This window comes from Microbulbifer maximicatervae (SeqCode), from assembly GCF_056232625.1.
The window spans coordinates 1,732,645-1,963,330 of sequence record NZ_CP174324.1; the positions used below are offsets into that span (position 1 = coordinate 1,732,645).

The window sequence follows — 230,686 nt, forward strand, 5'->3', positions numbered from 1 at the left end:
AGGTCAGCCCCATTCATATTTGGCTTTTGTAAAAGATCAGGCAGGGTAATAGCCTGCTGAACAACCATCCGGTTTGCCAGTTTAGGGAGGTCGAGTCGCGCCTGAACAACACTCAGGAAAACTTCAACCCAAAGTTTGACCCGCAGATCGATTCGCCAACCATCCCGGCCTTGGGTTCCCATTAAATATACAAAGTACTTATAGTGATCGGCACCGGACTCAAAGAAACCTTCACTATTTCTGCGAAAATATCGATTCTGAGCTTTAAGCTCTTTTGCCGTTTCAACTAAAAGGCGTTGCAGGATTAACTCAAGGGCCATATATCCACGGCGCAGGTAACTTTTGCGTAGCCAGTACTCCTGATCCAGATAATTACCTGACATATAATCCCAGGCACTCTCCAGGAAATAAGCAGCGGTATTGTAGGCAAGCAAAGGAGAACACAGTTCAGCAGAGTCAATAACCGGGTATACATTTGCTACATGAGCATAGAGGCCCTGGTAAAATTCTGTGACCACTTGATTCGCGATCGGCAATTCTTTTGCAAGCCGCTGCTGAGCTTCATCACGATTATTGTCTGAGATATCGGCAACAATGTACTTACAAATATGGTCATTAAACAGGGCTATCATATCGCCCCCACCACTAAACAGAGGATCAAGGAACATCGAGGAAAATCCGGAGGTAGCCCAGCGGTCCTCGAAGATAAACTCATCCGCTCTATAGGCAAGCTGTCCCCAAGCCTCGAAATCAATAAGCTCGGCGCCTTCCAGAAGCTCCGAAATAGCTCTATAAGCCAACAAAAAATCTAGGAAATCTTGCTTCTTTGTGGGCGGCTTGTCGAATTTACTATTCTCGCCAACGATACCTACACTGGTATAGCCACCACTTAAGGGTATAAACCAAACCCAGTAACCATCTCCAGAAAAATGATTCGTTGAAAGAAAGCGTCCAAAGGCCTTCTTTCTCCAATTCATATCTCCCATGGAGTCGATATCCTGTATGTTCTTAAACCTACCCCAGGCAGAGAAGTGTTTAGGGACATTCTCAACACGGGTAAGCTTCTTATGCTTCTTAGCAACCCGATTTCGACCACTGCAATCTACTAACCAGCGGGCGTTAACCACTCCGCTAGCGCCATCTTCCATAAGCTCTATAGAATGGAGTTCATCACCTGGTTGTATGTTGAGATTTTTTGCTTTTACGCCCTGAATAACCTCTATGCCATTCGCCCTATTCATATCGACAAGGTCGGATTCCAATCTGGCCCGGTCAATTTGAAAAGCTGGATGAGGCGGAATACTGGTGGTTCCGTGCTCACTCATCTCTGTTAATGACAGTGTATGCTCAGGATTATCGTAGAAAAAACGCAGACCATTTTTAGGCAAGTGATTCCTATAGAGATAATTCACCAAACCCAACTGCTTCATAAAGTAATGGCCGGTCATCTCCACTGTCGCTTCACCAACTTTGGCCTTAAACTCAGTATTTGCCTCAACAACCAATATGGTTAAAGCATCCTTATTGAGTTTAAGCTGACGGGCCAGGGTTAAGCCAGCCCATCCACCACCGATAATCACTACATCGTAATTGGATTCCAGCTGATCAAGCTTGTTCATGAGACAGCCTCCACATTTGACAATAATGAATTCCAGGAGGAAGCGTCCATTTCACAAAAAGAGTCCTGATCCTGAAGGATATCCAGCACCAGCTTGGTGCGGGGTAACTCATTGCGAATAAAGAATTTAGCACTGACTATTTTCGAGCGATAGAACTCCTCATCAGTATCGTTCAGGTCCTGACTCAACTTATCTGATGACGCGCATGCAGCCTCCAATAAAAGCCAGGCCAAGGTTATATCACCAAGCATATGTAGAATACGTGTGCTATAGGCAGGGATTTTGAACATTTCTTTTGTCTTCACCCATACCTGCACAGCTTTCAGTGCCGCCTCGAAATGTCCAAACGAGGTCTTTAAGCGCTCAAATTCAATCTCAAACTGAGGGTAGTCCGTGGCCCGATTGAGGAAATTGTCAATTTCTGCCTGGTAGAATTGGAATAGCTTACTGGAATTACCCAATCCTAACTTATCCCGGATCAAGTCCTGGCTCTGGATATAATTCGTTCCCTCCCAGATTGCCAGCACTTTAATATCCCGGGCATATTGCTCTATACCCAGATCCTTGAGATAACCCTGACCACCACAGGTTTGAATCGCCAATTCACAGATACGCCAAGCCTGGTCGCTGATATAGGCTTTAACAACTGGAGTTAGCAGGTTCATTAAACCCTGATAGTGAGCAATGCGATCCTTTTTGTCTTCCTGCCCCTGGTAGATTTTGACTAAGCTCTCTGACAATGTCAGTTTAGCAATCAGTGCTCTACAGCCCTCTACCTTGGATTTCATTTCCAACAACATACGCTGGACATCGGTATGCTCAACGATATTGACCCGGCTTGCGGTAGAGCTAAAGCTCTCGTGAAATCTCTTGCCCTGTAAGCGCTTTGTCGAATAGGAAAGTGCATTGTAGTAGGCTGAGGAAGCCATACCCAAGGCATAAACACCTGTGCTGATTCGTGCCTGATTCATCAAGGTAAGAAACTGCAACAAGCCTACATTCTCACGATTCCCCAGTAGGTAAGCTCTACAGGGGCCATTGTCTCCAAACCGAAGGTGAGTGTTTGCACACCCTTTAAAGCCCATTTTCTCGGCTAGAGAAATGCATTCGATATTATTAAACTCGCCGAGACTCCCATCCTCTTCAACCCAGTACTTAGGCACAATAAAGCAGGACAATCCGTAGGTGCCCGAGCCGCTTTTTTCGCCACGACCCATAACGAAATAAACGGTGTTTTCTGTCAGGTCGTGCATACCGGCACTGATCAGGTATTTTTCGCCCGTTAACAAATAAGTGCCATCTTCCTGTTTCGCAGCGCGAGTCTCTACAAGTGATACATCACTTCCCGCCTGGGGTTCAGTGAGACAGAGACAAGATGTCCACTCTGAGGTGGCTAATTTGTCCCTGAACAGGTCTTTTTGCAGATCGGTTCCATATTTTTCCACCAAGGTGGAGGACGGCAAGCAAAAACCACCATAAGTCATAAAACTTGGATTTGCCCCCATAAACATTTCCAGGAGCATTTGCATTACAAAGGGCGGAATAGTTGTATTTTGTTCGCCCTCAAATGAGGAGATATTCCCCCAGTCATCCTTAAACCTCTGCCACATCTCAGGGAATGCGCTCGGGAGCTTCACTCTCCCATTCTCTAACTGGCATCCCTCTCGATCTGAATCCTGGTATCCCGGCCCGAGAACCTCATAAGAGAATTTTTTAGCCCGAACTAAAATTTCATGGAGAATCTCTGGTGAGCACCCTTTAAACATCTGGTTGCTGAACAGAGTTTTAGCTTCATGGAACTGTTCTTCAATAAGGAATTGAAATTCTCTTATATCAGTTTTATAAATATTATTATCCATGTCTTGCTCCTTGATATTCCAACAGCGTACGCCAACTACCTGCACCTAATACCCAGTCAAATATCTGGTTGTGTCTTCCACGGTAAATCCTCTTGGGATACCTTAATGCCTCACGAATATGCGAAAGGTAATCCTGGCCTAGAGTGTCACCCAGATGCTGGGCGGAACTAAAATCTATATAGGCGTCTTCCAACACCAATTTCTCAACATTTACCAGTCTTGAAAGAAAGCCCTGAAAATTGGGCGAAGGAATGTCTATTTTCAAGCAACCTACCCTGCCGCCACCCCCTAGAGTTAACAGCCATAGATCAGTCACCTTTTCCTCAATGTAATAACTGATCAATTCAGAGAGAGGTTTAATACTCAAATAGTGCCAGCCGTCCTCTTCAATACTGGGTAACCATGAGGCCTTGTCGCTGTGCGAAAACCCTTTCAGGAGCCCCTTGGCCCATTTCGAGCGGATATCAAAGGATACTACTCGAGTATCATCACTAGAGCTGGTTGAGATTACCTGCTTAATACTCTTTACTAAATCTGGTGCGCCAGATAAAGATGGCGCTTGAGAGAGAATATCGCAGCTGGATATTTGACAGAGATGTGTTTCACAATACTCTCGACAGATCCAGGTAGCCGCCACACCTACAAGAACATCTAAGCCATCTTGATCAGGTCCAACTCCAATTCCCAATGAATCCAGGCACTCTTGTTGCCGCTCTTTGCCCAGTTCGAGATTTAAGATCAAAGCTTCGGCTTCACTACACTTTGAAAAACTCAATACTGCAGCATGGAAGCTGGTGCAGGCGCTACCCACAAATCGGATATTATGCCCACCATCTTCAAGGTCTGCTATAAACTCTACAACCCGACTATCCTGTAGAACATTAGCCTCTCCCGCAGAAACCACATAGATAAGCTCTGGTAACAAATCATATTGATCCAGGTGTCCTCTCAAGGCATCAAGTAATCGATCAACCTGCCCGCCACTGTCTACCCATAGGTTTTTAATAAACATCTTTATGCTGTCCCGTCCATGGTATTTATTGTTATATCACCGAAACCGCACTCGATAAGTAATTTAGAAAGCCCCTCCATTAAGAGATCATGGCAATCAACATCCACTGCCAACCTGATTTTCAGCTGGTTTGTTCCCGCTTCAAATGGGTGGCGAACCAAGCTATCTTCAATAGCTATATATCGTTTTCCTTCTCTAACCAATATTGCTTCTTCACCAGCCAGGTCATGAAGCATTAAAACGGTGTCTTGTAATAGAGCACTTGGCATACGCCCACCAGCGGGCATCTGCATTTTTATCAAGATTAAGTCTATATCCAGTTCAGAATCTTCAAAGTATCGAAGAATATCCAGCAGTAATTGATAGTGCTCCGAATGATTCAGTAGCACCGGGCTGGAATTAACTGGTAGACTGGATAATGCAAGATAGTCCTGCTCAGTACTCAACGGCAGCATTTGTGCTAAGCAGGATTTCAATGTGTCCGGATAGGGGTTACGTTCGAGACACGTTGATAGCTCAACAGTCTTCATCACGCGGCCTCCATTAGATAGAAGTGACTTTGTTCATCAACGGTAACTTCTACAGTGCAATAATAACCATTCAATGCAATCGAACAGGCTAGAAAATTTTCTTGCTTGTCGAAGCCCTTTTCAGCGCCTTGGCAAATAATATTCAGCCAGGGATCACTACCAAAACAATGCCCCCATCGATCATGCAAGTCTGGTAACTTTTGATTGGTCGACAACAATTTGGAGAAAATCTGGCGAATATTCTCTGGAAAGAACGGCAAAGATAAAGTCAGCTCATCTCGTCCAGCAGCCATTTTTCGGATGACAGTGGCAAATTCCGGAGTTGTATTATAAGTAATCGTGCAGGATGCATTAAGGTTTATACTGTCAAGATTCCGCACTTCAAACAACAGTGTACAGAGACCAAAACCACTATCACCCCAATTTTCATTTTCTCGCCAAAACGTTAGATCTAAAACATTGGCGTCAAGAATACTTACCACTAAGTAGCGCGATTCCGGATTTTGTTTCAGGTAATGTCGAAGGCTATAACCCCAAGATGCACATTCATAGGTATTAACAAAACTGGTAATTGGCGCTCTTGCATTATCACCGTAATTGAAGTCCTGCTCACTAATCGCCGATGAACTCAAAGGAAGTTCAATCATGGTAGAGCATAAAAAATGACGATCTATTTGCGAATCTTTTACCTCTGAAGCAGCATCTAATACACTATCTGTCTGTCTTCGGATAATCCTGGCAATATCACCAAAGGCAGTTGATACATCACTACTGGATGAGACAGTGATACCTTCTATAGGGATAAAAGCTGCAGATCGTAAATACAGGCTCATACCCGCAACCCCTTAAATTTGCTATATATCTCAAAGAAGCACCGATATGAACTGCCTTCCATTTTTGTGAAAGCCAACAGATCGCGCTGTCGATTCACGGATTTGATCTTTCCTGACAAGACCAGGTTCAGCAAAAGCTCATTGCTGGTAAATTTCGTTGCCAGTACACGGTTTACACTGTGCATAGAGAAAGTGGTTGCAGCTACCTGCTCATTACACAAATAAATTAGATACTCTATATGAGCCTGATCTTCGCTGGTTAAATGAGCTTCTTTACAGTCATGTAGCCAAAGTACAAAGTGCATTAATGATTTAACAAAGCGCGGGCGAACCAGTGTTAAAAATCGATTGACGCTACCCAACCCACCTTTGCTCAACAACATATCTTTGGTAATTGTTACTTTACCCTTACAATTTCCCAGCTGTAAGGTGCCATTTAAAAACGGCTCTCCTACAGTACTCTGCCGTAGTTGGTTACAGAGTTCTGGCGGCAACATCACTGTCAGGGGAAAAGGCCTTCCCGGTTGCTTGGTAACTACCATGGCAAAGCCAAGCTTATGTGCCTCAATGCCGTGGATCTTGTCGACATTCAGTAGCATGTCGCTATCAGTTTCAACCAGCTCTGTCTTCCAACCCATAAGGCTCGGGCCGCCGGGGTCTGTCATAAGGAAGTGGCCGAAAATCCCCTGCTCCACCCATTTATTGACCTGGGCAAGCTGATCATCTGTAGCAGTCAGGCTCAACATAATCGAGCCAAATAGCCCGATCATATTGTGAAAGTGATTATCCAGTCCTTCATCCCGGACAGCGTCAATAATTTGATCAATAACAAAGGTCTGCTCAAACTGCTCTAATGGCTGCTGAACCGAAGCGTCCCTAAGTGGTGCAAGCTCTGTCAAAGGATCTTCGATAATCATTGATGCATCGAATAGCCGAGCACAAGAATTTTCTAACAGCGATTTCAATGTGCTGGGCACTGGTGAAATACTGGATAATTGATTGAGAACAAAACCACCTACAACCGATTGCATTTCCATGATCTACTCCACCAGATAAGAGTTCGGAGCCGGCAACTTGAGGAAAGGTGCTACGGTATAACTTGCGTTATAGGCACCACATCCATCAAATATGACTAAGTCCCCTTCTTGAAGGTCAATATTGTTGACTTCCCCAATCACATCTTCCTTATTGCAAGAAGTGCCTACTAAAAGGACTTTCTGCCCCTCATCATTTCCTTTTAGAGGAGTCCCATTACGCAAAACATGAGGTTGCTGGAATCGTTTAAAGGTACTTTCCGTTTTCGCCAACAGAAAATTTTGGGTCATTCCCCCATCACATACGGCGTACTTGTCACCGTTAATGGACTTTTTATAGCGAACTTCCGTGACGAAATAACCGGCTGAGCCCATAATTGCTCGACCACTCTCGTGAACTACCTTGATATGATCTGGAAATTCAGCAATCAAATTTCTATATTGCTCAAAATCAAACTCCTGCTCTCGCCAATTGGGGTCAAACCCACCACCTAGATTGGCTAATGACAGAGGGTATCCCAGTATTCCCTCAAACTCATAAACAACTTGCAAGGCCACTTTGGCAGTGTCGAAAGCACCTTTATTAAAGGAGTATGAGCCCCTAAACAAATGAAAACCTAAAACTGGAATCCCATGTTTCTTACAAAAATCCAAAGCCTCAAGACAGCCATTCCAGTCGAAACCAAAATGATCTTTTCTTAATCCCTTTTGACTTCTATCAAAGTGGCTCAAGATTGAGGGATTAAGCCTTAAAACGACGGGGTTTACTGGCCGCCTTGCCTTCAACTCCTCAACCAAAGTTAATTGATTGAGGTTGTCGATAATTAAATGGCACTTACTCGCAATGGCAGCGCGTATAAAGGCCTTATCTGCCGATGGGTTATTGACAAATCGGGGACTATTCCCTTTGGGAAGTAGATTTAGTTCGCCTATAGATGCAATCTCAATACCGTCTTCAAAGATGTGCCCACAACGAAGTATTAAATCAAGACAACTATTGGCTTTCAGAGAGTATATCAATCCCGTGCCCAGCGCTTCCTTCAGCTGCTTGTAGTTATCGTGAGCAGTTTTAACGGAATAGATATAACAAGGTGTAGATAGCTGTTTCTTGTTTTGGCCCAACTGTTGAACCAGCGCATCTGACAGTGCACCCATAACTCCCCCAAGGGTTAAACGTATCGTTTATATTTTTATTAAGTTAGCGTTTTATGTTTTAGGCGGGATCCCGCCTAAATATACTCAGATCATTAGGCATGGACTTGTAAATCCTGTTCTAAGCACTTCCTATCGACCTTGCTATTAGCGGTTAATTGAATTCCATCAACAAACCTGATATCTCTCGGCATGTAGTCAGTATCTATGTTCGCTCTCAGCCAAGTGCGAAACTGCTTCTGATTGTCAGCGGTATTCTCATGAAGCTCCACAACACAAGTAGCCACTTCATTCTCGAGCTTATCTTTAGTGCCGATGACTGCATTGATATGCACCAATGGGCACATATCAATATGATTTTCCAAGTCTTTTGGAAACAGACAAAATCCACCTTGTTTTATTAAGTCTTTTGAGCGTCCTTTAAAATAGAAGAAGCCATCCTGATCACGGGTAAAAAGGTCTCCCGTCGCCAACCAGTTGTCGTCCCGATATCTGCCCGAAAAGATTTCTGCACCACCTTGAGCGGCGGGGTTATAGTAGCCTTGCATCACTGCCGTCCCACGAACATAAAGCTCACCTACCTCATCAGCTTTTGCTTCTCTAAATTTACTGACCTCTGAGTGAGGTATAAATACACGTGCATCCAGGCCAGGGATCGGCTTGCCAACTGAACCCATCTTTTCTTCCCAAAGCTCTGGCTCCAAGTACAAGGCTCGCTTGCACTCAGTCAAACCATACATAGAGAAAACATTTAGATTTGGGCAGTACTCCTTCCAGGCGCGAATCATGTACTCAGATAAATGGCCCCCAGTATTGGTGATACTGCGCAGATTGCTGAGATCAGGTTTAACCAAACCCACCAGTTTCACCAGGGCAGCCCCCATTGCTGGCACGATCGGAAGAACAGATATATCCCGCTCTGAAATCGTTTTAAGGGCTTGTATGGGATTAAATGGTTTGTCGTAGAGGATGGTTGTACAGTTGCTATATAGCGCAAATAGTACCTGATAAAGACCGTAGTCAAATGATAAAGGGGATAAGCACAAAATTCTGTCCTGTGCTGTCAGGCCCAAATATTGGGATATTGAGGCCAAGGAGGTCAGAACATTTTGATGGGTAAGCATAATGCCTTTTGGCTTACCAGTACTTCCTGAGGTATAGATCACCAGAGCCAGATCTACGCCTGTGACCACTGGAGTAGAAGATACTTCAAACTCTGAGCATTCCTGCTGATAATCGGGCAAGGCCTCAATTTTTCCAGCACGCCATATCGCCTTGGCATTACAGTCTGAAGTGATCATTTTAATTGAAGAATGGCTCAGATCCCCCTTTGCAGGTACAACCACCAACCCCATCTTCCACGCCGCCAACATAATGGCGACCGCCTCTATTTCAGACTGAGTACACACTAAAATGCGGTCGCCAGCACTGAAACAAACTTCTTCATTTGTAAGTGAGAGCCACGCATCCTCACAGTGAGCCGCGGTCAAAACCTCGCCATCCAGATTTTCCAGACGACCTTGCCAACATTTTTCCACAACTTTCTCGAACAGGCTGGCAAGAGAAAACATTTTTAGTCCATTTATTATTCTAAGATTTTTGATCTAGTCCGAATAAGCCTAAAAAAAACTATTCAAACCGGCTACATGGGACGATCATTTTATAAATCGGATGACCCAATAATGACAAGCATTTTCTGTAAAGCTTATGACAACCTCTTTATCAATCCATGAAAAGTTTCATCCTGTTAGAAATTATTCGATCTGACTAAACATTACAAACATTCCAAAAGACAAATAAATCAAGAAGTTAATAAACCCTTTTTCCGATCTCGCACCACTACCAAGTAAAAAAATAGGCAACGAAAAACCAATTTACTCAGGATTTAATTCCATTAAACGATCAAAAAAAAGAAAATAATTTTTTTGGTAGTGAAACCCTATAAAGCCCAAAAAATTTGAACCGACTGGTCACAAAATAGGATGGGCAAATATTAAAAATTACTCAAACTTATTTTCTGAAGGACGGTTTTTGAGAACCATGAAACCTTGAAAGATTTCTTTTACAAATGATCGGCTACTGGCACTGAAAGCCAGATAAATATTTGAATGCAAGTTAATGCAATAATTTCGACTACAGGAGAGTCAGATCAGTAGCGGCGTGAAATTACTGACTTCAAGTAAACCTTTAAATCCAGGTCTGTCAGATAAAACATGGGCGTCAGCCTAAATACGACAGACCAATAATTACAATAAAATTGACCTTTTAAATCAGCGGCCTCACCAGATCAAAATTAAGCCAAACTTATCGCTAAAGATACCCAAGTTACGCCTGGGGATAGCCATCTTTATAATCCGGCAGTTAACACAAAAAATTGGCACGAAATAACCCCAATAGAGGAAGCAATACCACACACTTACGTATCACGCACGCCTTGCATATAGAGGTAGCTATTTTGATTCGATTACTTCAGTACGCATTTGGGTCTGTCGGAATTTTTCTTCTGTTAACCAGCTCTCTGCCGCTTTGCGCCGATTTACATCCAGAGACTCTGAAATCAATCAGTACTCCAGATAAGGTGGACAGTAGTATTGGCACTCTCGAATTCCGCGATGGCGCTCCCTACCCCCAGACCGCAGAAAAGCTCTACGACTATTTGGATCATATGCGTGCGGTGGATAGTTTCCTCAAAGGAATTCAGGGAGCATCAGTACATGCTCTGATGAAAGGGGGAAGAGAGCTTGGCGCTAAGTCTGCCAATGAAGTCTTAATTTTCGATCGATTAATGAACTCTGAGTCTCTTTTTCTCACAGGCAATACTTCGACTATCTATACGCTGGCTTTTTTAGATCTAAAACGAGACGGACCAACTGTGTTTCACTCGCCGCCCGACGTTATGGGCGCGTTTAATGATGCCTGGTTCCGCTTTGTTGAAGATATCGGCTCCTCTGGCCCGGATAAGGGGCGCGGGGGAAAGTTTCTGTTACTGCCACCAGACTATAAAGGCAATATTCCCTTCGGCTACATTCCCATCTACCCTCGCTCCTTCCAACTGTGGGTGTTTATGCGCTCACCAAGTAACCAGCCTTTGCCGGAGGCCGTGCAAAACATCAAAGACAACTTGAGAATCTACCCCTTGGCTCAAAAAGGTAACCCGCCAAGGATGGTCTTTATCAGTGCGTCTGGAAAGGCCTTCAACACCATCCACCCCAATGACTATCAATTCTATAAGCACCTCAATGAAGTCGTTCAATACGAGTGGGTTGGGATGCTTAACCCAGAAACGCGCGGCCTCTTTGCCTCAATAGGCATTGAAAAAGGAAAAGCCTTCAGTCCAGATAAAAGAATGACCAAAATTCTTACGGACGCAGTTGCAATTGGTAATGGTATAGCTCGCTCAATTGTTTGGTATCCACGGACAGACAAATCCCTCTCCGATATCAAAATCTACCCAGGCACGGATAGCGCCTGGGTAATGGCGTTTCCCGGCAAGAACATCTTCTTCAATGGCCCCGATGGCAAAACCATCAATAGTGACGCTCGAGTCAGCTACTTCTACCCCTATACCGGTGTCAGCCCAGCAATGACTGCTATTGAACCTGGCAAAGGTTCTGATTACGCCATTGCCTTTGTTGATGAAAACAAAGAGCCCTTTGATGGCTCTAGAAAATACAAATTGCACCTGCCCCCCGATGTACCGGTCAATGCCTTTTGGGCAGTAAATATCTACGACAGCCAAACGCGCTCAATGTTAAAAACCAGCCAACCCTTTCCCGCAGTAAGCAGCCAGTCGAAAGGGATAAGACAAAATTCCGATGGTTCTTATGACGTTTATTTTGGACCCAAGGCGCCAAAAGGGTTTGAGAAAAACTGGCTGGAGACCTTACCCAACAAAGGTTTCTTCGTAATCCTGAGACTGTATGGCCCCTTGGGGCCATGGCTGGAGAAAACCTGGCGCCCTGGAGAGGTGGAGCCTACTGAATATTGAAAGAACCGACTCCTCCAGGCTTTTACGGAGATTCTGGCCGCCCCACAATTGCGCTGCCAGCAAGGCGTAAGCGGTGATTCCGGGGAGTCTCCGCAAACCAACGTCGACAAGCTCGCTGAAATGTACTTTGCTCGGAGTACCCCAACAAACCCGTAATCTGCCCCAAGGCCAGATTCGGATCGGATAAGTATCGAGTCGCCAGATCCCGCCGCACGTTATCCAATAGCTCTTCGAACCTAAGCCCTTCCGCAGCCAGGCGGCGCTGTAAAGTTCTAGGGTGGAGCTTCAGCGCCCCTGCCACAGTGCCGAGCTGAGATCTGCCGCTGGGCAATATTTCACTGAGTAATTGTCGAATTTCTACAGTTAGAGGAACGGGCAGCGTCGCACTCTGCTGCTCCAAATGGTGAATGGCCAATCGCTCAACCACTGGATCGGCAGACTTCAGTGGTATATCCAGAAATGCAGCTGGGAAGTCCATCGCGCAATAGCCCGAGCTAAACAGAACCTCACACCCAAAGTAATTGCAGTAGTCACCCTCTGCCATTTGAGGACCATGAGGCAGCAGTACGTTTTGCGGGCAACACTCAGTCTCTACCAACATCCGTATCATCGTCAGCGTATTTCCCAGCACCTGCTCACGGATCTGGCGATAGCTACTGAGAGCTGGGTCCTGCCAATCAAAAACAATACGTAGTACATCTCCCTCACTTAATGGCTCCAGTTGCATACTGAGGGATGAACTATGAAGAGAAAGAAAGCGCCTAACGGATAGCAAGGCTTGCCGTGGAGTGGCCGCATTGCATGCGACTACACCTATCCCACCCAAGCGGTCCACCCCTTGTCGCGATGCGAGGCACAGCCCCAAATCGGGGCGATCTAACCGACGTGCTGCAGTTTCCAGCAGGCGCGCGACCTCAACAAATGATACCAAGCGGGAATCCGCCGGGCTGATATCACAAGGCATACCGAACTCGGCCAAGAAGGCTTCCCCCCTGCTCCCAAGCTGCTCCACGAATTCACTGAAACCGGAAAGAATACTGACTCGTACAAGGCTACCCATAACTTGCTCCCCATCTTTGTGGCGCGGAAAGACAATTATTTGTCGCAATCTAACAATAAATCATGGGCACATCTACCCAGTCTATAAGGCATAGAAATTTGCAGGGATAGGGATTGTGAAATCGACTCATTTCGATGTATTAATTATCGGCGCGGGACTCTCAGGGGTAGGAATGGCTTGTCATTTGAGTCGCGAATGCCCCAGGCGCAGCTTCGCCATTATCGAGCGGCGGGCACAAGTCGGCGGTACCTGGGACCTCTTTAAATACCCGGGCATTCGATCTGATTCCGATATGTACAGCTTCGGCTATGACTTCCAGCCCTGGTCCGGCGAGAAAATACTCGCGGATGGCCCATCTATCCAAAAATATATTGAAACCACCGCAGAGCAATACGACGTTAAAAAGAGAATTCACTTTGGAATAAATTTAACTACGGCAAACTGGTCCAGTACAGACCGAGCTTGGACTCTGGAAGGTCACAACACCGAATCTGGCAGCCCAGTGAGATATACCTGTAGTTTTCTGATTGCCTGTACTGGGTATTACGACCATAAAGAGGGCTACTTGCCGCAATATCCAGGTATAGAAAACTATCAAGGAAAACTGATTCATCCTCAACAGTGGCCAGAAAATCTGGACTACCGCAGCAAGCGTATTATCGTGATCGGCAGCGGCGCTACCGCTGTTACCCTGGTCCCCTCGCTCGCAACCACCGCCCAACATGTCACCATGTTACAACGCTCCCCAAGCTATATCATTTCAGTTCCATCTATCGATAAAATCTCTCGTGTACTATCAAAATTTCTGCCAGCACCCTGGGTTCACAAGCTAGGACGCTGGCGTAATATCAAATTGCAGCGCTGGATTTTTAAAGCTGCTAAGCGCTGGCCTAACTTTATTAGAAAGTTACTATTAAAAGATGTAAGAAAAAGCCTTCCAGCTAATTACGATCTCAGTCACTTCGACCCCAGTTACAACCCCTGGGATCAACGTCTCTGCGTTGTACCCGATGGCGATCTGTTCTCCTCAATCTGCTCAGGAAAAGCCTCTGTTGCCACCGGTGAAATAGAAACCTTCTCAGATAAAGGTATCCTGCTTAAGTCAGGACAACAATTAGACGCAGACATTGTTATCAGTGCGACCGGATTAAAGTTACAAGTGCTAGGAGGTATCAAGCTCTGTATTGATGGTGCATCGGTAGCAGTCAATCAAAAGCTGACTTACAAAGCAGTATTAATGGAAGGGGTTCCTAACATCTCATGGGTATTCGGCTATACCAACGCTCCCTGGACTCTTAAAGCCGACATTACTGCTCGCTATATTTGCCGCCTATTAAAATACATGGACGCACATAACTTTCAGGTGTGTACAGCGATAGATAGCGAAGGCTGTTCTGAGCAAGGTTCGGTGATGAGCAGCCTGGACTCTGGCTATGTAAAACGGGCAAATGGAGAACTTCCCAGGCAAGGTAAGCGCTATCCATGGCGCCTGTTAAATAACTATGAAGAGGACTGTAAGATACTCCTTGATTCAGCGATTGAGGATGAATTTTTAACTTTTTTGCCCCACCAATCTGACACCCAGAAAACTCTAAAGGCAAAAGATAAAAACAACACACCCTCTATCGAAGTAAGCAGTATTTAAATTTCAGGCAGCATTAAGAATGCGAGCCTCAGCTCGCTTCTATTTTACTTTTCATCAGGTATACGGATATCGAGGCCGCACAAAATCCCTAGCTCCAAGCCCAGACTAAACCCCATAGTGAACAACCGCTATCAACATTATTTGACCTAACAGTCGCGCCTCACAAAAAAGTAACAAACACTTCTAATTGATCCGCCACCGATGCCTTCTCGGAATTCGTTACGGGCCTCACGTAACCATATAATCATGGGGTAGCAAATCCGAATATTGGGTCACCAGACGGGATGGCTTACTGTGAGAGCTGTGAGTATTTTTTTGATTTTGTCCTCGCTATCAATAGCTTCAATGGCGTCTTCTGTAAGTATACAACTAGAAAACTGGGACAGAATTTGTCAAATTCAAGTTACCGGCGGAAAAAACCCGTCGTTCACAAATTTCCAAACTTTTAATAATATTAAAAGAGGCTGGTCAATTTCCAAGCCCTATCAAATATGCTATCGCCGGAATGAAGAACCTTCCCAATGTAATTCAAAAATGACGATGTGGCGGTGCAAACGGTATGTTCAATCTGAAGACCAGAAAGCAAATACTTTTCCTATATTCTAGGTTTTATCGTCTCCACCTTTAACGAAAACTACCAAATTATGATGCTTGATCTAATATGCTGAACTTAAGCACCCAAGGATTGATATCAGAGGGAGCAACAAAGTCAACTTGTAATACAGTACGATCATCAGAAAACTGATACACCCATTTATTGTCAATAGACGGCCCCTTCCTCCACTCGGGATTTTCTTTCATTTGCTCACTTATCCAGGCTTTTACAGCTTCCACATCACCAGAAATCTGAAACGCGGTGTACCATTCTTCCAGGCTACCATAGCTATACTCCTTAGAAACAAACTTAATTGACTCAGGCAAGTCACCAAGGTTTGGCATGATTTTATCCGCCATCATCCCCCGGATATAGCCGCCCTCTGGCATCCACAGATACTCAATCTTCGCTGCGACACTTTTGGCTTTTTCAATCGTATCAACCTTGCTTACCAGATATAAAGCGCCGTCTATACCAGATGAAAGGCCAGCTGTTGTAATAAACTTGCCGTTATCAACAAACTTTTTATTCTTTACCAATTCAACATCTGAGAAGTTCTTCTCGAAAGAATCAAATGCTCCGCGAATGGTGGTTGCTTTCTTACCATCCAGGAGTCCGGTACTCGCCAAAATAAAAGCACCGTTACATACCGATAGAACATACTGAGCCTGTTTGGACTGCTCTTTAATCCACTGTAATACTTCCGGGCTCTCCATTGCTTCATTAATACTGCCCCCAGGGATAATTAATGCATCAAATTGATTGTCCTGATCGAAGCTGGTATCTGGAGCCACTTTAAGCCCCATGGCTGAAGTAATGGTTCCACCATCTTCCGAAACCGTTGTCAAACGATAATTAGCTTGCCCAAAAACTTCATAGGGACCGGCATAATCAATAGTTTGTGCACCATCGTACAATAATATTCCAATATGAAAGGCATCTTTTGATGTGGAGTGGGCCCAGACCATATTGCTAAAAAGCAGCGAGCATAGGCCAGCCCAGATTAAAGAACGCATGGCTATTTCCTTTTTATTTTGGTGAGATACATACTTAAATGCTTATCGGACATCTCATGCAAAGCTCAAACATATAGACGAGGTATTTCTAGGGGGTACAGCTAGAAGTTTAAGTTAGCGGAGTTGGTCACAAATGACATAAAGTCGACAAATTCAGACATCTACGATTAGGTAAGATAAGTTTTTATTTAAAAAATAATATTTAGATGGATATTGCCAATGCTTACACACTTTCTACTGCATTATATATCTCAACAGCGAAGAACATTTTCCAAAGTGAGTATTTTTCCTATGAGATATCCAAATAAATCTTCAAACCAAAATTAAATTAATTAAAATAGCCGTATCGGCCACTACAAGCATTCAGGATTTTATTTCTTCTAAGAGCAAGAGAAAAACACAGAGGAACAACTAACACTAAAATGAATTAGTTCAGACCAAATCTGACACATTCACTTGAAAAAGAAGGGTTTACCGGTTTTGATGAAGGTGCCTAAACCTACAAGTAAAACCAAGAGTATACTCCATACTCCATACTCCATACTCCATACTCCATACTCCATACTCCATACTCCATACTCCATACTAATGATCGCATCATCAAACACATGATCCGATTACTAAATCTGACAGAAGAACTCGGCAATATATCCAAAACTTGCAAGATGCCGAGAGTATAGAGAGACATTTTCTAATGAGAGAAGCCATCGGGGTAAGAAGTGTTGCGATCGAACCGCTCGATAGCAACTTTTGAAGATGGAAAAATATCTGGAGGGAAACACTCATAAACCAAATTTGACTCGAAAGAGCACCTCCTGAAAAATCTGCAACTATAAGATCAAACCTGAATTACTACAATTGTATAAGTATAATTTGGGGCAAGCCTAAGCTTACCCCAAATCAGCACGATTAATTTACACTGTCAGAATGATAAACAATTGCCTGCCAAACATTTTGTTGGCCACCTATATAATTATCCAGAGTAGGATTCTTAATATAGCTCCAGGCAACTTTACCATTACCCAAGTACATAGGCTCATCCAAACCACCCCAACCGTAGTCAGTCAGTTTTACCGGCCCCTCAAGTACATTTAAGTCTGCATCAATCTCCATTACATAATAGGCTTTTGGCACCAGCATACGCATGGCATCACCACTCTTATTGTAACTGCGATTGTACGGAAGGTTATCGGAAATACACTGGAACTGCGCGTAACCAAATAAGTAACGGCCATTTTTCAGATCAACCAACTGGGGATCACTAATTTGGCAGTCAGAATCCGTTGCCAGCCATTCAATACCATTACCTTCAATACTGCCTTCCCCATCAACTTTTGCAATACCTACACGTGTCAGGGAAGTAGTATCCAGGGCATCTCCAGAATAGAGACCCTGCCTCGAAATTACGGGATACTCACCACTATCGATATATGAGAAGAAGCAATTGCGAATGCCGTTATCAGCACATTGCTTATCGAAGGGTTCATCGCCACTAATATCGATGCCCAGCTCATCCTGTAAGAACATATCCATGTTCGAATCTTCAATGTACTTTGGAGAGACAATAACTGAGAGATTTGTATCGGCATCAACCGGGACAACCGTATGGCCACCACCGTTGGATATCATCGCACTTGTCGAGGGCACTAAATGATTATAGGTGCCTTCATAAACAGAAGAACCACTGTCCTCCATTTTAATGGCGATCGCATTCAGGCCCGGTGACGGATAATATTTATTTCCATCACTGGTACACAGAGCACCGTACATCTCATTCCCCGGATTATAAAAAGCTCGAATATTCAGAACGTGGCCATGGCCACACGCCCAGTACCAACCCCGGTGATCATCGCCAGAGAAGGACATTGACCAGTCATCCCGGTTAATTACCGTCAGCCCTGCCGAATAATGCGAACCGCTAACGAGAACACGAGCAGTTACGGAAAACGCATAGCTTGTGCGCCCCTGGCTATCATCCTCTACGTACAATAGCTCTTGAGCTCCTAAATGAGTACCGCCATGCATTTTATTGACAACATAGGCATCTGGAGTTTCAGTTATAGGCTTGTTATCCCACTCCATTAGCCAGATCTGGTCATTATACTTCTTCTCATTATCGGTGCCTTCAACACTGTCAAGATTGTCTTCAATCTTCATCCAGGTTGTACCGTACTCTTCTACCAGATCTTTCTCGATATCATATCGCTCACTTGCTTTATATTCGGTATTACATAAAACAGCTACCCTGGAGCAATCCGAACTGGCCGTAATACCATGTGACTCATAGCATTGATTCAGAATAGTGGCGTTACCTGTCTGCTCGAAGCTCATGGTATCAGGGTTATATTGAAGCTCGTAAACGGACCCATAGGTTGTATCAGAGGCACTATTCCCCTCTGACAAAGTTGTGGATACATACATTTTTGGCTGGTCAGTATCCGTTGCACAGGAAGCCGTATAGCTACGGATAGGAATATCAATATTTTCCTCATCCTGCTCACTGTCCGTACGGCCAATATAGTGAGCCAGCTGATAAACCTCCTGAGCATTTACCATTGCATTAGGCAGAGTGATATCTGTAGCGGTAATTGTCGCAAACCCGAGTTCAACTGTTGACACATCTCCATCGGTCACAGTCGATGGGTCATTATCAGGCAGCGAGGAGTCATCCCCACTACCACCTGAACCACTTCCTCCACCTTGATTACCCGCAGTACTACCATCCCCACCGTCGCTCACAGGTGGTGAATCGGTGTCAGAATCCGACGAACCTCCCCCTCCACTACAAGCTGCAAGTGCCGCAGTTAGTGCAAGTACCAATAATTTCTGCCCGAATAACTTTTCCATAATCGCCTTAAGTGCCGTGTTTTTTATTTTGGTGTTAGGTACTGTCCAAAATATAAGTTCCAGACAGTCATAAAATGCAAAAGTGGGCGGAATTTTAGCGGAAGCGAAATTTAATTCTGTGCGTAACTTAAAAAAATATGAACACAATAAGGAAGCTTAAAAATGAGAGAAACAGCACTGTATATTTTTTCTATTAGATATAGACGGACTTAGGAAGTAATAGCTAAAAACACATCAAGTTTCATTAGAAACTACTTATTTGGCAACCACTCGCAGAGCTATAAATCAAAGAAGTTGAAACATGCACTAGAACCATCTAAGCGGACTCAAAAATACAGTTGAAAATACCGCCAACACAGGGGGGCACTTTACCTTTGCATTTAAGCTAAATAGCCCTGAGGCTAAAGCTTAGAAGTCTGATGTCGACATCTTGTCCATCGGCTCAGGCGTTACCAAGTTCCACCAAAAATCAAACCGATCCATTAAGGAAAGTAATGTCTTCAACTCTCCCGCATCGCCCTCAATTTTGATTTTCCCATCCTCCATCTTCTCCTGGATAGATGCACTCCCCAAGATGATGTCATTGAGATCTGAGCGGTTTATTTGCACGCTACTGCCGGGATTCTTAACAGGAGGCCCGTAGTTCAGTACCGCATTCTCAAGCACAAGCGCATACCTTTCGTTTACGTCCGGCATGCTGATATTGATGGAGAGATTCTTGCCAGTTGCCTTGGGGCCGTTGAGCCGAATTCCCAGGTAATCAAAAATTAAACCAGCCGGCATACTGCGAATAGTGTCTGGGCTCGCAGTCAGAGGAACCGGGTATCGCTGGATGCCATCCCGCAATTCCCTGGCACCGCTTAAAAAAAAGTTGCGCCAGGTACCATTTTCCTGCTGATAGCCCAATTGCTCTAATGCATCTGCCAATAGGTCTCTTGCTGCACGATTATTAGGCTCTGCGGAAACCAATCTATCTAGCACCTCCGCAACCCAGCGGTACTCTCCAGCCTCATAGTCTTTCTTTGCTTGCTTGATAATATTGGCGGCCCCGCCCATATACTCGACGTACTTTATTCCCGCTGCCGTCGGTGGCATTGGATACAAGCGAGCGGGATTGCCATCAAAAAACCCTAAATAATAATTCCATACCGCACGGGTATCGTGATTTACACTGCCGTAATAGCCGCGATTGGCCCAATATTGTGAGAGCTCTGGAGGCAACTCCATCAGCTCAGCCGTTTGAACCATGTTGTACCCGTGATTGGCTAATCGCAGGGTTTGATCGTTGAGGTACTTGTATAGGTCTCGCTGCTTTTTCAGGTGATTCACCACATTCTCTGGTCCCCAGGTTGGCCAGTGATGGGGTGCAAACAGGACTTCGGCTTTTCCACCCCAGCGCTGCACGGTTTCATTGAGGTAGCGAGACCAGTCACGAGCATTTCGGACCTTTGCTCCCCGCAGAGTGTAGAGATTATGCAGCGTGTGGGTTGAGTTCTCAGCAGCGGTTACGGCTTTCAGTTGAGGAATATAGAAGTGCATTTCTGCCGGCGCTTCAGAGCCCGGAGCCAACAAAAATTCAAAGATAAGCCCATCCAGCTCCAAAGTTTGCCCGGTCTCAACAATGGAGTCTGTCGGTTCTATCAGTGTGATGGTGCCAGTGGAGGTTTCAAGACCGAGGCCAGCCCCTAAGGTACCTTTGGGATCTTTAGGGATCAGGTTCCCGTACATAAAACTGGCACGACGCGCCATATGATTTCCTGCAAAGACATTTTCACTAACAGCTTCAATCAGGAAATCTTGCGGGGCTATTACCTTAACCTTGCCTGATTTTACATCTTCTTCATCGATAACACCGCGAACCCCCCCATAGTGGTCAACGTGACTGTGGGTGTAGATCACAGCAACGACAGGCTTGTTTCCGCGATGCTGCCGATAGAGGTTTAACGCTGCTTCAGCCGTCTCGGCAGAAATCAGCGGGTCCATAACAATGACCCCGGTATCGCCCTCAATAAAAGTTATATTGGAGAGGTCCGCACTGCGAACCTGGTAGATTCGCGGTATCACCTCATAGAGACCGCCCTCCGAAATTAATTGCAGTTGCCGCCACAGACTGGGGTTGGCACTGTCAGGAGCCTCTTTATCGCGAGCAAATTGAAATTGCTCCAAGTTCCATACCGTATCGCCTTTGCTGTTTTTAATAACACCATTATTTGGTAGAGGAGCAATAAACCCCCGCTTTACATCCTCAAAGTCCTTCCGATTTGCAAAGGGGAGCTCTTTCAGTACAGCCTGGTTTGATTTCATTGTGACGACACTGGCGGGATTGGGTTCTTGCGCCATGACACTTACGGTCGTTAGCGAACAGGCAAGGAATACTAGAAATAGCGAAAACAGCGGCAGCTTGTTAACGTTCATCAGTTGTTTCCTTTCCATGATTCGCAAAGTGATGCGGCAGAGCCCCTTGTAGAGGATAGGTAGGAAACTATTAAGCGGGCGGGTATTTATGCCGGTATCAGGAGAATATCTGACAAATTTAGGGGGAAAGGAACAAAAAAGCCGGCGAAGAGCGCCGGCTTTTTTGTCATTAAATATTATCTGACATCCAGCAAATGCCTGGCAATAATCAGGCGCTGGATCTCACTGGTACCTTCGTAGATTGTAGTGATTCTCACATCCCGACTCATACGTTCGAGTGGATATTCACGGGTATAGCCCACACCACCGTGCATTTGCAGAGCTAAATAACATGCCTCGTTAGCCTTCTCACTGGCGAACAGTTTGCCCATTGAAGCGGCAGGACCAAACGGCATTCCGGCATCTTTCTGCCAAGCGGCTTGCAGCAATAGGAGTCGCGCACCTTCCATCTCAGTATATTTATCGGCAAGCTGCCATTGCAGTCCCTGGAATTCCGCCAGTTTTTTACCAAACTGCTCCCGCTCATGCAGATAAGCCCGAGCACAATCCAGAGCTTCAAAGCCGATACCCAGCGCCAGGGAGCCAATACCGATTCGACCTCCCGCGAGTTCACCTGCAGCAATGCGAAAGCCGCGATTCTCTTCACCCAAAAGATGGGAGGCAGGAATACGGCAATTGTCGAAAGAAACCTCATTGGTAACAGAGGCTTTCTGTCCCATTTTTTCTTCGGCCTTGCCAATCACCAGGCCAGGTGTGCCGGCTTCAACCAGGAAACAGGAAATACCTTTACCTTTAGGCGCGGAAGAATCTGTCACCGCCCAAACAACAAAAATACCGGCAAATTCGGCACTACTAATAAAGAGCTTACTGCCATTGAGAACGTATTCATCACCCTGCTTTTCCGCGCGGGTGCGCATAGAGGCCGCATCCGAACCGGAACCGGGCTCGGTGAGACAGAAAGAACCCGCAGGGTATTCTCCACTACAGATTTTGGGGAGGTATTTTTGGCGCTGCTCTTCCGAACCTACCGCCTGAATAACCTCTGCCACCATATTGGTTACGGACGTGGTCGTTGCAACAGAGGCACAGCCCCGCGCCAGCTCGGCGATCGCCAGGGAGAATGCGACAGTGCCAGCACCAGTACCGCCGTAATTGGGATCAATATTGATTCCCATAAAGCCCAGCTCTGCCAATTGCTTGAGCTTTTCCAACAAGAGCTCTCGATTACCGGTCTTGTCGAGTTCGGCAGCAATGGGTTTCAGTTCACTGTCAGCAAATTGCTTTGCCGCATCCTGAATCATCTGCTGTTCTTCGCTCAGTGAAAAATCCATACAGTACCTACTTATAGTTATTACGGACAAATCACACGGCACCCACCTTGGTACCGCATCGCTATGCCGAGCATAATAAAAACCGCGCCGACAATGGTTGCCAATTCCACCTGCTCATCCATGAAATCAGCAATCAATCCCTATGATTGAGGCCTGAGGAGAGAATTCAGATTCCCACCCAGGTTCATAAAAAAGCCAACCAGCAAAATCGCTACAGTTCTCTCACTCCGCACAGGATATTTGACTGCGCTCAATTAGCGCCGCGAACCTTTCACACTGGGTTCTGGGTCCGGTACCGCTACAGCGGTATCAGTCTTCACTTCCTCCATCACCACATAGGTGTGGGTTTCCCGTACTCCCGGTACGGATGCCAGCTTTTCACCGAGGAAGCGGCGATAACCCAGCATATCCTTAATACGAATTTTCACCAGGTAGTCAAAACCACCGGCAACCATATGGCACTCCTGGACCTCCTCCAGTCCAGCCACATGCTCATTAAAGGCTTCCAATGCCTCAGTCGCTGTATTGTTCAGGGTCACCTGGATATAGACCACCAGGCCCGCATGAACTTTGAGCGGGTCGAGTAGCGCTACATAGTCGCGAATAAATCCTTCCCTTTCGAGCCGCTTGACTCGCTCCAGGCAAGGGGTGGGACTAAGGTTAACCCGGCGCGCCAATTCCACATTCGGCAAGCGGCCGTGACGTTGCAGAATTCGCAGTATTTGGCGATCAATACGATCAAGATCTTCCAACTGTCGAGACATTACAAAATACCCTACTGGTAATCACGCAATTAGGCGTGATATTTAACCACAACTCGCAACATTATGGCGATTAATTCTAACGATTTTCGCACATAATCCGGTTTTTTATTCTGACCCTAGATATAGAGCTTGGGAGACGATATGTCGACAAACTTCGCCGGAGACCTCCAGAATGCCCGGGACCGGGCACGCGAGTATTTGCACGCCGACGAAAACCTCTGCGTGAGCGAGCTGCTGGCTGCGCCACGCCCCAGCGACGAGATGCGCAAGAAAATTCTGAACACCTCGCGCGCACTGGTTCATCATTCGCGACAGCAGCGCAGCAAGCGCGGAACGCTGGACGCTTTCCTTCAGCAATTCGGCCTTTCCAATAAGGAAGGGGTTGCATTGATGTGTCTGGCAGAGTCCCTGCTCCGGGTACCAGACGCCGATACTGCCGACAAACTAATCGCCGAGAAAGTGCATTCCGGCAACTGGTCCAGCCATCGTGGCCAGTCCGACTCCCTGTTTGTGAACGCCTCAACCTGGGGTCTGATGCTCACCGGCAGCGTGGTGGAGCTGGACCCAGATATCACCGAGCGTCCCTCCCACTGGATGAAACGCCTGGTTAGCCGTATCGGCGAGCCCATGGTGCGCACCTCCATGATGCAGGCCATGAAAATTATGGGTGGCCAGTACGTACTCGGCCGCACCATCAAGGAAGCCCTGAAACGCGGCCCCAAAGAAAACCTCCCAGGCACCCGCTTTTCCTTCGACATGCTGGGCGAAGGCGCCCGCACCATGGCCGACGCCCACCGCTACTTCGATGCCTATATGATGGCTATCGAAGAGATCGGCAAAGACAACACCCAGCGGGATGTGGTTGAGGCCAACGGTATTTCCATCAAGCTTTCCGCCCTGCACCCCCGCTACAGTGTGCTGCAGCGGGATCGCGTAATGGACGAATTGCTGCCCCAGGTGAAGCGTCTTTGTGTCGCCGCAGCCCAATACGATATGGGCCTTAATATCGATGCAGAAGAGGCAGACCGCCTGGATATCTCACTGGATATCTTCGAGGCGCTCGCCCGCGACCCCGAAATAAAAGACTGGCAAGGACTGGGCTTTGTGCTCCAGGCCTACCAAAAGCGCGCCCCCCATGTCGCCGACTGGCTGATTGCCCTGGGCCGCGATACCGGCCGCAAGCTAATGGTACGCTTGGTTAAAGGCGCTTACTGGGATAGTGAAATCAAACACTCCCAGCAGATGGGTCTGCCGGACTACCCGGTGTACACGCGCAAATGCCACACCGATCTGTCATACCAAGTCTGCGCGAAAAAACTGTTGGAAGCTGGCGATGCAATCTATCCGCAATTTGCCACCCACAACGCCTACACCGTCGGGCTGATTCTTGAGCTAGCCAATGGCCGCACCGACTTTGAATTCCAGCGCCTGCACGGCATGGGCCACTTGCTGTACGCACAAATTGAAGCGGTACACGGCAAGCGTGTACCCGTACGCGTCTACGCACCCGTAGGGGCACATCGTGACTTACTGCCCTACCTGGTTCGCCGCCTGCTGGAAAACGGAGCTAATAGCTCCTTTGTTAACCGCTTTATGGACGAGGCAACGCCGGTTGAAGCCCTGGTCCAGGACACCCTGGAACAAAGCGAAGCCTGCAATCCCTACCGTCACCCGCAAATTCCTGTCCCGGAGAATATTTATATGGGCGCAGAAGCCCTGCCACGGAAAAACTCACACGGCATCGAACTGACTGATCCACTCTCCGTTGATCCCCTGCTGAAAGAGCTTGAGCAGCAACGCGAAAAGCATTTCCTCGGTGGCCCTATCGTCAACGGCACCATGGGCGAAGCGGAAGAACCGGTTTTCAACCCGGCAACCGGCGAAAAAATTGGACACACCGCGAATACTGATAAACACCTGATTGAGCAGGCCTATGCCTCCGCCACTGAGGCGCAGATCGACTGGGATCGCCAGGGTGGAAAACACCGCGCGGATATTCTCGATAGAATTGCCGATCTCTACGAAGATAAAGCCAATGAACTGGCTGCAATTATTTGCATTGAAGCGGGCCGCACCCTAAATGATGGCATTAGTGAAGTGCGCGAAGCTATCGACTTCTGCCGCTACTACGCCAACGGCGCACGCCAGCATTTCAGTGAGCCTACCGAACTGCCCGGCCCTACCGGTGAACAAAATCAGCTGTATTTGAGTGGCCGTGGCACCTTCGTGTGCATCAGCCCTTGGAACTTCCCCCTGGCAATCTTTACCGGCCAGGTAGTTGCCGCACTTGCCGCCGGTAATGCCGTACTGGCCAAACCCGCAGAGCAAACCCCCATCATCGCTGCACACGCCGTGCGCTTGATGCTCGATGCCGGCGTGCCGCCAAAAGTACTGCACTTGATCACAGGTACCGGCGCCGCAGTGGGCAAACTGCTGATCGAAGATCCCCGCCTGGGCGGTGTAGCCTTCACCGGCTCCACCGAAACCGCGCGCCTGATCAACCAACAGCTGGCAGCGAAAGAAGGTCCGATTGTACCGCTGATCGCCGAAACCGGCGGCCAGAATGTCATGGTCGTAGACTCCACTGCCCTGCCCGAGCAGGTGGTAGACGATGTAATTCAGTCTGCCTTCCTCAGTGCCGGTCAGCGCTGTTCCGCTCTGCGTATCCTGTGTGTACAGGATGTCATCGCCGATAACCTGCTGAATATGCTGAAAGGCGCGTGTGAAGAACTGACCCTCGGCGATCCCGGTAAACTGGATACCGATATCGGTCCGGTTATCGACGAAAAAGCCCTCGGCATGCTGGAATCCCACCGCGAGCGCATGGCGAAAGAAGCCAAGCCGCTATTTGCATTTGAGGAAGCGAAGAAGCCCAGCAAAGGCACCTTCTTCGGCCCGCAGGTAGTAGAGATTGAAGATTTCTCCGTGCTCAAGCGCGAGACTTTCGGACCTTTCCTACATGTAGTTCGCTTCAAGGCAGACGAGCTGGAAGACGTAATCCGCCGCATTAATGCCACCGGCTACGGCCTTACCTTCGGACTGCACTCCCGCATCGAAGGCCGCGCCCACGCGGTATTTAAGCGTATCAACGTCGGCAACTGCTATGTAAACCGCGATATGGTTGGTGCAGTAGTAGGTGTTAACCCCTTCGGCGGCCACGGCCTATCCGGCACCGGCCCCAAAGCCGGTGGCCCGCACTACCTATTCCGTTTCGCCAGCGAGAAAACCAAAACTATTAACACTGTTGCCACTGGCGGTAACACTGCACTGTTTACATTGGGGCAATAAGCTCCCATAAAACAATGAGAGAGCGGGCTTTTAGCCCGCTTTTTTGTGGAGAATCATTTCGCTAACCACCCACAAAGTACCAACTCCAAACTTCTCTTCCCCGTAAATTTTTCAGCCCCTGTATATTAATCGGGCGAATCAAAGCAATTACTTCAATTTCAACCGCAGCCTTTTGCAGTAACTAGCCATGTATTTTCTTTAACAGCCCCACATAAGGTATAGTTGGCCAACCCTATAAAAATAGAATGGATTCAATGAAAAACATAATAGCTGGAATAACAATAGGCTTAGTCGCCGGATACTTAGGCCCATTAATTACAGAATATTCTGCAGCCATCGCTATACCCGAAGCTTTCAAAGCATTCCTTTCAGACGAAGGGGCTGTCCTTTGGGAAATTTTTGTTGTCCATTTACTAGGATATGGACTAATTGTTTTCACACTCATTTTTTTAGCATCTAGGCTGATAAAACTGCATCCATGGGCAACTGCAGCAATTGCCATTATCGCCTGCGAAGCCACTCTGTATTTCTTCCACACCAGTGAATACACACTTTACCTACCTCATATCGTAGCTCTAGCATTTTGCGCATTCTTAAGCGCAACGCTCTCTAGAAAGAGTGTAAATATATCACCTGCCGCTTAATTACCTCTCGAGTTAAGATTAATAGAAGTTAAAGAATTTTTGATCGGCGACCTGTTCAAACTCCAGCTAGATGGTGTCTTATTTTTAAAATAGAATTAGATAAATAAGACACCCTATTTTGAATGACCAGCTTGGCACTAGTACCAACAAAAAAAGCTAAAATAAATTTACCTTTACGACCATTTACTACCATAGAAACCTTCCTAAACCTGTTAAATATAAAATCCCTAATGGCATATAAAAACAGACCAGATTAAACTATCAGCTACGACAATCCAGCGTCTTCGATTCAGGAACCACAAACTCTTCACACATCACAATGCCGACAATCGTGACTGTATTGGTAGAAAATACAAAGCCCAATGACAAAACTGGTTAACCAGTGGGTAACATGAAACTGTTTCCCTTGCAGAAAGACTTTTACGCCGCCAAAGGGACAGTTCTTGTCTTGACGCGCCACCGCAGGTGGGAGAAGCTAAGGCCACTCTGGGCAATAAAAACCCTGTCCCAGTATAAAAATGAAGTTTCATGTACACCGATTTTGGGGAGTCTCAATGCGCTCGCTGATACTGATGTGGTTGCTGTCCTTCTTTTTGATTGCCTGTGGTAGTGAACCGAAAACTCACACAGAAAATTTAAATACCGAGATCAAACCCGCCTCCAAGGCAACTATTTCCCACAATAGATCCCTGGCAAAACAACTCCCCTTCGGCGATGAAACTGATTTTCTGCTGGCTAAACGAGGCTTTATTGAATCTATTCCCGGCGCCCAAGTAAAAAATACCGAAGGTCGGGAAGTCTATGACCTATCCCAGATGCAATTTTTACAAGGTACCCCTCCTGATACCGTCAACCCCAGCCTTTGGCGTCAGGCCCAGCTCAACGTCCTGAATAACGGCCTGTTCAAAGTGGTAGATGGTATCTATCAGGTGCGCTCGCTGGATCTGGCCAATATGACTCTGGTGCAAGGAGAAAGCGGCTGGATTGTTATCGACCCTCTCACTTCTGCGGAGACTGCAGCCGCAGCTCTTGCGCTGGCCAACAAGGCACTAGGAGAGCAACCGGTAAGTGCCGTTATTTTTACCCATAGCCACGCAGACCATTTCGCCGGTATAACTGGAGTTCTGACTAAAGAACAGCTCGCGAGCGGTTCTATCGACATTATTGCACCAGAGGGTTTTGCTGAGGAGGCGATTAGCGAGAATGTGCGCACTGGAAACGTGATGCAACGTCGTGCGTTATACCAATTTGGAAATTTGCTGCCCTCCAGCCCGGAGGGTTTTGTCTCTTCCGGCTTAGGCAACCGAGTATCAGATGGTGAGCACGGAATAGCTACGCCAACAATAGAGATTACTGAAACCGGTGCAGAGATGACAGTTGACGGAGTGGACATCGTCTTCATTAACACGCCCGGGGCCGAAGCACCCGCAGAGATTGTGTTTTTCTTCCCTCAATTTAACGCACTCTGTATGAGTGAGATCGCCAACCATACACTGCATAATATTTACACTCTGCGTGGTGCGAAAACCCGCGATGCCAAGGCCTGGAGTCGCTATATTGAGTACGCCATGGAGAAATTTGGCGATAAGACCGAGGTGGTTTTCAGCAGCCACCACTGGCCCACCTGGGGCAAAGATGAAGCAATGGATTACCTGGCTAAGCAGAGGGATCTTTATAAGTACATCCACGACCAAACTCTGCGTCTAGCTAACCACGGTTACGATATGGTCGAAGTTGCAGAGCGCCTTGAGCTGCCCGAAAACCTCTCTCAGGCTTGGGCCAATCGAGGGTACTACGGCACTGTCAATGTTGGAGCCAAGGCAGTTTACAATCGCTATCTGGGTTATTTCGATGGCAACCCAGCAAACCTCCACCCTATTCCTCAGGAAGAAGCTGCAGAGCACTACATCGACTACATGGGGGGGGGAGAAGCCATTATGGCTCGGGCCCGACAGGATTTTGCCCAGGGCAACTATCGCTGGGTAGCCATGGTACTAAAGCATTTGGTTTTCGCTGAACCTGAGAACGAGCAAGCCCGTTATCTATTAGCTGACAGCCTAGAGCAACTCGGCTATCAGGCAGAATCTGGTATCTGGCGCAACTTTTATCTCTCCGGCGCCAAGGAGCTACGCCATGGTATCGAATACCGTGAAGAAATACTGCCCGATGAAGAAATAGTAGCGCGAGTCCCTCTTCAGCTACTTTTCGACGCGATGGCGGTGCGCCTTAACGGTGAGAAAGCGGCAGATGCAGATATCCGCTTAAATATCGATATGACTGACACTGGAGAAAAGTACTTAGTCGTAGTACAAAATGGGGTACTGCACGGCTACCCCGGCCGACACAGTAGCGAGCCCTCTGCCAGCCTCGCTCTGAACAGTACCGACTTACGTATGATGTTTAGCGGGTTAGTAGGCGCCCCTACTCTAATCAAAGACGGTCGACTCAAGGTAAGCGGAAATCCTTTGGCCCTAATAAAATTTGGGCGCCTATTTGATAAATTTGATCGTAATTTTAGCCTTGTAACTCCTTAAAAAATGAAGCGATCAGCCCGTAAAGCTCTAACTAATGACAACTATTAATATATCTCTTAACTGCAGGTATCTGTTTTGCTTGACCAAACTCAAAAAAATACAAGCGATCCATGGAAAATTCTTGGTGGATAAATAATAATCCAGGAACTCAAGCAATCTGACTCATACTAGCCGAAACAATACAGGGCCTTTTAGGCTCTGTATTTTTATAAAACAGAATACTTCCCACCCCAGAAAGCAATACCACCGATTGATAAAATACACCCCATCCAAAAAGCATGTAAACTTACCCATCAAACTAACCACAGACTCGCCGACTTCTAAGTTCCACCAGGATTCAACAACTACTCAACCAAGCTACTCTAGTGAAGGCCAGTAAAATTCATGATACGCAGAATACAAAGGCTTACAAAACCATCATTAAAGCACAGCACCAAAAGTTTACAGGAAAATTCTCAGGCGGATAAATTTGCAATTTTTTTAAAAACAGTCTCTAAAGCGATTAAGACAAGCTTGGGACAATAAGATTATCTTCTGCAGCACCTTACTCAGACCTCAAAGGTAAATCCACCATAAACAATTAACAAAACCTACAACTGCAGAACCACAACTTAAGCTAACCATATATTAAATCCAAATTAAAAAGTCTCAACTTGCTCACAACAGAAATAAACAACACATATATATTAAACCCTTCACTGTTTATTGTTGCGACACAACAAATAAAAAACACATGATAGTTACTCTATCCACCAATAACGGAAATTACAAAACCTTACAACAGCTTGATTGGCCCACATTAAATAATTACTGTCCACACCGCATTATTAAATCATATTGGACAATGGAAATGGACAATGGAAGACATAATGGAACTTACGTCAGCAACAACGATTGCTGCAACAGATACGACAACCAGGGATTTTAAGTCTTATCGATCATTTCGCGCTAAAATCCTTGCAGCAACACGGATTGAAGATAGTCTCGCGGTAGATTCAAAATACTACGATGAGTTACTAACTTCCTCCGGAACATTAGAGGTCTGGTCGTTGTATATGCTTCAATCACTTGAATGCATGATTGAAGCGTCTCAGATTGCACTTGAATCTCTTGATCAACTCAAGGAGAGTCTTTCAGAAATTCTAAGGCTTGATGCGGATTCTCTTTTAATAAAGATACGCGCCAATACAGAGGTCGATGAATCATTGGCGACAGCTCTTAAAGAGGGGTTAAAAAAGTATGGCACAACAGAGAAATGGCTCTTAACTCTTCGACAAGCACTTGTAAGTAGAATAGAAATTAGTGAAGAAGGAAAGCGCCTAGTTGAGGCTATTCAGGAAGGTCGACCACCGGAAAGACCACAGCTGTTTCCCGTCTTAACCTACCTTCACGACGACTCTCTTGCTTTGATTTTTTGTTTGCTTGGTGGCCTCACAATGAAGGCAATCTGCGTTGTTACTCTACTAATTGCCCTCGCACCGCACAGCCCTAGCGAACCACCGCCGCCCCCTCCACCACCACCGCCACCCCCTGAGGACTAACATAATTAACAACTCCAATAATACATCGAGTTCATTGTGGTATGCAGTTAAGAATTAGAGTACAACTTAATTGCATGAGTTATCGCTAGTGGCAAGGGCGGCAGAGATAAAGCACTGAGCGCCCTTGTCAGTTTCCATCTATATTTCTATGATTCTATTTACAAGACAAACTATAAATAAATCCAGCTAACTGTACTGAGAGCTTTTGCAAGAACTGTTAACTAACATTCAGTAAGTCATCTGATTAAATATTTACCAACTGAAAGCCAAACCTTATTTGCCTATCCATGCTTAGAATTTGGGCAGTATCGATAACTTAAGTTATTTGTCGCCTCGTAAATATCACCACAGGATACGCTCTCATTAATTTGGCAATAGTAATCATGTCGACTTGAAGATCTTCTGTTGGAGCTACAACTCCAACTTTGAGCTCTGATACGTATCCAATCACACGTTTCTCACTTACTATTTTATGCGCACTCTTCTATCCTATTCAAAAGGCAAGCATCTACTCGATAAGGAGAGGTTTCAAACTCCTTTAGCAGAGGCGCAGCCTTGTTTCGCCCTTTGGTTTGACTTGTTAGATGACATGCTTCGTATTTTCTTAGCAATAGGCTTCTCAAAAAAATGAAAAGAAATGTATGCAGCCAGCACACTTAAAGAGAAAGATAGTGTCAACTTTTGCTCAACAGATAAATTTAATTTATTTACTTGCACAATAATTGGCATATGCAGCAAGTACAAAGAATATGAAATCTTCCCGAAAAAATCGCCAAACCTATTAGCTAGTAGAATGTTATTATTCGGAACTAAAAACACTACACAAAAGAAAACACAACTCATTACCAGTAACACTTCGTAACTTAGCCACATTTTCTGTTTTGCATCAGAGGTAATCATTGTTAAATCAGGATACATCAGAGGAATTAAACAAAGCGCTAATATAAACCAGTGCCTTCTAAGATACCGCGGAACTTTGAGAGATTTATAGTTCATCCCGAATATAACACCGACAAAGAAAAACGGCAAACTCCTAAGCACATTAAACTCATTATATGGAATACCATAAACTTCACCATATATTCTCGGGAAATTGGAGAAAAATAGTAAAATCATTAAAGTGAAAATAGATAGATAAATATAACCAGACCGGTTCCTAGCACATGCCCAGAAAATTATAAAAATGAAATAAAACTGTATTTCTGGTGGAATTGACCATAGAATGCTCTCTCCATACAAAAACAGCAAATGACCTAATAGCGCATTAAGATCAGGTATACTGTAAAGAGTATTGTCACCTGAAATCGATAGTAAATAAGATCCAACTACCACAACCAAGTATAAAGGTAAAACTCTTCCCATTCTCGCTAAAAAATAATATGTGACGTTGGCTTTTGTGAAGTCTTTCTCCAAATAGAGATATGACATCAAAAAGCCACTGAGCAAGAAAAATAGCATTACACCGTATGCTCCAGAACCGCCACCCAATACGCCATCAAGCCAATTCGTAATGTCGCTAAAATGGGTAACAAAAACAATTAGAGCTGCTAATCCCCGCAATGTATTAAGCTTCCTAATTTCCAAAATCTACTCCTAACTAGAAAGACATTGGTCATGCCCACAAAAAGTAGACATTCTAACTATGTATATTTACGCTCATGCCCTGATGGACTTACATTGCCCAATGCAGAATTGCCCATCAATCTTATTGTATAAATTTAAATATATTCAAGCACTTCAGATTTTACTTACTCTTCGCTTTCAAATGCGCCAGCATATTATATCCTTTACCAACACATAATCTACCTAGGTAAACTACTGGTAAAAAATTGAACTAAAACCCAAGCTAGCAATGATATCTAAAATTAATGCTCTTGGGTAAAAGTCAACAAAATTATCCATAAATAATATTGGTGACTGATAAATGGTAATTAAGGTCCAAGGGTATGAAAGTATTAGTATCAGAAAGCCAGGGATATTGTAGCCATTATCCCAGTGCAAATTAGCAGCTCTGAATATACATCAGGAAATGCAATAAGAAATGCTCAATATGAATGGGATTAAGAACGCTTTTTCAATTTTGCTACCTATGCATATAACGTTGCAATAAAGGGCAGTCAAAGAGGAACGTAGGCTATCCAACCTAGTCTCCGGCCGGGAGATCTTGCCTGGCCTGGTTACAGATGACGACATTTGAACGACCTACATACTCTGCCAACCGCCTTTGGCTAACCGCTGTCAGATAGATTTACAGGGAAAATACCATACTTTGCTTCTCAGTTAACTACCTGACAGTCCCTGGCAAATAGCGCTGATAACTTGTGGAGCTTATTAGCTCAAAATGTAGGCGCTCGAACGAAACGGCTATGCTAGCTTCCAGAAAAACTCTCTGAGATGTGTGTTCAGTGGTGCTTGCAACTACAAGTCATCTAAAAAAAAACCACCTCAAACTGAGGCATCGCTTGAAACGCCCTGCTGACTTAGACTCTTATAAACTACACGCTTTGACTTTAAACCAAACAGATAACGAAAAATACCTATAGGCTTTACGACATAATAACATAGCAAAATACATACAAGGGACGCACCAAGTAATAGGCTCATTGACTTTACCGCAATACTTGCATCCCATTGCACTATATAGAAGGCAAGCGCAACGATAACTGTTTGGTGCAATATATAGAATGGATAAATCAATTCATTTGCGGTATGTAGCCATTTGGGTGTTTGCTTGAAGAACGCACTTGCATACCCCACTAATACCAACAGCCCAGACCAAGAAACAAGTGTACAAACTAACCACCAAAGCTGCCAACGTACCGCTAGTGGTACATATTCGCTAATATCAGGTTTGAAGTAGTAACCATAAAATAGAACAGTGCTGAATATGAACCATTTTAAATTGATTGACCGGTTGTTAGTCACAGACTGCCATATTTTAGGACTACTCATGAAACACATACCAGCCATGAAGAACAGCAAGAAAAACAACGATACAGATAAGTTATCAATACTGTTATCTTGAGCAGGCATTATAAGTTTAAGGCCGCACCTCAACAATAGAACTACAAGGACAAGTGAAAACAATCCATGCTTAAATAACGCTAGCCGCTCAAGTCTGATAATAAAGGCTTTACCCACTTGGCTGTCGAGCCCTGACTTAAAAGGCACGGCTAGTAGCATAAACACAATAAGGAACTCGATAAACCAAAGATGATTAGATTCAAATGTCAGAGATAGATGCTGATACGCATCAATTATACTTTTGTAGTCATTTATGTTTTCGAAGTAATTTTGAGGTGGCACAATGAGTACCATGCCAACAATTAGTGGGACAAAGAGCCGATGGAACTTATTGACGATAAATGTTCTCGTATTAATCTTTTTTAGCAAAAGCAGGCTACCCACTCCAGCGATAAAAAAGAGAGTATGCAATCTTAGCTGCTCAAAATACACCATGATATCATCAAGTAACTTACTTGATTTTCCATTCATCACATGCCAACCATCCCCATTAAACGGCATGAACACATGATGTAAGAATACGGCCAAGATTAGAAAAACTCTTAACCAGTCTAATTCTGAATATCTTCTTTCTTTCATTTAACCCGAACCTTCCATTGGCTTTGGACTTTCCCGCAAAAAGTAGACGCACTAACTATGTGCATTTGCTCCCATACTCTACTGGACCCTTATAGCCTAATGCAGAGTGCCTACAAACCCCATAGTAGGAAACCTCAATGTATTCAAAAACCTCAGATTTTGGTTACTCTTCGTTTTCGAGTGTTCCGACATAGACCAACTCGACTTTTAGCCTACTAAAGAATGATTCCATTGCCGCATTATCCCAACAGTTAGCTTGGCGACTCATACTAGGCTTGCACTTGCTTTCGGACAAGAGATCCTGGTATTTCTGCGATCGATATTGCCCCCCTATCAGAGTGAACTATTAGTCCAGGCTTTATTTGTCGTCGCTCTAGAGCCATTCTCAATGCTCGACGTATTAAATCATCCGTCACCTGAGAGTCGAATGCCCAACCTCAAATACGTCTAGAGTACAAATCCATCACTGCTGTGAGGCTCAGCCACTGTTCCATAACCCACATATACGTAATGTCACTGGTCCAGCGGCAATTTGGTCGATCCACATCGAAGCAACGCTTAAGTAGGTTGACGGCGACATTGATGCCCCCATCTACGGGCTGACTATATCGAATGCCTTGCCATTTCTCGCTTCAATATGCTCCTGTTGCATAAGCTTAACGACGTAGCTCCGTGAGCACGACTCGCCTAATCTCAATTATACAGGGTGCCTACTAAACGTAGGTAAGTCTTATCTCTCATGCCTAGCAACGCTTCGCTAGCCTCCCGTCAGCGCGGATCTCTGTTTTTATTCCTCGGCAGATATGGTGCTTTCGATCCATTCTATGTAATGAGAAATCCGAACGCTATTTCCACGATCACCGTAAAATGGGCCATGATATGTACGAAGATCTTTTTCACTAGACATCCACGAAGCAAGGCCAGCAAGATACCATTTCTCATTTCCCTTAATCAGGACGGGGCTTCCACTATCGCCACTACCCGACACACCCTCGAGTGGAATAGCAGATTTTGGCGAATCGAATTTGTAGGAAATCCAACGTGCATCTACATTAGAAATGACATTATAAGCTCGGCGTAAAGTGGTTCGATGGGGACTTTGAGGCTCCACTCCATCATAGCCATTGCCCGTCGCCCCTTTACCAATTATTTGGGCAGTCTTGCCTTTCTCATCACTACCAAGAAAAAGAGAGATAGGTTCAACATCGGCAATTGGTTCTTTAAGCTTAATAAGCGCAATATCATCGGACAATGCCAAAAACTCCCTCAAATTTGATCCATCACCCGAGGCTAATGCATCTTCAACAAGAGTTGAAGGAGGCTCTTTGTATCCTGGATGTACAATTACTGTCTCCACCGTACGTGATAGACCGTTAATCATTATCTTCTCAATACAATGCTGCATACAAGCTACATGTGCAGCTGTAACAACCCATTGAGGGTAAATTAATACACCGTGCCCTTCACTTGGAAAGTCAGCAAGCGCTGGAAAGGTGGATGCTGGAATTTGATATTTATTATCTTCAATATCATGACGAATGACTATGGCATTGGCCGCAAAAGATGCAGTAAGTATGAGCGAGAAAAAGTATGGCTTTATATTTTTCATATCCTTCATTCCAACATTTACTTCGAAACGACTGTCGATAGGCTAATGCCCTAAATACGAGTAGTGCAAAGCTAACGGTTTACTCGTGTATTTTTGCAAGCAAAGTGACAGATTTACACTTCCCCATGAAATTTATCTTGTATGGTTGTTCTTCCCTGATTCTTATGTTGAAAGTCCTTTTCAATAACGGATAAATTGAGTCAAACCTTCAGCGGCCACCGAAAGCCTTGTTTATCACAGTTCGCTGCCTAGCCAGTTCATAAAAGAGCGATAACAAGTATGAATGTGATAAGCACCCACTAAGCATAACTCGAATAGTCATGTGGGCATCGAACCCGAATAGCAAGTCGGAGATAGCTTATCTTATAGAACCTCAAGAGATCAATGTCGACATTAATACAAGCAGTAGAGAACTCGATATTTATGTGAGGCCTACTGGCCAGTACTTTAGTGCTATCAATGATAAAAGTGGCATTAAGCACCTACAATCTATTAAGCCTTGAAGAGTATTAACAGAGTCTACTGGGAGACTTGGGATATAATTCGAATGTGTCTCTGACATTGCGAGATTGCCTATTGTCTCTTGCACCCCTTCGCAACCTAGTCCGTCGGACGACTCGCCAAGACTGACAAACTAGACGCTATTGACACCGCACATTTTGATGAGGATATGAAGCCTAGATTACCTGTTATAAAGCCAGGAAAATTGAATCGAAAAGAAATTGCTGAACTTGTAGATATCGCCCTGATGAAATGTGATAGCGGCAGCTTCCAGCGCAAACGATAAAATCGGAGTGGAAGACATCGTGTACGCTCGTTGCTACTTCTTTCCACTATGTCTGCTTACAATTTCATCTCAATTTTATGCCGATGTATAAGCGACTAGTCGACGCTGACAAGCCTAAAAAGATCGCCCAAATTACTTGCATGAGAAAGCAGCTTACAATCCTAAATACCTTGGTAAAAATAACACCGACTGGGATTAGGGTATGGCTTAAAGGTTTGACGAGCAATCGTAATCACTTGTTATGAATTGCTACTTGCTGCTGACCTGGATAATAAGCCACTCTATATCTCCGCCACTATTATTTATTAGACCATACTGCCCACCCGGATGACTGAGGATCATGTCTCCTTCTCAGACGGTTAGCGAAATTTTCCAACAGGTCTTTGGGCTCAAACTATTCGATGACGTTATTTGCCCAATTCTTTGGAACTTCCAACAACAAAATTAAAATTTTATTCACCCTATATTCCTTAACAAGGTCCCAACGGAAAACTTTAAACTGCTGCGATTGGCTATCATACCAGCGATGCACACCACCAATGCACTGACGAGTAAAGTAGCGATGATCCATAACCAATCAGGCTTGTAATTGATGCCAAATTGAGACTGATAGATCAACTGGGCCGTAAGGTAAGTACCTAAAATGGCCCCCACGCTAGCAATTAAAGAAGTCAACAACCACTCAAACAGGCTTAGCCTACAGCACGTAAGGCGTGATTGACCAAAGCTGATCAGTAAAGCGTTCTTTTTACGCTCATCAGCTTCATAGCCTTTAACCGATGCACTGATCACCAGCACTGCCAGCAAAATAATCATCAAACTAAATCCAGATACCAGCATAATGACCATCGATAAAGTATCATCAAAGCGTTGCGTCAATTCGCGCACCGAGATTAACCGCAATGATGGATGACGCTGCCAAAGCTCTGCCAATTGTCCCCAAGCAGTGCCCGCAAGCTCTAGACTCCCCATATAAAGAGGCGGCATTTGAAGCTGGTGCATGGTGCTTTGTGGCACATTAAACCAAAAGGTAATGGAACCTTTGCCTGGTACATATTTATGACTGGCTTTAATTTCAAAGTTCAAAGATTGCCCCGCAACTTCAAACCGCAATTGGTCGCCGAGCTTCAACCCCATATCGGTCATAACTTCTTGCTCCACCGATACTTGTTGCCAGTCAGCATCCCCTTCTTTCCAGCGTCGGCCAATCACGGTTTGGTTGTTGTTTGCTTGCTTAATACTGAAATGCAAGCGTATAGGCTTTTGTAAGCTAGCCAAACTTTCGCTGGGGCCGGTGGCGAATTCCACCAAGGTCTGGCCATTGACATGGCTTAATTGCCCGTACCAAAATGGCTTTAATTGGCGAATGTCACTGCCAGTTTGCGCACTCCATTGGCGAATGTCTTGCACCTGTTGTTCATTGGCTTGGGTGATCATCAGGTTACCATCGTGCTCGCGGGTATAGCTTTCCATGGTTTGGCCAATGTCTTTCATCAAACTTAAGGTGAATAGCAACAAAGTGGCACACATTCCAACACCCAGAATTTGAATGGATTTGCTGAGCAAGCGCTGTTTCATCATATAAAAACCAAAAGCCATCATGCCCGTTGCACGGCTCGTCACCGTATAGCCCAACCTCAATACCAACCAAGTCAATACCATCATCAATATCAAGGTGGCCGCCATAGCGGATAGAGTCATGGCCGTGAGCAGACCGTTGTCGGAGTAAACGAAGGCCACCACAGCCACACCGAATAACGCAAATCCATAGCGAGGCAATAAGTGATTCAGACTCGCCATTTGGCGAATCAATTGCGCCGGGGTTACTTTGACCATCACTAGCCAATTGGGGATTTGGAAAATCGCCAATAGAGCCAACAACAGCGCGTAACTGCTGAATAAATCCGCCCATATCCAGGTGACTGTTAGGTCCGTAAACTGTATCTGCATTTGCTCCAAAATTAGGTATCCCGCCCCCCATGCCAAGATGGTTGCCGGAAGTAGACCTGCTATGACTGTTAGTAGCCATTGACCAAATGATAAAGCGAACACCTGGAGTTTATTGCTTCCCATGGCCAGACATACCGCCGCAAAGCGCTGTTGGGATATCAACTGACGTCGACCAGCTTGGTCGATAGCAATGGCTGCCATCAAAAACAACAGTACCGATGCCAAACCCACAAAATTCTCAACACGTTGCCAAAATAAAGACAGCGGATGGCCACTGTGTTTGTCGTAAAGCTGTGCGGTCACTAGCTCAGTAGTGGCCCACTGCTTGAGGGTGTTCAGCTCGCTTTCATCCCCCGTAAGCAAATAGCGAAAGCGGGCATTGTCAGCTTGTATCATTGAAAGATCATCCAGGTGTACCAATGCACGCATCGCCACGGAATGGCCTTCGAGCAGACGGTCGGGTTCATGTCGTACCAAACCTGTGAGCTTCAATTGTCCAAGTCCGATGTCTAAGGATTGACCAAGGGTGAGCTGCAGCGAAGAAAACAATCGGCTATCGACCCAGATTTCACCAGATTTAGGCCCATGGCTCAGGGATAGCCCCTGTCCATCCGTCTCAAATGCCACTTGCACTGTGCCTTGTACTGGATAAAGATCATCCACTGCTTTTAATTGAACCGTTTGCCAATAGTGATCATTAGTCAAAGTTACATTCACCAGCTGGCTAACGCTCAACTGCTGCGCATACTGGTGCAACTTGCTTAGTTGTGCATCGGTTAGCGCTTGATTCTGAGAAATCACCAAATCGCTACCGAGCATTTGTTGTAAATTATTGGCTAAATAAGTTTGAATGGAACTGCTGGTTAAGCTGAGCGTTAAAATGAAAAACATCAAAGTTGCTTGAGTCCAGCGAATTAAGCGTACATCCGCTTGGTGATATTGCTGGCGGAACAATTGCCACACAAATAAAATCAACATAGTGGGCCCGCCATAGCCGCAGCTTTGTTGCGCGGCTTGACCGCTAATTTGCCTTGGCTCAATTGCAGTAAAGTATCGGCCTGCTCTGCTAATTCCATCGAGTGCGTGACCAGCACCAGCCCCACCCCGCTTTGCCGACAACAATCAAACATCAATTGCGCGATATGTTGCGCAGTTTTCTCATCTAGGTTGCCCGTAGGTTCATCGGCAAAAATAAATTCTGGCTTCATGACAAAAGCACGGGCAATGGCCACCCGTTGTTGCTCACCGCCACTGAGTTGCTGTGGTTTATGGTACATTCGATCAGATAACCCCACCTTGTCGAGCCATAATTCAGCTATGGATAATGCATGTTTGTCACCTTTTAGTTTTAAAGGCAGGGCGACGTTGTTTAAAGCATCAAGTTCGGGCAACAAGTGAAACTGCTGAAAAATAAAACCTGAACTTTGACGCAGGTTCTTTAATAGTTGCTGCTCTCCATTATTCTGAAATTGCACCTCGCCAGAAACCGGACGTTCAAGACCTGCCATTAACAGCAATAAACTTGATTTACCTACTCCAGAGGGTCCAACAACTGCGTAAGAATGGCCGCTGAACAGCTCAACATTCAAATTCCTAAACAGGCTAATCCGCTGTTTCCCGGCGGTAAAATGATGATCAATTTGCTTTAAGTTAATGCTGCTCGACATGGATAGCTTCCTGAAATAACTGGTTGAGCAGAACTTTAAAGAAGTAAAGGTGAAATGAATGTGAAATCAGTGAAAACAAGTTGCTAAGTTGTCAAAGCACAAGTAAGGAAGCTTTATGTTGCTCGATAACCCCCAGCGTAACGACAAGAGCATGTAGTCCGTAGGAAGCCTCCCCCATAAATTAGACGCTACCTTATATTCAACTTATGCGGCCATTTTGTCATGTTCATCTGGGCTTTTGAATCCAACTGAACTGTGCCTTCTCTTCCAGTTATAGCACCTATCAAGGTACCAAGATAAGTTAGCCCTAAGATCCTTAAACAGCTCGATAATTATGTGAGGTCTACTGGGCAATTCATTAGTGTTGCCAATGATAAAAATGGCATCAAGGAGGCCATTAAACAACTACAACCTCTTAAACCCCAAAGAGTATTAATAGAGTCTACAGGAAGACTCGAATTAGAGTTTGTTTGCGCCAACGACAAAGCAGGGTAATCTGTTGTTGTTTGCAACCCTTCACAGATAAGAAGCTTTGCTAAATTCGCAGGGCGCCTCGCCAAAACTGACAAGCTAGATGCAATGGATATTGCACATTTTGGTGAGGCCATGAAGCCAAGACTATCGACGCTAAAGCCAGAAAAACCCAGGGAGATCAGTGACTTATTGACGGTAAGAAGTCAGTATTTAGAAATGAGTACAATGCAAAAGAAACGGCTTCAGAGAATGCCGAAATCAGTACACAAACCTATACAGACCATTCTAAACACCATCAAGAAAGAGCTACAAGGTATCGACAAGCCACTGGATAAACTGATTAACAGTGTGTCTCAGTGGCGGCAAAGGCGCGACCTATTGTTGAGTGCTAAAGGGGGCGGAAATGTATTGGCTTATACGTTGAAGAGTGAACTTCCCGAGCTAGGAAAATTGAACCGTAAAGAAATCGCTGCACTTGTCGGTATCGCCCCAATGAACCGTGACAGTGGCCGCTTCCAGAGAAAGAGATATATTCGGGGCGGAAGGCATCGTGTAAGCACGGTTCTGTTTGTTTCCAACATGTCGGCCATACAGCATCATCCCAAAATAAAGCCGATGTAAAAGCGATTAGTCAACGCTGGAAAATCTAAAAGGTTGCTCTAATTGCTTGCATGAGAAAGCAGATTTCGATCCAGAATACGATAGTGAAAAATAACACCTACAGGGATGAAAGTATGGCTTAATAACTTGATGAGCAACCATAGTCACTTGTTATGACCCCACCCTCTGTGTGGTTAATACGTTAGATTCTTTGAGTAGTCCACGGTTTATGAACCCATAAACAGAGAGTGCCACCCCAAAAAGAATAACAAGAACCAACCAATTGTTTGCACCTAATGGAGTGCTTATATATTGTTCGATTTTACTGTCTAGGAAGAAAATTATTAAGAAGAACGCGTAAAATGAATATGTGCCTTTGGCTTTTTGGTCAAATGCCGTCTGGCCACTCAAATTATCTTTGATATTGGCACCACACTCTGGGCATAAAAAGCCCTCTTTTACTCCATTTTTGAAGTCATCCTTGATTTGGCTGCCTTCAAATCTAGAGCTACACACACAACATTGATATTTCATATATTCCTTGATGTAGATGTCGACACTTGATGTTCACCTTATAATGCCACCAGCACAGGCGGAGCACGCAGTGCGGAGATCCAGTCCCGAAGGGGCGATTCTGCCTGGCCTAGTTATGGTTTTTATTACACAGTTAACGGCCAACCTTCTTTGGCCACCTCATCTAAGAGCCACTGTATTAAGGAAAACGGGATTTCTTCCTTGTAGCAGCTAAATACAACTTTGCCTATTTCATCGTAGTGAATGACTTCAGCTAAAACTTCAAATGGTTCTTTTGTACGATCCGACAGTTCCAGATACACACAGTCACGCTGAACGTCACTACCGAACAAAATTTCGTAACTCCTTCCTTTGTATTCTTGCAGCACACTATTTTCTCAAGGATCATAACTCAAAACTTTGGGGCGGAGGAGTGCCAGCGAAGACGTCCCAGCCGCGCATTTCAGCAGTGACAACAGTGTATTGTTATATGCCAGTACTAAATTACACATAATGAAATTACCACTACAATCCAAAAGCACATACCAATGATACTAACTCCAAATGCTCCAAGATATGTTTTACCCGACCTCTCAATAAGTGTAAAGCCTGATTGGATTACCTGCCTCTTTCCTGTATCGCCATCTCGGACAAGTACTTCTGGACGCCACCGACCAAGAGACACTATCGGTATTAATAGTGATCCGGTGAAGTATGCTAAACCCCAAAAGATTACTTCAATGAAAAGAATCATGAACATTAGACTTAAAATATCTTCCATGAGATTCCTATAGGATCAGCACAAAATGTCTGCCGCACAGACGAGTAACTTGTTACGAGTCCAGCACACGAACTGCACGATTGTGTCGGCACTTGATATCACTAAATACCGATTTCACTACAGAACCCTTGGTAAGTAGATTGTATTCTAGTGACCAAAGCCTCTCTCTCTGAAAAAAAATGCAAGTCACGTGAACCACTATCATTTTCTACTAGAAAAATGAGCTCTTGTTGCTCTCCTTTAAAGCTTATGACAAGAGATACCATATCCTTTCTATTGTGAGGGACGGCATCGTAAATATCTATTAGTTGCTGAACGTGACTATCTCCAAAATCGTCATCAAATATTGAGACAACTCTAGTAAGTAGTGGTCGGATAATAGAACTATCCGTATTCATTGATACTTCAAACATCGAGACTTCCTAAAGGATATAACACCCTTAGCAAGGGCGACCTATGCTGTGTACATATTGTGCTACAAAGGGAGCGCAGCGACTAGCACAATATGTACACAGCGTCGGGCGTCTCACAGAGGCCCCAAGGACCGGAGTATACTGCCTACGATTGTTATAAGCCGCTGACGTAGCCGTATGGCACAGCCCTCCAATACCAACCTTGGTCTTACCCACAAAAAAAGTAGACACTCTAACTATGCGTAGTTTCGCTCATACTCTGCTGGACTTACATAGCCCAATGCAGAGTGCCTGCGAACTCTATTTTAGAAAATCTCAATGTATTCAAACACCTCAGATTTTGCTTGCTCTTCGCTTTCGAATGTTCCGGCATAGACCAGCTCGACTTTTAGCCTGCTAAAGAATGATTCCATTGCCGCATTATCCCAACAGTTAGCCTGGCGACTCATACTCGGCTTGCACTTGCTTTCAGACAAGAGATCCTGGTATTTCTGCGATCGATATTGCACACCCCTGTCAGAGTGAACTATTAGTCCAGGCTTTATTGGTCGTCGCTCTAAAGCCATTTTCAATGCTCGACGTGTCAATTCATCGGTCATCTGCGAGTCAAATGCCTAAACTACAATACGTCGAGAGTACAGATCCATAACTACCGCGAGGTATAGCCACCTCTCCAGAACCCAGACATACGTAATGTCACTGGTCCAGCGGCAATTTGGTCGATCCACATCAAAGCAACGCTTAAGTCGGCTGGGCGCGCGGAGCGTGCCCAGTCCGGTGAAAGCCCGTAGGGCTGGAACGAAATTCACGCGCTTGTTATGTTTAGATTTTTAACTTTATTGCACCATCAATTAATGCAAGGTCTGCGCTACTTTTAATATGCATACCTTGGCCAAGTTGAATATAGCCTACAGCTGATCTTGGTAGGCCTTTTTTGTTACCAGTTAGAGTGCCACTTTGGATAGTTGAAACCTTAACATACTCATTAGCGAACGATAAACCAGCTCGAGGTGCAGGGTCGTGGATAATTAAAGAGCCTGAGGTATAACCCACAAGAGTGACCCAATGACCACCCACTCTTTTATATGTATCAATACCATCTAGTTTGTACCACCCAACATTGATCAGCACAGTCGAATTACTGTTAACACCTTCTTTAAGCCATTGAACTGATGGTACTTTAACGCCATTTGAATATTGGGCTGGATGCTTTCTCCAGCCTTGATATTCAAGTAATTTAACTCTCCCAAATAATTCAGCAGAAATTTTATCAATACCTCGTAGCATGCCACTTGTACCAGTTCCATTATTTAAACTGGTATTCATGTAATTTTTTGATACAAGTCTCTTAATCAATGTTATTTGATCCAGTCTCTGGTCGTTAAGCCAGAAAAGAGAGTTTGATGCTGCTACTGGGCCACATAGCTGTTTACCATAGCCATACTGTTTTTGAGTGATATCCGTTTGAGTGAAGTCAGGGATTTCATTGATATAAGCTGAATTTGCTATTGCTTGAGTTGATATAACCAAGATGAGGGTAATTATATATTTCATGTTAACTGCCTTAAAATATAACGCCTACTGGGATGAAAGTATGGCTTAATAACTTGACGAACAACCATAGTCACTTGTTAAATGTTTTACCACTACCATTGCTCTATAGCTTTCATTGTCTCTAGCTTCTGGTCTTTAGGGACTTCAATGCACTGAGAATCAATAGTGGCACTTAACAGGTGCTTAATACCTCTTGCCTCAAGATACTTTGATACAAGCTCTACATTCTTGCCGTTCTCCTTACCACTGACAAACAGCACGCAGGATTTATCCGATTCTGAAGCAATAACATCGAATCCGTTGTCAAGCTCCCAGAATTCCCTACCTGAAAGTACTTGGCCTGTAGTTGTTCTAATTAGCTTTGGCATAACTTACATTAACACACAAAACAGTGGCGCGCGTTAGCGCGTCGTGCTCTAAGGGTGTTGCTGCCTTTGTTTGTTATTTGTTTGGCTGAATGCGAAATGATAACCAACGCATACAACGAAAATAAAACTGCCAATATTTAAGGCTTGTACGTATAAAAACCAGATGATTGGGCTTTGCTCAATAGTTGGTTCGGAGTACCCAAGGGCAATTGAATGTACGCCAAGTATTAATATGTGCACAACCCTTGAGGCGGCAACTAATATTCCTGCGAAAAGTGAAAGCCCAGATAAAATGGAGCGCTCTCTATAGAACCACACTAATGATGCAGCAAATAAAAAGAAGGGCATAAACCAAGCGGTAAAGTCGTTAATGCCACCAAATATCTGCCAAAAAGTTGTCGGACTATATACATGATCTTCCATATCTATTTACACATAACGCCTCAATAAAGGGCCAGAACGTAGCACTGAAAGCGCGGAGTAGAAGTACAGCCCCGCAGGGGCGCCTTTGATTGATTTGTTATGACTTTTTCAGGCCCAGTAGTATAGGCACCGAATACTCTTTTGTTTTTTGATAAAAATCCTCTCGGCCTGAAATGCTGACCAATATAGGTGTTGCAAACATTCCTGTCATTACCTGACCGTACTCGAAGAAATATACCTCTCCTGCCTGTACAGTGATTTTTGCTCGTAGATCTTTATTTGGCTCCCATGTGCCCTTATCAAATAGGACTGTGTGCTCACCTGGATCAAGCTCCACCTCAAAAAAACCTCCATTCTTAAGACAGCCAACTTCTTTGTCGTTTATAACTAGGTCTGGACAAGTTCCTGAACCATAGAAAGCTGCTTGCCGAAAAAAGTAAGCAATAGCTTTGCTGCCATTTGGCTCAGCAACTTTCTCAAATACAGGTCCTGTCGCAGTGCATCCAGATAAAAGAACCACAAAGAAAGCTACGATAAATGATCTCAAGATATCTCCTTAGTCATAACGCCCACATAAAAGGCCGACTGAAGCACAGCGTAAGGAAGTCAAGCGGAACGCAGTGAAGCGATTTTCGATGTGTCGGTTATGCATTATATTTAATGAGCCACGGTTCCTGTTGCCTTAGTTCCATCCCAGTCGAATGTTGTGAAATTTTTAATATTTTTATCGAAGAACAAGTGCATTCTATCGGTATGCCCTTCCAAGACGATTTCATTAGCACCAACTACTACCCAACGAACGTCTTTCCAGCTTTTTAGCTTAGAAATCGATCCATCCTCTTCAAGGACAAACTTATAGTTACGCCCTCTCCAGGTATAATTCCACTCACTATTGCTAAGCCTACTTGCAAGCGTAACAGCCTTCGCTACAGATTGCGGATCATACCTTTCCAATGGATCGGCGTTACTGAAAAATGAAAAGAAAAGGGCCATCAAAAATAGACAAACTCTCATATATCTCTCTTACTATGTTAATGCATAACGCCCGCAACACTGGGAAAATTGAAGTGTAGCGGAAATTTGATCTGCGTGCTTGCGCTTGTTAGCTTTTACCATTGCTGCTCATTAATATTAAAACACTCTTTTGCCCACCGTTTTAGATAGACAAAGTCTTTAAAGCATTGCTCATAGTACTTGTTACCATTTTCATCATAATAAAACGCGTGCATCTTAACACCAGGGATTTTAACCGCTTCCAGCCTATGGGGCGCACTTAGAGGTAAAGTTGGAAAGTCGATATTTACCTTTTCAACTTGTCGACGAAAATCAAATTTTCTTTGCTCCCAACTAAGTTCTACATCGCCAAGAACTTCGTGGTTAATCTTCCTATATTCATCCAAATATTTATAGAAAACCGGAATCTCATACTCAGTCATTTCTGCTTCTTTAGAAATGACCATATCCCAAGATTCGGCATACGGATTAACATTTTTTAAATCAGTTAAGTATTGAGAGAACTCGCGAATGTTCTGTTCGTAATTCTCTTTCGCTAAACTGTAGCCAGTTAATATTTCACATAAAGACCTAATATCATTGGCAAACATCTGATATCGCAGCCTGATCAAATCCAAAAGCTCAAAATCAGACTTCGCAACTCTAAAATCTACGGCGGATTCTTGATTCATACTATAGATACCACATTAAGCTAATGCCCGCAGCATGCGCGGCTTTGAAATGAAGGCGAAGCCGAAATGGAAAAGCCGCCGCTGTACCTGCGATTGTTATGTGGCGGCCTCTCCATCAGCTTGTGACCTTGCTGAGATATAGAGTTGTAATCACTAACTATTGTCTGAACTTCTCGATTTACCATACACCAGACCCAAGTAAGCTACCGGCCAAACGAGGGGGCCTATAATGTGCCCTTTCAAGATAAGCGTGTAGTTGGTTTTTTCCTTGATTCAATCACCAAATAGGGCAAAGAACAAGGCAATTGCCGTAAAACTTAAAAAGTACATCAGGAGAGCTTTTACTACTGGATGTACGGATTTAATCTGCATTGAAAGATCCTAGGCACATAACGCCGCCAATAAAGGCGAAGTACGTAGTGCTGATTCCAGCCCACGCAGTGGGCGTTGTGCTTGGCCTTGTTATATCCATTTACGATTTTGACTTATGTTGGTTGATGATGTTGTTTATGTCTCCATTGATTACGGTGCTTAGTAGGTTTCCATACGGTTTACTTACCGGATTAACCGCATAGGCAATGGATAAACTAAGAAGCTCAATACCTATCAGAACTAATGCCATATTTGAGTCCAATATACCTAAAAAATAAGTACACAGTATTGCCAATGCTATGAATATAGATATTTCATATCCTCGCTGCATTTTTACTAGCGCACGATGCTTCTTAATATCTTCAGGGGATAATTCCATGATACACCTCTAGCTAACGCCATGAGTACGGGAACAAAGTATCCCACACCTTGTATTGTTACGTGATTTAGTAGGCACCGAAATACCTACCACTGTGACATTTCCCAGAAGGCTTTTGTGTTGTGATTTCTTCTCTGGTTTCTGTAACCACACCCTTGTATTCACAATTCCCATAAGTAAATGTGTAGTGAGCACCAGGCTCAGGGATAAAGGCAAATGTATGTCGACAGAACTGCCCCTCCATAACCATTTCACCAGTAAATACAGTACGATCAAAGAACTCAAAAGACAGGAGTTTGTTTGCAGGCACATTCACAGTGAATTCAAGTGTTGATGGTTCGGTCCAGTTTCCATCCCAAAGATCACCGATATATTCTCCGTACTCGCTTGGATTACACTCTAGCCCCTCAAACATTGAAACAGTAGGACCATCTTTAAGACCCTCTTCTAGTTTAAAATTAATCTTTGCGATCTCACCAGATTGAGGTCCTTGATAGGTTGTAGCACAACCGGCTAAAACAAAAGGTAAATAAACCAATACAAATTTATTCATTGTTACTCCATTTATTAACGTAACGCCCGCAGCATTGGGCGTCCTGCTAAGGCCCCGCCAGGGACCGTAGCAAACTGCCTGCGTTTGTTAAAGGGACTTACCACACCATTGTGTTACCGCCACCTTGGGATCAACCTCAGGCTCATTAACCTTTTCACCAGAGCTAGCCACGCACTCATTGCTACCACACGTATATCCAACAGCACGATCTATTTCTCCGTACTCTTGAATTAAGCCAATAGCTGCATTGTTACGAAGATAGAAGCGATTCTTATACGTTCCAGTTGGTACGGCGAGCGGAACTGGTACTACGCCAACAAATGCTCCAGCACCAGCCCACGACGTTCCGTCTTTATAAATAAGTACTTTGCAATACTCAAATTTATTTACAGAATCAGGATTTCCCCAACGTTCGATAATTTCAATCTCAGAGTAAGGTGAACCTCTCTTTTCGAATGAGAATTGATTTCTCTCATTCCCTAGACTGAACTCTGTTCTAGCCCATTCTTTTTTCCCATAAGTGCCAACAGCCAAACCAACACAACCCGATATTATGCTAAGGGAGGCTATTATGAGAACTGCTCTAATCATTGACGTACCTTTAACGCTTTGCTAAGGGACAGCCGAAACGCAGTGTAGGCAGCCCCACGAAGGCCGCGCTTTTTTGCGACCGTATTGTATTTGAGCAACTTGTTATGAGTTGCACACCTCAATACCTTCTTGTCTTAGATATTTAATAAGGTGATGGTTATACATCTCCGCATATACTGGTGCTATAGCCTGATACTTTCTCTCAGCATAGCTATCTATTACATCATCTATTTTCAAATATCTGACATTACTTCCGTACTCACAGCTTTTATCCATTAATGACACTTCGCTGAGAATCATGCCTGAAAGACCAATTAGTCGTAAATCCCCATTGCTGGCAGAAAGGATTGCATCTTCTTTTGGATCAGCGACTAAAATCCAGCCGAATTCGGCTTCAGAGTTTTCAGAGACTGAGCAAGACGAAGCCAATAAAGAAATTACTATTACGTGAATAATGCTCATTTTCTTTAGACTGATAATGCCTTCATTTACGGCTGGTTTGAAGCACAGCAGAAAACCAGTCCGACAACATACGCTTGTTAGGTGATTGTCTTCGCATTTTCCTACAAGTACTTGTCAAAATATTCACTTACAGCCTCATGGCAATATTTATCCTCACCTCGCCAATACTCAACAAATACCCAATCATTTCTACCTTTTATGGGGCGATCGTAACTACCAGGCTTTAACACACCAATACTGGCTAGAATTTCTATTAATACCTGGCGTTCAGATTTACTAGATTTCAAGACCGGAGCCAACCTTTTCTCAAGAGAGCTCGGATAATCTGTGGAATCTGAACTTTCGATGGTTTCTAATATTTCCTTAAAGCATTGGATATCATCAGAAGTAGGTTCAGGGATTTCCGTAATTTTAAATTGGCTTAAGTCAAAGTATGTATACAGAATATCACCTTGACGGACACCACCCCATTTGATCCGCTCAAAATTTAATACATTTAAATCCGCGCCTTCATAGTTCTTTCGACCCACTACCCCGTATTGACTGTCCTTACAGACTCCACAAGCAAAGGAGCGTGAAGTGGGTTTACCATCAGTATACGAAGTGCCGGAGATTACTGGCATATATTTATGCTTTGGTATGTTTTTGGCGATTGAATATGAGGATAAAGAAGACCTCCAGTCCAAACGGTGCGAACTCAGGCTACTTACAAAACCTTTAGCAATTTTCTCTCGAGATATTTCACCAACCAAGTTAGTAATGGCATCTATGCACTCATCGTGAGAAATAGAAAGCGGATCAAACATCAAGCCTTTTGATTTCGCGTACTCAAAGTCCTCATCAGATAAAACTCTATCCTTTGAGTCAATCCAACCATTCTTCCAATAGGTGGAAAATAATATTTTCTTCGCTTTCTTATCCATACTGAATTCTATATTCGCACTCATCGCTGGATTAATGGACGCCGTGATTTATGCGGCATCCCAGTGAGTGATAGCGAACGATATTTACCCCCTTGTTAAGAGCTTTACTTACCACAGTGCAGACACTTATGTGGCCTTAGAGTATTGAATACATTACCACCAAAGTACTGATGCTTGCAGTGAAGACATTTAACCACTCTGCTTGCGTAAAATGTAAGGTAATACATAGTTAAAATAACAAAGCACAATGCTGCTAGTTTGGTGTGAGGCAAGTACGGATTACCTTCCTGCCTAACATTTAAATATATGGTAGAGCCCAAAGTGAATGTTATGAAATAGAACCACACTCCAAGCCAGTAACGCTTAAAGAACTTTTCCTTCTCTTCTTTTGTGTACTCTCGTTACTTAAGCATCGATTACTCTTAGCGCCCAGCGCAACGGCGAAGCACGCAGTGCGTAGTCCGACAACCGAAGGCTGCGAATTGCCGCTGCTTGTTATGCATTACTGCCACTCCGGTTGTTGCGGGAAGTCCCCAAAGCCATAGTAGTGATAAAAACTAAAAGCTTTTCCGCCGATATTTACTTCGCCTAAAAGATACCAATGCTCAAAGTGGAACAAGTTCCTATATTTGCGCTCTTCAATTGAACGTACAACTACCTTGGAGCCTTTAGGTAGCCTGTACAGTGTTTGTCCATTGACACATTCGGGACCTATTTTCTGCCACACAATTTCATTCCTGAAGGATGACTCCCCCTTGATTTTTCTTGGCTCATTTTTACAAAGTAGTGCATCGGCCGTCAGAGTTTTCTCACCTAGCAAATGCTTGTAGTCAGCATCAACAGACCGATCTATGACGCTAGAGCAGCCAGAAAGTAGCAATACAGTTACAGCTAGGTACAAATATTTCATTTTATGTTGGTCTTGCCCACAAAAAGTAGACACTCTAACTATGCGCATTTTCGCTCATACTCTGCTGGACTTACATAGCCCAATGCAGAGTGCCTACGAACCCTATTGTAGAAAATCTCAATGTATTCAAACACCGCAGATTTTGCTTGCTCTTCGCTTTCGAATGCTCTGGCATAGACCATCTCGACTTTTAGCCTGCTAAAGAATGATTCCATTGCCGCATTATCCCAACAGTTAGCCTGGCGACTCATACTCGGCTTGCACTTACTTTCAGACAAGAGATCCTGGTATTTCTGCGATCGATATTGCACACCCCTGTCAGAGTGAACTATTAGTCCAGGCTTTATTTGTCGTCGCTCTAGGGCCATTTTCAACGCTCGATGTGTCAACTCATCGGTCATCTGGGAGTCAAATGCCCAACCTACAATACGTCGAGAGTACAGATCCATAACTACCGCGAGGTACAACCACCGCTCCAGAACCCAGATATACGTAATGTCACTGGTCCAGCGGCAATTTGATCGATCCACATCGAAGCAACGCTTAAGTAGGTTGGCGGCGACATTGATATTCCTCTCTACTGGCTGACTATATCGAAAGCCTTTACCGTTTCTCGCTTTAATATGCTCCTGTTGCATAAGCTTAGCGACGTAGTTCCGCGAGCATGACTCGCCTAATTCTGGAAGCTCGCAAGCGATTCTAGGCGCTCCATAACGACCTTTAAACTCAGAAAACGTCTCTCGGATTTTCTCGATTGTTCGTATCTTTCTAATCGTGCGAGCAGATGGCAATCGCCCCCGCCATCGATAATAGCCCGATCTTGAGACATCTAAGCACCGACACATCAAGCTAACCGGGAATGACCCTACATGCTCTTGTATCAATGCGTACTTTACTCTTGGTGGTTCGCAAAGTACGCAGCTGCCTTTTTTAGAAACTCAACCTCCTGACGAGCTTCATGCAGCTCCTTCTTGAGCTTGCGAACTTCAGCGCTTTCCTGTTTGGAATAGTCGACACCGTCTAAACTATTGAACTGCTTATCAGACAGTCGATTAAATTGACGACGCCAGTTGTAGATCTGCTGTGCGCTGACGCCTAGCTCTCGCGCCACAGAAGCCGTTGTTACTCCAGGCTTTTCCGCTCTCTTAACTGCTTCTCTACGGAACTCCTCCGTATACGCCTGAGTTCTTTTCTTACCCATGATACACCTCCGTGTTAGGCCTAAACCTAACTATACAGAGTGTCTACTAAACGTGGGTAAGTCTTTTGCATAACGCCGCCGGCAGAGGCAGAAAAACCAGAGCGAAGCGGCGGTTTTTTGGTCCCTCTGGCTGGCTTTGTTATGCATCATTTTCTATTAACCACTTACAAAATGGATCCTTTGAATCTTCATCTCCAAATTCCGCAGGCTCCTTGACTATTTCACTGGCTTTACTTGGAATAGCAGTTTGAAACTCATGAATTAGCCAATCTTGATATTTTAAATTTGGCTGAACCGTAAAGTTGCTATTTTTGAAGCTTTCGCTGGGTGTAAGATCGAACTCATCATTCCAGCAGATCTCATCGTATCCTATGGCGATAAGCCTTAAAAAGTCCAAAGGATCATCACATAAGACACAAGCGAGCATGGACCCAGAGCCAGATCCTATATGTACAATTTTTTGTTGCCCTTCATCATCAATCCAAAACGCAGCCATTGACCCATCACCACCGGTTCTGGCGAAGATCCGAAGTCGACCCTTTGTTTTTTCATTTATGAAGTAGAATAAATCACAGTCTTTCTCTGCATAGAATTCAATCAGTGTTCCACCAGGCCTTTCATTGCTACCCCATTCAGATCTAAGCTTGCTGATCGGATATAGGTAGCCAACTCTCCCTTCTTCCGTATCTTCGTAGAAGCCGTTTTTTTCAATCCAGCTGAAGAGCCTCTCAAAAGCATCTGGAATCTTCATCGGCTCCAGCAAAATACCGTCTATTTGATTGGATAGAGATATCAACTACAAAGCTCCTTTTGTGCATAACGACCACAGCACTGGCGGCCGGAGCGTAGCGTAGGCCGTCCCGCGAAGGACCGTAGCAACGTGCCTGTGATTGTTAGCTGCCTTTGCGTAATCGCTCATTATATATTTCCTGTATTTCAGCATGGCCAACTACTCTTGAACCTTCTCGAACCTCTAGATTGGCACCAGTCTCTAGGCATTTTGGGTATGCCTCTGGCGTGATGAATTTAACAAACGCTTGAGTGCGCCTATTAGGTTCCGCAATCCCTGCATCAATAAACCAATGAATTGTAGTCGTGAGGTAGTCTGCTTTAACCTTGTAGTGAGGTCTGTATCCATTCTTTACGATGATATCTTTACCGGAAAAGCATACCTGCACAAGGGCATCAGGCTCCCAGTCTGGATTTTCATTTCTATCGAATTTATCAGATATCACTTTTGTCTCTTACAACAGTTAACGCCTACTAGCAAGGGCCGAGGAGCTTTAGCGACGAGGTCCAGCGCGCAGCGTGAACTTGCCTAGTTTTGTTATTCATTTTTGACCTCTCCCTTTCCATTAGCAATAAAGTTTGTTTTGCTGTTCTTTAAGCCTGATTCTTTTGATGGCGCTTCCAATAATTCCCAGTCTGAATCTTTGATGTAACCCGCCGTATCGGAGGCCTCTTTTGCGAACTCGTGCTGCGCTTCTCGAAGACAGATACCGTTGGCGCCACCTTCGTAATCCGGATCTTCGTTTTGCAATGCATCATCTTCCCAGCCACAGACCTCACAAATATCGTATGTGCCTCTAGCAGGTTCATCCAAAGACTTGTAGCCGCAACAAGGGCAAGTATGTTTCACTGATCTCTCCATGATGCATAACGCCTGCAGCAACGGCCGTAATGTAGCAGCGGAGCTGCGGAATGAAGGTCCAGCCCCGAAGGGGCGCTGTTGCCTGCATTTGTTAAAGTGCTATTGCTTGAATTCACTGCCTTACCTATTTTTTAATGAAACTATATAAGAGCAAACCAGCGAAGACGCAGGGGTAAACAAAGATAAAGTAATAAATCCCTGTGAAGAAGCCAAGAAGAGGCGCTGCCCATATATCCCGACCAGTAATTGTGTCAGATAGTACTGCGTAAATTGTGGCTATGACCATTGCTAGAATGAGCAAGGCCCCACAAATAATAAACGCTCTACTCGCTGCTCTCCTGATCATAGTTGCACTTTAACGTTGCCAGCAAGGGCAGCCGAAGCGAAGCATAGGCTGTCCAGCCCAGCCCTCGGCTGGGCGATCTTGCCTGGCTTGGTTATAAACCGAATTACGCACTTGCTTGGCTACTATTACTAATGTCTCGTTTGAACATCAAGACCACCACATACACAAGCCCGAACACGGGAACAATTGAGAATGCAACGCCGAGAAGCGCTGTAAGTATTGGAGTTTCCGTCTTCCTGCGCCCAAGGTAGTAACTGATAATGCCGATAAAAATTGCAAAGATAGTAATAAACTGACCGATCAATGAAATATTAATGTTCACTCAGGTAATTCCCTTTAGGTTTATAACGCCCCAAGCTGCGGCGCGAAGCGTCCGACAGCCTTGGCTTGTTATGTGCTTTAATTTTAACCTTTCGTTCCATGTCTCAATCTCTGATCGAGACTAAATTTATAGCAATCGGAAAGTTTAGCTTTTCGGCATCATATTCAATTTCAACCCAATCCTTCTTGCGCCATTCATTTACGACCTTTTTGTAGATAGAAATCGTTGAAGAATAATCGATTTCTTTTGCCCCGCCTGGGTTGGTAGGCATATAACTTGTTAATCCTCCCCCGATTACATCAGCCTGAAGAGGTAACAAACAATGCTCAAGAATATGCTCTTCAATGACTTCTCTAGGAAAAATATCTTGAAGCTTGTAGTCATCTGTAGAGAACTTACTTAGGCCAAAAACAACTTCATCACAAAAATCATATGTTGGCTGATAGTACTTTATGTAGAAGTCAGCCCTTTCTTTGAGATAATTAATTAACTCATCGATACCTGAAGTCATATTCTGTCTCTAGGTTGACATGTTAGAACCGATGTGGGACACATAACGCCTTTAGCAGGCGCGCCGCAGTTTGGCGTCGCCTTGACTAAACTTGTTATGTTTTACCCTCTTTCTCTTCGAGTAACTGTATAGCTACTCGAAGTGCTTTTAATTCATTGCTACCAGACCAACACAGTGCAGTGTAGCCAACCAACGAACCACCCAAAGCAGCAAATATTAAGTTTGCAGATATCTCCGGGAACAATCCCGCTTGTAAAAATATTGGACCAAGAATACCTGAAAAGACAAAAGCAATAGCGATGAACAAGCTTACAACTCTAGATACTCTATGCTTCCTCTCCAACTCTTCGAATTCTGTAATCAAATTCTCTTTATTCACGACATTCTACACCTTAAACATAACGCTTAAAGCAGTGGCTCATTTATGCGTCCACTGCCTTTACTTGTTAGCTGTGGGGCAGCCCACATTGGTATATTTTTCCCCGTCAACAAGTTGATAGCAATAATTTCTATCAAGCAATACTCCTTGAGTTGGGGTAGTTAATGTAAGCCGGTAAGATGCAAAGCTTGGAAGCTGGGTGTTCGATGGCATATGTATTTTAAACTTTAAACGAGCGGGCTCACCTTTCCCTATCCCATATTTTAACTTGAGTTCTTTCTGCTTTCCTCTTCCGTCCTTCTCCCTTTCAAGCCAGAACTCATTTGATGTAGCGTAGAAAGAATATGAACCTCTTTTCTCTCCTTGATTCTCTAGCAAGTATGCCGTTTCTACGGTTTCAGAAATTTCCCGTACAGGAAAGTACTCGGTTTTAACTATGTATGGGGAATATTTCTCTTTTTCTATATCAAGAGATGATTTAGCTACGGAGTATGTCATGTAAGTAACACCAATAAGAACCACTAGTAAAATGTCATTTACAGTTACTTTAAGACTAAATGATGCTTCATTATTTTCGGACATAATTTATTTCCATATATTTACAGCTAACGCCCACAGCAGGGGCGGCTTACCTTATGTGTGCTTTGCGCGAAAATGGGAGCGAAGCGACCGCGCAAAACGTGCATAAGGTAAGACGTCCCGCAGAGGCCCGAAGGGCCGGAGCCTCGCTGCCTGTGATTGTTAGCTTTGATCTACGCTCTTGAGCTTAACTCGCGCATCTAGCTTCCTAGCAATACCAGTGAGCACAGAGTCAAAGGGATTTTCATACTGAATAAAACGAACCCCATGCTCAGTAAAATGAAAGCAAACTTTCCCGTCGTAAGGAAATCGCTCTAAGTTCATAGAGCTTGGAACCCAGTAACCAGATCCCGGAATCTCAATTTCTAGTAACTCTTTTGTAAATGGGCTTTGCTGAATCAGTTTATCGGTGACTATAAAGTTCGGCTCTCCACTCGCAACTTCACGCCATTCATCAGCCGATATCCTTCCCCTATCCCTTTCTATGATGCAATGCTTCATTGGCTACTCGTAAAGCTAACGTTGCCCACAAGGGCGTGCGTTTTTCAGCACGTCCCGTTGCTGGGCCTTGTTATGTGATTAATAGCTTGGCAGACACTGTAGCGACAACACCGACCATAACCCACAAAAAACGGGTTAGTGCTGAGCCAGCTTTGTACCACCAAGTATTCTGCTTTTTGTCACGTTCCCAATCGGAAAGGGTAACCGCCCCTTTGGGAGTGATAACTGTTTTATTCGTTTCAGCGCCTGCCAAGTAGCGTTCTTTAGAGTCTGATAGCAATCCCTCCTTAATCAACTCCTGGACAAGCCTAAGTTCTAAGCCCGCTAATCGATTGGTCGGTAACAAATTACCAGAATCAGCCTTGCGTAGATACGTCAGGTATGTATCGCGATTTATATCCATTTCTCATTCTCGGATGACTCGACTCACATAACGCCCCGCACAGGGGCAGACAAAAAAGCGTAGCGTTTTGGCTGTCCCAGCGACCAAGGGGAGCGATTGCTGCGGCTTGTTATGAGTGCTACTCATTGATGTACTCTTTGATAATAAATACCTTCAAATACTCACATTCTTTCGGATGAATTGGGTTATGGTTTTTACAGTAATCTTCCTCATAACCAACTATGCGAACCGCATCCATTAACTTTGGACAGACATCCGTCGCATCCCCTTTTGCGAAGTAATACCAGCCTTGTTTTCGCGGTTTTGGACTAAAAACAACGCCTAACTCACCTCTTGCCAATGGACCACAGTCATCGACGACCAGCTCAATGTCAATTGCATTCACAGATGCGCTGCAAAGAAGAATTAGTAATACGAGATATCTAGCCATTTGTACTCATAACGCAAAGCTTTGGGGCGGAGGAGCGACAGCGACGACGTCCCAGCCGCGCTTTTCAGCGGCGACAACAGCGTATTGTTATGTGTTCTTCGCATATTTGCTAAATATTAAAGATGCAATAATAAATGTAGTTGGTATTGATACAGCAAGCCAAGGCCAAACAATTTTGTAATAGCTTATTCCAGAGAACATAAGATACCCATTTGGAAGAAGTACAAGAAACATACTCATGGGCATTGGGGCTAGAAAAACCGCAGCTACAAAACCAAAAGATAATGTTTTTAAGCCTTGTGGCCAATCCTTACTTTTTAGCTTCTTCGCTATGAACCACATTAAACCAAATAACGGCAACGAGAAAATAGCCCATAGTGGTAGGCGTAAGACCAAATCGTAAATAAAACTAAGAATATTCATTCTTTAATCCTGATTTGGTTTTACACATAACGTTGCCAACAGCGGCCGAGCGTTTTTTGCGAGGTCCAGCCAGTGCGCTTTTCGCGCTGGCGTCGCTGCTTGGCCTTGTTATGTTTTCTCACTTAGCGAAGTGAATTTTGTATCATGATATTTAGAACACCTCGTTTTACATGGTGGTCGTAGTTTGTTATCAGCAAATCGGCTGCCTTTAGATAATTATCATAATCAATCGTAGAATAGTCTCCAGGTACAAACTTATCGTATGTCTCCTTAGCTAAACGGGTCAGCTGTATCGCAGCGGTTACCGCATCGCGATACTCTGAGTCCGAATAGCCTGGAGCCATTTCCTTTATCTTTTCGAAGGCTTCTTCAGATCCATAGCGCGAGCTCAAGAATCCCGTTGCTAAAGAACTGAATGCGCTAACGAATTTATAATGTTCTGGAAGAATCATATGGATACATAACGCCTGCAGCAACGGCCGTAATGTAGCAGCGGAGCTGCGGAATGAAGGTCCAGCCCCGAAGGGGCGCTGTTGCCTGCATTTGTTAAAGTGCTATTGCTTGAATTCACTGCCTTACCTATTTTTTAATGAAACTATATAAGAGCAAACCAGCGAAGACGCAGGGGTAAACAAAGATAAAGTAATAAATCCCTGTGAAGAAGCCAAGAAGAGGCGCTGCCCATATATCCCGACCAGTAATTGTGTCAGATAGTACTGCGTAAATTGTGGCTATGACCATTGCTAGAATGAGCAAGGCCCCACAAATAATAAACGCTCTACTCGCTGCTCTCCTGATCATAGTTGCACTTTAACATTTATATAGTAATCATTCTGACCACTATTATATTGATTACTATCTCATAATCAATCTACCGCCACCATTACAGTTTCTCTTTAGAAGTCAGCTAGTTACACTAAAATGGTACGATTAAACAAACTGCAAAAACGATCACTATGACTACTATCTCAATTTTACCCTACTCACGTAACCCCATAATTTATAAGAGTTTTTCACCGTTTTTCAACCGAACCCAGAAATAACACTCATCATGATCATATTTCACCGTGCTGGCACTTACTAACTGGCGCAAATTATAGTCTAACCAACATTCGAATGAACTTAGCCGTGAACCGTGAACAAGCTCCTAAAAATTAATATTTAGAAAGAGGGAGCAACTTGAGGGCAGGCATGTCTGGATAGCTTAAGTAGATTTTTAAGGCCAAGAAACTACCTCTACACAATAGTCTATTAGACCTCCAACCTTTCTTACTGCCAAAAATCTATTTTTGAATATTTAAACGTTCTATCACTTCCAACACCGAATTAAAACCCTTGGTATGAAACGCAGTCATACCCACCTTATTCGCCACCTCTACATTTCTAGGGATATCATCCATATACACAACACTACTGGCTTCGACTTCCAGCTGCTCAAGCGCGTGCTTGAAAAATGCTTCATCGGGCTTTGCCATACCTATAAGGTGGGAAGCGAATATTCTGCCCAAATAGTTATGTGCGTTAAATTCATGAGTGATGCGTGGCCAGTGAAGTTCATTGGTATTTGTCAATGCGGCCACTCTGTAGTTTTTCTCTAGAGAACTGAGTAATTCAATTGCTCCTGGATAGAATCCCGTAGGCCAGTTTGTGAAATGATCGATTATAGTCTCTATCGATTCCTCTATTTTCAATTGGGACTTTAAAGCGTTTGCAAATTCTTCTGTGGTGATTTCCCCTCTCTCAAATTGCCTTACCGGACCGGAAATAATGACATCTGTCACAGGCGCTTTACCAATTGGTAATGGGCGACCTTTTAGCTCTATTAGTACGCCGCCGAGATCAAACAGTAATACATCAACTTTCAAAATCCATAATCCTCATATTTTCAACGGCCAGAAACGCGCTGCTCACTCTTCACCATCAGATACACCTCGGTGAGACCAAGGCTAGTGCTATCAAATTAGCCAATATCATTCTTATCGTCCTACTTTCTTCCTCTCTATGATCTAAGATCCCAAGTACAATCAGAAGCTAGTAAGCAAACTATGACGACTTCCCTTCATGAGCTTGTGGAGATGGTGCTCGCAAGAAAGATTAGCGCAGTATCACTGATTGAAGAAGCTTGTGACAATGCAGTTGCTCATTCCGAACTCAATGCTTTTATCTGCCTCGATCGGCATGGCGCCCTTCAAAAAGCCAAATGCATTGACAGGGAGTTGGCCTCCGGTAGCCACCGTAGACCTCTTGCCGGTATCCCCATCGTTGTTAAAGACAACATCAATGTAAAGGGTATGCATACCACTGCTGGGACCCTTGGCATGAACTTTCTGCCGAAGTCCTCTGCCCCAGTGGTTGAGCGGCTAGAGGGATGTGGGGCCATAGTGGTTGGGAAGACCAATCTACATGAACTCGCCTTTGGCGTAACCTCCAATAACGCTGCATTTGGTGCCGTAAGGAATCCGTGGGACATCGCTTGCTTCCCCGGTGGTTCATCGGGGGGCACCGCTGTTGCCGTAGCTGTGGGGATTGTGCCCGCTGGCCTCGGCACCGATACCGCCGGATCCGTCAGATTACCGGCGGCGTTAACTGGTATTGTTGGCTTTCGCCCTTCAACTGGCAGCCTTAGCAGCCAAGGAGTCGTACCCTCTGTGCCAGCATTTGACACAATCGGCCCTATGGCTGTTAGTGTCCAAGATACCATCTATATGTTTGAAGTGATGACAGGAGTCTCCGTACCCCAATGCAAGCCGATCAATCAGTTGCGCTTGGGGCTTGCCCACCCTCTATTTGACAACCTCTCACCTGGAGTAAACCAGTCTTTCAGGGCTCTAATCAGTACCCTTATTGATGCTGGAGTAGACCTGGTAGAAGTAGACCTTTCGCCAATAGTCAGCGCCGCCCTCGAAATCGGATTTCCCGTCGGGCTTCATCAGATGCGGACAGCCATGGGTCATTTTCTGGCGAATTATCAACCACAAACTCAACTAGAGGGTTTGGTAGCAATGATCAAAAGTGAGGATGTGAAAGAGGTCTATCAGGAATCAGTGCTCGGCCCTAAGGCACCGCCAGTCTCAGCTTATCAAGCGGCCTTAAAGAAATTGCCTGCTGTGCACGAGAGCTATTCGAAGATCATCCAACAGCATCAACTGGACGCGATCGTATTTCCAACTGCGCCTATCGAAGCGCAACCCTTGGAAACATCCTCATACCAACTGGAGCTAAATGGACAGACACTCCCCACCCTGGACACACTGATATACAACAATGTCTCCGCACCAGTTACCGGTGCCCCAAGCATCAGCATCCCCATCGGGCCTGGTACCAATGGATTACCGGTGGGCTTGGAAATGGATGGGTTACCCGGAGCGGATTTGGCACTACTTGCCGTAGCTAGACAGATCGAACAGGTAATAACACTCCAAAAGTAAGAGGAACTATCCCCCCTCTTCCCCTCGGGGCACTGTCTTCCATATAGCGGTATTACTTGATGAGTAAATTGCTTTACCGTCAGTTGCTACGCTATACACACCGCCGGTAACAGGGTAAAGATTAATCAGGGAGCCGTTCTCTCGATAGTGTCGCAGTCCGTCACCTGCCGCCACCCACAGATCATTTTTGGGGCCAGTAACAATAAAACCATCAGGAATCCCTACTGGTACCGATAACACCCACTGCTTCTCTTCCAATTTTTCCGGAGATAGTAAAGCGCTTACATAAATGTCTTTTGTTTTTTTGGGATTGTAAGGGTTCTTTCCATCGATAGCTGCAGTATCACCAATATAAATTTGGTTGCCTGTTGGAGAGATTGCCAACCCATGAGGCATCATGTACTCCGCTGACAAGCGAATTAACTTTTTTGTTGAAGGATCAAAAGCGTAGACAGCTGGCGTTAACATTGGCTCAGGCTTGAAGCCTTGGTTGTAGCCATAATCTGGATCGGTGAAGTAGATCCAGCCAGAGGGTGACTGTACAACTTTATTGGGTGAATTAAATGGCTTGCCTTTATAGGCATCTACAAGCACTTCTCGTTGACCGTCTGAAAGGCTTATGCGGCTGATAGCGCCCGGGGTTGCTCCTTTCCCCTGCTCTGCAACCAATAAATGTTCACCGTCATTGCTAAGCCACATGCTATTTGCCATATTGCTTCGGTGCTTCCAGGTTACAACTTCGCCAGTAATAAAGTCGTAGTAACGGATCGCTATCTGTGGATTCTCAATCTCTAAATCTGGAACACTGGTGAAGTAGAGACGTTTCTGGGAGGGTACATAAACAAGCCCCTCATGTGCATCCGTTTCCACCAAGATCGAATGGGTAGCCTGCATCGGGGAATTCCCCAGTAAATAATTGCTGTAAGTAATAGCCAAGAAAAGGACTGAGCTGAAAAGCAAAGAAAAGAAGACACTGGGGGATTTAGTAGCCATATCGCCCCTAATTAGACTTTATCTGTACGGATACTTCGGCGACTACTCTACTGTGAACCGCTGAAGGTATCATCAGGATCATTCTCTGGCCCCACACTGGAAACGGCCTTATCCAGCATTCTATTGATCTCCCCACTCTCCTTTAGGCTTTCTAGAGCAGCATTTAGTCGCTCGAGCAGTTCCTTATTCCCTTTCTTAACACCGATACCAAAGGGTTTTGGCGGGAAGTCTCCACTAATATTCACCAGACGATATAAAGTCGGATAGGCTGATGCCTTACGCAAAAGTACCAGGTTAATAATGTCATTGGAGGCAGCATCAGCATTTCCGCTTTGAACAGCCTCTAAAGTTGCTGAGCTTGTGGGCGCTACAACCAATCTGGCCCCCTCCAATGACGGCAGGACAGCACGCATTCTTTTCAGGGAAAGTGAGCCTTTAGTAACAGCAATTATCTTACCTTCCAGATCGATAAAGCTTTCAATATCGCTATCTTTATGGACCAGTAAACCCTCCCCAGTGACGTAATAAGGAATCGAAAAGTCCACTTTTTCCTCGCGCTCTGGAGTGATGGTAAACTGGGATACCACCATATCCACTCTTCCGTCTTCAAGTGCCTTTATACGATCCTCATCCAGCACACGGGTTAGCCTTATATAGCCAGGGCCGCCAAATAACTTCTCCCCAATTGCCCTGACCAGGTCAGGCTCAAAGCCTTCTATAGCGCCAGAAGAGGGTTCTCTATACGCCAACCCTGGAATATCATAAGTAACCCCAGCAACAAGCTCTCGATCCTCAAGATCAGCCCAAACATACCCCACATAAATAACCGATAAAACTAGCAAGCTGCCTATTAGACGGGACACTAGATACATAGCTAAGATCCAGTAATTTCAAATATATTGGCTCAGAGCCCCCTAAGTAATTCTGTAATATCCACTGAGACACCAAAGGCCGAAACCTTAGTCGACTAGCAGAAAGAGGCTATAGGTAAATATAGGCGTATATAAAACCAATACAGGTGATACTGCACTTTAAGCTACTACGGATATTGGTTTGCTGGCGTATCTATAATTGATAAGCGGACTATTCGTGCCACCAATACAATAAGCGCAATGTTTTTTCATTTTCACAATTGATAACATTGCGCTTGTTGACACCCACTTACTGCTTAGCACCTAACCCTTTCTCTTTTTCAACACCATCAGTTTTGCAAAGGTACGTACGGAGACCGTCTCCACCAAGTAGAAAGGACTATCACCAAACAGTTGGTTCCATTCGCTCAAAGTTCGCTCCCGCCCACGAGTTCCCATCAACATCTGCATGTCCATGGCAGCCAAATTAAGGTCTGCGCCCTTCTCAGGTAATACTGCGTCAACAATGGCGAGCGTAGCATTTTGCCCTTGCATGGCAGAGTAAATATTATTGAGGAGTCGCTTTGCCTTGCTGTCATTCAGTAAATGAAAAACGGCCGTACACAAGTAGATATCCTTATCACTATTAGCTACCGGCAGCCTATCGTTAATAATATCTGCAGGGAAGAAGTCCAATCGCTCTTCAACTGAATCACTCAATGAGTTTTTCCAGTACTCTCTTGCCGTCCCCTCAACATTATTCCTGTCGACCACCATCGCCGTTATGTGTTTATATGAAGAGAGGACACTCGCACTTTTGCTGCCTTTTGCCCCACCTAAGTCAATAATCCTATCAAACCTGCTCCAATCAAAATCTTGTAAATACTGTAGCCCGGTAAGATTATCAACGGTATCCATAGCGTCCGAAAACAGCGTGCTCACAGATTGATGATCATTCATATAATCAAACATTTCCTGATCATAAACACCTTCAAAAGGCACACTCCCATCTTTAATATGGTCTTCAAATCCATTAAACCAAGGCTTGCTGAATTCAGGGGAGTTATGCATAAGCACCATGCTTCTTACGCTGTTACTGGCATCACTGCGCAACACTTCAGAGTTTCGATTGTGTGAAAAGTGCCTTGCTTTTACCTCCTTAAAAATCCCCATTGCACACAACATCCTCATCAATCGATATAGATGCTCTTTATCTGCATTACAATCATTTGCCAGTTTTTCTACTGGAACAACTTCACCGTTAATATGATCAGCGATATTTAATCGGACAGCCGTATACAGACATCTAGACTGCCAAAATAGCGATCCAATTTGCATTACTCGAAATGGCGGCGGCATCAGAGCATTAGGAATATTACAAATACTATTGATCATATTAGAAGCGCGTTGAAAGACCCAATTTACGGCCCTATTTCTTTGCATTGACTGGGGCATAAGAACTCCTCAGAAATAACATCTGATTAAAAATAGATATAAGGGACCGGCCTCAACTTGCTGAGGCCATATCGCTATAAGCTTTGCAAACCTGACTTCAGAAGTCGGCCATTAAACTCTGCAAGCTGTTTTAAGAAATCGGGGTCCATAACGTGCCCCATTTGCTCTTCCAGGACGGGTTTGGCCAACATCGGCAACATAGCCAAACTGACAAATGAAATCCTGAGTAAATCATACTTGGGGTCTTCAGGTTCAGCTTCTTCACCCTTAATTTCAGCTAACCGCCGAGACCCCCTTTGACGCCCCCGCTCCAGGAGCTGACGGATCACATTTTTCCCCGGCCCTTGATTAAGGGCCATGACTTTCAGGATCAGAGCCGGAAACTTGGGATTCTCTTGCATGGTGGAGTAGTAAAGGGCAAAGAAATCTCCAAAATCCCAATCGCCATCAAGGCTGAGTTGCTCTACGGCCTCGATCAATGGCAGAAGGGTTTGGCGGATCATATCTTCATAGAGGCCATCCTTGCTACCGAAGTAATATCGAATCATCGATACCGCCACTCCAGCCTTAGCAGCAATCTGGCGAGTTGTGACCCGTTGGTACTCATCGTTCAAAAAGCACTCTCGCGCCGCATCGATTAGCCGATTGGCAACATCCGACTCCTGCATAGGCCCGCTCCTTCCTATCTAGCTTGCAAGAGAGGCTAACAGGGCACTCTACTGCCTTCCAGGCTATTTGTTGTTCAATTTGAGGGGTTTGTACGACTGGTTGACGTGGCCCCATATCCCCAAACTGGATACGACCCCACTCATTCATATGAAATTGTCTCGAAGATATTCGTAGTTTAGAGCAAGTGGATTTGAATCTGGCACTAATTACCCAGCTAACAAAGCACCTGGGTGATCTCTAATATTCAGAATACAAGTATTGCTAATAACACCAAGATATACATTCGAAAATTGATAGTCATCCTCTACATTTTATCTCGTTCGTGAGTTCGCCCTTCCAGAAATGCCACGAATCAAATCTCGCATTCTGAATCAACTTAAAGCCACCTATCGACCTCAAATCCAAACATCGGTATTCTCCCGCGCGGCGGCATATTCATCCTGATTTAACTTGTTGCCAGAGTTAATCAGACATGCCTCCTACTCGACTATTTATGGATAAAAGTTTGGCAAAACTTTAAAAACATTTTCAAAGCAGGAACATGAAAATGAAACTATTTACCAGTACCGCACTGGGAATTTCAGCAACCCTAACTATAACTTTTCAGTCTGCAATGGCATACAGCCAGGCTGTAGATATAACGATACCAAGTTACACCGGCAATGAGTTTGCTCAATTGGAAGAGCAACCCAAATCGAGCCAAGTCATTATTGATGGCAATCTATACCAGCTGACCGGAGATATGCTGGAGCCAGTTCAGGAGGATTCCGGTCAAGTTAGCATTATGTCCGCTGTTGAAATATCAGCGAATAAGTGGCCTGATGGAATCATATATTACGACTTTTACGATAGTGTCACTGAAGAAAATCAACAGCGTTTTATCGACGCCACCAAAGTCTGGGAAGAAATTGCAGACTTACAATTTTTAAGACGCACTGATCAATCTGACTACGTTCACGTAAGAAACGGAACTGAAAACCGCTCCATGGTTGGAAAGACTGGCGGCGGGCAATTCTTCAGCATGAACAACTGGGATACCAAGTATATTATTGTCCATGAATTGGGCCATGTTATTGGTATGAGGCATGAACATCAGCGATCTGATCGTGATGAATATGTCGAAATCATTGAAGATAATATTAAACCCGAGTATGTCCACAATTTTGATATACGGCAAACCCACAACTACAGTAACTATGACTTCCTGTCTGTAATGCACTATCCATCACGTGCATTTTCGGTTAATGGGCAAGAAACTATTATCCCTAAATCGGGTTATGAGCACTTCAGCCGTATTATGGCCCAGCGTATCGACTTGGGCGGCGGTGACCAGGTTGCTGCAGCATCCCACTATGGCGCGGTCAATATTAATATTCCTGACCCTGCATTCAAGTCATATTTGACGTCCTATTTCGACACAAACAACGATGGTGAGATTGACAGCCTGGAAGCGGCAAACATTGAAGAAATTCGCACCCCAGGCAACGGGGAAATCCAGTCACTGCAAGGTATTCACGTATTCCGATACTTAAAGCACTTAACCGCTGTTAATGAAAACCTCACAGAGTTACCCGAATTACCTAAACGTCTAGAAACGTTAAATATTGCCGGCAACTACTTGGATACTGCGCAATTCGAATGGGTAATGGACCGACATTTCTTAAACGATATTGATGTTACGGACAACCTCCTCGATGTCTACTCCTGCGAGGCACTTGAGTTAATTGATTCTTATCTTAATGAAGGGAGCATTAGCTTCAGCCCCGCTAAAGGTGGTAATTCATTAGTTTGTGATGAGGAGGCAGAGCTAACTCTTATTCCATCAAAAACGCGAGAGAACTTAAGTAGTAAAGGCGAAAAAGTATTCCATATCGACGTGCCCGAAAATGCTCAAACCCTGACAGTTATTACTGACAATTCAGGCGATGAACTGGGCGGTGAAATGAATATGTACGTGGCCTATAATCGCCAACCTACCCCAGCCGATTTTGACTTCAGTTCTGAAAATAGCGGCAATATTGAAGATATTGAGATCACTTCGCCGGAAACCGGCCGCTGGTACATATTACTGTCTCCTATCGAACGCTCCTTCGAGGGTGTAGATTTAACGGCAACGGTAACCCTGGCTGATCAGTCCGACAATATTCTGGTTAATCAGAAACCTGCCAGCGGTCTTAATGCCAGTGCAGGAGAGTCGTTGTTCTACACCATCACCGTACCGGAAAATACCAGCGACCTTTCATTTGAGATAACCGGTGGTAGTGGCGATGCGGATCTCTATATTCGTTTTGCTAGCAGACCTACTGAATCGGTCTATGATTATCGGCCCTATTTAGGTGGTAATGAGGAGTCCGTTGCTATAGCAAACCCAACTCCCGGGATCTGGCATGTCATGCTCCACGGCTACTCAGACTTCGATCAAGTATCCCTGGTCGGCTCTTTTACTGAATCATCTTCTGATGAATTTTTAATCCCTGGCGAGGTTATCTCTGACCTGAATGGCCATGCAGGAGATCAATTAGAGTTTAAGATTGAAGTTCCTGAAGGAGCGACCCAGCTTTCTGTAGCTACGGGGGCTGCTCTATTCAACTCCGTTGGTGATGCAGATCTCTACATCAAGCACGGTGAACCCGCCACTGAGTCAAATGCCGACTACGCTTCTGAAAACTGGAGCAACTATGAATCCATAGATTTGAACGCTCCTCAATCGGGCACTTGGTATATTACCATCTATGGTTATATCGACTTTGAAAATGTTTGGATTAGTGCTGATTATTGAAGCATGAATAATTAACTAATAATTTGGTAGTAGAGCTTCGCTAAATCAACGGACTCTACTACTCCTCTTGAGGAGTAAATTTGCATAGAATTTTACTAATAACTTAACCACTTGTAACATTACAGTATGTATTTAGAGGTTAAGAAATGACTATCCCAACGCGCCAGATCCGCGCTAGCTTTAATAATCACACCATTCGCGTCTACCAAGCATACAACACAGCCATTGCAAATTCCGCCCTACAAAACGGAACCTTTGTATCCCCACCATTCAAAATGGAACGTATGACCTGGATTAAACCCTCTTTCCTATGGATGATGTACCGTTCGGGTTGGGGAGAAAAAGACAGCGGACAAAACCGCATTCTGGCGATAGATATCACTAGAGAAGGATTTGAATGGGCCTTACAGAATAGCCTACTTAGCCTCCAAACCGATCAATACCCAACGAAAGAAGCATGGTTGGAAGCTAAGAGAACTACACCTGTCCGTATTCAGTGGGACCCTGAACGGAATTTAGATCTGGAACCCCTTCCTCACAGAGCTATTCAGATTGGGCTTTCGAATAAAGCTGTAATGCTTTACGTTAACGAATGGATTCAGAAAATTACTGATGTAACTGATAGCGCCTCCAGAATTCACCAACTAGTCAAAGCTAGAGAATTAGAGCAAGCGGAAAACCTTCTTCCCTCAGAGGCTGAGTATCCCTTAAGTGTTTCATTAAAAGAAAAATTGGAAATGTAAATCTGCACGGCCAATACCAACATTAAGCCCCTGTGACACATCTAAAAATCACAAAGTCCGAAGAAAATTTTGGTCAGCAAATGGGACTCAATTGAACTGATGGTATTACTTTTAAAAACCAATATAGAGAATGACTAGCAGTGTTATCCTTCTCCCCAGAAATACAACAACCCGCTGTAGACTTCTCAAACAAACACAAAAAATATAGGCACTAAAATGATCTTATTGGATTTTATTAAGTTTGTTTTAGTGTCAAAGCTGCGTAAAATTGATGAATATTTATCGGAATTAGAGTCTTACCCAGCAGTTTTTTAAGGATTGTTGATTCAAACAAATCCAAGACTCATTTCTCAAAGGAGAACAGTAGCGTGACGTAAAAGTAAGTAAAAGGCGCTGACCCAAGGTGCGCCAACACCAGGGGCCAGCTAACCAAGTTGATAATCACACTATCAAAGTGGCTATATGCATAGTACGCTAGAAACCCGCTCGTCTTCAATAAAGCTGAGCGCAATCAGAAGCTTGAAGCGATTGCCCAAGCTCTGGGAGCGTAGTGCCCGCCTTTTCTTCTTTCATGCTTACCGTTCTCGCGCTCCCCCCCCTGCCCTTCCTGCAATCACGACTTTCTAAGCCTTCCGGTTTCGGAGCCAAAAAAATAGCTTGAAATTCAGTAGGAAAAAATATGTTGATCTTGAAGCGTCGGACTGGTGAAAACCTAAGAATTGGAACAGACATCTCACTCAAAGTACTGGAGGTTAAGGGCAACCAGGTAAAGATCGGGATCCATGCCCCCAAATCCCTAGCAGTTCACCGCGAAGAAATTTATAGACGTATTCAAAGGGAGCAGAAACTCAGCAACAGAAAACGCTGAGAATCAACTTCCCCTTAAATGAGGGCCCACATCGGGCCTCAACCTCGCTCTATCGGCCAAGGCTTTCCAACTCTTTCACAAAGAGCAACTCACTAAGCCAACCCAAAAGAAATCCATAGGCTCCTTGAGTGCCCCCCCCTAAGTTAGCGCCCTTACATCCTGGCCCGCTAAATCCAAAGCCACGAAAACTACCACCTTTGCTCACTTGCCACGCAAATGCGAATCATTATCATGTCCGGCAGTTTACTTGCTGGAAGTCCTCTCATGTTTCGCAAAACCCTGCTAGCTACCGCACTCGCAGCCGCAGTACCCGCCTCCCTCGCCAATGAAACTCCTTCAGATCAGCCCACCGTAATGGAGGAAACCGTAGTAGTCGGTGTACGCCAGCGCCTTTATGAGCGCGGAGCCTTGCTGGATGCAATCCAGAAAACTGAGGTTGTTGATGAAAGTCTGATCAAATCCCTGCAGGCGGTTAACCTCACTGACGCCATTGAAAAGTCCCCCGGTGTTCGGGTTTCCAATGAGTGCTCCATGTGCGGGGTCAAACGAATAATGCTGAACGGTATGCGCGGTGAGCACTCTACCATCCTCACCGACGGCGTTCCTCTTCACACCATGATGGCTGGCTATTACGCAGTGGATGCACTGGCCACAACAGGTGTCTCTCGTATCGAAGTGGCCCGAGGTGCGGGAGCATCGCTGCTCGCACCCGAAGCAATCGGCGGAACCATCAATGTCATCTCCAAAGAAGTCGAGGAAACCGGCCTCAACATCAATGCCTCTATGGAGGACAACGACAGCTATTTTCTAGGCATGATGGGCGGCTATGTAAGCGATGATGAACGCACCCGTACATCGCTGGTCATTCAGGACGATAAACACCACCAGATGGACAATGATGACAACGGAGTGAGCGAAGCACCGCTGCAAGAGAACGCCAGCTATGTAGTTCGCCTCTCCCATGACCTGGGTGAGCGGGACAACGTGGTACTGCGCACAGCCTATACTGACTCCAGTATTTTTGGCGGCCCTCAGGGATACAGCATTGGTTCAGTCCTACAAGGCTACGATGGTGTGGAATCTGACCACTTGTTTGTCGACGACGATGTGCGGCAGCAATACATTGGCAAACCCTGGGAAACCACCGAATGGATTTCCACTACTCGCAGTGAAATTTCCTCAAGCTGGCTCCACGAATTCAGCGAATCCTATAACACGCTGTTTACTGTCGCCTGGTCTGAGCACAAGCAGGACTCCTTCTACGAAGGCTTCGATTACACCGCTACAGACACACTCAACTACTTCGACCTGCGCAACAATTTGATCCTTAACGATCAGCACATGCTCACATTTGGTGTCGATCTTCGCGATGAATCCATGCGCTCCGACTCTGTCGCAGGAGAGGAAAGCGATAATTACATCGAAGATAGTTTCGACTACCAAACTACCGGCCTCTACATACAGGACACCTGGACCGTTTCACCGGACCTCGAAGTGGCACTGGCCATACGCGTAGACAATGCCAAAGCCGACTTTGTCGCCGAGCAAAAACCCGGTACAGAGATCGATGAAACGGTGGTCGCCCCGCGTATAGACCTCCGCTATCTGCACGACGACCAGTGGACCTCCCGGGTAGCGCTGGGACGAGGTTACCGAGCCCCCCTATCTTTTTTCGAAACAGATCACGGCATTCTTGATGCCGGTGATGGCTTTGCCATCGAGATTGAAAACCTTGAAAAATCTCTATCCGCAACTTATGCATTGAGCTTCGAGGGAGAACGCCTCAACAGCACCCTGTCACTGGCATTTACCGAAGTAGATAACCTCGCAGCACTGAGCGAAACCGAGGATGGAGTACCACTGCTTACCCAGATGCAGGAAAGCGCCTCCGTAGGTGCTGCCGATATCACTCTCGGCTATGCGCTCACCGAAAATTTGACTATCGGTGGCACACTGGAGACCTATGATTACGACGATGTTTTCCGGGAATCTTTTGCCATTGCTCCAGTAGAGCAGCGTGCACTATTTAATCTGGATTACAAAGCCGACTACTGGATGCTATATGCCAGCGCTACTTGGGTAGGCTCCCGGGACCTGGATGAATTTGGCTACGAAGGTTTCAACCAGTTGGGCGACTCCACGTTAAAAAGCACAAGCGCAGACGCCTATTGGACAGTAGATCTTAAATTAACCTTTGACGTCACTGAAAACCTGAGCCTGTATCTGGGCGGAAACAACCTGACAGATTACACCCAGGTTGAGGAAGGTGAGAGCCCTCTATTCTGGGATGCCAGTGGTGCCTACGACGTAGCCTATATCTACGGCCCGCTACGAGGGCGTGAGTATTACCTGGGCTTCGACTGGAGCCTGTAATGCGAACCTGGCTCGCACTAATCACACTTCTGTTCGCGCCTGCTGGCGCGACAGAAGCTGCCATTTCCCTTTACGATTTTGAACTGCGCAGCCTCGCCGGCCCCGAGCGTATCAACCTGCAGCAATTCAAAGGGAAACCCAGCTTGATAGTACTGGTTGAACCGAACTGCCCCTGGTGCTTTCGCCAGGTTCGAACACTCAACCGGCTTGCTAGCGAGTGCTCCCAACAGTTTCAGCCCATCGCTCTGGGTATCAATGGCTCCCGAAAAGCCCTACTGGCTGAATATCGAAAGCTACGCCCGGAATTCCCCATGCTTCAAGCAAGCACACAGCTTCAACAAGTACTGGGCGAAACTCCCGGCACTCCATTTAGCTTCCTTATAGCCTCCAGCGGAGAGCCGCTCAGCTGGCTAAGGGGGTATATTCCGGATAAGAAACTACAACCGATTTTGGAGAGGAGCTTTGACTTCAAATGTGAAAGTAGCTTTACGTTTCAACCTGGTTAAGCAAGAAAGATGAATTATAGACTTGAAAAACCCCGTGATTGGAGCGACCAGCCAAGCTTGATAGACACATCTATCGCCCCCTAATTATTGACATCAAAAACTAGTACTTATCACCTCCGAACTTCCCCCCAAAGAAACCACAACTAAATATTAGTACGATCATGCTTATTAACTGAAAGCAAGAGGAGCACCTCTTCTACATCAAAACACGAGCCCCCACTAATAAGCCTTCCCAACAGATCCTTCTACGAAGCCTATACAATCACGCATAATTTTTCCTACTTAAGAAAACCAATACCAGATCAAGTAGCAGTTTTTGATGGCTACTTCAGTAGTCAAGTCCAGCCTCAGCACGAAGACGGAGCAAACACCCAAAGCCAAAGAAACCGTCGAGTAAGATGTTAAGACAAATGGAAAAAAGATATGAAATGAATAAAATGGCTCTTTATGCCGACACAAAAAACAGCATACTCTAGAAAGGCTCACAATGTTAGAAACAGGTTACTATTGAATCTGCCTGTACAGACTAGTGATTACCTCAACCCCGCATTACCTGAATTAGCTATTTACACTGACAGGGTGAATTGATCAGCCCCCTGAAAGGGTCAAGTGAAAATATCCAGGGGGTGAAGTGTCAAATGGGATTAATTGCCGGAAACATAAAAGTAACCAAATGTTGGGTACCCTCCTGAGTGGCACGTATCAGCCAAGTAAAAATTAACCTTCTTTTTTGCATGAAAAGCAGCCATCAACTGAGCTAAAGTCTCTTGCCCATTTACTGCATCACTACTCCAACGAACAGAATTCTTTGAACATTCTTCCGGCCCTACCACCTCATCAATTGTTACATAACAAGTTGAATCATTAAGGTGGCAGCCCATCCTTATAATCTCTTTTTCACCTGACATATCAGCGAGAGTTGAAGCTGAATAGCCCACTCCAAGGATAGAGACTAAGAAACCAATGAAAAAATCCTTCTTAAACATATCTGTACCAAAATTTAGCAATTTGTTATACACGGACATCGTGTTGAATAGCAACCATTGTAAGATGGCTGCCAGCCATCAACTTATTAAGTACTATCGATTTTTACAAATATTCTTTAAAAAGTACACAACTACAACAGGGGAATTGGGGCTTATTTACTACTTAAACTGAACAATTAAAAGAGGACAAATAAAGCTAACATCAGCCTCTAGCCCAACTTTTACTATCTATACAGTTAAGACCGCTACTAAATCCCTTTTTAGTCATATAATTTTATTTGCAACATGGAGAGGGTAGTTTCATGTTTAAATTACCTACTTTTTTATTAAATCAATCACGACGAAAAACAGCACGCTCGTACTTAATCATAAGCCACAACACTTCCCTAAATGTCATTTCTATACCGGTATCACTCTCCTGAATCCCCCCTAAGTACCGTGTGTTATTGCCCATTCCCTTCGGCTCCCATCATTTGATGAAAGAGAGTAATTCATAAAACTTCAAGGAAGCTATAGAGATATGCTACGTCCACCCTTTCAAATACCAGAAAGCACAAGTTTTAAACGCTAACAACGTCATTTCTCACATACACCAAGTAGTAATTCTTGTCTAGGTGGTAACTGTTTAAAATTTAACCGCCACCCAAATAGAATAGCGTATATTATCCTATATAAAATACTAATCGATCGATAAAATTTGCTCGAACTAACCATTGGATCAAACACCTATTGTATATTTAATCTAAAGTTCCATATCTTCACTGAAGGAGAACTTTGACTTCGAGTGTGAAAATGCTCCTGGAATAGCCTCATAAATTAGAGAGCTGAGTACTACGATTTTTGTTGAGATAGGAATCCTGCTTATCCTGAGGTACTTATAGATTAAAGACATAGCCAGCCAAGACTTTGAATATCAGCTCACTTAGCCATTTACCCTAATTTAGAGCTTTGGCAAGAAGATCTAAGGATTATTTTAGGCTCACTAAGTCAGCGAAAGTTTACAAGTTGATATCATTGTCAAGTCCGCGCCTACTTCCTTTTGGCGGTCCCCACCTAACACAAGTACCATCTTTTTCTAAAGTGCCCTTCAGTACATCACATCTAACTTGAGGCGTTGTTATTTGCTGTCTGCAATAGGCTAATGATTTATCTGGATGAGAATCTTCACAGTACTCAGCAAGTAACTCGCTCGCTTTCTCCGGCCTGCTCAGATAAGCAACACTTACTAGCAACAACACAACCAGTATCGTAACTCTCATAGATTAAGTCCTGGGTAATATAGAGCTACAATAAATAGCATTGTTCACAACATAACCCTTTCCTTAAAATTCCAAACTGTATTACCAATGTAGAGCACCCAACAAAGCCACAACGATACATGTCAGAAATATTGACACAGAATAGAATAAAGAATCAAACCCCGTAAAATTGTATAAATTACACACAGTCAATATTCCTGCCATTTATAGTCCTGGTTTTCTAAATAATACGCCTTACAATCGTTATATCTTTTCCTGGGTGTGAAGCAGATATTCTATCGATATAGAGACTCGATATAGTATTCACTACAATGCAATTAAAGCCTGGATAAGTATACTCATCACACTAGCAGATTATTCACTAAAAGTAGAAGTGATTAAATGCAAAGTGGTGCTTCACTTTCTGCCCAGAAAAATTAATTAATTGAATGAAACGAATTAACAAATTTCCAGACTATAAAGCCATAAAAGTGTTGGCTAACTTTTCTTCAACAAAACCAATAGATGGATCTTGGCTTTTTAGCGTGCTTAGAAACGCCTCCCAATCGTAGTTTTTCTCATAGAACTGCTTACTTAAGTAAGCAGAAATTGCGGCCTGCACAATTGATACATGAGCAGGGTTATTTTCTTCTTCATTTATAACGCCATACCCATTAATTCCACCCAGTAAATGCTTTGCCCCCACAAGGGTCAGCAAGCACTCAGCACCAGTTCCCAAAGTAAAAGCATCTGTAAACCAATCAGGTCCACGGGTACTTAATGGAGAATCATCCTGATCCGCTGCAACAACTAAGCATGGTGCAGTCATTTCCGTAAAACTTGGATTCATAAATGGGAAGAATTTGGCCGCAAAAGGGGATAGGTTCTCTCCGCCCGTTCCAGTTGCACAAAGTAAAACACCCGCTCTCACCCGCTTATCTGATAAATCAGGGCCTGGGATATTGTCTTCATTTAATACCCGAGCCCCCAGTAACATACCTACAGTTTGTGCTCCATAGGAATGCCCAATAGCAACTACCTTTTCTTTATCTAGACGGCCGCGCAACATGGAAACAGCTTTCTCGATACTGTCCAACTCATCCAGAACTCTCTTCATGTCAGATACTCGATACTGCCAGATTTCAGGCACTCTAGGGTCATCATCTGGCACCTCAGAATCCAGGAAAACTGGTTGCAGAACTACAAAACCCAAAGAGGCGAGAAATTCAGTTATTGGAGCGTATCCATAAGGTGGTGATTTGTATCCATGGGCGAAGATAACGATTGGTAAGTTTTCACCATTCACCGGTGCGATTACACGAACCTTTAGCTCTTGTCCCCTGACAGAGTCAGGCAGTAATACAGCATGGTGTATAACAAAAGGGCCTTGCTTTTTTACTGATGTGTGATCTGATGTTGTCATAAATTGTTCTCCTTCAACTTTAATTTCCCACTTGATCGATGAGGTTTATAGAACTCAGTAAAGTGGCCACTGGTATTTACAATCAGCACCGAATTACCATGGCATAGAACCATTAAAGCAAGTAAAAGCACCAGAATCCCCTTCTCGGCCCAGAAGTGCGACACGCACAATTTCCCTCGCGCCCTCCGCTACAGTCTGCTCACCTTTGTAATTATTTAAGCCAGTGCAAGTAAATCCAGGACATACGGCATTTACCTTTATGTTTGACTTTTCAAGATCAATTGAGAAAGCCATAGTCACAGCATTTAGCGCAGTTTTTGACATGGAGTAGGCACCAAACATTTTTCGTGTCGGATTGTTAGGATTTGAATGGCTCATCAACGAGCCAGCACCGCTAGAAACATTAACCACTTTGGCAGAAGGAGAGAGTTTTAGAAGAGGTAGCATTGCCTGTGTAACCGCTACAACCCCGAAAACATTAGTTTCAAATATCTCACGTAATTCAGCCAAAGTTACAGCGCTAACCTGAGTCTTTTTGCCGATTTCCGCCAGAGTTACTCCAGACTCCCCTGCATGGCTAATCGCCGCGTTATTAACCAATATATCGAGACGGCCAAAGTCTTTTCTTATAGTGTTAGCTGCAACTCGGATACTGCTCTCATCAGTAACATCTAGCTGAATAGGCCAAGCGCTTTCGCCTATGGAATCAGCGGCTTTTTGCCCCAGCTTCAAATCACGAGCCCCAACTAAGACAGAAACGCCTCTAGCACTCAGGTCCCTCGCGACTTGTAATCCTATTCCCCTATTAGCACCAGTTATCAATGCAATTGGTCTACCGTGCATCGTCAGTCTCCACGTAGATACAGCTCATGAGCCATTGGCTACAGCACATGGCTATGGCAAAATCGGAACAACGTTCCGATTAAATATACGGAACAATGTTCCGTTTAGCAAGGGGTAGATATGCCAAAACCTGATGACACTAATTCGAGCCAACGTAAGCGAGCCGACGGCAAGCGCAACCATGACGCCCTGCTCCAGGCAGCCAAGGAAGTATTCGCCACCTCCGGCGTAGATGCCCCAGTGCGGGAGATTGCAGGTAAGGCCGGTGTCGGTGTAGGCACTCTTTATCGGCACTACCCGAAGCGGGCAGACCTGATCGCGGCAGTTTTCCGCAGGGAGATCGATAGCTGCTCTGAGGAAGTGATAGAACAAGCTAAACACCTCCCCCCCTTTGAAGCCCTGGCCAGCTGTATGCAAATATTTGCGACCTTTTTTGCCACTAAGCGAGGACTATCCGAAGTATTGCACTCAGGCGATCCAGCCTTTGAAACCCTTCCAAGCTATTTTGACCAGCACTTAAGGCCTGCCCTCGCTATGGTGTTAGGTGCAGCAATAGAATCGGGAGATGTTCGTTCAGATATAACTGCAGATGAACTACTTGGAGGAATTGCGAGATTGGGGATGTCCTCATCTGTAGACTCATCTGAGCAAGTAGGACGTATGGTTGCACTTTTAGCCGATGGACTGCGATTTAAAGAGTGAAAAACTCTTTTATCAAAACGGCTTTAAGGATTAATAGCAGTCAGAAAATGACTGAAGTAACCAAACCAAAATGGTGAGAGCATTTATTCGATGATGCAGATGAATAGTTTTTACTTAGGTGCTTTTTAGATCTGGCAATTAAAGAAAGATACAAAAATGTGCCTACAGTGAATATTTCACTTTCTGCCGCTCTCTCCATAGGGCTTGAAACCGCTAGGATTGTTAAATGAGATTGATTCTAATAGTAGCAGTTGGCCTGGATAGCCTAGTCCATACGTTCGGCCCTGAATTGGGAGGGAGTCTACCTTTACTTTTATTCTTAATACTTGGAGGACTTCCGTATGTGGTACTTCCGCCAAAATCCAGATATTTTAGGAGAGAGATAAGATCTTGGGCAAGAAGCAAAAATATAGAAATTGTAGAACTCAAAAACCACTATCTCCTAAAAGGAAAGCTGTTCTGGAGGACATTGGATGTCCAAGATATTTTTAATCTAAAAGAACATGATGCTGAATATTGGATTGCCTGTGGCTCATGATTTCTCGGGGCATTCAATAACAACTTAAAGGTATACAAGCTAATTGATAATCGCTTAAAGCTGATAAGCTCCACCTGAGACCTAATATCTATAAAAATAAGTACAAGGATATATAAATCAGCTCCAGCGCCTGAATCTATTGATGCCTACAGCATTAACTTATTGACCGATTTATCTGATACAACAAGCAAATAGATTGAAAAAATAATTACAGTTCAATTTTTGCCCGCTACATATTTGAAGGCCGAAGCTTCTCAATTATTGGTTTGTCATTGTCACTCCCCCTATTCTCGTCTAACCCCTATCAGCTCCACCCAAATAATTTAACATTCACTTAAAGAATAGATAGAGACTAGACCATCGAAAGTGCAATAAATTTACTTTGCAATAGTCTATGCTGCTATGAGACAAACCTCTTCAAACAATGCGATTTTTCAGTCCCCCAGAAAACCTTCCTGCTCCAATACAATTTAGGCAAGCTAATGAGGCTAGTGTGTATTTTTCCTTTTCATTAATCCGTGGAGCCCTCTGTATTTAGCACATAAACTTCAAGCTTTTATACCGCCCTTCATGCTTTATTTTCTTTGACAGTCATCACATTGTCACAAAACACCAAAAATGACTTCATTTTTTGACCCACTACTCAAGCAATTATTGATTAATGGAAACGTAAATTTTATTAAAACATGTTAATTCATGTATGGCATGGAACCCATGTCCACGTGAAAGGTCTGTCTTATTAGCAATTTTTAACGGGTAATTATTTACTAACTGAATTTTTTGATCCTGGTGACAAGGAAAGAATGGCCGGCATTCTCAAACACCAACTTATTTCACAGTATTCACCAGGAAATTGAACTTAATATTCCAGTCGCTCTAAATAAATCGACGAGAATAATGTAAACCAGGAGTAACCTTATGCTTTTAAGAAAAAAAAGCGCGCTTGCGACAATGTTGCTGATACCTTTCAGCTTACAAGTACACGCTCACGGCTGGTCTGAATTTCCAAAAGCCAGGCAAAAAATTTGCTATGATCAAGGCAATATCTGGTCTGGAACACCATCCAATCCAGGCTGTGCCCTGGCAAAATCCATTTCTGGATCTTACCCTTTTCAACAGCACAACGAATTCTCTATTAACATCCCTGACTACAATAATTCTGCCGCTGTAAAAAGTGCCATTCCTGATGGAACTCTTTGCTATGCAAATGATTCGCAGAAAAAAGGGATGGGAGCAGCAACTGATGCCTGGACCCGTGTAGAAGTTAATGCTGGAACATTCGAATACGTATTCCAGGCAACAGCGCCACACAATCCATCTTTTTGGGAGTTTTACCTTACGAAAGCGGATGCAGACCTGTCACAACCACTGGCATGGGATGACCTTGAGCTTATCCAGGAGGAAGGGGACGTACCTGTCGTCAATGGTCAATATCGCATGAATGTCACCATTCCAGAAGACAGGGTAGGTAATGCAATTTTATTTGTACGTTGGCAGCGAGTAGACCCAGTTGGTGAAGGCTTCTACAACTGTAGTGATATCACTATTGTAAATACCGATGTTGAACCGCCCAGCGAACCTGATCCCGGCACCACACAGCCGCACCTGATTCAAGGCAACACCTTTATTCCAGAAGACATTAGTATAGATTCGGTTAATGTGGGGGACACCGTCAATTATACGGTATTCAATAAAAATGGTGAGGAACACTCATCATTTTCGCTGGCAATTACCGAGGATAATAAGAATGACTGGGACAGGCTTTTAGCTTCTCAAGTCACCGGCTGGTACCAATCAAACCACAATGGAAATGTTTTTATTGGTCGCTGGCATGAAGAAATGAATCATTACATGTACTTCCAGGGTGATTTACATGGTAACTACTTCAACTCCAAAGACTCACGTGCCTCCGGTCAATTCACTATTACAAGCAACGGTAGTGAATTAATAGCTGCTATCACACCTAAGGTTTTAAAACCGCTTGATATAGCTAGAGTAGAACACGGGGATTTAGTGGTACTTTCATCGGGAGAAAGCGCCGGAAATATCAATAATACGGAATGGTCACAGGTAAGTGGAAGCCCTGTTGAAACCGCAACCGGGCCCAGTGGTGCACTGGTAATCGACACGTCAAGCTTAACAAATGAACAGCATGAATTAAGTTTCAAGTTAACCGTAAGCGGTGACTCTGCTGTTGATGACGAGATCTACTCATTTACTGTTGAACCATCAACTACCACAGATCCCACAGATCCCACAGATCCCACAGATCCCACAGATCCCACAGATCCCACAGATCCCAGTATTCAAGCTTGGGATAGCAACGAAATCTACACCGCAGGTGATATCGTTAGCCACAATGGTGAAACATGGACTGCCGGATGGTGGACAAGGGGCGAGGAGCCGGGTACAACCGGCCAATGGGGTGTTTGGCGTTAAGTTAAAGGTCACCAACCAAAACAAGTAGCTAGTAGAAAATTATCTGCTAGCGCTTATCTGAAAGGCCTCAATAATCCTGAGGCCTTTCATTATAAAAGCTCACCCGAAAAGAGTTACCTTTCAACTGGATCAATATTTGGAGATTGTGGACTGGAGTAGTCGACATTTAGATCCCAGAAAGCGCGGCGCCTTTACTGAGAATACTCTCCTATTCTCCAGCAGCTGGAAATTCCATCAAAATACTGATCAATCTCAATCGAAATTTTGAAAGCCACTATAAAGATAACGTAAGCGTTGAAGAGGCTGTGCGACATGCTTAAAGAGAGCGCGATAAGCGCTGGGTACACAGCATAAGGACTGTCGGCACAACCTTTCTCCAGCGCCCTGCTAACTCCACTCCGTCACCACCATCATTACTTCCAGCTTTCACCTAAAACCACAATTTTTAATCCAAATCTGAATTCTTGATACTTTCATTACACCTTAGAAAACTAACAGACTGGGAGAGCATCTGCTTCACCGCCAGCGCCTCTAGCACCACTCTTCAATCTGTTGGCATGCTGGTTTTCTGATGCACCGAATCAGGAAAGGATTGGTTATATCTAGCGGTAGTGATCGACCTATATAGTTGGCTAGTTATTGGTTGGGTAACGTCGAAAACGGGTGGCTAACTTATGACGCTTTTCAAATGACTATATGGAGATGTAAGAAGCCTACGAATATTCTCCTGCATACTGACAGGAGAAGTCAGTATTGCTCTAGGAATTATCAACCTTTAATTACAGTGTATGATCTGCAGTACAGTATGAGCCCCAAGGGTAATTGCTACAATAACGCCTTTGCGGGTACCTTTTTCCACTCACTTAAAGTAGAGCTAATCCATGGTATCCGCTGTTGATGGGTATGATCAAAAATTATCACTTTCAAATGGTAATACCTGCTATCTCTTGCACTTCGAGCTGCCTACCAAACCCTCTACAGCTCAACTAAATAAAGATCGAAAGTACTCCCCATTGAATACAAAGTTACATATATATTTTACAGCAACCCCTGTTAGAGCCAAATAAACCTTACTTTCTGCCAAACCACTATTCTACTTATTTCTAGGTAAGATGGAAAATGGTAATGACTACCCATTCCTATTATTTCTTACACACAAATCAGAACTCTCGGTAGAATATTTTAAGTATCTCTGTGTATTTTTTAGAAAAGTCTTAACCTTCTTATTCAGGCAATATTCACATAGAAAATTTAGAATCACTTTTCTAGCGAAAACATTACTTTAAATGCTAGAAGGTTAACCTTTGTTGTTAATGGGGAAGTATGTATGAAAGTGAATTCTCAAAAATTAATTATATGCCTTGCAGTTACTGCTCTGCTCTCTGGATGCGGAGGTGGTTCTGGAAGTGACAAGTCAGCGAACAGTAATTCTGGAAGCGGACCGGTTAGTGGAGGTGGGAGTGGCTCCGGAAATGGGACAGGAAATGGTTCCGGGAGTGGATCTGGAGATGGAGATGGAGATGGAGATGGAGATACCACTACACCTCCAACGGACGACCCCGATGCTGGCAGCTCCCGCTTCACAGTTAGCTTTACACCTTTAAGCGGCAGTACTATTGGCAAAGATAAGGAAATCTATTTAGATTTTAGCGAAGCTATTCTGATCGACAACATTGTCATATCTGGGAGCATGGGAGAGGCCGGTGAACTTTCTCAACTCGATGAAGATACGCTTATATTGCATCCCAAGGGAGACTGGACCAACTCTTCGAACTACTCCCTAACAGTTAACGCCACAGATGATTCCGGCTATGATATCGAAGCGCTAACTGCCACCTACTATATTGATACGCTCTCCCCTTCCATTACTAGCTTCGAGCCAGATATCACTCGCCTGGAGAAAGATGACACGATCAATGTCCTCTTCTCTGAGACCATGGATATCGAGAGCCTTGCCCTATCTGGTACTCTCGTAGAAGATGACTATACAATCAATTGGTCAAAAACAAATATACCCAATGATACCTTAACGATTAGTCCTGTAGATGGCTGGAAATCAGCTCAAGATCGTAGCATTCAGATTGATATAGACGATCTTGTAGGGATTCCATTGATCACTTATGAGAATAGCTTTACTGTTCCCCTTTACTTTGAGAACTTTGATCCCGCACAGGTCGTTATAGGGCAAGATAACTTCTCCAGCACAGATTTGGGAATAAATGCTAAAAATTTTGCCTTTCAGCCATCTGGTGATGTCAGCATCGATGATGAGGGGAAACTATTTATATCAGATACTTCGTCCAATCGCGTCTTAGTTTTTAATTCAATTCCTATTACAAATGGCTCACCTGCAAATGCAGTAATAGGCAAGGACGGACTGGACACTCTGGCCTTATCAAACCCGGAACAGGAATTATTCGGTCCCTCAGACATTAGTTTTGATGGAGAACACCTGCTAATTTCTCAATACCGGGAAAGGCATATTTCTATTTACGATAGTGTGGTATCCGGAGCAGGAGCAGCGCCTACACTGACTTTAAATATTGGAGATTATGACATCTCCCCCTGTAAAAGCTTGGCACTTTGGATAAACTGGGGAGCCACCGTTGCTGATAGTAAAATAATGGTTACTGATGCAGCCAATTCCAGGGTGTTAATATGGAGCCAAATTCCTGAAAATAGTTATGCCTCCCCGGATCTCCTTGTTGGTCAGTCAGGGTTAGAAAACTGTGATCCAAACGATGTAGACCAAAGTGGTATATCATATCAACTATCAGCAAGCACCCTATACGATCCAACAGATGTTTGGAGTGACGGAGAAAAGTTGGCCATTATTGACAGTGGAAATAACCGAATTCTTCTTTGGAATACTTTCCCTACCAGCAGTTTTGCGCCTGCTGATATTGTTCTCGGACAACCCTCATTTAGCGAAAGGAATATTGAACTACCCGATGTGGATGGTACTGAATGGCCAGTAAATAGTAAGACTCTAAACCGCCCAGAAACTGGCATCTGGTCAAATGGTATTCAACTCTTTGTTGCCGACGCGAAGAACAATAGAGTTTTAGTCTGGAATAATTGGCCAACCAGCAATTTCGCTCCAGCAGACACAGTGCTAGGGCAAGCTGACTTTGTAAGCTTCAAGCCAAATGATGCCAATCAAAACGGTATTAGCTATCCCGATGAACCTGAATCACCTACAGCTTCAACTTTAAAGGAACCAACAGGAATTTTTGGCTATAAAGATAACTTATTTGTTACTGATTCTGGCAATCATCGAATTCTGATCTTTAAATCTCGATAAAACATCGCTTGACAAATGGCTGTATAACCCTCAGGGAATATGTACGGCCATTTATCAATTTATAGTTTAAAAGCTAACTCTGCTTATATGAGTAGTTTAAACAAATATACGGCCTAGAAAAAACAAAACAAAACACAAAAAACCAACCCAAGTCCTTACCAACCCCCATTTTATACTAGCGAAACAATCGACTTTTATTTATTCAGCAGGCTCTATCCAACCATAGTTTTGAGCCAAGCGTGCCGCTTCAACTCTATTACTGACATTCAATTTTTGGCAGCTGCTATGGATATAATTTCGAATGGTACCTGGGGAGAGTGAAACTTCTCGCGCAATATCCTCAGTGGTTTTCCCAGTATAAGCGAGCTGAAGAATCTTCTGCTCTTTAGTGGAGAGCGGATTGTCCCCACAATTAAGTGCTTGCTGCACTAATTCAGGAGCAACGACAGTTTTACCTGCTGAAACTTGACGAATACAGCTTGCGAGCTGGCTCGGCGGAGCATCTTTAAGAAGGTAGCCGCTTACCCCTGCATTGAGTGCTCGACGAATATAGCCACTCCTTGAGAAAGTTGTCAGCATTACAATCTTGGGAGGATTTATAAAGCGCTGTAATTGCTCTGCGAGTTCAAGACCTGTCAACCCAGGCATTTCTATATCACTAACTACCAAATCCGGGCTGCAATTATCGCAAATCTCAAGGGCCTCTCGCCCATTACTCGCAGTTGCGACGACCCGAATATCTTTCTCCAAGTCAAGTAGTGCTCTCAATGCACCACGCACCATCGCTTGATCTTCAACTAAAAGCACTTTAATCATCATTTAATACAACTACTTATTTGAGGGGAATTGTGGCGTAGATATGACAACCACCCTGGAATTCTATTTTCAAACTGCCTCCAAGCTGGCTCCAGCGATCGCTCATACCACTGAGGCCATGCCCCATAGATACCTTTCCCATAGCCTTTCCATTATCACAAACATGTAGAGAAAGTAGTTGCTTATCAAGCCACAGCGAAACTTCACACATACTCGCTTGGCTGTGACGTAGAATATTCGTGGTGGCTTCGCGAATAGTCATTGCCAATGTATTGTCAACCTGAAGGGGTATTTCTGTGGCCTCGATATGATGTATACAGGTAATATTCACTGATTCCAGCGCAAACTTTGAACTCGCCAGCTCATTGGCCAGTGTACTGATTTTATAATTCGATACCGTTTCTCGAACCTCGGTAATCGCTGTTCTGGATATTTTTTTAATATCAAGGATATGCTGCAGTGCCGCTGCTGGATCAACTTCGAGAAGCCGTTCGGCAAGCTCCGCCTTTAAAGTGATACTCGTGAGACTCTGACCGAGGGAATCGTGCAAGTCTTGTGCAATACGTTCACGCTCGGATGTCTTCGCCATAGAGGAAATTTCCTTTTGGCTTTGTTTAATAACCAGGTTAGATAAGTACTTTCTCAGTTGAAATAGAAAGTTCAGGCCGTTGATAGTTGTAAAAAATAGTCCCGTCAAAACAGCATATAGTGATTGTCCAGTTAAATAGGCAGTACTCAAATAAGAAAAAGTAACAACAAACAGTAAAATAATGGATGCATAGAGTTGCCTGTACGCCGAGCAAGCTGCAGCCGCAAAGGCAAAGAAACCGATACCGGCAAGTGAATAGAAAGAAGTGATAACACCTAAAAGGTTTAGCACCAGGACAATACCAGTAACTTTGGTTCCTTTACACCAAAATACGAGGAAGAACAAAGGGAAGAGAAACAAGTGGCAAATCACTACCACCCCAAAAGCAACTTCACTAAAAGTATGAAAAATAAAGGGCAAGTATATAAGGATCTGAAAATAAGGTACTAAGTTCAGAGCACCTCTCAGATTCTCGGGGAAAGTATAGAACCTTTGTAAATAGTGATATGCCGGCATTAGTTATTAGCTTCCAAAAATTGTACTTCATGCTCCATCCATTCTTTCACATATACAGGTGCCATAGCATGGCCCATACCTTCTACCCACAACGTTTTAGCACCAGGAATGCGAGCTGCATACTTTTTGGCTTGAGCAATACTTAACAGGGGATCTCTATCACCATGGATAACCATAGTGGGGACCTCTAAGCCCTCCAATCGCTCTAATCTCGAGCCAGAAAGAGAGATTGCTGTAAATTGCTGAACTGGCAGATTATGATCAAATCCTTGCCTATGACGTAGTTCGTAGAGAGTAGTGTGTGCAATATGCTCAACATCAAAGCCTCCCTGCCCCTGAAGACTGTGATAAGTACTTACCATCAACTTAGCCATACCCTCATCGGAGCCACTGAGTCCATAGCGAAGAAATAGCCGAAGCATATTGTATCTGAAGGTTTTTCCCTGGGGTAACTCGGGGTCTTCGAGAAAACCTGAGGACATGATTGAAGTAAGGCTTTTCAAGCGATTGGGGTATTGCAGGGCCATTTCTTGCGCAATCATCCCTCCCATTGAGGCGCCCATAACATGAACTTGCTTAATCCCCAGGGAGTCCATAACCGCAAGGTTATCGCGCATCATGTCGGAAAGGTCGTAAGCAGTCTCCTTAGTCCAGTTGGTAACCCAACTCGAGGCACCGCAGCCACGATGATCGGTGAGTAGTACTTGATAGCCAGCAGCTAAGAGTGGCTCATAGACTTCAGATGGCCAATACAAAGAAGAAGAGCCCATACCGTTTATCAGTAACACTGTGCCACGAACAGGTATCCCCTCTGGGTTTTTTAGCTGATACCAAATTTTAAGGCTCCCTGAGCGAACATATCCGCTCTGACCTGAGATCAGTTCAGGTAGTGGTTTCTCAAGACTCAGATTTAGCTGTTTCTGGATATCCTTGGGTAGCGGGGGCGTTGTAAGGACCCAAATAGTACAGACTACCACCAGAAGGAATACTATCGCGCCAACGATTAAAGAAACTTTCTTGATCAATGTAAGCCTCCATAAACACCGTAACACCGGTGCAGAAATAATATTTATATGTAATATCAGGTAATAGCGGAAATTGGGTAAGTCATTTCTGTCATCAAATTTATATGACACTTGTCATCTTTTGTTGATGATTAAACAGTCTAGTCACAACTGCTGGACAGTAAATGTACATATATTGGAGTTAATCCTTCATTATGGGAGGCTAAGGTTACCTGCAGCTAATAGCTTCTAGTATCGCTCAGCAGAAATCTAAAGGTACACAAACTTGCCTAAAATCGCTTTAAGATAATAGCTGCTAGTCAAGATTTAACATCTATAAGACCAAACAGAGTAAATAGTGCACGAAGCTGCTTTACTAGTACCCCTCACGATCTTATTTTTTTCTGCGATAACTTTTTAATATAGAGCATCAGAAAAGACACCTAAAAGTAAAACATGAGAAAATGTACAGCTAACTTCTCATGTCTGAATCCTTTGATATCAACCAGATCAAAAAACACACACTTTTGACAAGCTAATTAGAAAAAAAGAATACTTGAGGCTGGAAGACACCTTTTTAACTCGCACTTGTTACCGCTATGTCTTTTTGGACGCTGCACCCTAGCATTTGGATTATTATTGTTACTTGTATCTATTTCTATCTAGACTTGTGGATACTTGCTTAGGATTTAAAACAATAGGACTTTGGACGCTCTTTTCTTTGACATCATGGTATGAACACAATAGCCCCCTACCCTTCCTGCGACAAAACAATCCGATACTTAGCCTTACCAGATTTCAAATGCTCAAATGCCGCTTCTATCTGGCTCATTGGGAAAATCTCTATCTCAGGTTTAATCTTATGATGCGCCACAAAATCAAGCATAGTTTCGATCGTACCAGGACTGCCGACAGGAGATGCTGAAATTGAACGCTGTCCGAATAACAAGGGAAATAGAGTAAATTGTATTGGATTAGTTACAGCTCCAACAAAGTGTAAGCGCCCTTTTGGTTTCAGAGCCTGGATATATAGATCCCAATCAAGACTGACATTCACAGTCGACAGAATAAAATCAAAGCTCATTGCCGCCGCTTGAATCTCTGCGGGATCACGGGAGTTCAGTGTTTTATGAGCACCCAGAGCTAAGGCTTCTTTACGTTTTTCCTCACTGGATGTAAACGCGGTAACTTCACAGCCCCAGGCATTGAAAAACTTCAAGGCAAGATGGCCCAAGCCACCAATACCAATCACAGCCACTTTGTCAGTGGGTTTGATATCAAATTGGACCAATGGATTGAATACGGTAATACCCGCACATAAAAGGGGGCCGGCTGATGCATAATCCACACCATCAGGGATAACAACCAGGCTACTCATGTCCGCCCTGGCTTTATCGGCAAAGCCTCCATTGGTGAGTATGGTGAACTTTGCCTCTCTACATAAGTTGAGGTCACCAATTCGGCAAGTATGGCATGTTTCACAGTAGCCTGAATTCCACCCCAACCCAACCACCGTGCCCTTTTTAAGATGAGCTACTTGCTCCCCCATCGCGGTGACACGGCCGATAACTTCGTGACCGGCAACCATAGGGTACTGTCCAATACCCCATTCATTTTCAATCATGCTCAAGTCACTATGACAGATGCCACAGTACATAATTTCCAGTTCAACCTCTGTTGCACCCAGCTCTCCTGCTGCAATTTGGTAGGTTTTAAATGGACCGCCGGCCTCTAAGACTGCATAGGCATTAATAGTTGATGCAGTAGACATGGCGGGCTCCTTGAAGAAAAGGAAATCACAAATGACCTTAAAAGTTTAGACGCCATTCAGCTGTAGACTTTATTGCATCCTTACAATTTTATTTTCTAGAAACTAGTGGCCCTACTATCTAGCACAGAAATTAAAAGTGTTAACCGGGAGAAAGAAAAAGATTGAAATTAAAGCTGTAAAACAAAAAAAGGCCGGGGGTACTTCCCCCGGCCAGTGCCAAGTCCTGTGAGGTTGCTGAATAGCAGAGGACTGATAAAAATTGGACCGCAGTTTTTCGCAGAAGATCAATTCAACACTCGATATCCGCGACCAACCAGGCAATTCTTGATGATGTAGGTTGCCTCAGAGCTCGCACTACCCGCCCCTGACAAGCCCCCAACAAGCGCGCCGGCACCGGCTCCGGCTACCGCAGCACGCCCACTGTCACCGACTATTGCACCGAGCGCACCACCTACTACAGCTCCACCCGCAGCACCGGCAGCAGTTCTGCGCCCTTGGTCACTGTACGTGGAGTAAGCGATTCCCTTGCACTCTGCAAGGTCCGCTTGATACTGATTCATATTAACGCCCCAGGTATCGATAACGATTCCACCGGCACCGGGAACCTGCTCTGGCTGATTCGCACAGCCGTAAAGCAGCGACATCATAATTCCAGCAGTTGCAGAAATAGCAGTCTTCATCAAACACCCCATATCGCTTTCGCCACAGGATAGTGAGCTTGTCACGCTTTTCTTCTTTAGGTTTAGCTGCTGGTAGAACTTGGCGCCAGTCCGGCGCCTAAAAATGAATGACCCGCTGGGCAACAAATCCAACAGGCGTAAATAGTGTTGTAGCTATTAGTGGGGGCGCCTTTTATCTATGGATCTGCAGGCTGGGTTCCTACAGGCAGAATTGAATATTGGTAAAACACTTCTAATTCTTGAGATTTCGCTTGTTGATCGAGGATATTTACTATGCCCTTAAAACTCTTTAATCGCCGACTCTCTGTATCGTAAGTGAGATTTAGGTCCTCTACAAAAAGGCGGATAAGAGGCTGGGAAACATCTACTCGTATACAAGTATTTTCACCTGCCGCTTGATTACAGGATACTGCCCTAGCGCGCAGCTTTATCGATCGACCATGCAGTGGCGAAGCAAAATTGAATTTAAGAATTTTTCCTGAAGACAATAAGTCCCAGTGGTCACGCACATAAGTATCAAAGCCTGCATCAACTACATCAACACTTCGTGCCTCTCGCAAACTTACTTTCCAGGCTTCGTCCTCGTTGGCTCTGTAGCGCATCATCCACTGGCCGTTACCCCAAAGGACTTCACGGACTTCGCCATGCCTCCGATCTATTTGAGTGGCACTAGGGAGCCTCTGAATAACTCCGTAATGCCTCTGCGGGCCTTGAAGGCTGCAGATGTTAGGCGCAGCTCGCCGCGAATGGCCGTAGCCCTTTGCAAGAGCTGCAACGCAGCAGCTGTGGCCTTCAAGGCCCGCCCTTCGGGGCTTGCAGAGCGATTCACACTCCGCGTTGCGACTTCTTGAAAGGTCTAGACATTCCTACGAAGCCGCGCCTTGATTGTGAACCGCTCTGCATGCCAGAGGTATCACGGAGTTATTCAGAGGCTCCCTAAGTAAGGCACTGCGACCAGCTGCAGGGCCATTTCGCTCTCGAAGGGTTTTCTCTGCTATCAAATCACCCTGGGGGGCATAGTAGAAAACAGTTATTTCGCCATTATCTTGCGAAGTATAATATTCGCAGTACTGCAACTGTTGATTATCCGGATCATAGGCCAAACCTTTTACGAGGAAAGGCCCTTCATAGTGACAGTTAGTTCCGGCAATAGCCGACATCGCAATAAATTCAAGCATTGCTCACCTCTTTTTGACAAATCCTTCTTGCCAAATAGGCAAACAACGGCAGGATGCAGGCCCAAATTACACTTAGTGTTCCCAGGGATTGCCACAGGGGCCTGTGGAATTCCACAGTGCCATTTAGGAATGCACCGGTAAAGTAACTAAATGGTCCAAAAAAACCACCCAGGATTACCGCCAACCATAAATTTTTCTGTAAGAAGACCAAACTGTATCGTAAGGTCATGGCAAAGTTCAACCACAGGCAGATCAGCCATAAGGGAGGCCAGGAGGAGCCACTGTCATTTCGCATCACCCCCAAATGAAACAAGATAGAGTCTATAGACACACCAAAGATAAACACCCCTGCCAACCAAAGAGGCTCCCTGGGCAAATTGGCGATATAGCGCAGATGTACAAATAGATTCAACAGAGTAAAGGGAACCACCAACCATACCTTGGCCACTATGACACACAGTGGCCAGGCGATATCGAAAAGTAAGGCATTAGCGACAAAACGCCACATGCAGGAGAGCCTCTGGTTGATTCCGTAATATCCTTGGGTTGCAAACTCTTAAAAGGTTTAAACAACTCCCTGAAATCACGCATTGATCCTGAGCCATTCTGAAAGACAAACACTTCACAAGATTAACTTGAGAAGTTTAGAACCTGCCCAGAAACCGAGGTTTAGCGAACACAAATTGGGCGGTACCAATCACTCGTTGCAAAAATCCCCCTTCGCAATAGCATAAATAGAATTCCCACATACGGATAAAGCGCTCATCAAAACCTAACTCGCGCACTTTGGAAATTCGCTCAAGAAATGCTTTGCGCCAGTCACTTAATGTGCGGGCGTAATGGGCGGTGATGTCTTCGAGCCCAACAATCTGCATATCGGTTGAATTGGCAATATGGTCCGCGATAACCTGATTAGACGGCAGGCAGCCACCAGGGAAGATATATCGCTGAATGAAGTCGACCTCTTTACGATACTCGTGGTAGCGCTGGTCGCGAATGGTGATTGCCTGCATCACCATCAAGCCATCGTCTTTGAGTAATTCGCTACAACCAGCGAAGAAAGTCTTGTGAAATTCGTGCCCTACTGCCTCCACCATTTCAATCGATACAATTTTATCGTACTGACCTTTCAGGTCCCGATAGTCCTGTAATAAAAGGGTTATCTGCCCCTCTAAACCCTCATGCTTCACCCATTGACGGGCATAGTCATATTGCTCTTGGGAAATAGTAGTGGTTGTTACTTTACAGCCATAGTACTTGGCAGCATGAACGGCCATTCCCCCCCACCCAGTACCAATCTCAAGGAGGTGATCGGAGGGTTTTAACTTTAGCTTTCGGCAGATCAGTTCCAGTTTGTGATTAGAGGCTTCAAATAGGGTTGCGTTTTCAGACGGGTAGACCGCAGATGAATACAGCATGGTCCTGTCCAAAAACAACCGGAAAAATTCATTGCCCAGGTCATAGTGTGCAGAAATATTCTTACGTGAGCCATTGCGGTTATTCGCATTTAATTGATGTAACCAGCGCAGGCCTAATCGAGGTAAATAGCTCCAATGGCTATCGATACCTTCCACCAATTCCATGTTGTCCACCATCAGGCGAATCAGGTCCACGGTATTGGTTGAGGTCCAGGCGCCCTGCATAAAGGCTTCTCCAGAACCAATGGTTCCGTTTAAAAGCACCTGTATATAGCTGGATGGATCGTGTACGCAAATATGTGCCGAGATCTCTGCTTCTTCTGGCCTCTGGCCAAAGTGGTAACACTGCTCCCCCTCTTCAATTAGCAAGTGGCCACGATCAATACCCTTGAGTTTTTCCAACACCAGCTTGCGGGCCAGGCGAACGAGCCAGGACTGTGCCGATACTTCTGATTTTGACGACGAAGCCTGATCAACTTCCTGAACTGCTCTCATAGTTGTTTATCTCCTGCCTGAACCTCGGCGTCGTCGCGAGGGTGCGAAAATACCGGGATACGCTTGACCCATAATTTCAGTGCCTGCCAATAAATGGCGGCTATAACTTTTACGGTCATCAAGGGGTACTGGATCAATATTGAATTAAGCGATCGGCCGCTAATTTCGCAACGCCGTAAACTCAGGGTTGCATCAAACATTGGGCGAGTGCCATCTTCTGTATCCTCGGCACTCTCATCAAAATTTTGCAGGTAAGCTGTCAGCTTTTCTCCAGGTTTTGTCCCCCTCCATCGATACCCTTGGGCCATGGGCATAAAAGGCGAGACATGAAACGTTTTTGCGAAGGTCGCTTTTTGCAACTTGGTATTATTACGGCAATCCAAAACATAGCTGTGACGCTCTTTCCAGGGTGTGTTGTGTACATCCAGGAGCAGCCAATCCACATTCTGGCCATCAGCATCGAAACAATAGTAAACACTGAGTGGATTCATGTTGTAGCCAAAGTAGCGCCAATTGGCCAGCAAGCGAATTGGTCCCACAGGCTGCTCTCCCACTTCCTCCTCCACCCGCTGTCGAACCGCCTTATCAAGGCTGAGGGATTCATCGCCAAAAAAATCACTGCGACAAAATCTCGCAGGTGCCCGCTGCTGGGAGGACCAAAGAGGTGAGAGCTGGCAAATGGCTTCCACCTCTGCCAGATCGACGTACATCATAAAAACCTGGTAGCGAAACTGGTGAGCTCTGGGCGCAAAGCGCCGGTGCTCCAACCACCCGGTATAAATCGCACTTTCCATGATACCGGTCTCCTTACCAGTCAACACCCAACCCCCGAGCCACTCGCAACGCACTCGTTACACCGTCTTCATGAAATCCATTTGCCCAATATGCACCGCAGAACCAGGTGCGGTTAACACCATTAATACTATCCCACTGCTGTTGCGCTCGTGCTCCGGCCACAGAGAACTGGGGATGGGAGTATTCAAAACGACCGAGCACAGACGTGGGATCGATAAGCTCTTCGGCATTCAGGGTGACACAATAGGTTTTCTCGGTATTCAAGCCCTGAAGTATATTCATGTTGTATGTCAAAACAGGCAGTGCATCCTGTTCACTGCGCAATTGGTAATTCCAACTCGACCAACTGCGACGGTGACGGGGTAGCAAGGTGCTGTCTGTATGCAGGACCACGGCATTTTTTGCATAGGGTATAGCCCCCAGGATTTTTTGCTCACTGCCGCTGGGGTCGGTCAAACATTGAAGGGCCTGATCGGAGTGGCAAGCGAAAACAACGGCATCAAACTCCAAATTTTCCCCTGCAGCAGTGCGAACATTCACACCTTCCCTGCAGCGCTGCACCGCCTCAATGGGCGTAGATAAGCGAATTTTATCTGCGAAAGATTGCATTAACGGATCAATATATTCACGCGACCCGCCCTTGATCACTCGCCACTGCGGGCGACGCACCAGGTTGAGCAGGCCGTGATTGACAAAGAAGCGGACAAAGAAACTGACAGAAAACTCGAGCATTTGCGCCACACTGGCAGACCAGATAGCAGAGCCCATTGGTACCAAATAGCGATTGGCGAACTCTGCGGAGTAACCGTTCGCAGGTAGATACTCACCCAGGGTCAATGTCTCGCTCAGCCTCCCCTCCTGCCAGTCGCGGAGGGCATTGCGGTTAAAGCGCACAATGTCCCAGAGCATACGCCAGTGCCCGGCGCTTACGATGTTCGAGCGCTGTGCAAACAGGCTGTTGAGATTGTTACCCGCATATTCAAACCCCTCCTGATCGCAACGCACACTAAAGCCCATGGAGGTGGGTTGGGATTGAACTCCCAGCTCCTTAAGCAAACGAATAAAATTCGGATAGGTCCAGTCATTGTAAACAATAAAGCCAGTATCCACTGCTAACCGGCGTCCCCTCTCGTCAATATCAACCGTAGCGGTATGCCCTCCCAGGCGCGCCTGTGCTTCAAACAGGGTGACATCGTACTTTCGGTTCAACAGATAAGCGGCAGTAAGACCGGCAATGCCGCTGCCAACAATAGCGATTCGCATCAATTCTTCCTTAGTGTGCGGATTCTTGTCATTTTAGGTACGCAAAAACGGAACCAGATTGAGCTAAAAAAACCCAGAAACCGCAGAGGCCAACTGAGCCGTTTGGGAAAATCGACTGTATGCCCAACACCACAGAGCCCCTGTTCAATGCGCTCGGCGGCCTGCTCTGGAGTCATTAAAAAAGGCATGTCAAAGTCATTGCGCTGGGTAAGGCGGGTGTCAACAAACCCCGGGCGAATGTGGACCACTCGAAGTGGAGTAAGGCTGGTATCGGCGCGCACCGACTCCAGAAAATAGGCTACCGCCGCTTTGGAACTGCCATAGGCTTCGGCGCGGGGAAAAGCTACCACTGACGAGAGGCTGCCGAGTGCAGCAAATACCGGAGACCGGCTTGCGGTTAACAGTGGCTGCGCGGACTTCAAGGTATTCACCAAGGCAAAGAAGTTGCCATCAAAAACCCGCCGGTACATGGTGACATCCAATTGAAGGTCGTCGTCATATTCACAGGTACCAGCGCAAGCAATCACCATATCCAGGTGATCTGTGAAGTCCGCTAATCGCCGAGCAACACCCGGCATCACCGCATCATCACTAAGATCACAGTCCAAAACCCTAAGGCGACTGGGGGCTATGTTCTGTAACTCTGTCAGCGCATCCAGCCTGCGACTGCTGGCAATCACAAAATTATTCTGTTCCACCAGGCGCAATGTGAGCGCGCGCCCAATACCCGAGCTAGCACCTGTGATCCAGATGGTTTTATCGCGAATCCCCTGGGACACTTAGTTGCGCTCCATTCGCGACTTGATAAAACCTATGCAGGAGCCCAATACCGGCACCTGCTCGTAGACCATGGCACCCATATCGTAAAAGTCCTCGTGGTAGTGAATCTTATCGGTGTAACGCAACAGGCTACAGCCACGAAGTTGTAATGGGCGTCCACCTTTGAGTGATTGGTGTCGGTAGTGCATAGTCCACGAAAGGCAGGCGCTGCCCTCGCCCACCACCGGCAGATCATCAAATTGGAAGCGGCACTGGGTAAGCCCCCTGCTCATTCCCGAAAAGTAACTCTTTAAAGCAGGCAGTCCCTCTATCCGATGCAACGGGTCACAAAAAATGACATCGTCGCTATATAGTGATCCAAGGCTGCCAGTTTCCTGCATCAGGAAGTCTTTGTAGTACTCCTCTAGCTCCTCAATCAACGCGCTCATCATCGGATTCCTTACTGTTCTAGCTGCAGATAAATACGCCACACCCCATCGGGTGGATCACCGCTCAATAAAAGGTAGGACAGAGTGATCCAGTTATGCCCTCTCTGCGTAAGTAGTTATCAGACAACTTGGAAGTCTCCCCCTGAGAGTCTGTTGCAGAATGTGGTACACGGATGTACCACAACAGCTCCCAACTCTAATTTCCAGACATGCTTGATTGCGTGAGTATCGACAACGACAGAAAGACCGTTAACATGGCGCATAGCCCCCAAGCAAAAAGTGAAATAGGCCCGGTGAAACTGCCACAAAGAGAGGACCAGGACTGGAGTGCCCTGCTGACGCGAGTCGGTGCGGAGCGTGATCGCCTGTCCTTTGAGCAGCTCTTTCACCACTTTGCCCCACTAATTAAGGGTTTCCATCACAGCCGCACCACTCAGGCAATTAGCGCTGAAGCCGCCGATGAGCTAGTTCAGGAAACCCTGTTTAAAGTCTGGCGCAAGGCCCCCAGCTTCGATGCCAGTAAGGCTTCTGCCAGCACCTGGATATTCACCATTATGCGCAACACTCGTATCGACATGTTGCGCCGCAACGGGCGTCATCAAAACGCCGAGATTATTGAAGCCATGGATGTTTGGGATGAAACCCCCGAACACCAACCGTTGATATTTCTACAGAGAAGACGCAACGAAAAGGAAGTTGCGGAAGGCCTACACAGCCTGCCAGCAGAACAGAGCCACGTCTTGGAAAAGGCGTATATGGAGGGAAAATCCCACAGTGAGATATCCAAGGAGCTGGAATTACCATTGGGCACGGTAAAGTCCCGCGTGCGACTGGCCCTAAAGAAGTTACAAGCGAGGTTGGCCAAGTAGGTTTAGTATGATTCGCCACCACCCCGATAAAAATTTACTCCTTGAATACGCTTCCGGCAGCCTGCCCAAAGGCGCCAGCCTGGTCGTTTCCGCCCATATACAAATGTGTGCCGAGTGTCGAGCTCAATATCGAACCATGAACACCCTGGGTGGCTCCATTCTGGAGTCCTGTGCACCACAGGCCGTAAACGATGAGGCTTTCCAACGCCTGATGGGACGTATTGATCAGGCAGCTAAACCGGCGCAACAAGTGGCTCCCGAGAGATCCAAATCCACAGAGCCCATGCTGGCGGATGCGCCGCCAGTCGTGCACAAGCTGCTGGAAAAAAATCCCCCGATCAAATGGAAAACTATCGCGCCCGCCCTAAAAATGTGTCGACTAAAAACCGGGCAGGATCAATATGAAGTGAGCTTTCATCGCCTGAGTTGTGGCGGCAAAGTTGCAGAGCACGATCACCGGGGCTACGAACTCACCCTGGTTCTGTACGGCAGCTTCTCTGATAGCGATGGTGTTTATAGTCCAGGGGACTTTCTGTTGCGGGAACCCGGCGACGTGCACCGCCCGACGGTCACAGAAGATCAAGAGTGCCTGTGCTTCTCTGCAGTACAGGCACCGGTGGCGATTACCGGTGTCAGCGGCTGGTTGCTAAACCGCCTTATCCCGTTTCGTCCGGGCTGACACCGATTAAAAGAGCTGCGGCGTCTAGGACGCCGCCAGAGAAGTCGGCTCTTGCTCCCCGTCCACAAATACTGCAGAAAGCTCATCCCAACGATCGCTGACCGCCGCGAATTTTTCCTCGCGCACATGGCCATAGCCACGCACTTGAAGGGGGATTTCGAGCAGCTCTTGTGCCTCTGACAGGTTTTCGCCGGACAGATGCGCGGCCACGCTATCAACTGCTTTGGCCACCTGTTGGGCCCAGCGCCGTTCAGCACGGCGCTCCTGGGTGTAACCGAAGACATCCAGTGCAGTACCGCGAAGAACTTTACCCTTAGCCAACAGCGGCATCAGCTTGCCCATCCAAGGGCCAAACTGCATTTTGCGCACGCGACCACTGCTATCGGGGCGAGCAAGAAGCGGCGGCGCCATATGGAATTTCAGGGTGTAGTCGCCACTGAATGTCTCACGTAACTGTCGCTTGAAATCTTCACCGGTGTAGAGGCGCGCCACTTCGTACTCATCTTTATAAGCCATCGCTTTATAAAGGCTGCGCGCACCCATACGGGTAAGATCGCCCCGAGCAGCTGGCAGTGAGGATTCTGCTTTGCGCAGCGCCTCTATATGGCGAAGGAATTCTGCTGCATAGGCCGGGCTTTGATAGTCGCGAAGCTCTGCCGCCAATCGCTCCAGCAACTGCTCCACTGACTCCTCAGGCTCCACCAATTTCACCGGCTTGGCCGGCACTGCCAATTGCTCGATCGCTTTAGGGTTTTCCGCCAGCAAACGGCCCGCGCGGAAAGCGCGCAGGTTGTTCTCTACTGCCACACCATTTAGCTCAATGGCCCGTTCCAAGGCCGCTTCACCGATTGGCAGCAGTCCTTTCTGGCAGGCAAAACCCATAATCATCAAGTTACTGGCTACGGTATCGCCAAACAGTGCCTGGGCATATTTATTCGCATCAAAGGCAAAATACTCCGCACACAGGGACTCAATACTCTGTTGGGTCGCATCGGCGGGGAATGCCAGCTCGTTGTCGCGAACAAAGGCAGCCACCGGTACTTCAGCAGTATTTACCAGGGCACGCATTTCGCCGGTGGCAAATTTGGTCCGCTGGCCAGCGGCGGTGACCATATCGCAGCCCAATAACAACTGCGCCGCGCCATCGCGAATACGAGCGGTGGTAATCGCCTCGGGGTTTTCTCCCACTTTTACATGAGCCACAACGGCACCATTTTTTTGTGAGAGACCAGTAAAGTACAAAGTTGTACTGCCCTTCTCTTCCAGGTGCGCCGCCATGCCCAACAGTGCCGCCACGGTAAGCACACCACTGCCACCAATGCCGGCCACCAAAATACTGAGGGGCTGGGCCAGAGGCGCGACCGGCGCAGAAGGTAATCCGGCAATAGCCACGTCCAGGGCATCCGCCAGGGATTGCACCGGGGGCTTTTTCAGTTCTCCCCCTTCCACAGTGACAAAGCTCGGGCAGAAACCATCGGCACAGCGCATATCCTTGTTGCAGCTGGACTGATTGATCTGACGCTTGCGTCCCAACGGGGTTTCCAGCGGCTCCACGGCAATACAGCTGGACTGCACACTGCAATCGCCACAGCCTTCGCAGACCCGGTGGTTGATCAACAGTCGCTGGGATGGGTCGACCATCTGTTTTTTCTTGCGGCGGCGGCGTTTCTCGGCCGCACAGACCTGCTCATAAATAATCGCCGTCACTCCGGCAGTTTCCCGCAGGCGACGCTGCACGGCGTCCAGCTCAGTGCGGGGAAGAACTTCTACGGCAGTGGGCAGTTGGCTGCGGTGTTCACGCCAGTGGTCGGGGTTCTCGGTCAAAAGAATAACCGTACCAACCCCCTCGGCCAGCAACTGTGCAGCCAGGGAGGGAGCATTAACTTCGCCATCGGCGGGTTGGCCACCGGTCATGGCCACCGCATCGTTCAGAAGAATTTTGTAGGTGATATTCACCTGGCTCGCCACGGCCTGGCGAATGGCCAATAGCCCGGAGTGGTTGTAGGTTCCATCGCCCATATTCTGGAAAATATGCTCGGCGCTGGAGAAACGGTGCAGTCCTACCCATTGGGCGCCCTCGCCTCCCATATGGGAATAGGTATCGGTGCGCAGACCTTTACCCAAAGCCATAATATGACAGCCAATACCGGCACTCCCCAAACTGCCTTCCGGCAATTTGGTGGAAGTGTTATGAGGACAACCTGCACAGAAAATGGGTTCACGAGCCAACAAGCCCTGAGCCTTTGCAGCGACATTGCCCCCCAGTTTTTCTGCCAGGGGAATCAGCTGTGCCGCCAGTTCAGTATCCACCAGCCAGCGGGCAATGGCCTTGGCCACCTGATCCGGGCCAAAGCCCCACACTGCCGGCAACAGATCCTTGCCATCCAAGTCTTTCTTACCGACTACCTTCGGACGATAACTATCTTCCCAGCCGTAGAGCAGGTTTTTCAGCTGATCCTCCACCAGGGGACGCTTCTCCTCGACTACTAGCAAGCGCTCCATGCCCTTGGCGAACTCGCTGATGCCCCTAGGCTCCAGCGGCCAGGACATCGCCACTTTATAGATGGAGATGCCGGCTGAGTTCAGATCTGACTCTGATAAGTTGAGCAGTTTCAAGGCCTCAAGCAAATCACCGTGGGCCTTACCCACCGTTACAATGCCGAAGCGTTTTCGCTCCGCACTGTGGGTGGTTTTATCCAGGCGGTTGGCATAGGCGAATGCCTTGGCTGCAGGCAAACGCTCCTCCAGCATACGGCGCTCATATTCAAGGCGCTCGGCAGGCCAATTCAGGTGGGGATCGTAGTTCAGGCCGTGTGGCGGGATTGGGAAGTCAGCTGGAATTGTAAACTGGGGCAACTCCGGCACAATCAAGGAAGCACCGGCCTCTACAGTTTCAGTAATTGCCTTAAAACCCACCCACAAGCCCGAAAAACGGGATAAGGCAATGCCCGCGAGGCCCAGGGTCAGGTACTCATCAATGGAGGACGGAAATATCAGCGGCATCATTACCGACTCAAAAATCTGGTCGGTATTGTGGGAAAACATGGAGGATTCTGCAGTGTGGTCATCCCCACACAACGCCAAAACACCACCTAGTTTTGAGGTGCCCTGAATATTGGCTTGGCGGAAAACATCTGCGGTGCGATCTACACCGTGGCCCTTGCCATACCAAATAGAAAAGACGCCGTCTTTCGTTGCCTGCTGGCGATAGTGATCCAGCAACTGGGTGCCCCAAATATTGGTCGCCCCCAGGTCTTCATTAATGCCCGGCTCAAAATGGATTTCCCGCTCGGCCAATAGCTTCTTGTGCCGCCACAGGGCCTGGTCGTAACCGCCCAATGGGGAACCGCGATAACCGGAAACAAAGCCAGCTGTATTGAGGCCCGCCAGCTCGTCCATGCGCTTTTGCATTAAGGGCAAACGAACCAGGGCGTCAATTCCGGTCAGGAATACACGGCCAGATTCACGGGTAAAAGCCGCTTTCAGCGAATACTCGCTATCAAAGCCCAATTCCTGATCGCCTTCGACCATTGCCATGGGTACCACCTATTTTATCTTTATTGCTTTCATCACTCCGGTTCTCGACGCCAGTAACATGTCGCAAAAATATTCGCGGCATCTCCCGAGTTACAGCAGAACAGACCAGAGCTGTTTAATAGCGCTAAAATTAACACTGCCCGGCAGAGCAGGTCATACCAAAATTGGCCCAACTCAGGCATAATGCCGCCATAACTCGCTAAAGATGACCAGCTACTGGCAACAAATCACTCAAAATGAAGTATTTTGGGGGATACAACGGAAAGGACATGCCCTCTTATGGTGCTCGCCTCTGGCCTTCACACTCTGTGTGACTAAATAAGCGCCAAAGGTTCTGCTTTTTGAGAGGCATAGCCTGGAACTGATCAGGGGATATCAGTTTCCGTCCGTTTACAGCTAACCAGTATCAACCGGTTGGGCAACGTACCCATAAGCGGGAAATTAATAAAAAACGAGAAGGTCTCACAAAAGATGCGCAGTATAGGAAGCTACTGCCATAACAAACCAAAAAAAACCATGTACGCAATGCACACAATTTACCGGAGAACGCTGGGAAGCAAAGATTCACTGGCAGGTTGATGATTAGCAGCCGGCGATACCGGCGTACGTTCAGAGAGATGAGATACGGAATATAACCATGGCCTATTTACTGGATGCCATCGACAAGAAAATTCTGGAAATCCTTCAACAGGATGCCACCATTCCAAATATTGAGCTTGCAGAAAAAGTCTGCCTCTCACCCTCCCCCTGTTCACGGCGGGTTAAAAATCTAAACGAGCAAGGGTTTATAAAACGCGCAGTTACCCTGCTTGAACCGGAAAAGGTTGGGTTACCGGTAAGTGTATTTATCCAGGTTACTCTTAACCACCAAGTGAAAAAAGAGTTGCAGGACTTCGAATCGGTTATCGGCCAATGGCCGGAAGTGATGGAGTGCTACCTGATGACCGGTGATTTCGACTACCTGCTGCGAGTTGTTGTACCCAATTTGCAGGCTTATCAGGAATTCCTGGATAAAAAACTCACTGAACTCCCAGGCATCGATCATATTAAAAGCAGCTTCTCTTTAAAGCAGGTGCGTTACCGCACTGAGTTGCCGCTGGATCAGTTGCTGGAAAGCCAAAATTAACTTTCTGCTAATCGAATCAACTGCAACTGCCTTTTGTTGATTACGTCACGGTCATAAAGCTACCATCTCAAGCTATTGAGAAAAGATAACAGTTTAAGGAGCGTTATCTTAGCTTTATGCCCCCTCTCGATAGGGCACCACAAGGACTACCAGTACGGCAGTCCTTCTCGAGAGCTTTACTTGAGCTGAAACTCGACGTAAATCTCCGATGATACTTTTACATTGCCTGGCTTGAACTCGTACTGTGTGCTTTTTATATTTGAGGCACGTCTTTTGCTGCCAGTTACTACGACTTCTTCGAGGCTGTACTGGCGACGTATATTCTGCTTGCCTATTTGGTGCACCTTATCTAATTCAGCCCCAAACTGCTTGGCCAAGAACTCAGCGTTAGATTTTGCTGATTGAGCCGCATTAGCCAAAGCCTCTCGCTTTAACTCTTCATAGTTAGATACATCTGGTTTTATGCTATCTATTTCTGATACATGACTATCTACCAGGGCTTGGATTACCTCACCGTAAAGGCTGACATCTCGGATGACGATATCAATATTCCTACGCACCAAATGACCTATGATAAAGGCATTTCCATTATCATTATAATCTTCAGCTGTTTCGATATTCAGTGAAGAGGATGTTATGTCTTTTTCGGCAATACCAAGTTTTAACAGTGATTGCACTGACAACGATGAAATCTCATCAACCTTTGCCTTGGCTTCAGATGGATCGTTCTTACTCAGACTGAATACGTTGTACCCAATACGAATAAGATCAGGCACAGCCTCGACCACTCCCGAGCCTTCAACAGCAATAATTCTTTCTTCAGCAATAGAGAATGAGCCTAACATAGACAGTATTATTAGTGCGGCTACTTTATTCATTCTTATCCCTTGCTCAATATTGTCTCGTAATTGGGGTAGGCCCGCACTCCACGATGCCCGACTAGGTACACAGGTTACATAAATGGATTAGCTACCTATCCCACTTGCACGGCAATGAGCTTACTTTGCTCATTGAGTTTGATATAGGCAGGATATTTACTCTATTTGTTTTGGTGAGCATTCTTTATATCTTTCGCGCCGCAAAACAAATTGACCAAGAAAACAAAGAGTTTATTCAGCATGGCAATTATTGTCAATTTGGACGTTATGCTGGTTAAACGTAAAGTCAGCTCGAAATCACTGGCGGCTCAGATTGGAATCACCGAAGCCAACTTATCCCTATTGAAGCGCGGCAAAGTGAAAGGAGTAAGGTTTGATACTTTGGCGGCAACCTGTGAAGCACTTGAGTGTCAGCCTGGCGATATTCTTGAGTTTAAACCAGACGAGTAAGATTATTACGAGAGCCCATTGGGCTCTCTAACACCCGGTTTAACCTCTCTCAGTAGTGAAGCAAGCCATTCACTCCAAGGTAAAATTCGCGTACTGAGCCAGAATACCCGCCCAGGCCTTCTCAATTTCTGGCAGTAAGTCCTGAAACGCGGCTTTCTCTGTCGCAACCCGTAAATCATCAACCGCATCCGAGGTACTCCAAACACTAGCACTCGTACTGTCTGTTGCTGTGGCTTCAGAAATACCGAACAGATACTCGGTGCGGACATCAAAAAATGCTGCCGAGACTGTGGTTGTTACCTTTACCTCCTTGTTCTTTAAAAAACCCAGGGAGATAACATTGAGTGGTGCAAATTTCTGCTCACCGGCATGAAAAGAAGTATCAAAAGTATACACCAGCAAAATATCAGCTTTTAGCCGCGCCGAAGCCTCCCGAAGTGACCGTACTGAGTCTAGATTAGTCGGCAGAAGGATTTTATTAAGCGGCGCTACATTGGATACTGCCGGTAGCTGCGATAAACGAAGAAAATCCCCCTCAGTCTCCACCTCCCGAGTCGTAACAACACTATAGCGACCTGTGCCAAAGCTATTGAGCCGGTAAGATTGGTACCCTGATGCCTGAACTCGGGCAATCGAGATATTTGCAGGGAATGGCGTTGCTGGCTCTTTAGACATCAATTCATTGATATCGGCATCCGCCAGCTCACTCAGATGCACCGAGCCTCCAGGAGTAGTATATGAGGCACAGCCACCCAGAGTGAATAAGGCAGCCAGTAGTAGCACTTTCATACATATATTCATCGGGAATCCCTTTCGAAATTAGGTGAGATATAACGTTATCACAAGGTAACAGGTGGCTATATAGTTACCTGTTAATTCGGGCTAATCCCCACAACTGCTCTTCCCGCTACTCGCCAAACCCTATGCGCACCGCCTATACACAAAATTCCAATCCGCCCGATTTAAAAGGCTATACGCCCAGCACTTTACGAAAAAGCCGGTCAAATTCTGGAAGATCCAACTTTGGCCTTTCCTCTATAGAGTTGGCACCAGATCTATCCAGATTTGCTTGTATCCAGCCATCCAGTTTGCCATCAACGGCTATCAAATCGCCCTCTTCAAGCTCCTTCTTTTTCAAAATCAAACTGGAAAGAATATCCAGAAGCCACTCATTTCCTGTGGAAGGCAACAACTCGGTGTACATATGACTAAAGTCCACAGGAGGAATTTTTTTAAACTCTTTTATATACAGCGCATTAAGCAGTGAGCGCAGCACATAAAGTAACTTCTTGACCTTAATCTCTTTAAAGCCTCGATCATCCTCTCGAACAAACCTGGAGTAATTATTAAACCCCATACTGACATAGTGATGAGCTAATGCTCGCGGCTGCCAGCATTTTAGAGCCAAATCCTGCAGTGCCCCCAAAATATCTTCATTTCTGAAATAGACCTTTGGCGAAAATAGCCACTCGATTAAAGTGGGGTTACTTGCCCTCATTAAAGTTAAAGTCTTCTTAATATCCCAGCCGACCAAGTCCAGTTCATCGCCAAGTTTCTTATCAAATGGAACCTCAACAACATCTCTGGGAGTACCTATAGTGAGATATTGCTGAATATTACGCTTGTAGATAAACCTTACATCCCAGTCACTATCAGGGGATTCAAATCCCCATGCGCGGCTTCCTGACTCACAGGCATAGATAATTTCAATATCTCGCTCTACTTCCAGTGATTTCAGACGGTCCTTTATCAACGATTCCATATACATCCACCTGCTACGTCAAAACAAATCAACTATACCCGAAAAACTCGTTGATTACCCTTAGGAGACCTATCGGTTTACTCTCATAAGAGAGCCATTAGGGCAGCTGTCTCTCTCTCCTAACAACTGAACTAGAAAATGTTAAGCATAAAGCTCCTATAGACTATGATAAGCGCTAAAAAGTGGCTCCCAGGAAGCTAGCTCCATGGACGGAAATCCAAAAGACTCTATCACTGTAAACAACCACTCTATCTCTTATTTCCAGGAGGGGCAGGGAGAACCCATTGTTTTTGTACATGGTGCACTGGCCGATGCTCGTATGTGGCAAGAACACTGCAAAATTCTATCAAATGAATTTAAAGCGATTTCATTCACCCAAAGGCATTTCGGTAACCCGGGTAACCCTTCAGAAGGCCCCTTTGGAATTGATACCCATGCAGAAGACCTAGTAGGGCTGATTGAGGCCCTAGATATAGGCCCTGCCCACCTAGTAGGATGGTCCTATGGTGCCGATGTGAGCTTAAATGCTGCCATAAAGGCACCTAAATTAATCAAAAGTCTGTACCTTTATGAGCCTGGATATCCGGGATACATTGAAAGCAATAACATGGAAGAGTATCGCCGAGATGCTGAATCTATGTTTGCAGAAATTTTTAAAACAACAGCTGAAGGTGAGCTGGATACTGCCGTTAAGCTACTAATCGACGGCTCTGGGAATCAAGCAGGCTACTTCTCTCAGCAACCCCTTAAATATCGTGTACAGCAGCTGGATAATGCCTACACCCTACCTCTGCAGCTTAATCAAACTGAACAACCCGCACTGAACCCAACTAGTCTTTCAGGCATATCTATTCCAGTTTCCGTGGTCTACGGCAGCAATACTCGCCAGCTATTTAGAATTGTATCGCTTGCGGCGAGTACATTAATTCCAGACATCCATCCACAAGAGGTAAGCTCAGCAAATCATATGCTACCTCTGGAAGATCCTGCACGCTTCTGCCAACTTGTGAGAGCGCGCATTACCAATTGCTGTGACCAGCAACCTGTAACTTAATAATAAAGAGCAGGGAAAGAATACCTATAAGGCATGAAAACCAATTGTAGAATTAGTCTCTCGAGTATTCTTTCCCGCTCAGCAGTTAAAAGCCTCTTATTGCTATTCACTACCAATTAAACGCAGGGGGTGGAAATATCACCCCTCAAAGTGCTCTAGTCAGCTTTACAAATCCTTGCGTCTGAATACCAAACTCCCGCTTGGCAGCTGGAACCCTCTTCACAGTGTTCATCTGTTTGACAATAGCACTGACCATCGGGATTGCAGCCAGGAGTTAAATAGTTTTCCAAAGGATCAGCCCCACTTACCCGATTCCAAAAGGGGTTGGAAAATATATTGTTTGGGTCCAACTCTTCTTTAACATCCATAAACTGGGACCACTTGGGGAAACGCTCAGCCATGTCCTCAAAAATAGCGACTGAATTCTTACCCCAATGTGGTCTGGCTCCATACTTCCGGAGAGACATCTGCTCAATTTCCAAATTGACAAAGTAGTTCTTTGGCACAGCTTCACCTCGTTGACGAAGGGTATATTCAATCCCTACAAACGCTGTATCGCGGCCTGCTGTCATCCCTAAATAGCTATCGGAAGCCTTGCCAAAACGGAAATAAATACCATTCAGCGGAAAACAGGTTTTTTCACTATTTGCAATAATCTGGCGGACATCCGCAATCCAGTTGGGCAATTCTTCAAATGGAATCGCGACTTCCTGAAGTGCAATTGGAAGGTTATCCCAGACACATTTATCTGGCTCTTTACATACGAAATGTTGCATCAGGTCCGCATGTCCAGTGGGCTTAATAAACTTTTTCAAGCCTGAATCAACATCCCTGAAATAGGAACTGGAGCGAGCAGTATGGCGAAGAGAAGCTGCAAAACACTGCAATGCGGCACTATCGGCTTCATGAAGGCTATCAAATATCAGCCCAAATAAATATTCGGAGAAGTCTGATACATCTGCCTGGGCATTGTAGGCATTACCCTTAGTCGACAAAGGTACCTTGTTGTAAGTTGTTACGGTATAGCGCCCTAATCCCGGGAACCAGGCAACATTAGCTGAATGATTATCTCGAGCCAAATCAAGAACAACATCCTCCAGCTCATCATCGCTGTGATACCCTTTTACTTTTGCTTGTACTTTATAGCCAGGTTCAACCTCTATGGTCACTTCAACAACTACGCCTAAAACACCTAGGTTTACCCTGGCGGCATTGAGCATCTCACCATTGATTACTCGTAAGTCCCCATTGCCATCAACCAACTTCAATTCGGTGACATAATCAGAGATCATGCTGCTTTTTTGTGTAAAAGTTGAACCGTGAGTACCGCTTCCCAGCATACCGCCTATCGTGAATATGGCCAGCTCTGTCACCATCGGCACACTTAGTTCATGCTCTCGAAGATAAGCGGTAAAATCCCGGAATCTCATACCAGCCTGGACAGTAACCAACAGGTTATCTTTGTCCAGGCTAACGACCTGATCCATATTTTCCAGAGTGATTTGCACCTCTCCATTTCCTGCACAGGCCGCATCAATCTGACTATTGAATCGGCGACTCCCGGTCATCACTTTACGGCCTTGATCCGCTGCATCACGTACTATCTGCTGAACTTCATCAATACTGGTCGGATCATGGATAACACCAGGGAAACAATCCTGAGTATCCTGGTAGTTTTTTAATACCTCAGGCACTTCAATTGGTGGCGGTAGCTGCTCTGCAACACTTGTAGCAGCCATGAAAACGCCCACTATACAAAGAGCTTTTTTACACCACCTCAATAAATGTTTGGATTTGGTTATTATTTCTGCACACATACCTAAACTCCCTTTATTGCATTAACGTAGACTGGTGGATAAATCAACCAAAACGGGGAAGCAGCTCCCCATCGATAATGTCCCGAACATTACTGCTGTGATCAGGCGCCTTACTGCGAAGAAAATCAGCATAATTTGACCGGTAGGCTGATAAAGGGCGACGACCAATGGATGGCACCCACAGTGCATGATTCGTGGTTGCAAATTCCAGTGATCGGTTAGCTAGGATACAAATTGGCCCACCGCTGAGACGTGCCGCATCAAAAATCCAAAACTCTTTACCATTGGAATCGGATGTCGTTGGATATTTGCGTACAACTGCTGCAATCACATAACCGTCGTTCTGGGCCGTGGAGCCCGGGCGGGCCATAAATTGCGGGGTACGCATTACGCAATCTACTGGGAACTGAAAGGCATCCGCAATCTTCATATTGACGCAGTCCATATGAATCAAGGCGGAAGGGCGACTTTCTTCAGGCATATTCCAATAGCCGTAGTGGCGCTCAGGATAATCGCGATATGCCCAGGAAACCCGCATAGATATATGGTCAGGCCTGTAACCCACAGCAGCCCAATAAAGGTGCTCAAAGGTTTCAGGGAACTGGAAGTGCCCACGGTAAGCCGGATCATTCATATCCCAGGAAAGCGCATCATCCCGAATAACCCGGTAATCTTCTTTTATCTCAATAGCTGAATTTGAGTTAACTCGAATCCGGGCACGTACCAAACCTCCAACATCCAGCGGTGCTGCAGGGTATCCGGACAACCACTTGGGTACCAAACCTCCCTTCTGCAGGATTTCAAAGCGAAATAACTGCTCAGATTTATCCATTGCCCCCATATATTGGCCATACAGGGTAATCTCACCCGCATTGTCATCGTAGTTGCAGACAATGTCCGACGTATCAAAGCCGAGCTCCAGGTAATCTGCGATAATAGCATCAGCACCCGGCACCATATCGGCCTTCCGAATAACCCAACACCGGGTCCGGTGTTCTTGAGGTAGAACAATTCGTGTTCCAATAATTCGGGTAGATTCAACTCTCGCTGCAGTTTCAAAGACAATGATATGATTTCGCGTTACTCCAAGAGAGTGTGAGCTTGCAGCAATATAGGCGTTGTTACCCTGACGATCCTGAATGCTCCAACTTTCAAATGCACCCTCTCGATCCCAGCGAATTAATCGAATAAATCCTGAGCTACCAGAATCACCAATATTTCCACCATAGTTGATGGTGATACAGTTACCTGTTTCCAGATCAAAGAAAGGGTGACCGGTGGTCCGAACCTGGGGAAATAGCCACTTTTCTGGGGTTAGATTTTCAAGCAGCGGAGGTAAGCTCGATTTCCATTCATCCACTTCTCCAATAGGGGTTACCATCTCTAGAGTTGTAGCATCAAACTCATAGGGCATACCCCCTTCATAACTCATTGCAAAACGGTTATCTCCCATATAGTTGGGGGCCGTATTGCAGTAGTTCATAAATCCCAGATTCGGGCTTGAGTATATTGTCCCACCTAACAAATTGAATTTATCAAAACCGGTTAAATCCTGCTCCTGCATTATCGCAGACGCGGTACGTATCATTTTTCGGGTATAGGGAATTTCACTGTTATTGCTCCGCCCAGTAAAGTCGAGCCGGGTCAAAGCTCCCTTTCCATTAGGTGTAAGATGGTTGGACGCCAGTGGAATACCCTCAGCCATAAGAAGATGGCCAATAACATCATCAGGTAAGATTCCCTGTATTACACTGAGCACTCCGGAGGAATCTGATAGATCACCAACCATTATTGACTCTGGGAAACTAGAGCCATCCAAAGCATTACTTGTTCCAGCCTTAGCTGATGCCACTCCCATAAGCGGTGATGCAGACATTACACCTGCAGCCTTCAATAGATCTCGACGCTTCATTTTTTATCCCTAAAAAATACGGCCGACAGCTTAACCTGACCATAAAATTAAATTTTTTAATGAAATAATTGGCGCAATTTACACCCAAAGTAAACCTTTAAGCGAAAACCATTTATTATTTTTTATCAAATCAAATCTCCAGAATTTTAACCCCTTAAAATTCACGCTATCAACCTATATACCACAATAAAAATAAACCAAACCAGAAAATAAAACCTATCAAACAGAACAAAAAACAAATACCAGTCAGTCAAGCAAAAAAATATCGATAAGAAATCCGATATCACCCGAATTAGCCACCACATTATTATTATCAACAACAGAATTTAAAATAAATATTAATGATCATTGAATCGCACGATGTTTAATATATCTTTGAGGCATCTCATATATAAACCGCAATAGATAGAAAGCTGCACCAGTCCACACACCCTGAGAGGTACAGCCTGGAGGTAACGGATATACGAACAATTCTATTAGGCAATGAGTGAATGATTATTCATTGATGTTTAATAGTATTGGTATACAATCTTTCACGCACAACTACCCTAAAATTAATTTAAGGTGACATCAATGTTTAGTCATATTATGGTCGGGGCCAACGATATCGAGGAATCAAAGGTATTTTACGATTCCACTTTTGGAATATTGGGTTACAAACCCGGCACTATTGATGATCGTGGCCGCTGCTTCTATTTTAATGACAACGGTATTTTTGCCATCACCAAACCCATCAATGGGGAGCCCGCAAGCCATGGCAACGGCAGCACTATTGGCTTTACAGTAAACAGTTCTGAAGAGGTTGATGCCTGGCATGCTGCAGGTATTGCCAACGGTGGTACCAGCTGCGAAGAGCCTCCAGGCGTACGGGATAGCGCCGTAGGCCCAATCTACCTCGCCTACTTACGAGACCCTGCTGGCAATAAGCTCTGCGCACTGTATAGAGCAAGCTAATTAGGGTTCGCAATCAGGTGCCTCCCTTTACAGGGAGGCGCTGTATAAGTGGACTAATAGAGTAATCAGTCCCAGCGGTTGAAAATAACGTGCATGCCGTGATGATCGTCACTCACGAATACGAAATAGCCGGCGCCAGTATGTGCAGTTGCGCACACCTTCGTCCCCTGGGAAGTCTCAGAACACTGCATTTTGTAGGCTTCAATTCCCGAAGTATCGTATTCACACTGACTGTGTTGGCTGTCAAGAGTTTGCACTAAATCGCGGCTGGTCCTTGCCAATACATAGCGGTAATCACCAAAGTAGCGATAGTTATAGGCATCCAGGTAATATGCCTGGGAATCAATACCCCCTTCCAGAAGCTCGCTATAGCAGAGTTCAGGTCTGGCCATCCACAGAATTTCCTGATCATTCGAAGAATGTATTTCTGGCCAATTCTGTTGATCATGCTGAGAGAGTACTACGTTGGTTGAATCAACATAGTCTTTCACAATGACGTAATCACCTTCATCACTTTCTATTCTGCAAACCGGTGCACCGCCAATAAAATTATCACACTGAACCATATCCAGGCTGACTTGAGTTGTCTCCCCGGCACAGTCTTCTGCAAAGCTTTCAGCCCAGTATTGCACAGCCTTAACTGCATACTCTCGAGAGTCTTCTATTTCATAATAGAAGTCTGAAAAGATGCGATAAACATCGCGATCATTAGTATTACTTGCAGAAGCTGCTACAGAACACTGACTAAACTTAGGCAGTTCAAAAGTCTGTTCTGCTTGAGCGGGAACCGCACCGGCAATAGCAATCGCTGCTGTAAAAGTGGCAAGAGTTTTCATTAGATGTCCTCCGTGAACAATCATCCTAAAAGGGACGCGGATTCTAGCAGAGGAAAAAAAACTATCAAAAGCAGTGTAACGATATGAAAGTTCAGGTACCTTCTTCCAAGGTTGTGAATATCTGAATAATATTAATTATCGGTATGAGTGAGTTAACTCGATAAAACGTTCCAGCTGAAATCCGGCCTCAGTCTTCCCTCCATCTTTACTTTCAAGCGGCCAACCACAATTCACCCGCACACAATCACCGTAGAGATCAAGCGTGCTGAAATCTGCACCGCCCAGCAAGACTATATTTTCTTCGGAAGCCATACGGCAAAGACTCCGACTATCCAACCCTGGGATCTGCAACCAAATCACCATTCCTCCATGGGGATCACTGATGCGCGATTCATCGGGCAAGGATGAACTTAAGTAGTTGCGATAGGATGCGACCTGCAAGGAAAGTTTTTGCCTGAGCCCTTGTACATGACGGGAGTATTGGTTGGTACCGATGAAATTAGCTACCGCTAATTGGACGGGCAAGTTCACACCGAAACTTTCGGTAAATCGATAGCGTTCATATTGTTTTCGATACCTTCCTGGTAAGCACCACCCCAGTCGATAGCCTGCGCTCAATGTCTTGGAGATAGAGCCACACCAAAGCACATACCCGCTCCGGTCCCAGTAGCGCACGGGCATGGGCAGTCTTCTTTGAAATCCGAGCTCCAAATACACATCATCCTCGACAATTGGAATCCGATATTTACCAGCCAGTGCGGCCAGGTTCTCTTTCTGCTCCGAGCTCAGGGACACACCCGTAGGATTCATATGACTGCTGCTAAAAAGACCCGCTTGGACCAGTCCCTGCTGCATATAGCGCTCTAGCTGTGCGAGGTCTAAGCCGTTTTCAACAGTCGGTATCTCAACAACTTTTCGCCCCATCAACGCCAACAGATTAAGAAGACCGTTGTAACAAGGAGAACTGATCGCAACCGCATCACCGGGCTTAGTCGTAATGGCAATCGCTGTGCGGACGGCATCCATACAACCATTCGTCACTACTAATTCATTGGCAGAGAAATGCAAATCATAACTGGCAAAGTGTGCGCTAAGCGCACTGCACAAAAGCGGCTCCCCTGAGGAAACCGGATAGCCATGCATACTGGCGCCAGCCTCTCGGGTTGCCCGCCGCATACTGCGCTCCAGGGAATCTAACGGCAATAGCTCTGGAGATAAAGACGCAACACCCAATGGCCCTGTTCCCAACCCACGGAAATAGCAATCGTGATTTACTGGATCTGTTGTTCGGCAGGTGAATGCGGGCATTATGGGAGGCGGGTTACTGCTGGGAGGAACTGAGGCAAAGAATCCAGATTGCGGTCGAACCTTCGCCCAGCCGAGTTCCTCCAGCAAGTAGTAGGTGCTTTGGGCTGTTGTCAGGCTGACTTCGTTTTGTGCAGCGAACCGCCTGAGGGACGGTAGTTTATGACCACTTGGTATTCTCCCTGACTGAATATCCTCTATACAGCGTTCGGCAAGCTCTTTATACCGCACCTATCCCCTCTCCGATTCCGTCTCCGCCCAAACTGTATACCTATTTTATACAAAAATTGCATCTGTATACCTTTTTTCATTTCCTGGATAGTTAGCCCCGAGACAAATTGGAGGGGCTGATGCGGTACTCGGATTTATTACTTGGTGTGCTACTAATGGCAATGTGGGGATTCAACTTCATTGTTATTCAGATGGGAACGGAAGATCTGGACCCACTCCTTCTGGTGGCTTTACGCTTTTCTTTGGCAGCCTTTCCGGCAGTGCTTTTCGTTTCCAGGCCGACTGTCAGCTGGAAGTACGTTCTGGCCTACAGCCTGACTTTTGGCTGTGGGGTTTGGGGGATGGCCACCTGGGCAATCTCTAGTGGACTCTCTGCGGGAATGGCCTCACTTCTTTTGCAAGTAAATGTTGCGATTAGCTTACTATTTGGCTGGGTATTCCTAAAAGAGAAGATTATCCCGCAGAAAGCTCTTGGGGCTCTACTTGCCTTGGGAGGGCTGTTGCTAAGTTTGATGGTTGAAGATGGCACTGTGCCCCTTATCAGTATTGCACTTATCCTAATAGCGGCTACCAGCTGGAGCATCAGTGGGCTCATTGTAAAGGCCAGTGGCACACAGCAAGTATTTAGCTTTATTGTCTGGGGGCTATTTTTTGCACCGTTACCACTGTTCGCTGCTACCTATATTAAAAATGGTGCGGATATATTTTATGAAATTCAAAACAACCTTAGTGGAAAGTTAATTTTCTCCATATTGTTTCAGGCCTACCCAACCACTCTGCTGGGATACTGGTTCTGGAACCGGTTAATCGTTAAGTACCCGCTGTCTACTGTTGCGCCTTTAGGTTTACTCTGCCCCGTTTTTGGACTCTTTTTCAGTTGGTTATTAACTGGCGAATCGATTGGTTCAGAAAAGTTAATGGCCGCTATTATGATTTTCTCTGGGCTGGCACTTGGTATTGTTCATTTTCGCCAGAGCTTTAAGATGCTAAGAAACTCACGGATTTTTGGCATGTTAAACATATCGCGATGAACAAGTATCCAAGTTGAGACTTGCCAGCTTTCAGGCGTAGGAATCTCAATAATGTCTTCAAATTTTTTAGCCAGGATTCTCGGCATGGCGCCAATACCGCAGCCTGAAAGCACTGCCTGGTTAAGAATTTGCTGACTGGAAGCAGTCAGCACAATCTTTTGATCGGGAATATGATTATAAATCCATTCATTCCAGCCAAAGTGTAACGGGCGATCACCTAGAGCCAGAAACCTGTGCTCTAGGTGATTACTTTTGTCGGGAAGCCCATACTCTTCAATATAGGATTTGTGTGCATAGAAAACGAATTCTGTTGTGAAAAATGGCAGCACGATATTATCAGGTGTCGTTGGTTTCACACCGACACGAATTGCAATATCAGCTTCACCGTACTCTAGGTTAAAATTGCGCAGGTCCCCGATTAAATTGACAAGCATACCTGGGTGCTGGGCCTGGTACTGCCTAATGAGCGGCATCAACAAGTCTACCATTTCGCCGACAGAGGTGATGGTGAGGTTGCCTTGCAAATTCTGCTCTTTGCTTTGTAACCGCGAGGACAACTGAGAAAAATGGCTGTCCGTGACCGCTCCCAGTCGCATAACCTCCAGCCCCGCCTCCGTTGGAATATAGCCTTTGTCATTGCGCTGAAATAGTACAACCCCAAGGCTCTCCTCCAGTACATTAATATGGCGCATCACGGTGGATCTATGAATACCAATCTCCTGGGCTGTTGCACTCAGAGTGCCTAGCTTGGCCAGCTTATAAGCGGTCCTTAACTCAGTCCATTTATCCATTATTTACCTCAAGCCCCCCATGCTCAGCATGTGCAAATATGCACATCAGAGTCTCATAATCACACATTCACAGCATATTCGCTACACCATAAAATGGATTCAAATGACCTGTACACCCTCTAATGGTTGAAAAATATGGTAATTAAAGCGGAAGTATTGATAGTAGGCGGTGGTTTCGCCGGTGTGTCTGTCGCGCAAGCACTGGAAAGACATGGGCTCCATACCATTCTGGTAGACAAAAAAAATTATTTCGAAGTCACTTTTGCCACCTTGCGCAATGTAACCGATCCATCCAGCACCGGGAATCAAGCGCGCAAGTACTATAGAGACTTTTTCTATGGCCACTTCATTCAGGGAGATGTAATTGAAATGTCTGCGAAATCAGCGCGTTTGGCAGATGGAACAGAGTTACATTTCAACAGTGCCATACTCGCCTCCGGCACCCGATATCCGAGCATGCCGTTAGCCAAATCCCTTTCAGCAATGGATATTCAATCTCGGAACCAAGAACTGTTGGACGAGCACCGGCGACTGAAACAAGCAAGGAAGGTCATCGTGATAGGAGGAGGAGTCGTTGGTGTCGAATTGGCGGGAGAGATCGCACACGCTATGCCGAGAACTCAAGTAATTCTGGCACACAATAAAGAGGTCTTATTGGACAACTTCAAGCCTAAAGCACAGATCAAAGCCCAGAAACAATTAGAGAATTTAGGTGTAGAAATTCAGTTTAACAGCCGCTACCAATATCAGAATGGCTGCTATATCGATCTCAACAGCGGCCAAGCCAGCGATGCAGACCTGGTTTTTGAAGCGACTGGTGTGCTACCCAACAATGATTACCTTAAACCGCACTTAGCGCATATCCTTAATGAGCAGGGATTTGTGAAAGTCGATAACAGACTTCAAGTTATTGACGAACCAAGCTTGTATGCACTCGGAGACATTGCAGATATTGGTGAGGCCAAACTGGGCTACCTCGCCTCTCAGCAAGGTGAATACCTGGCAAAGGCCATCGCCAGAAATAGAAAAGGAAAAAGTACCAAAAGCTATAAACGAAACCCACTAATGGCACTAGTTCCCATTGGCCAGAAGCAAGGATTAGTACAGTTACCTTTCGCAGTAACAACCTGCAACCACCTCGTTCGGTTGAAGCAGAAAGACCTATTCATTAATAAGGTTTATCGTGGATTTGGCACTCAGCCAAATGCCCGGCTCTCTTAGTTCGGGCTAACTATTGTAAGTAGCTATTAATGCAGTTAACGATATGATTCTATTTTAGCCAACTGTATAAATACAAAAAATAAAATCATAAAGTGAGCATTATCAAGGACAAAAACTCACAAGTACTAACCAGGTTTATTACTTTTTTCCCTCACCAGCCAGTAGGAAACTCCCAGGGCGATAGTCACCAGGGCAATACCGACTATTTGCTCCGCGTTAACAAATTTTAAGTCGAGCACAATAACCTTCCGAGCTACAGCCATTAAGGCTGTAGCCAATACCAATTGCACCGGTATCACATTTGTACCCAGGTAGAGTCGGATATTAGTGAAAATTTCAATGGCAATAAGAACTGCGAGAAAGGCCCCAAAAGTCTCGAGGATATCTTCCATATCCAGCAATAGGAATGGCGTCTCCATTAGCCTTTCATAAAGTACATAGACGACATCCGCAATGGTCCAGAATATGACCAACACCATAAGAATGGCGAGAAATTTAACGGCATATTTTATTGCTCGATGTAATTGGTTGATCAGGGGATCAGCATGATCCTCATGTATCTCGTCATATTTCATGGGCTTCGCTCTGCCGATTGATACCGCACATTGCTTGAGTTCGACTATAGGCGAAATCCCCGTATTCAGCCGAGAGAGCTTCCTTTAGTGAGCGAGTAGTAAGAGGAATCCCGGTAGCATATTCACCGCCGGGATATTGTGAGTCGTTAAGGTAGGCAGGCTGCGTTAGAGAAGAAATACTTTACTTCGTAGTCACTACAATCCTCTGTTGCACAAAAGAAGCGGTAATTAGTGCCGATATCGCCTATATGCATGCTTTCGCCGGTTAAGGAATAATCCAACTTCGTATCAACAACCCTTGCCTCAATACCAGCAACATCACTGACAGCACAGCTATTGCTTATATTTCCCGCTGACTTGTGTTCGTTAAAGCTCTCATAATCAATGCCACCTGAGGAGGGATCATCCAGGTCCAGCCACTCGGTTGCGTAGTACCCTGGATTTACCAAGCTGTTGGACAACTTGTGCACGCCCAAAGCATTGATTTCATCACCGTGGCGCCCGTGGAAAGCAAAAATTTGCTGGGATGAAGTGGAAGAATAAGTTGTACAAGTCCCCTGCTGAGTCCCCCCGGAAATAGATGAGCCATTGCTCGACGTCAATTTAAGGTAGTAAACACTGCCCGTTTCATGTTTTTCATCGTCGACACAAATCTTAACGTCATCCAGATACTCGCTGCTGGCGGAGTTAAAACTCAGCACACTCCCCATCGAGCCACCGTCTCCATCACCGTATTCAATACAGTATTCATGATCACTGGCTATGGCATGGCTTAGGGATTGCTTAAATTCATAGCAAGCTTTAAAACCGTCAATTCGACCACCGGAACGAATCTGGACAGATTTCAGATTCATAGTACCGCTGCCGAGTAGCTTACGTTTTACCAGGTCGATTGAATCAAACGCATCACCTCCGGTACCACCCACAACATCTTTTTTGATATAACCAAAATCCGAGTAGCTGTCTTGGTTGGCGATCCAGAACCCATCAAATGGTTCGTAGTAATTCACCCACACCGAGGTAGTTACACCTTCCGAATTCCTCTTGGCATAGAGAGCGGCATTTTCCAAAGCGTTATAAGGCATTCCATAGCGATAGCCATCGGCTTCACAGACGGAGTAACCTTCACTCCAGGTTCCCGATGTACTGCTAATGTGCCAGTTTCGCTCGTCGTCCACACAGGCAAACACTCGCTCCGTACTACAGCTATAGTCGCGAATTTCTCCGTCATTACTTAACCAGGCGCAACTATTGCTGCCACTGGGAGAGTCATTCCGCCAAGACCACGTAAAATCTTCAATCTGGGGAGCTTTAGAAGCACCTATAGTGGTCGCATTGGCCTCCACCAGCGCCAACTCAAGCATGTTATACCCAGATACTGCTTTCTCCAGGATCTCACTGCCGGAATACTTGATGTCATCCTTGCTATATTCGGTTGTTGCATCCAAGGCGACACTTAAATTCCCATTGTTGTAGTGGCTGGTTGCGCTGGCATTACCGTCGATATCTGCTGTTAACTGGCTGGAATTTTGTGCAAGTGGCTCATTGGAAGTGAGGTTTCCAGATGCATCCATCTCATCCACACCGATCCAGACATTGCGTCTGAATTTCGATGTGTTTGACTCGTCATGGTAATCACACAGATTGTTATCACCAGTGTGCGGATACTCTCTGGGCACCTGAATAAATAGGATAACGTTGCGTCCCGCATCCAACACATCCTGTTTAGTCAGTGTTTGCGCCGGTAGGGAGGCGCAATCATCTTCTGTATAGCCCCAGTCGGTAGGCTTAAATACCAGATCCCCCAACCTGCTTTCAATTTTCTCACCAATCTTATTGCGGAAGTTCTGGTGGTAATCAGAATCGTAAGCCTCAAACTTTAGGAATATGACTTCATCGTTATTATCTTCAAGAAAATCCTTAATCTCATCCAGCCCATCCCCCAGCGTTGCAGCTGTACCAAACATATAAATACACATAGTGGCCTCTTCCAGGCCCATATGACACAGGTGCGGTGTTGAGCTGAAACTGGAAGCAGGGTAAGTATCATATTCGACCAGACGTATTCCCCGACTGAATAATTTCTCCGGCGCGTACCACTGGTTTACATCGGTATATACACCCTGATCCCACTGATAGGATGCATAGGCATTATGCGCTCCCGCCCACAAGGTCTTTGATAAGGGAGCCTTTGTATCAATCTGCCCCTGTAAATCCAGGCGCTTCACTTTATCATCGCTAGCATCAATTTCGCCGACAACAGACATCGAAAAACTCAAAAGCAAACTTGATACCAAACCAATTGTTTTATGCATTATTCTTTTCCTGATAAGTATCCTGATAGTTACCGCTAAAATAAAAATCCCAGTAAGTATTTCCCCTCAGTTGAATTGACCAATTGGAACAAGCGTACACACCTGTCGTGAACCGCTAAATTACAACAGTACTGACTGGTCAATTTTAGTCATTTACCCTACTTTACATTTTCATAATTTGCGCACTTTTCAGTACTGACAAACATCCATCTCCGAATTAAACATTCATAAAACTATCCGCTAGCGGGGGGCGCAAAATAGTAGCTACAGAGCATGACCAATCAGTTACGAGCTTAAGGTAGTTATGTAAACTTCTGCCATTTGTAACAGGGCCAACATAAATGACAGACCAAATGTCCCTCCAGTATTTAGGGTTCAATCACAACCTTGGAAGTAATATCACGCACGTTAAATCTTCTGGTTTAGGAGCAGAGTTTGGGCATCTAATTCATCTTTTCAGATTATTGATAGTTTCAAAATATAATTGGGACAAACCTTAAAAGAGTCGGCATCACACTCTTCAGCTAACATCGATAAAAAAATAGACGACAAGAAATCTTCTCCTTAAGGCGTAGAGTTGATTTAAAGCTAAGCCGGATTCAGGATATAAGAAGAATACAACTTAGATATTTATACTTACCAAACAATGAATTGAGCACCCAAGGAGTGGTAGGCTTATTGAAATATTACATTCATAGAACAAATAGAAACTTATAATTTCCGCCCCAGGAAAGCAGCCTTATCAAGGAGAGAGAATGAAAAGCAAGGCACTTATCATACTGAGTAGTATTCTTATCGCCTCATGTGGATCTATGCGACCGCAAAATGCAAGCAATTATCAGCAAGACCTGATCACCCCAGAAGAAACAGATAACTTTGTACTCACCGAAAGCAGCACCTTCGATGAACCCATGCTGGGAATTGCCCTAAAGTACGATAATAAGCAGTATCCTACCGATATTATCAATGTCTATGTATACCCTATCGATAGCATCACATGGGAAAATACAGATGAAATCATCTCCATTGAAATGGGCGATATCATAGATGAAGTTGACTTTGCTATAGAGCAAGGGCATTACAAGTCAAGATCACCAGAGACTATTGAAAATTTCAGTTTTAAAATCGGTGAAAAGCTATATTCTGGAAAAAAGTCATCCTTCACACTTACCAACAGAAACGATGCTGAATACTTCTCAAATAGCTATGTTTTTATCGATAAGGATAAATATATAAAGTTCAGAACCAGCTTCGACAGCAGAGCGACCGTAGAATGGAATGGCGACTCAGCAGTGAAAGAAATACTGCCTGAAATAGTTGTTCCCGACGAATCTGCGTACATGAAGAACCTGAGAGCGGAACACCAAAAAGAAATCACTAAGAATCTGATAAAATCACTATTCCAAGCTTCTCAAGAACCACAACCTAACACAGAGTAATTTCTCAACTAACTTAATAGCAATTGCGACAAATCCGACTCTGTAAGAGCTGATGGCTACTAGGTGCCGCTTAGCACCAGAGAATTGCAAGCGGCACGCTTTAACTGAAGTCTCCTGTACTTCAACGGCATGAAAGCACACTTCTTCCCCCATTGGCAGGAGATTAGCCCTAGACATCTCCAATTCAGATTTTTAAACAAATCTCACTAAAACCCACTCCAACTGGCGAATAAATTTCTCAGGTGGTTGAGATAATACTGGCACTTCGGCGTCTATGATTAAGGAGGCACTAAGGAAAGGAAATTCGAATCATGAGCAAAATCCTGCCTCCAATTCTTGCTCTTCTGCTCGCCGCATTTGTTTTAGGCGCGCAAGCCAACAACTATGTCAGTAAGGATAGTCAAGCCACTTCGCCTCTCGGATGTATCAGTGCCACATCAGTACTATCTACCCATACACCGACAGATATTACTGCTGCCGCCAAAACATGTACCGAACAATCCAAATTTGATGAGGCAGCTGAGTTGTTAATGGTTGCCAGTGCCTTTGCTTATTTCGACACACAGAGGGTTAGCGACAAAACCGGGCACAATGTATTAAGAGTGATTTTCAATAAAAAATTTAATTCGATGCCAGAGGGAGATCGAAAAAAACTATTCGCCAGCATTAACTCTCTTGATCAGGGCGGCGCAAGGAAGCTGGAAGTTTGTAATTATTTGACAGCCTCAAAGCCGCCATCCTATATACCAAGCTATATGATTTCCCATGGGTTAAGAAAATTTACAGGCGTTACTGAAGCCCCCCTGATAAAAGATTTTGATGCCGATCAAAGCTGGTTAAACTCAATGGTGTTTGTCAAATGCCGCAGTTAATCGGTATCTTGTTGCATAGAGACGAAATACCTATATCAGGCTCACCTTTGGGCTGAATATAAGCATCCAAGGCAGTAAAGATTCCCACGACGTAAATACTGGCCATCTAGATGGTCTCAAACATATTCGGCCACCGCAAGTCTGGCATTTCCCTGACACTTGGCTAAATCGCCACCTCAAGAGCTCCCTTTGCCACTATTTACCAAGCGCAAAGTTTCAGGCATGATTTTCCCATAGCCGAAATTTTCTCTAATCGGATTAATGGGAAGAACTGTGAAAGAAAACGGAATGCTCTTTTTATTTTGTGGAAAGATGGGCGCAGGAAAAAGTACAAAAGCTGCGGAGATAGCACAAACTACAGGAGCTATTCTTATTTCCGAAGATGAGTGGCTGTCTAATTTATATCCCCATGAGATCTGCTCACTCTCCACTTACATAGAGTATTCTGCAAGATTAAAACCAATGATCAAGTCACATACTCAGAATATCTTAAGGAGTGGCATCTCGGTAGTACTGGATTTTCCCGGCAATACAAGAAAACAAAGATCTTGGTTCAAAGAGATATTTCTGGATAACCTCTTTCCCCATCAATTAATCTATCTTAAAGCCGATGATAAATTATGTTTACAGCAAATTGCCCAAAGGCAAAAATCACATCCAGAACGAGCCGCCTTTGATACCCCTGAGACCTTCAAACAAGTTAATAAGTACTTTGAAGAACCTTGCCAGTCAGAGGGATTCAATATTGAGGTAGTCCATCAGGGAGGCATTTAAACGTACCCACTCCCCCTAACAATTGGGAGCAACCTCTGCTGGACTCTCTTTCCGTTTGCGCTATCTCCTCCAGTGTTGGAGAAACTAAAGGAAGCCTAAGTCTCGATGCTGGCCCAGTATTTTGAGTCCCTGTGCACCCGTTATTTGACTAGCCGGTTCCAAGCGGATTCAGAAAGGCCCGACTCAGGCTGATGTACCTTTGCTTTGCCCTATATTTCGATTATTATAGAAATATAGAAATTTGGAGGTAACTCATGATGCTACCGAACCACACCCCCAGCAATATTCTTAATCGCCTGGTGGACTCCCCTCCCAATGGTGACCCTACCAGGATTCTGGTGTTGTACGGATCCCTGAGACCCAACTCCTTTTCGCGTCTATTGGCCAACCAGGTTGTTGAAATATTGCAGCATTTTGGTGCCGAGGTTCGCTTGTTTGACCCTGTCGACCTCCCTCTTTACGACGGCACCAGCCAGGATCACCCCAAGGTGCAGCAACTACGCGAGTGGTCTGCCTGGAGCCAGGGTCAAGTGTGGATTAGCCCGGAAATACACGGAAATGTCTCTGCCGTTTTCAAGAATCAGATCGACTGGCTACCACTGGACCAATCTGCGAGCCGGGCAACCCAGGGAAAAACCCTGGCGGTCATGCAGATTTCCGGTGGCTCACAGTCATTCAATACCGTCAACAATTTGAGGGTCCTCGGCCGCTGGATGCGCATGTTTACGATTCCCAACCAATCCTCTATTGCCAAGGCCTGGCAGGAATTCGATGAACAAGGGCACCTCAAAGATTCCCCATTCCGGGACCGGGTGATTGACGTTCTGGAAGAGCTGGTAAAAACCACCATTTTGTTGCGTGGCCAGGGTAACTATCTGACCGAGCGGTACAGCGAGAACAAATCAGAGGTGCAGTCAGCTTCGACAACATCTATTCAGACCTTGGTGGCTGAAAGCGGTGTCGCAGAACCCAGCTAAAAGTACTGGCATTTCGCTGCCGAAGGTCCACATTTAGCAAAGGTCCATATCTAGGGAGCCTTTGAGTAACTCCGTGATGCCTCTGGCATGCAGAGCGGTTCACAATCAAGGCGCGGCTTCGCAGGAATGTCTAGGCCTTTCAAGAAGTCGCAACGCGGAGTGTGAATCGCTCTGCAAGCCCCGAAGGGCGGGCCTTGAAGGCCGCATCTGCTGCGTTGCAGCTCTTGCAAAGGGCTACGGCCATTCGCGGCGAGCTGCGCCTAACATCTGCAGCCTTCAAGACCCGCAGAGGTATTACGGAGTTACTCAAAGGCTCCCTAGCTATGGACCACTAGATGATAGGAACTCCGATAAGGATCTCGTCAATGAGTTTTTCCCTGGACCCGGACTTTTCAAGCGCCCTTGGCAAGTTTGGCGACTTGCTGGATACCTTGGCAGAAGCGCCTATTGGGGATGTGGATACTCGCCGTAAGAATGGAGCCGTGGTCACTCAAGCACTATTTCAGGGTCGCAATTTTCCATCAGATGTTTCCTTTCGGGACTTTACTCTAAAGAGTTCAGACCAAGAGGAGATCCAGTTACGCTGGTACCAAAAGGAGAATAGCAAGCCAGGCTCCGCCATTCTCTACATTCATGGCGGTGGGCTCATCTGCCACGATATCTCACGGTACGACTTGGTCATCGCCAAATACGTAGCTGCCAGCGGCGTCCCATTTTTATCAGTTAATTACCGAAAGTCTCCGGAGTTCCCCTACCCTATACCGATTGATGATTGCTATCGGGCATTCATTTGGCTGGTACAGCACTCACAGGAACTCTCCATTGATCCCTCGCGAATTGGCATCATGGGAGATAGTGCCGGAGGGGGGCTGGCTGCAGCCCTGACAATTGTCGCCCGTGACAAAAAAGGCCCGTCCCTGGCACGGCAGATATTGTTATACCCAATGCTGGACGACAGAACGGTTACTCCCGATCCCCAGTTATTGCCATTTATTATCTGGACCTATGAAGATAATCTCACCGGCTGGACCGCTTACCTGGGCAATCAGGTGGGCAGCCCTGCGGTCAGTCCTCATGCAGCCCCTGCCCGCCTGCAAGATGCCAAGGGTCTACCGCCAGCATTTATCGATGTTGGCGAGCTAGATATTTTTCGCGATGAGGATATGCAATACGCCCAATTACTCACCGATGCCGCTGTTAGCACGGAGCTCCACGTTCGACCTGGCGTGATTCACTCTTGGGAGCTATTCGCCCCGGACATTCCCGTCTCACAGCGCGCTCTTGCAGATCGAGTAAGAGTCATCCAGGAAATCTAAGCGAGCACGATGCACCCGACTATGGAACAGCAAAAACAGAGACTATTTGATAGTCACTTCCACATCATAAATCCCAAGTTCCCCCTATTCCCAAATCACGGCTATTTACCGCCAACATTTACCGTGGACGACTATCAACTCAAGTTACAAAACTACCAGCTAGTGGGGGGCGCTGTAGTTTCCGGCTCATTCCAGAAGCTGGATCAAACCTACCTTATTGATGCCCTGGAAAAGCTGGGCAAAAGCTATGTTGGGGTCACACAGCTATCCGCCGACACTCCCGACAACACCATTTTGTCACTCCACAAACATGGAGTCAGAGCCCTACGCTTTAATTTGGTACGGGGTGACTCGGAACAGATCGGTTTTATCGATACCCTTGCCCAGCGAGTTTTTGACTTGGCAGGCTGGCATGTCGAACTATATGTTGAAGCCTCTGCATTAACCCCTCTCTATAGTAAATTGATCGCGTTACCAGCCGCCTCCATTGATCACATGGGAATCACTAAGCAGGGTTTTCCCATCTTGCTCAAACTGGCAGAAAAAGGGGTAAAGGTAAAAGCGAGCGGCTTTGGCCGCCTGGATTTCGACCCCGCAGCGGCAATTGTCGACCTCTACCAGGCCAACCCACATTGCCTGATGTTTGGCTCCGATCTTCCCTCTACCAGGGCACCGCGCCCCTTCAAACCTGAAGACATTTTGTTAACTCGCGACACCCTCGATGAAGCACAAGCAGAAAATGTCCTAGTAAAAAATGCCTATCAATTTTATTTAAAAAAATAATGGAATGAGGGGGCAGTACCAGGAACTGAGTTCTTCTTCTGCTGTCATTCACTACGCTGTATTTTCTAAAAGCGCACGACACGCCTAAATTCGTGCACTTCTCTATACCCACTCAATTCATGCTATAGCAGTGTAATCTCGGGTCATCGATCATCTTTATAAATCACTGGCAATTAAAACATGCGAATTGTAGGATGCGCCGAATATTTCAGACCACAGGGAATCTGGAAGATACAGTGCAGGAGGTTGTAGTGAAAGGACTGGTAACAGTTATTTTTTCCCTATTTGTGCTATCCGGATGTACCGGCATTGGCACAAAACCCCTGGGAGAAAAAGAGGTAGCGTTAGGCGTAGATACTGAGCAATCCATTAAAAAGAAGCTCGGTAAGCCTTATGAAAAAGGCGTATTTGTAAAAAACAATCAACAAATTTTAACGCTCGCTTATGCGTATCCCACTACTGGCAAAAAGGCGGTTAGCGAAAATATTAGCGGCACCCGTAACCAGGGTTTCTACTTTTATAACGATAAATTAGTTGGGCAGGATTTTGTCAGCTCTCTCGCTGAAGATTCCACCGATTTTGATGAGTCAAAAGTACCACTTATCAGCGAAGGCCAAACCAGTATTCTCGAAGCTCTGGATTTATTGGGCAAACCCTCCGGCGAATATCAGTACCCACTGATTAGCAATAAATCCGAGAAAGCCAAAGTGTATATGTATAGCCAAACCAATAAGGCTATTTTCCAACCGGCCTCTTATCAAAAAGTATTGATTCTCAGTTACAATACTGATGGCATCATCACGAACGTGAATTTTGCAGAATTAGGCAATAGAAATTTAAGCGAGCAATAAATCATTTCTCAGACAGGGGAGCCTTATCCGCTGGCTTCCCTGAAACAAATAAAAGGCACACCACCAGTCCCACCATCGCCAGATAGGCATTAACCGTGAAAGCGCGATCGATCCCCGTAGAAATATCGGGAGCCATTGCCACAATTGTGGTATTCATACCCAAGCCTATTGCTCCCCCACCAATCTGAAACATATAGAGAATTGCTCCCGCCAAGCTCGCTCGCTCCGGCGCTACAACCGTAATTGCGGCAGTAGTGATAGCAGAATAAAACAGACCAATACCCGCCCCGAGAACCACCAGTCCCGGTACCATTTGCAAAAAAGTTGTTTCTTTATGCAAATGAGAAAGCATAAACATACCGATACACATGGCAATGGTGCCCGCTGAGACAATCGTTTTTGCACCGAGCGTTTCGTAGAGCCCACCGGCAATAAAAGACACCAAACCAAATGAGACCATCATAGGAAGTAGCCCCATTCCCGAATACATCGCCGAGTGATTATGGACCTTACTCAAGTATTGGGGAACGTATACAAGGGCAGCAAAGAACACCACAGACAGCAACAAGGTAGCTATACCTGCGGCAAAGAAACCGTGATTCGTTGCTACATCTACGGGAATTAACGCATCTCTGCCCACATGGCGCTCAACCAGGATAAACGCCCCCATAAACAGCAAGGTGGCTAGTGCCAAGGCAATAATCACCGGGCTCTTAAAGCCGATATCCACGACTAAATCCAGCGCCAACAGAAGGCAAAACAGCGATGTGGTCAGGGTGATTACACCACCGTAATCAATACGCTCAGTGACATTTTCCGGTGTGTCATCCGGGATAACCTTCCAGCAGACCCAAAATGCCAATGCAGCCACCGGCAAGTTGATAAAGAAAATCCAGCGCCAGCTCAATAAGTCTGTAAGAATGCCCCCCAATACCGGACCAATTGCATTCGCAGCGGCACACATGCCCATCACCAAGCCCCCGGCAAAGCCCGAGCGGTCCTCCGGCAACATCCCGTAGATCAGCCCCAGGATTGCCGGCCACATAAGGGCACTACCGGTCCCCATCAATCCCCGCGCCGCCAGCAGCATTGGAATATTGGTAGCTATGCCACCGAGGAGGGAGAAAAATGCAAAGGCGGCCATGCCGATGAAAAAGATTTTGCGCCGGCCAAACATATCCGCCAAACGCCCGCCCGAGATCAGCAGTATCCCAAAAGCCAATGTATAGCCGTTGATAATCCATTGGGTGGTGGTGATATTGGAGTTGAAGTCTTTTTCGATGGCTGGAATTGCTACGGAAAACGCAGTGAGGTCATTCCCGATCAGAAAAATTGCCAAGCTTAGGGCAAACAGTCCCAGTACCTGAATTCTGGTCAGTTTAGTTTTCTCATCTGCCATGTTTCGAGTCCAGCCACAGAGTTCGGTTTTACAAGTGTGGCTCAAACTCGAGAAACGGCAGGGACACTAACTATGGCCCCTGCTGGCAAACAAAATGGTGAGGGCCTGCGACTAACGCTCACCTGAAGTGTCTTGAAAGAACTCCTCTACAGGCTGGTAATCCGGATTGGCACCACAAGAACCCCGCACTACCAACTCGGTAGGTAGTACATCTGGCATCGCCGGTTTTCCAGAGAGAAGTTCCATCATTTTCTCCACCATCAATTCGCCACCTCGGTGGATGTTCTGGCGCACGGTTGTCAGAGGAGGGGTAAAAAACGGCGCGATTGGGATATCGTCAAAACCCACTATGCCAACATCTTCCGGCACCTTATAGCCACGGGCCTGTAGCGCTTTTATCGCTCCCATAGCGATACTGTCACTGGCGGCGAAAATGCCATCAAAACTAAGCCCTTCCTGCGCAACCAGGTCGATAATGGATTGATAACCACTTTCACTGGAGAAGCCTGCAGCCAACTGCCTGGTCGTGCCAGACAGATCAGCCTCATTGAGCGCGGCACAGTAACCTTCAAAGCGCCCATTGACCTCCGGGTGAGCTGTGTCACCGAGAAAGAGAATTCGCCGCCGCCCCAAGTTCATTAAGTGCTCGGTGGCCTGACGCCCACCCATTTGATTGTCACTACTGACGATACAATATTCGGCCCCCTGCCTTGAGGTCCCTCCCCAGACAACAAGAGGGTCCCCCTGCTGCTGCAGATCACGAAGTGGGGTATCGTCTACCCCCTGGCCAATCACAATAACGCCATCAGCCCGCCTGGAACTCATCAGATAAGAATGCCAGTCCGAGCGGCTGGCGATACTGCTGGAAAACAGTAAATCGTATTTATGCACCGCGAGGCGATCGGCAATTGAACCAATCATATCGATCATAAATGGATCAGAAAATGTCTGGCCGCCACTGCGCCCCGTATTAATCACAACCGAAATTGTATGGCTGCGTTGCAGGCGTAAGTTTCGCGCGCTCTCATTGATTTTGTAATTCATGGAGCTCGCGATTTTTTGAATACGCTCGCGAGTCTTTTCGTTAATCAATGGATTATCGTTCAGCGCTCTCGAAACAGTAGATTCAGAAACTCCCGCCAACCGAGCAATATCGGACATGGAAACGGGAGAGGAGGACCCCTTGGGCATGGCGTACTTCACCTTGTTCGCGGGAAAAATGCCATCTTAGGCCCGTCGCCCAAGTTTGTAAAACCACCCCCCTACCCAGCCAGGGGGGCTGAGGCCTCAAGCGTCTCATCCCCCCGCTCTACAGCGCGACGGAAAAAGAACAGGGTAATCAGAATCACTGTGATGGGTACCAAGGATAAGTAGAAAGCCACCTGGCCATCAAAGGCCTCGAAAACCGACCCGGTAATCAGTGAGCCAGTTGTACCGCCCAGCGCAGAAAAAATTACCAGTAAACCTGTCATTGCAGAGTGCTGGTGGGTGGGCAATGAACTGAGCATCACAGAATTGATAGCGGGATACACAGGTGCCATAAACAAGCCAATCAGCGGTAAAACAAAAGCCGCCACTGGGGCACTAAGCCAGTTTACATCGGGATTCGCCACAATATTACTCGCCAGGGGCAGGCTAACGACCACCAGTAATCCCATCGCAACTAAGCACACATTAAGCATCGGGTACCAGTGTACTTTGCGCATCATCACACCGGCACCAAGTCGCCCCAACGCCAGCCCTGCGGCAAAGATACTTGCAGCCTGAACACTCATCGCAGCGGGCAGCTTAAGAATTTCATTATTAAAGGTCGGCAACCAACTTCCTATCCCCTGCTCAATCAATACATAGAAAAATACGGAGATCACGTAGATGTATACCAGAGGTTTGGCCATCAACTTTATCATCGCGATAAAGTCCTGTTTCGGGCTAGCCTCTTCGATTCGCGCCCCGGATTCATCCAGCTCTGTGCACCAGAGCAATACAAATGCAATCACACAGACCACCGCCAGCACCCAATACACATTGAGCCAGGCAGTCGACCCTTGGTTCGATGAATCAATAAAAGCGCTAAATAGCCAGTAGCCACTGAGAACCCCCACCATAAACACCCCCTCCAGGGTGTTTAGAAGGCTCGCATGTGCGCTGCGGCCCTGCGCTAACAATCCCACGGTGGAGTATGCGGCAACCTTTACCAATGCGAACGCAACACCCACGGACAAGAACAGTAACTTCGCCGTCCAAAACCCGGGTAACAGGGGCATAGCTGTACAAGCCAGGGTGACAATTGCCAACCCCGCCAGCATCGCCCGCTTAAACCCCAGTCGGGGAAGCTGGGAGGCAATCAGGAAAGACACTATACCGATGGGGATATCCTTGAACCCCTCGAGCACACTCGCAGCAGATTTACTTACCCCATAGGTATTGATTACCTGCAGGATCACCGTGCCTACGCTGTTCAACAAAATGGCAAAGACAAAGTAGATAGCGAATAGAGATAAGAGTATGCGCTGATTCTTCATAGTGGATTCTATCTGGCTCTATGGTTTAGGCAGTCAGCCGTACCAACCTGTTATTGTACATTTTTTACCCAGACTTTGTGGAGAAAGGCGACTCCGCCCCAATGCCTGTAGATACCCAGTATGTATCAGTCAGACAAAAATTTGCAATCGTTTGCATAAAAACCAATGAAAATTTGGGAATGCCTTATGCCGATCAGTCACAAAACAACTGGCGATTGACCCTGGGTCAAAAAATAATCCATATTTTTCAGTATCTTACAGACTTTTCGGAGATAAAAATCAGGTCTATCTTCCAGTAACAGCCAGGCTTAATCTTAGACTTGCAATCGATTGCAAAAAGACATCAACTACGGATAGACTGAATGCCAGTTGCCGAAGGCCCAGTAGGCCCGGCCCTAGGACCCAATCTCCAATCCAGTGAAAGTGGTATGAAGCAAAAACAACAAATCAAACACAAGATCCACCCCTGGGACTTGGTGGAGGACACCTTCCAGCCCGAAGATTACAGCCTCAATGCCACCCTATTCTCCCTCGGTAATGGCTATATCGGCTTGCGCGGTACCTTTGAGGAGGGTTTCGATCCAGAACCCTTTACAGATGGTTGCTACCTAAATGGAGTCTACGCCAGCGAACCTATCACCTATGGTGAGTCTGCTTATGGCTACGCGCGCAACAACCAGAGGATGTTGACGGTTCCCGACGGTAAGACCATTTATATCAGCTTGGATGGAGAACGCTTTAATCTCGCCCAAGGCGAGCTGCTCAACTACGAGCGTCGCCTGGACATGGCCGCGGGGATCAGCGAGAGAAAACTCACTTGGCGCTCCCCAAAAGGAAAAACCATTGAACTCAAAGTGCAGCGCCTGGTTTCCCTCAGTGAGAAAAACCTGTTAGCTCTGCAACTGGAACTCACACCCATCAATTTTGACGGAGAGGTACACCTGCAATCCTGCCTTGATGGTGACCTTGCCCAAGCAGAACGCAGTGAGGACCCACGCCTAGCCTCCCCTATTGATCGGGGAGATATCGAATGGCTGGAAAATACAGCTGAAGATGGTTATTTGGCCCTGCCTCTATCCGTTAAGAGCAGTGGCTTCTCTATACGATGCGCAGCCCTGCACCTTTGTGAGAGTGACAGCGATTACACGTCCAATAATCTCCGCAGTGAAGACTGCGTCTCGATTGACTATCGCTTTGCTGCCCGCCGCAACACCCCTATTCGCCTAACCAAGTACGTCGCTTACTTTGCACAGCAAAATGCTGAGCCGATATCAGCAGGCGAATTGCATCATTACCTGGAGCGCTGTGCGGCTAAAAGTTTTGCGGACCATATCGAAACCCAGCGTATACAAATGGACAATTTCTGGCTTGAGTCCGATATTCAGGTCAGTGGAAATGACGCCCTGCAGCAGGGAATACGCTTCAACCAGTACCACTTGTTCCAATCCCTAGGTCGGGATGGCAATACCAATATTGCAGCCAAAGGACTTTCCGGTGACGGCTATGACGGCCACTATTTCTGGGATACAGAAATCTATGTACTACCGTTTTTCCTCTACACCCAACCCGAATTAGCGCGCGGCCTACTGGAATACCGCTACTCAATCCTCGATGCCGCACGAAAAAGAGCGAGGGAGATGTCGATTCAAAAGGGAGCACTGTTTCCCTGGCGCACCATCGGCGGTGAGGAGTGCTCAGCCTATTACCCGGCAGGCACTGCGCAATACCATATCAATGCGGATATTGCCTACGCCGTACGACATTACTGCCGGGTTACCGGTGATGTCGATTTTCTGCGCAACAAGGGCGCAGAAGTCGTGATAGAAGGCGCGCGTATGTGGTTGGAGATTGGCCACTTCAACGCACTTCGCGACAACCAATTCTGTATCAATGAAGTTACCGGACCAGACGAATACACCGCCCTGGTTGACAATAATTTCTACACAAACCTGATGGCCAAGGCCCATCTTGAATATGCTGTTGAAGTATTACAGTGGTTAAAATCATTCGATCCTGCAGCGTGCGATGAGTTAACCCAGCGTATTCAACTCGGCAAACAGGAAATTGATAACTGGGCCAAGGCCGCAGAAAGCATGTATCTGCCCTACGATGAAAAGCAGGGTATACATTCTCAAGACGATAGTTTTCTAAACAAACCCCGCTGGAATATTGCCGAAACGCCTGCCGATCAATTCCCGCTGTTACTTCACTATCATCCCCTGGTGATCTATCGACACCAAGTTTGTAAGCAGGCGGATGTCGTTCTTGGCCTGTTACTGGAGAGTTCAGAATTTTCAATTGAGCAGAAGCGTCGGGATTTCGACTTCTATGAACCGCTCACCACGCACGATTCCACTTTATCCGCTTGTATTCACAGCATTATTGCCAGTGAAGTTGGGTATCCGGATAAAGCGCTGAACTATTTCCAGCAAGTTGCGCGAATGGATCTGGATAACCACCACAACAATACCCAGCACGGCATACACACTGCCTGCATGGGGGGTACCTGGATGTGTATGGTCCAGGGATTTGCAGGAATGCGCCTGCACGGCAATGAACTCAGCTTCAATCCATATCTGCCCAATGGAATGGACGGCTATCGTTTCCGGTTGCAATTCCGTGGCCGCACGATCGCAGTCGATGTCGATTCTTACAGCGCCAGGTACACCTTGGTGAAAGGTGAAGCACTCAGTCTTCATCACGGCAAGCAAATTCTATTCCTGGAGACACCAGGGCAAACAGAAACCATTCAAATAGCACCGATGGAGGAGGTATCCTGATGATCTATCGTGCAGCAATTTTTGATCTCGACGGCGTTATTGCAGACACCGCACGTCTCCACCTGATCGCATGGCAACAGCTGGCTGAAGGGCTCAACCTTCCCTGGACAGCGGATACTGAAGAGCGCTTAAAGGGCCTGGAAAGAATGGCTTCCCTTGAGGTGATTCTCGGGGAAAAAAGCAGCAATTACACTGAAGAAGCAAAAATCGCACTGGCTGCAAGGAAAAACAGCCGCTACCAGGAATTAATCCGCAGCCTCTCTCCCGCAGACCTGTTACCGGGCGCCGGTGAACTGCTCGCATGGTTAAATTCTCAGCATATTCCGGTCGGCCTCGCCTCAGCGAGTAAAAACGCACCGGCGGTATTGGAAGCCCTGGGAATATCCCGTTGCTTTTCTGTTATTGCAGACCCGGAAAAATCTGCACCTAAACCTGCACCAGATATATTCCTAGCCGCCGCCAAAGGTCTCGGAATTGATCCAGAGTTTTGCATTGCTTTTGAGGATGCGCCCGCTGGAGTCAGTGCAATTAAGTCCGCTGATGGCATGACAGCTGTAGGCATAGGTAATCCAGATTCGTTAAAAGACGCTGACTATACGCTGGACAGTTTGGAACAATTTGTGCCAAATGATTTCTTTCTATCAGTACTAGCAGAATCGGGTATGCGCCAAAATAAAGACTTAGCTGTTAACGAATAAAGTGAGATAAGCACAAGAGTGAAAGCCTATTTATAGAGCAAGCATTTAGCCCCGATAGAGTCTTTCTACCAAATTGCTATTCCATTATTAATAGCTAAAGGCTGCTACTTCTCTACAACTTACATATTACTATGGAGATGTAAAAAGTAGCAGCCATACCGATTAGAGACATTCAACCTCTAATTTTCAAAGCAAGCGCCCTCGACAACATCAGCCGTATTCCCAACCCAAGAGTTCACACATGGGAAGTTGTTATCGCCAAGGTCCGCATTATTATTGTTAGTCGCTTCATTACTAACGATGGTATTACCTTCTTGACCGTCATCGCAAACAAAAGTATCTCCTGGTAAATAAACACCAGTTGCAGTATTAGTAATTTCCACTCCATTGCCTTCTACAACATTTTGCGAGATAACATTCCTATCACTACAAACAATCACTCCATACTGATCAAAACCAGATACCATATTCGACAAAATATAAGAGCTGTCCGCACCCACTTGAAGAATTACCCCCCAGGCTCCACTAGCACTGGTAGATGTAGATACTTCATTTGCAATAAGTGTAGAATTACTGCCGTTTATAGCTACTCCAATTTCCGTAGTTTCAGAGATTACCGAGTTAGACAATGTATTATTGTCTGACACAAAAGCCACTGAAACGGCATTGCCCTCAAAGGCTATACCTGTCACCGTATGCGCCCCGCTTCCTATTGCCTCTACACCGAACCCACAACCTTGCACCTTGCCATCTGATAAAGCTCCCCCAGTGACAACAGCTCCAGTGCCATCTAGAAATATCCCATCAACATCAAAATCACACTCAATAGTAAATCCATTTAAATCAAGATAACCACCAGGTCCGACGACCGTCAGTGCAAGGTCAAACGCTGATGAACAAGACAAATCCTCAGTGAGAACTTCGGCTGTAGTAATGACATCACCACAGGAGACATCAGCCTTTGCGCCAGTCGGCATCGCCACCAAAGTGCTAACCGCCAAACAATACAACAAATAAAAACACCTTCTAACAAAATGAAATTTCATAGAATATCCTTAAAAAGCCAGCTTATAACTTCCCGAACAGAATTCGACAAAATCTATACTGGTCTGGATTAGAGAAAGGTCCATGAGAAATTACTCTCATTAGAATGGCTGTCACTTTTAACATTAACAGTAAGGGTAAGGACTACATCACAGCCTATAAAAGCATTCTCATACCAGGTGTAAGAGCAATAAAAAACCAAAAAACAATATAAGGGTTACATTTGAAGAAATTACACTTCAACATAACAGGCTGCAAGATGAATTACTTACAACCTTCGAGAGTTATAACTCCCACTTAAAAAGCCAAGTAATTTAGAATTCACCTTATGGGTCAATACATGCGCCCTCAACAACATCAGCCGTATTTCCAACCCAAGTATTAAGACAAGGTTCTGGATTGAAATCTGCCAGATCAGCAGTATTATTATTTGTCGCCACATTACCAACAATTACATTGCCACTTTGCCCTTCTAAGTTAGAGTTAGAGCAAGGCGATTCCAGATAAGGCAATTCAATGCCAAAAGTATTAACTATACTGCCATTACCCTCAACAATATTTTGGGCAATCAAATTATTATCACTGCAGATTTGCATACCATTAAAGGCGAAATTAGTTACCGTATTAAAAAATAAAACTGTATTATCGGCATCATCCCCCAACAAAATGCCATCTCCAGTAACAATATTATTCTCAGCCTGTATGAGATTACTTACAATACTTCCATTCGCCCCCGCAATTATCACTGCATAAGGACCTGAAACAACATTAATTGTTGAATTAGAGAGCGTATTATTATCAGACACAAAAACAACCCCCTCACTCCCATTAACAGTCATCGTTATCCCTGTGATAGTATGCCCTCCATCCCCCTCTGCCACGACGATACACGAATTCAGATTACCACCCAAAGAAGCATTATCAGATAATACGCCCCCCTTACCATTCAGGATAATTGCCGCCTCATTACACTCATATGAATATCCATTCAAGTTAAGGCTTCCAGAGGGACCCTGGATTATCAATCCGCTTTCACAAAATAAGTCCTCAGTCAGAATCTCCGCTGTAGTTATAGTATCCCCGCAGGAGACATCTGCATTTACACCATAAGATGTTGCCAAAATGGATCCTGCCAATAACAAACCAATCAAGCCTAAAGGCTGTTTGGTATTACTAGTTTTCATACAATCCCCTTCAACAGTATTATAAACGTCCACCTACAAAATAGACTTACCCCATATTGGCTCAATTTTAACAATCAGCCATGAGAAATTATTCTTAACGTAAAAACTATCAAGCAAAAAGGCATTACGTTTAAATAACCAAGTATCAGCATCATTAATAACAATTGAACAGCTTGACATCACAACAACATTCAGCTCCGCCAATCAGTATAACCCTCATTAAAAACTCCACTTATATTTCCAAGCAGGATTTCAAATAGGGGAAAGATAAATTTATACCTTCCACAACTATAGGAGAGGGCTCAATACTGTTAGGCAATCTAAAAGCGGTTCAGCAAAAGGCTATTGCTAAATAAATCTTGCCAGGGAGGAATCTATCTTTCGGATAAAATCCGTTATTGGATCATCAACATCTATCAATTTAAAGTCACAAAATTCGAACCCAGGCCCCACCGAACAGCCCACAAGCACGGGGCCTGAAATTGGCTCTGCAGCCTGCCAAGCGCCAGCAGGAACAACATGGCAAAATGTATTATTTTCTGCAGAAATTTCAACCTTTTGCAAACAGCTATCCTCCTCAGTCCAAATATAGAGATATAAGCCGCCCCCCTTATATAAGTTCCAAATCTCATCAGATTCGACCCGGTGAAATTTCGACACTTCACCTTTCTGTAGGGAGAAGTAAATATGCGTCAATGCGCTTCGCTTCTGCCCATCCTCTCTTGTTACTATTGAGTTCGACTTAAACACCTGAAGAAACTTCCCGCCTTCAGGGTGATTAATTAAGTTATCAGGCTTCATGGATTAATCAGCACCTTGTAATCAGAGTTAGAAATATGTCTGATATTACATTACCACATAATGCATCAGTGAAATTTAATCCTTATAGAACAATAAGCAAAATGATTGAGCGGATACGAATTGAACACAGGCTCACCCAGATTACTTTAGGATGAGCCTTGCAGACAGCTCTAATTTAAGCAGCTGGGGTTAGCAGTAGTAAAAGTATTTCCAAGCCAAACATTGGTATTACTACACGCATTTGCATTTAGTTCTTCCAAGTCAAAATCCGTGTTACTCTCAGATGTATTGTTGAGAATATAATTAAAAAACTGATTATCCGCTTCCATATAGATACCTACCGAACCATTCATCTCAGAGGTATTCTGGCTATAGTTACCGAAACTGGAATCAGCAATATAAATTCCATATCGATTATTGTCATAAATATAATTCTGGGTTAAATTTGGGGCATCACCATCCAACTGAATCCCATCTAACAAATTACTTTCGATATTATTCGAAATTAAGGTATTTCTTAGCCCAGTAACTAATACACCAGTATTACCATTGCCATTAGCACTTGAATTAGTAATTAGATTGAAGTCACTCGATACCGCCAACCCTACAAAGTCATTATTGTTTGCAGAAATATTGGTTACATTATGAAATCCGTCACCAGCCAATCTAACCCCTGTCTGGCAGAATGATATAGTACCTGCGCCCTCCAAATACCCCACAAGACCGACAACATCTATGCCTATTGCAGAATTATTGTCACAAGTAATGGTATGACCATTCATATCCAGGCCACCAGTTGGGCCAACAATGGTTATCGCGATATTATCTGTACATACCAAATCATCATCCAAAACTTCTCGAGTGTAAATGGTATCGCCACAATCAACCGCCGATGCAAGCCCGGATATTAGCAAGCAAGAAACACCTGAAAATATAGATAAAGTACACTTCACACCTTGTAATTGCCCTATAGCCATCTTACTACCCTCTACAAAATCAGTTAATAATGACCGTCTCCTGAACAGAGTGTGATCCAGCTTGCTGAAAGGGCTATAAGAAATTTCTCTTAAAGAAATGGCCACTAAGTGTGGCGTATACATATCTATTAATGAGAAATAGTGGCTATCCGTGCCACTTACCTAAAATGCTAGAAAGCAGTGTTAGATATGGAGCCAGCGAACCTATGTATGCGCAATTAAGGGATTAACACGAATTATCCGCCTTTATCCTTCCCCATAAAGGACTCTGCACGAATCTACCGCCAGCCTCATTAGTATTATTGGACTTTGTCTCAAGCAGCTTTGACACCTTTAATAGTATAAATCAGCGGAATCTCATGCCCTTTAAAAGACAGGTAGTATTTCCCCTTCTCACGCTCCTCCATGCCATCAAAACAGTTGTAAGGACTATACGGGTATTCTTTTAGTTGGGCGATTTGAATACCATACTTTAACAATGCACTCACAACATCGCTAATCGGATGTGACCAGGTGGCTAGGGTAGACTTGTCACCCCGATCATTCTCTGTATAGGTACCCTGCTCTTCAATATCTGGATCGGCTCGATGAAAATATGTGTAACCAGAGAAAATATCATAAAATGGATGAAATTCTGCGATGTAGAAAGTCCCCCCCGGCTTTAAGCATTGAGCAACAACTGATGCCCACCGCTCGATATCCGGCAACCAACAGAGTGCACCGTAGGAAGTAAAGACGATATCAAATTCTTTATTATTTAACTCTCCAAAACTGTAGATATCATTGCAGATAAACTCTCCATGTAAACCTGAGCGGTCAGAAAGAGCCTGTGCTTCAGTAATGGCTACAGAAGAAATATCAACTCCCGTCACCTTCGCTCCCAATCGAGCCCAAGATAAGGTATCCAAGCCAAAGTGACACTGTAAGTGAAGTAAACTTTTTCCAGACACATTACCTATATCTGAAAGCTCAACTTCATTTAAAGTAGATTTTCCGCTTAGAAATCCATCAACATTATAAAATTCAGACTTCACATGAATACGGGTGCGGCTATCCCAGGAGTGTCGATTAATTTCAAAAAAATCCATGGCTCACCTTCTAATTACTTATATTTATCGATTCTATTTAATTATCAAGGGTAAGAAATTTAAATCTACTTGTAAGTCCTATTCCGTTATGCCTTGAGTTAAAGAAAACTAAGATCGCCAATCATTTTAACTATATATTTACAGCAATGCTCCAGCTACAAAAGGCTCTATTGAACTAAATTACAAGTACAAATCATGATTTACTATAAAGCAGGCGCTGAATCTTTGAGAAAAGCCCTAAATGGGGACAATAGAAGGTAGAATCCTTAATCTACGATTGATTATCCTCATCATATCTTAGGCGCGCTTTACGAATCTCAAGATGATGTTCATCTGCCCAAGAGACTAACTTCCACACAGCTGCAGATAACCCTCTTCCCAGGTCAGTTAATTCATACTCTACTTTAACTGGAACTTGCGCAAAGACAGTACGGAGTACAAAACCATCGCGCTCTAAGTCGCGCAGGGTTTGCGTCAACATTCGCTGTGAAATCCCTTCAATGCGCGACTTCAGGGAGTTGAAGCGATCTGGACCATCAACAAGGGCAAACAATATCAGGATGGACCACTTGTCACCAATCTGAGCTACCACATTGCGAATGGGACATTCATCATCATTCACAAACACGCGCCTCTCACTATTTTTATTCTGCGTCCCCACCCTTCCACTCCATAGGTTATCAAAAAGTAACTTGACCACTTAATAGTGCCTTATTGGCAACCAACACTCAAGTGAGTAACCTAGTATAAATAAGTAACTTTACCGAAATCACCCATAGACCCATATAGATATATACCCTGTTATGACCCAAGCTCTCTTAAACAAGGCCCTCACCCAATACGCCTCCAATAGACCCCCAACCGTTGACGATATATTTACACCGCAGTTTGTCTCTGTAGGGAAATTTAACATTCGCTTTCTACGCAAGGAAAAACCTCAGGCTCCCAGCCTCTTACTGCTGAATGGCCTACCCCAAAGTATTCGTATGTGGGAGTCATCTATTGAAGCATTTAGTGAAAAGTTTGATGTGCTAGCCTTTGATATCCCAGGATTTGGCTTATCAAACGCAGAGGAAGGAGATATGTCTCCAAGCAACCTGAGCGAAGTCCTTGTTCAAATAATGAACCATTTTGGCATCAAGCAGGCCCACCTGGTAGGGCCGGATGTGGGTGTGCCTATTGCTTTAGCAGCCGTTATTAACCACCCTCAACGATTCTTGAGTCTCAATATCTTTGACGGCCCAGGCACCTCCCCTCCAAAACTCTCTCCTATTCTTATGGCCGTTATCAGATCCCGAATGGTTCGCTGGATAGCAAAAGGCTTAAACAAGAAGTCAGTAATGAAAACCAATTTCCTGACTGCCGTCAAAGATGGTTATCACAACTACAAGCCCAGCAAACGAGCTATCCAGGAGTACTATGACATAGCCTTTGATAGTGACAGTCACAAGTGCGCCATCAGTTTCTTTGGAAGTTATTCGAAAGAGCTTCCATGGATTGAGAGAAAACTAAATGGTATTAAAGTTCCGACATTGATCACTTGGGGCAAGAGAGATCCATTTGTTTTAGTAGATAATGCGACTGCCTTATCCAAGCATATCCCCAATAGCAAGCTAGTTATATTTGACAACGCATCTCACTTCTCATCGGAAGATGCTGGGCAACAGTATGTTGACTTGATAATCAATTGGGTAGATGGCGGCTTCCTTGAGCATCGTGACGCTTGAGTTTTTCAAACCTTCAAGTATCAGATACCTAATCACTAATTGAATTGAAAGTGACGCTACCTAATCTCGCCACTATTAAATCAGGGGGCACTCTACAACCATCATTAGAGAGCCCTTTTATCAAATTGGTTTTTTTAACTCATTAACTTAGATTCTGATTCAGCATCATCTTTCCCCTTTTTGGCCTTAATCTGCGAAACACCAATCAGTGTGCGGCCTAAGTCTGAAGCATAAAATCCCGCAGCCAATATTACGAAGGCACCAAATAATGTAATTCCATCAGGCAGATCTCCGAAAATTACAAAGCCAATAACAATAGCCCAAAATAGTAAAGCATAACTAAAAGGCTGCAAAATCGAAGCTGGGCTGAGCGCCAGTGCCTTAATCAGCAAATAGTGGCCCATTGCACCTAAGAGCCCATTCAAAACCAACAATTGCCACCCTGATACTGTTGGCTCCACCCAGTAAAATGGTGCCAAGCTTCCAAAAATAATAAGACCCGTAGTCGCGGTATAGAAAACGGTTGTATCGGCGCTATCAAAGTGTGAAACACGGCGTGAAAGCACTTGATATGCGGCCCATAGGATAGCTCCCAAGATGGGGATCAAGGTTTGCCAACCCATAATTCCCATTCCAGGTCTAATGATAATAAGGGCACCTATAAATCCAGCCGTAACACTGACCCAGCTCCTTGTGTCTATCCTCTCCCCTAAAAACCATCCAGCCATTAATATTGCAAATAATGGGGCTGTCGCAGCTATAGCATGCACATCAGCCAAAGACATCATACTAAAAGCAAAAATAAATACTGAAACCTCAAGAGCGAGAACAATAGAGCGCGCTAATTGAGTGCCAAATATTTTACTTTGTACTATGTCTAAGTTCCCTTTGAGTCTCGCCAAGCTTATAACTATGAAGAAAAATATCGCGAAACGAATCGCCATTATTTGAACGATAGAATAGTTCTGAACGAGTAGCTTACCTGTTGCATCCATACCAGCCAAACAGAGCATTGCCAAAATAGTCAGAATAATTCCACGACTGTCTTTAAACTTCACTTTAAACTCTCTAATAAAGACTACAGATTCTATAAACAGAGCCACCGATTATAAATTAGTTATGAAATGTAAGAGCAGTCTGAATGCCTTGGACTACCTGAGAATAGAATGCCGGAATATAACTTATCCCGGCACTAGTACACACTTAATTTTCAGCTACTGTAGAGGAAAGCTTGAAGTGGTTGAGAGCCTTTTCAGCAATTTCTTTACCGTATTCCTGCACAAAGTGGCCCGCCTCCGCTATTTTGAGAGGCTCGGGGCAGTTTTTGATGGTTCCCCTCAGCAACTCCATCACTTTCTCACCAAGTACAAAGTCCCTCATTCCAATCGCCATAAAGCTCTCACCACCCCAGCTCCTAGACCAGAATTCTCGAGCCCTTACCCCTAGCTCTGCTCCCTCCATATCAGGATCAACCGGTACAATTGACGGGAATCGACGAACGCCAGCCTTATAGCGGTTGTCTGGAAAAGGCGCATCATAGGCTACTATATCGAATAAATTGACCTCAGATTGAGCATCATTGGCAATGAGCCCTCCCACAGGGATTTCAGGCACATTGACAGAGAAGTTCCGCCAGTGGTAGAACCCCTCAGATGCACCATCCCCTGCTGCGATAGCCGTATTCATTACCAGTAATCGGGTAAATCTATCCGGCATATCCATTGGAAGTGTCAGTCCCAGAAGTCCACCCCAATCCTGACAAACCAGCGTAATATTCTTAAGATCCAAATGCTCAATCAAACGCATCAGGCTGTTACGATGGAAGTTAAAAGTGTACACATCTTCATTGACGGGTTTATCTGAGCGACCAAACCCAAACAAATCTGGAGCAATTACCCGGTGTCCTGCCTCAACAAAAACTGGGATCATTTTTCGATATAAGTAACCCCAACTGGGCTCCCCATGGAGACAAAGAAAGGTGGTATCCGAATCCTGCTCCCCCTCATCGATATATGCCATACGCATAGAATCATAGCCTTCCAGGCTATCAATATAGTTAGGAGTATACGGAAAACCCGGTAGTAAAGAAAAGCGCTCCTCAGGAGTTCTCAATCGTTCAATAGACATCGGCAACCCTCTTTTAGTTGAAAGTTAAGTTAGCGCCTTGCTTCTGAAAAGCTAGATCAGTGGGAATCCAGAGATCATCCATTGTGGCGCTTTTATCGGTGCTTCAAATCTGAAAAGGTAACTGTAGAAAAATACCTATTATCCTACTAGATAATAAGGATAAATATGCTCCTAAAACATGGCATGATCTCTAATTTTTACATTTAGAAACCTTATTAGGCGCCAGATCACTTAAATTACCTCATAATGCCAATTTGGCAAGTCTGAAACCATTGGGCTAAGTACAACCGACCCTGTCAAAGCCGATTAATCAAACTTCTTACCATTAAAAACATGTTAGATGTATTGAAATACCCATCTGGATGTAAGCTGTCTACCAGCAATATATCTCAATTATCAGTGAACAGGAATTGAGCCTAGGAGAAATTAGGCTACAAAAATCACTGGGATGCATATATCACTGTAAGAACAATATCTCTCATGACTACGAATCATGGACAACACCTCAATACACTTTACCAAAGCCCGCCAAGATCCAGCCCCTTTTCACTGGAGAATCCATTTCTACTTCCCTGGCGAACAGGGTTTTGGGTGCTGACTCCATGATTTTAAACCCCCTATTATCAACATAAGTAACTAAAGCAACATGGGCAATATATCCTTTTTCAGTCTTTCTATAAAAAACCAAATCCCCCAACTGCGGCTTATAAGATGCTGGTTTCAAAGATTGAATTGACTGGAAATAGGAATATAGATTTCTTGCTCGGCGATGGAAAAATGGATTCTCTGGATTATTACCATTTCGAGCATCATAAAAATTTGGATTTTTTACAAAACTATCTCTCAATAAGACCTGAAATGAATATCCAGCCATTCCGTAAGCGATATTAGGTACATCACTACAGACAATAAATCCAAGTTTCCCTCCTATATTATTATACATCCCCATCAGTGGATCATAAGGCGTAAACCAAAGAGAATATGCATTATCGACAACCAGATTAACATTTGGAAGGCCATGATGATTGGTAAAACTTCTCTCCCCCTTATAGGTAGAAAAATAGACGAGCAGAGGTATTGCCAAAACAATAACAAGAAAGCCAATAAATTTTTTCATATTACCAAAAATGTACCAACCCAAAATCACCAATACATATGAAACATTACTAAACTAGTAAAAAGTAGGGGAAAAGAGTACAGCTAACAAACCCTTACGCCACTTTAATGCCACTTTTTAGTCCGAACGTCAACATACAGCTAGCAATAGGAATTGGAGTAACTGCTCATAACCTAGTAGAACTATCTCCCACTGCCAATTTAAATTTGTATACGAACGTTAAGGTTTCACACCTGCAATGACCTTAGGGATCTCCACCTCGACTCTAATTTCGCTTCATGAAAGCAGTTTAACCACATACTTTATTGGGGAGCCTCCGGAAGGATTTGGGTTAGACCACAAAGATCGAAGCTTCATTATTTGTATGGATTTGAAAATGGATTGTAGTTAAATTTTTCAGGCAATAAAAAAGCCGCACGCTGGAGAAGTGTGCGGCAAAGCTTGGAAGCCTATGGGAGAGGCATGAGGTTAAAAATCGTACGCGAAGCTAAGCTTGATATTGCGCGGTAAGATGTAGCGGACATTAGACGCTAGCGGATCGCGGGGATCACCTTCGGTGATACCATCTTCATCAGTTAAGTTGTCCACAGCCAACTGGACAGTAATATCATTGATATAAGCCACCGCACCCAGGTCAACTTTTGTATAGGCTGGCAAAGTTACTTCATTGTTGCTTCCATTAAAGCGATCACCTACCCGACTGATATCGGTATACACAGCCATATCAATGTTATTCAGTGTGAAATCATAATTCTGGCTCAGGCGCACCTGGTATTCAGGCTGACGCATAACCTGGTTGCCTTCATATTCACCACTCGTGATTTCTGGCTTTTGCAGGGTAGTATTTAACCCAAAGGTGAAATCTCCCCAGTGAACTTTACCGTCCAATTCGAGACCAAGCGCCTCAGTCTCTAAACGAGTACAGGTACTGCTGCCAATGATACAATCAGGCATGCCCTGGGTTTCGTTGTAGAACAGAGTCGCAAAGAGGGAATAATCTTGCTCCTGCAATTTATAACCCAGTTCGTATTGGTCAATGTCGATTACAAGGTCAGACCCAGCAAGGAAGCTGTCACCGAACTCGCGATAAATGTCAAAGTCTGCGAATTTAAAGCCGGAATTTATACGGAAGAAGGTGCCCATATTTTCGGCAAAGGCCCAGTCCACTGCGGCAGTGTAAGCAGTACCATCTTCATCTGCTTTATAGGTGGTGAATTTGCCGTCTCGCTCACCATGGTCCACGGAGTAATTGGTTTTTCGGTTTGCGGAACGCACGCCCAGATCGAAGGTAAAGTCCCCTAAGTAGAACTCTCCGGCGAGATAAAGCGCGTTTTCTCGGGCATCACCCACAGCATCCACATCATATTTCCCATCACAAGTAGAAATATCTACAGATGTGTTACAGGCAAGATCACCAGTAAGCTCAGAGCCATCTGCAGTTCCTGTGATCAGCTGCCCATCTTGACCCAGTACGTAGTATTTCTGGTTACCCAGGGACCACCATTCATCAACTTCCCAGCTTGAGGTGTAATAACCGGCAGTTACCTTAAAGCTATCCCACTCTTTTGCCAGGCTAATGTCATTTGTCGTAGCCTCGATATCTTTGCGTACTACCCAGGCGCCAAACTGCTGTACCACGGTGTCACTACTGAGTTCGTTTCCAGAAGCGGTAACTACAGTTTGATCCGTTAGGGCGTTCAGCGATACAGGCGAGCCATTAGGAACGAAACCCAAAGTGTCAGCATTACCCGCAGTAACTCCAAAGCGCTCGGTGAGACTCCAGCCATCCCCCAAGTCAAGCTCCAGGTAAGCACCGGCTACATTGCCATTCCAGCCGCGCCCTTCGCCCATATCGAAAGTTTCCCAGGTAGTTTCTGAGCCGCCATTACCGTCAGCCTGAGTAATAGGTACAGAAACCTTGCGATTACTGGGGCCTACCTGGGTGTAATCTGTTTCCAGAAATGCAGCATTGGGCAAATACCAGGTACCAGTATCTTTTGTATCCCGGATGTAAAAACCCGCTTTTCCGTTATCCATCTCTTTGGTGATATGCAGGGTAAATTGATGCCCTTCTTCCGCATCAAAACCCGCATCACGAATGCCAGGGGAGGAAGATACGTAGCCTCCAACCATGTAGTACACATCATCCGAAACCTTACCGGTCATCACGGCATCAGTCCGCTGCAGATCATAGTCAGATAAAGTGTACTTAAATCGCCCCTCAGTCTCTTCAGTACCTTCTTTTAAAATAAAGTTGGTAGTCAGACCTGGCTGGCCATTGGAGAAAACCGGATTGGGTCCACCGCGCAGAGCTTCCACTCGCTGAATAGTTTCATCGACACGAAATAGAGAAGAGTTTTCTAAAAATGAGAGTGTTGGCGCTGGATACAGAGGCAATCCATTCATGGATACCGTGACAAAGGGTGCATCACTACCGCCGGGGAAACCGCGAACATCGATATTTGCCCCAGAAACACCGCCAGAGCTCTCAACCCACAGGCCTGGAACGGACTTCAACAGATCTGCAGTACTTGAAGGAGAGGCTTTGCTAATCTCATCATCACTTAAAGTTGTGATAGAAAAGCTGGCATCCAGCTTACGCATGCCTGCACCGCCAGGGGTGCCTGTTGTGATGACTTCCTCCATCACCATATCGTTTTCAGGGCTAATTTCTTGGGCTGCGGCATAGCCGCAAAGACCAACGGAGAGCGCGGCCATGGATACGGCCTGCGCCAATGGTTTCTTGCTCATCAACTCTTCCCTCTCGTCGTCATTCTTATCTGTTCTGATACTTCGGTGCTATTTTTATAAAGCTTTATGCAATCGATTGCATAAAGAGTTGCTAAACGCTACTTGATGCACCGTGCTTTAACTATAATGTGCAAATGCAATCGATTGCAAATTGAATTGATGGATAGATTTGAGTGACTAGTCATCCGTAAGGCCATCGCAGATCAAGATTTGAGGGGTAGGAGCGGATTTTCTGCCATTGATAGAAGATCATATTTGGAAACTACACCCGGATGTTCTTAGATTTAGTATGTAGGGCTGTCCAAATGTGGCGCCAAATTATTGATTCTAGAAGCATTCGGCGACGAGTGGTTCCATGTAAGTGCCAAGCGGCCGGGAGAGTTATCGTGGAAAAAGGCAAGTGCCAACAGGCGGAGCATCATTCACATACACATAATAGCCACTGTGGCCACACAGCCATTCGCCACAGGGACCACATCTGTTACCTCCATGACGGCCACCTACACCATCCCCACAAAGACCACTACGACGAGCACGTCTTGGAAGTAAGCACCCAAAACCCGGAGGGTTGCCACCCTGTTACAGGGGGCTACGATAGCTCCCATGTCCACGGCAAAAACTGTGGCCATGAGCAGGTTCCCCACGGAGATCATGTTGACTACCTGGTTAACGGGCGACTTCACCATGTTCATGGTGATCACTGTGATGACCATGGGCCGGTCGAATTGGCTCAACATCAGTAAGCCTGCTAGCCAAAACTTGGCGAGGCCAAGATTTATAGCAATCCAAAGTTACCTGGGCGCAGATCACATAAGCTGAGATTTTATTTCTACTGACGGCGCCCTTTCATGTTCAGATCGCGTTTTAGCTGCTCTCTATGCCTATGCCTATGCCGTTAATCCAACTGCTTCGAATTTGAGACTCAGATCAATTCATTAACACTAATGACTTTTGCATTAAAAACTCCTGAAATAAAAATCTCTGGGCAACCTAAATGAAAGCCCCACCGAAGAGAAAGAAAAGTACATTAGCCAACCTGTTTTCTAGCGCTGAAGACGAAAAGAAGTTGCCAAGCAATTCCTTTTTGGCGAGATCTTTCAAAAAGGGGCCATCCTTTTGTTCAACGCAAGGGGAATTATTGAAGAAGATCTCTTTGCTGATCTGGAGGTAAAAGACCTGGAAGTGAAAGCCGGCGAATGCCTTATTTTCTCAACCCTAAATATGCACACATCCTATTCAAACACATCAAAAGATAAATCTCGATTTTCGCTTGCCAGGAGGTATACAGCTAATCACATAAAAGTTGTTCCTTATGGCAAAGACAACATTTCAACCATGGAGGGCTTGCTGGAATTCACATTGCCCAAAGTAGGTAATTTTCAGGTGTTTGGCAAAGATTCTTACGGCTACAATGAAATTCTGGATGATAATGAGTCTACTTCAGAATCGGTGTTACCCCTTCTACTATGGGGCAATTAGCAGTAAAAGCGTTATTTCGGTAAGTTTGGCAATATAGTTTAAAGAAATATAAGTGATGTAGCTTCCTCTCAATATCCTAAGAAACTAGTGGCAGCACTAGCTTGAGCAGCCCCCCACACGACACTTTATCTTTAGCACTAAACTGTATATATTTCGACGAATATAGAACTTATGACCAAATCATGATGGAAATCGAAGAAGTAGCCAAATCGCTTAAAGAGCTGGGACACCCAACCCGCTTGTTGATCTACAAAAAAGTAGTCAAAGCTGGCCTACCGGGTATTCCTGTAGGCAACATCCAGGAGCAGTTGGATATCCCCGGATCAACCCTTTCCCACCATATTTCCAGTCTGATTTCGGCGGGATTGATCTTCCAGCGGCGTGAGAGCCGAACCCTGTTCTGCGTAGCCGAATATCAGCACTTAACTGAGGTTATTCAGTTTTTACAAGATGAATGCTGTCACGATGATTTCAATACACCGATAAAGTGTCCTGATATCAAGTGTGCGGTACCGGATCAGCACTGAACAATGTCGCTCCTGCTTTGGGCGACCTCTATCGATGACGTCCAAACTTTCCTCTCTTCACCCCGATAGGTACATGTAGGCCCTAAATTCTGCATTAAGTACCGCTAGAATGACCATTCACAGCAATAGCCAGCTTTAGTTGGCTCCCTTCCCTTGATACCTTTCTTAGATACCTCGGAAATAACTCGAACATACATCTTTACTTAACATCTATATTTCTATTATTCTAGAAATATCATATCATTTGAGTTGTGTACCCCAGCATACAAAGGCCAGAGGAAACCATGAAAAAGAGCCATCCAAACGCCATTCAGGCAGCCAATGAAGCGGTAGAGTGGGGGCTTGCCCATGGCTTGGCTTTCAAATCTAGTCGTGGCTCAGCGAGCCATGTGCCTTTCAGCCTTACCCCAAGTACTATCGCCCTGGAACGGTTTGAGACGTTAAAGAAAGCAGTACCCCTATTGGGAAAGCTGATCCATCAAGTCTCAGAAGATCACCAATTTCTTCACGAAGCTATCAGGCCTGTTGCACATGGAGACCCGTTTTTCGGTGCCTTACTCGCCATGCATGGTCAAATAAAAAATGCGCCCCGCCTCCCCCTCCTGATTATGAGAAGTGACTTTATGGACGATGTGAGCCAAGGACCAAAGCTCATTGAGTTCAATGGAATCGCAGCAGGAATGGGGCCCTTCGGGCAGCGTATTTATGAGTTGCACCAATTCATACGCTCGCAAAGTCCTGAGACCTATTCCGATTGGTCCAATACTTCGAACGGCCAACCTATAGAGAACCCAGCAATTGAGCGACTCTCCCAAGGCCTTGCCGATGCGACAAGAGCCATCAAAAGCGAATTTGGAGATGGTGGCAACCCAACATTTCTAATGGTGATACAGGAATATGAAGACAATGTTTTCGACCAACACCTTCTTGAATATGCCTTAGCTGAAAAAGGCATACGTACGGTACGACAGACCTTTCGCGAACTCAAAGCGGGCCTGGTAACAGGCCCCAACAATAGGCTCCTGCTGCAAGGAATCGGCCCTGTAGATTGCGTGTATTTACGAGCCGGCTACAACTACTGTGATTATGTCGCCAAAGACCTGGATAGCGAGCGCTGCTGTGAAACACTGATGCAATCGCGAATTTTGCTTGAGAGCCATCGGATCGCAATTAATGCAACCGTAAGCCAACAACTGGCTACCAGCAAGCGTGTACAAATGATCCTTTCGTCCATGTCAGTAGAAATGCTAACCGGATTCAATGTATCCCAGGATGAAGCGGTTTTAATCAAGTCATTACTTGGCGAGATGCAACCAATTTCATCAGAGACGATAGAATGGTTCAGTCAGCAGAACGCCTCTAAGTGGGTGCTCAAAAATCAGGGAGAAGGCGGCGGGCACTGTGTCTTTGGTCAGGATATCAAGCTGAAACTCAAACAGCTCTCAGTAGACGAATACCCTGCCTGGGCACTAATGCCACGCTTGAGCCCGCCCCCTAGAAGCAATCCCGCCCTGGTAGTCAAAGACTCTGAATTATATTTAGTAGGCGATTTAATCAGTGAAATAGGTATGTTTACGGTTCATTTCAATGGTCAACCAGCTACTTCAGAACAAGGTTTTGCCGGCTACTTAGTTCGAAGTAAATCCTCTCAGGAAATGGAGGGTGGCGTGCATAGCGGCAAGGGCGTTTTAGATTCACTGATATCCAATGTCGCCTGACAACATCACAAGCAATCCGTAAAAAGGATCTCTTGGCACCATAAATCACACTTCAAAGCTAATGAAAACACACTGACAAAATTCATTATTTCTATATTTCTAGTAATAACAAATTTAATTAAGGAGCTAAAACAATGCCCCCAGAGTTCGTATCCATGCTAGAAGAAGCTCTCTCTATGTTTGCTTTTCTTGCAGTTGAGCTGACAGTATTATTTTTAGCTATCAGCTACCTCGTTGGTGTATTGCAGCAGTACATTACACCGGAAAAAATCCAAGCGACCCTAAGCTCACGCAATGGCCGAGGCTACGTAATAGCCGCATTACTTGGCTCCATTACACCTTTCTGTTCATGCTCTACTATTCCATTTTTGAAGGGACTACTTCGCGCCCGCGCTGGTTTCGGACCAATGATGGTGTTCCTATTCTCCAGCCCTCTACTTAATCCGATTGTTATTGGCTTGTTGATCTTTACATTTGGTCTCAACGTAGCGATTTTTTATTTCACTCTAGCGATGACTGTGTCAATTTCTGCGGGATTTGCACTGGAAAAATTTGGATTCGAGCGTTTTGTCCGCGATGGTGTCTACCGAGACACAAATAGTAAAAATCCCCCTTCACCCAGTGAGAACAAAGGGATAGCCAATAATTTGGCATTTAATAATGGAGTCTTGGCTACAACTGGCGCAACCAATACAGCAACAATATCTTCTCTATCATCAGCTGCAAAAACTGGAGAAACTACATCCTGCTGTATCAATACTCCGGCAAATAGCTGTGATTCTGAGGGGGGAGTAGAAACCCAGAAACTAAATCGCTGGGTCATTATTTGGAATTCCACCTGGATAGATTTTAAAAAAACACTCCCCTATTTACTGCTCGGTATTTCTCTGGGATCATTCATTTACGGATTTGTTCCTACTGATTTGATCGTAACCTACGCAGGAGAAAACAAGTGGTACGCGATTCCAATTGCAGCTGTAATCGGTATTCCACTCTATATACGTGCCTCTGCTGTTATCCCTCTGAGTGCTGGTTTGGTGCAAAAGGGCATGGCTCTCGGATCGGTAATGGCACTAATTATCGGCAGTGCTGGCGCCAGCCTGACAGAAGTTATCCTATTAAGGTCCATCTTTAAAACCCAGATGATCGCAGCATTTTTAGTGGTTGTTTTAGGTATGGCTATCACAGCGGGTTACCTGTACACCCTTCTGTTTTAATTCCAGGTATTTTGGAGGTAGAGACTTATGAACAAGATACACGACGCGATTATCATTGGCGCAGGGCCTATTGGAATTGCTGCCGCTGTACAGCTCTTGTCGAGAAAACTGAAGCCCTTGGTTTTAGAGAAAGGCATATCGGCCGGCAGCGCCATGCTGGATTGGGGCCATGTTCGGGTTTTTACACTCTGACCTTATATCATTGATAAAGCAGTTGCTAACCTCCTTGATATGAATGGCTGGGTATATCCAAATAGGGAATACTTACCTACAGGCCGTGAAATAGTGGACGAGTATTTAGGTCCATCAGCCAAAACTTTGGAGCCAATTAATAAAAGTACTCTTATTTTATTTAGCTCCATAAAATTAATTGGAGATGATTTCCTTAATCAATTTATGGTGATAGATTTAGAGATGAAAGCTGGGGAGTGTTTGATCTTTTCTTCATTGAACTTACATGCTTCCCATTCCAATACCAGCGATAATAGTAGAAGGTTCTCCTTTGTAGGAAGATGCACTGCCAACCACATAAAGGTAGCCCCCTACGGAAAAGATTTATATTCAACCTATGAGGGACTTGTCGAATATGATACCCCTAAAATCGACACTTTTCAGGTTTTCGGCAATGATACCTACGGTTACAACGAAATCCTTAAAGAATAAACGTTCATTTAAAGCTTTGTCAGGTTTTGGGTATATGCTTGTCGTACCACCGGAAAAGATACGGCGAGCTTTGCCAACATCCGCACCAATATTTTATTTAGCAAGGAATTTGAGCTTATAATCCGCCTAACAATTTCTGTCTTTCGAATCGTCGCCGCGCCTATTTTACGCCTTTCATCGGAATAACTATCTACTGTACCGTTTATAATGGCATCAACCGCAGCTATCGCATCGGCAATACCCAGATTCATACCTTTACCACCTACTGGAGAATGGCAGTGAGCGGCGTCTCCGACTAAAAGTACGCGCTGGGAGCGATAACTCTTCGCCTGCCGAATTGAAATTTGAAAACTACCGGAGCGATGGATATTCTTAATTTTTAGCGGCACATCTAGTGCTCCCAACGCATCTGGCTGGGTAGCAACTACTCTTAAACGCTGTTTACCCATAGGTAAAGTAATTGTAAATTGATTGCCGGGCCGCTGAATATCCACGCTAACTAAATCGGGATCACACTCTCCTTCTATATCTACATCAGCGACTCCCCAAGGTTCCGGCAAATCTGTACCAGAAAATGGAATACTCAGTTTCTCACGAATTGTTGAATGAACTCCGTCAGCAGCAATTAACCAGTCAAAGCATTCGACACTGCCGTCAGACAGGGTAACTACCACCCGGTGATCACTAGAATCCACTTCAGTAGCAGCCACGCCATATTCAACTGAAACGCCTTGCTCAAGTAAAGCATCTCGCAAAATTTCCTCGGTGCGATTTTGCGGTAACCCAAAGCCCACATACTCTTTATATGCATCGCCCCGGTTGTCCAAAAATAACAGCGGCCTACCCGCTTGAAGATATTGAACTTTGCAGAGTCGCATCGCCTCAGATACCAAGTTATCTGAAACACCAACCTTAAGAAGGCGCCTGATGGTGCAGGGAAAAATACCGACTGCCCGAGAGAGTTCACTGGGCTTGGTACGGCGTTCAACTATTCGGCATTTGATTCCATAGAAAGACAAAGCACAAGCTGCCGCCAACCCCGTTGGACCCGCACCAACCACTAACACACGGTCTATATGGCTCACTGGTAGCATTGCACCCTGCCGTAGAACTCACTTCTATTGTAGAAGCCCGGGAAAAAGCAAGGCACGGCCATCATAGAAGTAAACACACCTGCTGTGATAAAATCGCAATTTCAAGGCACCCCTCATATGATCGACCTCAGTATTTTACCCGCCTTCTTGCTCGCAGCGATTGTTCTAGCGGCCTCCCCTGGTCCAGACCTACTGTTAATATCTGCTTACTCTTCCGCTCGTGGATTCGCTGCAGGAGTAATGATCTCATTGGGCATTTTTACTGCTGGGATAGTGCAAACGGCGCTAGTTGCTCTCGGACTCGGACATATTATGCAGACGATGCCTCTGGTGGCACTGGTAGTAAAACTGGTGGGAGCCGTATATTTAGCTTGGCTTGGATTGTCACTCCTTCGCAATTGGCGTTCAAATAAAGTGGCACAAAATAACCAACCAGATACCGTGGCACTGTCGGCAGCACAGCTGATGGCCCGAGGCTTGCTCAACAACCTAATGAACCCCAAAGCCCTACTTTTCTTTAGCCTTTTCCTGCCTCAATTTACCGTGTCATCCCAGGCAATCACGCCCCAAATCCTTGTATTGGGCATACTCTTAAGCATTACAGCGTTGGCTTTTAACACCCTGGTATCCCTATCGTTTAGCAAGCTGGGAAAATCTCTTGCTACACAGGCCAATATTCAGCGGCACCTGGATGGTTTTCTTGGAGTTATTTTCCTCGGCTTGGCCTCTCGCCTGGCTTTTGACCGCTGATTTTTTATAGTTTTATGGACGACAGGAAGCTTTCTGTGAAAATATAGCGGCAGTCAAAGTACTTTCAGCAGTCCAGCGGAGAGCTCAATGCGAATAGCGGTCCTGTCTGACATCCATAGCAATGTTTATGCCCTCGATGCCATTGTTGCTGATCTAAAAAAGAGAGGCGCCGATCTAACGGTGAACCTGGGTGATATTTTATATGGCCCTATTGCGCCACGACTCACCTATGAACGCTTAATGGAGCAAGGTTACACGACAATTCGCGGTAATCAGGACCGGCAAATATATGAAGCCACATCTACCGAAATAGAAAGCAACCCAACCCTGCAATTTATTCTGAAAGACCTTGGTGTTAAACCACTATTATGGATGAAGCAGTTACCACCCAGCTTACAAATCACCGATGAAGTCTTTCTTTGCCATGGAACACCCAGTAGTGACCTCATATATCTGCTGGAAGATACCAGCAGCGGCCGCCCCCAGATACGCTCCAACCATGAAATCCTCAACCTCCTTGGAAAGATTTCCTCAAAAGTCATTCTATGTGGGCATACACATCAACCACGCTGTGTCTCTGTCGGTAGTGGCCAGCTGGTCGTAAATCCAGGCAGCGTTGGGCTACCGGCTTACACTGACAGTGAACCGCAACCCCATATAATGGAAACCTTTAGCCCCCATGCGAGTTACGCCCTGATAGAGAGAAGCAAAAATGGAGCCTGGAACGCAGAATTTTTTAAGGTAAGTTATGATACAGATAAAGCTGTTCAAGCTGCTATTGCGCAAGGGAGAGATGACTGGGGTTTCTATCTGTCAACCGGACGAGCCAGCTAGGTAAGTCAGCTTGCATAGGACATTGAATCAAAAGGAAAGTCGCCAAATGGAAGATTATCGCCCTTGGGATATGGAACTAAATACCTTCCTAATGTTGCTTCATCTAAGTCAATTGGCTTGGGTCGTGATTCCTGGTGCTGGTTTTGTTTTACCCATTATTATGTGGGCGACAACAAGGGACCGCTCTCAAGAAATTGACAAACACGGCAAGATGATATTCAACTGGATGTTAAGCTTACTTATCTATTCTATTATTTCCGCCATACTGATATTTTTTATTATCGGTATTTTTGGACTGATTGCATTGGCAATAATCAATGTAATATTTATTGTGATTGGTGCAATCCGGGCCAATGAAGGCCAATTTTGGCGCTACCCACTTAGTATTCGATTTTTTGGTTAAATAATTAACCGTTCCTTCCAGATGAGAAATCGGGAGAGCACCTCCCGATTTCCCTTGGCTATAAGCCAGTAATCTCTATATTACATTCAGCAGGTTAGCGCCGATTAGTAGTAACCAGAGATATCATCAGTGATAGGACCGAGAGCACGGTAAGCGTTAGAAATGTCTACGCCGTTTGAGCGCTCACCACAGGCCAAGCCACCACACTCGTACCAGTCAGGATCAGAAAACCAATCGTACTGGGTAACGTTTTCGCCGTATTTCCAAGGGTAAGCCATGATGGTAGAGAACTTGTTATCTACACCGTGACCCATACCGTAAGAGTAAACGCCACCAGAGGTATCACCCTGCTTGGTTGAGTGAAGCAGACCCATATTGTGGCCCAGCTCGTGAACGAAGGTGTTATAACCACAGTCAACGCCAGTTACGCTGTAAGCGCGCTCTTTTGCGCTGGAGTACATGGTGCCATTGCTACCCTGTCCAACCCAGGCAATACCACAGGTGATGTAGGTGTTGCCGTCGATTACAGTTTCTTCAGCTTTACCCAGGAAAACCACCATATCCGCCTTTTCAGAGGAACGCCAGTTATTCACAGTGTCGTGGAAGGTAATCAGGTCCAGGGTTTCTTCGTTAACACGGAGATCGGAGCTGGTAGCTTCCCAGGTGTCTACCAGGTTCAACTGGATATCAATACCATTCCTTGAAAAGGAATTGTTCGCATAGCTGATATAGCTATCGATCTTGGCTGAGATATCACCGGTATACTCCGCAGCAGGTGTAGTGTACATAATAGCGATATCGACGGTATCGGCACTCGCAGCGCCAGAAACAGTCAGTGCTGCAATAGCAGCGGCCAGGCTTTTCTTCAGGTTCATTATAAGACTCCTTTTATTATAATAAGTAGTGCACACTCCTCCCCCAGCAATTAATTAAAATTGCTGCCCAAAGGAGTAACAGTACGCTTTTAATACCCTGACTCGATTAAAAAACTATCCCTAGTCCTTTAACCGCCTGAGGAGACGAGCCCCCGGTATCTGCAGGATTTACTTGGGCCTTCCTTTGCCTGATTATTAATTCAAAGCATAATTACTTTGAATCAATTTCTTCTTATTTGAAGTCGTTTAGCGGTAAATCGTCATCCGACCAGGTCTTTTCACGAGGTGCTTCCGAGGACATATCCTTATCGTGTTTCTCTACGTGGTTTTTAATTAATGCACCATTAGGCGCTATCCACGCATAACTACCCTGACCTTCCATTGTGTATGACCCGGAAGGTAAGTTTAGCTGTGCATAAACAGAGTTTGCTCCGAGAGTAAAAGTTGCGCCATGCAGGCGAGTCATCCCCGGGAGATTTAATTGTACGCTTTTGTTGCCACTGGCATGCTCTTCAATACTGCCAACCTGAGCATCGTAATCACCTTCAATACCTGGCAAGTCAATGTCGACGTAATCACCAACAGTGAGATTCCGGAGCATATCAATATCCAGCTCGAGATAGGTTTCACCATTGAGATCTACTGGTAGGCGACCATTTTCATAAAGAGCTTCCCTGGCCAGCTCTGACTCAACCCAAAGTGCTTTTTCTTCATCACTTTCGAGGAGTTCTTCTTCACCCACCTGAACCTCCTCAGGTTTAAGCGGCTCTGCTTTTTGAGTAGATTTACTGATAGCTGGCTTGGGCTTTTCCAGCTCAGCGACTGGTTTTTGACCTTCAGATTGGCTTTTGGACCAAACGAAATACCCTGCTGCCACTGCAATGGCGACGAGAGGAATTATTTTTCTCACAAGCTTTTCTCTCAAAATAATGCTACGTGCAACGGCAAAGCACGTCCTATCGACAGCTTAACCAGCCTTACCTCATGTTGGCATCTTTACGATTCTTAACATTCGATATTTAGTTGAGACGATCGATCCTAATTATCACGCAGCTTTTTTTTGGGAAATTTTTCACATAATTTTCATAAAAACTGAACAGAATCTAAATTATTTTTCAAAACTGTGGGGAACGTCGGAATTAAAGCAGACATGCTTCACGAAAACCCTTTTTGCACCAAATTAGTTCAAGCCAAATACCTGTGGTGAGATCCCCCCCCAAATACGATCAGGAGTCACCTGCAAAAAACCAAAAAAATAAGTTTCACAAGAAACAAATTTGATAGATTTTTAAGCAGAATCAACAATTTCAGCGTGTGAAAGACAATAGAAGAAAAAAGTGAGAGCTCAAAATTTCTCTTCAATTTTGGAATGGAATTTTCTGGTAGAAAAAAGTGAATATAAGGACAAACTGGAAAATCGTAACTAGGCAGGCAATTCAGACAATCTGTTTATTCTTGATTGGGTAGAGATAAAGCTGTACGGAGTAACTTCAGCGCACAGCAGTTAATTGGCCAATGGTGACACCGTTACTCAACTCGATAGCGCAACAACACCAAATTATCCAGGACTATATTTTTTGACCAGATAAATTTAGCACCACTGCCATAAAACTGTTTCCGAAAATTCATATACGCCGCTTTATTGTCCACACCTATCTGCTGCTCCGTGTACTCTGTCGCATAAGGCCAAGAAAGATAGCGATCGTCGACTTTCCAATTTTTCGGAATATCCCAGTGCAGAGAATAGACTTGTGCACCTGGTTTTGGGGGCCTCTCAGCACAGTCCGAGGAGGTTCGCTCTTCTCCCCGCTCTTTCATGCACCCCAAATCATAAATAGGTGCAGTATAAAAAGTTTGTGCATGCCACTTTGAATTCGTTTTGGTACCGTCAGAAAAGCTGGCAATAAAGCCACCGTCACCGGCGTGAGTGCGGACACCTCTATTACTCTCTGTGCCCTCCCCTAAGTTCTCCTCCCAGTCAACCGCTTTTACAGCGATATCGTAGGGTCTCTTTACCCTGAACTTAACCACACTGGAGTTAAATGGCGTAAATGGAACCGGATCAACAGCAACTAACTTGCCATTGATATATAGCTCAAAATAATTGTCGGCAAAGATATAACCGGTAACCACCTCGCCTTCTTTGTCGATATCGACCACCGGTACCTTTGTAAGGTCCATATCCTCCAATGAGGATGGAGTGACCCCAGAGCACTGGTTATAGAGATCTGCAGCAAAGTACCGCTTGCTGTAATTCACTTCAGCCGGAACGGTAAAGGCTTTGCCCTCTACCTGCTTCACCCCCATTGGCGACAACCGGGAGCGACCGGAAGCACAGGAAAACAGGTTCTCCGTTTCTACTTTGGCAGAACCCTCAGCCACCGCCCCATTGCTCGAGTAAGGGTTTTCCAGAGACCAGGCATTTGCCGTAATCGATATAAGGCCCAGGAAGGCCGCCTGATATCGTTTTCCCATCGTTCCAACCTCCTTTCGAGAGACAGCTATAGTCGTAAGCTCACCAAGCTGTAGCCCTATTAATCTGACAAGCTGCAAGCTTAATGATTTACAAAGTAATCAAAATGCACTTTTTACCTTCTATATAGAAAGCTAACACAGTAAGAGAGTAATAGTTGCCGGGGTCAACAATTCTTAACCCTGTAGCCGAGGCAGCTTTAAGAATATTTACACGAAAGGGGTAAAACAGAGGGGGGTTAACGGCACCCGGCCTTAAGCAGATCGGGTGCCGTTAAAGAAGGGCATTAAGCGGGCTTGGTTCGCACCCACTTATGATCAAAGAAACCGCTGACAAAGCCTGCCAACACAATAGCCATCAACAGTAGCCATATCAGCTTTTCCGGCTTATCACTGGGCGTCGGCTCAGCAACCTGCTCCAGCTTCTGGCCACTGACCTGTTGCGCAGCATTGGCGCTGCTAACCTGAGGGTTATCCAATACCTGGGCATTGGCCAGGGCCGCGAGGCCGAACCCTAGTGCCTGCTGATTGACGAATTCCTTGAACTTGTCATTGTCGGTAGCCACATCAAACTGATTTGCCAGCTCGGTGTAGGTCTCTACCATTTTCTCCAGGGTTTCAGGCTTCGCATCCCAATATCCCTTGCGCACCGCTTCCAGCATTCGCTCCAACATCTGGGCCAGGGCCTCGGCATTGTGCTCTTCGAAGAATTCGCGCATGTCCATTTCATATTTGTCATCCACGTAGACTTCAAACATTTCCTGCCATTGGTCGTCGCGAATGGTTTCCGGAGTCATTACTTCCCAGCCCCACATATTGTTGACGCGATCCAGGATAGCGGTAGCGCCGGCGTAGCCGGAATCCTGCATCGCCTCAATCCAGCGGGGGTGGAAGTAACGGCTGCGCATTTCCTGGTTAACGAACTCCGCAAGGGTTTGCGCTTTTACGTTATCTTTGCGACGCAAATTGGAAACATACATTTCCGGCGTTGCGCCATCCAGATTGCGAACTGCCAGACCGATACCGCCAAAGTATTGGAAGGGATCATCATTGGTCATCATGGCGTAGAGGTTGGTGGAGCGGGAAAAAATCACCCCATCAGTGCCAGACAGCACCTTGCCGTACAGCTCAACACTGCGCTGATCCTCGCTCCAGCGGGATTCATCTTTGCCATAGGCAAAGCCCATACGGCGCATATAGAGGTCAGCGAGCTTGTCATCCCCCTCCCAACTGTCAGAGGCCAGGCTGGCGGCGGCAAGACCCGTTCCATAGTTGCCGCTTTCATTGGAGAAGATACGCACCGATGACAAATAGCGTGAATCCTCTTCACTGTTGCCGTCTTCCAGCAGCTGCTGTTGCAATGCCTGGCTGTGGCGGTAAACAAAGTTATTGTCTTCTTTCATCTGCGCCACTTTATCGATGGCTTCTGCCAACCACAGCATCACGTTGGGGAAAGCATCCCTATAAAGGCCTGTCGCAGAGATTACGACATCAATACGCGGGCGCTTTAATTCCGAGTAGGGAATAACTTCTGTACCGGTAACATTGCCCTGCTGGTTCCACTTGGGTTTTAGGCCCAGGGCGTGCAGGATCTGGGCTTCCAGGGCTCCCTGGTGGCGCATGGTTTCAAGGGACCACAGGGAGAAAGCCAACTTGTCCGGGAAGCGGCCATGCTTTGCATGGTAGTCAGCAATGGTCTGGTCCATCAGCTGTACACCAGCTTCATAGGCTTCCTTCGATGGGACCTTAGCCGGGTTAAAGCCAATCAGGTTGCGGCCGGTGGGCACCGCCTGCGGGTTGCGAATCGGGTCACCCCCATGGCTTACAGGAATGTAGTTACCATCGAGTGCCGACATCAGGTTTTCCAGCTCGGCAATTTTGGCAAAGTTATCGGAGTATTCCCGGGCCTGATCCAACTGGGCCTGCAAGGGCTCAGGAACCTGCTCCAGCTCACCGCCCTCCAGGAAGGTATCCAGTAACTGGAACCCTGCCTGCGCTTCCAAAGCCACAACATTGCGCTCGTCCCGGGTTTGCTCTTCCGGCAAACGCAACCCGTGCTCCGCCTCATATTCATCCGCTGCGGTGATAAACCCTTCACCCAACATTTGCAGCATGGTGCTGGTGAGGTGTTCGGTTTTGGGCAGCTGACCAAAACGATGGATGCCCAGCGGCTGGCTCATCTCTGCCAATTGACCCAAATGATCCTGCAAGCGGCTCAGTTGGCCATCAAAATCCGCACTTAAGGCTTCAGCACTGATTTCCAGATCCTTGAGCATATTGAGCTCTTCGGCCAGACTGATAATACGCTCTTGGGTATTGGCCCGGGTCTGCCCCTCAGACAATACCAGGTAATTGCCAATTAACTCGGACAACTCAGCCACTTCCGCATACAAGCCCGCTTTCGCGAAGCCTGGGGTCAAGTGGCTGATCATGGTGGCACGGCCACGGCGCTTGGCCTGCATGGCCTCTCCCACGTTATCGATAATGTAGGGGTAGAACACCGGGATATTTCCCAGGGCCAAACTGGGTGCATCGTAAACCGACAGGCCCCGCTCTTTGCCACTGAGCCACTCCTGGGAGCCATGGGTTCCCAGGTGAATGTAGGCATCGGCACCAAAGGTTTCCCGCGCATAGAGGTAAACCGCCAGGTAGGCGTGGTTCACCGGGGTTTTCATATCGTGGTATAGGGAAGAGTGATCCTTGGCATTGTCCGCGCGAACGCCTTGCGGCAACACAATCAAATTGCCAAGGGTCATCCGGGGAATAACAAATGCAGGCTCGCCGTTATGTTCGGCCAACATGGCATTGTCTTCCGGCTTGCCCCAACGCTCTACAATAGGATCCCGTACAGTTGCAGGCAGTTGGTCAAACCAGGCTTGATAGGTGGACAGCGGCATCCAATCAGCCAGCCCTTTATCGATCAAGGCTACGCTGTCTTCGCGACGATAATAAGGGCGCAACAACTGCCCGGCCCAATCGATAAGGGTTTTTGAATCCCTGATATGTACCTCATAGCCTCTTTCGCGCATTGCCTGGGCAATCGACTCAATCGAGCTGGGTACATCCAGGAAAGCCGCACCGATATTTTTTTCCCCGGGCGGGTAGTTCCAAATAAACGTTGCCACCTTTTTATTGGTGTTGCTTTGATAAGCGAGGGAGGCGTGATTCCAGGCGCGCTCTATCAAGGCCTGCATCTGTACATCCATCACTACTTTATTGCCGTCTTTATTAGCAGCGATAATCACCGGATCGATGCTGCCAGTATCTTCAGGCATTACCAGGAAGAATGGAGTCAGGGATGGAGATACACCGCTATTATCAGCAAAATATTCTTCTTCGCTGCCCTCGGTGTAATTGAGCGCGTGAATAACCGGCACTCCCAACTTCTCAAATTCAGCGCGGCGCTTGCTGACATAGTGCAGGGAGCGGTAATTAATCATCAAGTCGACACGGGTATTGCCGCTGTCGGTTTGCAATAAGTCTGGATAGGAAAGCGGCAAGTCTTCGCCTTCAAAGAAGAAGGCGAAAGCCTTGGCACCTTTAGCCTCAAGACCATCCAACAGGGTGTCGACAACCTGCTGCTGCTCGTAATCCACCACGGAGCGATGGATAGCCACAGCAATCACTGGCTGCTGCTCAGCGGGCTTTAACCAGTCAAAGAAAAATTCCTCTTTATCGGTGACAAGCTGCTCCAGGCGGGGATGATAAAAACCCACCTTGGGTACAATTATCGGTTCCGGTACTGAGCCACTGGAAAGGTCAAATACCTCTGCCGACAAAAACTGCATCATATACCGGTAGTTTTTGCGGCCCGCATTATTAAAATAAGCGGCTATCGCCCGATGCTCGGACTCTGCCAACCCCTGGTTCATGGACTTATTATCTGCATCCCCCAGGGAAATCACCGGAACTTGCGGATGCTTGGCCAGCATTGGCTGGAACTTGCCAAACATAAAAGCAGAAAGCGCCGGGTTGATGCCATCCAGCATTATCAGTTCAGCGGAAGACCAAGCCAGGTCGATTTCCTCATCACTCTTACCTTTGCTGTTAAAGATCTCCAGCTCAAAGGGTTGGTCTGCAGAGAGATCAGCCAGCAATGTACCTTTTGCCTTGGCCGTGTGGCTCGACATCATCAAGAGTACTTTGGGTTTATCACTGGCCTGGGCAAAGGTTGCAAAAGCCAAGCTCATCAATAGGCACACAAACTGTGCCCATAGTTTATTACGCACCACTAATTCCCCCCCGAAGCTTTTTCACCGGTGGGAGCATCTTTACCTTCCCCTTCCGGTACATAAACCAGGCTGCCATCGGCCATCTGGTAAGCCACTCCCGCACGGGTGCCCTCCCCTGAGCCAATTTCCCCGGTGGATTTGTATTGTTTGATTTCCTTACCGTCCTTGACGATCACTTCCATATTGGGTTCGCCGGCATTTTTAATCACCGTGACCTTTTCATTGGAAAAAACGTTCAAGGGATTTTGCGCAATGGCAATCAGCAGCGCGGCGATAATGACCAGAAACACATCGATCAGGTTCACCGCGCTCAGAATAGGATTCAGTTCTTCATCTTCGTCGAGGAAGCGCATCAGTCGGCCTCCTTCAGCTTGCGGATATTGATCAGCTCAGAGGCAAACCAGCGCTTTTTCACTGAGGCAGGCCAGAAGGTAATCGTGGAGATTACCAAGCCCCAGATCACAGCGGCGAAAGCAATAATCAGGTTTTCACTGATTCCCTGGATATTGCCATCGGCCAGGGCGCGAAGTGCCGGCCCCATGGGAATCATGGTGGCAATCAAACCCAACATGGGCGCGATCCGGGTAGCCATGCGCAACAGTTCCAGTTTTCTTAACGCAAAAACTTCCAATTCGTCGTCACATGCCAAAGGGTTATTCACATAAAAATTGTGCACCTGGTAGCCCGGCAGGCGCTCAACCCGACCTTGCTTCAATGCCAACCGATAGGCTCCGGCATTTTTGCGGCGAAGCATCCACAGTGAAATAAAGCGCCCGGCGGCATAAAGCGAGTAGATAAAAAGTACCAGGATCGCCAGTAATACTGGGGCCATAAACAGGTCGGCCACATCCGCCATTAAGGTCTCAATTGATTGAATATTCACTGCAAGCCTCCCAAGCCCCACTATTGATGCCGTTCACAAATTTGAGCGGAAAGTACCCAAAGAAACTTTTAAGGTCAAATTTAATCTAATTGATATTGATTCGCATTTACCTTTACATTTTAATAAGTATCCATATAATCTCGCTCCGAACTGGTCGACAAGACCAAGCGAAAGGGCAACCAGAGACCCTTAACGAGCAGACCGAATCAACGACATCAAGGAATTCACCATGAAACGTCGCCCACTAGCAGCAGCCATTTTGGGCTTAGCCTCCGCCTCAAACCTGTACGCAGAGACCCCGACCTCTCCGTCCAGCAATGAACTCGAGCTGATCGTCGTCAGCGGGCGCGCAGAAAAACCCCTGAAAGACGTTGCGGGCAGCGTTTCCGTGGTGACCAATGAAGAAATTGAGCAGCTTCAGCTCAATGACATGAACCAGTTGTTCCAATACGAGCCCGGTGTTGAAGTAACCGGTGAGGCTGGCGGCGCGCAGAATATTCTGGTGCGCGGCATGGGCGGTGACCGTGTACTGATTATCAAAGACGGTATGCGGGTGAACGAGGGTTATGGCGCCAATGGCCAAAACGACATTATTGGTCGCGGCTTTATTGAAGTGGACACCCTAAAGCAGGTTGAAGTTGCCAAAGGCGCAGCCTCCTCCCTGTACGGTTCAGACGCCCTTGCCGGTATCGTAGTATTCACCACCAAAGATGCTTCCGACTACTTGGAAGATGGCGAGCAGTTTGGCGGCTCTATCAAGACCGGCTACAACGGCATCACCAGCCAGAAAAATGTTTCTCCTACCCTTGCCCTGCGCACCGGCAATTTTGAGCAACTGCTGCACACCACCTTCCGCGATGGTGAAGAACAACAGAACTACGACAAAACCCAGGACCCCTTCGAGATTGAATCGAAGAGCATCCTGTACAAAGGTAAATACAACCTGGGTGGCGAAGACTTTATCAGCTTCAGCATCGACCACTGGAACCAGGAAACTGTCGGTGACAGTGCCGATGGCTTACTGACCTACTTCCGCGACCTGGACAGCTTCGGCTATAACATCGTCGAAGAGCAAACTGTTTCCGATAAAGAAACTCTCGCTTATCAATTGCATTACTACAGCGAGATAGCAACATTAGCTTACGACCAGCTCAATATCAGACTATATAACAACAAGTCTGAGCAGGAAGACGAACAGTACGGCCGGCTGGATATTAACTCACCTATGTTCGGTGTTTTTGAACTCCGCCATATGTGGGAAACCGGCCTCTATCGCCAAGACACCATAGGCCTACTGTCCAATGCCAGCAAAGCCCTGAATGAAACCCACACCCTGGGCTATGGCATAGATTTAGAGCAAACTGAGACCGAGCGTACTGTTCACCAGTACCGAGAAGTGGAAGGTAACTCCACCCCAACCCTGAATGCCACTTCTGAAAAATTCCCTGAAAACGAAGTGGCGCGCGCAGGAATGTTTATTAATGACGAAATAGCATTCGCCAATGGCCGGCTCACTGTCACCCCCGGACTGCGTTACGACTGGTACGAAATGGACCCAAATGGGGCACTGAAAGCCGACAACACCCCTTTCGCCGCTATAGAAGAAAGCAATGTCTCCTTTAATCTGGGTGCCCTTTATAAAATTAATCCGAATTTATCAGCCTTTGCCCAGTATGGTCAGGGCTTTAAAGTACCGGCCTATGACTTGGCTTATATCGAGCACTCCTTATTTTTCTCTGGCTATGCCTACGAAGTTGTGCCCTCTGACGATTTATCGCCAGAAACTAGCGACACCTTTGAACTCGGGTTGCGTGGGCACCTAGGTCCGGTAGCCTTTAGTGCCGCCGCGTTTTACACGGAGTACGATGATTTTCTCGAGGCTACGCTCATCGACAGTGAGTTCGTATTTGATGGTGATGGCAACGTCGATTATGTGTTTGAGCAATATCAATATCAAAATATTGATTCCGTCACCATCAAAGGTATAGAGGCGAGCGCCAGCTGGTACCTGTCTCCAACAATCGAGTTGTTTGCCAATGCCAGCTACCAGCGCGGCGAAAACGACACCACCGGTGAACACCTAACCAGCATCAGCCCACTTTCTGGCGTGGTCGGTGCAAGCTACAGCGGAGCCAAACTCTCCAGCCAGGTACTGGTGCGCTGGGCAGACCGCATGGAAAAAGTGAACGACGGCGCTACTGAAACTGCCGGTTATGGCACTGTAGACTGGACCCTGGGTTATCAGGTAATGGACTCCATGTCTGTGAACTTGGCGGTTAACAACCTGATGGATAAATACTACGTTCCCTACCTGAGTGTCGCAGGCTGGGATGAAGGTAGCGATCTTTCTGTCAATGCGGCGCCGGGGCGTACTTTCTCTGCGTCAATCAGATACGATTTTTAATTAACGAGTTTTACACTCTCCTATCTCGCAAATAAGTCCCTTGATGGCCGTACTCCCATGCGGCCTTTTTTTATTTTGCAGCGTCAAAAAAATACAATTAATCCTTGTAAATCTTCTCCATCATTTCTTTCACTTCCGCCTGGTATAGCCGCAATGCTTTTAACAGCTCAAGCCTGAATAACGGCATATAAAGCAAGTACACTAGCTGATAAATTGGGTTCGCAGAGTGCATTTTAAAATAACACTGTCTCTCCCAGTGACTTGCCCCACCCTTCATTTCGGTAATGGTGTAACTGAAATGGCCCGTGATGTGTTTAGTAATTGGTAAAAATAATAGAACCAGCGCACCACCGTAAATCGTCTTCCCCTCCCAGGAAATTTTATTGGGCCGCTCATAATTTATTAATTGATGCTTCATTACGTGGTAGCCAGTAATCCCCCAATATTTTTCGATCGCCACGCTACCTACAGTGGACTTATCGCCCCCCAGATTGTATTCCGCAAATAAAGTGTTCGGATATTTGCTTTCCCAATTTCGTAGGTCTACCACATAATCAAACAAGGCTCCGGGTGGGGCTTTTATAATGGCCGCATTTTTGTAGAAGTAGGACTTGTCTTTAAAATACAGCACCAGGCAAATCAACACATACAGAATAATTACCGCATATATGATGTCTAGTATCATCAACTGCCTCCACTACTAAAAAACTTAATACTGGCACTGATATAAATGAACTAGAAAGTCACAAGCCTAATTATAGAAGAATAAAAAAAAGCCATAGATTTACGGCACGAATTCAAAATAAATAAAGATAACAATCAATTTGAGAGAGGCGATTAAATGATCGCAGAAGTGGATATAAATTTCATGGCTAATCGGTCTGCAAATACCGCCACCCGGCGCGGCTGGGCCCGGCTTGGAGGGAACAACATTTGAAGCGGTACCGGCGGTGGAGTGTACTCTTCTAACAGGTGAACCAGCCTGCCCGCCTGAATATCCGACCCTACATCCAGTTCCGATTTTAAAATAATGCCACTTCCCTTCAGGCACCACTGGCGAGCCAGTTCCCCGTCATTGGTCACCCGGTCGCCGCGTACCACCACAGTTTGCTCACTCCCCGATCCATCGCGGCCGTCGAGAAAGCGCCAGTGGCTATCCAGGTTTTCACCGAAACGCATTACCAGACAGTTGTGACCCTTCAGGTCCTCGGGCCTTTGTGGAGTGCCGCGCTCTTGTAAATAGCTGGGAGAAGCGCAGAGGATGCGCTGCTTTTGGCTCAGGGTCCTGACCCGAAGTGAACTGTCGGTGATTGCACCAAAGCGCAAGGCGATATCAATACCCTGTCCGACAATATCCACATAGCCATCCGATAACAGCAATTCAATAGAAATAGCCGGGTGATCCAGTAAGAAGCGGTCAATTTCCGGGGCCACAATCGCCCGCCCCAAGTCGCAGGGGGCACTTACGCGAATGCCACCTGACAGGGTCTGCGCTCCTGATCGAATACGGCTTTCAAGGTCATCCACTTCACCCAGAATCTGTTTAGCACCCTCAATCAAGGTGCGCCCTTCCTCTGTCAGGCTAATTGCCCGGGTTGTTCGATTCAGTAACACCACACCGAAGTGCGACTCCAATGCCGCAAGGCGCTCGGAAACCCTGCTGGAAGATAGGCCCGAGTCCCGCGCTGCAGCGACCAGACTACCTTTATCAACAATTTGCAGGAACAACTTGAGATTATCTATCAGCATTGATCGGAAATACCGAATATTGATTTCTATTAATAGCAGTTTATCCGGTAAATCAAAGCAACCACAATACCCCTATCGCAGTAAATACTGCACAGTCACAAACTTACACTAGGGAGTTTCGGTATGGATAACAGTATTCGCATCGGACACATTGAGCTCTCGTTCCACGAGGCCAGCGCCCGGGAAGTCGCCAAGGTTCTTGAGGCTCACGGCCACCAAACCAGCTACAAGTCCGCCCCCCATGAAGCGGCCTTCCAGCTGCTAAAAAATGGGGAAATCGACCTTTTAGCTTCGGCCTGGCTGCCTTCCAGCCACGAGGTCTATCTGAACCCCATACTGGACCAGGTCGAAAAAGTGACCGTGCTGTATGAGCCCTACTGTATCTGGGGTGTGCCGGATTATGTGCCCGAAAATGCAATTGCCAGCGTTGATGACCTACTCAGCGAACCCGCCCTCACCCGTATGGATCGCCTGATCCAGGGAATCAATCCCGGTGCGGGTATTAGCCGCTTTTCCGCTGAAATGATCCAGGCCTATGCCCTCGATAAGGCAGGTTACGAATTCCGACCGGGAACAGAAGCGGACTGCTTCAACCGTTTTGAAGACGCCGTAGCGCAGGAGCGCTGGGTAGTGATCCCCTTATGGCACCCGCAATTTCTCCACAACCGCTACACCATCCGCGCACTAAAAGAGCCCAAAGGGCTTCTAGGCACTCAAGATGAAGCAACGCTCATCGTGCGCAAAGATGCCAAACAGAAAATTGGTAGCGCCGCCCTGGCTGCGCTGTCCCAGCTTTATATTGGCAACAAAAAGCTCAGCGCCTTGGAAGATGCGCTGCGCAAACAAGCCAAAAACTAAAACACCGTTAAATTTAAGGAAGTCGTAATGAAGTCCCCGAAAATACTATTTGCCGCACTGGCTCTTGTAGGCGTTGGCAGCTTAGCCACCAGCGTCACTCACGCAGCTGAAGCGGAGTCCCTGCAAACAGTCACTGAGTTCAGCGAGTCCCGCGCTGCCGGTGTCACTGTCACCCTCAATGGCCGGGTGCTGGTCAGCATGCACCCACTGGATGCGCCAAAACTAAAAGTACTCGAGGTAATGGCAAACGGCTCCAAGCAACCGTTTCCCAATCGAGATTGGGCGGATGGGCCTGAACAGGGTGAAGTGGGTTTTGGATCAGTAATTGGCATTCACTCTGACAGCAAAGGCATCGTCTGGATTTTGGATATGGGCGGTGAAAATACACCCGTCCAACTTGTCGCCTGGGACAGCGTCAATAATAAACTGCACCAACAGATTGAAATCTCCAAGTCCGCATTAGTGGAAAATTCATTTCCGCAGGATTTTGCCCTGGATGAAAAGCGCCAAAAAATCTACATCGCCGATATGTCCTTCGGTAATTTTAACGGCGCGACTAAACCGGCAATTATTGTCGTCGACCTGAAAACCGGACGCTCTCGGCGCGTACTGGAAAGCGCTAATGAATTTATGCCGCCAAAGCAGGATCTCATTATCGGCGGAGTTTTGCTAGCGGCTAAAACTGAAGGTGATACGAATAAAAGCCTGCACTTTGGTCTCAATCCCATTGCCCTGGACGACAAGTCTGAATGGCTCTACTTTGGCAGCCTCAGCGGCGATAAAATCTTCCGTCTTCCTGCGGCGCAGTTGGCGGACGCCGATATTTCCGAGAGCAAACTAACCACACAAATTGAAGAGTTTGGCCCCAAAAACCCCAGCGATGGCATTGCTATGGCACCTGGAGGTGGCGTGCTGGTTACCGACCTGCAGAATAACGCCATTGGACTGACCACCCAGGGCAATTACCAAATTCTGCTACAGGAAAAACAACTCTCCTGGCCTGACAGCCTCGCCATTAGCAATGGCTGGGTATATATCACCCAGGACCAACTTCACCAGCACCCTGCTTTCAGTTCTGGCCTTGGTAATGCCAAGCCGCCCTACAAGCTGATGCGCTTCCGCTACACTCCTTAAACTCCCTCTCACCGCCAGGAGATAGTTGCCCTGGCGGTTTTTTATTAACGTCGAAATAAATTCACCAGTAAACTCAATACCAAACTAACGATAATCATCGACACAATTGGAAAGTAAAAACGGGTGCGCCCCGACTCCACGCGAATATCTCCCGGCAAGCGCCCAAACCAGCTGAATAACCCAGGGGAAAAGTGCAATAGCACCCCAACCAACACTAAAATTATTCCTGCGATAATCAACCAGCGGGACATCTATTCACCTCCCTACAGAGTGATTTAACGCCCTGACAATTACCCTGGCGCACTGCCTGGACATTCCCCAGTGACTACTCTATCTATGCTCAATCCCGAGACAAATCGATAGAGGCCATGTGGTGAAATACCTCCTTAGTGTAGTTGTCACAATCTGCATCTTTTTTAGCACTGCTGCCAATAGCCAGGGTAATCCTTTGATTTCCCGGGGCACTATCCCGCTCGCCGAAGAGGTTACCCTTACTTCAATCGCCGGCCCACTTGAATACCCTTGGGGTATAACCAGCCTGCCTGATGGAAGTTTTCTTATCACCCAGCGCAGCGGACAACTCAGAATTGTAAAAGATGGAAAATTATTAGCGAACCCTATCGAGTTTCCAGCAGAAATATTGTTTCTTGGCCAAGGGGGCTTGCTTGATATCGCTGTGAGCCCCACCTTCCCTCAAGACCAGATGCTCTACTTCAGTTATGCCATTGGCAATATGGACAACAACCGACTTGCCATTGGTCGGGCTAAATGGAATGACGGCAAGTTGGAAAACTTTGAAGAGATATTCAAGTCCGCGCAGGGTAAAAATAACGGCGCACACTTCGGTTCCCGGCTCGCCTTCCTACCTGATAAAACGTTGCTGGCTACCATTGGCGATGGCGGTAATCCCCCACAAGAATTTCTCGATATTTTTGCCAGGGAACAGGCCCAAAACCTGCAAACCCACTTCGGCTCTATTATTCGTATTAATGGGGACGGTTCCATTCCCGACGACAACCCTTTCAAAAACCAAGCAGATGCCCTGCCGCAAATCTGGAGCTTTGGCCACCGCAACCCCCAAGGATTGGTGATCGATCAACAAAGTGGGGAGATCTGGTCCTCCGAACACGGCCCCGCTGGAGGCGACGAATTGAACCGCCTCAAAGCTGGCAGTAACTATGGCTGGCCAAGGGTCACTTTTGGTCGGGACTATCGAGATGGCTCCAATATAGCCTTCAAAATCGAGGATCCAGAATTTACCTCGCCCGCACTGGCCTGGCTCGATACCCACGCCCCTGGAGGACTGGCATTCTATACCGGCAATGCCTTCCCCGAATGGAGAGGAAGACTGATTTCCGCCGGGTTAGTTAGCGAAGATTTACGGGTCATTCAGATAAAAGATGATGCCGCTATTGGCGAGCTAAGGATACCTGTTGGGGAGCGCGTACGCGACGCAGAAGTTGGCCAGGATGGCAGTCTTTACATATTGACCGATGGCCCCAAAGGCCGTTTACTGCGCATAGATCCAGCAAAACAATAACTCGAATCTCAAGATATTCGACTAGTTGGGGCGAGGTTCAAAAGTCGCCCTATAAGGCAAGCTATCTATGCGTTTTTTCCGCCCCCTTACCGCCACTCTACTTATGGCCACCTCACTGTGTGTTCAGTCCACCACTCTGATTCACAATGTTTCCGGCTACCAAACTACTGATGATCAACTACTCACGTTCGATGCTTTAGCCTTTGATCAAGGCAAGGTACTGGCAACTGGAAGCTATCAACAGCTGGAAAAGCAATTTCCTACAGCCGATAGAATTGATGCGCAGGGTAAAACCCTACTTCCAGGCCTAATTGATGCCCACGGCCATATGCTGGGCCTGGGCCAACTCACCGGGGAATTGGACTTACGCGATCACTCCCTTGCAGAAGCACTCTCAGCCATCAAGAAGTACGCCCGGGATCTGGGGCCCGACGAATGGCTATCGGGCCGTGGCTGGAACCAGGTTACCTGGCCCAACAAAGCTTTCCCAACCCGTAAACAACTAGATAAATTGGAAATCAAGCAGCCAATTTGGTTGCGCCGGGTCGATGGCCACGCAGGTTGGGCCAATTCCAGGGCCCTGGAGTTAGCGGGGATCAACAAGGAAACCCAATCACCAGATGGCGGTGAGATTCTACGGGATGAAAACGGCAACCCGACAGGCATCCTGATCGATAACGCCATGAACCTGATGTACAAGGCGATACCCGCACCTACTTTAGCCCAGGAGAAAAAGAGTCTACAAAATGCATTTACCACCGCTCTTTCCCTGGGATTAACCAGTGTGCATGATGCGGGTATAAGCGAACAGACCCTGAACGCCTACCGAGACCTGGCAAATAAGAAAGCCATCCCGTTGCGTATTTACCCCATGCTTTCAGTAGATAGCCACAACTATGCCCAGTTACTTCAGGCGGGGCATATTGGAGAGCCTTCGGACCGGCTGTATATGCGCAGCATTAAACTTTCCGCCGATGGCGCCTTGGGAAGCCGAGGCGCTGCCCTGCTGGAGCCCTACCACGACCGTCCTCAGGAAAAGGGGCTGCTGCTCTACCCGGAAGACAAAATGTTGGCTTTGCTCAAGCTGGCTACCGACAATAACTTCCAGGTTAACGTACATGCAATCGGCGACAGGGCTAACCATATCGTATTGAACCATTTGGAAACCCTAAACAAGGCAGAGAGCCAGGCTAGCTATCGCCATCGCGTGGAGCACGCCCAGGTTATTGAGGTGGAAGATATTCCGCGCTTCGCCCGGCTCAACCTGATTGCCTCTATGCAGCCCACTCACGCTACCAGCGATAAGAATATGGCCGGAGACCGCCTGGGGAATAAGCGACTGATCGGCGCCTACGCTTGGCAGACCCTGCTGGAACAAGGCACTCCCATCGCCGCAGGCTCCGACTTCCCTGTAGAACCCGCAAACCCGCTTTTCGGTCTACACGCCGCAGTTACCCGCCGCGACCGCCAGGGAGCCCCCAGTAAAGGCTGGCGTACAGAAGAAGCTATGACTATGGAGCAAGCCCTGCGCGCCTTTACCCTGGATGCAGCCTATGCCAGCCATCAGGAGAAAGTGATCGGCAATCTTGAAGCCGGGAAGTTCGCCGATTTTATTTTGCTGGATAAGGATATTTTTACGATAGCTCCCCAGGAGATCTGGAAGGTACAAGTTCTGGAGACCTGGGTTGAAGGAGAACAGGTTTACCGTAAACCCCTGTAGCCAGTCACTGGCCTTCATTTTTCCCGCACTTCAAACCACGAATACCGGCGAAAGCCGGTATTCACAGAAACAACGACTGCCCCATAATTCACCAAGAGCCTTGTATTACGGTATTGCTATACTACTTTTTGTGGATACGAGAATAATTTATTGATAAAGCGCATATAGGTTAACGCCTCAAATAGAAACCAAATAGACCGCGCTATGAAATACATCCAAATACCCGTAAGCGATGCACCTTTGTATCTTCTACTCGAAGCAGATCCCTCTAAGAAGAAAATAGACAGCTATTTACCTGAATCCTGGTGTTTCGCCGCAATTGATGCCGGCGCTGTGGAAGGTATATGCGTAGTAAAAGAAATTGATACCGCAATCGCTGAGATTTTCAATATCTCAGTTTCTCCTGAGATGCGGCAGCAAGGGATTGGATCAAAACTGTTAAAGTTCTCTCTTTCAGAGCTCACCACCAAAGGGATTCACCGAATAGAGCTGGGCACTGGCACATTTGGTTACCAGTTAACCTTTTATCAACGCCATGGTTTCAGGGTTGACTCTGTTATTAAAGATTATTTTTTACACAACTATGATCAACCCATTGTTGAAGACGGGGTCCAACACAAAGATATGTTACGACTCTCACTAGATCTTACAATTAGACGACAATAAAACTGGCTGCGGCATAGTGCCTACCCAAAATGGCAGGCTTGTACCTATTAATCATCGCTCAATCATCACCCAACGCGCCGGGATCAAAGTCGTCATAAAGCCATTCAGTTATAAGTGAAAATTTCCTTTCGCCTAATCTAACTTGACCTGCCAAACATCAACATTAAACCACCCACCTTGAATACTGTATTTATAAACAGTAAACTTAAAGCGACCTAGAAAGAACCAAGGGAATACTATGCCAGTAAAACATGAATGGCGAAAAAAAGAAAAATCTCTCTATCTCCCTAAAACTCTACCTGAAGTTATCGACATCCCTAAACTCAATTACATTACTATTCATGGAGAGGGCAGCCCTGCCGAGGAGACATTCACAAACTGTATCGGCGCTCTATATTCCCTGGCTTATACTATTAAGATGCTTCCCAAAAAAACGGATGAGAAGCCGAGGGGGTACTTTGATTTTACAGTCTATCCATTAGAAGGAGTCTGGGACATCAATGAAAAAGCCAAAGAGAGTTATTCTGGGGAGATCAAAAAAGAAGATTTAATCTATAAGCTGATGATACGTCAGCCTGATTTTGTCGAGCTACCCTTTTTCAAGGAAATACTTAACTACGTTAAGAACAAAAAACCAAATCCACTACTGAATCAAGTTAACTTTGAGACTATTTTAGAGGGGAAGTGTGTACAAATGCTCCACATAGGGAGATTTGAGGATGAGCCTATCAGCTTTGAGAAAATGGAAGCCTTTGCTAAAGATCAGGGCTTAAATCGCCTATCCAAGGTACACAAGGAAATTTATCTTTCAGACACAAGAAAAGTTGCACCGGAAAAATTGAAAACCGTATTAAGGTTTCGGGTTAGCTAAATAATGGCTTATTTTCACCCCCACAGCCAACTTTTATCATCAGATCCCCCCAGTATCCCAAACCCTATTTTAGTACCAGCTATACACTAACTCTTATCAAGAAACCCTCCAATTCTGAAAGCCATTTATTAAGTTATACACCGGGATTATATTCAAGGTGTTTATGTTTCCAGCTAAGTTAATTAGCGCCTGCGGCTAAACAAGTAAAAGAACTTCACAGAGGGTGAGATCAGAAACCAGCTGAAATACTCACAGACCAAGTTAAATCAATAAAAAAAGCCGCATCGAAGGATGCGGCTTTTTTGTCACGGGGACTATTGCAAATTAGTCCTTAACAGCTACCGTGCTCGCTTTCTTTTCAGGGATCGGGAAGCCACGATCGCGCATTAATGCTTCGATATTGGCATCGCGACCACGGAAAGAGCGGTATGCGTCTGCCGGGTCCAACGCATTGCGAGGAGCGAACAAGTATTTCACCAGTCTCGCAGCTACTTCCTTATCGTAGAAGCCGCCTTTGGACTCGGCGAAAGCCTCAGAGGCATCGGAGGTCAGCACATCGGCCCACATGTATCCGTAGTAGCTGGCCGCATAGCCTTCACCGGAGAAGATATGACCAAAATGAGGAGAACGGTGGCGCATCACCAGTTCATCCGGCATACCCAGCTTCTTCAAAGTTTCACGTTCAAACTTGTCTGGATCGATACCTTCAGGATCAGCAGTGTGGAATTTCATATCCACCAGTGCAGATGCCAGGTACTCAGTAGTGGCAAAACCTGAATTGAACTTAGCCGCCTTCTTGATCTTCTTCACCAGATCCGCAGGAATCGGCTCACCAGTTTTGTAGTGCACCAGATAATTGTCGATAACCGCATCGGTAGACAACCAGCGCTCCAGCAGCTGAGACTGGAACTCGGTGTAGTCACGCACACCGCCATTTAAGGTCGGATAAGTAACGTTGGACGCGAGGAAGTGCAGCGCATGGCCAAACTCGTGGAAGAAAGTCTCTGCATCATCCCAACTTACCAGTACAGGCTCACCGGGAGCGCCCTTGATAAAGTTAGAGTTGTTGGAAGAGAGAACGTTCTTCTTACCATCGAAAGTGGAGTGATCGCGGTACATGGTTGCCCAGGCTCCAGAACGCTTACCTGCACGAGCAAATGGGTCCAGGTACCAGAGGCCGATATGATCGCCACTCGTCTTATCGGTAACTTCCCAGACCTTAACATCTTCATGGAATACCGGTACTGAGCCTTTCTTCACTGGAGTGAACTCAAAATTGAACAGCTCTCCAGCCACATAGAACATGGCTTCACGCAGGTTATCCAGCTGCAAGTACTGTTTAACTTCATCGGAGTTCAGGTCGTACTTGGCCTTGCGAACTTTTTCTGCGTAGTAGCGGTAGTCCCAGGGCTCAATAGTGATATTGGCTTTCTCGGCATCAGCCACAGCCTGCATATCAGCCACTTCTTCCTTCACGCGACCAACTGCCGCCGGCCATACCGCTTCCATCAACTCCATGGCGCGCTCAGGCGATTTGGCCATACGATCACGCAGGCGCCACTGAGCGTAGTTGTCGAACCCTTGCAGGCCAACACGTTCGTCGCGCAGCTTCAGGATTTCAGCGATGATAGCGTTGTTATCATGCTCATCACCATTGTCACCACGGCTGTAGTAATTGGTCCAAATCTGCTTACGCAACTCGCGATTGTCAGAGTAAGTCAGGAAGGGATCCATGGAGGAGCGGGTATTGGTAATCGCGTACTTACCTTTTTCGCCCTTCTCTTCCGCCAGGGCCGCCGCAGCAGCGACAAAGGAATCCGGCAGGCCGCCCAGCTGATCTTTAGTCAGGAAGATGTCGTAACCTTCCTCATCAGCCAGTACATTATTGGAGAACTTTGTATAGAGTTCCGCCAAGCGCTTATTGATTTCTGCATAGCGCTCTTTCTTTTCCCCTTCAAGGGTGGCGCCATTGGTTGCGAACTGGGTATATACCAACTCGACTACGCGCTTCTGCTCAGCGTCCAAATCCATTGATTCACGCTGATCATAGATAGACTTGATGCGCTTAAAGAGGCCCTTGTTCTGATAAATCTTGGACTCGTAGTCAGCCCATAGAGGTGCCAGTTCGCGCTGGACCTCACGGAATTCCGGGGAGGACATATTACCGGCCCAGATTCCATAATAAGAAGATGCACGGCCCAACTCTGCCCCACTGCGCTCCATCGGAACAAAAGTATTGGCGAAAGTAGGCTTGGCAGGATCGGCGGCTATGGCGTCCAGCTCTGCCAGATTCATCTCAATACCCTTCTCAATTGCGGGCTTGAGATCTTCAAGATTCATCTTGTCAAACGCAGGAACACCACCAAAAGGACCTGTCCACTCCGCCAATAGCATGTTGCTGGCGTGCTCAGGACTAACAGCCATGGACTTCTCGGCATTCACGGTATCTTTGACCACCTCAGCCTGTTGTGTCTTTTCACCACAACCGCCCACTACCGCAAGAGCTGCGGCCACGGATAGTGCGATCATTGTTTGACGCATCGGTATCTCCTCTAGGATAGAGCTTTGTAATAGTTTTAAGAGCGGGAGTTTAACCCCAGTTGGCCTATGCCCGCCAATACTACCGCCATTCTCAGCCATAGCTGCGACAGAGTGAAAGAAATGCACGACGATTTCATTTTTAGCTGACCAATCAGTCCAACCTTGCTAATGGCGCATCCATTAGACCAAAGTGATTTAATTGAGACGCTGCAAAAGAGAGGGGTGACCAGGCTTTACCGCAAGGTCATATCTCCCTTACCTACTCACAAGGCCAACAGCCTATTTACCGCTAGATATAAGAAAAAGCGACTCAATGAAAGTCAAATCCATTTCTGTATCCAAACCCACTCATATCAGACGTATATCCTCTCACCAAGAACCAAAGGAATCTAAACGCAAAAATCTATAAGTGTGAATCGTTTATGATGACTCGCAGGTTCAAAGCCTGGTGCTGGTGCTAAAGAACGAGTACGCGTGAACACTTACCCCTTGCAGTCAGCCTGAATAACTCAGGAAAACCCTCTCCCACTTAGAATTAACTGCACTATATGCACCAATAAAACTTCATGAAAAGAATCAACTAAAGAATTCTATAATTTGATTTAAAGAAACACCTGACAGTTTATAAAAGAGGGAAGTTTCTACATAACAAATCCATACTCCCCAAAGTTAAGTTATCTCACTCTTATCACTAGTTATTACTACAATGTTGGTCAGTTATCCTCGGGAAACTTGAGCATACTTAGCCAGATGTCGCTAACCGCTAGTTCCAGATAAACCAGCTACCAAACAAAATCTAAAAAAGAAAACACCAAACACAAACCTGCATGGAGAGTGGATACCGACTACGAGCTTGAAGCAGTATATTCATAGCATGTGTGCACCCTGCCTTTTGCTCCACTATTGCTTTCAATACGAAAGCAATAACTCTTAATGCAAAATAATTACCGACACACCCCCTAGTTATTATTAGCTATATAACCCCATCTGAAGGTCTCAAAAATCAACCAAACCTACTAACCGCATACCGTAAGCTATCTCATTACAATATTATTGGTAGGAACAAAGAAAAATAACCTTTCTAAAAATAAAAAGATATCGGCATTAAATATTGCGTCTCTCAAATACTCCAACAACTAAATACCTATACTTTTTCTAGCTATTAAAAGGAGTTAGCTATGTTGTACTCATATCATCACCCCAAAATTCTACCGGCAATCCTCTTATCATTAGCGGGGTTCCTATCCTTAGGTGCCAACGCTGTAGAGTGCGGCGACACTATTACAGAGCCAACCACACTAACGGAGGATCTCACCTGCTCAATCAGCGATCCGAATGCTGCCGCTTTAACGATTCAGGGACCTAGTGGAAGCCTTTACATGGCAGGGTTCTCACTTACCTGCTCCGGACTGGATCAGTCAAACGGTATAGTCCTTACAGGCTCATCTGGTGAACTATCCACTGGCACAATTAATGGCTGCAACGACGCAATTGTGCTATCAGAAGGTGGGCTTCATACTGTATACGGCATTAATATTTTACTTCCGCTCGACGATGCCATTGTAGTAAGCAGCAACAGCAATACTGTTATTGGGAACTTCACATTAGGCGATGGAAGTGATTCAGATGATGGCATTGACATTAACGGTAATTACAATTTTATCTCTCAAAATGTTATTGAGCTTTCGGGCGACGAGGGAATGGAAGTAGATGGCATTGCCAATACAATAATAGATAATACAATTACCGGCTCAGATAGTGATGGAATCGAGCTAGATGGAAACTTTTCTATTTTTATATCAAACACAATCCTAAGCAACGATAATTCAGGTATTGTTATTGGAGGAAGTTCATGCACCGTTTCAAATAATACTGTAATAGGAAATGGATCCTCTGGAATTATATTGCAAAGCTTAGCTTCCAATAACAGCATCACCCAAAATACTAGTAGCAGCAATGGTGCTTATGGTATTTACATCGCAGGCGTGGATGTTACAGGCAATAGCATTGTTTTTAACACTGTAACAGGAAATGGAATATTCGATCTTTTCGACTTATTCGAGGCTGAAGATTGCAGTATCAGCAATAACCTCTGGTCAGGAAATACCTTCTCAAGTGCCTATCCAAACTGTCTTGATTGAATTACTGACAAATCCGAAAGGGTTATTGCTTTAACTATTTAAGAGTAATAACCCTATCGGGGCATCATCGAAACTGAAATTACCGAATAAGTAGTGCTGCCAGTCAGATCAAGAAATCTATAAGACAACCGCATCCATCTCGACCTCCACCAGCCAGTCGGGATCAATAAATCCTTTGACCTCCACAAATGTGCAGGCAGGCCGAATATCCGAAAAAAACTCTCCATGTGCTCTCGCAGCTTCTTCCCAGCATCTAATATCAACCAACATTATACGCGTTCTTATCACGTCAGTCAGGTTTCCACCAGCCTCCTTCAGCGCAGTAACGGCAATATCCAGACAAAGCTTTGTCTGACCACGAACATCACCAATATAGGCCGATTTTCCATCCAATATAGGCGCCGTGCCAGAAACGGCAATTTGATTTCCTATTCTGCAGGCCCTGGAAAAACCAATGGGCTCTTCGAGATATGAGCCAGAACTCACCAACTTTCTCATTTCAATCTACCCTGAAACCTTACGTGTAAATATGGCAATTTTATTCCCGTCCAAATCCCTAAAATATGCACCGTAAAAAGAGCCTGAATTTCTATAACCCGGATTACCTTCTGACACTCCCCCAAGCTTAAGGGCTAGGGAGTAAATTTTATCAACGTTTTTCATACTTCCAACATCCAGGGCCAGCATAGTGCCATTACCAAAGCTTGCGGCCTGCCTATCGTACGGCACAGTAATTGCCAGCTTTGTCAGAGAGCCCTTAAACTGCCAAAATATTACTGAGTCAGAACGATAGACCTCCTCAGCAGATAAAATCTCGAAAACCTGCGAGTAAAACTGGCTTGCCCGATATAGATCGTTAGTACCAAAAGTGATGTGAGAGATCATGCTTTATTTTTCCTCAGTAAAAATCTGAGCCGCTGTCTCGAAGACCAAACGAAAGCAAACATCTAAATAGTATTTACATTTAATCAACCCAGGAAGCTAGAAGACTTTCTGCACCGGAGATGATGCAACTTTTATAGCAGCGCAATTCAACCCTTATTTTTTCCCAGCTCCAAGTGGGCATTCCTCATATTGGCATAACTGGTGGTCTGGGCCGAACTCAAAACGCTCCTTGATGCTCAATAAATAGTCTAATAAAGCCGAGACTCGCTTTGGCTTGTTGACTCCAGTCCGATAGACCAAGTAGATAGGCATGTAGATCGCATGCCAGTCTGGAAAGATACGAATCAACTCCTGCCTCTCCAACTCACAGATCATGCTATTAACAGGAATTTGAGCGATACCCACTCCTCCCGCGGCAGCTCTTTTAGCCATTTCCGGGTTATCGCAATGAAAATTACTGCGCACCTCGACTGATTCTGTTGAACTTTCGGATACCAAACTCCAAATGGCAGACTCCTGGGCCACGCCAGCAGTAATACAATTGTGCTGACGAAGGTCTTTTGGTGATTCAGGTATCCCGTGCTCCCTTAAATAGTGTGGGCTTGCAACCAATACCTGGGTCGTATACCCAACCTCTTTTGCTACCAAGCGGTCATCTGCAATTTGCCCAACACGAATTGCCAGGTCTATCCCCTGAATAAAAAGGTCATCAAAAGCGTTGGAGAGCTCCAGAGATACCTGGGCTTTAGGCCACTGCTGCAAAAATGGGGGAAGGATATACTGGGCCAAATAACTTCCCATGGCTGGAGGTGCTGAAATACGCAAAAGGCCCTGAACCTGCTGCTCTATTTCCCGCACATCTTCACGTAAAGACTTGAACTCCTCTACCAATAGAGAAGCGCGACGCAGAGTAACTTTACCTGCATCAGTAATCTCAATTTTCCTGGTAGATCGCTCCAACAGCTTGGCCTGTAACTGCTCTTCCAACTTCGATATGGCCTTGCTCACCGTAGATTTGGGTAATCCCAGCTCTTCGGCGCAGTGAGTCAGACTCATCAGTCTACAAGTAGTCACAAAGATAGATAAAGTTCGGAAGTCTATAGTTTCCAAATCGCGAACAATCAATTTCCAAACGCCTTATTGTTTCAAATTACCCAAGAGAATAGTCTGTGCGCCATCGATAGACAACTGCATTTAGCGACAACATTTAAGGTGAGCAAGATGACTGCGACACAAGACTTGTTTTCAAGCATTCAATTAGGTGATGTAAAACTGACTAACCGTGCCGTGATGGCCCCCCTGACCCGCTCAAGAGCTGAAAACCATGTACCTACCCCTTTAATGGCTGAGTACTATGCACAGAGAGCAGGCGCCGGCCTGATTATTGCCGAGGCAACCATGGTAGCCGAGGGAACCTCGGCCTTTATCTCTGAACCAGGCATATACTCCCAGGAGCAGATTGAAGGCTGGAGACGAGTCACTGATGCCGTGCACGAGAGAGGCGGCAAAATATTTCTGCAACTTTGGCATGGCGGACGAGCCAGTCACCCAGACCTCAATAATGGTGCAACGCCTGTAGCCGCAAGCCCAGTCGCCATTGATGATACCGTCCATACACCGGATGGAAAAAAGCCATACACCACCCCACGATCTCTTGAGATAGAAGAAGTCCCAGGAATTGTTGCAGCTTTTAAGCAGGGAGCTATCAATGCTAGAGATGCTGGTTTCGACGGGGTAGAAGTTCACGGTGCGAACGGCTATCTACTGGATAATTTTTTGCGGGATGGCTCAAACTTAAGAACAGATGAATACGGTGGGGCGTTGGAGAATCGTGCACGCCTACTCTTCGAAGTTCTGGAGGCCGTCATCGGGGTTTGGGGCTCAGGCAAGGTCGGATTGAGAACATCCCCCCTGAACGGATTTAATAGCATGCGAGACAGCGACCCTATCGGACATACCCGCTGGCTCGCCGATAAGCTTAATGAGTACAACCTGGCATACTGGCATCTGATGCGAGCGGATTTCCTGGGTGAGCAACTTGGAGATGTATTAACCCCAGCCAGGGAGCAATACAAGGGCAACTTAATTGGTAATATGGGTTATGGGCGAGATGAGGCCAATGAGGCTATTGGTCTGCAACAGGTGGATGCAGTGGCCTTTGGTGTTCCATTCCTGGCCAACCCGGATCTACTTGAACGGTTTAAGGCGGGGGCCAGCTTGAATGAAGCAGACCCGGGCACTTTCTACACAGGCGGTGCAAACGGTTATACCAATTATCCCACCATGTCCTGATCTCTTCGAATATGCAGATAGGTCGCCTTAAGCGGGCGACCCACCCTCCTCATTCACATTGGCTACCGCCACAGGTCGGATCTTTATATTACTTATCAATGAGACCAACACAAAACTGAGCAACATTAACAAGTACCATGAGCTGAGCTTCGCCAGAGATACCATTTGCCATTCATGGGATTGATTAGGGTAAATCCATATATTTGCAAAAGTAGCAATGTTTTCAGCAAACCAAATAAACAGTGCTACCAGCAACCACCCCAAAAGAAGCGGCATAGAGCGATGCTTTTCAACGACCTTAAAGTAAATATTGGTTCGATAAAACATTAACACTGTTCCCGCTAGTAATGCCCAGCGGAAGTCCCAGATATAGTGATGTGTAAAGAAGTTGGCATAGATAAACACAACCAGAATAACTGTCAGCAATTTCGATGGATAGTGAGAATATTCAAATTCAAAAATTCGCCACACTCGAGCAATGTAACTGCCCACTGCGCTATACATGAACCCTGTAAACAGTGGCACATTACCAATCCCAAAGAAGTACTCTTCCGGGTAACTCCATGAGCCAATAGCATCAGATGTCTTAAATATCTCCATGACGGTCGCAACGACATGAAATACGACAATAACAATTGACTCCCTGAATGTTTCCAGTTTTGTAGCTAGAAGAAAGATCTGAAAGGCTATAGCAGCCAAAAAGATAAAGTCATACCGGTGAATCGATTCCAGTGGATACCAATAGTTGGTGACAATCATAATTCCCAGCAAGAAGCCACCAAAAATACAGGCATAAGCCTGCCTCAAGCCAAACAACCAGAGCTCACGAATATATCGTTTCAAATCCACACTTGATAACACTGCAAACAACACCTAGAGGAAAATTTCTGTGGCTTCACAGCCTACCGATTCCATTACCTTTCTATCTTTAGAAAAAACTATCTGACATTTATGTTTTTAAATCCAAACTCTTTACTCCCAGCCTTAAAACCGAGATTCAAGATTTCAGTATAGTTCTCAGGGACTTCAAAAAATACGATTTCCAGCTCAGCCTCAGAACCGCGGGGAAGCTCCAGATGTACCATCCCCCTCACCTCCTGCCCACCCCTAAATGCCTCATGCTCCTTGAAGACAGCGCCATCTTTCATAATCAGGCGCCAGGAGGAAAGCCTTACTTTTTGATGACTTCTCCGATTAGTCACTGTCATACGGCACTGCACTGTACCGCCCTGCCTTACACAATGATTGTGATGGATCTCGGCCCCTTGCAGGTAAACAACACCACCTTCAGAAGTCGTTTTTGGAAGACCTGCAGCAAAATCTGGACTGTGATACTCCTTCCCCAGAATAAAAAATGAAAAACAAGAGATCGAATAAGCCAAAACTACAACCACACCAAATAGGTAGCGATTTTTTAAATAGCTCCAAATACACAGAGATAGCGAAGTGCACACAATCACAATAGCTATAAAGGCTACAAAATATTCAGGGCGCCATATGCCGTATAGGTAAATCATGGGCTCAGGAAATAGATACTGGGTAAGCGCCCATAGCACTGCTACTAATGCTGACAATACCCCCAATATTTTTGCAGCCAAAAACTTCCTGCGACTGACTGAGTAATATCCCTCTACCATATCTGTCATTTTGCTCTATCCCTATAAAACCAGTTTCAAACTGGTTAGCTAGCACTGCAGACAACTCACTTAAGCTCCAAGCCAGTGCAAAATGGTACATGATACAGATTTAAAGACCAAAATCGATTACACCCTATTTCTAAGCTTTCTCTAGCAATCTCGATTATAATTTGAACACCACACTCTTCGACAATCTTGAGTTGTGCTCTTTCTGCATGTGAACATGACATAACTATATTGAAAATATAGTCATGCCAGTTATAGAGAGGGGAATGAAATACCAGGGGATTAATCAGAAAGGGAGCTGCCTCTCCTCCTACAAACCAAGGCTCCTGCACATAGAATCGGCGAGTATCAACAGCGCAATAGATCATCCTGACAAATGCAAGTTACCGCACGCACAACGGGCCAATATAGTAATCTTTAACAATAGTTTGCCAGACGAGATAACCTAATCATCGCTACTGTAGGAGCTGCCGTTCGAACTACTATCTGAATCACTATCATACCAACCATCATCCTCCCCCCTACTGGAGGAACCGGACCATCGTGCCATTAAACCTACACCAAGCACGACTAGCATTATCGCGTAAATATCGATCTCTATATTGATTGCCCTGTAAACTCCAAGGCATACAAGACTTAAACCTAGCAAAAATTCCAGAATACGCACTATTACACCACCTTTCCATAAATCAGAAAATCCATAATTGAATTTTTTAGGTAAAGCCTGTACCCCATCTAACTCACCCAAATACCGCAGTATCAAACAAAACTCAACATCCACACATTCAAGGAAATACCCACAAGAATCAAGATTAGCTTGACTGTCAAAAAGTGACGCATATTGCCTATCCGGAGAAGGCTTATATTTTCAAGATTAACTTTCTTATGGACATCCATGCCCGCCTCTTTAATCTGAGCACTGTAGTTTCGAGAAGTTATTCCCTCCAAATCACTCACAGCCTCAACAAGAAAAGAAGATAACTTACCTCCAATCTCATCAATTGGCAGCTTGATTTCGCCTGATTTCTTATGCCCCTCAGTTACCACAAGCAAATTATCACCCTCTATGCTTGCAGAGACTAAAGCCCCCTTAATATTCGCGGCCTTATATCTGACTGTGGCTTCAATAGCACCCCGTTGTGGCAATCGATTTAATTGGAAAGATAAAGGACGAATTGTTTTTTCTAGAGGTTTAGTTGCGAAACAAAAACCAGCTACACTTAATAGCACCCCCCAATAAGGTATTTCAAAATAGCCACCAAGAAGAATAATTAAGGCGCAACCTATCATCAGCGCAGAAAATGGCAAGAATAGCTGCCTTACAATACTATCCACTTTTAACAGCATAAATGAATTGATCTTCTTCATATCCATCCCCAAAGATTGTCATTATCAGTTAACCCATGGAATTATCAGCATTAACCTTTGAAATGCAAACCGGGCATCTCTTTACAATGAAGAAGGCAACCAGGGAAGGTAAATTAGCGGTAATTTTGCGCTGGGAAAATAAAAAACCCCTTACCTAAACCAAAGGGTCAAGATAAGGGGTTTTAGATTCAAGATCTCTGAACTATGGCGAACTGAAAATCAAGAAATTCGACCTGCTCGCAACCATTCAGAAACACAAAATGCCAACTCCAATACCTGATCGGCATTCAAACGCGGATCGCATTGGGTGCGGTAACAGCTAGCTAAATCTGACTCAGAAATTTTCCAGGCACCACCGGTACATTCGGTAACATGCTCACCGGTCATCTCCAGGTGGATACCGCCGGGATGGCTTCCCTCAGCCCAATGCACTGAAAAGAACTCACGAATTTCCCGCAGGATCTTATCAAAATCTCGCGTTTTATAGCCGTTACCCGCTTTAACGGTATTGCCATGCATCGGGTCCGTACTCCATACCACTGAGCGCCCTTCCGCCTGCACAGCGCGCACTAAAGCCGGTAGCTTTTCACCCAGGGTATCGGCACCCATCCGGGTGATCAAGGTGAGGCGACCCGCATCATTCTCAGGGTTAAGTTTATCGATCAATCGCAACAACTCATCCGGCTGCATATTGGGGCCAACTTTCACCCCAATCGGATTGCAAACGCCAGAAAGAAACTCCACATGAGCACCATCCAGCTGTCGTGTGCGCTCACCAATCCACAACATATGTGCAGAGCAGTCATACCACTTACCAGTGAGGCTATCAGTGCGAGTCAGCGCTTGCTCATATTCGAGTAGAAGTGCTTCATGAGAGGTATAGAGTACCGTCTCACGAATTGCGGGGGTGTTTTCAGAGGTAACACCACATACCGCCATAAATTCTAAAGCTTCCTGAAGACGCTCTGCCAACTGGGCGTACTTCTCCCGCTGCGGATTATTTTTCAGGAAACTGAGATTCCATTTGTGTACCTGGTGCAAATCTGCCAAACCACCTTGGGCAAAGGCCCGCAGCAGGTTCAGTGTCGCAGCGGACTGGTTATAGGCGGTTACCATTCGCTGTGGATCAGGTATGCGCGCTTCGGCAGTAAAATCAATGCCGTTGATAATATCGCCACGGTAGCTGGGCAGTTCTACTCCGTTCACCGTCTCGGTATTTGCTGAACGGGGTTTGGCATATTGGCCGGCCATTCTCGCAACTTTCACCACCGGCAGGTTACCGGCAAAGGTGAGCACGACAGCCATCTGCAACAATACCTTGAAAGTATCGCGAATGCGGTTTGCATTAAAATCGGCAAAAGATTCAGCACAATCACCGCCCTGTAAAAGGAAGGCTTTCCCCTCGGCAACCTGAGCCAGCTGACGGCGAAGTTCGCGAGCCTCTGCCGCAAAGACCAGGGGCGGATGACCAGAGAGCTGTTTAGCTACCTCGGTAACATCTTCTGCAGAGGTGTATTCGGGCTGTTGATGTGCGGTGAAGTTTCGCCAGCTCTGGGGGGTCCAAATTTGGGTGGGGGATTCGGGCACTGGGACTCCTAGCTCAACTTCCATCTTTCACTCTTACTTCTAAAGGATAAATCTTAAGGGTGAGCATATTGCTCACCCCCAAATGTGCCGAATTTACAGCACGCTGGCAACAGCCTTACAGAAGTATTCCATATTATTGGAACTCAGGCCGGCAATACTGATGCGACTCGAGTCCACCATATAAATGGAATAGTCCTTTTGCAGCTGTTGTACCTGTTCGGGATTGATACCCAGGAATGAGAACATCCCTTTCTGCTGGCGGATAAAGCCAAACTCACCGGCAGCACCCGCTGCGGCGAGCCCTTCTACCAATCCAGCACGCAAACCGTTAATACGCTCGCGCATTTCGGTCAGCTCAGCTTCCCAGTTCGCTTTCAGTCCCGCATCAGTAAGAATAGATTCTACAATGGCAGCACCGTGGGAAGGTGGCATGGAATAGTTGCCACGAATAGCGCTCAGCAACTGGCTATGGCCTTTATCGGCGGCTTCACCATTCGCATAAATCACCATAGCCAGGCCGACACGTTCGCGATAGAGGCCAAAATTTTTCGAGCAGGAAGCCGCGACCAGCATTTCTGGAACGGATTCAGCCATTAAGCGCAGGCCGTAGGCATCATCTTCCAGGCTCTCGCCAAAGCCCTGATAGGCCATATCGATAAACGGCGTGAAGCCCTGCTTTTGCGCCATTTCCGCCAACACTTTCCACTGCTCACGGGACAGATCCGCACCACAGGGGTTATGACAGCAGGCATGGAAAAGAACAACATCGCCCTCACCCACATCCTTCAGAGTCTCGACCATTTTGTCGAACTGCAAACTGCTGGTAGCGCGGTCGTAGTAGGGGTAGCTCTTGATTTGCAAACCCGCATTACCCAGAAGCGGCACATGGTTAGCCCAAGTGGGGTCACTCACCCACACAGTTGCCCCAGCTTTGGCGCGATTAATCAATTCCGCCAAAACTCTTAAAGCACCACACCCACCGGGAGTTTGAGCTGAGCGAACGCGACCGCCCACCAACGCGGGGTGCCCGGCACCCAGCACCAGCTCCTGCATGGCGGTGTTGAAACCCGGAGTTCCGGCCGGGCCGATATAGGCCTTGGTTTCCTCACCCTGTAATAAGCGGGTTTCGGCTTCCTTGACGGCTTGCAAGACAGCAGTATGGCCTGCCTCATCTTTGTAGACGCCCACACCGAGATCAATTTTGCTGGGGTTTTCATCCGCGCGGTAGCTGGCCAAAAGGCCCAAAATCGGATCTGGCGGAAGGCTGTTTAAATGCTCAAACATCTGAAAACTCCTCTTAGTTATCTCATTTATTCATCAACGAGGCCGCGCTCAGACCATTCCTTCGCGCGCACCATTAACTTATCAATAATGCTATCCAGTTGTTCCCGCTCCTCAGTGGAGAGGGATGCCATCAAGTCATTCTCGTACTGATGGGCCAGCGGCACTATGCGAGCATAAATATCACGCCCCAGCTCCGACAGGTTCAGCACTTGCCGGCGCCGGTCACCGGGATCTTCACTGCGTGTAATGTAGTCATTCTTTAACAGGGAAGAGACGGCTCGACTGATTGCGACCTTGTCCATCGCCGTCTGCTCAACCAGCTCGGCGGCAGATAAATCGGGAAAACGACCCAGAATTGCCATCACCCGCCAAGCGGGAATGGTGAGGTGGAAGCGCGCACCATAAGCTTGCGCAATAGCATTACTCACTCGGTTGGAAAGTACCGAGAGGCGGTAGGGTAAGAACTTTTCGAGGCGCAGCTCGTCGTTCTCAACAACGGTGGGTCGCGTGTTTTGTTCGATTGTCATAGCTGCCCTCAAACCTGCCTGCTCGGGTGTCCCGGTTGTACCTGATACTCAATTTAACTAACATTGGTTTCAAATGTAACCACTATCGGCACAAATACTTTCTGGAAAAGTTACCGGGCCATACGAAAAAATGGCCGGACAGTATAGGTTTTTTTGCGCCATATTTGCGAACTAATTGGGTCTATGGCGCAAGAAATTTGCGTGTAAGTGGCGCTGAGATGCTCAATTTTTCGCCACACCTTCGAACCATCCGCACAGAAGCGAGGCCACGCCATGAAACAGTGGATCAGCTTTCCGCGAACGGAAGGAAATACAAGCCGCCAAGCCCATGCAGATTTCCCACCCAACAGCTTTGAAAGGGAAATGGGCAAAGAGGGTTTTTTTGGGCCCTGCACCCACTTCTACCATCGTCATCCCCCCACCGGCTGGAGCCAGTTCGAAGGTCCACTGCGTCCCCACGCTTTTGATGCCACGCAAATGAAGCACAATGGAACAAGCCCCTGGGATCAAAAGCCGATCCTGCGAAACCAGGATAGCCAGGTCGCCCTCTGGACCTGCCGGGAGCCTATGGATCATCTGGTGCGCAACGCTGACGGCGACCAACTCCTGTTTATACACAATGGGAGCGGCGACTTGTTCTGTGATTTCGGCCATCTCTCTATTCGCGATGGGGACTATATCCTGCTGCCCCGCGGCACCTTATGGCGCCTGACGCCGACAGAGGATGAGCCACTGGAACTATTGATGGTGGAGGCGATAGGCAGCCATTTTCAGCTCCCCGAAAAAGGGATCCTTGGCCCCAATGCGATTTTTGACCAAGCGATGCTGGATGTGCCTCGTATAGATAAAGCCTTTCTCGATCAACAGGGCGATGATGAGTGGCGGGTTGTGGTTAAGGCCCGGCAACAGCTGTCGACCATTACCTACCCCTTCAACCCACTGGACGCCTGTGGTTGGACTGGGGACAACCTGGCCGTTTGCATCAACTGGCGCGATATACGCCCACTGATGAGCCACCGCTACCACCTACCCCCTTCGGCTCATACCACCTTTGTCGCACAAGGTTTTGTTGTAGCGACTTTTGTACCTCGCCCGATTGAGAGTGACCCGGGCGCACTCAAAGTCCCCTTCTTTCACAACAATGATGACTTTGATGAACTCATCTTCTATCACCGTGGTGACTTCTTTAGCCGCGACAATATTCATCCGGGGATGCTTACCCTCCACCCCATGGGATTTACCCACGGCCCCCACCCCAAGGCATTTGCTACCGGGGCCCGGCATGCGCGCAAGGAAACCGATGAAGTTGCTGTAATGATCGACAGCCGCACCCCCTGGGATATTCTCCCGGATGCCCATGCCGTGGAGCTAACAGATTATGTAAACTCCTGGAAGCCAAAGTGAATACAGCGCATCCAGACAACACCAAGAAGGCTGACATTCAAACAGCCAAACGCCAAAACAAAGAAAAGGAAAGAGAATGGACCTTTACGGATACTTTCGCTCATCCGCCAGCTACCGAGTGCGTATCGGGCTCAACTTGAAAGGCCTGGAATACGAATATCACCCGGTAAACCTGCTCAAGGGAGATCAGCACGGAGACGACTACCGCACGCTGAATCCACACGGGCTACTGCCAACCCTGAATGATGGCGAAACCAGTCTCACCCAATCCCTCGCCATTTTGGAATGGCTGGATGAAACCCATCCAGAACCAGCGCTACTTCCAAAAGCTCCTGAAGCCCGCGCACATATCCGCGCGCTCGCGCAAAGTATTGCCAGCGATATTCAACCTATACAGAACCTCAGGGTTCTGCAGTACCTCCAGGCTGAACTCAAAGTCAGTGATGAGCAAAAAATTCAATGGATTCAGCACTGGATACACCTGGGCTTCTCCGCACTGGAGAAGCAATTAAGACCCGCGCCTTTCGCCGCTGGAGACAATCCAGGGTTGTTCGAGTGTTGCTTACTCCCGCAAGTATACAGTGCAGAACGCTTTGGCCTGGATATGACCCAGTACCCCAAAATCCAGAAAATCACAGACGCTTGCAATGAACTGCCGGCCTTTATTAAAGCCCACCCTTCAGAACAACCAGACTGTATTGTGTAGTACCCTTTTATGGATGCCTGGTCTCATCGGGCATCCTACATACACTCGAAAATTTCACTACTTGCCACATTTCATTGCCTGTGGTTAATATCTCTATCCAAACTTGAAAACAACTCGAATAATAATATTCCCCACTGCTGTAGCTAATCAGCCGAGGTCATCAGTATGAACTCCCAAGACCAGATCTCCCTCAAAGAAAAAGAAGTCATTAAGCATGTCAAGAAGCTGAAGAGCTTTTACCAACACCTAATCACCTATTTATTAGTTATCTCGGGACTAGTAATTGCCAACTTAATACTCGCCCCCGGATACTTATGGTCACTCTGGGCGGCATTTGGCTGGGGTATAGGGCTCGCCTCCCATGCAATTAGCACCTTCAATTTATTTAATTTCTTTGGTGAAGATTGGGAGAGAAAGCAGATAGATAAGAGAATGGGGCGTAAATAGCAATAAATCGTGTGCGATGGGGCATCGCCAAATACAAGCATATGCTTTAGATGTTAGAGTACTTTCCCAAAGTACTCTTCTCCTAGCCCCTCACTGTCAACGCAAAAACTCCAAACACTTCCCTACTTACGAACACGAACAATTACCTGTAATCTAAACAAAAATCTATATACTCCAAGCCGTTTGACAAAAAAACAGTTAATTAACAGGCTTAAATTATCGAGCTCTGGTAACAAAGTATTAACACACTTCTTATATAACAAATAATAAATATATTATTAAAATGATAACAGGAACCCCAATGTCCTTCCTCAAAGTCTCTACAGGCGCTCTATGTCTATCACTTTGGATATCTATACCCAGCATCAGTAAAGCTGAGACTTTTCACTGGCCCGATTACCAAGCAGAAGCGGCCACCAGTGAGCATCGTATTGATGAGCTTTATTACTTACAGCCCCATAACAGCTATGAGCGGCTAGAAAACGGTGAAACACTGACTGACTGGCTCGACAAAGGCTTTCGATCACTGGAAATCGATGTCGTAGATCACGGTGCCTGGCAAGGTAGCAGCCATGGGCCCTATGTTGCCCATGGACAAAACGACATCGGTAATCACATGTGCAATAGCAATGGAGACGATGATCATCTGGAACACTGTCTGGACGATATCAAATCCTGGCTTTCCGTTAACACTATTGAAGCGCCAATAATGCTGTATATCGATATGAAAACCAATTTAGATTGGTTTAACGCCTGGTATGCAGATGAAATTTATTTGCTTGACCAGTATATCCAACAAGAGCTGGGCGACCTCCAGTACAGCTACCAGGATATGCTTGCATATTTACAACAAATTTCTTCCTCAGAAAATTACCGTACCACGCTTACAAGTACGGGATGGCCTAGCGTTGGCAACTTATTAAATAACGGCAAAAAAGTAATCGTTATTTTTACCGGAGGACAGTCAGGCAACGTCAATAATCGAATGGAATCCGCATTAGACTCCTACGAGATGAGCGCATTTTTATGTCCTGATATAGATACCGGAGATCCAGAAGAATTTACCGGCTCCATTGATTCAATAGACAGCAGTAGTTCGCAAAGAATATTTTGCGGCAATGTCCAGGCTGGCGATCATTACCAGATAACAGCCAACGCAGCCGCTGAAACCAAACAGCTGATGCACCTATGGGATAGTTCTGGCGATTTTAGCAATACCGACTACGGCTACATATTTACAGCAATCGCACATGGTGCCACTGCAATCGGGATGGATCCTGATACAGTCGCAACCACCCCCAATTATACTGGCACGGCAATTCCTTTTGTCGGAGTAAGGAGAAGTCTTCCCGGCTATTTGAGAATCCGTTCTGCCTCAAATGCTGACTTGTGCATGACCGTCTCCCAGGGCTATAGCAATGGCTCAAACCTAAATATGAACAACTGTGGCTCCGGCAATGAACAGCAGTTTGTTTACACTGCTGAAGGCCAACTCCGTCCCAAGGGTAATAATAAATACTGTGTTGACTTCAACACTGGCTCTGCTGATAACGGCGATAAAATGCACCTGTGGGATTGTGACGGCGGCAATTCGGAAAAATGGCAAATCCAGGAAAGTGGAATCATCCAGAATCGCGATAAGAACTGGACCTATTGTATAGACGCACCGGGTAGTTCAACCGAAGAGGGTGAGCGCCTTCAGGTTTACAAGTGTGATAAGAATGATAAGAGCCAGCAGTTTGTTTTAGAAGCTGTCGAAGATTGGGAGCAGAGCAGCTTTTAAACTCAAATTAAAAAAGGGCGCCTGTAAAGGCGCCCTTTCTCATAGAGGTCACAATGCTATAGAACCACTGCAGTAATATGTGTTATTGCAGAAATAAGCTCTGGAAGATTAATCCAGCTCCCCTGCTTCACACTGCCTCCAGCCCTCGCTAAAGATTCCATCATCTATAGCTACCCAGGTTTCATAGGTGAAGGTCAACTCCGGGATTTCTTTAATATTAAATGAGAAGTGGAAGCCTTCTATTTTTTCATCTGTGCGCATACAGGGAACAGAGGGTACCCATGTCTTGAAGTCCAGAGACTCTCCCTCGCTAATAACCTGTCCCTCTGCAACACCCTCGAACCATGGTGTAAGGCTAGTCAAACCGCCATTGATATGCTTCACCTGAACATTCTCAATAGTGTAATCGGCATCAACTGCTGTCAGAGACCATTGTAGGTATTCATCTTCGGTAGGGGATGTATCCCACCGTAAATCTGACGGGGTACCGTAGCTTGGAATATTTTCGTACGGCATGGGCAGCCAGAGGCTCTCATCCCAGGAATTGATGTTGCGCAGACGCACACCCTTAGCTTCGCTCATGGGCTCAACTTCTACAACAAAATCGTATTCCGGCGCATCGTCAATCAAATCTGTAGCGTAGTAGCGAAATACGTAGGTGCCCGCTTTGGAAAACACGGTACCACTGGTATTTTCACAATCTTCACTATCTGGATAGCTGGTAAATTCACCACCTTCCGGCGTGCTGATCAACTCTTCATAAGTGAATACTTCATCGCCATCTGCATCAACTACCACAGGGCGATGCAACAGGGACATACAGGGCAGGATTTGGAAATAATCTTCATCAGTGGACAATCTACCCCAGTTGCGCGCCCAAACTACAGAGCGGATTTCTGGTGCAGTGTTGGAGACTTTGGCGAGACCATCATCTTCAGAGTAGGTCTTGGCATATAGACCACGATCATCACTCACGATCAAACGTGCAGTGTAGGAACCCGGCACATCAGTAATTACCTGAGCACGGCGAAGCTCACCACTCTCAGGTTCGGTGATTGCCTCAATTACGGCATTACTGCCATCTGGCCTGTCAACCAGTTCCCAGTGGAAGGTCATTTCATCATTATTAGGGTCGCTGCTGGAGGCATCGAATACCAATGCATCACCAACGAGTACAGATTTGGACTGAGCTTCGACACTACGGGTAGAAGGATAACCATTTACCTTGCCAATCTTGGCTTCCATGGTTGCTTCCAGGTCTATCTGATTGGTTCCATCAGATACGGTCATGCTTACGCGATAGGTACCAACCACATCCAGCTCTTGGATTTTCTTACCCAGCGGTTTCCAAGAACCAATATCTACCAACTCGGCAACACTACCTTCAGGCTTTTCAATCAGCTCCGCTTCAATAATTTGTAGAGCATCACCCTCGGGGTCATAGCCAACAAAATTAAATTCAGCGCGAAGCCCCAGCTCTTGCTCACCAATACTGTAGGACGGGTAGTAACCAGTAGCCTCGATCTCACCAATTGGAGCTTCATTCGCCTCAGCTTCAGGGTCAGCCTCAACTATAATGGTTACTTCGCGCTCTTCACTCTTTCTGGCGCCATCAAAAACAAACAAAATTAAATTGTAAGTATCTGCTGCAATAGGAGTGAATTTAACGGTAGAGGTTGTCTCGCCTTCCAAATCGGGAACCGGAACACCATCAGTTTCCACTGGACTATAAGCCCACTTCCAGCGGTATTGCAGAGAGTTACCTTCCGGGTCATAACTTTCGCTTGCATCCAGAACAACTTCTTCGCCGAGAGTAATCGTCTGGTCTTCTGTTACTGCAACAGGAGGTGCATCACCGGCGGAAACGGTTACCAGCACTTCCGCAGGCTCACTGTCAACTCCGTTGTAAGTAACAACTAATTCAAGCTTGTAGTCACCTTCGATATCCAGGTGCAGTGTAGCCTGACTAGAGTCACTGTTAGTCAGGTACGCAGCACTGTCGAGAGGCTTTTCAACCAGGGTCCATAAATATTCCAGATTTCCAGTCTCACCCGTTGGCGGAGTACTCAAGCTGCCATCAAGGCCCAGAGTATCTGTTCCGAGAATAATACTGTGCACCGGTTCAGTGATTGCCACTGGATTCGGGCTGGTTGCAGTCAGGGTCATACGAGCTGCTTCACTGGTTTCAGTACCGTCATCTACAATCAGGCTCACCACATAGTCGCCCGGGAGATCAGCAGTAAATTCAGTGTAGGCATCTTCAGTGCTGGTCAGCTCTGCCAAGCTAAGCTCAGGCCATTCAATCAGCTCCCAACGATAAGTCAGGCTTGCATCTCGCGGACTACTGCTATCTGTGCCATTCAATTGAACCGTAACATCACCATCTGCCAGCGAGAAAGTGGTATCAGCAGGAGACAGCAAGCTGAAACTGGCAGTGGGCTTTTCCACTTTGTTATTGGAACCGCCACCACCACAGGCAACGAGTACGAGAGACAGACACAGTGTGCCCAACAGGGCCATTGCTCTTTTCATCTGTGGAACTCCAAATGTTTAATATTGATAAGTGAGACTGAGCCTTGCCGTACGTCCCGGAGAAGGCACCAAGCCGAGACTTAAGGCATCGACGTAATATTTATCAGTTACGTTGTCGACGGTGAAATCTGCCGAAAAACTATCGTTAAATTGGTAGCTGGTATAAACATCCAACAGCTGGTAGCTGGGCCATTCCACCGGCACAGTAAATCCAGCGTCTACGCCGTATTGGGAAACAGCATTTCTCTCACCCACAAAAGTACCGCGCAGACCCAACTCCAATTTCTTCTGGAATAACCGCAAACCAAAATGTGCACTGGCATGCCAGTTTGGCGGGACCATATTATTGAAATAACTGTCTGGAACACCCCAATCCGCGCAGTAATAACGCACGCCGCTACCAATATTGCAGGCTTCAATGTGGCTGTATTTGGTCCCACTCAGCTCAACTAGCCACCAGTGGGCATCGTACCCAAGATTCAACTCAACACCTTTAAGGTCAAGGCTCTCGATGTTACGCATACGGAATAAGTCGAAGATACCTCCACCCTGCTCTTCCTCCCATGAATTGCGCCTGGTGCGAGTTATATAGTTGTCAACTTGGTTTTCGAAATAGGCAAGTTTCGCTTGAATCTGATGATTAGCCTCAAATAGCTGGCCATTGAGATAATTAATTCCAACTTCATTATTTTTGGCATGTTCAGGCTTTAGGGAAATATCCAGTGCGGGACTCACTGAAAAACCGCTAGTACCTTCAAACAGACTCGGCATACGCAAGGCTTGTGCATGGCGAGCATAGAATTGCAAACCCTTGATCGGCTCCCAGGTCAAAACCACCATTGGTGCGGTACCAGAGTGGCTATTATTGTAATAGACATCCTCACAGCCCCCTTCACCATCGTCTACACAAGAATCAGAATCGATACTCAACGGAAGGGGGTTATTGTCTTTCGAAGAGAAATGGGTATAACGAACCCCCGATTCTAGAGTCCACTCCGGCCACGGTTGCCACTCAATGCTGGTAAAAACGCTGTACTCATCACGACTACCGCTACGGGAACCGGCATAAAACCCTTCAGTAGTCAGGGTATCGCTATCCAAATCTTCCCACTGTGCAGAGACACCATAATCCCAGCGCAATTCACCCATGGGGTAGAAGCGCATACTATTGGTGATATCAAGACCAAAGCGCTGATAATCGTCGGTTCGCGCAGTATTGTCTTCCAGGTCGATAGAGTATATCGACGGCGTGTTCAGGTCAGTGACCGCATCGGTATGCCAGAAATTAATGCGTAAATCGGCCCAGTCATATTCCACCGGCTGCCAACGGTAGCGTGCAGTGTAGGTTTGGTTGAGCACCTCACTGTCGAGCCACTGGCGTGCCTGGCCAAAAGTTGAAAGAACCTGAGAGGGCATCATCTCTCCATATGTGCTCTTATAGCGGATATAGCCCAGCTCAAGACTTTGATCTTTCGGCAGGTAGAAGTTACTTTTTAACAACCAGGAATCGCTGGAAAAATTAGTGTTCGGAATTCGCTCTCCGGCGCGGTAAGGGATACCTTCATCCAGCTCACTCACTAGCTCAACTGGGGTTTCGGTATACCAGGCCAGCTCCTGGGGTTCTCCGATAACCACTTCCGGCGCGGGGCCATCGGTGCCCGCATAGTAATTTCCTTGCTCACGCTGAGCGTGAGCCACTACCAGATCACCCCACTCAAAACGCTGGGCTCCAGCAAAGCTCGCCGCGTAACCCTCAAAATCCAACAGGCTGGGCCTATCCATCCCATGGTCCGGCGCAAAGCTATCCGGCATCAGGTACTCATCAGTGCAATAACTGGCAAAGCGGCAATCGGAGCGATAAACAGGGCGCGACACGTAGTAACCAGCATAGGTGCCCGGCTCTGGAGCCTCACTATTGTTTCCGATACCACTGACACGAACACGGAAACCCGACAATTCGCCGGGTTTTACGACATCTTCCGCTCGCAGGGTATTTACGCTGACAACGCCACCGGTAGCACCGGTGCCCTCGGCGCCCATTACCGGCCCCTTATCAATACGCAAGGACCCAATCAGATCTGGGTCAATATAACTGCGACTGGAAACCCCGGCATAACCGCGATAAATCGTTGTTTCCTGCCGACTGCCATCGATTAAGACAGGAACCCTGCCCTGCCCTTGCATACCGCGAATATTGACATCGAGACCACCGGAATTGCGGTTTTCACTGATAAGTACACCGGGGGTGCCCTGAAAAATATCGCCAACACTGGTACCGCGAAAGCGCTCAATATTTTCCTGGGTGAGAATATTTACTGAACCGGACTCGCGAAATACCTGTTCTTTTTCACCGCCATCACGAGTCTCAACCTGAATGCTGTCCAGCACCATCAGATCCTGCTCGCCAGCGGATTGGATCAGCCAAGCACCACTACCAACGGGAACCGCTTGCAGATTGGTACCGCGCAACAAGCTCAACAGAGCTTCTTCTGCACGATAGCTGCCAAATAGTGCTGGAACAGAAATAGTTTCCACCAGGTTTTCGTCGAAAGAGAGCGTTACCCCAGCCTGACGCGAGTAGAGGTTGAGCACATCTCCCAGATTGCCCGCAGGCAAACTGAATTCGATCAACGCTGTATTGTCCTGCTGAGCTTGCGCAAAACTCGATACGGGAACTACGGCCAACAACAGTGCCAACAAGGTGGGCAAAATGTGTTTTGGGGCGCGGGACTGCATTTAAGCGGCTTCCTATTCTCAGGTGTATAACTAGGAAGCCGAACGAAAATCAAAAACCCGTAATCTAAATGAGAATTATTTTGTTTTTTTTGCTTCGGAGGGAAAACTAGCAATCAAAAGCGTCATCAAAAATAAAAAATGACACCTTCGGATAACTTTTTTGTGGTCATCTGGCAATAAGAGCAGGAATTAAAGGTTACCCGTTCCGAAAAAACCGTCAGCCCGGACGAACAGGGGAAGGCAGGGAGCGATGCGACTTACTATCAGCTCGGCAATTGAATCGTTGCCCACCAGCGCGTGGTATAGCTCAGTTCAGCTCCCGCCGAACGCGCCAATATTTTTAGGATGGTGTCGATATCGTGAAGCTGGAAAACCCCGGAAACCTGGTGATCTCTTAATGCCGGATCACAGCGTAAAAAACCAACACGATAGCGAGACAACTCTTCAAGCAGTGCCCCTAATGGCATGCTCCGAGCTGAAAGCACCCCGTCAATCCATCCGCTGTAATCAAACATCTTGCTGTCCAGAGCGAGTGAAGCGGCTCCAGTAAGACGATAAGCCTCACCCGCCTTAACTGCAAAGGGCTCTATATCCGCACTCGGTTGAACCTGCACCCCACCTTCCACAACCTGCAAAATCGTGTGGTCATCGCCCTTGCGCACAAAAAAGCGCGAGTCACGGGAAATCAGCTGCCCCTGAGGCACCGATACCTGCATTGGCCTCGGGTCAGCGGCACTGGTCAAGTGCATTTCACCTTTAGTCAGCACAAGGGAACGGATTGCTGTGCCCGACTCCCACTCAATGGCACTACCGGTGTTTAGCCAGACTTGGCTCTTATCATCCAGAGTATATTGGGCCGGCTTAGAACCAGAGGAATAGTCAGCGGACATATACTTCAGCAAACCGGTGTCATATCCCACCAGGCCAACGGCAAAAGCCCCAAGGACACCACCACCCATGCTTTTAAGAGCAGCCCTGCGATTTAAACGGCGAATTTCTGCATCGGTTTGATTTAGGGTGGAATGGGCCAAACGCGGCGCTCGGCGAGCCACCGTATCTAGAGGCGACTCCATCCGCTCAAAACGCTGCCACGCCAGTTCATGCAGAGGGTCCGCCGAACGCCATTGACTGCAAGCATCGCGCTCTGAGTCAAGCGCCTCGCCGGAACCCAGGCGAACGCGCCAGCTAACGGCTTGCAACAGTACTGCTTCAGGAATTTTTTCTCTATTTTTTTCTGGGGCGTTTGACATCGGCAAGCAAGTTCCAAGTCCATAGAAAATTATTCGTTATCGTACGCGGCGGCATAGCACTTGAGCATGGCTTTTGCGATATATTTCTCTACTGAGGAAAGGCTCAGCCCCTGCTGCTCAGCCACCTGGCGGTATGTTAAGCCGTCTAGTCTCGCCATTAGAAATACCGTTTTCTCTATCGGGCGCAGACCACTGAGCAATTGATCAATTTGCTCCAAAAGCCCCAATAGCTCCCACTTATCTTCTGGGGAGGGACATTCCGGTTCCGGCAAATTTTCCAGCAGCGCTAAATAATTTTTCTCCAGCACTTGGCGACGGGCTTGGTCGATCAGCAGGTTCCCGGCCACTTTGGTTAACCAGGCCCTCGGACTTCGAATTCCCGCAGGCAGGCTCGGCCTATCCAGCAGACGAATAAAAGTGTCCTGAGCTAAATCCTGGGCATTATCAACACCGGAAGTTCGGCGCGCTATCCAACGGACAAGCCACTCGTGGTGCTCTTGGTAAAGCTCATCAAATCCTGGGGTTGAAGGGGTTTCCGGGGCCAAAACTCAGACCTTGCGCTGTAATCTTTTGAGGGCGGGGACTGTAAATGATATCTATTCTCATTTAAAGTAGCTGAGCTGAGAATGTTATATCAATTTGGAATAACCCGGTGAATTTTTCAAAAAATATTGATCAACGGGATGGGTTAATTTGAATTTGGTCCGTCACCCATTACAAAGCCACCGGAATAACCGGGCGGTTATTGTTTAATTTGTTTTGGAAAAATCCCGTGAGCAATCCAGCAGAATGCCAATCCGTTGAACCGACAGAGCCCACCTTTTCCGCTTGGCTGAAAGAAGGCACTAATACGACCCACGAGAGTCTAGATAAACGCATTATGTCCCTGTCACCATTTTCCAATCGCGAGCGATATGCACTGTTTGTTCGCACGCAGTCGCGACTGCATCAAGCGGTGTCTGATTGGTTTCAAAGTGACGAATTAAATAATTTTTTGCCCGGCCTGAAAGAGAGAGACCGCTCTGAAGCAGTCCTCCAGGACTGTGCTGATTTCGAAATGCCCGAGAGCGATTTAAAAGCTGATCAACAAGCCGCAGCAGAAGTCACAATTACTGATTTCCACTCTGCACTGGGCTGGCTCTACGTAGTTGAAGGCTCCAACTTAGGAGCGGCATTCCTTCTCAAGTACGCGCGCAAACATCTGGATTTATCAGAAGAGTTCGGCGCACGCCACTTGGCAGGACATGAAGACGGTCGCGGGTTACACTGGCGCCAATTCAAAACTGCGTTAGATGCTCTTGCACTCAACCAAGAGCAAAAAGAAATAGCCCTCAATGGGGCCAAACAAGCCTTTGCTTTTGCACGACAAAATGTCGAACAATTATTAGCGCCCGCTACACCCTAATTTATTTTTCACCTGAAGCCAGGAGTCGGTAATGAAAATCTGGACTGTAATTTTATTGTGCCTGCTAGGCAGCACATTGGGCCCATTGCCGGCTTTAGCGCAGGAAAATAATTCCAACTCAAGCGAACAAAGCAATACAGAAATAGTTCTCGAGGGAGATGTGGAAACCTCCGTGGGGTTGCAAGAAAATCAAGACAACTCTACCTCGACTGCAACCTCCAACATTGGAGATACCGCTTTCAGCGCACACGATTTATCTCCCATGGGAATGTATCACGCCGCGGATATCGTCGTTAAAAGCGTAATGATCGGCCTACTCTTGGCCTCTGTTTTAACCTGGGCGATTTGGCTTTTTAAAACCGTGCAGCTGGTAATAACACGTCGCAAGGCCAAACAATTATTGGCAACCCTGATCCAAAGCAAGACATTCGCAAATGCCGAATCAAAGCTTTCAGGCCAAACCGGCGGTGCCCTGTTATTGGTAGAAGCGAGTCGCCACGAACTCAACTTATCTTCAGGTGGCCCAGTGTCAGATGACGGCTTAAAAGAACGTGTTCTGGCTCGCCTGGAAAGAGTCCAGGCTTCTCTCGCTACCGACATGAACCGTGGCACCGGAATTCTGGCAACCATCGGTTCCGTCGCCCCCTTTGTCGGTCTATTTGGAACTGTTTGGGGCATCATGAACAGCTTCATCGGTATCGCAAAAACCCAAACCACAAACCTGGCCGTAGTGGCTCCAGGTATTGCGGAAGCCCTGCTGGCAACTGCGATCGGCCTGGTTGCTGCGATTCCGGCGGTAGTGATCTACAACTACTTTTCCCGGGCTATCGGCAATTATCGCGCGGTATTGGCCGATAACGTCACCGCCTTAATGGTACTGATTAGTCGGGACCTGGATCGCCACCATCCAAATGCGCGCCCGCTCGCCGAACTGGTTAGCGCGAATAAAAAGCGCGCAGTACCGCAGGTTCAGGGCGTCAACTAATGGCATTCAATCTCAACAGCAGCAATAGCGAAGAACTGCCAGAACAGCACGATATCAATGTCACACCTTTTATCGATGTGATGCTGGTATTGCTAATTATTTTTATGGTTGCGGCTCCGTTGGCCACTGTAAGCGTGCCCGTCAATCTACCCTCGGCGACAGCTCCACAACAACCCCAGGCAGAAGATCCGAAATATCTCACCCTGCAAAAGGACCTCACCCTGACTCTCGGTGAGGACAAAGTTATTGTGCGGGAGAACTTGGCTGCTGAACTCCAGGCAAATGAAATTGGCACAGAACAGCAAATCCTGCTGCGTGCCGACAGCAAAGTGGAATATGGGGATTTGATGGACCTGATGAACCGCCTTGCCAGTGCCGGATACCAGAAAATCGCTCTGGTAGGCCTGGATAAACCGGCGACCGTAAACCAATGAGCCTCTTGGCTGGCCCGAAGGTAAAATCTGCAAGGCGTCCGCGATTTTTTCTATCGCTCTGCGCCTTTTGCTGCGCCCTAGCCCTTCACGGACTTATTGCCGTCTATTTTTTATGGCAGCCCAAATCCGAACTGGCGCTGCCGCCCGCTGCAGCACCACAGGTATTTGAAGTCAGTATGGTAGCCGCTCCAGTGGCACCACCCACGTCGCTACCGGTAGGTCCTCAACAACAGGAATCCTCTCCCGCAAACCAGCAGAGCAACGAGCCACAAAAAACCTCTGCGCAGTCAGAGCCTGTTATTTTGCCAGAAGCCCCCTCGGAAATTGCCATTGAGAAGCCCGAAGAGGAGCCCCCCACGGAGGAAAAGGAAGAGACCCCTGAGCCAGTGGAAGAGAAAGAAATCGCACAGCAACAAGACTCCAGTGGAGAGGCTACTGGAGAAACTGTTGTTGAAGAAACATCAGCCCCTCTCGCGGCAGATGTAGCAGAAGCAGAGCAAGCTGCGGCACCGGAAGTGGGCGCCTTAAACCAGAGGGAATCACAAGCCAGATTAACCTGGCAGAACCAATTACAGGCTCACCTTGAGCGAAGAAAACGCTACCCCCGTAGCGCCCAAATACGGCGTCAACAAGGTATTCCCTGGGTACAATTCACGATGGACAGAAAAGGCAAAGTACTAAAGGTTGAGCTGCACCGAGCCAGTGGCATATCGTCTCTCGACCGAGAAGTCGTGGCCTTGGTGCGCAGGGCAGAACCACTGCCTAGACCACCAGAAGAGGTACCCGGTGATCCTCTGACAATGGCCGTTCCGGTCGAATTTTTTATTCGTTAACCAAAATAAATTGCTTTCTCAGAACTGGGAGGCCTGGTTTCACATAAACCAGAAAGTCACCTCCCTGGACAGAGGAAATCATCCACATAATCCGTTACCCTGCACTAGCGACCTATCGGCCTGCTGACTCTATTTACTAGGTGCTGGGCAAACTGCTTATGAGCAAGCAGACCAAGCGGACAAATATTGTTACTTTTGATGCACAACTACTGCAATAAGCTAGAAGGTAGAGGTACCGAATGAAAGAATCCACTGAAGACAGCGTAATGTCCTACACCCCGCCGCTGGCAAAGGGCTGGATGCGCTGGCTGTGGGGCGCCGCTGCTTGCTTTTTTATCGCCCTTGGCATTATCGGAGCCATTCTTCCCGGCCTGCCGTCGGCTGTATTTATTGTCCTCGGTGCCTGGGCCGCATCACGCAGCTCCCAGCGCCTGCACCAATGGATCGAAGAACACCATCTCTTTGGGCATCTATTGCGGACTTGGCGCAGTGGTTATGTAAGCCGCAGAACCAAGTTACTGGCCAGCCTGACAATGGCTATATCCCTAGCTTTTGCCATCCTTCATATCAGTAATATTTACCTTCTTTGCTTTACCATTGGCGGCATCAGCTGCGGCGCCTACTGGATTTGGTCCCGGCCGGAACCCAGGGAGTAGACAACGCTACTTTCTACCCCTATTTGGCAGCAGACACCCGTAGATTTTAGCGCTATAGTCCCCCAACAAGGATTTGTCTGGGGGACAGGATGTACAACGTAGTACTTTTTTTTCACCTTCTAGGTGCAACAATTTGGACCGGTGGGCATCTGATACTTGCCTGCACAATACTACCCAAAGTTTTACGGGATAAGGATGTAGCTTTTCTTTCCCGGTTTGAAAGCAGCTACGAAAAGATTGGCATCCCCGCCCTGCTCATCCAAATACTCTCCGGGCTATATCTCTCATATACCTTACTGCCTGACTTATCTCAGTGGTTCAACTTCTCCAATCCAATTTCTCGCCTGATATCCTTCAAACTGATTCTTTTGGCATGCACTTTCTTACTGGCAATTGACGCAAGGCTGCGAATCATTCCAAATCTTTCTGAAAAAAATCTCTCTGCACTGGCATACCATATTATCCCAGTTACAGTACTGTCCGTTCTCTTTGCTTTTGTTGGAATTTCATTTCGAACGGGATGGTTGTTTTAGATTGCGCCCCAGCGCATATACTGCTGAATCAGAAGGAAAAGCCAAAAACGTCCCCACTGGCTTGCTTGATCGATATACTAAGCAAAAATGGGATATGACAGGAGTTCGGGGTTTGTCTATAGCTGAATACTATGAAGTGATTTTCGATACGCTGGAAAAAAACGAATCCATCCAAGACGGCCTTGAAAACCTTTCTTTTTGGGCTGATGGCCGAACCCCCAATTTGGCATGGCTAAAGCTGCCCACTATGCTAGGAACTGATGAACTTGACCTAGCCCAAACATGGTTCGATACAGAACTGGTAGCTGCTGGGGACTCGCTTCCTCCTTCAGTCCTATATTTCGAGCTGCGTGAATTCAGAGATAGTATCGGCCGGGAATTCCCGGATATCAGCTTAACACTACTTCCTCAACTATTTAAAAGCAGACGGGATTGGATATATTCGAATTCTGATTTGGGCTCGAGATATTTGAGAAATATTGCAGCCTTGTGTAAAGGAGCTAACAAGCCGAAACACCTAAATAGAGACGGATACATTGGTTTCAGCTTATGCTATACATCCCTCCTAGCACGAGAACTCTGCAAAAACGAACAACTTCTCCAATACAGTGAAGAAGCACCGATTAAAATTGTTGTTGGATTTTCTTCTGGAGACCTTCTTGAGATTATGCGTATATCCAACGGCCTGCTTTATTACGAACGTCGCTTTGCGCAGTTAGAGAGCCTGTAAATAATTAGCTATATCTCTGTGGACTTTGAAGACCCGCCCTAAAGGACACCCAGGTATAAGTATCCTAGCTTCCCTTAGCCTTAGAAAATTGGTACCACAAAGCAATCTGGCATAAACACACCAACTATCACAATAATTTTATACTGACCGAAAATAGCATCTATTACTCAAGGAAAAAACTAATGGAACTAGCAATTTATCAAGTAGATGCCTTTGCCTCCGAGGTATTTGAAGGTAATCCTGCTGCTGTGTGCCCTCTTGATAACTGGCTTGCGGATGAGACGCTGCAAAAGATAGCTGAGGAAAACAACCTCTCTGAAACCGCATTCTTTGTTAAAAATGAAGATTCCTTTTCTCTGAGGTGGTTTACTCCTGAGGCAGAAGTAGATTTATGTGGCCACGCCACACTCGCAGCTGCCCACGTTCTATTTACTCATTTAAGATACTCAGACCAAACCATCCAGTTTGATACAAAAAGCGGCCCACTGTTAGTCCAGAGATCGGGAGCTGTCTATAGCATGGACTTTCCGGCTAGCATTCCGATATCCACAGAAGTACCAGATGCTCTTATTGATGGCCTCGGTGTCACTCCGCGAGAAGTTCTGTGTGCATATGATTATATAGCTGTCTTGGGTAGCGAAACCGATCTAAAATCTGTAAATCCAAATTTTATAAAACTTTCCCAGCTGGATAAACGAGGAGTTGTCATTACCGCTCCTGGAGCAAGTAACGATATTGATTTCGTTAGCCGATGCTTCTATCCAAAATTAAGGGTAAACGAAGATCCTGTGACAGGGTCAGCGCACTGTCAACTGGCACCATATTGGAGCCAACAATTTAAAAAGGATGTACTTTTAGCTAAGCAACTCTCCAAGCGGACTGGACTAATTCACTGCGAACTGCATAGTAACAGAGTCTCTCTCAAGGGAGGCGCTGTGGATTATCTTCACGGCAGTATTAAGATTTAATGGCTTGGAGCGTTAAATTTATATAAGGAGCCTCTAAATAAATCCGTGATGCTTCTGGCTCACAGAGATATTACGGAATTGTTCAGGAACTCCATAAGTCATCTTGCTACATGTTCTCATTGAAAGCTCTTCGACTCTGCTTAGTGGTAACCTTCCCCCAAAAAAACAGAAGAGCCACTATCCGAACCTCCAGTTACAACCTGACTCAACTCCCTAGCCTTTTACTTATCTCAAAGTGAGAACTTAGAGCCTATAGATGCCTTCCCGACCCAGAATATGGATTCAGGGCAATAGTTAAAGGTTGTGCACCCCTTGTAGTACATCAGTGAATCACCTAACCTTCAAACACGCCCACCATTGACCGCAAGTTGCACAGACAGTCTATTATTTGGACAAAGTCGTATAGCTGTCAGGTAGGTGTCGCAAGAACATCGTAACCAATAAGGACTGCCCCCTTGAAAATGGAGCTCTATTTTCAGAGGGCAGAAGTATGGAAGTGAAAGTTAACTCAAAGAAAATTATTAAACTGAGAACAACTAGAGCTTGGAGTCAACAACAACTAGCCGATGTTGCATCATTAAGCCTTAGAACCATTCAACGGATAGAAAAAAGTGGAAATGCCTCTCAAGATTCAATAAAAGCAATATCTTCAGCATATTCACTGAAGCCCATAGATATAATCCTTCAGGAAAACCCAAAAATATCGATGGCCAAGCAGGGCAGAAAATATCTCACCGCAATATTGGCCCTGGGTACGACTTTACTCTTGTATACCTCCTTATCGTCAGCTTCTCCAATAATGCTTAAGGTAGATGCTAGCACCAGAAACGAGAACCTGGCCTCCGTCCGCCTCCTCAATAACGAAGGAGATGAAAGCGAAATCCAAATCGAAAACACACTTAGGTTCGAGGTGTCTGCCGAACAAGTTTCTGAAAACCAAATTCGATTGCAGACAAAAATATATGAATTTGGGGCTTCTAGTGGTTATAAGCAGATAGCAAGTCCCATTCTGGTGACAGGGTTCAACCAAGCTGCAGAGGTAGAGTTTAAAACTTCAAACGGAACTCCGTTTAAAATCCAAATTACCCCTGAAATTTAGCCAGCCCAGCAAGGCTGGCACCCCTGCCAACGCCACCAAAAATACCTCTTGGGCCTACCTTTTTGTGGGTGGGACTGAGAGGTATGCGGTGAGTGATATATATCCTAGCAAAAACTGCCTGCAGCTCCACCCTGTGAAAACAGCCTTCCTGAGGACACCCAATAGTCATTGCAAATAAGTGCACACTTACATTTAGGATAGAATTTTGAAAGCGCAAGAATGCAAGGCTCAGACATTAATCCAAATGCCAACATAAACAATTCTTTACATAGGAATACATTGCCTATCGCAACAATATTTTAAGCCGTAAATCATTAGCGGATTAAAAAACAAGAAACGACGATCATCACGACCAAAAGGTGCTACAAGTCACACTTTTAGCATGCAATCCGTGCTAAATTCAGCGCATTCAAGTCGAGGTCAGCTTGATTGATTGCCAGACCGAAAACGCTGGTAAGCTCGCTGTAGGTAGTATTCCAATCATATATTGTTTTGTGCCAATAGGCTCGATACCCATCAGCAGACAATTAGAAGTATGCCCTCCACAAAAGGAAGTAAATATTTACTTACAGGTCGAGCCTGAAGTAAATAGCGAGAATATAGCGATATCAACAGCAATCGCAAAAATCGATCGTAGCTTAAGGTCAGAAGAGCCTCTTCTTCACCTTGATGCAAGCACGAGAAAACGGGCATTGCAACTCTACGAGAGAGACGAAAACTGTAAAAGGACAAAGGAAGTCGTTCTTAAGGTATGTGCACAATAGGGAAAAGGCAGAGACAGGGATATTTTAGGTGACCAAAAGCACTGATAGTCTAATTTTCTTTTTTAGCAAAACACTCACAGCAAAGAAAAAAATTTGACATTAATGTAGGGCCGTTTGTTTTGATAGGTTTTACTCAGTATCAAAATAATCTGTACCCGCCATTAAAAGTGCCTTATCACTTTTGAAAATTTTGATTTTCCGTTTTAACAAAAACCCAACGTATCGACAACCCTGTAACCACGGTTATCGGTGCAATCGACGCAACAGCTGACTTTTCTAAACAGAGAGACTTATTTCTATGAGCACTGACAAAAGCAATGACTCCACACCATTTTTAGCGGGCATGAGCGCTGTTGAGCAGCAATCACCTCTTTCGGGCTCAGGCTCCAAGTCAGTGCTGGGTGAAGGTATTAACTTTCGTGGCGAGCTGATAGGCACCGAAGATCTGCACGTGGAAGGTACTGTTGATGGTACCGTGATCATGGTTGGTCACAATCTTTCTGTTGGCACTGGCGGTGCAGTTACTGCCAATATCCACGCAAAAAATATTGTTGTAGAGGGCACCTTGGATGGCGATGCCCTTGCCGATGAGTTGATCGAAATCCGCAACACCGCACAAGTTAATGGAAATCTGATTGCACCGAGAATCAAGCTGGACGACGGCGGTAAATTCCGTGGCTCCATGGACATGGTTGATACTGATTCCGAAATGAAAGAGCGCCACAAGGAGTTCTCTGATCGCCTGGTACACCCAGACCTGCCCGCAGCAGAAGAGAAGCCCGCAGCCCGTACTCGCGGCAGCTCTACCTACTCCTCCAGCACCACGAGCACGAGCGATTCCTCTCGCTTGTCCGACACCAGCGACTACCTCTTCGGCACTAAAGAGACCGAAGAAGAAGCTGAGGAAAGCTAGGAAACCTTCTTAGTTAATCCTCAATATGGGCCCCGGCTAATGCCGGGGCTTTAGTTTTGGTGTGGGAAATATGTTGCAGCATCATTCATTTGGTATTGCTGCTTTGGTGGATGAAGTCATTCAACCAGGTAGTAAAGTTTTAGATTTGGGATGCCTTTCGTTTGGCACCACACAGCCTTTATTGGAGCGCTCCTGCCAGACATTTATCGAAGATTTACGCAGTCTGCTACTGGATACTTCTGCCCTCGATAAAGAAGTCAGGGCCGTTAAGCTTTCTGAATATCTCACCAAAAAGCCCCAACGAATCAAGCTTGATGTGGTGCTCTGCTGGGATCTATTCAACTTTATGGAGCCTGAGCTTATTACCAAGCTCATTGAGGAAATCCGACCCCACTTAAAGCCGCGTACCATTTTCCATACAATGCTGTACACCGGCACTATGCCCAAGGGGCCCGCGGATTTTAAGCGACTTTCTGGCTTTACCTTCAATACAGAACCACTCCACCTGGAAGAACCACTGCCCACTTATAGGTACTCATCCCTGAATTTAATGAAGACTATGGGCAACTTCTCCCTGCGCTCCTCCCTGCTACAAAGAGAGGGGATGCGTAAAGACCTTATCGAATTAATGTTTGAGTATGGCAATGTAAAATCGCCAACTTCAGTGATGGCCAGTGGATCATCAGCAGCGGTATCCGCTTTCCAAAAAAACCGCCTTACTAATATTTCGCTAACCGCTCTGGACACAGCCCTGACTCACGTCAAGCGCTCACCGGTCAGCAAAGTTCTGGATATTGGGCAAAAGGCTGGGAGAAATATGGAACACCTCCAAAGGGAGGTGGGCGAACTGTTTATTTCTGATTTTTACTCATCGCTCGCTTGGCAAACCAGCAGAAAAGTGCCATTTGAAGAAGCCGTTCAGGCCGCGTTGCGACAGGCAACCCTACCAAAGGATCTCAATTGCATCCTCCTCTGGGACCTTCTCAATTTCTTTTCCACCGAGCAAATACAATTGATCACTAAAGCCCTGCATCAATATCTCAGTGATGGTGGCGTGATGCACTTTTTGCTATTCAAGCAAAACAAGCTTCCCGTCAACTGTGGTGTATTTGAAATTCAAAAGTCGGGCCAGGTTGGAACCTATATTCACACTTCGGGTAGTAAGCAGCCCCAGCTCCGCACTATCACCGATGTTGTGAAATCTCTACCAGAGATGAAAGTACTCAGCCAGGGAACCGGGCGAATACCCAACGGACCTTTTTATCACGAAATAACAATGCAAAAAGTTGTAAAGGATAAATAATGACCCAGTTTTTCTATCACTGGTTAACCAAGTTGTCTGCGGAACAGGTTACCGACACCTTTCTTATGGTCATGCTTGCCATTGGTGCTATAGCCATAATCCTCTACCCTTTAGGCAAGTTTCCCCGCTTTGTAAAGGAAACGCCGTCACTACTGACTGCCCTCGGTATTTTAGGTACTTTTATCGGTATCATTATCGGTATCTATGGATTTGATCTAAACGATATTGACACCTCAATTTCAGAACTGATGCAAGGTCTGGAAACCGCCTTTATGACCAGTATCTTGGGACTCTTCCTGTCCCTGATATTGCGAACTATTTTTCAAATATTCACTAAAGAACAAGCCCCTAAAGCGACAGCAGATGACATATTGCAGGCTATTAATGGTCAGCGCGAAGATCTGGCAAAATTCCAGCGACAGATTAGTGATGAAGTCCTACAGTCACTCACTGCGGTTGTAGAAAAGTTTAATAGCGGCCTGAATGCCCAGATGGGTGAGAACCTACAGCAGTTTACCCAGCAATTGGAGGCCGTATCCCCTGCCCTGCAAGCCCTAATAGATCAGCATCAGCAGCACGCAGAACTCGCAACTATTTACCGCGACCAAACTGCAACTCTTCTCAATGAAATTAATGGTGCTCAGGAAAACCTTCTGCTGTTACACCAGCGTATTACTGAGCTGCCAGAAATTTTCAACGTGATTCCGACCCTGGTAGAGCAGCAGCGCAATCACGCAGAGCAGATATCAATCATGCTGAATGAGCAACAAGCTTCTATTGAAGTTCTACAGCAATCGATCCCCGATATTGCACCCAAGTTTGAAGCGCTCACCCGAGGAATTGACCAAGCTCAACAGCAACTGGGGGCCCAGGTTTCCAACCTGATCTCCCTGAGTAGGACCCAGGCGGAAGTATTCGACCAAAGAACCAGTAAGGTCGTAGCCCTGGCCGATGTGGTTACCAGTATGGACCCCAACCACTTCTCTAAAGCAATTCACGAGCAGGCTACCAGTCACCGGGAATCCATGGCCGAGCTAGCTCAGCTGATCGCCAAAACTCACAACCAGATGATTACCGAATTGTCACAAGTGATTACTCGCGATCTTAGTAATGCCGATGTCAGTATCAAGCGTCAATATGAACTTCTGGATGAACGTCTGCGCGATGAGGTAGAGAGTGTTATGGCAGCGATGGGCGATGCCCTCGGCACGTTAAGCGGTGAATTCTCCAGAGACTTCCGTCAGCTCATCCAGCAAATGAAGAGAGTCGATGCGCAAGCTCAGAGAGTCACTGGAGAGGCGCATGTTTGAAAGCACGCAAGCCAGTAGTGAGTCCAGCGATAGTCAATGGATTAGCCTATCGGACATGATGGCTGGCCTGATGATGGTATTTCTCTGTATTGCCGTCTTTGTAATGCGCTCCCTTATCGACGAACGCGCCAAGATCCGCGAACTCGCAGAGTCTTACCGGGACACCCAGTTGGCCATCTATCAAACTCTGCAACAGGAATTTGCCCACGACTTAACTCGTTGGGGAGCGTCTCTGGATAAGCAAACCCTGGCCATCTCCTTTAATAACAGTGATGCCTTATTTAAAACCGGTGATTTTACCCTGAGCGACAATGCCCGCGAGATTATGTCCTCCTTTGTACCTCGCTACATCGAAGCGCTCACGCCCTATATGGATTCCATTGCCGCAATCCAAATCGAAGGGCACACAAGTTCTGAATGGGGAGATCAATCCGCACCGGAAGCTGGTTATTTCCACAACCTACGACTTTCCCAACAGCGCTCCCGAGCCGTAATGCAATATGCCCATTCATTACTGCCTTCGCAGCAAGCCGTCCTGGTACGGGCCAAGGTAGCAGCTGTCGGTTACTCCTCAGCTCGCCCAGTCTTGGATAAAAATGGGGTAGAAGATCCAGATCGTTCTCGCCGGGTAGCATTCAGGGTAGTTAGAGACTCTGAGAGCCATATCCTGCAAATCCTTGAGGAAGCTCTGTGAACCTCACAAAATTTCAACCCATTCAAAACCGTCAGGCTATCACAGCATTCCCAAACGCCACACGAGCACTATCAGTACCTTATGTCATTAACGATGGTGATTCATTCTCAGCCGGCAAACGTCCGTTAGCACAGCGCTTGTCTGAAATGCCTGATCGAAACAGCTTAGCCAAAGCCATCCGTACTGGAATGCAACTCGATTCAAGTGATCTGGACAGCGTACCTGTGGCTTGGCGCTACCGGGGTATACCGGTTTTTTTATTTGGCCTGGAACAAAACCCGGACTCTTTTGGCCAAGTTCATATTTACCCCAAGTGCCCAATAGTGAATAACTATAAGGGTCCGGTTTGGATAAGCAGTGACTATAGCGAAGCGCGAAAGGCATTTCCCCAGGATCAACTAAAGCCATGCCCTCACTGCTTACGTCACCTTTACAGCCACAATATTCCCGATGTTGTACACAAAGACCGTTTCGGCAATGTGACCAATATCGACTGGCTGACCTATACCCGATACTTTGCCAGCAATATTTTTAAAAGACACTCTCTCATCTGGAAAAATGGCGAACGCCCCCAAAAAGTTAGTTCTGTATTCACCCCTGAAAACCCGAAATATAACTGCTCTATCTGCCAATGCGATATCAAAGCCGGTGGATGGGCACTCAACCAAGAGCTTGCAGAAAGTAGCGGTCTCCCCAAAGAGATTTGCCTACTCTGTGCAGAGAGAAGGGCCCGTGCCGTCATACTCGCACCACCCCAAGCCTCACTAAGAGCCGCTACATTGCGCTACGAATCCCTGGCAAAGCAACTGGGTAGTGATCCTCAGGCCTCATGGATGATCGCAGAACAGGTAGTCCCAGCATCCTGGCTACCATTAATACAGAGACTCAAATCCCTAATGGGGCCACCCAAAGTCTTCCAAGTAATCGCGCCCAGGGTATTGGCCGTACTATGCTGGCCAAACCTCGGCCGCGCCATCCTTGCCGATGGCACCAAAGAGGCAAAGATACCAGCCAGTTACTCAGTTTGGAGAAAGGCTCAGATTGAGCGGGAATTAGGACTTAGCAACTAGCTATATTAATGTGCTGCCTCCGGGCAGCTTATTTTTGTTACTTATCGGCCAAACTGGCAACTCTATTTCATCTTGTAGCTCTCTACATCACTAGATCAACCCAGATTAAAATCTATTCTCTTCTACCCCACCGAGAATTAGCACCTCCTCAATTTATGGATCCAACAAAACCATTCCAAGAACCTCAAGACTTTTGACCAAAAATGTGGTTACAAATAAGTCACAAAAAAAATTAAACTTTTTAGCTCGGAGTGCCGTAAGGGGATGCAGTATTAGATAATGTGATCACACTACCCCTTCATTCTTTACACATGTAGAAGATTTTCTACTGTAGATTACTTTTTTTACAAAAGCTATCCCTATAGAAAATAACCAATAGAAAACCAGAAAAAACACAATTAGCCCAAAATATCTATCACAGAAGAACCGACTTAAAAGACCAAAAAATCTATCCTAGAAATCATACTCGATACGACCATCTCCAAGATTGCCAATATTAATAAAAACTACACTACAGGACATTAAAAGGGAACCTACCTCACAAAGGACACAAACCCCAGGGCAATAAACACCCCCGAAAGAAATAACTCACAAACTAAGACAAAATTTGGAAAGGTGTTGCATTTATTTCTTGAACCTAACTTTCATGAAGAGTAACTTGATTAGCAATACATGCATTACGAAAACCGAAACATGATAACTCCTGCTTTTGCAGTTGTGTCCAAGCCAAATAAAAAGGTACTACTCGACGAGAAATACACCGAGCACATTCGACGCTAAACCAGTCGTTCTATAGCAAGATGGAGATATAAAATGCCAGTAAACAATATAACCCTGCAAGACGCAAAGGCTCGTGTTCGCGCCACATTGCAAGCCGGAGGGCTAGTGATTGTCCAAGAGCCGCACAATGATGTACCTCACGGTTTCTCCTTTGCAGCTGAAGCTATAGCTGATAATAGCGATCAGCCTCACTCATTGTTCGTCGAAGCACCGCATGAAATAAAAGCTGCAGGAACTCTCTCCGCTTACCCCAATAGGATAAAAGACTATTTCGCGGGTGGCGTAACTGACACTGAAACATCAGCGCTATTAATCAATATAGCTTCTCGGAAAAGTTGGGATATAGCCTGTGTGGATTCATGGAGAGGAAATGGAGAGTGGAAATCTTCAGAAAAACGTCAAAAGGGAATAGCAAGAAGAATTATTCACCACTTTAACATAGGCGGACGCCCAGGAGGAATAATCCCTATAGGTTCTGCGCATGTCACAGGGTTAAGAATGGGGAGAAACATGATTGGAGGCCGACGTGTTGCTCGTACTATAAGCACTCTTTCAAACCAAATCCCCGATGATCAAGCCATTAACTATCAGGGTTACTGGGGATTGGGAAGGTATATTGCCGGACGGAACTTACAAATGTATAAATTTACAGCTACCGGAGATTATTCCCATATCAGTGCACCGAATGTTTCTCGAGACCTACACATTCAGTTTGTTCCTCGCGACAGAATTTTTCGAGCTCGAAATCTTGCTATCTAGAAATCCCAAAAGCTCTTGCTTTTGTAATATTTAACATGCATCTGATCCCAGATGATAAACTCAGCCATAATCCAAATTTTCATTTTCCGCCAGCAATCACCACCTACACGAATTGCTGACGGGCTTCTCTCACAATGACACCGTTTCTAATAGATAACAAATATAGCCTCCAATATTGGGAGCAGCTAAATGGCTATATTTCAGAACGCCTAATCAAACATAACCTCTAGAATTAATAGTAGTGAAATCCATCTAACATAAAAACCCAACCCACACCCTACAATTACTCGAGAAGAGAGACTTCACAATACACACTCCTCTAGCACCTTCTTGAAAAGAATAATCAGTGAAACAAGTGATATTCAAAATAACCATTTGATAGAAACACTCCAAAATCCTTGACTGTATTGAGACTCCAGAGCACACCAATCGGTACAAAACATGTAGATAAACACAGATCCAGTATTTACTTTAAACAATTTATTCGGGCTTATGAAGATGCATATAAGGTATAATAAAACTCTATCAAGCGCTCTTCTGACACTTACTCTTTTACCGACAACCTTTATCGCACATACCAACGATTCGACACAGGCATCCCCCGAACAAACACTTACTAAAGCCCTAGATAGCAACTACCGAAACCCAATCCAAAAAGGATTTAACACCAAAATATAGAGATACCTCCTTGTAAACAATGATGTGATTGGCCATTATTGAACTACCGCTGAGTAATAAGGCACAAGTAAGTAGCGGCCTGTGAATTGACTCTCTATATTCTGACTAGAATAGAAAACCATCGAAACCAGACAAAAATACTAACATTACTGACGAAAACAGCTATTAAAAAGCTCCACCCTAGGCAATCATTGTTGCGCCTGGTATAACCTACAAAAATAGATAATACTCATGAAAAAGCTGATTTTCTTTCTACTATTTTCTAGCTATGCAAATGGAACATCTATAGAGCCTGCAACACTGGAACAGCTTCTAGAAAGCACCGATCACGTTCTACATGTTCTGGTTCAAAAGGTAGATATGATTACCTCAAGCGGAGAAGTTACCTTTAATCCAGATGGGAGAACCAGTCCTTTATCAGGGAATAAGATTAGGCTCCATGTTAAATTGATGCCAAATGGTGTAATTAAAAGCAACCTTGATCATGTCCCCCCGGAATTTTACGTAGAACTTTGGGAAATGTGGCACTATCAACTCGGTAATATCCAAGGGTCATCATTAGGCGAAGAATTTATTTTTCTGCTGAGAGGTCCAGACTTAAACAAGGTATACCCCCGGTATTTTATGAGGAAAACAGATGAAAAACCTAACATTATTGAACTACTGAAGAAGCTATCTGACTAATTAATACTAATTCTAAATTCACCCTTAAGTTTTCAGTCAGTATGAAAGTCTCAGTATAATATTTAAACGCTAGATTCTGTATACTCTATTCTAAATATCGCGAAGGGAGGCAACATATAGCTTCTCGGATACTCTTGAATACCCTGCCACTTTCTCCAGCAACACCAAAAAGGAGTACATGTTTTGAAATTAATCACAGGCACTGATTCCACCTGGTCCTTAAGAGTCTGGATATGCGCCCAAATCGCAGGCCTTGACATTGAGATCAAAGCCATAGACCTCTCCAGCCCTAACTACAAAAACGAAGTACTTAAATATTCCCAAGCTGGACTTGTACCTGTATTGTTGCTTGAAGGTACTTACATTCATGATTCACTGGCAATCGCTGAGTATTTTAATGAACTCTCCAAAGGCATCTTGTACCCTTCATCAAATATTGAGCGAGCACAATCAAGAAGCCTATGTGCTGAACTTCACTCCGGTTTCATCGCCTTAAGAAGCAACTGCCCTTTCACTTTAGATAAAAGCAACTCCTCTCCGGATATGAACCCTGGAATTCAGGCTGAGTTAAAAAGGATTGAAGATATTTTCTCGAAAGCAAAACTGCCCTTCATGTTCGGCTCTGCTGGGGCTGTAGACGCATTTTACGCAATACTCGCTTATAGACTATATGTTTATAATATCTCATTAAGCGAGAAAGCTACCAGATACCAGCAAAGTCTGTTGGAATGGCCAATCTTGCAGCAAGCAATTGACCTGGCAGCAGAGTGGAGAAACCCGTAATTAAAGCTGTCACCAAATGTCGCTTTGGAACTTTCTTATCAACTCATCGATTACAAGGTTGGCTGTAGCCAGCCTTGTAGTTACAACAGCATCAACACGGCGAAGATTTGTAAGTTATTTACCTAATTTGCCATAATCACTAATAAGGCAATCAATCTTAAAGGGCCTCGGATAAGATACATGCTTATATCCAGCCTACACTTAAGTACTGAGCAAGCAAGAAGCGCCACATCTCAAACTACTTGGCTAGCCATTATCAGCCTCCTCTTAGGCGCAGCCTGTATTCAGTTGGTTATCATGCGCTTTTTTAATGGGCAAATGGCACCGGATGTCTTCGCAAGTTTATTACATCAGCTTGTACAGACTAAGGGTACACCTGCACTTGTCAAATCACTGGCCAGCCACCTTATCCCCTACTCAGCTTTTGTGACCTATACACTCCACCTGGTACTATTGCTTGCTGGGACCCTCTTGATATTGCGTGTTTTTATTGTTTTGGGCGCAACACTCATGTTTTTCGGCTTTATCTTGCTGTGGGGGTTGACTTACATGGGAGAAAACAGCTGGTACTTCGAGTTTTTGTCACCTGCGTTATTTGCCTTAATCTTGGCAGTTAGCATTTACAAGCTCCATAAAGACTCTCAATACAATTTTCGTTCTCGGTTTTTAGGCGCGGTGATAGCACCGAGAGTAAGCCTATTAACCTGGGGTTGTGCGATTGTTGTAGCATCTGCTCTCTTATTTGGAGTCTTTGTTATGTCACGCAATGGTGGCGATTACGTATTCACTGTAAGCGCCCTATCCAGCATTACCATTGCCATTTTATCAATAGCTTCAAAGTATTTAGACAAGTATCGAAATACTCCCCCCAAACAGGATTCAACTCCGATATTAGGGCGCTGGATTGATCTTTTTACCTTCACCATCGGGGTAATGTTAGTCTTTCAGATTTTTGAGGATGGGCTGTTAAATTGGTTTACTGTAGAAGGGTACCGAGGTCTCATTAACTCCTATGTCGAATACGGGAATACACCGTATTGGTATCGGGGAGCCTTGGCCTGGGTAGCGGATCACGCCGAGATCTTTATGCCAACCCAGAGAGTATTCGAGACCGTTGCTGCAATCTGTATGGTAATTTTAGTCTTTCGATTTCCAGTTGTACTGCTGGCGACCGGTCTCCTTGCCATTCTCTCTTTTACGGAATTTGGAGTTACGAATGCTTGGCCTCCCGCTCCAGGCAAGCCTCCCGCCTGGGTATTTGAACTACTGCTTACAACATTGGTTAGCTTTACCTGCGGTCTCTATTACTTACTAGATGCTATTGCGCACAAATCCTGGAAGCATTGGATATTGGGTCCCAAAATATTTGACTCAATATCAGATTTCAATAAGTGTTTTTTATTTATTTTCTTACTTATTATCGAAGTAATTATATTTTCCTCCACTCCCATACAAGAGGAGACCAAATTCATTGCACTACACTTCTCAGCACTGTCACTTATTCCTTTATTTTTCACTATGATAATTCTGGATAAATACCGGGCAATCACACCCAAAATAGATTTTTATACCAACCCAAATGGGAAAAATCATAACCAACTACCGTAAGCTCCCACCTGCTTTGGCTTTAAGTAATCAACCCTATAAAACGGACGTTTGTGCAATTTATATTGCGGGTAATATTGCAGCAACAACTAATAGGAGTAATTCCACGGTACAATGTGGGCATAAGCGAATATTGGTAGCCGAAGCCCCTTCGCCTACGAACTTCCTCTGATTACGTTATAGAAATTATATTGAGTTAATTTACATCATGAAGACTCTTCATCTGGTAATTTTATTTAGCATCCTGTCTATTTTTTCTACTTATGTGGCAGCAGAGAGAATCAAGATCGACAACTCTCTCACTATCCACTACGAACAAGCGGGTAATGGCGATACGACAATCATCTTTATTCCCGGCTGGATGATGTCTACAAAGGTTTTCGAGCATCAACTTGCCCATTTCAAGGACTCCACCAAGTATCGCGCACTAGCTTATGATCCCCGCGGCCAGGGCATGTCATCCAAGCCTGTTGAGGGCCATACTTATCAGCAACACGCTCGAGACTTAGCTGTACTGATTGACAAGCTGGGGCTTGATAGCGTGATTCTCGCGGGTTGGTCCTATGGAGTGACCGAGCAACTGGCCTATCTCAACCAGTTCGGCACTGACAAGATAAAAGCCATGATTATGATCGACACTGGCCCGGAGATTTCTGGGGCCAGCCGGGACGAGTGGGTCTGGTATCTAAATGATGATTCAGACGGATACTCGCGCTCATTCACTGAGGGGATTATTGAGGATCGCGAAAATGTGATTGCAGAGTTCGTCAAATGGATGCTTGAAAATCCCACTGCAGAAAATATTGCCTGGATATCTAATATCGCCAATCAAACCTCTAGCAGCGTCGCCGCAATTACCAACGCTACTGGTTTTTATCTCGACTACAGCAAAGACCTTATCGGCCTTGAAGGGAAGATTCCCATGCTATATGTGGTACGAAATGAAGTTAAGGAAGTGGCTGACAAATGGATCAAAGCTAATACCCCTTCCGCCACTACCGCTTATATGGGAAAGCATATGATGTTTTGGGAGAGGCCCGATGAATTCAATGCAGTGGTCGATCAATTTCTGGAGAATATAGAAACTAAGTAGCATTCACTATTTTGTTAAACTTAGGGCAGACTGACTTCAGCCTGCCCTAAGTTTTAAGTCTGCAGTCCCTACTTCATCGACTTACCCCCGCTCAACAAGGCATATCTCCCAGTCAAGGCACTTGACATCTAAAGGGTCAATAAATAGATTTAAGTCATATAACAATAAATTGTTAACTTCTTCCGGCACAAACATCGGCGCACGTCGACACGAGTACCCTCTACTGAAAATACCTGACAAGTAGGCAAAAGCAGCTTTCTTCAGCCAGTTTTAGCTGGTTAATTTAACCCGAACTTTAGTGTTACACCCTAAAATAATACCTACATGGAGAGTGGAAAATGAGAGTTCTATTTTTAGCCTTGATAAGTGTTTGTTCGCTGATAGCAAATGCTTCAGATTTTATTCTCGCACAAAAGACGGAAATCAAATCAGATTTCCTTGGTGAAAACCGAACCATCTTGGTGAAACTTCCCGAACAATATAAGGATAATGACAAAGAATATCCTGTGCTCTACGTATTACATGCTCAGTGGGACATGCTTTCTACTTTGTCTACTGTCGATTTACTTGAAGGCCAAGTGCCCAATTTTATCGTGATTGGTGTAGAGGGAATGGGCAAGGAGTTGCGCCCGGATCAAGGTAAATCGACAGCATTTTCTCAGTTCCTAGCAAACGAAGTTGTGCCCTATGTCAATAAAAACTATCGAACCGCAGATTTTAGTATTTTGTCTGGGCACTCCAACTCTGGCCGCTTCGTACTGGACTACTGGCTAAACGACAAAGCACCATTTTCACAGTACTTTGCTTTTAGCCCGTCATTAGAGGATAAATATATAACCGGGCGAGTTTCCAATTTAGCACCTAAACAACTCAAAGAGCTTTCCCCGCTGACCGTGACCATCGCTAACGAGGGGAATCATATGCAAGTCCCATTTGACGAGTTGAGCCAAACTCTCGCAAATGTACCGGGTGCAACCTTTACCTTCCAGAAATTCCCAGAGCAATCCCACAGAACGACCAAACATCACTCTATGCAATTTGCCCTACAACACACCTTTGTAGGGTGGGAACCTACTTACGAACTTAAAGTAAGTGGGTTTGATGGGCTGACAAATCACTACCATAATTTATCAGATAAATTTGGCTTCAAAGTGGTTATTCCCACCAATACCCTACAGCGCTTGATGGCCCACCATGCCATTTCCGATTCTGAAAATGCTGCTAGCGAATTGAAACTCCATATCGCATACACCATCAAAGAAATTTCCACCGGGATCGATGCCACAGTTGAGACAGCAGACTACCTGCTGAACAATGGCTATGAAGAGGCGGGGGAAACCATATTGAAAGAGATGTGCAACCAGGCTGAAGAGCACGCTCGCTGCAAAGGCTGACAAAAATCTACTCGAAGGCCAGACACACTCTCAATGTGAAGCGAGCCCACTAAAACTTATCGGAAAGCTTGCAAAGTAAAAAAGGAAGCTGCCCGCCCTATCATGATTTAGGCGCGGGCTTCTATAAAGGTAGGCTCTCGTTAGCGGCGTGCGGCGAAAATGCCACCGGTCATTACCGCTAAAGAAGATAAAAGTCCAACACCTACCAAGCTATACAAGCTAATGGATTGCTTGGCCATCTCGGCAACTACCTCACTGAAAGGGAACTGCCAGGCAATGATCCCTAAGGCAGCTGCTACCGCGATGTACTGAGAGTAACTGGAACGACGCTTTGAGCGTTTAGGCTGCGCAGGGAGCGCGGCCATCACGCGGTCACAAAAACCATCGTTATCCAAATGGGGCTCATTGAACTGGAGCTGTTCACTTAGCCAGGCGTCAAACTCCCGGTCGTTGCCCTCTAATGCCATTTCACTCAAGGCGTTACCTTTCGTGTTGCGCTGTTCAAAGTTAACCATTTACCACCTCCTCACGCCAGGGCTGTAGCAAGTTACGCAGCTTGGCCCGAGCACGGTTGACATGGGATTTTACCGTACCAAGCGGCAATTTCATAATACTTGCCGCCTCCTCGTGAGAAAAGCCCCTGTGCATACACAGATGGATTGCTTGCCGTTGCGGGCCACTCAGGGTATCCATCGCGGCAGTGAGGTCCCTAGCCATCCCTAACTGCCGGGATTCTTCAATAGTCTCATCGGCCTGAGCCCTATCCACTGCCTCTTGATCCACATCGGGCATATTCTTACGCTTGTGGCTCATGACGAGATTATAGGCGATACGGTACAGCCAGGTGCTGAAGCGGGCATCCCCCCTGAACGCCGGCAACGCCTTATAGGCCTTAATAAAGGCCTCCTGCGCCATATCGTCTGCCAGACCCTGGTCACCATCACACAGCTGTCGGAGCGAGTATCGCAGCTGAGATTGATAGCGACGAACCAGCTGGGCGTATGCCCGCTGGTCCCCGTCTTTGACGGCCCGCCTGATTAATTCCTCGTCATTGAGGTCCATACTCGCCTTTCCTACACCTGCTTGTTATCAAGCTTCCAGTTCACATAGCGAGCCACACCGATAAACAGAGGGATCAAGCCGAGACTGCCTACTCCAATACCCGCAAGGGCTGAGAGTGAGATGAATACTGCAGCGCCTATTGCGATCAGAGTGATACCGCGATCACTGGAGCTATTTGGCTCTCTCTCATCCAAAAGATCAATTAGCTCCGGGGGCACATCCCGACCATCAGCAACCATCTGGTTGATATTACTCATAACCAGTTGTTTCTTGCGATAGCTGCTGCGCGTTACCAACCAAACAATAAACACTGGCATGCCAAATACACAGAGCAGCGCTACTATTGGGATTACAGATGAGTCGTCACTTCCAGAGTGGTGTGAGTCATGGTGATCCCAGTGCCTACCCCGGTAGTCACGACTTTCCGATAACCTGATTCTGACATTGTCCGGTACGCTATTCAGGGTATCTTCGGTAACCTTTCCGTCTACATCCAGAATTCCCTTGCTTTTCAGACGTTCAATAATTTCCTGGCTTAGGGGACCGCCAAAGTCCTGCCCCAAGTCAACCCGAACTTCACTTTTCTCACCATTCTCGCCTTCGGATTTGATCGTGAGAACACCATCTTCACGCAATATACGGACGCGGGTTTCAGATTCGGAGGCTTCCACACCTGGCGGCGGCGGGGGCTCTGGGACAAATGAGTCCTCCTCCTGGGCCCAGCTGCCCATGCTTATGCTGGATGCCGCAATGGCCACCCAACAGCAGATGACTGCCTGGAATGATTGTTTATTTCTCGCTCTCATTACTTACTCTCTAATCATTTTCGTTATCAGTGGTGTAAACCGTCGTTGGGGGGGGTGACCTACATCACCATCATTCGAGCCTTGGAGTAGGGGTAAGCCATTCCTCCTCGGGGCTCTTTTTCCTCAGCAATACGCACTGGAGGTAGCCGGTTAACTTCCTCACTCTTATCAGTGCACTCACCAAGCTTTTTAAGTATTTGCTGATCAATTTTCTGGGTGAGCTCTCGGTGAATCCCATCCTGGGAAAGCGTCAGCTCGGAGGCATTAACCTGACCCACTTGCAGAGCCGCAACTATTAGAGATAGCGCGACGCAAAATTGTACCTTTTTAGTTGATCTCGCAGTAAACATTGTGATCTCCCGATTTTCCCTTGTACGCCACTATGACGATTCGGGGAGCCCAATTGGATGCAGCTGTATAATTTTTTTTACACCAACACTTGGAACCACCTTCTAATGGTCATCACTGGGCTGGAACGATCGGATAAACTCGGAACACAACACGGAATGAGAACTTCGATATGACAACCCCTGATGATGTCCTGGTTTTTTGGTTTGGCAGCACCGATATTCGTGGCAACTCTATTGCTGCAGAGAAGCAGAGTTTATGGTTTGCCGCTACTCCGGAAGTGGACGCTGACATCAAGACAAGATTTGGAACTATTACCGAGTCAGCGCAGCGTGGAGAGCTGGACCGTTGGCGGCAAACTTTGGAAGGCGAACTCGCCTTGCTACTGATTTGTGACCAGATATCCAGAAACATCTACCGGGGCACCCGCCAGGCATTCGCTACAGACTCCCTGGCACTGGCAATAGCGATATCACTGATTCAGCGCGGAGAGGCCCCGAATCTTGGGCTCTACCAGCAGGTATTCCTGGGCATGCCGCTAGAGCACAGCGAAGACCTCGTGACCCAGCAACACTCGGTAGACTACTTTCGACAGTTGCAGCAAACCTTCGCAGAAGACAAAATTGCCTCGCCCTATCTCGACACTCATTATCGATACGCCCTTGCCCATCAAGAGGTCATTGAGCGATTTGGGCGCTTCCCTCACCGCAATGCGGCTTTGGGTCGCACTTCCACTCAAGCAGAAAAAGAATGGCTGGCTCAAGGGGGCGGCTTTAAATAATGGATTTACTCAGTTGGTTATCTCTCGCGGGGATCTGTGCCCTCGGCGCTATGTCTCCGGGACCGAGTCTTCTTATCGTCTTACGCAGCGCCTCCTCAGGCCTACAGCAAGGCCTGGCCAGTGCTATTGCTCACGGAGCCGGGGTCGCTATATACGCAATTCTTACCGCATTTGGCCTGGCGGTGCTGATTACTAGCTCTCCTCTTCTATTTAACATTCTGCAGTGGGCCGGTGCAGCAATGCTGGTCTACCTGGGCTGGAAAGCCCTCAGCGCGCCCGCACCGGGTACCAGTACTGCAACTGTACAACCTCCACACCAGAGCCTGAAGCGCTCTATCGCTCAAGGTTTTGGTGTTGCCTTCTTCAACCCCAAGATCGCCGTATTTTTCACCGCCCTATTCAGCCAGTTTGTGTCAGAACAGCAAGCCCTGAGCACCAAGCTGGGCATGGCGGCCCTGGTTTCAGGAGTGGATGCAGTTTGGTACTGCATCGTTGCCCTGGCGGTTCACGCCAGCCGTAAACGCCAGCTGGTCAGCAAGCATATTGGCCATCGTATCCAACAGGTTTTCGGGATCTTACTGATAGGACTGGCAGCCCGGCTGATCCTTAGCATTTAAAGCCACAGGCCTGCAGAAACCTTCACTATCTCAGTTTCACCACATCCCAATAAAAAACAGGCCCGCAAGCGGGCCTGTTAAATGATGTGAAGACAACCAGTCGCCCCGGGGGGGAATGCGTCTGGCTGTTTGCACATTATGACAGTGTTCACGCTTAATGGCGGACCAATCATCGCACCTGCTGGTCTTTTGACCGCATAGGGCCCTTTCTTCACCCCATCGTTGACACTGAATATTTATACAGTTAGGGTAGCGGCATACAAACTAAGTGGACAGTCTAATAGACGATTGGGAGGCACACGATGGCCGTAGTAGCTGTTTGGAAATGCGATAGAGACGGAGCAATGTTCGACAACAAAAAAGACGCTGAAGAACACGATAAGATGCTGGAGCTCGCAGCTAATATCACGTCGCTGATTGAGCGCCACATCGACAGCATTGATGAGCAAGTGGGCGAAGAGATCGGCCTGCTGTTGGCCAAACGCCGCGATGCCCTGGCTAAAGCCTGTAAAGGGAAGCCTGAAGTACTACTCGAAGAAGACGAAAACATGGTGCAGGAGAGCGAAGATGATCGCGTAACTCCGCTCGCCGCCAATCAGTAAACGCTTATAGATTCATCCCTGTACTCTGCCCGGTTCTACCGGGCTTTTTTGCGTGGGGCTCATACTGAGCCTCACCAATAAACCTCAAAGATTAATTACGGCATTAACAATGTTAATGACCGCTAACACAACGATAACGACCCAGCTGATTAAAGTTCCCCAAAAGCGCCCAAAGTGCAGCCCGCCTTTGCCCTTGGTCAGTCCATAGGCATGAAATACCCGTGAGATAAAAAAGAGCGCCCCGAAGAGGTGTAACCACAGTGCAGGCAAACCGCCCAACTCTGCAGCCAGCAACAGAAGCAACGCTATCGGAGTGTACTCAATCGCATTAGCGTGAACTCGCACCCTAATCTCATTGAAACGATCATCTCCGGTTCCAATTCCCACTTTCTTTGTGCGACGAAACTCGACTACCCTGAATGCCAAGTAAATAATCAGAAGCGCACAGAGGCCGGTGTAGAGTGCTGTGATATTCGCCATGTTTTTTCCTTGTTCTTATCAATCTGGCCAGGGAATATATCCCCGAAAGCAAGTATTCCGCCACACAAATCCTGTACAAGCCAATGGACCTTTCAGATCAATAGGCGGAAAAAGAAAAGCGGGCTAGAAGCCCGCTCTTTGCATACTAGTGCTTGTAACCAAATTCATGGCCCTTTGCGGGCTTGAGGTGTCGATCTCTGAGGCGCGTTGAGCGATTCACCAGGGATTGATTCTCACCCTCAATCAGGATCTGCTCAGCGTAGCTGGTAACTTCCAGGGGATCACCGCTCCAGATCACAATATCCGCAACCGCGCCCTTCTCCAACGTACCGCCCTCAAGATTAAAAATCTCAGCAACATTGCTACTGATTGCCTTTAGCGCTTCCTCATAAGGCATACCATGGGCTACAGCGTTGCCCGCCGATTGGCGCGAGAGGTAAACGTTGTGGCTAGCCACCATATCTGGGCCACTGATAGCTACCGTCACCCCAGCCTTGGCCAGAAGTGCAGCATTATCCAGGCGTGCGCCCAAACTTGAGAATGATGCTGGAATGTTGTTGATTGCATCGATCACAACAGGCACTTGTGCTTGCGCCAGTTTATCGGCAACCATCCAGCCCTCAGCTGCACCGATTATAATGAGCTTCACCTTAAAGGTTTCACCCAGTTCTAATACTGCGAGGATATCACTGGCCCGGTTGGCAGTTACCATCAAAGGCTCCTTACCATCGATCACCGGCTGCAGAGCTTGCAGATCTGCCAGATCGTAATCCAGCTCTCGCCATTCTCCACGGTGGATCGCTGCACGATTATCACGATACTCCTGAGCTTCACGCAGAGCACTCTCCACCTTGGCATAAGCGTTGGCACGGCTACCACCGGCCAGCTCGCCACCGGACTCTCCCAAATAAGCTTTTTGCGCAACATTCTTTGCTTCGACGCTATCAAATTCACCATTCAACTTGATGGCAAAACTGCGCCCTGCAAATATCCGCTGAGCATCGATAGCACCGCTATCCCAAGTGCTGATTCCCGGTGAAACAACGGCACTGGTGACTCCACCCGCCCGGTTGAATGGGATCAGGGTGGACTTAGGGTTGTAAGCAGGTACCGGATTGAAGGCACTACCGATACTGTCACCGGTCACCTGGTGATCATTGGTGGCGCTGGCCGCACTGATCTCGACCAACCCCAGTTCAGAAATGGGCGCTATCACACCGGGCGTCACCACCTTGTTGCGCGCATCAATTACCTGATCTGCATTCACCTCCAGTGAGGGGGCTACCTGCTGGACCTTGCCATCCACAACCAGAATATCTGCGGACTCCAGGCTGCCCTGTCCCGCCAAGGTGTGTACCTTGCCACCCTTGATCAGGATGGTCTCTGCCTGGCCAGCGGCTGACATCAACCCCAGGGCCAGCGCACAATAAACAGCTACTTTTCTCACAGTCGCTCTCCCTCTGCATCGAGAATACCCAACTCGAAATCGGTGCGTGGCTGACGTTTCTTGTCCGCACGATCGAACATCAATTCCCCATCGATGAAAACTTGATCTACATGGGTGTAAACACTGAAGGGGCTGCCGGACCAAACAACGATATCCGCCATCTTGCCGCTCTCAAGGCTGCCAGTTTGATCGGCAATACCCAGAGCCTTGGCGGGGTTCAAGGTCATCCAAACCACTGCATCCTTTGGCTGAATATCGAAGCCCGCACGCTGTCCTGCAGTCATTGCCTTCGCGGTCTCCTCGTGCAAATGCTGTACGCCAACACCGGAGTCCGAGTGAATCATTGCGCAGGCTTTGGCTTGATCCACAATGGCGATATTGGCCTCGGTCATATCGTAGGCCTCATGCTTAAAGCCCCACCAATCAGCCCACATTGCCGCACAAACATTGTTTTCAGCCAGCAGGTCAGCAACCTTGTAAGCTTCCACTGCGTGGTGGAAAGTGGAAATTTTGAAATCAAACTCCTTGGCAACATCCATCATTACCGCCATTTCCTCACCGCGGTAGCAATGGTTGTGAACGAGAATATCTCCATTGAGTACGCCCGCCAGAGTTTCCATCTGCAGGTCGCGCTTGGGCTCATCCCCTCCGTTCTCAACGTAATCCTCCCACTCCTGCTTGTAGGCCCTCGCCTTAATCCAAGCATCGCGATAACCGGCGACGTTACCCATTCGAGTTGAGGGAGAGCTACCTTTACCACCGTAAACCCGCTTGGGGTTTTCACCACAGGCCATTTTCAAGCCGTAGGGAGCGCCGGGGAATTTCATATCCTGAACACTGCGGCCGGGTACATTTTTCAGGGTGACACTGCGGCCGCCAAACAAGTTGGCCGAACCCGGCAGGATTTGCAGGGTTGTTACACCTCCGGCAAGAGCTAAGGGAAACTGGGGGTCTTGGGTCCAGACAGAGTGCTCCGACCAAACCTGGGCAGTGTTTGGCGAGGTCATCTCATTGCCATCCTGGGCAGATTCAATCCCCGGAGCTGGATAATCACCCAGATGAGAATGCACATCGATAATGCCAGGAGTGACCCACTTACCTTTGCCATCGACGATCAAGGCACCTTCAGGGGCCAGTAACCCCTTACCGATCTCCTTGATCTTGCCATTTTCAAACAACAGGTCCGCATTTTCTTGCTGCTCCCCTGTACCGGTTAGCAGGGTAGCTCCCTGAATCAACACAGGGCGGGACTGGGTTACAGAATAAGTGGAAGGGAAGGCGTCCACACGAGCGAAGTCGAGAGATCTCGGCTCACTGTCAACACGCTTCTCACCGCATGCGGACAGCAGTAGCGAGGCACTTAACAGAGCCGCGATACTGCGCCCGAGAAATCGGGGTTGCAGCTGCATAGTCATTCATCCAATCGTTTTGAATATGGCGGTGAATGCTACCAGTTTGTGCTGACAGCGCCACTATCCAAATTGTCACAAACGACTGTTTAGAGATATGCATCTCCCAATCCAAGGGGCCATAACTGAGCCTGAGAGTTCCCCCAGAACCACCAAAGCACACTTGATAACAATACGAACTAAAAATAACAGCCAGTCAGCAAAGAATGTCTACACGGTCAAAATACGCCGCCCCAGCTATATACTTTTGTACGTCTTCATGGTGGAATTTCTGGCGGAAAAACAGGCAGCCGCACTCAGGAGGAGAAATAGGTGATCAAGGAAAGTAATATGCCCATTTTTCCCCTTTCACCATCTACAGCTACCACCTCGGATAGAGACTCAACCCAGGTCTATGAGGCCTTACGTAAAAGTGAGGAGCGCTACCGGGAGCTGGTGGAGCATGCAAACTCGATCATAATGCGATGCGATCAACACGGCCGTATCACATCCTTTAACGAGTACGCTCAACAATTATTTGGCTATACCGAAGCCGAGATTATTGGCAGGCACTTAATTGGTACGATTGTTCCCGCCAGCGAAACGAGCGGCCGTGACCTGCGGCAATTGATAGATCGTATTTGCCAGTTCCCAGAGGAACACCGTTACAATATTAATGAAAACATTACAAAGTGCGGGAAGCGAGTATGGATCGCCTGGACCAATAAAATTATCTCAGATGAGAAGGGAGATCCCGCGGGAATTCTCAGTATTGGTTCGGATATCACTAAGCAGCGGTTGCTGGAGGAAGAGCTTCGGCAAGCTCAAAAAATGCAAGCTATCGGTGAGCTTGCCGGCGGTATTGCCCACGACTTCAACAATATGATTCATGGAATCAATGGCTATGCTGAAGTTATTCGACAAATTTCCACCGATGCCAGAATCAACGAGTATAC

209 protein-coding genes and 2 pseudogenes (2 of these 211 running past the window's edge) are annotated in these 230,686 nt (G+C 46.2%); 84 read left to right on the forward strand and 127 right to left on the reverse strand.

Annotated elements, in window-relative coordinates; translation table 11 throughout:
* The 8 genes from ACJJI6_RS07485 to ACJJI6_RS07520 all read right to left on the reverse strand — a co-directional run.
* Positions 1-1,619, reverse strand: the 5' portion of a protein-coding gene (locus ACJJI6_RS07485) for an NAD(P)/FAD-dependent oxidoreductase (protein ID WP_475713000.1). 349 nt of this gene lie to the left of the window's left edge; the window shows 1,619 of its 1,968 coding nt (coding positions 1-1,619); the start codon lies at positions 1,617-1,619; the stop codon falls past the left edge of the window.
* Positions 1,616-3,478 (reverse strand): acyl-CoA dehydrogenase family protein, encoded by a 1,863-nt coding sequence (locus tag ACJJI6_RS07490; protein ID WP_444927538.1) that lies wholly within the window; start codon positions 3,476-3,478, stop codon positions 1,616-1,618. The genes ACJJI6_RS07485 and ACJJI6_RS07490 overlap by 4 nt, the downstream gene beginning before the upstream one ends.
* Positions 3,471-4,490 carry a hypothetical protein gene (locus tag ACJJI6_RS07495; protein ID WP_444927537.1) on the reverse strand — a complete coding sequence of 340 codons (1,020 nt, stop codon included), beginning with the start codon at positions 4,488-4,490 and terminating at the stop codon, positions 3,471-3,473. Before ACJJI6_RS07495 ends, ACJJI6_RS07490 begins: the two co-directional genes overlap by 8 nt.
* 2 nt (positions 4,491-4,492) lie before the next feature.
* Positions 4,493-5,020 carry a hypothetical protein gene (locus ACJJI6_RS07500; protein ID WP_475713001.1) on the reverse strand — a complete coding sequence of 176 codons (528 nt, stop codon included), beginning with the start codon at positions 5,018-5,020 and terminating at the stop codon, positions 4,493-4,495.
* Positions 5,020-5,853, reverse strand: coding sequence for a hypothetical protein (locus ACJJI6_RS07505; protein ID WP_475713002.1), 834 nt, complete (start codon positions 5,851-5,853; stop codon positions 5,020-5,022). Before ACJJI6_RS07505 ends, ACJJI6_RS07500 begins: the two co-directional genes overlap by 1 nt.
* Complete coding sequence (locus ACJJI6_RS07510) at positions 5,850-6,890, reverse strand: hypothetical protein (RefSeq protein ID WP_475713003.1); 1,041 nt, start codon at positions 6,888-6,890, stop codon at positions 5,850-5,852. Before ACJJI6_RS07510 ends, ACJJI6_RS07505 begins: the two co-directional genes overlap by 4 nt.
* Positions 6,891-6,893: 3 nt before the next feature.
* On the reverse strand, positions 6,894-8,042 hold the full coding sequence (locus tag ACJJI6_RS07515) for a type III PLP-dependent enzyme domain-containing protein (RefSeq protein WP_475713004.1): 1,149 nt from the start codon (positions 8,040-8,042) through the stop codon (positions 6,894-6,896).
* A 92-nt stretch (positions 8,043-8,134) separates the two neighbouring features.
* Positions 8,135-9,610, reverse strand: a complete 1,476-nt coding sequence (locus ACJJI6_RS07520) for a class I adenylate-forming enzyme family protein (protein ID WP_475713005.1) — start codon at positions 9,608-9,610, stop codon at positions 8,135-8,137.
* Between the two features lie 884 nt (positions 9,611-10,494).
* Between ACJJI6_RS07520 and ACJJI6_RS07525 the strand changes: the two genes are divergently transcribed.
* Positions 10,495-12,027 carry a DUF1254 domain-containing protein gene (locus tag ACJJI6_RS07525; RefSeq protein WP_475713006.1) on the forward strand — a complete coding sequence of 511 codons (1,533 nt, stop codon included), beginning with the start codon at positions 10,495-10,497 and terminating at the stop codon, positions 12,025-12,027.
* Positions 12,028-12,049: 22 nt separating this feature from the next.
* Here ACJJI6_RS07525 and ACJJI6_RS07530 read toward each other — a convergent pair whose 3' ends face one another.
* Entirely contained in the window at positions 12,050-13,087 is a 1,038-nt protein-coding gene (locus ACJJI6_RS07530) for an AraC family transcriptional regulator (protein ID WP_475713007.1), read from the reverse strand.
* Between the two features lie 115 nt (positions 13,088-13,202).
* Here ACJJI6_RS07530 and ACJJI6_RS07535 point away from each other — a divergent pair, with 115 nt between their 5' ends.
* Positions 13,203-14,732, forward strand: coding sequence for a flavin-containing monooxygenase (locus tag ACJJI6_RS07535; RefSeq protein ID WP_475713008.1), 1,530 nt, complete (start codon positions 13,203-13,205; stop codon positions 14,730-14,732).
* A 642-nt stretch (positions 14,733-15,374) separates the two neighbouring features.
* Here the strand turns inward: ACJJI6_RS07535 and ACJJI6_RS07540 are convergent.
* The 5 genes from ACJJI6_RS07540 to ACJJI6_RS07560 all read right to left on the reverse strand — a co-directional run bounded on the left by ACJJI6_RS07540 (position 15,375) and on the right by ACJJI6_RS07560 (position 23,700).
* The gene (locus ACJJI6_RS07540; RefSeq protein ID WP_445364587.1) at positions 15,375-16,343 is read right to left on the reverse strand and encodes a DJ-1/PfpI family protein; all 969 of its coding nucleotides are present in this window, start codon (positions 16,341-16,343) and stop codon (positions 15,375-15,377) included.
* A gap of 909 nt (positions 16,344-17,252) precedes the next feature.
* Complete coding sequence (locus tag ACJJI6_RS07545; protein ID WP_475713009.1) at positions 17,253-19,190, reverse strand: hypothetical protein; 1,938 nt, start codon at positions 19,188-19,190, stop codon at positions 17,253-17,255.
* Between the two features lie 408 nt (positions 19,191-19,598).
* The gene (locus ACJJI6_RS07550) at positions 19,599-21,605 is read right to left on the reverse strand and encodes an alkyl/aryl-sulfatase (RefSeq protein WP_475713010.1); all 2,007 of its coding nucleotides are present in this window, start codon (positions 21,603-21,605) and stop codon (positions 19,599-19,601) included.
* A 176-nt stretch (positions 21,606-21,781) separates the two neighbouring features.
* Positions 21,782-22,936 (reverse strand): acyl-CoA dehydrogenase family protein, encoded by a 1,155-nt coding sequence (locus ACJJI6_RS07555; RefSeq protein WP_413665396.1) that lies wholly within the window; start codon positions 22,934-22,936, stop codon positions 21,782-21,784.
* A gap of 254 nt (positions 22,937-23,190) precedes the next feature.
* Complete coding sequence (locus tag ACJJI6_RS07560) at positions 23,191-23,700, reverse strand: Lrp/AsnC ligand binding domain-containing protein (protein WP_108732847.1); 510 nt, start codon at positions 23,698-23,700, stop codon at positions 23,191-23,193.
* Between the two features lie 141 nt (positions 23,701-23,841).
* On the opposite strand from ACJJI6_RS07560, the gene putA reads away from it, so the two are divergent.
* Together putA and ACJJI6_RS07570 are read left to right on the forward strand one after the other, a co-directional pair.
* The gene (gene putA / locus ACJJI6_RS07565; RefSeq protein WP_475713011.1) at positions 23,842-26,988 is read left to right on the forward strand and encodes a bifunctional proline dehydrogenase/L-glutamate gamma-semialdehyde dehydrogenase PutA; all 3,147 of its coding nucleotides are present in this window, start codon (positions 23,842-23,844) and stop codon (positions 26,986-26,988) included.
* Between the two features lie 254 nt (positions 26,989-27,242).
* Positions 27,243-27,632: a hypothetical protein gene (locus tag ACJJI6_RS07570; protein ID WP_475713012.1), complete on the forward strand. Its 390-nt coding sequence runs from the start codon at positions 27,243-27,245 to the stop codon at positions 27,630-27,632.
* A gap of 55 nt (positions 27,633-27,687) precedes the next feature.
* Here ACJJI6_RS07570 and ACJJI6_RS07575 read toward each other — a convergent pair whose 3' ends face one another.
* Entirely contained in the window at positions 27,688-27,825 is a 138-nt protein-coding gene (locus ACJJI6_RS07575) for a hypothetical protein (RefSeq protein WP_475713013.1), read from the reverse strand.
* 361 nt (positions 27,826-28,186) lie between these two features.
* On the opposite strand from ACJJI6_RS07575, the gene ACJJI6_RS07580 reads away from it, so the two are divergent.
* Both ACJJI6_RS07580 and ACJJI6_RS07585 read left to right on the forward strand, forming a co-directional pair.
* Positions 28,187-30,166 carry an alkyl/aryl-sulfatase gene (locus tag ACJJI6_RS07580; protein ID WP_475713014.1) on the forward strand — a complete coding sequence of 660 codons (1,980 nt, stop codon included), beginning with the start codon at positions 28,187-28,189 and terminating at the stop codon, positions 30,164-30,166.
* Between the two features lie 857 nt (positions 30,167-31,023).
* Positions 31,024-31,707 (forward strand): hypothetical protein, encoded by a 684-nt coding sequence (locus ACJJI6_RS07585; RefSeq protein WP_475713015.1) that lies wholly within the window; start codon positions 31,024-31,026, stop codon positions 31,705-31,707.
* A 528-nt stretch (positions 31,708-32,235) separates the two neighbouring features.
* On the opposite strand, the gene ACJJI6_RS07590 is transcribed toward ACJJI6_RS07585, so the two are convergent.
* The 5 genes from ACJJI6_RS07590 to ACJJI6_RS07610 all read right to left on the reverse strand — a co-directional run bounded on the left by ACJJI6_RS07590 (position 32,236) and on the right by ACJJI6_RS07610 (position 41,323).
* Positions 32,236-33,291, reverse strand: a complete 1,056-nt coding sequence (locus ACJJI6_RS07590; protein WP_475713016.1) for an acyltransferase family protein — start codon at positions 33,289-33,291, stop codon at positions 32,236-32,238.
* Between the two features lie 861 nt (positions 33,292-34,152).
* Positions 34,153-35,310, reverse strand: coding sequence for an acyltransferase family protein (locus ACJJI6_RS07595; protein ID WP_475713017.1), 1,158 nt, complete (start codon positions 35,308-35,310; stop codon positions 34,153-34,155).
* A 787-nt stretch (positions 35,311-36,097) separates the two neighbouring features.
* Positions 36,098-36,919: a trypsin-like serine protease gene (locus tag ACJJI6_RS07600; protein ID WP_475713018.1), complete on the reverse strand. Its 822-nt coding sequence runs from the start codon at positions 36,917-36,919 to the stop codon at positions 36,098-36,100.
* A gap of 1,243 nt (positions 36,920-38,162) precedes the next feature.
* A complete protein-coding gene (locus ACJJI6_RS07605) occupies positions 38,163-40,634 on the reverse strand; it encodes an ABC transporter permease (RefSeq protein ID WP_475713019.1) in 2,472 nt (823 codons plus the stop codon).
* Positions 40,628-41,323: an ABC transporter ATP-binding protein gene (locus ACJJI6_RS07610; RefSeq protein WP_475713020.1), complete on the reverse strand. Its 696-nt coding sequence runs from the start codon at positions 41,321-41,323 to the stop codon at positions 40,628-40,630. Before ACJJI6_RS07610 ends, ACJJI6_RS07605 begins: the two co-directional genes overlap by 7 nt.
* 522 nt (positions 41,324-41,845) lie before the next feature.
* Here ACJJI6_RS07610 and ACJJI6_RS07615 point away from each other — a divergent pair.
* Positions 41,846-42,418 (forward strand): transposase, encoded by a 573-nt coding sequence (locus ACJJI6_RS07615; protein ID WP_475713444.1) that lies wholly within the window; start codon positions 41,846-41,848, stop codon positions 42,416-42,418.
* A gap of 150 nt (positions 42,419-42,568) precedes the next feature.
* Here ACJJI6_RS07615 and ACJJI6_RS07620 read toward each other — a convergent pair whose 3' ends face one another.
* The 32 genes and pseudogenes from ACJJI6_RS07620 to ACJJI6_RS07775 form a co-directional block, all read right to left on the reverse strand.
* Entirely contained in the window at positions 42,569-42,931 is a 363-nt protein-coding gene (locus tag ACJJI6_RS07620; protein WP_445364604.1) for a hypothetical protein, read from the reverse strand.
* A gap of 125 nt (positions 42,932-43,056) precedes the next feature.
* A complete protein-coding gene (locus tag ACJJI6_RS07625) occupies positions 43,057-43,299 on the reverse strand; it encodes a hypothetical protein (protein WP_475713021.1) in 243 nt (80 codons plus the stop codon).
* Between the two features lie 493 nt (positions 43,300-43,792).
* On the reverse strand, positions 43,793-44,104 hold the full coding sequence (locus ACJJI6_RS07630; RefSeq protein ID WP_475713022.1) for a hypothetical protein: 312 nt from the start codon (positions 44,102-44,104) through the stop codon (positions 43,793-43,795).
* 305 nt (positions 44,105-44,409) lie between these two features.
* A complete protein-coding gene (locus tag ACJJI6_RS07635) occupies positions 44,410-44,553 on the reverse strand; it encodes an IS3 family transposase (protein ID WP_475713445.1) in 144 nt (47 codons plus the stop codon).
* Positions 44,545-44,913 (reverse strand): annotated as a pseudogene (locus ACJJI6_RS07640) (DDE-type integrase/transposase/recombinase); the annotation flags it as partial. The pseudogene ACJJI6_RS07640 and the gene ACJJI6_RS07635, both read right to left, overlap by 9 nt.
* A 13-nt stretch (positions 44,914-44,926) precedes the next feature.
* Positions 44,927-45,658, reverse strand: coding sequence for a C39 family peptidase (locus tag ACJJI6_RS07645; protein ID WP_475713023.1), 732 nt, complete (start codon positions 45,656-45,658; stop codon positions 44,927-44,929).
* Positions 45,659-45,750: 92 nt separating this feature from the next.
* A complete protein-coding gene (locus ACJJI6_RS07650; RefSeq protein ID WP_475713024.1) occupies positions 45,751-46,026 on the reverse strand; it encodes a hypothetical protein in 276 nt (91 codons plus the stop codon).
* 48 nt (positions 46,027-46,074) lie between these two features.
* Entirely contained in the window at positions 46,075-46,449 is a 375-nt protein-coding gene (locus tag ACJJI6_RS07655; RefSeq protein WP_475713025.1) for a hypothetical protein, read from the reverse strand.
* A gap of 97 nt (positions 46,450-46,546) precedes the next feature.
* Positions 46,547-46,996 (reverse strand): DUF2846 domain-containing protein, encoded by a 450-nt coding sequence (locus tag ACJJI6_RS07660; RefSeq protein ID WP_475713026.1) that lies wholly within the window; start codon positions 46,994-46,996, stop codon positions 46,547-46,549.
* A 110-nt stretch (positions 46,997-47,106) separates the two neighbouring features.
* Positions 47,107-47,463, reverse strand: a complete 357-nt coding sequence (locus tag ACJJI6_RS07665; protein ID WP_475713027.1) for a hypothetical protein — start codon at positions 47,461-47,463, stop codon at positions 47,107-47,109.
* 95 nt (positions 47,464-47,558) lie between these two features.
* Complete coding sequence (locus ACJJI6_RS07670; RefSeq protein WP_475713028.1) at positions 47,559-48,134, reverse strand: hypothetical protein; 576 nt, start codon at positions 48,132-48,134, stop codon at positions 47,559-47,561.
* Between the two features lie 472 nt (positions 48,135-48,606).
* Positions 48,607-48,885: a hypothetical protein gene (locus ACJJI6_RS07675; protein WP_445364605.1), complete on the reverse strand. Its 279-nt coding sequence runs from the start codon at positions 48,883-48,885 to the stop codon at positions 48,607-48,609.
* Between the two features lie 67 nt (positions 48,886-48,952).
* Positions 48,953-49,438: a hypothetical protein gene (locus ACJJI6_RS07680; protein ID WP_475713029.1), complete on the reverse strand. Its 486-nt coding sequence runs from the start codon at positions 49,436-49,438 to the stop codon at positions 48,953-48,955.
* An 87-nt stretch (positions 49,439-49,525) separates the two neighbouring features.
* Positions 49,526-50,029 (reverse strand): hypothetical protein, encoded by a 504-nt coding sequence (locus tag ACJJI6_RS07685; RefSeq protein ID WP_445364607.1) that lies wholly within the window; start codon positions 50,027-50,029, stop codon positions 49,526-49,528.
* Positions 50,030-50,131: 102 nt separating this feature from the next.
* Positions 50,132-50,491 (reverse strand): hypothetical protein, encoded by a 360-nt coding sequence (locus ACJJI6_RS07690; protein ID WP_445364608.1) that lies wholly within the window; start codon positions 50,489-50,491, stop codon positions 50,132-50,134.
* Positions 50,492-50,592: 101 nt separating this feature from the next.
* Positions 50,593-51,414 (reverse strand): hypothetical protein, encoded by an 822-nt coding sequence (locus ACJJI6_RS07695; protein WP_445364609.1) that lies wholly within the window; start codon positions 51,412-51,414, stop codon positions 50,593-50,595.
* Between the two features lie 502 nt (positions 51,415-51,916).
* Entirely contained in the window at positions 51,917-52,324 is a 408-nt protein-coding gene (locus tag ACJJI6_RS07700) for a hypothetical protein (protein ID WP_475713030.1), read from the reverse strand.
* A gap of 38 nt (positions 52,325-52,362) precedes the next feature.
* The gene (locus ACJJI6_RS07705; RefSeq protein ID WP_475713031.1) at positions 52,363-53,208 is read right to left on the reverse strand and encodes an IS3 family transposase; all 846 of its coding nucleotides are present in this window, start codon (positions 53,206-53,208) and stop codon (positions 52,363-52,365) included.
* An 8-nt stretch (positions 53,209-53,216) separates the two neighbouring features.
* Positions 53,217-53,525, reverse strand: coding sequence for a transposase (locus tag ACJJI6_RS07710; protein ID WP_444926030.1), 309 nt, complete (start codon positions 53,523-53,525; stop codon positions 53,217-53,219).
* 139 nt (positions 53,526-53,664) lie between these two features.
* On the reverse strand, positions 53,665-54,276 hold the full coding sequence (locus tag ACJJI6_RS07715; protein ID WP_475713032.1) for a hypothetical protein: 612 nt from the start codon (positions 54,274-54,276) through the stop codon (positions 53,665-53,667).
* Positions 54,277-54,418: 142 nt separating this feature from the next.
* Positions 54,419-54,760 (reverse strand): hypothetical protein, encoded by a 342-nt coding sequence (locus ACJJI6_RS07720; protein WP_475713033.1) that lies wholly within the window; start codon positions 54,758-54,760, stop codon positions 54,419-54,421.
* A gap of 92 nt (positions 54,761-54,852) precedes the next feature.
* Complete coding sequence (locus tag ACJJI6_RS07725; protein ID WP_475713034.1) at positions 54,853-55,164, reverse strand: CPCC family cysteine-rich protein; 312 nt, start codon at positions 55,162-55,164, stop codon at positions 54,853-54,855.
* Positions 55,165-55,625: 461 nt separating this feature from the next.
* Positions 55,626-55,844, reverse strand: coding sequence for a hypothetical protein (locus tag ACJJI6_RS07730; RefSeq protein ID WP_475713035.1), 219 nt, complete (start codon positions 55,842-55,844; stop codon positions 55,626-55,628).
* Positions 55,845-55,947: 103 nt separating this feature from the next.
* Entirely contained in the window at positions 55,948-56,355 is a 408-nt protein-coding gene (locus ACJJI6_RS07735) for a hypothetical protein (RefSeq protein ID WP_475713036.1), read from the reverse strand.
* 94 nt (positions 56,356-56,449) lie between these two features.
* The gene (locus ACJJI6_RS07740) at positions 56,450-56,734 is read right to left on the reverse strand and encodes a hypothetical protein (protein ID WP_444922799.1); all 285 of its coding nucleotides are present in this window, start codon (positions 56,732-56,734) and stop codon (positions 56,450-56,452) included.
* Positions 56,735-56,794: 60 nt separating this feature from the next.
* Complete coding sequence (locus ACJJI6_RS07745) at positions 56,795-57,316, reverse strand: hypothetical protein (RefSeq protein ID WP_475713037.1); 522 nt, start codon at positions 57,314-57,316, stop codon at positions 56,795-56,797.
* Positions 57,317-57,475: 159 nt separating this feature from the next.
* Positions 57,476-57,814 carry a hypothetical protein gene (locus tag ACJJI6_RS07750; protein ID WP_475713038.1) on the reverse strand — a complete coding sequence of 113 codons (339 nt, stop codon included), beginning with the start codon at positions 57,812-57,814 and terminating at the stop codon, positions 57,476-57,478.
* Positions 57,815-57,884: 70 nt separating this feature from the next.
* Positions 57,885-58,217 carry a hypothetical protein gene (locus ACJJI6_RS07755; RefSeq protein WP_475713039.1) on the reverse strand — a complete coding sequence of 111 codons (333 nt, stop codon included), beginning with the start codon at positions 58,215-58,217 and terminating at the stop codon, positions 57,885-57,887.
* Between the two features lie 118 nt (positions 58,218-58,335).
* Positions 58,336-58,602: a hypothetical protein gene (locus tag ACJJI6_RS07760; protein ID WP_475713040.1), complete on the reverse strand. Its 267-nt coding sequence runs from the start codon at positions 58,600-58,602 to the stop codon at positions 58,336-58,338.
* Positions 58,603-58,734: 132 nt separating this feature from the next.
* Positions 58,735-59,070 (reverse strand): hypothetical protein, encoded by a 336-nt coding sequence (locus ACJJI6_RS07765; RefSeq protein ID WP_475713041.1) that lies wholly within the window; start codon positions 59,068-59,070, stop codon positions 58,735-58,737.
* 122 nt (positions 59,071-59,192) lie between these two features.
* Entirely contained in the window at positions 59,193-59,462 is a 270-nt protein-coding gene (locus ACJJI6_RS07770) for a hypothetical protein (RefSeq protein WP_475713042.1), read from the reverse strand.
* Positions 59,463-60,353: 891 nt separating this feature from the next.
* Positions 60,354-60,935: an HAD family hydrolase gene (locus ACJJI6_RS07775; RefSeq protein ID WP_475713043.1), complete on the reverse strand. Its 582-nt coding sequence runs from the start codon at positions 60,933-60,935 to the stop codon at positions 60,354-60,356.
* Positions 60,936-61,115: 180 nt separating this feature from the next.
* Here ACJJI6_RS07775 and ACJJI6_RS07780 point away from each other — a divergent pair, with 180 nt between their 5' ends.
* Positions 61,116-62,498, forward strand: a complete 1,383-nt coding sequence (locus ACJJI6_RS07780; protein ID WP_475713044.1) for an amidase family protein — start codon at positions 61,116-61,118, stop codon at positions 62,496-62,498.
* Between the two features lie 6 nt (positions 62,499-62,504).
* On the opposite strand, the gene ACJJI6_RS07785 is transcribed toward ACJJI6_RS07780, so the two are convergent.
* The 4 genes from ACJJI6_RS07785 to ACJJI6_RS07800 form a co-directional block, all read right to left on the reverse strand.
* A complete protein-coding gene (locus ACJJI6_RS07785) occupies positions 62,505-63,392 on the reverse strand; it encodes an SMP-30/gluconolactonase/LRE family protein (protein ID WP_475713045.1) in 888 nt (295 codons plus the stop codon).
* 146 nt (positions 63,393-63,538) lie between these two features.
* Positions 63,539-64,363, reverse strand: coding sequence for a transporter substrate-binding domain-containing protein (locus tag ACJJI6_RS07790; protein WP_475713046.1), 825 nt, complete (start codon positions 64,361-64,363; stop codon positions 63,539-63,541).
* Between the two features lie 303 nt (positions 64,364-64,666).
* Positions 64,667-65,737 (reverse strand): methyltransferase, encoded by a 1,071-nt coding sequence (locus ACJJI6_RS07795; protein WP_475713047.1) that lies wholly within the window; start codon positions 65,735-65,737, stop codon positions 64,667-64,669.
* 134 nt (positions 65,738-65,871) lie between these two features.
* Positions 65,872-66,465 carry a TetR/AcrR family transcriptional regulator gene (locus ACJJI6_RS07800; protein WP_282933244.1) on the reverse strand — a complete coding sequence of 198 codons (594 nt, stop codon included), beginning with the start codon at positions 66,463-66,465 and terminating at the stop codon, positions 65,872-65,874.
* Between the two features lie 548 nt (positions 66,466-67,013).
* Between ACJJI6_RS07800 and ACJJI6_RS07805 the strand changes: the two genes are divergently transcribed.
* The 5 genes from ACJJI6_RS07805 to ACJJI6_RS07825 all read left to right on the forward strand — a co-directional run bounded on the left by ACJJI6_RS07805 (position 67,014) and on the right by ACJJI6_RS07825 (position 73,735).
* Entirely contained in the window at positions 67,014-69,245 is a 2,232-nt protein-coding gene (locus tag ACJJI6_RS07805) for a M12 family metallopeptidase (protein WP_475713048.1), read from the forward strand.
* A 146-nt stretch (positions 69,246-69,391) separates the two neighbouring features.
* Entirely contained in the window at positions 69,392-69,988 is a 597-nt protein-coding gene (locus ACJJI6_RS07810) for a DUF4291 domain-containing protein (RefSeq protein WP_475713049.1), read from the forward strand.
* Positions 69,989-70,667: 679 nt separating this feature from the next.
* The gene (csrA, locus tag ACJJI6_RS07815; RefSeq protein ID WP_108732829.1) at positions 70,668-70,856 is read left to right on the forward strand and encodes a carbon storage regulator CsrA; all 189 of its coding nucleotides are present in this window, start codon (positions 70,668-70,670) and stop codon (positions 70,854-70,856) included.
* A gap of 264 nt (positions 70,857-71,120) precedes the next feature.
* Entirely contained in the window at positions 71,121-73,229 is a 2,109-nt protein-coding gene (locus ACJJI6_RS07820) for a TonB-dependent receptor plug domain-containing protein (protein ID WP_475713050.1), read from the forward strand.
* Complete coding sequence (locus ACJJI6_RS07825) at positions 73,229-73,735, forward strand: TlpA family protein disulfide reductase (protein WP_475713051.1); 507 nt, start codon at positions 73,229-73,231, stop codon at positions 73,733-73,735. Before ACJJI6_RS07820 ends, ACJJI6_RS07825 begins: the two co-directional genes overlap by 1 nt.
* Positions 73,736-74,379: 644 nt before the next feature.
* Here the strand turns inward: ACJJI6_RS07825 and ACJJI6_RS07830 are convergent.
* The 3 genes from ACJJI6_RS07830 to ACJJI6_RS07840 form a co-directional block, all read right to left on the reverse strand.
* Entirely contained in the window at positions 74,380-74,721 is a 342-nt protein-coding gene (locus ACJJI6_RS07830) for a hypothetical protein (protein ID WP_444896850.1), read from the reverse strand.
* A 1,713-nt stretch (positions 74,722-76,434) separates the two neighbouring features.
* Positions 76,435-77,382, reverse strand: a complete 948-nt coding sequence (locus ACJJI6_RS07835) for an alpha/beta hydrolase family protein (protein ID WP_475713052.1) — start codon at positions 77,380-77,382, stop codon at positions 76,435-76,437.
* 93 nt (positions 77,383-77,475) lie between these two features.
* On the reverse strand, positions 77,476-78,225 hold the full coding sequence (locus tag ACJJI6_RS07840; protein WP_475713053.1) for an SDR family NAD(P)-dependent oxidoreductase: 750 nt from the start codon (positions 78,223-78,225) through the stop codon (positions 77,476-77,478).
* A gap of 120 nt (positions 78,226-78,345) precedes the next feature.
* On the opposite strand from ACJJI6_RS07840, the gene ACJJI6_RS07845 reads away from it, so the two are divergent.
* The 6 genes and pseudogenes from ACJJI6_RS07845 to ACJJI6_RS07870 all read left to right on the forward strand — a co-directional run bounded on the left by ACJJI6_RS07845 (position 78,346) and on the right by ACJJI6_RS07870 (position 85,208).
* Entirely contained in the window at positions 78,346-78,927 is a 582-nt protein-coding gene (locus tag ACJJI6_RS07845; protein ID WP_475713054.1) for a TetR/AcrR family transcriptional regulator, read from the forward strand.
* A gap of 226 nt (positions 78,928-79,153) precedes the next feature.
* Positions 79,154-79,465, forward strand: coding sequence for a hypothetical protein (locus tag ACJJI6_RS07850; RefSeq protein ID WP_475713055.1), 312 nt, complete (start codon positions 79,154-79,156; stop codon positions 79,463-79,465).
* Positions 79,466-80,383: 918 nt separating this feature from the next.
* Complete coding sequence (locus ACJJI6_RS07855; RefSeq protein WP_475713056.1) at positions 80,384-81,904, forward strand: lytic polysaccharide monooxygenase; 1,521 nt, start codon at positions 80,384-80,386, stop codon at positions 81,902-81,904.
* A gap of 593 nt (positions 81,905-82,497) precedes the next feature.
* A pseudogene (locus ACJJI6_RS07860) lies at positions 82,498-82,790 on the forward strand (DDE-type integrase/transposase/recombinase); the annotation flags it as partial.
* A gap of 520 nt (positions 82,791-83,310) precedes the next feature.
* Complete coding sequence (locus tag ACJJI6_RS07865) at positions 83,311-83,508, forward strand: hypothetical protein (protein WP_475713057.1); 198 nt, start codon at positions 83,311-83,313, stop codon at positions 83,506-83,508.
* Between the two features lie 86 nt (positions 83,509-83,594).
* Positions 83,595-85,208, forward strand: a complete 1,614-nt coding sequence (locus tag ACJJI6_RS07870) for an NHL repeat-containing protein (protein WP_475713058.1) — start codon at positions 83,595-83,597, stop codon at positions 85,206-85,208.
* A 198-nt stretch (positions 85,209-85,406) separates the two neighbouring features.
* Here ACJJI6_RS07870 and ACJJI6_RS07875 read toward each other — a convergent pair whose 3' ends face one another.
* The 13 genes from ACJJI6_RS07875 to ACJJI6_RS07935 all read right to left on the reverse strand — a co-directional run bounded on the left by ACJJI6_RS07875 (position 85,407) and on the right by ACJJI6_RS07935 (position 96,941).
* On the reverse strand, positions 85,407-86,027 hold the full coding sequence (locus ACJJI6_RS07875; protein ID WP_475713059.1) for a response regulator: 621 nt from the start codon (positions 86,025-86,027) through the stop codon (positions 85,407-85,409).
* A gap of 13 nt (positions 86,028-86,040) precedes the next feature.
* Positions 86,041-86,613 (reverse strand): sensor histidine kinase, encoded by a 573-nt coding sequence (locus ACJJI6_RS07880; RefSeq protein WP_475713060.1) that lies wholly within the window; start codon positions 86,611-86,613, stop codon positions 86,041-86,043.
* 515 nt (positions 86,614-87,128) lie between these two features.
* Positions 87,129-88,154: an alpha/beta fold hydrolase gene (locus ACJJI6_RS07885; RefSeq protein WP_475713061.1), complete on the reverse strand. Its 1,026-nt coding sequence runs from the start codon at positions 88,152-88,154 to the stop codon at positions 87,129-87,131.
* A gap of 730 nt (positions 88,155-88,884) precedes the next feature.
* Positions 88,885-89,904, reverse strand: a complete 1,020-nt coding sequence (gene ahr / locus ACJJI6_RS07890) for an NADPH-dependent aldehyde reductase Ahr (protein ID WP_475713062.1) — start codon at positions 89,902-89,904, stop codon at positions 88,885-88,887.
* A gap of 284 nt (positions 89,905-90,188) precedes the next feature.
* Positions 90,189-90,584, reverse strand: coding sequence for a YMGG-like glycine zipper-containing protein (locus tag ACJJI6_RS07895; protein ID WP_444896834.1), 396 nt, complete (start codon positions 90,582-90,584; stop codon positions 90,189-90,191).
* 176 nt (positions 90,585-90,760) lie between these two features.
* Positions 90,761-91,189, reverse strand: coding sequence for a hypothetical protein (locus tag ACJJI6_RS07900; protein WP_475713063.1), 429 nt, complete (start codon positions 91,187-91,189; stop codon positions 90,761-90,763).
* A gap of 261 nt (positions 91,190-91,450) precedes the next feature.
* Complete coding sequence (locus ACJJI6_RS07905) at positions 91,451-91,762, reverse strand: hypothetical protein (RefSeq protein WP_475713064.1); 312 nt, start codon at positions 91,760-91,762, stop codon at positions 91,451-91,453.
* Entirely contained in the window at positions 91,755-92,270 is a 516-nt protein-coding gene (locus ACJJI6_RS07910; RefSeq protein ID WP_475713065.1) for a DUF2878 domain-containing protein, read from the reverse strand. The genes ACJJI6_RS07905 and ACJJI6_RS07910 overlap by 8 nt, the downstream gene beginning before the upstream one ends.
* Positions 92,271-92,406: 136 nt before the next feature.
* Positions 92,407-93,675 (reverse strand): class I SAM-dependent methyltransferase, encoded by a 1,269-nt coding sequence (locus tag ACJJI6_RS07915; RefSeq protein ID WP_475713066.1) that lies wholly within the window; start codon positions 93,673-93,675, stop codon positions 92,407-92,409.
* Positions 93,672-94,469, reverse strand: coding sequence for a DUF1365 domain-containing protein (locus ACJJI6_RS07920; RefSeq protein WP_475713067.1), 798 nt, complete (start codon positions 94,467-94,469; stop codon positions 93,672-93,674). Before ACJJI6_RS07920 ends, ACJJI6_RS07915 begins: the two co-directional genes overlap by 4 nt.
* A 13-nt stretch (positions 94,470-94,482) precedes the next feature.
* Complete coding sequence (locus tag ACJJI6_RS07925) at positions 94,483-95,733, reverse strand: NAD(P)/FAD-dependent oxidoreductase (protein ID WP_475713068.1); 1,251 nt, start codon at positions 95,731-95,733, stop codon at positions 94,483-94,485.
* Complete coding sequence (locus ACJJI6_RS07930; protein ID WP_475713069.1) at positions 95,733-96,512, reverse strand: SDR family NAD(P)-dependent oxidoreductase; 780 nt, start codon at positions 96,510-96,512, stop codon at positions 95,733-95,735. The genes ACJJI6_RS07925 and ACJJI6_RS07930 overlap by 1 nt, the downstream gene beginning before the upstream one ends.
* The gene (locus ACJJI6_RS07935; protein ID WP_475713070.1) at positions 96,513-96,941 is read right to left on the reverse strand and encodes a nuclear transport factor 2 family protein; all 429 of its coding nucleotides are present in this window, start codon (positions 96,939-96,941) and stop codon (positions 96,513-96,515) included.
* Between the two features lie 254 nt (positions 96,942-97,195).
* On the opposite strand from ACJJI6_RS07935, the gene ACJJI6_RS07940 reads away from it, so the two are divergent.
* Positions 97,196-97,810 carry a sigma-70 family RNA polymerase sigma factor gene (locus ACJJI6_RS07940; RefSeq protein ID WP_475713071.1) on the forward strand — a complete coding sequence of 205 codons (615 nt, stop codon included), beginning with the start codon at positions 97,196-97,198 and terminating at the stop codon, positions 97,808-97,810.
* Positions 97,811-97,817: 7 nt separating this feature from the next.
* Positions 97,818-98,489: a ChrR family anti-sigma-E factor gene (locus ACJJI6_RS07945; protein ID WP_444896826.1), complete on the forward strand. Its 672-nt coding sequence runs from the start codon at positions 97,818-97,820 to the stop codon at positions 98,487-98,489.
* A gap of 24 nt (positions 98,490-98,513) precedes the next feature.
* Here the strand turns inward: ACJJI6_RS07945 and ACJJI6_RS07950 are convergent, their stop codons facing one another.
* The gene (locus ACJJI6_RS07950; protein ID WP_475713072.1) at positions 98,514-102,026 is read right to left on the reverse strand and encodes an indolepyruvate ferredoxin oxidoreductase family protein; all 3,513 of its coding nucleotides are present in this window, start codon (positions 102,024-102,026) and stop codon (positions 98,514-98,516) included.
* A gap of 637 nt (positions 102,027-102,663) precedes the next feature.
* Between ACJJI6_RS07950 and ACJJI6_RS07955 the strand changes: the two genes are divergently transcribed.
* Positions 102,664-103,152, forward strand: coding sequence for an Lrp/AsnC family transcriptional regulator (locus ACJJI6_RS07955; protein ID WP_282933267.1), 489 nt, complete (start codon positions 102,664-102,666; stop codon positions 103,150-103,152).
* A gap of 176 nt (positions 103,153-103,328) precedes the next feature.
* Here ACJJI6_RS07955 and ACJJI6_RS07960 read toward each other — a convergent pair whose 3' ends face one another.
* Positions 103,329-104,030, reverse strand: coding sequence for an SIMPL domain-containing protein (locus ACJJI6_RS07960; RefSeq protein ID WP_444894211.1), 702 nt, complete (start codon positions 104,028-104,030; stop codon positions 103,329-103,331).
* Between the two features lie 240 nt (positions 104,031-104,270).
* Here ACJJI6_RS07960 and ACJJI6_RS07965 point away from each other — a divergent pair, with 240 nt between their 5' ends.
* Positions 104,271-104,480, forward strand: coding sequence for a helix-turn-helix domain-containing protein (locus tag ACJJI6_RS07965; protein WP_282933269.1), 210 nt, complete (start codon positions 104,271-104,273; stop codon positions 104,478-104,480).
* A 69-nt stretch (positions 104,481-104,549) separates the two neighbouring features.
* Here the strand turns inward: ACJJI6_RS07965 and ACJJI6_RS07970 are convergent, their stop codons facing one another.
* The gene (locus ACJJI6_RS07970) at positions 104,550-105,269 is read right to left on the reverse strand and encodes a hypothetical protein (RefSeq protein ID WP_282933270.1); all 720 of its coding nucleotides are present in this window, start codon (positions 105,267-105,269) and stop codon (positions 104,550-104,552) included.
* Positions 105,270-105,450: 181 nt separating this feature from the next.
* A complete protein-coding gene (locus ACJJI6_RS07975; protein WP_444894214.1) occupies positions 105,451-106,242 on the reverse strand; it encodes a nucleotidyltransferase domain-containing protein in 792 nt (263 codons plus the stop codon).
* A 205-nt stretch (positions 106,243-106,447) separates the two neighbouring features.
* Here ACJJI6_RS07975 and ACJJI6_RS07980 point away from each other — a divergent pair, with 205 nt between their 5' ends.
* Positions 106,448-107,296: an alpha/beta fold hydrolase gene (locus ACJJI6_RS07980; RefSeq protein ID WP_475713073.1), complete on the forward strand. Its 849-nt coding sequence runs from the start codon at positions 106,448-106,450 to the stop codon at positions 107,294-107,296.
* Positions 107,297-107,451: 155 nt separating this feature from the next.
* On the opposite strand, the gene ACJJI6_RS07985 is transcribed toward ACJJI6_RS07980, so the two are convergent.
* Both ACJJI6_RS07985 and ACJJI6_RS07990 read right to left on the reverse strand, forming a co-directional pair.
* Positions 107,452-109,035, reverse strand: a complete 1,584-nt coding sequence (locus tag ACJJI6_RS07985) for a D-arabinono-1,4-lactone oxidase (protein ID WP_475713074.1) — start codon at positions 109,033-109,035, stop codon at positions 107,452-107,454.
* Between the two features lie 121 nt (positions 109,036-109,156).
* Positions 109,157-111,025, reverse strand: coding sequence for a carotenoid oxygenase family protein (locus ACJJI6_RS07990; protein ID WP_475713075.1), 1,869 nt, complete (start codon positions 111,023-111,025; stop codon positions 109,157-109,159).
* Positions 111,026-111,598: 573 nt separating this feature from the next.
* On the opposite strand from ACJJI6_RS07990, the gene ACJJI6_RS07995 reads away from it, so the two are divergent.
* Positions 111,599-111,979 carry a VOC family protein gene (locus tag ACJJI6_RS07995; RefSeq protein WP_413665310.1) on the forward strand — a complete coding sequence of 127 codons (381 nt, stop codon included), beginning with the start codon at positions 111,599-111,601 and terminating at the stop codon, positions 111,977-111,979.
* A 65-nt stretch (positions 111,980-112,044) separates the two neighbouring features.
* Here the strand turns inward: ACJJI6_RS07995 and ACJJI6_RS08000 are convergent, their stop codons facing one another.
* Together ACJJI6_RS08000 and ACJJI6_RS08005 are read right to left on the reverse strand one after the other, a co-directional pair.
* Positions 112,045-112,815 (reverse strand): hypothetical protein, encoded by a 771-nt coding sequence (locus ACJJI6_RS08000; protein ID WP_475713076.1) that lies wholly within the window; start codon positions 112,813-112,815, stop codon positions 112,045-112,047.
* Between the two features lie 135 nt (positions 112,816-112,950).
* Positions 112,951-114,351 (reverse strand): aminotransferase-like domain-containing protein, encoded by a 1,401-nt coding sequence (locus ACJJI6_RS08005; RefSeq protein WP_475713077.1) that lies wholly within the window; start codon positions 114,349-114,351, stop codon positions 112,951-112,953.
* A 119-nt stretch (positions 114,352-114,470) separates the two neighbouring features.
* Here ACJJI6_RS08005 and ACJJI6_RS08010 point away from each other — a divergent pair, with 119 nt between their 5' ends.
* A complete protein-coding gene (locus ACJJI6_RS08010; RefSeq protein ID WP_444932834.1) occupies positions 114,471-115,382 on the forward strand; it encodes an EamA family transporter in 912 nt (303 codons plus the stop codon).
* Here ACJJI6_RS08010 and ACJJI6_RS08015 read toward each other — a convergent pair.
* Positions 115,313-116,173 (reverse strand): LysR family transcriptional regulator, encoded by an 861-nt coding sequence (locus ACJJI6_RS08015; RefSeq protein WP_475713078.1) that lies wholly within the window; start codon positions 116,171-116,173, stop codon positions 115,313-115,315. The two genes, ACJJI6_RS08010 and ACJJI6_RS08015, sit on opposite strands and share 70 nt — an antisense overlap.
* Before the next feature lie 135 nt (positions 116,174-116,308).
* On the opposite strand from ACJJI6_RS08015, the gene ACJJI6_RS08020 reads away from it, so the two are divergent.
* Entirely contained in the window at positions 116,309-117,394 is a 1,086-nt protein-coding gene (locus ACJJI6_RS08020) for an NAD(P)/FAD-dependent oxidoreductase (RefSeq protein WP_475713079.1), read from the forward strand.
* A gap of 125 nt (positions 117,395-117,519) precedes the next feature.
* Here the strand turns inward: ACJJI6_RS08020 and ACJJI6_RS08025 are convergent, their stop codons facing one another.
* Together ACJJI6_RS08025 and ACJJI6_RS08030 are read right to left on the reverse strand one after the other, a co-directional pair.
* Positions 117,520-117,969: a phosphate-starvation-inducible PsiE family protein gene (locus ACJJI6_RS08025; RefSeq protein ID WP_413665304.1), complete on the reverse strand. Its 450-nt coding sequence runs from the start codon at positions 117,967-117,969 to the stop codon at positions 117,520-117,522.
* 146 nt (positions 117,970-118,115) lie between these two features.
* A complete protein-coding gene (locus ACJJI6_RS08030) occupies positions 118,116-120,284 on the reverse strand; it encodes a jacalin-like lectin (protein WP_475713080.1) in 2,169 nt (722 codons plus the stop codon).
* A 755-nt stretch (positions 120,285-121,039) separates the two neighbouring features.
* Between ACJJI6_RS08030 and ACJJI6_RS08035 the strand changes: the two genes are divergently transcribed.
* The 8 genes from ACJJI6_RS08035 to ACJJI6_RS08070 all read left to right on the forward strand — a co-directional run bounded on the left by ACJJI6_RS08035 (position 121,040) and on the right by ACJJI6_RS08070 (position 127,296).
* Entirely contained in the window at positions 121,040-121,723 is a 684-nt protein-coding gene (locus tag ACJJI6_RS08035) for a hypothetical protein (protein WP_444957349.1), read from the forward strand.
* A 311-nt stretch (positions 121,724-122,034) separates the two neighbouring features.
* Positions 122,035-122,595, forward strand: coding sequence for a hypothetical protein (locus tag ACJJI6_RS08040; RefSeq protein ID WP_413665301.1), 561 nt, complete (start codon positions 122,035-122,037; stop codon positions 122,593-122,595).
* Positions 122,596-122,868: 273 nt separating this feature from the next.
* Positions 122,869-123,369, forward strand: a complete 501-nt coding sequence (locus ACJJI6_RS08045; protein WP_475713081.1) for a P-loop nucleotide/nucleoside kinase family protein — start codon at positions 122,869-122,871, stop codon at positions 123,367-123,369.
* A 254-nt stretch (positions 123,370-123,623) separates the two neighbouring features.
* Complete coding sequence (arsH, locus tag ACJJI6_RS08050; RefSeq protein ID WP_475713082.1) at positions 123,624-124,346, forward strand: arsenical resistance protein ArsH; 723 nt, start codon at positions 123,624-123,626, stop codon at positions 124,344-124,346.
* Between the two features lie 161 nt (positions 124,347-124,507).
* On the forward strand, positions 124,508-124,681 hold the full coding sequence (locus tag ACJJI6_RS08055; protein ID WP_475713083.1) for a hypothetical protein: 174 nt from the start codon (positions 124,508-124,510) through the stop codon (positions 124,679-124,681).
* A 30-nt stretch (positions 124,682-124,711) separates the two neighbouring features.
* On the forward strand, positions 124,712-125,662 hold the full coding sequence (locus ACJJI6_RS08060) for an alpha/beta hydrolase (protein ID WP_475713084.1): 951 nt from the start codon (positions 124,712-124,714) through the stop codon (positions 125,660-125,662).
* Positions 125,663-125,671: 9 nt separating this feature from the next.
* Positions 125,672-126,445, forward strand: coding sequence for an amidohydrolase family protein (locus ACJJI6_RS08065; RefSeq protein WP_475713085.1), 774 nt, complete (start codon positions 125,672-125,674; stop codon positions 126,443-126,445).
* A 194-nt stretch (positions 126,446-126,639) separates the two neighbouring features.
* Positions 126,640-127,296, forward strand: a complete 657-nt coding sequence (locus ACJJI6_RS08070; protein ID WP_475713086.1) for a hypothetical protein — start codon at positions 126,640-126,642, stop codon at positions 127,294-127,296.
* A gap of 1 nt (position 127,297) precedes the next feature.
* On the opposite strand, the gene ACJJI6_RS08075 is transcribed toward ACJJI6_RS08070, so the two are convergent.
* The 3 genes from ACJJI6_RS08075 to ACJJI6_RS08085 form a co-directional block, all read right to left on the reverse strand.
* Positions 127,298-128,695: an MFS transporter gene (locus tag ACJJI6_RS08075; RefSeq protein ID WP_475713087.1), complete on the reverse strand. Its 1,398-nt coding sequence runs from the start codon at positions 128,693-128,695 to the stop codon at positions 127,298-127,300.
* 111 nt (positions 128,696-128,806) lie between these two features.
* A complete protein-coding gene (locus ACJJI6_RS08080; RefSeq protein ID WP_475713088.1) occupies positions 128,807-129,886 on the reverse strand; it encodes a LacI family DNA-binding transcriptional regulator in 1,080 nt (359 codons plus the stop codon).
* Between the two features lie 71 nt (positions 129,887-129,957).
* Positions 129,958-131,217, reverse strand: coding sequence for an MFS transporter (locus ACJJI6_RS08085; RefSeq protein WP_444917602.1), 1,260 nt, complete (start codon positions 131,215-131,217; stop codon positions 129,958-129,960).
* 362 nt (positions 131,218-131,579) lie between these two features.
* On the opposite strand from ACJJI6_RS08085, the gene ACJJI6_RS08090 reads away from it, so the two are divergent.
* Together ACJJI6_RS08090 and pgmB are read left to right on the forward strand one after the other, a co-directional pair.
* Positions 131,580-133,997, forward strand: a complete 2,418-nt coding sequence (locus ACJJI6_RS08090; protein ID WP_475713089.1) for a glycoside hydrolase family 65 protein — start codon at positions 131,580-131,582, stop codon at positions 133,995-133,997.
* A complete protein-coding gene (gene pgmB / locus ACJJI6_RS08095; RefSeq protein ID WP_475713090.1) occupies positions 133,997-134,695 on the forward strand; it encodes a beta-phosphoglucomutase in 699 nt (232 codons plus the stop codon). The genes ACJJI6_RS08090 and pgmB overlap by 1 nt, the downstream gene beginning before the upstream one ends.
* A 179-nt stretch (positions 134,696-134,874) precedes the next feature.
* On the opposite strand, the gene ACJJI6_RS08100 is transcribed toward pgmB, so the two are convergent.
* The 6 genes from ACJJI6_RS08100 to ACJJI6_RS08125 form a co-directional block, all read right to left on the reverse strand.
* On the reverse strand, positions 134,875-135,741 hold the full coding sequence (locus ACJJI6_RS08100) for a NosD domain-containing protein (protein WP_475713091.1): 867 nt from the start codon (positions 135,739-135,741) through the stop codon (positions 134,875-134,877).
* Between the two features lie 324 nt (positions 135,742-136,065).
* Positions 136,066-136,923 carry a hypothetical protein gene (locus ACJJI6_RS08105; protein ID WP_475713092.1) on the reverse strand — a complete coding sequence of 286 codons (858 nt, stop codon included), beginning with the start codon at positions 136,921-136,923 and terminating at the stop codon, positions 136,066-136,068.
* 348 nt (positions 136,924-137,271) lie between these two features.
* A complete protein-coding gene (locus tag ACJJI6_RS08110; protein WP_475713093.1) occupies positions 137,272-137,724 on the reverse strand; it encodes a cupin domain-containing protein in 453 nt (150 codons plus the stop codon).
* Positions 137,725-137,894: 170 nt separating this feature from the next.
* Positions 137,895-138,701 (reverse strand): right-handed parallel beta-helix repeat-containing protein, encoded by an 807-nt coding sequence (locus ACJJI6_RS08115; RefSeq protein ID WP_475713094.1) that lies wholly within the window; start codon positions 138,699-138,701, stop codon positions 137,895-137,897.
* A gap of 314 nt (positions 138,702-139,015) precedes the next feature.
* Positions 139,016-139,789: a class I SAM-dependent methyltransferase gene (locus ACJJI6_RS08120; protein ID WP_475713095.1), complete on the reverse strand. Its 774-nt coding sequence runs from the start codon at positions 139,787-139,789 to the stop codon at positions 139,016-139,018.
* 271 nt (positions 139,790-140,060) lie between these two features.
* Positions 140,061-140,489 (reverse strand): winged helix-turn-helix transcriptional regulator, encoded by a 429-nt coding sequence (locus ACJJI6_RS08125; protein ID WP_475713096.1) that lies wholly within the window; start codon positions 140,487-140,489, stop codon positions 140,061-140,063.
* A gap of 103 nt (positions 140,490-140,592) precedes the next feature.
* On the opposite strand from ACJJI6_RS08125, the gene ACJJI6_RS08130 reads away from it, so the two are divergent.
* Positions 140,593-141,516: an alpha/beta fold hydrolase gene (locus ACJJI6_RS08130; protein WP_475713097.1), complete on the forward strand. Its 924-nt coding sequence runs from the start codon at positions 140,593-140,595 to the stop codon at positions 141,514-141,516.
* A 134-nt stretch (positions 141,517-141,650) separates the two neighbouring features.
* Here the strand turns inward: ACJJI6_RS08130 and ACJJI6_RS08135 are convergent, their stop codons facing one another.
* From ACJJI6_RS08135 to ACJJI6_RS08150, 4 genes are all read right to left on the reverse strand, one after another.
* Positions 141,651-142,574: a DMT family transporter gene (locus ACJJI6_RS08135; RefSeq protein WP_475713098.1), complete on the reverse strand. Its 924-nt coding sequence runs from the start codon at positions 142,572-142,574 to the stop codon at positions 141,651-141,653.
* Between the two features lie 145 nt (positions 142,575-142,719).
* On the reverse strand, positions 142,720-143,643 hold the full coding sequence (locus ACJJI6_RS08140) for a haloalkane dehalogenase (RefSeq protein ID WP_475713099.1): 924 nt from the start codon (positions 143,641-143,643) through the stop codon (positions 142,720-142,722).
* 505 nt (positions 143,644-144,148) lie between these two features.
* Positions 144,149-144,760 carry a CHAP domain-containing protein gene (locus tag ACJJI6_RS08145; RefSeq protein ID WP_475713100.1) on the reverse strand — a complete coding sequence of 204 codons (612 nt, stop codon included), beginning with the start codon at positions 144,758-144,760 and terminating at the stop codon, positions 144,149-144,151.
* A 468-nt stretch (positions 144,761-145,228) separates the two neighbouring features.
* Entirely contained in the window at positions 145,229-147,511 is a 2,283-nt protein-coding gene (locus ACJJI6_RS08150; protein WP_475713101.1) for a TonB-dependent receptor, read from the reverse strand.
* Positions 147,512-147,897: 386 nt separating this feature from the next.
* Between ACJJI6_RS08150 and ACJJI6_RS08155 the strand changes: the two genes are divergently transcribed.
* The 7 genes from ACJJI6_RS08155 to ACJJI6_RS08185 all read left to right on the forward strand — a co-directional run bounded on the left by ACJJI6_RS08155 (position 147,898) and on the right by ACJJI6_RS08185 (position 153,115).
* Entirely contained in the window at positions 147,898-148,254 is a 357-nt protein-coding gene (locus ACJJI6_RS08155) for a hypothetical protein (protein ID WP_475713102.1), read from the forward strand.
* Positions 148,255-148,627: 373 nt separating this feature from the next.
* Positions 148,628-148,990 carry a hypothetical protein gene (locus ACJJI6_RS08160; protein ID WP_475713103.1) on the forward strand — a complete coding sequence of 121 codons (363 nt, stop codon included), beginning with the start codon at positions 148,628-148,630 and terminating at the stop codon, positions 148,988-148,990.
* A gap of 182 nt (positions 148,991-149,172) precedes the next feature.
* Positions 149,173-149,517, forward strand: a complete 345-nt coding sequence (locus ACJJI6_RS08165; RefSeq protein ID WP_413665278.1) for an ArsR/SmtB family transcription factor — start codon at positions 149,173-149,175, stop codon at positions 149,515-149,517.
* Between the two features lie 284 nt (positions 149,518-149,801).
* Positions 149,802-151,235, forward strand: coding sequence for a hypothetical protein (locus tag ACJJI6_RS08170; protein WP_413665277.1), 1,434 nt, complete (start codon positions 149,802-149,804; stop codon positions 151,233-151,235).
* Positions 151,236-151,369: 134 nt separating this feature from the next.
* A complete protein-coding gene (locus tag ACJJI6_RS08175) occupies positions 151,370-152,452 on the forward strand; it encodes a permease (protein WP_413665276.1) in 1,083 nt (360 codons plus the stop codon).
* A gap of 27 nt (positions 152,453-152,479) precedes the next feature.
* On the forward strand, positions 152,480-152,644 hold the full coding sequence (locus ACJJI6_RS08180; RefSeq protein WP_413665275.1) for an NAD(P)-binding domain-containing protein: 165 nt from the start codon (positions 152,480-152,482) through the stop codon (positions 152,642-152,644).
* Positions 152,645-152,683: 39 nt separating this feature from the next.
* A complete protein-coding gene (locus ACJJI6_RS08185) occupies positions 152,684-153,115 on the forward strand; it encodes a phytanoyl-CoA dioxygenase family protein (protein ID WP_444942086.1) in 432 nt (143 codons plus the stop codon).
* Positions 153,116-153,123: 8 nt separating this feature from the next.
* Here the strand turns inward: ACJJI6_RS08185 and ACJJI6_RS08190 are convergent, their stop codons facing one another.
* Positions 153,124-154,200 (reverse strand): FAD-dependent oxidoreductase, encoded by a 1,077-nt coding sequence (locus ACJJI6_RS08190; protein ID WP_413665273.1) that lies wholly within the window; start codon positions 154,198-154,200, stop codon positions 153,124-153,126.
* Positions 154,201-154,326: 126 nt separating this feature from the next.
* Between ACJJI6_RS08190 and ACJJI6_RS08195 the strand changes: the two genes are divergently transcribed.
* The 3 genes from ACJJI6_RS08195 to ACJJI6_RS08205 all read left to right on the forward strand — a co-directional run bounded on the left by ACJJI6_RS08195 (position 154,327) and on the right by ACJJI6_RS08205 (position 156,196).
* Complete coding sequence (locus ACJJI6_RS08195) at positions 154,327-154,959, forward strand: LysE family translocator (protein WP_475713104.1); 633 nt, start codon at positions 154,327-154,329, stop codon at positions 154,957-154,959.
* 87 nt (positions 154,960-155,046) lie between these two features.
* Positions 155,047-155,793: a metallophosphoesterase family protein gene (locus tag ACJJI6_RS08200; protein ID WP_475713105.1), complete on the forward strand. Its 747-nt coding sequence runs from the start codon at positions 155,047-155,049 to the stop codon at positions 155,791-155,793.
* A 46-nt stretch (positions 155,794-155,839) separates the two neighbouring features.
* A complete protein-coding gene (locus tag ACJJI6_RS08205) occupies positions 155,840-156,196 on the forward strand; it encodes a DUF4870 domain-containing protein (RefSeq protein WP_413665269.1) in 357 nt (118 codons plus the stop codon).
* Between the two features lie 104 nt (positions 156,197-156,300).
* Here the strand turns inward: ACJJI6_RS08205 and ACJJI6_RS08210 are convergent, their stop codons facing one another.
* The 6 genes from ACJJI6_RS08210 to ACJJI6_RS08235 all read right to left on the reverse strand — a co-directional run bounded on the left by ACJJI6_RS08210 (position 156,301) and on the right by ACJJI6_RS08235 (position 164,658).
* Positions 156,301-157,071, reverse strand: a complete 771-nt coding sequence (locus ACJJI6_RS08210) for a zinc-dependent metalloprotease family protein (RefSeq protein WP_475713106.1) — start codon at positions 157,069-157,071, stop codon at positions 156,301-156,303.
* 232 nt (positions 157,072-157,303) lie between these two features.
* Positions 157,304-157,981 carry a protease inhibitor BamI-like protein gene (locus ACJJI6_RS08215; protein ID WP_444896784.1) on the reverse strand — a complete coding sequence of 226 codons (678 nt, stop codon included), beginning with the start codon at positions 157,979-157,981 and terminating at the stop codon, positions 157,304-157,306.
* Between the two features lie 617 nt (positions 157,982-158,598).
* Positions 158,599-159,546, reverse strand: a complete 948-nt coding sequence (locus ACJJI6_RS08220) for a hypothetical protein (RefSeq protein ID WP_475713107.1) — start codon at positions 159,544-159,546, stop codon at positions 158,599-158,601.
* A gap of 284 nt (positions 159,547-159,830) precedes the next feature.
* The gene (gene cobN, locus ACJJI6_RS08225) at positions 159,831-163,772 is read right to left on the reverse strand and encodes a cobaltochelatase subunit CobN (protein WP_444896782.1); all 3,942 of its coding nucleotides are present in this window, start codon (positions 163,770-163,772) and stop codon (positions 159,831-159,833) included.
* Positions 163,773-163,774: 2 nt separating this feature from the next.
* Complete coding sequence (locus tag ACJJI6_RS08230) at positions 163,775-164,128, reverse strand: DUF2149 domain-containing protein (RefSeq protein ID WP_444896781.1); 354 nt, start codon at positions 164,126-164,128, stop codon at positions 163,775-163,777.
* Positions 164,128-164,658 carry a MotA/TolQ/ExbB proton channel family protein gene (locus ACJJI6_RS08235; protein WP_413665263.1) on the reverse strand — a complete coding sequence of 177 codons (531 nt, stop codon included), beginning with the start codon at positions 164,656-164,658 and terminating at the stop codon, positions 164,128-164,130. Before ACJJI6_RS08235 ends, ACJJI6_RS08230 begins: the two co-directional genes overlap by 1 nt.
* A gap of 229 nt (positions 164,659-164,887) precedes the next feature.
* Here ACJJI6_RS08235 and ACJJI6_RS08240 point away from each other — a divergent pair, with 229 nt between their 5' ends.
* Positions 164,888-167,062 (forward strand): TonB-dependent hemoglobin/transferrin/lactoferrin family receptor, encoded by a 2,175-nt coding sequence (locus tag ACJJI6_RS08240; RefSeq protein WP_475713108.1) that lies wholly within the window; start codon positions 164,888-164,890, stop codon positions 167,060-167,062.
* A 97-nt stretch (positions 167,063-167,159) separates the two neighbouring features.
* Here the strand turns inward: ACJJI6_RS08240 and ACJJI6_RS08245 are convergent, their stop codons facing one another.
* Positions 167,160-167,747: an SRPBCC family protein gene (locus ACJJI6_RS08245; RefSeq protein WP_475713109.1), complete on the reverse strand. Its 588-nt coding sequence runs from the start codon at positions 167,745-167,747 to the stop codon at positions 167,160-167,162.
* A 152-nt stretch (positions 167,748-167,899) separates the two neighbouring features.
* The gene (locus tag ACJJI6_RS08250) at positions 167,900-168,811 is read right to left on the reverse strand and encodes a LysR family transcriptional regulator (RefSeq protein WP_475713110.1); all 912 of its coding nucleotides are present in this window, start codon (positions 168,809-168,811) and stop codon (positions 167,900-167,902) included.
* A 123-nt stretch (positions 168,812-168,934) separates the two neighbouring features.
* Here ACJJI6_RS08250 and ACJJI6_RS08255 point away from each other — a divergent pair, with 123 nt between their 5' ends.
* Together ACJJI6_RS08255 and ACJJI6_RS08260 are read left to right on the forward strand one after the other, a co-directional pair.
* A complete protein-coding gene (locus ACJJI6_RS08255; protein WP_475713111.1) occupies positions 168,935-169,669 on the forward strand; it encodes a glycine betaine ABC transporter substrate-binding protein in 735 nt (244 codons plus the stop codon).
* 27 nt (positions 169,670-169,696) lie between these two features.
* Entirely contained in the window at positions 169,697-170,803 is a 1,107-nt protein-coding gene (locus ACJJI6_RS08260) for an L-dopachrome tautomerase-related protein (RefSeq protein WP_475713112.1), read from the forward strand.
* A 44-nt stretch (positions 170,804-170,847) separates the two neighbouring features.
* On the opposite strand, the gene ACJJI6_RS08265 is transcribed toward ACJJI6_RS08260, so the two are convergent.
* Positions 170,848-171,054, reverse strand: a complete 207-nt coding sequence (locus ACJJI6_RS08265; RefSeq protein ID WP_282933328.1) for a DUF2905 domain-containing protein — start codon at positions 171,052-171,054, stop codon at positions 170,848-170,850.
* Between the two features lie 122 nt (positions 171,055-171,176).
* Between ACJJI6_RS08265 and ACJJI6_RS08270 the strand changes: the two genes are divergently transcribed.
* The 4 genes from ACJJI6_RS08270 to ACJJI6_RS08285 all read left to right on the forward strand — a co-directional run bounded on the left by ACJJI6_RS08270 (position 171,177) and on the right by ACJJI6_RS08285 (position 175,600).
* On the forward strand, positions 171,177-172,343 hold the full coding sequence (locus ACJJI6_RS08270) for a PQQ-dependent sugar dehydrogenase (protein WP_475713113.1): 1,167 nt from the start codon (positions 171,177-171,179) through the stop codon (positions 172,341-172,343).
* Positions 172,344-172,410: 67 nt separating this feature from the next.
* A complete protein-coding gene (locus tag ACJJI6_RS08275) occupies positions 172,411-174,063 on the forward strand; it encodes an amidohydrolase (protein ID WP_475713114.1) in 1,653 nt (550 codons plus the stop codon).
* Positions 174,064-174,267: 204 nt separating this feature from the next.
* Positions 174,268-174,729, forward strand: coding sequence for a GNAT family N-acetyltransferase (locus ACJJI6_RS08280; protein ID WP_445356121.1), 462 nt, complete (start codon positions 174,268-174,270; stop codon positions 174,727-174,729).
* A gap of 238 nt (positions 174,730-174,967) precedes the next feature.
* Positions 174,968-175,600: a GyrI-like domain-containing protein gene (locus ACJJI6_RS08285; protein WP_475713115.1), complete on the forward strand. Its 633-nt coding sequence runs from the start codon at positions 174,968-174,970 to the stop codon at positions 175,598-175,600.
* Positions 175,601-175,924: 324 nt separating this feature from the next.
* Here ACJJI6_RS08285 and ACJJI6_RS08290 read toward each other — a convergent pair whose 3' ends face one another.
* Entirely contained in the window at positions 175,925-178,141 is a 2,217-nt protein-coding gene (locus ACJJI6_RS08290) for a M3 family metallopeptidase (protein WP_475713116.1), read from the reverse strand.
* Positions 178,142-179,319: 1,178 nt separating this feature from the next.
* Between ACJJI6_RS08290 and ACJJI6_RS08295 the strand changes: the two genes are divergently transcribed.
* Positions 179,320-180,282, forward strand: a complete 963-nt coding sequence (locus tag ACJJI6_RS08295) for a right-handed parallel beta-helix repeat-containing protein (RefSeq protein WP_475713117.1) — start codon at positions 179,320-179,322, stop codon at positions 180,280-180,282.
* Positions 180,283-180,399: 117 nt separating this feature from the next.
* Here the strand turns inward: ACJJI6_RS08295 and ACJJI6_RS08300 are convergent, their stop codons facing one another.
* The 3 genes from ACJJI6_RS08300 to ACJJI6_RS08310 all read right to left on the reverse strand — a co-directional run bounded on the left by ACJJI6_RS08300 (position 180,400) and on the right by ACJJI6_RS08310 (position 182,292).
* Positions 180,400-180,780, reverse strand: coding sequence for a RidA family protein (locus ACJJI6_RS08300; RefSeq protein ID WP_475713118.1), 381 nt, complete (start codon positions 180,778-180,780; stop codon positions 180,400-180,402).
* A gap of 6 nt (positions 180,781-180,786) precedes the next feature.
* Positions 180,787-181,167, reverse strand: a complete 381-nt coding sequence (locus tag ACJJI6_RS08305; RefSeq protein ID WP_475713119.1) for a VOC family protein — start codon at positions 181,165-181,167, stop codon at positions 180,787-180,789.
* A 153-nt stretch (positions 181,168-181,320) separates the two neighbouring features.
* A complete protein-coding gene (locus tag ACJJI6_RS08310; protein ID WP_475713120.1) occupies positions 181,321-182,292 on the reverse strand; it encodes a LysR family transcriptional regulator in 972 nt (323 codons plus the stop codon).
* A gap of 96 nt (positions 182,293-182,388) precedes the next feature.
* Between ACJJI6_RS08310 and ACJJI6_RS08315 the strand changes: the two genes are divergently transcribed.
* Positions 182,389-183,459 (forward strand): alkene reductase, encoded by a 1,071-nt coding sequence (locus ACJJI6_RS08315; RefSeq protein WP_475713121.1) that lies wholly within the window; start codon positions 182,389-182,391, stop codon positions 183,457-183,459.
* Between the two features lie 27 nt (positions 183,460-183,486).
* Here ACJJI6_RS08315 and ACJJI6_RS08320 read toward each other — a convergent pair whose 3' ends face one another.
* The 6 genes from ACJJI6_RS08320 to ACJJI6_RS08345 form a co-directional block, all read right to left on the reverse strand.
* Complete coding sequence (locus ACJJI6_RS08320) at positions 183,487-184,302, reverse strand: DUF817 domain-containing protein (protein WP_475713122.1); 816 nt, start codon at positions 184,300-184,302, stop codon at positions 183,487-183,489.
* 95 nt (positions 184,303-184,397) lie between these two features.
* Positions 184,398-185,105: a hypothetical protein gene (locus tag ACJJI6_RS08325; protein WP_475713123.1), complete on the reverse strand. Its 708-nt coding sequence runs from the start codon at positions 185,103-185,105 to the stop codon at positions 184,398-184,400.
* Positions 185,106-185,861: 756 nt separating this feature from the next.
* Entirely contained in the window at positions 185,862-186,470 is a 609-nt protein-coding gene (locus ACJJI6_RS08330) for a hypothetical protein (RefSeq protein WP_475713124.1), read from the reverse strand.
* A 219-nt stretch (positions 186,471-186,689) separates the two neighbouring features.
* Entirely contained in the window at positions 186,690-188,081 is a 1,392-nt protein-coding gene (locus ACJJI6_RS08335; protein WP_475713125.1) for a class II 3-deoxy-7-phosphoheptulonate synthase, read from the reverse strand.
* Between the two features lie 69 nt (positions 188,082-188,150).
* Entirely contained in the window at positions 188,151-189,341 is a 1,191-nt protein-coding gene (locus ACJJI6_RS08340; RefSeq protein WP_413665239.1) for an amino acid aminotransferase, read from the reverse strand.
* Between the two features lie 26 nt (positions 189,342-189,367).
* The gene (locus ACJJI6_RS08345; RefSeq protein ID WP_282933355.1) at positions 189,368-189,868 is read right to left on the reverse strand and encodes a MarR family winged helix-turn-helix transcriptional regulator; all 501 of its coding nucleotides are present in this window, start codon (positions 189,866-189,868) and stop codon (positions 189,368-189,370) included.
* Between the two features lie 273 nt (positions 189,869-190,141).
* Between ACJJI6_RS08345 and ACJJI6_RS08350 the strand changes: the two genes are divergently transcribed.
* The 4 genes from ACJJI6_RS08350 to ACJJI6_RS08365 all read left to right on the forward strand — a co-directional run bounded on the left by ACJJI6_RS08350 (position 190,142) and on the right by ACJJI6_RS08365 (position 194,208).
* Positions 190,142-191,272, forward strand: a complete 1,131-nt coding sequence (locus tag ACJJI6_RS08350) for a homogentisate 1,2-dioxygenase (protein WP_444896760.1) — start codon at positions 190,142-190,144, stop codon at positions 191,270-191,272.
* A gap of 76 nt (positions 191,273-191,348) precedes the next feature.
* Positions 191,349-191,978 (forward strand): maleylacetoacetate isomerase, encoded by a 630-nt coding sequence (gene maiA / locus ACJJI6_RS08355; RefSeq protein ID WP_444912689.1) that lies wholly within the window; start codon positions 191,349-191,351, stop codon positions 191,976-191,978.
* Between the two features lie 165 nt (positions 191,979-192,143).
* A complete protein-coding gene (locus tag ACJJI6_RS08360; RefSeq protein WP_444896758.1) occupies positions 192,144-192,425 on the forward strand; it encodes a 2TM domain-containing protein in 282 nt (93 codons plus the stop codon).
* 301 nt (positions 192,426-192,726) lie between these two features.
* Positions 192,727-194,208 carry a ricin-type beta-trefoil lectin domain protein gene (locus ACJJI6_RS08365; protein WP_475713126.1) on the forward strand — a complete coding sequence of 494 codons (1,482 nt, stop codon included), beginning with the start codon at positions 192,727-192,729 and terminating at the stop codon, positions 194,206-194,208.
* 108 nt (positions 194,209-194,316) lie between these two features.
* Here ACJJI6_RS08365 and ACJJI6_RS08370 read toward each other — a convergent pair whose 3' ends face one another.
* The 4 genes from ACJJI6_RS08370 to ACJJI6_RS08385 all read right to left on the reverse strand — a co-directional run bounded on the left by ACJJI6_RS08370 (position 194,317) and on the right by ACJJI6_RS08385 (position 201,271).
* On the reverse strand, positions 194,317-196,740 hold the full coding sequence (locus tag ACJJI6_RS08370) for a PKD domain-containing protein (RefSeq protein ID WP_475713127.1): 2,424 nt from the start codon (positions 196,738-196,740) through the stop codon (positions 194,317-194,319).
* Between the two features lie 18 nt (positions 196,741-196,758).
* Entirely contained in the window at positions 196,759-199,476 is a 2,718-nt protein-coding gene (locus ACJJI6_RS08375) for a TonB-dependent receptor (protein ID WP_475713128.1), read from the reverse strand.
* Between the two features lie 263 nt (positions 199,477-199,739).
* Positions 199,740-200,726, reverse strand: coding sequence for a FecR domain-containing protein (locus tag ACJJI6_RS08380; protein WP_475713129.1), 987 nt, complete (start codon positions 200,724-200,726; stop codon positions 199,740-199,742).
* A 29-nt stretch (positions 200,727-200,755) separates the two neighbouring features.
* On the reverse strand, positions 200,756-201,271 hold the full coding sequence (locus ACJJI6_RS08385) for a sigma-70 family RNA polymerase sigma factor (RefSeq protein WP_282933363.1): 516 nt from the start codon (positions 201,269-201,271) through the stop codon (positions 200,756-200,758).
* Positions 201,272-201,498: 227 nt separating this feature from the next.
* On the opposite strand from ACJJI6_RS08385, the gene ACJJI6_RS08390 reads away from it, so the two are divergent.
* From ACJJI6_RS08390 to ACJJI6_RS08480, 19 genes are all read left to right on the forward strand, one after another.
* Positions 201,499-202,131 carry a biliverdin-producing heme oxygenase gene (locus ACJJI6_RS08390; RefSeq protein WP_444896752.1) on the forward strand — a complete coding sequence of 211 codons (633 nt, stop codon included), beginning with the start codon at positions 201,499-201,501 and terminating at the stop codon, positions 202,129-202,131.
* Positions 202,132-202,162: 31 nt separating this feature from the next.
* Positions 202,163-203,116 (forward strand): tonB-system energizer ExbB, encoded by a 954-nt coding sequence (exbB, locus tag ACJJI6_RS08395; RefSeq protein ID WP_444896751.1) that lies wholly within the window; start codon positions 202,163-202,165, stop codon positions 203,114-203,116.
* The gene (gene exbD, locus ACJJI6_RS08400; protein ID WP_108732725.1) at positions 203,116-203,550 is read left to right on the forward strand and encodes a TonB system transport protein ExbD; all 435 of its coding nucleotides are present in this window, start codon (positions 203,116-203,118) and stop codon (positions 203,548-203,550) included. The genes exbB and exbD overlap by 1 nt, the downstream gene beginning before the upstream one ends.
* Entirely contained in the window at positions 203,547-204,383 is an 837-nt protein-coding gene (locus tag ACJJI6_RS08405; protein WP_445358640.1) for an energy transducer TonB, read from the forward strand. Before exbD ends, ACJJI6_RS08405 begins: the two co-directional genes overlap by 4 nt.
* A gap of 239 nt (positions 204,384-204,622) precedes the next feature.
* Entirely contained in the window at positions 204,623-205,039 is a 417-nt protein-coding gene (locus tag ACJJI6_RS08410; RefSeq protein ID WP_108732723.1) for a YbaN family protein, read from the forward strand.
* Positions 205,040-205,573: 534 nt separating this feature from the next.
* Positions 205,574-206,302, forward strand: coding sequence for a hypothetical protein (locus tag ACJJI6_RS08415; RefSeq protein ID WP_444957303.1), 729 nt, complete (start codon positions 205,574-205,576; stop codon positions 206,300-206,302).
* A 182-nt stretch (positions 206,303-206,484) separates the two neighbouring features.
* Complete coding sequence (locus ACJJI6_RS08420) at positions 206,485-207,270, forward strand: PhzF family protein (RefSeq protein ID WP_444957302.1); 786 nt, start codon at positions 206,485-206,487, stop codon at positions 207,268-207,270.
* Positions 207,271-207,760: 490 nt separating this feature from the next.
* Complete coding sequence (locus ACJJI6_RS08425) at positions 207,761-208,369, forward strand: helix-turn-helix transcriptional regulator (protein ID WP_444957301.1); 609 nt, start codon at positions 207,761-207,763, stop codon at positions 208,367-208,369.
* 1,062 nt (positions 208,370-209,431) lie between these two features.
* On the forward strand, positions 209,432-210,046 hold the full coding sequence (locus ACJJI6_RS08430; protein ID WP_475713130.1) for a bactofilin family protein: 615 nt from the start codon (positions 209,432-209,434) through the stop codon (positions 210,044-210,046).
* A 70-nt stretch (positions 210,047-210,116) separates the two neighbouring features.
* Positions 210,117-211,349, forward strand: a complete 1,233-nt coding sequence (locus ACJJI6_RS08435) for a class I SAM-dependent methyltransferase (RefSeq protein WP_475713131.1) — start codon at positions 210,117-210,119, stop codon at positions 211,347-211,349.
* Positions 211,349-212,659: a MotA/TolQ/ExbB proton channel family protein gene (locus ACJJI6_RS08440; protein ID WP_444905720.1), complete on the forward strand. Its 1,311-nt coding sequence runs from the start codon at positions 211,349-211,351 to the stop codon at positions 212,657-212,659. The genes ACJJI6_RS08435 and ACJJI6_RS08440 overlap by 1 nt, the downstream gene beginning before the upstream one ends.
* Positions 212,652-213,353: an OmpA/MotB family protein gene (locus tag ACJJI6_RS08445; RefSeq protein ID WP_413665220.1), complete on the forward strand. Its 702-nt coding sequence runs from the start codon at positions 212,652-212,654 to the stop codon at positions 213,351-213,353. The genes ACJJI6_RS08440 and ACJJI6_RS08445 overlap by 8 nt, the downstream gene beginning before the upstream one ends.
* Complete coding sequence (locus ACJJI6_RS08450) at positions 213,350-214,423, forward strand: hypothetical protein (RefSeq protein ID WP_475713132.1); 1,074 nt, start codon at positions 213,350-213,352, stop codon at positions 214,421-214,423. Before ACJJI6_RS08445 ends, ACJJI6_RS08450 begins: the two co-directional genes overlap by 4 nt.
* Positions 214,424-215,236: 813 nt before the next feature.
* The gene (locus tag ACJJI6_RS08455; RefSeq protein ID WP_413665218.1) at positions 215,237-215,962 is read left to right on the forward strand and encodes a hypothetical protein; all 726 of its coding nucleotides are present in this window, start codon (positions 215,237-215,239) and stop codon (positions 215,960-215,962) included.
* A 909-nt stretch (positions 215,963-216,871) separates the two neighbouring features.
* On the forward strand, positions 216,872-217,324 hold the full coding sequence (locus tag ACJJI6_RS08460) for a hypothetical protein (protein WP_444942126.1): 453 nt from the start codon (positions 216,872-216,874) through the stop codon (positions 217,322-217,324).
* A gap of 183 nt (positions 217,325-217,507) precedes the next feature.
* Positions 217,508-218,107, forward strand: coding sequence for a glutathione S-transferase N-terminal domain-containing protein (locus ACJJI6_RS08465; RefSeq protein ID WP_475713133.1), 600 nt, complete (start codon positions 217,508-217,510; stop codon positions 218,105-218,107).
* A 180-nt stretch (positions 218,108-218,287) separates the two neighbouring features.
* Positions 218,288-219,715 (forward strand): alpha-amylase family protein, encoded by a 1,428-nt coding sequence (locus ACJJI6_RS08470; RefSeq protein ID WP_475713134.1) that lies wholly within the window; start codon positions 218,288-218,290, stop codon positions 219,713-219,715.
* Between the two features lie 205 nt (positions 219,716-219,920).
* Entirely contained in the window at positions 219,921-220,805 is an 885-nt protein-coding gene (locus tag ACJJI6_RS08475) for an alpha/beta fold hydrolase (protein ID WP_475713135.1), read from the forward strand.
* 338 nt (positions 220,806-221,143) lie between these two features.
* On the forward strand, positions 221,144-222,199 hold the full coding sequence (locus tag ACJJI6_RS08480) for an alpha/beta hydrolase (RefSeq protein ID WP_475713136.1): 1,056 nt from the start codon (positions 221,144-221,146) through the stop codon (positions 222,197-222,199).
* A gap of 140 nt (positions 222,200-222,339) precedes the next feature.
* On the opposite strand, the gene ACJJI6_RS08485 is transcribed toward ACJJI6_RS08480, so the two are convergent.
* Genes ACJJI6_RS08485 through ACJJI6_RS08500 form a run of 4 tightly spaced genes read right to left on the reverse strand, consistent with a single transcriptional unit; the run spans position 222,340 to position 224,417 of the window.
* Complete coding sequence (locus ACJJI6_RS08485; protein ID WP_282933382.1) at positions 222,340-222,714, reverse strand: hypothetical protein; 375 nt, start codon at positions 222,712-222,714, stop codon at positions 222,340-222,342.
* Positions 222,707-223,261: an RNA polymerase sigma factor gene (locus ACJJI6_RS08490; protein WP_444916717.1), complete on the reverse strand. Its 555-nt coding sequence runs from the start codon at positions 223,259-223,261 to the stop codon at positions 222,707-222,709. The genes ACJJI6_RS08485 and ACJJI6_RS08490 overlap by 8 nt, the downstream gene beginning before the upstream one ends.
* An 11-nt stretch (positions 223,262-223,272) precedes the next feature.
* Positions 223,273-224,067 (reverse strand): DUF6249 domain-containing protein, encoded by a 795-nt coding sequence (locus ACJJI6_RS08495; RefSeq protein ID WP_444905729.1) that lies wholly within the window; start codon positions 224,065-224,067, stop codon positions 223,273-223,275.
* A gap of 59 nt (positions 224,068-224,126) precedes the next feature.
* Positions 224,127-224,417 (reverse strand): hypothetical protein, encoded by a 291-nt coding sequence (locus ACJJI6_RS08500; protein ID WP_475713137.1) that lies wholly within the window; start codon positions 224,415-224,417, stop codon positions 224,127-224,129.
* A 170-nt stretch (positions 224,418-224,587) separates the two neighbouring features.
* Between ACJJI6_RS08500 and ACJJI6_RS08505 the strand changes: the two genes are divergently transcribed.
* From ACJJI6_RS08505 to ACJJI6_RS08515, 3 genes are all read left to right on the forward strand, one after another.
* Positions 224,588-225,196, forward strand: a complete 609-nt coding sequence (locus ACJJI6_RS08505) for a DUF924 family protein (protein WP_475713138.1) — start codon at positions 224,588-224,590, stop codon at positions 225,194-225,196.
* Complete coding sequence (locus ACJJI6_RS08510) at positions 225,196-225,813, forward strand: LysE family translocator (protein ID WP_444916713.1); 618 nt, start codon at positions 225,196-225,198, stop codon at positions 225,811-225,813. The genes ACJJI6_RS08505 and ACJJI6_RS08510 overlap by 1 nt, the downstream gene beginning before the upstream one ends.
* A 302-nt stretch (positions 225,814-226,115) precedes the next feature.
* Positions 226,116-226,415 (forward strand): YebG family protein, encoded by a 300-nt coding sequence (locus ACJJI6_RS08515; protein WP_108732704.1) that lies wholly within the window; start codon positions 226,116-226,118, stop codon positions 226,413-226,415.
* Positions 226,416-226,499: 84 nt separating this feature from the next.
* Here ACJJI6_RS08515 and ACJJI6_RS08520 read toward each other — a convergent pair whose 3' ends face one another.
* The 3 genes from ACJJI6_RS08520 to ACJJI6_RS08530 form a co-directional block, all read right to left on the reverse strand.
* Positions 226,500-226,895, reverse strand: coding sequence for an MAPEG family protein (locus tag ACJJI6_RS08520; RefSeq protein WP_108732703.1), 396 nt, complete (start codon positions 226,893-226,895; stop codon positions 226,500-226,502).
* A 145-nt stretch (positions 226,896-227,040) separates the two neighbouring features.
* Positions 227,041-228,342 (reverse strand): amidohydrolase family protein, encoded by a 1,302-nt coding sequence (locus ACJJI6_RS08525; protein ID WP_444912667.1) that lies wholly within the window; start codon positions 228,340-228,342, stop codon positions 227,041-227,043.
* A complete protein-coding gene (locus ACJJI6_RS08530) occupies positions 228,339-229,751 on the reverse strand; it encodes an amidohydrolase (protein WP_475713139.1) in 1,413 nt (470 codons plus the stop codon). Before ACJJI6_RS08530 ends, ACJJI6_RS08525 begins: the two co-directional genes overlap by 4 nt.
* A 312-nt stretch (positions 229,752-230,063) precedes the next feature.
* Between ACJJI6_RS08530 and ACJJI6_RS08535 the strand changes: the two genes are divergently transcribed.
* Positions 230,064-230,686 carry the 5' end (the start) of a hybrid sensor histidine kinase/response regulator gene (locus ACJJI6_RS08535; RefSeq protein ID WP_444896735.1) on the forward strand. The gene runs 1,009 nt beyond the window's last position, so only the first 623 of its 1,632 coding nucleotides appear in the window; the start codon lies at positions 230,064-230,066; its stop codon lies off the right edge, out of view.

Coding starts and splice junctions, on each gene's coding strand:
- ACJJI6_RS08275 (WP_475713114.1), top strand. CDS start 172,411: ATGCGTTTTTTCCGCCCCCTTACCGCCACTCTACTTATGGCCACCTCA.
- ACJJI6_RS07960 (WP_444894211.1), bottom strand. CDS start 104,030: ATGAATAAAGTAGCCGCACTAATAATACTGTCTATGTTAGGCTCATTC.
- ACJJI6_RS07580 (WP_475713014.1), top strand. CDS start 28,187: ATGCGCTCGCTGATACTGATGTGGTTGCTGTCCTTCTTTTTGATTGCC.
- ACJJI6_RS08255 (WP_475713111.1), top strand. CDS start 168,935: ATGGATAACAGTATTCGCATCGGACACATTGAGCTCTCGTTCCACGAG.
- ACJJI6_RS07585 (WP_475713015.1), top strand. CDS start 31,024: ATGGAAGACATAATGGAACTTACGTCAGCAACAACGATTGCTGCAACA.
- ACJJI6_RS08230 (WP_444896781.1), bottom strand. CDS start 164,128: ATGCGCTTCCTCGACGAAGATGAAGAACTGAATCCTATTCTGAGCGCG.
- ACJJI6_RS08290 (WP_475713116.1), bottom strand. CDS start 178,141: ATGCGTCAAACAATGATCGCACTATCCGTGGCCGCAGCTCTTGCGGTA.
- ACJJI6_RS08195 (WP_475713104.1), top strand. CDS start 154,327: ATGATCGACCTCAGTATTTTACCCGCCTTCTTGCTCGCAGCGATTGTT.
- ACJJI6_RS07595 (WP_475713017.1), bottom strand. CDS start 35,310: ATGAAAGAAAGAAGATATTCAGAATTAGACTGGTTAAGAGTTTTTCTA.
- ACJJI6_RS07530 (WP_475713007.1), bottom strand. CDS start 13,087: ATGGGTAGCCTTGTACGAGTCAGTATTCTTTCCGGTTTCAGTGAATTC.
- ACJJI6_RS08065 (WP_475713085.1), top strand. CDS start 125,672: ATGCACCCGACTATGGAACAGCAAAAACAGAGACTATTTGATAGTCAC.
- ACJJI6_RS07970 (WP_282933270.1), bottom strand. CDS start 105,269: ATGAAAGTGCTACTACTGGCTGCCTTATTCACTCTGGGTGGCTGTGCC.
- ACJJI6_RS07515 (WP_475713004.1), bottom strand. CDS start 8,042: ATGGGTGCACTGTCAGATGCGCTGGTTCAACAGTTGGGCCAAAACAAG.
- ACJJI6_RS08285 (WP_475713115.1), top strand. CDS start 174,968: ATGCCAGTAAAACATGAATGGCGAAAAAAAGAAAAATCTCTCTATCTC.
- ACJJI6_RS08015 (WP_475713078.1), bottom strand. CDS start 116,173: ATGGATAAATGGACTGAGTTAAGGACCGCTTATAAGCTGGCCAAGCTA.
- ACJJI6_RS08035 (WP_444957349.1), top strand. CDS start 121,040: ATGAAAAGCAAGGCACTTATCATACTGAGTAGTATTCTTATCGCCTCA.
- ACJJI6_RS07755 (WP_475713039.1), bottom strand. CDS start 58,217: ATGGATATAAATCGCGATACATACCTGACGTATCTACGCAAGGCTGAT.
- ACJJI6_RS08330 (WP_475713124.1), bottom strand. CDS start 186,470: ATGAAGAAGATCAATTCATTTATGCTGTTAAAAGTGGATAGTATTGTA.
- ACJJI6_RS08485 (WP_282933382.1), bottom strand. CDS start 222,714: ATGGTTAACTTTGAACAGCGCAACACGAAAGGTAACGCCTTGAGTGAA.
- ACJJI6_RS07695 (WP_445364609.1), bottom strand. CDS start 51,414: ATGGATAAGAAAGCGAAGAAAATATTATTTTCCACCTATTGGAAGAAT.
- ACJJI6_RS07915 (WP_475713066.1), bottom strand. CDS start 93,675: ATGAGAGCAGTTCAGGAAGTTGATCAGGCTTCGTCGTCAAAATCAGAA.
- ACJJI6_RS07505 (WP_475713002.1), bottom strand. CDS start 5,853: ATGAGCCTGTATTTACGATCTGCAGCTTTTATCCCTATAGAAGGTATC.
- ACJJI6_RS07510 (WP_475713003.1), bottom strand. CDS start 6,890: ATGGAAATGCAATCGGTTGTAGGTGGTTTTGTTCTCAATCAATTATCC.
- ACJJI6_RS07690 (WP_445364608.1), bottom strand. CDS start 50,491: ATGAGCATTATTCACGTAATAGTAATTTCTTTATTGGCTTCGTCTTGC.
- ACJJI6_RS08130 (WP_475713097.1), top strand. CDS start 140,593: ATGACCCAAGCTCTCTTAAACAAGGCCCTCACCCAATACGCCTCCAAT.
- ACJJI6_RS07735 (WP_475713036.1), bottom strand. CDS start 56,355: ATGACTTCAGGTATCGATGAGTTAATTAATTATCTCAAAGAAAGGGCT.
- ACJJI6_RS08100 (WP_475713091.1), bottom strand. CDS start 135,741: ATGAAATTTCATTTTGTTAGAAGGTGTTTTTATTTGTTGTATTGTTTG.
- ACJJI6_RS07830 (WP_444896850.1), bottom strand. CDS start 74,721: ATGTTTAAGAAGGATTTTTTCATTGGTTTCTTAGTCTCTATCCTTGGA.
- ACJJI6_RS07560 (WP_108732847.1), bottom strand. CDS start 23,700: ATGTCTCGACAGTTGGAAGATCTTGATCGTATTGATCGCCAAATACTG.
- ACJJI6_RS07685 (WP_445364607.1), bottom strand. CDS start 50,029: ATGATTAGAGCAGTTCTCATAATAGCCTCCCTTAGCATAATATCGGGT.
- ACJJI6_RS08240 (WP_475713108.1), top strand. CDS start 164,888: ATGAAACGTCGCCCACTAGCAGCAGCCATTTTGGGCTTAGCCTCCGCC.
- ACJJI6_RS07835 (WP_475713052.1), bottom strand. CDS start 77,382: ATGACAACATCAGATCACACATCAGTAAAAAAGCAAGGCCCTTTTGTT.
- ACJJI6_RS08430 (WP_475713130.1), top strand. CDS start 209,432: ATGAGCACTGACAAAAGCAATGACTCCACACCATTTTTAGCGGGCATG.
- ACJJI6_RS08335 (WP_475713125.1), bottom strand. CDS start 188,081: ATGGAAGTTGAGCTAGGAGTCCCAGTGCCCGAATCCCCCACCCAAATT.
- ACJJI6_RS07495 (WP_444927537.1), bottom strand. CDS start 4,490: ATGTTTATTAAAAACCTATGGGTAGACAGTGGCGGGCAGGTTGATCGA.
- ACJJI6_RS08010 (WP_444932834.1), top strand. CDS start 114,471: ATGCGGTACTCGGATTTATTACTTGGTGTGCTACTAATGGCAATGTGG.
- ACJJI6_RS08440 (WP_444905720.1), top strand. CDS start 211,349: ATGACCCAGTTTTTCTATCACTGGTTAACCAAGTTGTCTGCGGAACAG.
- ACJJI6_RS08000 (WP_475713076.1), bottom strand. CDS start 112,815: ATGAAAACTCTTGCCACTTTTACAGCAGCGATTGCTATTGCCGGTGCG.
- ACJJI6_RS07635 (WP_475713445.1), bottom strand. CDS start 44,553: ATGAGTCGCCAGGCTAACTGTTGGGATAATGCGGCAATGGAATCATTC.
- ACJJI6_RS08495 (WP_444905729.1), bottom strand. CDS start 224,067: ATGAGAGCGAGAAATAAACAATCATTCCAGGCAGTCATCTGCTGTTGG.
- ACJJI6_RS07825 (WP_475713051.1), top strand. CDS start 73,229: ATGCGAACCTGGCTCGCACTAATCACACTTCTGTTCGCGCCTGCTGGC.
- ACJJI6_RS08260 (WP_475713112.1), top strand. CDS start 169,697: ATGAAGTCCCCGAAAATACTATTTGCCGCACTGGCTCTTGTAGGCGTT.
- ACJJI6_RS08370 (WP_475713127.1), bottom strand. CDS start 196,740: ATGAAAAGAGCAATGGCCCTGTTGGGCACACTGTGTCTGTCTCTCGTA.
- ACJJI6_RS08360 (WP_444896758.1), top strand. CDS start 192,144: ATGAACTCCCAAGACCAGATCTCCCTCAAAGAAAAAGAAGTCATTAAG.
- ACJJI6_RS08110 (WP_475713093.1), bottom strand. CDS start 137,724: ATGAAGCCTGATAACTTAATTAATCACCCTGAAGGCGGGAAGTTTCTT.
- putA (WP_475713011.1), top strand. CDS start 23,842: ATGTCGACAAACTTCGCCGGAGACCTCCAGAATGCCCGGGACCGGGCA.
- ACJJI6_RS08280 (WP_445356121.1), top strand. CDS start 174,268: ATGAAATACATCCAAATACCCGTAAGCGATGCACCTTTGTATCTTCTA.
- ACJJI6_RS08075 (WP_475713087.1), bottom strand. CDS start 128,695: ATGGCAGATGAGAAAACTAAACTGACCAGAATTCAGGTACTGGGACTG.
- ACJJI6_RS07700 (WP_475713030.1), bottom strand. CDS start 52,324: ATGAAATATTTGTACCTAGCTGTAACTGTATTGCTACTTTCTGGCTGC.
- ACJJI6_RS08295 (WP_475713117.1), top strand. CDS start 179,320: ATGTTGTACTCATATCATCACCCCAAAATTCTACCGGCAATCCTCTTA.
- ACJJI6_RS07680 (WP_475713029.1), bottom strand. CDS start 49,438: ATGAATAAATTTGTATTGGTTTATTTACCTTTTGTTTTAGCCGGTTGT.
- ACJJI6_RS08140 (WP_475713099.1), bottom strand. CDS start 143,643: ATGTCTATTGAACGATTGAGAACTCCTGAGGAGCGCTTTTCTTTACTA.
- ACJJI6_RS08220 (WP_475713107.1), bottom strand. CDS start 159,546: ATGGGAAAACGATATCAGGCGGCCTTCCTGGGCCTTATATCGATTACG.
- ACJJI6_RS07610 (WP_475713020.1), bottom strand. CDS start 41,323: ATGTCGAGCAGCATTAACTTAAAGCAAATTGATCATCATTTTACCGCC.
- exbB (WP_444896751.1), top strand. CDS start 202,163: ATGAAAATCTGGACTGTAATTTTATTGTGCCTGCTAGGCAGCACATTG.
- ACJJI6_RS08470 (WP_475713134.1), top strand. CDS start 218,288: ATGCTTATATCCAGCCTACACTTAAGTACTGAGCAAGCAAGAAGCGCC.
- ACJJI6_RS08515 (WP_108732704.1), top strand. CDS start 226,116: ATGGCCGTAGTAGCTGTTTGGAAATGCGATAGAGACGGAGCAATGTTC.
- ACJJI6_RS08170 (WP_413665277.1), top strand. CDS start 149,802: ATGAAAAAGAGCCATCCAAACGCCATTCAGGCAGCCAATGAAGCGGTA.
- ACJJI6_RS07855 (WP_475713056.1), top strand. CDS start 80,384: ATGCTTTTAAGAAAAAAAAGCGCGCTTGCGACAATGTTGCTGATACCT.
- ACJJI6_RS07630 (WP_475713022.1), bottom strand. CDS start 44,104: ATGTTTGAAGTATCAATGAATACGGATAGTTCTATTATCCGACCACTA.
- ACJJI6_RS07940 (WP_475713071.1), top strand. CDS start 97,196: ATGGCGCATAGCCCCCAAGCAAAAAGTGAAATAGGCCCGGTGAAACTG.
- ACJJI6_RS08530 (WP_475713139.1), bottom strand. CDS start 229,751: ATGCAGCTGCAACCCCGATTTCTCGGGCGCAGTATCGCGGCTCTGTTA.
- maiA (WP_444912689.1), top strand. CDS start 191,349: ATGGACCTTTACGGATACTTTCGCTCATCCGCCAGCTACCGAGTGCGT.
- exbD (WP_108732725.1), top strand. CDS start 203,116: ATGGCATTCAATCTCAACAGCAGCAATAGCGAAGAACTGCCAGAACAG.
- arsH (WP_475713082.1), top strand. CDS start 123,624: ATGATGCTACCGAACCACACCCCCAGCAATATTCTTAATCGCCTGGTG.
- ACJJI6_RS07995 (WP_413665310.1), top strand. CDS start 111,599: ATGTTTAGTCATATTATGGTCGGGGCCAACGATATCGAGGAATCAAAG.
- ACJJI6_RS07975 (WP_444894214.1), bottom strand. CDS start 106,242: ATGGAATCGTTGATAAAGGACCGTCTGAAATCACTGGAAGTAGAGCGA.
- ACJJI6_RS07800 (WP_282933244.1), bottom strand. CDS start 66,465: ATGCAGGAGTCGGATGTTGCCAATCGGCTAATCGATGCGGCGCGAGAG.
- ACJJI6_RS08380 (WP_475713129.1), bottom strand. CDS start 200,726: ATGTCAAACGCCCCAGAAAAAAATAGAGAAAAAATTCCTGAAGCAGTA.
- ACJJI6_RS07550 (WP_475713010.1), bottom strand. CDS start 21,605: ATGAACGTTAACAAGCTGCCGCTGTTTTCGCTATTTCTAGTATTCCTT.
- ACJJI6_RS07710 (WP_444926030.1), bottom strand. CDS start 53,525: ATGGGTAAGAAAAGAACTCAGGCGTATACGGAGGAGTTCCGTAGAGAA.
- ACJJI6_RS08510 (WP_444916713.1), top strand. CDS start 225,196: ATGGATTTACTCAGTTGGTTATCTCTCGCGGGGATCTGTGCCCTCGGC.
- ACJJI6_RS07545 (WP_475713009.1), bottom strand. CDS start 19,190: ATGGAAAAGTTATTCGGGCAGAAATTATTGGTACTTGCACTAACTGCG.
- ACJJI6_RS08105 (WP_475713092.1), bottom strand. CDS start 136,923: ATGAAAACTAGTAATACCAAACAGCCTTTAGGCTTGATTGGTTTGTTA.
- ACJJI6_RS07795 (WP_475713047.1), bottom strand. CDS start 65,737: ATGATCAATAGTATTTGTAATATTCCTAATGCTCTGATGCCGCCGCCA.
- ACJJI6_RS07850 (WP_475713055.1), top strand. CDS start 79,154: ATGAGATTGATTCTAATAGTAGCAGTTGGCCTGGATAGCCTAGTCCAT.
- ACJJI6_RS08040 (WP_413665301.1), top strand. CDS start 122,035: ATGAGCAAAATCCTGCCTCCAATTCTTGCTCTTCTGCTCGCCGCATTT.
- ACJJI6_RS07965 (WP_282933269.1), top strand. CDS start 104,271: ATGGCAATTATTGTCAATTTGGACGTTATGCTGGTTAAACGTAAAGTC.
- ACJJI6_RS08070 (WP_475713086.1), top strand. CDS start 126,640: ATGCGCCGAATATTTCAGACCACAGGGAATCTGGAAGATACAGTGCAG.
- ACJJI6_RS08085 (WP_444917602.1), bottom strand. CDS start 131,217: ATGAAGAATCAGCGCATACTCTTATCTCTATTCGCTATCTACTTTGTC.
- ACJJI6_RS08205 (WP_413665269.1), top strand. CDS start 155,840: ATGGAAGATTATCGCCCTTGGGATATGGAACTAAATACCTTCCTAATG.
- ACJJI6_RS07490 (WP_444927538.1), bottom strand. CDS start 3,478: ATGGATAATAATATTTATAAAACTGATATAAGAGAATTTCAATTCCTT.
- ACJJI6_RS07875 (WP_475713059.1), bottom strand. CDS start 86,027: ATGATGATTAAAGTGCTTTTAGTTGAAGATCAAGCGATGGTGCGTGGT.
- ACJJI6_RS07520 (WP_475713005.1), bottom strand. CDS start 9,610: ATGTTTTCTCTTGCCAGCCTGTTCGAGAAAGTTGTGGAAAAATGTTGG.
- ACJJI6_RS08475 (WP_475713135.1), top strand. CDS start 219,921: ATGAAGACTCTTCATCTGGTAATTTTATTTAGCATCCTGTCTATTTTT.
- ACJJI6_RS08350 (WP_444896760.1), top strand. CDS start 190,142: ATGAAACAGTGGATCAGCTTTCCGCGAACGGAAGGAAATACAAGCCGC.
- ACJJI6_RS07645 (WP_475713023.1), bottom strand. CDS start 45,658: ATGAAATATATAATTACCCTCATCTTGGTTATATCAACTCAAGCAATA.
- ACJJI6_RS07845 (WP_475713054.1), top strand. CDS start 78,346: ATGCCAAAACCTGATGACACTAATTCGAGCCAACGTAAGCGAGCCGAC.
- ACJJI6_RS08080 (WP_475713088.1), bottom strand. CDS start 129,886: ATGCCCAAGGGGTCCTCCTCTCCCGTTTCCATGTCCGATATTGCTCGG.
- ACJJI6_RS08490 (WP_444916717.1), bottom strand. CDS start 223,261: ATGGACCTCAATGACGAGGAATTAATCAGGCGGGCCGTCAAAGACGGG.
- ACJJI6_RS08315 (WP_475713121.1), top strand. CDS start 182,389: ATGACTGCGACACAAGACTTGTTTTCAAGCATTCAATTAGGTGATGTA.
- ACJJI6_RS07570 (WP_475713012.1), top strand. CDS start 27,243: ATGAAAAACATAATAGCTGGAATAACAATAGGCTTAGTCGCCGGATAC.
- ACJJI6_RS07880 (WP_475713060.1), bottom strand. CDS start 86,613: ATGGCGAAGACATCCGAGCGTGAACGTATTGCACAAGACTTGCACGAT.
- ACJJI6_RS07555 (WP_413665396.1), bottom strand. CDS start 22,936: ATGGATTTTTCACTGAGCGAAGAACAGCAGATGATTCAGGATGCGGCA.
- ACJJI6_RS07785 (WP_475713045.1), bottom strand. CDS start 63,392: ATGCAGGCTACCCATTCGATCTTGGTGGAAACGGATGCACATGAGGGG.
- ACJJI6_RS07905 (WP_475713064.1), bottom strand. CDS start 91,762: ATGCTTGAATTTATTGCGATGTCGGCTATTGCCGGAACTAACTGTCAC.
- ACJJI6_RS08300 (WP_475713118.1), bottom strand. CDS start 180,780: ATGAGAAAGTTGGTGAGTTCTGGCTCATATCTCGAAGAGCCCATTGGT.
- ACJJI6_RS08180 (WP_413665275.1), top strand. CDS start 152,480: ATGAACAAGATACACGACGCGATTATCATTGGCGCAGGGCCTATTGGA.
- ahr (WP_475713062.1), bottom strand. CDS start 89,904: ATGTCTACTGCATCAACTATTAATGCCTATGCAGTCTTAGAGGCCGGC.
- csrA (WP_108732829.1), top strand. CDS start 70,668: ATGTTGATCTTGAAGCGTCGGACTGGTGAAAACCTAAGAATTGGAACA.
- ACJJI6_RS08145 (WP_475713100.1), bottom strand. CDS start 144,760: ATGAAAAAATTTATTGGCTTTCTTGTTATTGTTTTGGCAATACCTCTG.
- ACJJI6_RS08245 (WP_475713109.1), bottom strand. CDS start 167,747: ATGATACTAGACATCATATATGCGGTAATTATTCTGTATGTGTTGATT.
- ACJJI6_RS08020 (WP_475713079.1), top strand. CDS start 116,309: ATGGTAATTAAAGCGGAAGTATTGATAGTAGGCGGTGGTTTCGCCGGT.
- ACJJI6_RS07900 (WP_475713063.1), bottom strand. CDS start 91,189: ATGATGCGCTACAGAGCCAACGAGGACGAAGCCTGGAAAGTAAGTTTG.
- ACJJI6_RS07935 (WP_475713070.1), bottom strand. CDS start 96,941: ATGAGCGCGTTGATTGAGGAGCTAGAGGAGTACTACAAAGACTTCCTG.
- ACJJI6_RS08410 (WP_108732723.1), top strand. CDS start 204,623: ATGAAAGAATCCACTGAAGACAGCGTAATGTCCTACACCCCGCCGCTG.
- ACJJI6_RS08120 (WP_475713095.1), bottom strand. CDS start 139,789: ATGGATTTTTTTGAAATTAATCGACACTCCTGGGATAGCCGCACCCGT.
- ACJJI6_RS08480 (WP_475713136.1), top strand. CDS start 221,144: ATGAGAGTTCTATTTTTAGCCTTGATAAGTGTTTGTTCGCTGATAGCA.
- ACJJI6_RS07500 (WP_475713001.1), bottom strand. CDS start 5,020: ATGAAGACTGTTGAGCTATCAACGTGTCTCGAACGTAACCCCTATCCG.
- ACJJI6_RS07540 (WP_445364587.1), bottom strand. CDS start 16,343: ATGCGTTCTTTAATCTGGGCTGGCCTATGCTCGCTGCTTTTTAGCAAT.
- ACJJI6_RS08340 (WP_413665239.1), bottom strand. CDS start 189,341: ATGTTTGAGCATTTAAACAGCCTTCCGCCAGATCCGATTTTGGGCCTT.
- ACJJI6_RS07750 (WP_475713038.1), bottom strand. CDS start 57,814: ATGAAGCATTGCATCATAGAAAGGGATAGGGGAAGGATATCGGCTGAT.
- ACJJI6_RS08200 (WP_475713105.1), top strand. CDS start 155,047: ATGCGAATAGCGGTCCTGTCTGACATCCATAGCAATGTTTATGCCCTC.
- pgmB (WP_475713090.1), top strand. CDS start 133,997: ATGATCTATCGTGCAGCAATTTTTGATCTCGACGGCGTTATTGCAGAC.
- ACJJI6_RS07895 (WP_444896834.1), bottom strand. CDS start 90,584: ATGAAGACTGCTATTTCTGCAACTGCTGGAATTATGATGTCGCTGCTT.
- ACJJI6_RS07985 (WP_475713074.1), bottom strand. CDS start 109,035: ATGGCTGCTACAAGTGTTGCAGAGCAGCTACCGCCACCAATTGAAGTG.
- ACJJI6_RS08500 (WP_475713137.1), bottom strand. CDS start 224,417: ATGTTTACTGCGAGATCAACTAAAAAGGTACAATTTTGCGTCGCGCTA.
- ACJJI6_RS08250 (WP_475713110.1), bottom strand. CDS start 168,811: ATGCTGATAGATAATCTCAAGTTGTTCCTGCAAATTGTTGATAAAGGT.
- ACJJI6_RS07840 (WP_475713053.1), bottom strand. CDS start 78,225: ATGCACGGTAGACCAATTGCATTGATAACTGGTGCTAATAGGGGAATA.
- ACJJI6_RS07805 (WP_475713048.1), top strand. CDS start 67,014: ATGAAACTATTTACCAGTACCGCACTGGGAATTTCAGCAACCCTAACT.
- ACJJI6_RS08325 (WP_475713123.1), bottom strand. CDS start 185,105: ATGACAGATATGGTAGAGGGATATTACTCAGTCAGTCGCAGGAAGTTT.
- ACJJI6_RS07945 (WP_444896826.1), top strand. CDS start 97,818: ATGATTCGCCACCACCCCGATAAAAATTTACTCCTTGAATACGCTTCC.
- ACJJI6_RS07780 (WP_475713044.1), top strand. CDS start 61,116: ATGACGACTTCCCTTCATGAGCTTGTGGAGATGGTGCTCGCAAGAAAG.
- ACJJI6_RS07715 (WP_475713032.1), bottom strand. CDS start 54,276: ATGAAGATTCCAGATGCTTTTGAGAGGCTCTTCAGCTGGATTGAAAAA.
- ACJJI6_RS08435 (WP_475713131.1), top strand. CDS start 210,117: ATGTTGCAGCATCATTCATTTGGTATTGCTGCTTTGGTGGATGAAGTC.
- ACJJI6_RS07765 (WP_475713041.1), bottom strand. CDS start 59,070: ATGAATATTCTTAGTTTTATTTACGATTTGGTCTTACGCCTACCACTA.
- ACJJI6_RS07655 (WP_475713025.1), bottom strand. CDS start 46,449: ATGGAAGATCATGTATATAGTCCGACAACTTTTTGGCAGATATTTGGT.
- ACJJI6_RS08460 (WP_444942126.1), top strand. CDS start 216,872: ATGAAAAAGCTGATTTTCTTTCTACTATTTTCTAGCTATGCAAATGGA.
- ACJJI6_RS07605 (WP_475713019.1), bottom strand. CDS start 40,634: ATGTTGATTTTATTTGTGTGGCAATTGTTCCGCCAGCAATATCACCAA.
- ACJJI6_RS08165 (WP_413665278.1), top strand. CDS start 149,173: ATGATGGAAATCGAAGAAGTAGCCAAATCGCTTAAAGAGCTGGGACAC.
- ACJJI6_RS07790 (WP_475713046.1), bottom strand. CDS start 64,363: ATGTATCTAGTGTCCCGTCTAATAGGCAGCTTGCTAGTTTTATCGGTT.
- ACJJI6_RS07950 (WP_475713072.1), bottom strand. CDS start 102,026: ATGGCAATGGTCGAAGGCGATCAGGAATTGGGCTTTGATAGCGAGTAT.
- ACJJI6_RS07910 (WP_475713065.1), bottom strand. CDS start 92,270: ATGTGGCGTTTTGTCGCTAATGCCTTACTTTTCGATATCGCCTGGCCA.
- ACJJI6_RS08060 (WP_475713084.1), top strand. CDS start 124,712: ATGAGTTTTTCCCTGGACCCGGACTTTTCAAGCGCCCTTGGCAAGTTT.
- ACJJI6_RS07980 (WP_475713073.1), top strand. CDS start 106,448: ATGGACGGAAATCCAAAAGACTCTATCACTGTAAACAACCACTCTATC.
- ACJJI6_RS07670 (WP_475713028.1), bottom strand. CDS start 48,134: ATGAATCAAGAATCCGCCGTAGATTTTAGAGTTGCGAAGTCTGATTTT.
- ACJJI6_RS08425 (WP_444957301.1), top strand. CDS start 207,761: ATGGAAGTGAAAGTTAACTCAAAGAAAATTATTAAACTGAGAACAACT.
- ACJJI6_RS07810 (WP_475713049.1), top strand. CDS start 69,392: ATGACTATCCCAACGCGCCAGATCCGCGCTAGCTTTAATAATCACACC.
- ACJJI6_RS07955 (WP_282933267.1), top strand. CDS start 102,664: ATGGCCTATTTACTGGATGCCATCGACAAGAAAATTCTGGAAATCCTT.
- ACJJI6_RS08175 (WP_413665276.1), top strand. CDS start 151,370: ATGCCCCCAGAGTTCGTATCCATGCTAGAAGAAGCTCTCTCTATGTTT.
- ACJJI6_RS07675 (WP_445364605.1), bottom strand. CDS start 48,885: ATGGAATTATCCCCTGAAGATATTAAGAAGCATCGTGCGCTAGTAAAA.
- ACJJI6_RS08090 (WP_475713089.1), top strand. CDS start 131,580: ATGCCAGTTGCCGAAGGCCCAGTAGGCCCGGCCCTAGGACCCAATCTC.
- ACJJI6_RS08375 (WP_475713128.1), bottom strand. CDS start 199,476: ATGCAGTCCCGCGCCCCAAAACACATTTTGCCCACCTTGTTGGCACTG.
- ACJJI6_RS07650 (WP_475713024.1), bottom strand. CDS start 46,026: ATGCCAAAGCTAATTAGAACAACTACAGGCCAAGTACTTTCAGGTAGG.
- ACJJI6_RS07820 (WP_475713050.1), top strand. CDS start 71,121: ATGTTTCGCAAAACCCTGCTAGCTACCGCACTCGCAGCCGCAGTACCC.
- ACJJI6_RS07665 (WP_475713027.1), bottom strand. CDS start 47,463: ATGAGAGTTTGTCTATTTTTGATGGCCCTTTTCTTTTCATTTTTCAGT.
- ACJJI6_RS08365 (WP_475713126.1), top strand. CDS start 192,727: ATGTCCTTCCTCAAAGTCTCTACAGGCGCTCTATGTCTATCACTTTGG.
- ACJJI6_RS08520 (WP_108732703.1), bottom strand. CDS start 226,895: ATGGCGAATATCACAGCACTCTACACCGGCCTCTGTGCGCTTCTGATT.
- ACJJI6_RS08025 (WP_413665304.1), bottom strand. CDS start 117,969: ATGAAATATGACGAGATACATGAGGATCATGCTGATCCCCTGATCAAC.
- ACJJI6_RS07600 (WP_475713018.1), bottom strand. CDS start 36,919: ATGAAAAATATAAAGCCATACTTTTTCTCGCTCATACTTACTGCATCT.
- ACJJI6_RS08150 (WP_475713101.1), bottom strand. CDS start 147,511: ATGAGCAAGAAACCATTGGCGCAGGCCGTATCCATGGCCGCGCTCTCC.
- ACJJI6_RS07575 (WP_475713013.1), bottom strand. CDS start 27,825: ATGGTAGTAAATGGTCGTAAAGGTAAATTTATTTTAGCTTTTTTTGTT.
- ACJJI6_RS08445 (WP_413665220.1), top strand. CDS start 212,652: ATGTTTGAAAGCACGCAAGCCAGTAGTGAGTCCAGCGATAGTCAATGG.
- ACJJI6_RS07620 (WP_445364604.1), bottom strand. CDS start 42,931: ATGAAATATCAATGTTGTGTGTGTAGCTCTAGATTTGAAGGCAGCCAA.
- ACJJI6_RS08345 (WP_282933355.1), bottom strand. CDS start 189,868: ATGACAATCGAACAAAACACGCGACCCACCGTTGTTGAGAACGACGAG.
- ACJJI6_RS08405 (WP_445358640.1), top strand. CDS start 203,547: ATGAGCCTCTTGGCTGGCCCGAAGGTAAAATCTGCAAGGCGTCCGCGA.
- ACJJI6_RS08455 (WP_413665218.1), top strand. CDS start 215,237: ATGCCAGTAAACAATATAACCCTGCAAGACGCAAAGGCTCGTGTTCGC.
- ACJJI6_RS08305 (WP_475713119.1), bottom strand. CDS start 181,167: ATGATCTCTCACATCACTTTTGGTACTAACGATCTATATCGGGCAAGC.
- ACJJI6_RS08115 (WP_475713094.1), bottom strand. CDS start 138,701: ATGGCTATAGGGCAATTACAAGGTGTGAAGTGTACTTTATCTATATTT.
- ACJJI6_RS08505 (WP_475713138.1), top strand. CDS start 224,588: ATGACAACCCCTGATGATGTCCTGGTTTTTTGGTTTGGCAGCACCGAT.
- ACJJI6_RS08210 (WP_475713106.1), bottom strand. CDS start 157,071: ATGAACCTGAAGAAAAGCCTGGCCGCTGCTATTGCAGCACTGACTGTT.
- ACJJI6_RS07745 (WP_475713037.1), bottom strand. CDS start 57,316: ATGTCCGAAAATAATGAAGCATCATTTAGTCTTAAAGTAACTGTAAAT.
- ACJJI6_RS07990 (WP_475713075.1), bottom strand. CDS start 111,025: ATGAAGCGTCGAGATCTATTGAAGGCTGCAGGTGTAATGTCTGCATCA.
- ACJJI6_RS08265 (WP_282933328.1), bottom strand. CDS start 171,054: ATGTCCCGCTGGTTGATTATCGCAGGAATAATTTTAGTGTTGGTTGGG.
- ACJJI6_RS07925 (WP_475713068.1), bottom strand. CDS start 95,733: ATGCGAATCGCTATTGTTGGCAGCGGCATTGCCGGTCTTACTGCCGCT.
- ACJJI6_RS07920 (WP_475713067.1), bottom strand. CDS start 94,469: ATGGAAAGTGCGATTTATACCGGGTGGTTGGAGCACCGGCGCTTTGCG.
- ACJJI6_RS08030 (WP_475713080.1), bottom strand. CDS start 120,284: ATGCATAAAACAATTGGTTTGGTATCAAGTTTGCTTTTGAGTTTTTCG.
- ACJJI6_RS08185 (WP_444942086.1), top strand. CDS start 152,684: ATGAATGGCTGGGTATATCCAAATAGGGAATACTTACCTACAGGCCGT.
- ACJJI6_RS08420 (WP_444957302.1), top strand. CDS start 206,485: ATGGAACTAGCAATTTATCAAGTAGATGCCTTTGCCTCCGAGGTATTT.
- ACJJI6_RS07870 (WP_475713058.1), top strand. CDS start 83,595: ATGGGAGAGGCCGGTGAACTTTCTCAACTCGATGAAGATACGCTTATA.